This window comes from Alsobacter soli, from assembly GCF_003004785.1.
Taxonomy (GTDB): Bacteria; Pseudomonadota; Alphaproteobacteria; order Rhizobiales; family Beijerinckiaceae; genus Alsobacter; species Alsobacter soli.
In genome coordinates this window covers 55,278-221,637 of sequence record NZ_PVZS01000006.1, presented here as the reverse complement: position 1 = coordinate 221,637, position 166,360 = coordinate 55,278, and the positions used below count along the sequence as shown (strand labels likewise).

General features: G+C 68.6%; 151 protein-coding genes, 4 tRNA genes and 1 pseudogene (1 of these 156 running past the window's edge). 77 read left to right on the top strand and 79 right to left on the bottom strand.

The window, feature by feature from the left end:
- Positions 1–396: 396 nt before the first annotated feature.
- Together sseA and SLNSH_RS07600 are read right to left on the bottom strand one after the other, a co-directional pair.
- Complete coding sequence (gene sseA, locus SLNSH_RS07605) at positions 397–1,245, bottom strand: 3-mercaptopyruvate sulfurtransferase (protein ID WP_106336073.1); 849 nt, start codon at positions 1,243–1,245, stop codon at positions 397–399.
- A 33-nt stretch (positions 1,246–1,278) separates the two neighbouring features.
- Positions 1,279–1,992, bottom strand: coding sequence for an alanyl-tRNA editing protein (locus SLNSH_RS07600; RefSeq protein WP_106336072.1), 714 nt, complete (start codon positions 1,990–1,992; stop codon positions 1,279–1,281).
- Between the two features lie 174 nt (positions 1,993–2,166).
- On the opposite strand from SLNSH_RS07600, the gene SLNSH_RS07595 reads away from it, so the two are divergent.
- Both SLNSH_RS07595 and SLNSH_RS07590 read left to right on the top strand, forming a co-directional pair.
- Entirely contained in the window at positions 2,167–2,832 is a 666-nt protein-coding gene (locus SLNSH_RS07595; protein WP_210202487.1) for a ChrR family anti-sigma-E factor, read from the top strand.
- Positions 2,833–2,862: 30 nt separating this feature from the next.
- The gene (locus tag SLNSH_RS07590) at positions 2,863–3,654 is read left to right on the top strand and encodes an SDR family NAD(P)-dependent oxidoreductase (protein WP_106336070.1); all 792 of its coding nucleotides are present in this window, start codon (positions 2,863–2,865) and stop codon (positions 3,652–3,654) included.
- 20 nt (positions 3,655–3,674) lie between these two features.
- Here the strand turns inward: SLNSH_RS07590 and SLNSH_RS07585 are convergent, their stop codons facing one another.
- The 5 genes from SLNSH_RS07585 to SLNSH_RS07565 form a co-directional block, all read right to left on the bottom strand.
- Positions 3,675–4,922, bottom strand: coding sequence for an SAM-dependent methyltransferase (locus SLNSH_RS07585; RefSeq protein WP_106336069.1), 1,248 nt, complete (start codon positions 4,920–4,922; stop codon positions 3,675–3,677).
- A gap of 18 nt (positions 4,923–4,940) precedes the next feature.
- A complete protein-coding gene (locus tag SLNSH_RS07580) occupies positions 4,941–5,786 on the bottom strand; it encodes a DUF1365 domain-containing protein (protein WP_106336068.1) in 846 nt (281 codons plus the stop codon).
- Positions 5,783–7,078: an NAD(P)/FAD-dependent oxidoreductase gene (locus SLNSH_RS07575; RefSeq protein ID WP_106336067.1), complete on the bottom strand. Its 1,296-nt coding sequence runs from the start codon at positions 7,076–7,078 to the stop codon at positions 5,783–5,785. The genes SLNSH_RS07580 and SLNSH_RS07575 overlap by 4 nt, the downstream gene beginning before the upstream one ends.
- 70 nt (positions 7,079–7,148) lie before the next feature.
- Positions 7,149–8,600 carry a cryptochrome/photolyase family protein gene (locus SLNSH_RS07570; protein WP_106336066.1) on the bottom strand — a complete coding sequence of 484 codons (1,452 nt, stop codon included), beginning with the start codon at positions 8,598–8,600 and terminating at the stop codon, positions 7,149–7,151.
- Between the two features lie 124 nt (positions 8,601–8,724).
- Positions 8,725–8,800 (bottom strand) — tRNA-Asn (locus SLNSH_RS07565).
- A gap of 174 nt (positions 8,801–8,974) precedes the next feature.
- Between SLNSH_RS07565 and SLNSH_RS07560 the strand changes: the two genes are divergently transcribed.
- The 5 genes from SLNSH_RS07560 (at position 8,975) to SLNSH_RS07540 (ending at position 15,134) form a co-directional block, all read left to right on the top strand.
- A tRNA-Cys gene (locus SLNSH_RS07560) sits at positions 8,975–9,048 on the top strand.
- 181 nt (positions 9,049–9,229) lie between these two features.
- The gene (locus SLNSH_RS07555) at positions 9,230–9,895 is read left to right on the top strand and encodes a protein-L-isoaspartate O-methyltransferase family protein (RefSeq protein ID WP_158266711.1); all 666 of its coding nucleotides are present in this window, start codon (positions 9,230–9,232) and stop codon (positions 9,893–9,895) included.
- A 254-nt stretch (positions 9,896–10,149) separates the two neighbouring features.
- Positions 10,150–11,487 carry a TolC family outer membrane protein gene (locus SLNSH_RS07550; protein ID WP_245422122.1) on the top strand — a complete coding sequence of 446 codons (1,338 nt, stop codon included), beginning with the start codon at positions 10,150–10,152 and terminating at the stop codon, positions 11,485–11,487.
- 134 nt (positions 11,488–11,621) lie between these two features.
- A complete protein-coding gene (locus SLNSH_RS07545) occupies positions 11,622–12,182 on the top strand; it encodes a PopZ family protein (RefSeq protein ID WP_245422121.1) in 561 nt (186 codons plus the stop codon).
- Between the two features lie 138 nt (positions 12,183–12,320).
- On the top strand, positions 12,321–15,134 hold the full coding sequence (locus SLNSH_RS07540; protein ID WP_106336063.1) for a valine--tRNA ligase: 2,814 nt from the start codon (positions 12,321–12,323) through the stop codon (positions 15,132–15,134).
- Between the two features lie 71 nt (positions 15,135–15,205).
- Here SLNSH_RS07540 and SLNSH_RS07535 read toward each other — a convergent pair whose 3' ends face one another.
- On the bottom strand, positions 15,206–15,520 hold the full coding sequence (locus SLNSH_RS07535) for a hypothetical protein (RefSeq protein WP_106336062.1): 315 nt from the start codon (positions 15,518–15,520) through the stop codon (positions 15,206–15,208).
- A gap of 162 nt (positions 15,521–15,682) precedes the next feature.
- Here SLNSH_RS07535 and SLNSH_RS07530 point away from each other — a divergent pair, with 162 nt between their 5' ends.
- The 4 genes from SLNSH_RS07530 (at position 15,683) to SLNSH_RS07515 (ending at position 20,061) form a co-directional block, all read left to right on the top strand.
- The gene (locus tag SLNSH_RS07530; protein ID WP_106336061.1) at positions 15,683–17,536 is read left to right on the top strand and encodes a PAS domain-containing protein; all 1,854 of its coding nucleotides are present in this window, start codon (positions 15,683–15,685) and stop codon (positions 17,534–17,536) included.
- Positions 17,536–17,967, top strand: coding sequence for a response regulator (locus SLNSH_RS07525; protein ID WP_106336060.1), 432 nt, complete (start codon positions 17,536–17,538; stop codon positions 17,965–17,967). The genes SLNSH_RS07530 and SLNSH_RS07525 overlap by 1 nt, the downstream gene beginning before the upstream one ends.
- Complete coding sequence (locus SLNSH_RS07520) at positions 17,964–19,010, top strand: sensor histidine kinase (RefSeq protein ID WP_106336059.1); 1,047 nt, start codon at positions 17,964–17,966, stop codon at positions 19,008–19,010. The genes SLNSH_RS07525 and SLNSH_RS07520 overlap by 4 nt, the downstream gene beginning before the upstream one ends.
- A gap of 94 nt (positions 19,011–19,104) precedes the next feature.
- Positions 19,105–20,061 (top strand): PAS domain S-box protein, encoded by a 957-nt coding sequence (locus SLNSH_RS07515; protein WP_106336058.1) that lies wholly within the window; start codon positions 19,105–19,107, stop codon positions 20,059–20,061.
- Here the strand turns inward: SLNSH_RS07515 and SLNSH_RS07510 are convergent.
- Together SLNSH_RS07510 and SLNSH_RS07505 are read right to left on the bottom strand one after the other, a co-directional pair.
- The gene (locus SLNSH_RS07510) at positions 20,058–20,786 is read right to left on the bottom strand and encodes a hypothetical protein (RefSeq protein WP_106336057.1); all 729 of its coding nucleotides are present in this window, start codon (positions 20,784–20,786) and stop codon (positions 20,058–20,060) included. The genes SLNSH_RS07515 and SLNSH_RS07510 overlap by 4 nt on opposite strands.
- 84 nt (positions 20,787–20,870) lie before the next feature.
- Positions 20,871–21,377 carry a Dps family protein gene (locus tag SLNSH_RS07505; protein ID WP_210202488.1) on the bottom strand — a complete coding sequence of 169 codons (507 nt, stop codon included), beginning with the start codon at positions 21,375–21,377 and terminating at the stop codon, positions 20,871–20,873.
- Positions 21,378–21,970: 593 nt separating this feature from the next.
- Here SLNSH_RS07505 and SLNSH_RS07500 point away from each other — a divergent pair.
- Complete coding sequence (locus SLNSH_RS07500; RefSeq protein ID WP_158266710.1) at positions 21,971–22,291, top strand: PilZ domain-containing protein; 321 nt, start codon at positions 21,971–21,973, stop codon at positions 22,289–22,291.
- Positions 22,288–22,707 (top strand): response regulator, encoded by a 420-nt coding sequence (locus SLNSH_RS07495; RefSeq protein ID WP_106336054.1) that lies wholly within the window; start codon positions 22,288–22,290, stop codon positions 22,705–22,707. Before SLNSH_RS07500 ends, SLNSH_RS07495 begins: the two co-directional genes overlap by 4 nt.
- Here the strand turns inward: SLNSH_RS07495 and SLNSH_RS07490 are convergent.
- Positions 22,701–25,118, bottom strand: coding sequence for a penicillin-binding protein 1A (locus SLNSH_RS07490; protein WP_106336053.1), 2,418 nt, complete (start codon positions 25,116–25,118; stop codon positions 22,701–22,703). The two genes, SLNSH_RS07495 and SLNSH_RS07490, sit on opposite strands and share 7 nt — an antisense overlap.
- Here SLNSH_RS07490 and SLNSH_RS24545 point away from each other — a divergent pair.
- From SLNSH_RS24545 to chrA, 3 genes are all read left to right on the top strand, one after another.
- Positions 25,081–25,353, top strand: a complete 273-nt coding sequence (locus tag SLNSH_RS24545; RefSeq protein ID WP_146140215.1) for a hypothetical protein — start codon at positions 25,081–25,083, stop codon at positions 25,351–25,353. The genes SLNSH_RS07490 and SLNSH_RS24545 overlap by 38 nt on opposite strands.
- 13 nt (positions 25,354–25,366) lie before the next feature.
- Positions 25,367–26,227 carry an SDR family NAD(P)-dependent oxidoreductase gene (locus SLNSH_RS07485; RefSeq protein WP_106336052.1) on the top strand — a complete coding sequence of 287 codons (861 nt, stop codon included), beginning with the start codon at positions 25,367–25,369 and terminating at the stop codon, positions 26,225–26,227.
- Positions 26,228–26,339: 112 nt separating this feature from the next.
- On the top strand, positions 26,340–27,566 hold the full coding sequence (gene chrA / locus SLNSH_RS07480; protein ID WP_106336051.1) for a chromate efflux transporter: 1,227 nt from the start codon (positions 26,340–26,342) through the stop codon (positions 27,564–27,566).
- Between the two features lie 14 nt (positions 27,567–27,580).
- Here the strand turns inward: chrA and SLNSH_RS07475 are convergent, their stop codons facing one another.
- From SLNSH_RS07475 to SLNSH_RS25130, 3 genes are all read right to left on the bottom strand, one after another.
- Positions 27,581–28,018, bottom strand: coding sequence for a PAS domain S-box protein (locus tag SLNSH_RS07475; RefSeq protein ID WP_106336050.1), 438 nt, complete (start codon positions 28,016–28,018; stop codon positions 27,581–27,583).
- Positions 28,019–28,087: 69 nt separating this feature from the next.
- On the bottom strand, positions 28,088–28,516 hold the full coding sequence (locus SLNSH_RS07470; RefSeq protein WP_106336049.1) for a group III truncated hemoglobin: 429 nt from the start codon (positions 28,514–28,516) through the stop codon (positions 28,088–28,090).
- Between the two features lie 10 nt (positions 28,517–28,526).
- Positions 28,527–28,685: a hypothetical protein gene (locus tag SLNSH_RS25130; protein ID WP_196240218.1), complete on the bottom strand. Its 159-nt coding sequence runs from the start codon at positions 28,683–28,685 to the stop codon at positions 28,527–28,529.
- 75 nt (positions 28,686–28,760) lie between these two features.
- Here SLNSH_RS25130 and SLNSH_RS07460 point away from each other — a divergent pair, with 75 nt between their 5' ends.
- The gene (locus SLNSH_RS07460; protein ID WP_106336047.1) at positions 28,761–29,198 is read left to right on the top strand and encodes an Rrf2 family transcriptional regulator; all 438 of its coding nucleotides are present in this window, start codon (positions 28,761–28,763) and stop codon (positions 29,196–29,198) included.
- A gap of 78 nt (positions 29,199–29,276) precedes the next feature.
- On the opposite strand, the gene SLNSH_RS07455 is transcribed toward SLNSH_RS07460, so the two are convergent.
- The 6 genes from SLNSH_RS07455 to accB form a co-directional block, all read right to left on the bottom strand.
- Positions 29,277–30,098 (bottom strand): RMD1 family protein, encoded by an 822-nt coding sequence (locus SLNSH_RS07455; protein WP_106336046.1) that lies wholly within the window; start codon positions 30,096–30,098, stop codon positions 29,277–29,279.
- A gap of 82 nt (positions 30,099–30,180) precedes the next feature.
- On the bottom strand, positions 30,181–30,477 hold the full coding sequence (locus SLNSH_RS07450; protein WP_106336045.1) for a hypothetical protein: 297 nt from the start codon (positions 30,475–30,477) through the stop codon (positions 30,181–30,183).
- A gap of 189 nt (positions 30,478–30,666) precedes the next feature.
- Positions 30,667–30,742 (bottom strand) — tRNA-Lys (locus SLNSH_RS07445).
- A gap of 64 nt (positions 30,743–30,806) precedes the next feature.
- Entirely contained in the window at positions 30,807–31,475 is a 669-nt protein-coding gene (gene aat / locus SLNSH_RS07440; RefSeq protein ID WP_106336044.1) for a leucyl/phenylalanyl-tRNA--protein transferase, read from the bottom strand.
- Between the two features lie 38 nt (positions 31,476–31,513).
- Positions 31,514–32,875: an acetyl-CoA carboxylase biotin carboxylase subunit gene (gene accC / locus SLNSH_RS07435; protein WP_106336043.1), complete on the bottom strand. Its 1,362-nt coding sequence runs from the start codon at positions 32,873–32,875 to the stop codon at positions 31,514–31,516.
- Positions 32,875–33,351, bottom strand: a complete 477-nt coding sequence (accB, locus tag SLNSH_RS07430) for an acetyl-CoA carboxylase biotin carboxyl carrier protein (RefSeq protein WP_106336042.1) — start codon at positions 33,349–33,351, stop codon at positions 32,875–32,877. The genes accC and accB overlap by 1 nt, the downstream gene beginning before the upstream one ends.
- A gap of 392 nt (positions 33,352–33,743) precedes the next feature.
- Here accB and SLNSH_RS07425 point away from each other — a divergent pair, with 392 nt between their 5' ends.
- Both SLNSH_RS07425 and SLNSH_RS07420 read left to right on the top strand, forming a co-directional pair.
- The gene (locus SLNSH_RS07425; RefSeq protein WP_106336041.1) at positions 33,744–34,817 is read left to right on the top strand and encodes a glycosyltransferase family 2 protein; all 1,074 of its coding nucleotides are present in this window, start codon (positions 33,744–33,746) and stop codon (positions 34,815–34,817) included.
- Between the two features lie 4 nt (positions 34,818–34,821).
- Complete coding sequence (locus tag SLNSH_RS07420) at positions 34,822–35,889, top strand: glycosyltransferase family 2 protein (RefSeq protein ID WP_106336040.1); 1,068 nt, start codon at positions 34,822–34,824, stop codon at positions 35,887–35,889.
- A gap of 42 nt (positions 35,890–35,931) precedes the next feature.
- On the opposite strand, the pseudogene SLNSH_RS07415 reads toward SLNSH_RS07420, so the two are convergent.
- From SLNSH_RS07415 to SLNSH_RS07400, 4 genes and pseudogenes are all read right to left on the bottom strand, one after another.
- Positions 35,932–36,504 (bottom strand): annotated as a pseudogene (locus SLNSH_RS07415) (ABC transporter ATP-binding protein); the annotation flags it as partial.
- Positions 36,505–36,722: 218 nt separating this feature from the next.
- Positions 36,723–37,538: an ABC transporter permease gene (locus SLNSH_RS07410; protein ID WP_106336039.1), complete on the bottom strand. Its 816-nt coding sequence runs from the start codon at positions 37,536–37,538 to the stop codon at positions 36,723–36,725.
- Positions 37,539–37,648: 110 nt separating this feature from the next.
- Positions 37,649–38,446, bottom strand: coding sequence for a DsbA family protein (locus tag SLNSH_RS07405; protein ID WP_106336038.1), 798 nt, complete (start codon positions 38,444–38,446; stop codon positions 37,649–37,651).
- A gap of 76 nt (positions 38,447–38,522) precedes the next feature.
- The gene (locus SLNSH_RS07400) at positions 38,523–39,968 is read right to left on the bottom strand and encodes a M48 family metalloprotease (RefSeq protein ID WP_106336037.1); all 1,446 of its coding nucleotides are present in this window, start codon (positions 39,966–39,968) and stop codon (positions 38,523–38,525) included.
- 106 nt (positions 39,969–40,074) lie between these two features.
- On the opposite strand from SLNSH_RS07400, the gene SLNSH_RS07395 reads away from it, so the two are divergent.
- Positions 40,075–41,277 carry a pyridoxal phosphate-dependent aminotransferase gene (locus tag SLNSH_RS07395; RefSeq protein WP_106336083.1) on the top strand — a complete coding sequence of 401 codons (1,203 nt, stop codon included), beginning with the start codon at positions 40,075–40,077 and terminating at the stop codon, positions 41,275–41,277.
- A 181-nt stretch (positions 41,278–41,458) separates the two neighbouring features.
- Here SLNSH_RS07395 and SLNSH_RS07390 read toward each other — a convergent pair whose 3' ends face one another.
- Entirely contained in the window at positions 41,459–44,317 is a 2,859-nt protein-coding gene (locus tag SLNSH_RS07390) for an Rne/Rng family ribonuclease (RefSeq protein WP_106336036.1), read from the bottom strand.
- 675 nt (positions 44,318–44,992) lie between these two features.
- Between SLNSH_RS07390 and SLNSH_RS07385 the strand changes: the two genes are divergently transcribed.
- The 3 genes from SLNSH_RS07385 to prfB all read left to right on the top strand — a co-directional run bounded on the left by SLNSH_RS07385 (position 44,993) and on the right by prfB (position 50,181).
- Positions 44,993–46,261: an N-acetylmuramoyl-L-alanine amidase gene (locus SLNSH_RS07385; protein WP_106336035.1), complete on the top strand. Its 1,269-nt coding sequence runs from the start codon at positions 44,993–44,995 to the stop codon at positions 46,259–46,261.
- A gap of 291 nt (positions 46,262–46,552) precedes the next feature.
- A complete protein-coding gene (locus tag SLNSH_RS07380; RefSeq protein WP_106336034.1) occupies positions 46,553–48,955 on the top strand; it encodes a penicillin-binding protein 1A in 2,403 nt (800 codons plus the stop codon).
- A 97-nt stretch (positions 48,956–49,052) separates the two neighbouring features.
- A protein-coding gene (prfB, locus tag SLNSH_RS07375; RefSeq protein WP_106336033.1) for a peptide chain release factor 2 occupies positions 49,053–50,181 on the top strand; the annotation gives its coding sequence in 2 pieces (ribosomal slippage) (positions 49,053–49,121 and positions 49,123–50,181; 1,128 coding nt in all).
- Between the two features lie 131 nt (positions 50,182–50,312).
- Here prfB and SLNSH_RS07370 read toward each other — a convergent pair.
- Together SLNSH_RS07370 and SLNSH_RS07365 are read right to left on the bottom strand one after the other, a co-directional pair.
- A complete protein-coding gene (locus SLNSH_RS07370; RefSeq protein ID WP_106336032.1) occupies positions 50,313–51,665 on the bottom strand; it encodes a peptidoglycan DD-metalloendopeptidase family protein in 1,353 nt (450 codons plus the stop codon).
- Between the two features lie 76 nt (positions 51,666–51,741).
- Positions 51,742–52,212 (bottom strand): peroxiredoxin, encoded by a 471-nt coding sequence (locus SLNSH_RS07365; protein WP_106336031.1) that lies wholly within the window; start codon positions 52,210–52,212, stop codon positions 51,742–51,744.
- A 235-nt stretch (positions 52,213–52,447) separates the two neighbouring features.
- On the opposite strand from SLNSH_RS07365, the gene SLNSH_RS07360 reads away from it, so the two are divergent.
- Positions 52,448–55,744, top strand: a complete 3,297-nt coding sequence (locus SLNSH_RS07360) for an AsmA-like C-terminal region-containing protein (RefSeq protein WP_106336030.1) — start codon at positions 52,448–52,450, stop codon at positions 55,742–55,744.
- A 41-nt stretch (positions 55,745–55,785) separates the two neighbouring features.
- Here SLNSH_RS07360 and tyrS read toward each other — a convergent pair whose 3' ends face one another.
- Together tyrS and SLNSH_RS07350 are read right to left on the bottom strand one after the other, a co-directional pair.
- Positions 55,786–57,048: a tyrosine--tRNA ligase gene (tyrS, locus tag SLNSH_RS07355; protein ID WP_106336029.1), complete on the bottom strand. Its 1,263-nt coding sequence runs from the start codon at positions 57,046–57,048 to the stop codon at positions 55,786–55,788.
- Positions 57,049–57,326: 278 nt separating this feature from the next.
- Complete coding sequence (locus SLNSH_RS07350) at positions 57,327–57,977, bottom strand: alpha/beta hydrolase (RefSeq protein ID WP_106336028.1); 651 nt, start codon at positions 57,975–57,977, stop codon at positions 57,327–57,329.
- A 265-nt stretch (positions 57,978–58,242) separates the two neighbouring features.
- Here SLNSH_RS07350 and SLNSH_RS07345 point away from each other — a divergent pair, with 265 nt between their 5' ends.
- The 8 genes from SLNSH_RS07345 (at position 58,243) to SLNSH_RS07310 (ending at position 65,805) form a co-directional block, all read left to right on the top strand.
- Positions 58,243–59,424 (top strand): cysteine desulfurase family protein, encoded by a 1,182-nt coding sequence (locus SLNSH_RS07345; protein ID WP_106336027.1) that lies wholly within the window; start codon positions 58,243–58,245, stop codon positions 59,422–59,424.
- Between the two features lie 58 nt (positions 59,425–59,482).
- Positions 59,483–60,952 carry a Fe-S cluster assembly protein SufB gene (gene sufB / locus SLNSH_RS07340; RefSeq protein ID WP_106336026.1) on the top strand — a complete coding sequence of 490 codons (1,470 nt, stop codon included), beginning with the start codon at positions 59,483–59,485 and terminating at the stop codon, positions 60,950–60,952.
- Between the two features lie 117 nt (positions 60,953–61,069).
- Complete coding sequence (gene sufC, locus SLNSH_RS07335) at positions 61,070–61,819, top strand: Fe-S cluster assembly ATPase SufC (protein ID WP_106336025.1); 750 nt, start codon at positions 61,070–61,072, stop codon at positions 61,817–61,819.
- 7 nt (positions 61,820–61,826) lie between these two features.
- Positions 61,827–63,140: a Fe-S cluster assembly protein SufD gene (sufD, locus tag SLNSH_RS07330; protein ID WP_106336024.1), complete on the top strand. Its 1,314-nt coding sequence runs from the start codon at positions 61,827–61,829 to the stop codon at positions 63,138–63,140.
- Between the two features lie 150 nt (positions 63,141–63,290).
- Entirely contained in the window at positions 63,291–64,529 is a 1,239-nt protein-coding gene (locus tag SLNSH_RS07325; protein ID WP_106336023.1) for a cysteine desulfurase, read from the top strand.
- 13 nt (positions 64,530–64,542) lie between these two features.
- Entirely contained in the window at positions 64,543–64,923 is a 381-nt protein-coding gene (locus SLNSH_RS07320; protein WP_106336022.1) for an SUF system Fe-S cluster assembly protein, read from the top strand.
- A 142-nt stretch (positions 64,924–65,065) separates the two neighbouring features.
- Positions 65,066–65,446 (top strand): HesB/IscA family protein, encoded by a 381-nt coding sequence (locus SLNSH_RS07315; protein ID WP_106336082.1) that lies wholly within the window; start codon positions 65,066–65,068, stop codon positions 65,444–65,446.
- A gap of 8 nt (positions 65,447–65,454) precedes the next feature.
- Positions 65,455–65,805, top strand: a complete 351-nt coding sequence (locus tag SLNSH_RS07310) for a TfoX/Sxy family protein (RefSeq protein ID WP_210202485.1) — start codon at positions 65,455–65,457, stop codon at positions 65,803–65,805.
- Positions 65,806–65,811: 6 nt separating this feature from the next.
- Here the strand turns inward: SLNSH_RS07310 and SLNSH_RS07305 are convergent, their stop codons facing one another.
- The gene (locus SLNSH_RS07305; protein WP_158266709.1) at positions 65,812–66,870 is read right to left on the bottom strand and encodes a GGDEF domain-containing protein; all 1,059 of its coding nucleotides are present in this window, start codon (positions 66,868–66,870) and stop codon (positions 65,812–65,814) included.
- Between the two features lie 82 nt (positions 66,871–66,952).
- A complete protein-coding gene (locus SLNSH_RS07300) occupies positions 66,953–68,410 on the bottom strand; it encodes a DEAD/DEAH box helicase (protein ID WP_106336020.1) in 1,458 nt (485 codons plus the stop codon).
- Positions 68,411–68,605: 195 nt separating this feature from the next.
- Between SLNSH_RS07300 and SLNSH_RS07295 the strand changes: the two genes are divergently transcribed.
- Positions 68,606–69,310 (top strand): alpha/beta fold hydrolase, encoded by a 705-nt coding sequence (locus SLNSH_RS07295; RefSeq protein ID WP_106336019.1) that lies wholly within the window; start codon positions 68,606–68,608, stop codon positions 69,308–69,310.
- Positions 69,311–69,316: 6 nt separating this feature from the next.
- On the opposite strand, the gene SLNSH_RS07290 is transcribed toward SLNSH_RS07295, so the two are convergent.
- The 3 genes from SLNSH_RS07290 to parE form a co-directional block, all read right to left on the bottom strand.
- Positions 69,317–69,583: a hypothetical protein gene (locus SLNSH_RS07290; protein ID WP_106336018.1), complete on the bottom strand. Its 267-nt coding sequence runs from the start codon at positions 69,581–69,583 to the stop codon at positions 69,317–69,319.
- Between the two features lie 71 nt (positions 69,584–69,654).
- Entirely contained in the window at positions 69,655–70,197 is a 543-nt protein-coding gene (locus SLNSH_RS07285) for a cytochrome b (RefSeq protein ID WP_106336017.1), read from the bottom strand.
- Between the two features lie 180 nt (positions 70,198–70,377).
- Positions 70,378–72,453: a DNA topoisomerase IV subunit B gene (parE, locus tag SLNSH_RS07280; RefSeq protein ID WP_106336016.1), complete on the bottom strand. Its 2,076-nt coding sequence runs from the start codon at positions 72,451–72,453 to the stop codon at positions 70,378–70,380.
- 154 nt (positions 72,454–72,607) lie between these two features.
- On the opposite strand from parE, the gene SLNSH_RS07275 reads away from it, so the two are divergent.
- Entirely contained in the window at positions 72,608–72,805 is a 198-nt protein-coding gene (locus SLNSH_RS07275; protein WP_106336015.1) for a hypothetical protein, read from the top strand.
- A 322-nt stretch (positions 72,806–73,127) separates the two neighbouring features.
- Here SLNSH_RS07275 and glnA read toward each other — a convergent pair whose 3' ends face one another.
- Positions 73,128–74,537, bottom strand: a complete 1,410-nt coding sequence (gene glnA / locus SLNSH_RS07270; RefSeq protein ID WP_106336014.1) for a type I glutamate--ammonia ligase — start codon at positions 74,535–74,537, stop codon at positions 73,128–73,130.
- Positions 74,538–74,622: 85 nt separating this feature from the next.
- Entirely contained in the window at positions 74,623–74,961 is a 339-nt protein-coding gene (locus SLNSH_RS07265) for a P-II family nitrogen regulator (protein ID WP_106336013.1), read from the bottom strand.
- Positions 74,962–75,203: 242 nt separating this feature from the next.
- On the opposite strand from SLNSH_RS07265, the gene SLNSH_RS07260 reads away from it, so the two are divergent.
- Positions 75,204–76,703, top strand: a complete 1,500-nt coding sequence (locus SLNSH_RS07260; RefSeq protein ID WP_106336012.1) for an NAD(P)H-hydrate dehydratase — start codon at positions 75,204–75,206, stop codon at positions 76,701–76,703.
- Positions 76,704–76,710: 7 nt separating this feature from the next.
- Here the strand turns inward: SLNSH_RS07260 and SLNSH_RS07255 are convergent, their stop codons facing one another.
- Entirely contained in the window at positions 76,711–78,684 is a 1,974-nt protein-coding gene (locus SLNSH_RS07255; protein ID WP_106336011.1) for a bifunctional 2',3'-cyclic-nucleotide 2'-phosphodiesterase/3'-nucleotidase, read from the bottom strand.
- Positions 78,685–78,867: 183 nt separating this feature from the next.
- Between SLNSH_RS07255 and dusA the strand changes: the two genes are divergently transcribed.
- Complete coding sequence (gene dusA / locus SLNSH_RS07250; protein ID WP_280954460.1) at positions 78,868–79,869, top strand: tRNA dihydrouridine(20/20a) synthase DusA; 1,002 nt, start codon at positions 78,868–78,870, stop codon at positions 79,867–79,869.
- Here the strand turns inward: dusA and SLNSH_RS07245 are convergent, their stop codons facing one another.
- Positions 79,870–80,070: a DUF1289 domain-containing protein gene (locus SLNSH_RS07245; protein WP_106336009.1), complete on the bottom strand. Its 201-nt coding sequence runs from the start codon at positions 80,068–80,070 to the stop codon at positions 79,870–79,872.
- 27 nt (positions 80,071–80,097) lie between these two features.
- Positions 80,098–80,928, bottom strand: coding sequence for an adenosylcobinamide-GDP ribazoletransferase (gene cobS, locus SLNSH_RS07240; RefSeq protein WP_106336008.1), 831 nt, complete (start codon positions 80,926–80,928; stop codon positions 80,098–80,100).
- 97 nt (positions 80,929–81,025) lie between these two features.
- On the opposite strand from cobS, the gene cobT reads away from it, so the two are divergent.
- Positions 81,026–82,051: a nicotinate-nucleotide--dimethylbenzimidazole phosphoribosyltransferase gene (gene cobT / locus SLNSH_RS07235; RefSeq protein WP_106336007.1), complete on the top strand. Its 1,026-nt coding sequence runs from the start codon at positions 81,026–81,028 to the stop codon at positions 82,049–82,051.
- A 140-nt stretch (positions 82,052–82,191) separates the two neighbouring features.
- Here cobT and SLNSH_RS07230 read toward each other — a convergent pair whose 3' ends face one another.
- Positions 82,192–83,739 carry an ATP-binding protein gene (locus tag SLNSH_RS07230; protein WP_106336006.1) on the bottom strand — a complete coding sequence of 516 codons (1,548 nt, stop codon included), beginning with the start codon at positions 83,737–83,739 and terminating at the stop codon, positions 82,192–82,194.
- Positions 83,740–83,827: 88 nt separating this feature from the next.
- On the opposite strand from SLNSH_RS07230, the gene SLNSH_RS07225 reads away from it, so the two are divergent.
- The 3 genes from SLNSH_RS07225 to SLNSH_RS07215 all read left to right on the top strand — a co-directional run bounded on the left by SLNSH_RS07225 (position 83,828) and on the right by SLNSH_RS07215 (position 85,715).
- A complete protein-coding gene (locus SLNSH_RS07225; protein WP_158266708.1) occupies positions 83,828–84,361 on the top strand; it encodes a thermonuclease family protein in 534 nt (177 codons plus the stop codon).
- 104 nt (positions 84,362–84,465) lie between these two features.
- Positions 84,466–85,074 (top strand): glutathione S-transferase family protein, encoded by a 609-nt coding sequence (locus SLNSH_RS07220; protein WP_106336004.1) that lies wholly within the window; start codon positions 84,466–84,468, stop codon positions 85,072–85,074.
- Between the two features lie 14 nt (positions 85,075–85,088).
- Positions 85,089–85,715 carry a uracil-DNA glycosylase family protein gene (locus SLNSH_RS07215; protein WP_106336003.1) on the top strand — a complete coding sequence of 209 codons (627 nt, stop codon included), beginning with the start codon at positions 85,089–85,091 and terminating at the stop codon, positions 85,713–85,715.
- Positions 85,716–85,749: 34 nt separating this feature from the next.
- Here SLNSH_RS07215 and SLNSH_RS07210 read toward each other — a convergent pair whose 3' ends face one another.
- The 6 genes from SLNSH_RS07210 to mobA all read right to left on the bottom strand — a co-directional run bounded on the left by SLNSH_RS07210 (position 85,750) and on the right by mobA (position 90,828).
- Entirely contained in the window at positions 85,750–86,616 is an 867-nt protein-coding gene (locus SLNSH_RS07210; RefSeq protein WP_106336002.1) for an NAD(P)-dependent oxidoreductase, read from the bottom strand.
- A gap of 94 nt (positions 86,617–86,710) precedes the next feature.
- The gene (locus SLNSH_RS07205; RefSeq protein WP_106336001.1) at positions 86,711–87,547 is read right to left on the bottom strand and encodes an ABC transporter permease; all 837 of its coding nucleotides are present in this window, start codon (positions 87,545–87,547) and stop codon (positions 86,711–86,713) included.
- Positions 87,544–88,272, bottom strand: a complete 729-nt coding sequence (locus SLNSH_RS07200) for an ABC transporter permease (protein ID WP_106336000.1) — start codon at positions 88,270–88,272, stop codon at positions 87,544–87,546. The genes SLNSH_RS07205 and SLNSH_RS07200 overlap by 4 nt, the downstream gene beginning before the upstream one ends.
- A 113-nt stretch (positions 88,273–88,385) precedes the next feature.
- The gene (locus SLNSH_RS07195) at positions 88,386–89,171 is read right to left on the bottom strand and encodes a transporter substrate-binding domain-containing protein (RefSeq protein ID WP_106335999.1); all 786 of its coding nucleotides are present in this window, start codon (positions 89,169–89,171) and stop codon (positions 88,386–88,388) included.
- A 169-nt stretch (positions 89,172–89,340) separates the two neighbouring features.
- Complete coding sequence (locus SLNSH_RS07190; protein ID WP_106335998.1) at positions 89,341–90,120, bottom strand: ABC transporter substrate-binding protein; 780 nt, start codon at positions 90,118–90,120, stop codon at positions 89,341–89,343.
- A 78-nt stretch (positions 90,121–90,198) separates the two neighbouring features.
- Positions 90,199–90,828, bottom strand: coding sequence for a molybdenum cofactor guanylyltransferase MobA (mobA, locus tag SLNSH_RS07185; protein ID WP_106335997.1), 630 nt, complete (start codon positions 90,826–90,828; stop codon positions 90,199–90,201).
- A gap of 100 nt (positions 90,829–90,928) precedes the next feature.
- Between mobA and apbC the strand changes: the two genes are divergently transcribed.
- The gene (apbC, locus tag SLNSH_RS07180; RefSeq protein WP_106335996.1) at positions 90,929–92,053 is read left to right on the top strand and encodes an iron-sulfur cluster carrier protein ApbC; all 1,125 of its coding nucleotides are present in this window, start codon (positions 90,929–90,931) and stop codon (positions 92,051–92,053) included.
- A gap of 28 nt (positions 92,054–92,081) precedes the next feature.
- Here apbC and SLNSH_RS07175 read toward each other — a convergent pair whose 3' ends face one another.
- A complete protein-coding gene (locus SLNSH_RS07175) occupies positions 92,082–92,468 on the bottom strand; it encodes a hypothetical protein (RefSeq protein WP_106335995.1) in 387 nt (128 codons plus the stop codon).
- Positions 92,469–92,768: 300 nt separating this feature from the next.
- On the opposite strand from SLNSH_RS07175, the gene SLNSH_RS07170 reads away from it, so the two are divergent.
- Both SLNSH_RS07170 and SLNSH_RS07165 read left to right on the top strand, forming a co-directional pair.
- Entirely contained in the window at positions 92,769–93,857 is a 1,089-nt protein-coding gene (locus SLNSH_RS07170; protein ID WP_106335994.1) for a TRAP transporter substrate-binding protein, read from the top strand.
- A 159-nt stretch (positions 93,858–94,016) separates the two neighbouring features.
- Positions 94,017–94,604 carry a formyltransferase family protein gene (locus tag SLNSH_RS07165; RefSeq protein WP_106335993.1) on the top strand — a complete coding sequence of 196 codons (588 nt, stop codon included), beginning with the start codon at positions 94,017–94,019 and terminating at the stop codon, positions 94,602–94,604.
- Positions 94,605–94,979: 375 nt separating this feature from the next.
- On the opposite strand, the gene SLNSH_RS07160 is transcribed toward SLNSH_RS07165, so the two are convergent.
- The 3 genes from SLNSH_RS07160 to SLNSH_RS07150 form a co-directional block, all read right to left on the bottom strand.
- On the bottom strand, positions 94,980–96,653 hold the full coding sequence (locus SLNSH_RS07160) for a TRAP transporter large permease (protein WP_106335992.1): 1,674 nt from the start codon (positions 96,651–96,653) through the stop codon (positions 94,980–94,982).
- A 69-nt stretch (positions 96,654–96,722) separates the two neighbouring features.
- A complete protein-coding gene (locus SLNSH_RS07155; protein ID WP_245422118.1) occupies positions 96,723–97,334 on the bottom strand; it encodes a TRAP transporter small permease subunit in 612 nt (203 codons plus the stop codon).
- A gap of 162 nt (positions 97,335–97,496) precedes the next feature.
- Complete coding sequence (locus SLNSH_RS07150; protein WP_106335991.1) at positions 97,497–98,408, bottom strand: DMT family transporter; 912 nt, start codon at positions 98,406–98,408, stop codon at positions 97,497–97,499.
- A gap of 184 nt (positions 98,409–98,592) precedes the next feature.
- Between SLNSH_RS07150 and SLNSH_RS07145 the strand changes: the two genes are divergently transcribed.
- Both SLNSH_RS07145 and SLNSH_RS07140 read left to right on the top strand, forming a co-directional pair.
- Entirely contained in the window at positions 98,593–99,927 is a 1,335-nt protein-coding gene (locus SLNSH_RS07145) for a methyl-accepting chemotaxis protein (RefSeq protein ID WP_158266707.1), read from the top strand.
- Between the two features lie 59 nt (positions 99,928–99,986).
- On the top strand, positions 99,987–100,802 hold the full coding sequence (locus SLNSH_RS07140) for a glucose 1-dehydrogenase (protein ID WP_106335989.1): 816 nt from the start codon (positions 99,987–99,989) through the stop codon (positions 100,800–100,802).
- Between the two features lie 12 nt (positions 100,803–100,814).
- Here SLNSH_RS07140 and moaA read toward each other — a convergent pair whose 3' ends face one another.
- Entirely contained in the window at positions 100,815–101,843 is a 1,029-nt protein-coding gene (gene moaA, locus SLNSH_RS07135) for a GTP 3',8-cyclase MoaA (RefSeq protein ID WP_106335988.1), read from the bottom strand.
- A gap of 134 nt (positions 101,844–101,977) precedes the next feature.
- Here moaA and SLNSH_RS07130 point away from each other — a divergent pair, with 134 nt between their 5' ends.
- On the top strand, positions 101,978–102,349 hold the full coding sequence (locus tag SLNSH_RS07130; protein WP_106335987.1) for a gamma-butyrobetaine hydroxylase family protein: 372 nt from the start codon (positions 101,978–101,980) through the stop codon (positions 102,347–102,349).
- A 72-nt stretch (positions 102,350–102,421) separates the two neighbouring features.
- On the opposite strand, the gene SLNSH_RS07125 is transcribed toward SLNSH_RS07130, so the two are convergent.
- Positions 102,422–103,003, bottom strand: a complete 582-nt coding sequence (locus SLNSH_RS07125) for a L,D-transpeptidase (RefSeq protein ID WP_106335986.1) — start codon at positions 103,001–103,003, stop codon at positions 102,422–102,424.
- Positions 103,004–103,304: 301 nt separating this feature from the next.
- Between SLNSH_RS07125 and SLNSH_RS07120 the strand changes: the two genes are divergently transcribed.
- Positions 103,305–103,379 (top strand) — tRNA-Val (locus SLNSH_RS07120).
- A 104-nt stretch (positions 103,380–103,483) separates the two neighbouring features.
- Here the strand turns inward: SLNSH_RS07120 and SLNSH_RS07115 are convergent.
- Positions 103,484–105,571 carry an ATP-dependent helicase gene (locus tag SLNSH_RS07115; RefSeq protein ID WP_106335985.1) on the bottom strand — a complete coding sequence of 696 codons (2,088 nt, stop codon included), beginning with the start codon at positions 105,569–105,571 and terminating at the stop codon, positions 103,484–103,486.
- Positions 105,572–105,709: 138 nt separating this feature from the next.
- On the opposite strand from SLNSH_RS07115, the gene SLNSH_RS07110 reads away from it, so the two are divergent.
- The 3 genes from SLNSH_RS07110 (at position 105,710) to SLNSH_RS07100 (ending at position 107,151) form a co-directional block, all read left to right on the top strand.
- Positions 105,710–106,108, top strand: a complete 399-nt coding sequence (locus SLNSH_RS07110; protein ID WP_106335984.1) for a DUF930 domain-containing protein — start codon at positions 105,710–105,712, stop codon at positions 106,106–106,108.
- A 95-nt stretch (positions 106,109–106,203) separates the two neighbouring features.
- On the top strand, positions 106,204–106,608 hold the full coding sequence (locus tag SLNSH_RS07105) for a hypothetical protein (RefSeq protein ID WP_106335983.1): 405 nt from the start codon (positions 106,204–106,206) through the stop codon (positions 106,606–106,608).
- A 54-nt stretch (positions 106,609–106,662) separates the two neighbouring features.
- Positions 106,663–107,151, top strand: a complete 489-nt coding sequence (locus tag SLNSH_RS07100; protein ID WP_106335982.1) for a copper chaperone PCu(A)C — start codon at positions 106,663–106,665, stop codon at positions 107,149–107,151.
- A gap of 36 nt (positions 107,152–107,187) precedes the next feature.
- Here the strand turns inward: SLNSH_RS07100 and gph are convergent, their stop codons facing one another.
- Positions 107,188–107,895, bottom strand: coding sequence for a phosphoglycolate phosphatase (gene gph / locus SLNSH_RS07095; protein WP_106335981.1), 708 nt, complete (start codon positions 107,893–107,895; stop codon positions 107,188–107,190).
- A gap of 169 nt (positions 107,896–108,064) precedes the next feature.
- Here gph and SLNSH_RS07090 point away from each other — a divergent pair, with 169 nt between their 5' ends.
- The 5 genes from SLNSH_RS07090 (at position 108,065) to SLNSH_RS07070 (ending at position 112,951) form a co-directional block, all read left to right on the top strand.
- On the top strand, positions 108,065–108,493 hold the full coding sequence (locus SLNSH_RS07090; protein ID WP_245422116.1) for a hypothetical protein: 429 nt from the start codon (positions 108,065–108,067) through the stop codon (positions 108,491–108,493).
- Positions 108,494–108,700: 207 nt separating this feature from the next.
- Positions 108,701–109,402: a ribose-5-phosphate isomerase RpiA gene (rpiA, locus tag SLNSH_RS07085; protein WP_106335980.1), complete on the top strand. Its 702-nt coding sequence runs from the start codon at positions 108,701–108,703 to the stop codon at positions 109,400–109,402.
- Between the two features lie 59 nt (positions 109,403–109,461).
- Positions 109,462–109,974, top strand: coding sequence for a DUF2059 domain-containing protein (locus SLNSH_RS07080; RefSeq protein ID WP_106335979.1), 513 nt, complete (start codon positions 109,462–109,464; stop codon positions 109,972–109,974).
- 62 nt (positions 109,975–110,036) lie between these two features.
- The gene (gorA, locus tag SLNSH_RS07075; RefSeq protein ID WP_106335978.1) at positions 110,037–111,398 is read left to right on the top strand and encodes a glutathione-disulfide reductase; all 1,362 of its coding nucleotides are present in this window, start codon (positions 110,037–110,039) and stop codon (positions 111,396–111,398) included.
- Between the two features lie 131 nt (positions 111,399–111,529).
- Complete coding sequence (locus SLNSH_RS07070; protein ID WP_106335977.1) at positions 111,530–112,951, top strand: pilus assembly protein; 1,422 nt, start codon at positions 111,530–111,532, stop codon at positions 112,949–112,951.
- 894 nt (positions 112,952–113,845) lie between these two features.
- Here SLNSH_RS07070 and SLNSH_RS07065 read toward each other — a convergent pair.
- A complete protein-coding gene (locus SLNSH_RS07065; RefSeq protein WP_106335976.1) occupies positions 113,846–114,646 on the bottom strand; it encodes a L,D-transpeptidase in 801 nt (266 codons plus the stop codon).
- Between the two features lie 248 nt (positions 114,647–114,894).
- On the opposite strand from SLNSH_RS07065, the gene SLNSH_RS07060 reads away from it, so the two are divergent.
- Entirely contained in the window at positions 114,895–116,280 is a 1,386-nt protein-coding gene (locus SLNSH_RS07060) for a class II 3-deoxy-7-phosphoheptulonate synthase (RefSeq protein WP_106335975.1), read from the top strand.
- Positions 116,281–116,348: 68 nt separating this feature from the next.
- Here SLNSH_RS07060 and SLNSH_RS07055 read toward each other — a convergent pair whose 3' ends face one another.
- A complete protein-coding gene (locus tag SLNSH_RS07055) occupies positions 116,349–117,176 on the bottom strand; it encodes an outer membrane protein (protein WP_106335974.1) in 828 nt (275 codons plus the stop codon).
- Between the two features lie 169 nt (positions 117,177–117,345).
- On the opposite strand from SLNSH_RS07055, the gene gltX reads away from it, so the two are divergent.
- Positions 117,346–118,692 (top strand): glutamate--tRNA ligase, encoded by a 1,347-nt coding sequence (gltX, locus tag SLNSH_RS07050; RefSeq protein WP_106335973.1) that lies wholly within the window; start codon positions 117,346–117,348, stop codon positions 118,690–118,692.
- 22 nt (positions 118,693–118,714) lie between these two features.
- Here gltX and SLNSH_RS07045 read toward each other — a convergent pair whose 3' ends face one another.
- The 3 genes from SLNSH_RS07045 to SLNSH_RS07035 form a co-directional block, all read right to left on the bottom strand.
- Positions 118,715–119,917, bottom strand: coding sequence for a DUF2865 domain-containing protein (locus SLNSH_RS07045; protein WP_146140213.1), 1,203 nt, complete (start codon positions 119,915–119,917; stop codon positions 118,715–118,717).
- A gap of 74 nt (positions 119,918–119,991) precedes the next feature.
- Positions 119,992–121,230, bottom strand: a complete 1,239-nt coding sequence (locus SLNSH_RS07040; RefSeq protein WP_106335971.1) for an EAL domain-containing response regulator — start codon at positions 121,228–121,230, stop codon at positions 119,992–119,994.
- On the bottom strand, positions 121,230–124,466 hold the full coding sequence (locus SLNSH_RS07035; RefSeq protein WP_106335970.1) for an ATP-binding protein: 3,237 nt from the start codon (positions 124,464–124,466) through the stop codon (positions 121,230–121,232). Before SLNSH_RS07035 ends, SLNSH_RS07040 begins: the two co-directional genes overlap by 1 nt.
- Positions 124,467–124,648: 182 nt before the next feature.
- On the opposite strand from SLNSH_RS07035, the gene SLNSH_RS07030 reads away from it, so the two are divergent.
- Positions 124,649–125,167, top strand: a complete 519-nt coding sequence (locus tag SLNSH_RS07030; RefSeq protein ID WP_106335969.1) for a CreA family protein — start codon at positions 124,649–124,651, stop codon at positions 125,165–125,167.
- 57 nt (positions 125,168–125,224) lie between these two features.
- On the opposite strand, the gene SLNSH_RS07025 is transcribed toward SLNSH_RS07030, so the two are convergent.
- On the bottom strand, positions 125,225–125,551 hold the full coding sequence (locus SLNSH_RS07025) for a hypothetical protein (protein ID WP_146140212.1): 327 nt from the start codon (positions 125,549–125,551) through the stop codon (positions 125,225–125,227).
- A gap of 426 nt (positions 125,552–125,977) precedes the next feature.
- Between SLNSH_RS07025 and cysS the strand changes: the two genes are divergently transcribed.
- From cysS to cimA, 3 genes are all read left to right on the top strand, one after another.
- Positions 125,978–127,423, top strand: a complete 1,446-nt coding sequence (cysS, locus tag SLNSH_RS07020) for a cysteine--tRNA ligase (RefSeq protein ID WP_106335967.1) — start codon at positions 125,978–125,980, stop codon at positions 127,421–127,423.
- Positions 127,424–127,727: 304 nt separating this feature from the next.
- Complete coding sequence (locus tag SLNSH_RS25565; protein WP_280954459.1) at positions 127,728–127,856, top strand: hypothetical protein; 129 nt, start codon at positions 127,728–127,730, stop codon at positions 127,854–127,856.
- Positions 127,857–127,871: 15 nt separating this feature from the next.
- The gene (gene cimA / locus SLNSH_RS07015; protein ID WP_106335966.1) at positions 127,872–129,467 is read left to right on the top strand and encodes a citramalate synthase; all 1,596 of its coding nucleotides are present in this window, start codon (positions 127,872–127,874) and stop codon (positions 129,465–129,467) included.
- 11 nt (positions 129,468–129,478) lie between these two features.
- On the opposite strand, the gene SLNSH_RS07010 is transcribed toward cimA, so the two are convergent.
- From SLNSH_RS07010 to SLNSH_RS07000, 3 genes are all read right to left on the bottom strand, one after another.
- The gene (locus SLNSH_RS07010) at positions 129,479–129,769 is read right to left on the bottom strand and encodes a GNAT family N-acetyltransferase (RefSeq protein ID WP_106335965.1); all 291 of its coding nucleotides are present in this window, start codon (positions 129,767–129,769) and stop codon (positions 129,479–129,481) included.
- An 8-nt stretch (positions 129,770–129,777) separates the two neighbouring features.
- A complete protein-coding gene (locus tag SLNSH_RS07005) occupies positions 129,778–130,104 on the bottom strand; it encodes a hypothetical protein (RefSeq protein WP_106335964.1) in 327 nt (108 codons plus the stop codon).
- A gap of 745 nt (positions 130,105–130,849) precedes the next feature.
- Positions 130,850–131,308, bottom strand: coding sequence for a cupin domain-containing protein (locus tag SLNSH_RS07000; protein WP_106335963.1), 459 nt, complete (start codon positions 131,306–131,308; stop codon positions 130,850–130,852).
- Between the two features lie 168 nt (positions 131,309–131,476).
- On the opposite strand from SLNSH_RS07000, the gene SLNSH_RS06995 reads away from it, so the two are divergent.
- The 3 genes from SLNSH_RS06995 to SLNSH_RS06985 are packed head-to-tail and all read left to right on the top strand — an operon-like array spanning position 131,477 to position 134,657.
- Positions 131,477–133,540 (top strand): FUSC family protein, encoded by a 2,064-nt coding sequence (locus SLNSH_RS06995; RefSeq protein WP_106335962.1) that lies wholly within the window; start codon positions 131,477–131,479, stop codon positions 133,538–133,540.
- Positions 133,537–133,743 carry a DUF1656 domain-containing protein gene (locus SLNSH_RS06990; RefSeq protein ID WP_106335961.1) on the top strand — a complete coding sequence of 69 codons (207 nt, stop codon included), beginning with the start codon at positions 133,537–133,539 and terminating at the stop codon, positions 133,741–133,743. Before SLNSH_RS06995 ends, SLNSH_RS06990 begins: the two co-directional genes overlap by 4 nt.
- Positions 133,743–134,657 (top strand): efflux RND transporter periplasmic adaptor subunit, encoded by a 915-nt coding sequence (locus SLNSH_RS06985; RefSeq protein WP_106335960.1) that lies wholly within the window; start codon positions 133,743–133,745, stop codon positions 134,655–134,657. Before SLNSH_RS06990 ends, SLNSH_RS06985 begins: the two co-directional genes overlap by 1 nt.
- Before the next feature lie 2 nt (positions 134,658–134,659).
- On the opposite strand, the gene mdoH is transcribed toward SLNSH_RS06985, so the two are convergent.
- The 3 genes from mdoH to SLNSH_RS06970 all read right to left on the bottom strand — a co-directional run bounded on the left by mdoH (position 134,660) and on the right by SLNSH_RS06970 (position 139,156).
- Positions 134,660–136,867 (bottom strand): glucans biosynthesis glucosyltransferase MdoH, encoded by a 2,208-nt coding sequence (mdoH, locus tag SLNSH_RS06980; protein ID WP_106335959.1) that lies wholly within the window; start codon positions 136,865–136,867, stop codon positions 134,660–134,662.
- The gene (locus SLNSH_RS06975; RefSeq protein ID WP_106335958.1) at positions 136,843–138,432 is read right to left on the bottom strand and encodes an OpgD/OpgG family glucan biosynthesis protein; all 1,590 of its coding nucleotides are present in this window, start codon (positions 138,430–138,432) and stop codon (positions 136,843–136,845) included. Before SLNSH_RS06975 ends, mdoH begins: the two co-directional genes overlap by 25 nt.
- 163 nt (positions 138,433–138,595) lie before the next feature.
- The gene (locus SLNSH_RS06970) at positions 138,596–139,156 is read right to left on the bottom strand and encodes a hypothetical protein (RefSeq protein ID WP_146140211.1); all 561 of its coding nucleotides are present in this window, start codon (positions 139,154–139,156) and stop codon (positions 138,596–138,598) included.
- 198 nt (positions 139,157–139,354) lie between these two features.
- Here SLNSH_RS06970 and glmU point away from each other — a divergent pair, with 198 nt between their 5' ends.
- On the top strand, positions 139,355–140,695 hold the full coding sequence (gene glmU, locus SLNSH_RS06965; protein ID WP_280954461.1) for a bifunctional UDP-N-acetylglucosamine diphosphorylase/glucosamine-1-phosphate N-acetyltransferase GlmU: 1,341 nt from the start codon (positions 139,355–139,357) through the stop codon (positions 140,693–140,695).
- Positions 140,696–140,828: 133 nt separating this feature from the next.
- Here the strand turns inward: glmU and trpE are convergent, their stop codons facing one another.
- Complete coding sequence (trpE, locus tag SLNSH_RS06960; protein ID WP_106335955.1) at positions 140,829–142,349, bottom strand: anthranilate synthase component I; 1,521 nt, start codon at positions 142,347–142,349, stop codon at positions 140,829–140,831.
- Positions 142,350–142,356: 7 nt separating this feature from the next.
- Entirely contained in the window at positions 142,357–144,258 is a 1,902-nt protein-coding gene (locus SLNSH_RS06955; RefSeq protein WP_106335954.1) for a SurA N-terminal domain-containing protein, read from the bottom strand.
- A gap of 190 nt (positions 144,259–144,448) precedes the next feature.
- On the opposite strand from SLNSH_RS06955, the gene tpiA reads away from it, so the two are divergent.
- From tpiA to SLNSH_RS06935, 4 genes are all read left to right on the top strand, one after another.
- Positions 144,449–145,216: a triose-phosphate isomerase gene (gene tpiA, locus SLNSH_RS06950; protein ID WP_106335953.1), complete on the top strand. Its 768-nt coding sequence runs from the start codon at positions 144,449–144,451 to the stop codon at positions 145,214–145,216.
- A gap of 321 nt (positions 145,217–145,537) precedes the next feature.
- Complete coding sequence (gene secG / locus SLNSH_RS06945) at positions 145,538–145,966, top strand: preprotein translocase subunit SecG (RefSeq protein WP_106335952.1); 429 nt, start codon at positions 145,538–145,540, stop codon at positions 145,964–145,966.
- Positions 145,967–146,147: 181 nt separating this feature from the next.
- Positions 146,148–147,776: a CTP synthase gene (locus SLNSH_RS06940; protein ID WP_106335951.1), complete on the top strand. Its 1,629-nt coding sequence runs from the start codon at positions 146,148–146,150 to the stop codon at positions 147,774–147,776.
- 74 nt (positions 147,777–147,850) lie between these two features.
- Positions 147,851–148,720 carry a VOC family protein gene (locus SLNSH_RS06935; RefSeq protein ID WP_106335950.1) on the top strand — a complete coding sequence of 290 codons (870 nt, stop codon included), beginning with the start codon at positions 147,851–147,853 and terminating at the stop codon, positions 148,718–148,720.
- Positions 148,721–148,858: 138 nt separating this feature from the next.
- Here SLNSH_RS06935 and SLNSH_RS06930 read toward each other — a convergent pair whose 3' ends face one another.
- The 10 genes from SLNSH_RS06930 to rpsF all read right to left on the bottom strand — a co-directional run bounded on the left by SLNSH_RS06930 (position 148,859) and on the right by rpsF (position 158,818).
- On the bottom strand, positions 148,859–149,599 hold the full coding sequence (locus tag SLNSH_RS06930; protein WP_106335949.1) for an SDR family NAD(P)-dependent oxidoreductase: 741 nt from the start codon (positions 149,597–149,599) through the stop codon (positions 148,859–148,861).
- 8 nt (positions 149,600–149,607) lie between these two features.
- Positions 149,608–151,095, bottom strand: a complete 1,488-nt coding sequence (purF, locus tag SLNSH_RS06925) for an amidophosphoribosyltransferase (protein ID WP_106335948.1) — start codon at positions 151,093–151,095, stop codon at positions 149,608–149,610.
- A 175-nt stretch (positions 151,096–151,270) separates the two neighbouring features.
- Positions 151,271–151,993 carry a CvpA family protein gene (locus SLNSH_RS06920; protein WP_106336079.1) on the bottom strand — a complete coding sequence of 241 codons (723 nt, stop codon included), beginning with the start codon at positions 151,991–151,993 and terminating at the stop codon, positions 151,271–151,273.
- A 75-nt stretch (positions 151,994–152,068) separates the two neighbouring features.
- On the bottom strand, positions 152,069–153,493 hold the full coding sequence (gene radA / locus SLNSH_RS06915) for a DNA repair protein RadA (RefSeq protein ID WP_106335947.1): 1,425 nt from the start codon (positions 153,491–153,493) through the stop codon (positions 152,069–152,071).
- Between the two features lie 5 nt (positions 153,494–153,498).
- Positions 153,499–154,626 carry an alanine racemase gene (gene alr / locus SLNSH_RS06910; RefSeq protein WP_106335946.1) on the bottom strand — a complete coding sequence of 376 codons (1,128 nt, stop codon included), beginning with the start codon at positions 154,624–154,626 and terminating at the stop codon, positions 153,499–153,501.
- A complete protein-coding gene (locus SLNSH_RS06905) occupies positions 154,623–156,116 on the bottom strand; it encodes a replicative DNA helicase (RefSeq protein ID WP_106335945.1) in 1,494 nt (497 codons plus the stop codon). The genes alr and SLNSH_RS06905 overlap by 4 nt, the downstream gene beginning before the upstream one ends.
- Before the next feature lie 254 nt (positions 156,117–156,370).
- Positions 156,371–156,937 (bottom strand): 50S ribosomal protein L9, encoded by a 567-nt coding sequence (gene rplI / locus SLNSH_RS06900; protein WP_106335944.1) that lies wholly within the window; start codon positions 156,935–156,937, stop codon positions 156,371–156,373.
- A gap of 23 nt (positions 156,938–156,960) precedes the next feature.
- Positions 156,961–157,938 carry a DUF2232 domain-containing protein gene (locus tag SLNSH_RS06895; protein ID WP_158266705.1) on the bottom strand — a complete coding sequence of 326 codons (978 nt, stop codon included), beginning with the start codon at positions 157,936–157,938 and terminating at the stop codon, positions 156,961–156,963.
- A gap of 164 nt (positions 157,939–158,102) precedes the next feature.
- On the bottom strand, positions 158,103–158,342 hold the full coding sequence (gene rpsR, locus SLNSH_RS06890; protein WP_106335942.1) for a 30S ribosomal protein S18: 240 nt from the start codon (positions 158,340–158,342) through the stop codon (positions 158,103–158,105).
- The gene (rpsF, locus tag SLNSH_RS06885) at positions 158,342–158,818 is read right to left on the bottom strand and encodes a 30S ribosomal protein S6 (protein WP_106335941.1); all 477 of its coding nucleotides are present in this window, start codon (positions 158,816–158,818) and stop codon (positions 158,342–158,344) included. Before rpsF ends, rpsR begins: the two co-directional genes overlap by 1 nt.
- Positions 158,819–159,054: 236 nt before the next feature.
- Here rpsF and SLNSH_RS06880 point away from each other — a divergent pair, with 236 nt between their 5' ends.
- On the top strand, positions 159,055–159,447 hold the full coding sequence (locus tag SLNSH_RS06880; protein ID WP_106335940.1) for a VOC family protein: 393 nt from the start codon (positions 159,055–159,057) through the stop codon (positions 159,445–159,447).
- On the opposite strand, the gene SLNSH_RS06875 is transcribed toward SLNSH_RS06880, so the two are convergent.
- Positions 159,448–159,996: a sugar O-acetyltransferase gene (locus tag SLNSH_RS06875; RefSeq protein ID WP_106335939.1), complete on the bottom strand. Its 549-nt coding sequence runs from the start codon at positions 159,994–159,996 to the stop codon at positions 159,448–159,450. It lies immediately after the preceding gene.
- A gap of 145 nt (positions 159,997–160,141) precedes the next feature.
- Here SLNSH_RS06875 and fabD point away from each other — a divergent pair, with 145 nt between their 5' ends.
- From fabD to gmk, 7 genes are all read left to right on the top strand, one after another.
- Positions 160,142–161,083: an ACP S-malonyltransferase gene (gene fabD / locus SLNSH_RS06870; RefSeq protein WP_106335938.1), complete on the top strand. Its 942-nt coding sequence runs from the start codon at positions 160,142–160,144 to the stop codon at positions 161,081–161,083.
- Positions 161,084–161,106: 23 nt separating this feature from the next.
- Positions 161,107–161,844: a 3-oxoacyl-[acyl-carrier-protein] reductase gene (gene fabG, locus SLNSH_RS06865; RefSeq protein WP_106335937.1), complete on the top strand. Its 738-nt coding sequence runs from the start codon at positions 161,107–161,109 to the stop codon at positions 161,842–161,844.
- A 270-nt stretch (positions 161,845–162,114) separates the two neighbouring features.
- Entirely contained in the window at positions 162,115–162,354 is a 240-nt protein-coding gene (locus SLNSH_RS06860) for an acyl carrier protein (RefSeq protein ID WP_106336078.1), read from the top strand.
- Between the two features lie 33 nt (positions 162,355–162,387).
- Positions 162,388–163,653 carry a beta-ketoacyl-ACP synthase II gene (fabF, locus tag SLNSH_RS06855; protein ID WP_106335936.1) on the top strand — a complete coding sequence of 422 codons (1,266 nt, stop codon included), beginning with the start codon at positions 162,388–162,390 and terminating at the stop codon, positions 163,651–163,653.
- 158 nt (positions 163,654–163,811) lie between these two features.
- A complete protein-coding gene (gene mltG / locus SLNSH_RS06850) occupies positions 163,812–165,224 on the top strand; it encodes an endolytic transglycosylase MltG (RefSeq protein WP_106335935.1) in 1,413 nt (470 codons plus the stop codon).
- 91 nt (positions 165,225–165,315) lie between these two features.
- Positions 165,316–166,203, top strand: a complete 888-nt coding sequence (locus tag SLNSH_RS06845) for a YicC/YloC family endoribonuclease (protein WP_106335934.1) — start codon at positions 165,316–165,318, stop codon at positions 166,201–166,203.
- Positions 166,193–166,360, top strand: the 5' portion of a protein-coding gene (gene gmk, locus SLNSH_RS06840; RefSeq protein ID WP_425352983.1) for a guanylate kinase. Its footprint extends 498 nt past the window's final position; 168 of the gene's 666 nt are visible here — the first part of the coding sequence; its start codon is at positions 166,193–166,195; its stop codon lies off the right edge, out of view. Before SLNSH_RS06845 ends, gmk begins: the two co-directional genes overlap by 11 nt.

Sequence of the window (166,360 nt, the reverse complement as noted above, 5' to 3'; positions counted from 1 at the left end):
CGCCATCCTCATCAGCAACGGAGAGACACGTGCGCCTTGCCCCTGGATTGCTTCGTCGCTGCGCTCCTCGCAAGGACGGAGAAGCCGACCCATTGTCCACCCCCGTCATTGCGAGGAGCCCGCAGGGCGACGAAGCAATCCAGGGGGACTGGGCGCCATGATGGTCACAACGGAGAGACACGCACGCCTTGCCCCTGGATTGCTTCGTCGCTGCGCTCCTCGCAAGGACGGAGAAGCCGACCCATTGTCCACCCCGTCATTGCGAGGAGCCCGCAGGGCGACGAAGCAATCCAGGGGGTCGGGGCGCAATCCCGGTCACAACGGAGAGACACGCACGCCTTGCCCCTGGATTGCTTCGTCGCTGCGCTCCTCGCAAGGACGGGAGGGGCTGGGGGGTCAGGCCGGGCCGGTGGCGACCGGACAGTCGTCGCGGCCGCCCCACTCGGCCCAGGAGCCGTCGTAGAGCGACTTCGTATTCACGCCCGCCGTGTTGAGGGCCAGGGTCAGGATGGCGGCGGAGACGCCGGAGCCGCAGGTCGTGGCGATGGGCTTGCGCAGGTCCACGCCCGCGCCCTCGAAGACGGCCCGGATCTCCTCCGGGGATTTGAGGCCGCCGCTGGTGACGAGCTCCGTCCAGGGCACGTTCCTGGCGCCCGGCATGTGGCCGGCCTTCAGGCCGGGGCGGGGCTCCGGCGCGTCGCCGCGGAAGCGGTCGGCGGCGCGGGCGTCCACCACCTGGTGGGAGCCGGTCTCCAGCATGCGGGCGATGTCCTCGCGCGAGGCCACCGCGCCATGGTCGAAGCGGGGCGTGAAGGTCGCGGGGCGGCGCCGCGTGGGCTCGTCGGTCCAGGGCCGACCTTCGGCCCGCCACTTCGGGGCTCCGCCGTCGAGCACGGCGACGTCGCGCACGCCGAAGCTGCGCAGCATCCACCACACGCGGGGCGCGGCGAACATGCCGAGCCCGTCATAGACGACCACCCGCATGCCGTCGCCGATGCCGAGCGCGCTCATGTGCTGCGCGAAGGCGTGCGGGTCCGGCAGCATGTGGGGCAGCGGATTGGCGTGGTCGGAGACCTCGTCGATGTCGAGGTGGACGGCGCCCGGGATGTGGCCGGCGGCGTATTCCGCCTTGCCGTCCCGGTTCTGCGCGGGGAGGTACCAAGAAGCGTCCACAACGACGAGGTCGGGGGACGACAGATGGTCCTCCAGCCACTGGGTGGAGACGAGATTCGTGTTCGCGGTCATGCGGCTGCGCTCCGGGCGGACGGGATGGGGCGTTCAGACGAGGGCGATCCGGACGCGCCGGTTCTGCTTGCCCTTCTTCTCGATATTCGTGATCGCCACGGCGCCGATCTCCGACGTGTTGCGCACGTGGGTGCCGCCGCAGGGCTGGAGGTCGAGGCCGACGATCTCGACCAGGCGCACACGGCCCGAGCCCATGGGCGGCTTCACCGACATGGTCTTGACCAGCCCGGGGTTGGCTTCGAGCTCCGCGTCGGTGATCCAGCGCTCCCGCACCTCGGCGTTCTGGCCGATCTTCTCGGCGAGGCGGGCCGTCAGATCGTCCTTGTCGAGGCCGGCGTCCGGGATGTCGAAGTCCAGCCGGCCCTCGCCGTCGCCGATCGAGCCGCCCGTCACCGGATAGGGCAGGACGGTCGTGAGCAGATGCAGGGCCGTGTGCACCCGCATGCGGGGCAAGCGGACTGCCCAATCGAGCCGGGCGGTCACCTTGTCGCCGGGGCTCGGCAGGGCGGCGCCGGCCGCAGGGACGTGGACCACCGTCGACTTGTCCTCTCCATAGACGGCGGTCTCGATCGGAATCTCGACGCCGCCTGCGGTGACCAGCGCGCCCTTGTCGCCGGGCTGGCCCCCGCCGGTGGCGTAGAACACGGTGCGGTCCAGCACGACTCCGCCGCGGTCGTTGACCTCGAGGACGGTGGCTTCGCAGCTCTGCTGGTAGGCGTCGGTTCTGAAAAGCAGCTCGGTCGGCATTGCATGTTCCGCCACAGGTCAGGGCGGGCGAAGCTAGACCAGTTCGGCGGGGGCGGGAAGGGCGCTTGGGCCCGCGAAGAAGTCGCGCCGGCCTGGGATCCGATGCGTGATCCAGTCGCAAGAGGCTGCCGTATGCGCTATATATCGCCGACCGGGAGCCCCCAGAGACAGCCCTTGACGCCTCACGCCGACACCCCCCACCAGACGACGCCGCCTATCGAGGAGTTGCTGGCCGGATATGCGGCCGGCACGCTGCCGCCCAACCTGCACAAGCTCGTGGCCGCGCACCTGCATCTCCGGCCCGAGAGCCGCGCCTTCGTGCGCGCGATCGAGCAGATCGGCGGCCAGGCGCTCGAGGCGATGCCGTGCGCGCCGATGCCGGATCGCGACCGCAAGCTGGAGGCCATTTTCGCCGCGGCGGAACGGCCGATCGAGATTCGCCAGCCGCCCCAGTGCGCGGTGCTGCCGCCTCCGCTTTGCGTGCTCACCGGGCGGCGGCTGGACCAGATCCCCTGGCGCCTGAGGCTTCCCGGGGTGCGCGAGTTCCGGCTGCCCGAGGACGCCGACGGCTCCGAGGCGACGCTCTACTGGATCAAGGCCGGCAAGACGATTCCCTCGCACACCCATGAGGGCAGCGAGGTGACCTTGGTGCTGAGCGGCGGCTTTTCTGACAGCACGGGTCACTACGAACGGGGCGACGTCGCCATCGCGGACGCCGAGGTGGACCACCATCCGAAGGCGGACGAGGGCCCGGACTGCATCTGCTTCGCCGTGACAGACGCGCCGCTGCGCCTGACGGGGCCCATCGCGCGATTTGTGCGTCGGCTCACCGGGCGCTGACACGTCCGCCCAGCCTCCAGGGAACCAGCCATGGCTCAGACCTATCGGGCGCGTCCGCAGGACGGCGTGGCCTGGATCACGGGCGCGAGTTCCGGAATCGGGCGGGCGACCGCCCTGGAGCTCGCCCGGCGTGGGTTCACGGTCGCGGCCAGCGCGCGGCGGGTCGAGGAACTGGAATCCCTCTCCCGCGAGGCGCCTGATGGTCACATCCGTGCCTACCCCTGCGACGTGACGGATCGCGCAGCTGTCTACGCCACGGTCGAGACGCTAGAACGCGACCTGGGACCGCTGGCGCTGGCGTTCCTCAATGCGGGTACGTTCTTTCCCATGAAGGGCGCCGGCTTCGACCCGGACGTCGTGATGAAGACCTTCGACCTGAACGTCGGGGGCGTGGTGAACGGGCTCGGCGCCGTGATCCCGCGCATGACCGGGCGGGGCCGCGGACAGATCGCGATCAACGCCTCCATTGCGGGATATGGCGGGCTGCCGACCTCGACCGCCTATGGCGCCAGCAAGGCGGCGCTCATCAACATGGCGGCGGCGCTGAAGTTCGCCTTGGACGAGGCCGGGGTGACCATGCAACTCGTCAGCCCGGGCTTCGTCGGGACGCCGCTGACGGACCGCAACGACTTCCCGATGCCGTTCATCATGCCGGCGGAGAAGGCGGCGAAGCGGATCTGCGATGGCTTCGAGAGGGGCGGCTTCGAGATCACCTTCCCAAGGCGCCTGTCCTGGGTGCTGAAGCTCGCCAACATCTTGCCATACGGGCTTTATTTCCCGCTGGTCGCCCGCGCCACCGCGAGCAAGACCGGCCGGGCCTGAGGCGGGCCGCGCCCGCCGCCTCACGCGGGCTTGGCGTAGACCAGCTGCCGCACGTCGATGTTGCCGGAGCGGAAGCCGGCTTCGCAATAGGCGAGGTAGTACTCCCACATGCGCCGGAAGCGCTCGTCGAAGCCCATCGGGGTCAGGCTGGGCCAGGCGGCGCGGAAGCGTTCGCGCCAGTGCGCCAGGGTGGCGGCGTAGTCGTGGCCGAACACGCGCTCGTCCTTGAGGGCGAGGCCGACCTTCTCGCCCAGGCTGCGCATCACGCCAGGCGAGGGCAGCATCCCGCCCGGGAAGATGTAGCGCCGGATAAAGTCCACCTCGCGCCGGTAGGTCTCGAAAAAGCGGTCTTGGATGGTGATGACCTGCAGGCCGGCCGCGCCGCCCGCCTTCAAGCGCTCGGCCAGCTGGCGGAAGTAGACTGGCCAAAATTCCTGGCCTACGGCCTCGAACATCTCGATGGATGCGATGCGGTCGTACAGGCCGCGCTCGTCGCGATAATCCTGCAGCTTGATCTCGACCTTCTCGTTCAGGCCCAGGTCGAACATGCGCTTGCGGGCGTAGTCGAACTGCTGTCGCGAGATGGTCAGTCCCGTGACGCGGCAGCCGATCTCGGTGGCGGCGAACTCCGCGAAGCCGCCCCAGCCGCACCCGATCTCCAGCACGTGGCTGTCCGGTGCGATCCGGGTCGTTTCGGCCAGGGCCGCGTATTTGCGGCGTTGCGCCGTCGCGAGGTCCTCGCCGGCTTGGGCGAACAGGGCCGACGAGTAGGTCATCGTGCCGTCGAGCCAGGCCTCGTAGAAGCGGTTGCCGAGGTCGTAATGGGCGTGGATGTTCCGCCGGGACCCCGCCTTCGTGTTGCGGTTCATCCAGTGCCGGAATTGCTGGAGGAGGCGCACCAGAGGCCGGCCCTGGAGCTCGTCCTCGACGAGCCGTCGGTTGGCGCAGAACAGCTCCAGGAAGCGGGTCAGGTCGGGCGTGTCCCACTCGCCGCTCAGGAAGGCCTCGGCGACCCCGATGTCGCCGCCGTCCAGCAGGCGGCCTGCGAAGCCATAGTCGCGCACCAGCATGACGGCGTCTGGACCGGGGACGCTCCCCTCGGCCAGGAGCGAACGGCCGTCAGGCAGGTGGATGGTCAGGGACCCGACCTCGATCCGCGCGGCGACGGCGAGCGCCTGGCGCGCCGCAAAGGGAAGGCCCCGGGCGAGATCGGCCGCCGTCGCGGGCGTCAGACGAAGCGGGGCGGGAGGAAATCGAAGCTCGGGCATGCGGGGGCGTCCTGCTCGTTATCCGTTCGAGGTTGCGGCGGAGGGCGACGTCGCGGATTGTTGGCCATCCGGGAAGCTGACCGGCGGCGGCGGGGCCGGCCGGGGGCGAAGCCGCATGCCCTTCCACCAGAGGCGGAACGCCTCCCAGTGGATGCCGCCCACCACGGAAAGGGTCAGCAGGGGCACGCGGGCCAGCGCCGCCAGGAGCGACCCGGTGGTCAGGCGGCTGTGGCGGCCGTGGAAGGTGGCGGCGAGGAGCGGGCCGGCTTGGTCGCACTCCAGGATGCGGACCGCGACGTCATGGAAACCGGGAGGGCGGATCCTGAACCGATAGGTCATGGCCATGTCGTTGAAGGGCGACACGTAGAACAGCTTGCGCCGTTCCTGGCGCAGGCCCTCTGGCCCGAATTCGCCTGGACGCACCGGGCAGGCGTAAGTGTGGTGCTGGCCGAACGTATTGCGGACCTCGTAGAGCACCGCGCTCAGGGCGCCATCGTCCCCATAGGCGAAGTAGACGGACAGCGGATTGAACCCGAAGCCGAGAATTCGCGGGTAGCAGAGAAGCAAGACTCGGGCTGGCCGGGGCAGGCCGGCTCGCGCGAGCACCTGGTCGACATAGGGCCGCAACGCGGACCCGTCGCGAGGCCCGTGGTCCCGCTCGCGGAATGAGACCAGGTTCCAGCGTCCGACGGAAAACAGCCAGGAAGACCGGCTTGCATCGGCCAGCCGATCCAGGTCTAGAGCCATCGAAAAGACACGGTAGGTGAACCGGTGACTCGTCGGCTTCAGGCGCGCGTGCATGACGCTGCCGATATAAAGAGAGGCTGCGTCCTCTGGCGGGCGAAAACGATCCTCGAACGTCATTCTGCGGCCTGGAGCAGGGGCGGGCGGCGCCACGATACAGAGCCGCCCAGGGCCTCGGCCACGGCCAGGCCCGAGCGGAGCCCATCCTCGTGGAAGCCGTAGCTCGTCCAGGCTCCGCAAAACCAGGTGCGGTTGCGCCCCTGGATCTCGGGCAGGGCCTTCTGGGCGGCCAGGGCTCCGGCGTCGTATTGGGGATGGGCGTAGGAAAACCGCCCGAAGGTGAGGTCCTCACGCGGCGCCCGAGGCGGGTTCAGCGTGACGAAGAGCGGCTTCGCCGGATCGATGCCCTGAAGGATGTTCATCCAGTATGTGACGCACAAATCCGCGTCGGGATCCTCATTCTGCATGACGTTCCATGCGGACCAGGCGCGTCGGCGGCGGGGCATCAATGACGCATCGCGGTGCAGATAGACCGCGTTGTCGCGATAGCCGATCGCGCCCAGCACCGCCGCCTCGACCGGGGACGGGTCCTCCAGCATCGCAAGGGCCTGGTCGGAGTGGGTGGCGATGATCACATGGTCGTAGCGCTCCACGGACCCCGTCGTATCGCGGACGGTCACCCCGGCGGGCGAGCGCGAGACTGCGGTCGCGGCGGCTCCGAGCCTGACGCGGTCGCGATAGGCGCGAGACATCTTCTCCACATAGATCCGGCTTCCGCCCACCACCGTCCGCCACACGGGCCGTTCCCATTGCAGGAGATGATGATTCTCGAAGAACGCGATGAAGCTCTCGGCCGGAAAGGCCAGCATGGAGGCCGGCGACATGGACCAGATCGCCGCGCCCATGGGGATCAGGTAGTCGTCGCGGAACCGCTTCGAGAAGCCCCGCAACGTCACGTAGTGGTCGAGGCTCAGTCCGCCGAGGCGCCCGGCGCGTCGGTCCTCCACGGAGACGCGGTTGAACCGGAGGACCTCGATCAGCATCCGCAGGTAGCCCGGCGAAAGCAGGTTTCGACGCTGGGCGAAGAGGCCGTTCGCCGTATCCGTGGTGCGGCCGCACCACTCGAAACGCCCGCCACGCGCGGACACGGCGAAGCTCATGTCGGAGGCCTGGGTCTCGACCCCGAGTTCGGCGAAGAGGGCGGTCAGGTTCTCGTAATTCGCCTCGTTGTAGACGATGAATCCAGTGTCGACCGCGATCTGGGTCCCATCATAGTTCACGTCGACGGTGGCCGAGTGGCCCCCGAGTCGATGGTCCTGCTCGTAAACGGTGATCTGGTGGGAAGAGCCGGTCGCCAAGGCGTAGGCGGCGGCGTTGCCGGCGATTCCGGCTCCAATGATCGCAATGCGCATAACGTTCCGAGCTTGAGCGGGGCTACCGGTATGGACGGTATACGGAGTTCCGGCGCAATCGGTTTTCCGTCTAAGTCGGGGTGATCTCGCGCAGCGCCTCCAGCGCGCGGGATCTCGCGCCCTCGTGGTCGACGATCGGGGCCGGATAGGTCTCGCCCAGCGTCACGCCTGCCTGGGCGAGAACGTCGGCGCGCGCCGCCCAGGGCTTGTGCACGAAGGCCGCCGGCACTCGCGCGAGCTCGGGCACGAAGCGGCGCACATAGGCGCCCTCGGGATCGAAACGCTCGCCCTGCAGGATCGGGTTGAAGATGCGGAAATAGGGGGCGGCGTCCGCGCCCGAGCCCGCGACCCACTGCCAGCTCGCGGCGTTGCTGGCCGGGTCGGCGTCCACCAGCGTGTCCCAGAACCAGTCCTCGCCGATGCGCCAATCGAGCAGCAGGTGCTTGATGAGGAAGGACGCCGTGATCATGCGGACGCGGTTGTGCATCCAGCCGGTGGCCCAGAGCTGGCGAAGGCCCGCGTCCACGATCGGGTAGCCTGTCAGGCCGCGCGACCAGGCCCTCGCCTGGGCGGAATCGCTGCGCCAGGGGAAGGCGTCGAACTTCGGCTGGAAGTTCCGCCGGGCGAGATCGGGATGATGAAACAGGAGGTGGTAGGAGAATTCCCGCCAGCCAAGCTCGGCCTGGAATTTGGCCAGATCGTCACCGGGGGCTTGGCCCTCGGCCGCCGCATGTTCGGCCGCATGCCAGACCTGGCGGGGGCTGACCTGCCCGAATCGCAGGTAAGGGGAGAGCCGCGACGTGTGGTCCTGGTCGGGCCTGTCGCGGCCGGCGCCATATCCCCGGAGACCCTCGTTGAGGAAGCTCCTCAGGCGCTCGCGGGCGCCCGATTCCGAGGGCGTCCAGGTCGCGCGCAATCCGCCGGCCCAGTCGGGCCGGGTCGGCAGCAGGCGCAGATCGTCGAGCGCCAGGGCGCCGAGCGAGCGCCGATTCACCTCCAGGCCGGGCAGCGCTCGCGGAGCCGGCAGGGGGGAGGGCGGCGCCCCGGTGGCGCGGGCCGCCTTCCAGAACGGCGTGAAGACCTTCATGGGCTGCCCTGCGGCCGTCTTCACCGTCCAGGGCTCGTAGAGCAGAGCGGCGTTGAAACTTTCGGCGCGGACGCCAGCGGACTTCAGGTCGGCCTTCACCTCCGAGTCGACCGCGACGCCCGCGGCGTCGTAGCGGCGGTTCCAGAAGACCGCGGCGGGTTCGAGCGCCGTGCGGAGGCGTTCCAGGACCATGCGGGCCGGCCCCCGGAACAGGAGCAGGTCGGCGCCGGCCGCCTGGAGATCGTCCCGCAGGCTCGCCAGGGCGTGATGCAGCCACCACTTCGAAGCGCCGCCGAGCCGTCGAATCCCGTCGCTCTCCTCGTCCAGCACGTAGAAGGCGACAACCGACGCGCCGCTCGCGTTGGCTGCGGCGAGGGCGGGGTTGTCCGCCAGACGCAGGTCGTCGCGGAACCAGACGCAAACAGGGCGAGGCATCGGGAAGAGCGCTCCGGCCTAAAAGGATCAGGACTTGCGCCTACGAAGCCTGACCCGGGCCGGATCATAACAAAAAAGCCCGGCGTTGCCGGGCTTTGGACGACCGATCATTTCCTTGAAGGAGTGGCTCCCCGAGCAGGACTCGAACCTGCGACCATTCGATTAACAGTCGAATGCTCTACCAACTGAGCTATCGGGGACCGTCGGCAGGCGGGGGATTACATCACCCCCACGGGCGGCGCAACCCCCTGCATGCCCTTCCGGCGAGAAATCTTCATCTGCGCCGAAAATGGCATGGAAAGGCGTTGCCCCGCGCCTGCGAGTTCGGTATTGGACCCGTGCTCACGCCGTTGGTCTCGCCGACGGCGCCGCGAGGCCTCGTGGCGGAGTGGTTACGCAGAGGACTGCAAATCCTTGCACCCCGGTTCGATTCCGGGCGAGGCCTCCACTCTCTCCCTTCTTATAGATACCCTCCGCTCGGTCGGCCGGCGCCGTCCGCGCCAGACCAAGGTCGCGTTGGGTCGCGCGCCTGCGACGCTTGCGTTTTGACGCGCGCTGGACGACAACGCGGCACCAAGATGGCGCGGGCCTGCAAGGGTTCGCGCGCGATTTCCGTTGGAGACGGACTGATGGCCGATTTCGCGTTGCAGCGCCGCATGATGGTGGATTGCCAGCTGCGCACGTACGACGTGACCTCGGCGGCCGTGCTGGCCGCCATGGACGAAACGCCGCGCGAGCTGTTCCTGGATCCCGAGCAGCGCAGCTTCGCCTATGTGGACCGGCCCCTGACCGTGCAGGCCCCCGGCGGCGGGCGGCGCACCATGCTCACGCCGATGGTGTTCGCGCGTCTCGTCCAGGCCGCAAAGATCGACCCCGAGGATCGCGTCCTCGATGTCGCCTGCGGGACCGGCTACTCCAGCGCGGTGCTCGCGCAGCTCGCGGGCTCCGTCGTCGCGCTCGAATCGGACCAGGGCCTCGCTGCGCGCGCGTCGGAGTTGCTGGGCGGCGTCGCGGCGGACAACGTGACAGTGACCGTGGGGGCGCTCAAGGACGGCCATCCGGCAGGCGCTCCCTACGACGTCATCGTCGTCAATGGCGCTTTCGAGGTCGAGCCGACGGCCCTGTTCTCGCAACTGCGCGACGGCGGACGGCTCGTTGGTGTCTTTGGAGCGGGTCGGGCCGCCAAGGCGATGGTCTATCTCAAGTCCGGCGATGTGATCGGCGGAAGAGCCATCTTCGACGCCGCCGCTCCATTGCTCGACGACTTCAAGTCGGCGCAGACCTTCGTCTTCTGAACTGACTGTCACTTTTTTGCGCCAGTCGTTCTAAAATCCGCGCGGCAACTTCTCTCGCAGCTCAGCACAGGTTAGCCTTGTCGCAGGTTGATCGCGGCGCGAGTCGGTTATCGCGCTGTCAGGGCACGTAGTTGCGTTCGGCTCGGGTATGACAGCAGACGAACTGCGGTCGTGCCTCGGGCCCCGATGAGGCGGGTGGCGAATTGTCCAAAGGTACATCGCAATTGGCGCGCAAGATCCTTATGGCTGGCGCGATGTCCGCTTGGCTGCTGCCTGGCGGCCCGGCCCTCGCCGAGACGATGGAGAGCGCGCTGGCCCGCGCCTACAACGCAAATCCGCAGCTCAACGCCCAGCGCGCCAGCGTGCGCGCAACGGACGAAAACGTCACCCAGGCGCTCGCCGGCTATCGCCCGACAATCGCCGCTTCCGCGGATGTCGGCTTCACGGCGCAGGACACGATCGGCCAGGGGCAGTCGAGCAACAACAAGTACTTTCCCCGGGGCGTCGGCGTCCAGGTCAACCAGACGCTCTTCAACGGTGGCCGCACCGGCAACAGCGTCCGGCGCGCCGACGCTGGCGTGCTCGCCGCGCGCGAGCAGTTGCGCTCGACGGAGCAGTCGGTGCTGCTCGACGGCGCGACCGCCTACATGGACGTGCTGCGCGACACGGCCATTCTGAACCTTCGCAACAACAACATCGACGTCCTGGAGGAGCAGCTGCGCCAAACGCGCGACCGCTTCAACGTCGGCGAGGTGACCCGCACCGACGTGGCGCAGGCGGAAGCCCGGCTGGCTGCGGCGCGGTCCGACGCGAGCTCGGCGGCTGGCCTCTTGAAGGCGTCGCTCGCCCGCTACCGCCAGGTCATCGGCGTGGACGCCAGGCAGCTTGCGCCGGCCAAGCCGCTCGAGGCGAACCTGCCCCGGACCCTTGATTCCGCCGTTGCGGTCTCCCAAAGCACGCATCCCGCCATCCTTGCCGCCTTGCATGCGGTCGACGCGGCGGCGCTTCTGGTGAAGGTGACCGAGGGCGAATTGGCCCCGAGCGTCACCGTCCAGGGCACGCTCTCCCATCGGTGGGACTACCAGCAGCCGAACTCCGAGGTGAACACCGCCTCCGTGGTGGGCGCGCTCTCGGTGCCCATCTACGAGGGCGGCTCCGTCTATTCGCGCGTCCGGCAGGCCAAGGAGACGCTGGGCCAGCGGCGCATCGAGGCGGACCAGGCCCGCGACGCGGTACGGCAGGCCGTCGTGGCCTCGTGGTCGAACCTGGAAGCCACGCGGGAGCGGATCACGGCCTCGCAGGCGCAGATCCAGGCGGCCGAGGTGGCGCTCAACGGCGTCCGCGAGGAAGCCAAGGTCGGCCAGCGCACCACGCTGGACGTCCTGAACGCGCAGCAGGAGCTGCTCACCGCGCGCGTGAGCCTCATCACGGCCCAGCGCGACCGCGTGGTGGCGTCCTACAACCTGCAGAGCGCCCTCGGCTGGCTGTCCTCGAGCCGACTCCGCCTGGCGACGCAGGAATACAAGCCGCAGGTGCACTACGAGCAGGTCCGCGACAAGTGGATCGGCCTGCGCAATCCGGATGGCCGCTGATCCCGCTAAACGGTTGGGATAGCTTCCGCCCTCGGCTTGCGTGAAATCGAGCCGCGGCGATACTGATCGCCAGAGATTCGGCGCGGATCCGCCATTCCGGCGCCTGAATGATTCGATGCGGAGCGACGGGCGCCATGAGTGCGAGCCTGAAGGCGAACGAACCTTCGATGGAGGAAATCCTAGCCTCCATCCGTCGCATCATCGCCGACGACCAGAACGAGCCCGCGCCGGCTCCGGCGCAGGTCGCCGCACCGGCTGACGACGCCGAGGATGACGATGTCCTGGATCTGGCCAACGCCCCCCAGACCTGGGAAGAGGCTGCGGCGGAGGATGACGTCGAGTTTCGGGAGGCGAGCGAGCCGCTGCTGGTGATCCCCAGCAAGCCGGCGGCCCCCGCCGCGCCGGAACCGCCGCCTGCTCCCGTCCAGCCGCCTCCGGCCCCGCCGGCCGCGCCTGTTATCGCGCCGCCGCCGAGCGACGAGGCGCTGCTTGCGCCGGCGGCCAGCGCCACCGTCGCCTCCACCTTCAATATGCTCTCGTCCGCCATCCTCACCAGCCAGGCCCGAACCCTGGAGGATCTGGTGAAGGACATGATGCGCCCCATGCTCAAGAGCTGGCTCGACGAGAACCTGCCCGGCCTCGTGGAGCGGCTGGTCAAGGCCGAGATCGAGCGCGTCACGCGCGGGGTCCGCTGAGCAGGGAGTCCAACCGGCGCGGAGCCACTCGCGCGTGAGCGGGTGTGGCCGCTTCCGGTCCATCCGGCGTTGACTCAGCTTCCCTGCTCGGTTTTCTAGCGCCAGCGCGGGCCCGGAGGCCCGGCCGAAGGATTCACGATGGACAAGACGTTCGAACCCGCTTCCGTCGAGAAGCGCATCGCCGAGCTGTGGGAGCGCGAGCAGGCCTTCAAGTCTGGCCGGCCGGAGCGGGCAGGGGCGCAGCCCTACACCATCGTGATCCCGCCGCCGAACGTCACCGGCTCGCTCCACATGGGACACGCGCTGAACAACACGCTGCAGGACATCCTGTGCCGCTTCGAGCGCATGCGCGGCAAGGACGTGCTCTGGCAGCCGGGCACCGACCATGCCGGCATCGCGACCCAGATGGTGGTGGAGCGGCAACTCGCGCAGCGGCAGGAGCCTGGCCGGCGCGAGATGGGCCGCGACGCCTTCGTGCAACGCGTATGGGAGTGGAAGGCCGAGTCGGGCGGCGCCATCGTCAACCAGCTCAAGCGGCTCGGCGCCTCCTGCGACTGGTCGCGCGAGCGCTTCACCATGGACGAGGGCCTGTCGCGGGCCGTGCTCAAGGTGTTCGTGGCCCTGCATAAGCAGGGGCTGATCTACCGCGACAAGCGGCTGGTGAACTGGGACCCGCGGTTCCAGACCGCAATCTCGGACCTGGAGGTCGTCCAGGTCGAGAAGAAGGGCAGCTTCAAATGGGAGCGGCCGGCGGTCGACGCCGAGGACGCCAAGCCTCTGGATCTCGCGGCGCTGGGCAAGCTGCTGGACCGCGAGCCCAGCGGCCACCTCTACTATTTCGACTACCCGCTCGAGGGCGAGACCTACGATGCGGCCAATCCTGCGACGTTCATCCGCATCGCCACGACGCGGCCGGAGACCATGCTGGGCGACACGGCCATCGCGGTTCATCCCGAGAACGAGGCGCTGAAGCACCTCATCGGCCGCAAGGTCGTGCTGCCGCTCGTGGGCCGCGTGATTCCCATCGTGGGCGACGACTACGCCGACCCGGAGAAGGGCACCGGCGCTGTGAAGATCACGCCGGCGCACGATTTCAACGACTTCGAGGTCGGCAGGCGTCACGGGCTGCCGCTCGTGAACGTTCTGAACGGCGAAGCCGGGATGCTGCTGGCGGACAATCCTGCCTTCCTGGCCGGCGCCGCCCCGATCCCGGAGGTCATGGCGCTTCAAGGAGCCGACCGGTTCGAGGCGCGCAAGCGTATCGTCGCCCTCATGGCCGAGCGCGGCCTCCTGTCCAAGATCGAGCCCACCGGCCACACGGTTCCGCATGGCGACCGCTCCAACGTCGTCATCGAGCCGTGGCTGACGGACCAGTGGTACGTCGACGCCAAGACGCTGGCCCAGCCGGCGCTGGAGGCCGTGCGCTCGGGCCGGACGCAATTCGTGCCGGAGAATTGGGCGAAGACTTACTTCCAGTGGCTTGAAAACATTGAGCCCTGGTGCATCTCGCGCCAGCTGTGGTGGGGGCACCAGATCCCGGCCTGGTACGGGCCGGACGGAAAGGTCTTCGTCGAGGAGAGCGAGGTGGCCGCCCAGGCCGCCGCGACGAAGCACTATGGCGAGGCGGTCGATCTGAAGCGCGACGAGGACGTGCTCGACACGTGGTTTTCCTCCGCGCTGTGGCCGTTCTCAACGCTCGGCTGGCCGGACGAGACGCCGGAGCTGAAGCGCCACTATCCCACTGACGTTCTGGTGACCGGCTTCGACATCATCTTCTTCTGGGTCGCCCGAATGATGATGATGGGCCTGCATTTCATGCAGGAGATCCCGTTCCACACCGTCTACATCCACGCCCTCGTCCGCGACGAGAAGGGGGCGAAGATGTCGAAGTCGAAGGGCAACGTCATCGACCCGCTGGAACTCGTCGACAGCTACGGCGCGGACGCCCTGCGCTTCACCCTTGCCGCCATGGCGGCGCAGGGGCGCGACATCAAGCTGTCGCGCCAACGCGTCGAGGGCTACCGCAACTTCGCGACCAAGCTCTGGAACGCCGCCCGCTTCGCCGAGATGAACGAGTGCGCCAGGGTCGCGGGCTTCGACCCGGCCGCGACGCGACTGCCGCTGAACCGCTGGGCCCTGGCGGAACTGCAGAAGGCCGTGGCCGAGGTGACCACGGCGATCGAGGCGTACCGCTTCAACGATGCGGCCAACGCCGCCTATCGCTTCGTCTGGAACGTGTTCTGCGACTGGTACCTGGAACTCGCCAAGCCCGTGTTCACCGGGAGCGACGAGGCCGAGAAGGCCGAGACGCGGGCGAGCGTCGCCTATGTGCTCGACGCAATCGCCAGGCTGCTGCACCCGTTCATGCCGTTCCTCACCGAGGAGCTGTGGGAGATCAAGGGGCAGGAGGGACCCAGGCGCGACACCATCCTGGCGCTGGCGCCCTGGCCGACCGACGCCGGCGTCGCGGATCCGGAAGCCCAGGCCGAGATCGGCTGGGTGGTCGACATCATCAACGAGATCCGCTCGGCCCGGCAGGAAGTGAACGTGCCGGGCGGCGCCCAGATCCCGCTGGTTCTGGTGGGCGCGAGCGCCGAAACGCGAGGCCGCGCCGAGCGTTGGAGCGAGATGATCAAGCGCCTCGCGAGGCTGTCCGACATCAGCTTCACCGTTCTCGCCCCGGGCGAGTCGGTCCAGCTGGTCGTCCGAGGCGAGGTCGCGGCGCTGCCGCTGGCCGGCGTTGTCGACATCGGGGCCGAGAAGCAGCGCCTGGGCAAGGAGATCGCCAAGCTCGAGGCCGACGTCGCCAAGATCGACGCCAAGCTCGGCAACGCCGACTTCGTCGCGCGCGCGCCGGAAGAGGTGGTTGAGGAACAGCGCGAGCGCCGGGACGACGCCGCGGAGCGCATCGCCAAGATGCGCGAGGCCCTGCAGCGGCTGAGCCGGGGCTGACGGCTGACGGGCCCCACGCTGAGAACCCATCCGGGTGGCGGGCCGCTATCCGGATGAGCAGGAGGCCGGGACTAGACCGCCGCCCCCACCGCGTCTGGTTCGCCCGCGAGGCCGCCGGCGATGGCGGGTCGGGACACGCGCCAGGGGCGCAGCCTGGCGTTCGCCATCGTGTCGGGCGCGAGCGGCCGCAAGCCGCCCTCCGGCGTGATCTCTTCGACCAGCAACAGCCCCATCCGGTGCAATTGGGCGGCCACGATGCGGCTCAGCGTCTCGTCGGGCGACAGCGAGACGGAGCCGGCCTCATAGACAGCCTCCATGATCTGGCGAGGATGCGTCCGGCTCGCCGGGAGGCCACGGCGGCGGCGCAGGGCAGCAAGTTCGTCCATCTGAAGAGCTCTTGAAAGCCGCGGAATGATGTTCCGCACGATCAAGGCCGATTCTCGGGTGCGACGCAGTCCGTAGGACTGCGGCTGCGACACTTTGTTGTGGAACTTCGGGCTGCCACCCTGCGTTGAGCCCCGTTTTGCATCTTCGGAGACCAGGGGGCGATGGACGGCACGACCGGCGGGCGACGACAGCCCGCTCCGGAACATGGGCAGGCGCCGCAGCTCGACTTCGGCGCCTTGTTCGAGTGTGCGCCCAATCCTTACGTCATCCTCGATACTGCCTTCCGTATCGTCGCCATGAATCAGGCCTATCTGCGCGTCACCATGCGGCGGCGCGAAGAGATCCTGGGTCGCAACATGTTCGAGGCGTTCCCCGCGGGGCCCGCGGACGCGGACGGCTCCAGCACGCGCATGTTGCGGGACTCGCTCACCCGTGTGCTGCGCACAGGGGCTGTCGACCACCTCGCGCTCATCAAGTACGACATTCCCGGGCCCGACGGACGCTTCGAGGAGCGCTACTGGAGCGCGACCCACACGCCGCTTTTCGACCATCGGGGCGAACTGGCCTTGATCCTGCAGCACACGGTCGACGTGACGGAGCTGCACCGGCTGCGCGAGGCGAGCGCCCGCGCGGGCTGGAATTCGGACAAGGCCGACGGAAAGGTGGAAGGCGAGCTCCTGCAGCGCGCCCACGCCGTGCAGCAGGCCAATGTCTCCCTCGAAGCCGAGACGCGCCATCTGCGCAACCTCTTCGAGCAGGCGCCGGGCTTCATGGCGGTGTTGCGCGGCCCCGAGCACGTCTTCGAGATCGCCAACGCAGCCTATTCCAAGGTGATCGGGCACCGCGACGTGGTCGGAAGGACCCTGCGGGACGCCCTGCCTGAGATCGCCGGGCAGGGCTTCTTCGAGATCCTCGACGCCGTCTACCAGTCGGGCGAGCCCTTCGTGGGCCGCGGGATCAAGGTCTACCTGCAGCCTCAGCCGAATGCGGCGCCGGAACGGCGCTACCTGGACTTCGTGTACCAGCCCATCTTCGACGCCGACGGCGCGGTGACCGGCATCTTCGTCCAGGGCAACGACATCACCGAGCAGAAGCGGGCCGAGGAGGCCGTGAGAGAGAGCGAAGCGCGAGTTCGGCGGCTCAACGACACCCTCGAGCAGCGCGTGGTGGACAGGACGCTCGAGCTGCAGGACGCGCGGGACGCGCTCCAGAGGATCAACGATAACCTCGAGGCGATCGTGACCGCCCGCATCGCGGATCTCAGGGCCGCCAACGACGAAATCCAGCGCTTCGCCTACATCGTCAGCCACGACTTGCGGGCCCCCCTCGTCAACATCATGGGGTTCACCAGCGAGCTGGAGAGCCTGCGCGGCCAATTCTCGAAGTTTCTCTCCGGGCAGGCGGAAGAGGTCGTGCCGGAGGCCGTTCGCGTCGGGGTGGAGGAAGACCTGCCCGAGGCCATCGGCTTCATCCGAAGCTCGACGGACAAGATGGACCGCCTCATCAAGGCCATCTTGCGGTTGTCCAGAGAAGGGCGGCGGGTCCTGGCGCCCGAGCCGCTGGTCATGACGGACCTGCTGGAGGGCGTCCTGGGGACGCTTGCCCACCAGTCCGAGGGCGTTTCCTTCCATGTCGAGCAGCTTCCCGACATCGTCAGCGACCGGCTGGCCATCGAGCAGATCTTCGCGAACCTGGCGGAGAACGCCGTGAAGTACCTGGATCCGGCGCGGCCCGGACGCGTGACCATCGCCGGATCGGAGCAGGGGCCTGTCGTGCGCTACACCGTGGCGGACAACGGCCGCGGAATCGACCCGCGCGATTTCGACCGGATCTTCGACCTGTTCCGCCGCTCCGGCGCGCAGGACCGGCCCGGCGAAGGCATCGGGCTGGCGCATGTCCGGGCGCTCGTGCGGCGACTCGGCGGCGCCATCACGGTGGCTTCCGAGCTGGGGGTTGGAACGACTTTCACTGTGGACCTGCCCAAGGTCCTCGAGCATGGCGCGGACCACAGCTGATGCCGAACGCGAAACCAGTCACCATCATCATGGTCGAGGACGACGAGGGGCACGCGCGCCTCATCGAGAAGAACATCCGTCGCGCCGGCGTTTGCAACGAGATCCGGCATTTCACCAGCGGGACAGCCGCTATCGAGCACCTGTTCGACCCGGCCGTGCGCGATGCCGGCCCGCTCCTGGTCCTGCTGGATCTAAATCTGCCGGACATGAGCGGCACGCACATCCTCGGGCTGCTCAAGGGAGACGAGACGCTGAAGCGCCCGCCCGTGGTGGTCTTGACGACCACCGACGACCAGCGTGAAATCCAGCGCTGCTACGACCTCGGCTGCAACGTCTACATCACGAAGCCGGTCGAATATGAAACCTTCGCCCAGGCGATCCGGCAGCTCGGACTCTTTCTGTCCGTGATGCAAGTCCCCGAAGCCCTCTGACGGATCCCCCGCCTGTGGCCATATCGGTCCTCTACATCGACGACGACGCCGGTCTCGGCCGGCTGGTCACGCGCATCCTGGAGCGCAACGGCTGCGAGGTGACCCACGTCACCAGCGGCGACCAGGGCCTCGCGGCCCTGCGGGAGCGCCGGTTCGACATCGTCGGGCTGGATCATTTCATGCCCGGCCGGGACGGCCTGGACGTGCTGGATGAGATCCGGCGCACGATCCCGAACGCGCCGCCCGTGATCTACGTCACGGGCGCGGACGAGGGGAGGGTGGCCATCGCGGCCCTGAAGGCGGGCGCGGCGGACTACGTCATCAAGGATGTGGGCAACGCCTTCATCGACCTGTTCCGACAGGCCATCGACCAGGCGCTGGTGCAGGTGGCGCTGCGGCGCGAGAAGGAGGCGGCCGAGACCGAGATGCGCGAGGCGCGGGAGCGCGCCGAAATCCTGCTGCGGGAGGTGAACCATCGCGTCGCCAACAGCCTGCAACTCGTCGCGTCGCTGGTGACCATGCAGCAGAAGACGGTCCCCGATGGGCCGGCGCGAGAAGCGCTGGCGGAGGCGCAGGGGCGCATCCACGCCATCGCGCAGGTTCACAGGCGTCTCTATACGTCCGACGACGTGCGTTTCGTGGACATGGCCGGGTACCTGGAGGGCCTGGCCGAGGAACTTGCGGCGGCGATGCGCGTCGCCGCTCGTGAGCACGCGCTGCGGCTGGACGCGGAGCCCTTGCGGGTGCCCACCGACAAAGCCGTCGCCGTCGGGGTCATCGTGAGCGAACTCGTGACGAACGCGTTTAAATACGCCTACCCGGCCGGGCAGTCCGGCGAGATCCGGATCCGGCTCTCCAATGGCGGAAGCGCCGTGTCGCTGGCCGTCGAGGACGACGGGGCCGGGTGGAGCGGCGAGGGGCCCATCCAGGGGAGTGGCCTGGGCATGCGGATCATCCGCGCGATGGCCGCGAGCCTGCCGGCCCGGCTCAGCTACGACGCGCCGCCGATAGGCACGCGCGCGATCCTGACATTTGAACTGTGAGTGGACATTCGGGGATGTGTTGCCCATCGCCAAAGTGCGGCGCTAGCCTGCCGCGGGTCGGCCGTCCCGCGCTCGGGACCGGGAAACGACAGCCATGCTGAACATGCCCGTCACGGAACAGGAGTTCCGGCTGCTTGCCGACCAGGCGCCGGTCATGGTGTGGCGCTCCGGCCTCGACATGGCCTGCGACTGGTTCAACGAGCCCTGGCTGACGTTCACCGGCCGCAGCATGGATGAGGAACTGGGTGACGGTTGGCAGGCGGGCGTCCATCCGGATGACCTGGAGTCCTGCCTCCACACCTACAGGTCCGCCTTCGGGCGCCAGGAGGCCTTCGCCATGGAGTACCGGCTGCGCCGGCACGACGGCGTCTACCGGTACATCCTGGACAACGGCCGCCCCTATTTCCGGGACGGCGCCTTCGCGGGCTATTTCGGATCCTGCGTGGACGTCACGACCCACCGGGAGACGGAGCAGCAGCTGGTGCAGGCTCTCGCCGAGCGCGATGTGTTGCTGCGCGAGCTTTACCACCGGGTGCGGAACAACCTGCAGTCCGTGCTGGCCCTTGTGCGTCTCAGCATGAGGGGCGCGGACGCGAACGGCCAGAAGCTGCTGGGCGTCCTCGATCGGCGCGTGAGCGCTATGGCGCTGGCCCAGAAGAGCCTGCAGGCGCTCGATCCCCTGGGCGCCATTCCGCTGCGCAAGCTGGTCTCGAGCGCCGTGGAGGACGCCAACGCCGTCAATCCAAGCCTCTCCATCCGCGTGGGTCCTGAGGCGTCCGGCGGCGCCATCCAGGCGGAGCAAGGCTCGAGCTTCATGCTGGGAGTGGCCGAGGCCATCGCGATCCTGTCGGATGGCCGACCTGGCGCGCGGCTCGCGATTGAATTCGCTGAAGACGAATCGGTCACCATCTCGGCCGATCCGCCGCGCGAGGACCTTTCGATCGAAAAGCCGGCGTTGCTCCTCATCCGGCAATACGCCCGAAGCGCCGGCTTCGACAGCGAGCCCCGGGAGGATGGCGGCGCCATCACATTCCGGCGCAGGAGCCCTTAGGCAGCGGGCGCGTCGTCTGCGCCGCGCCCGAAGGCGCTGCGCTCCGCCGCCTCGTCACCGCATTTCTCGACGTGGGCGGCCCTGTTGATGACCTGCAGGTTCGGGGCTCCCCAGTAGCCGAGCAGGTCGGGCCAGGGCGCGTCACGGAAGTCGCGCCACACCCGGAACAGCGGTGTCCGATGGTCCACCTCGGCGGTCTTGAGCAGTCGCTTGCCGCTGGCGGCGCAACGGCGCTGCTGCAATTTCGCGAGAGGCGCGACGAAGTCGCTCGGAGCCGTCCAGAGTTTCCAGGCCGTGACGCAGCCGGCGTGCCATTCGGCGCGGCGGTTCAGGACTCCATCCCCCCACAGGTCGCGATGCCAGCCCAAGCGGAAGACGGGGCCGCCGCATACGCGGCAGTGACCGGGCCCAAGGGTGCGGGCGGCCTCGCGAAACGGGGCCGGGGGAGTCCGGAAGGTCAGGGGCAGGCCCGAGGCCTTGTCGGAGCCCAGGCGCCACGTCCAGCCTTGGGGATGTCCCGCACGCGTGGCGAGGGCCCGCGCCAGCCGGTCCGCCCGGATGGGGTGATGCCTCCAATAGGACTCGATGGCGAGCCGCGGAGTGGGCGGAATCAAGGGACGCGCGTGGGCGTGGGCGATGACCTCGGGCGGGAAGAGCGACGGCAAGCTCCGGGCCAGGCGCTCGCGGGCCTTGGCGTTGCGCTCTTCGCGAAAAGTGGAAGCCATTGAGATTCGCCGCCAGACGGGTCCGGCGGCGAGACTGGGCGCCCAAAGCTTTCGGAAGAGTGACCGCGGCCCCGGCGGGCCTGGTCAGTGCCCGGATTCGTCGGCGGTCCGGCTCGCCTCGAACAGGAACCAGGTGCGCCGTTCGGTCTCGTCGATCAGCTCTTCCAGCAGGCTGGCCGTCGCCACATCGTTCTGCTCGTCGCAGACGTCGTGGGCCTGCCGCATGGCGGCCGCCATGGCCTTGTTGTCCGCCAGCAGCTCGCGGAGCATGTCCGCGGCGGAGACGAACTCGGCGTCGTTGTCCTGGACGCGCTGGAGGCGGGCGATGTGCCCGATCGACCTCAGGGTCTTGCCGCCGATCTTGCGGACGCGCTCCGCGAGCGGATCCGTGGAGGCGAAGATCTGCGCGGCGTGCTCATCCAGCAGCAGGTGATAGTCGCGGAAATGCGGCCCGCTCACGTGCCAGTGGAAATTCTTGGTCTTCACGTAAAGCGCGAAGGCGTCCGCCACGAGGCCGTTGATCGCGTCCGAAACGGCCTGAACGGCGTCCGGCCCAAGGTCGGTGGGTGTTTCCAGCATGGCCTGGTCCATTCGCCGCGAGGCTTTCGCGGCGGACGCGGCCGAGCGCGCGGCCGTCCGGGCCTGGCCACGCGCCCCGCTCTTCGGCGCCAGGGAGTCCCCGGCGCCCAGGCCGGATTGGCCGTTCTCGGATCCGGACTTGCGCGACGACTTGGGGGATGCAGATTTGGCCGCGGCCATAAGATTCTCCTCACGGGCAGATCGTGCCGGCGCAAACGGCGCCGTGACTGCGCTCAAACGGCCGCGCTTGGCGATCGTTCCAACGAGGAGTTCCAGAAAGAAAGAGGGCCGCTCACGCGAACGGAGCGGCCCCAAGTCTAGGGAGGAAACGCCCAAGGAGGGCTATGACGCCGAAGCGTCATGGACACTTACCTAAATTGTGCAGTGCGAAAAAGCAAGAGGGACCATCGAAATTTCGCTCGAAGCTCTTCCGCCTGGAAGAGACTGTGGCGAATGTGCAACTCAGCGACGACCTCACGCGAAGGCGGGAGGCGCGCCGTGGCGGCAATCGTTCAAATTTGAATCGCAGCCGAAATTGGATCGCCACCTCTCTCGCATAAGTTGCTCCACATCGTCCTTTCCCGAGGGCGATGGAGCGACCCTGGATGCTTTCGCAGCGACGCAAATCGACCAGACGGCGGGCCTTGCTCGCCGCGAAGCTCGTCACCCCGGCCGGCGTGACGGACTGCCTGGTCAACGACATATCCGACACGGGCGCGAAGCTTCAGTTCCGCTCTCCCCAGCGGGATCTGCCAAGGATCGTCCAACTTCGCCTGGGGGAAGAAGCGCATCCCCGCTTCTGCCTGGTGTGCTGGGTCGCGGGCCTCCACATCGGAGTGGCCTTCGAAAACGCGCGCAATGGACTGCTGGACGCCGAAGCCCTTCAGGGCCGCCTCGCCCGCATGAGAGACGGGGCGCACGCATGACGCCGCTGTTTCCCGACTTGCCCGTCCTCCTTGTCGAGGACAGCGGCTTCGTCCGCGCCCTGATCCGGCGCATGCTTCGTCAGGTCGGCCTGCGGAACGTCACGGAAGCGGGGGACGGGGAGGCGGCGCTCGACGCCCTGCAGACCTTCGCGCCGGAGCTCCTGCTCCTGGATTGGCACCTGCCGAACCTGAACGGCGGTCAATTGCTGGAGATCATCCGGGATCCGTCGATCTCGTCGCGGCCGGACCTGCCCGTGATCGTGTTCTCCGGGGCGCCCACCAAGCCGATGCTGGACAAGGCCGCCAAGATGGGCGTGACCTGCTTCCTCCGGAAGCCGTTCTCGCCCAATGATCTCTGGCGCCGGATGCAGGCGCTTGGCCTGGGCGTCGCGCCCAAGGCCGCCGTCAATCAGTAGAGCCCGCCGGTTCCGGCTCCGACCTGCTGGCCGTCCATGGGCGCGGCGGCCACGGGAGCGCCTTCTCCGAACCCGTATCCGGCGTTGTCGGGCGGCGCCGTTCCGGGCTTGAACGCCTCCAGGATGCTCTTCTCGCCGCCCGAGACGCGGGCGCCGGTGGCCGGATCCACCCGGATCAGCTTGATGCCCGGCGGCACGCGGAAGGGCGTCGCGGGCTTGTCGGCCAGCGCCATCTTCATGAAATCGCGGAAGATCGGCGCGGCGTACTGCGCTGCGTACGCCGAGTTGCCCAGCGAACGGGGCTGGTCGTAGCCGATATAGACGCCGGCGGCGAGGTCGGGCGAGAAGCCGACGAACCAGAGGTCCTTGGCGTCGTTGGTGGTGCCCGTCTTGCCGGCAAGAGGCTTCCCGACTTCCTTCACGACCGTGCCCGTGCCGCGCTGCACCACGCCCTCCAGGATGGATGTGACCTGGTAGGCGGTGAGGGGATCGAGCACCTGCGGGCGGTTGTCGACCAGCTTCGGCTCCTGGCCATTGAAACTCTGGGCGTCGCAGCCGACGCATTTGCGATCGTCGTGGGCGTAGACGGTGCGGCCCCAGCGGTCCTGGATACGGTCCACCAGGGTCGCCTTCACGCGTTTCCCGCCGTTCACGAAGATCGAGTAGGCGGACGTCATGCGCAGCACGGTGGTCTCGCCGGAGCCCAGCGACATGGCGAGCAGCGGCTGCAGGTTGTCGTAGACGCCGAAGCGCTTGGCGTACTCGACGACCAGCGGCATGCCGATGTCCTGCGCCAGGCGCACGGTCATCATGTTCTGCGAGTGCTCGACGCCGAAGCGCAGCGTGCGGGGACCGGCGAAGCCTTCCTCCGCGTTCTCGGGACGCCACGGCTCCTGGCCGGGGCCCTGGTCGATGCTGATGGGCGCGTCCAGGATGATGCTGGACGGCGTGTAGCCATTGTCGAGCGCAGCCGCGTACACGATCGGCTTGAACGAGGAGCCCGGCTGTCGCTGGGCCTGGGTGGCGCGGTTGAACTTCGACTGGTCGAAGGAGAAGCCGCCCACCATGGCGAGCACGCGGCCCGTATAGGGGTCCATCGCGACCAGGCCGCCCGAGATCTCAGGCAGCTGCCGCAGCCGGAACTGGCCCTGCTTGCCCTTGATGGGCTCGACATAGATCACGTCGCCGACCGCGAGCGCCTGCCGGGCGCTCTTGCGCGTCCAGCGCAGGCCGTCGGCCGTGATCAGGCCCGTCTCGCGGGCCTTCGCCACGGCGCCGGAGGGCTCGCGGCCGGGCTGCAGGCCGATGCGGGCCTCGTTGGCGCCGACCTCGGTCACCACGGCGAGCCGCCAAGGCTGCACATCCCCGAGCGCAGGCACGTCGGCAAGCGCCAGGCCCCACTCTTTCGCCGAGATGTCCAGCTTCTGCATGGCGCCGCGCCAGCCGTGGGCCTCGTCGTAGCGCACGAGGCCGTCGGCCAAGGCCTTGCGGGCCATCACCTGCAGCTTGGGATCGAGCGTGGTGCGGACGGAAAGCCCGCCCTCATAGAGCGCCTTCTCGCCGAAGCGGTCGGCGATGTCGCGGCGCACTTCCTCGGCGAAGTAGCCGGCGGCGTAGGTGTTGGGCGACAGCGAGCGCGGGTTGACCTCGAGCGGCGCCTTCTTGGCGGCCGCCCCGTCCTCGCGGGAGACGTAGCCATTCTCGACCATGCGGTCGATGACGTAGTTGCGGCGGTCGACGGCGGCGTCGTGGTTGCGGAAGGGATTGTAGTTGTTCGGTCCCTTGGGCAGGGCCGCCAGGTAGGCGACCTCGGCCAGCGTCAGCTCATGCAGCGACTTGCCGTAATAATTCAGCGCCGCGGCCGCGATCCCGTAGTTGCCCATCCCGAGATAGATCTCGTTCAGGTAGAGCTCCAGGATTTTGTCCTTGGTGTAGGTGTTCTCCATCTTGAGCGCGAGCAGCACCTCCTTGATCTTGCGATCGAAGGTCTGCTCGCTCGACAGCAGGAAGTTCTTGGCCACCTGCTGGGTGATGGTGGAGGCGCCCTGCGGGCGGCGGCCCTGGTCGCGCTTGAAGTAATAGAGCGCGGCGCGGGCGATGCCCTCCGGGTCCACGCCCTGGTGCTGGTAGAAATTCTTGTCCTCCGCCGACACGAAGGCGGCGATGATCAGCTTGGGCACCGACTGGATGGGCACGAACATGCGCCGCTCGCGCGCGTATTCGGCCAACAGGCTGCCGTCCGCGGCGTGGACGCGGGTCATCACGGCGGGCTGGTAGTCGGCGAGCTGCGTATAATCCGGCAGCTCGCGGGAAATCTTCCATAGCAAGCCGCCCACGGCGAGCGCGCCGACGACGAACAGGATCGCCCCGGCCGTGAACAAGAACCCGATCCCGCGAAGGAAGAATCGCATCGAACGCACGCCTGCCTTTTTTGAACGCGCGACGGGATGCGCTGTGATTGTGGTCAAAGCGGGGAAGAACGTCGGCGCCGGTCTGGATACCACCCGGATCGGCGGCCGCAAACGCCCATTCGCCGGGCGTGTGGCGGTTATGCCCCGCCACGGTATCGACATTGCGCGCGCCGAGACTGAGATGGACGCTCGAGAACGAAGCATGGGCGCCGGCGTTGACGGCCGGACCCGCTGACCTGGAGGTGGCCATGGATCATCCCGTTCTGACCGCAGGCGCGGTCGCCGTCGTCACCGGCGGCGCTGGCGGCATCGGTCTTGCCGCGGCGACCCGGTTCGCCCAGCGCGGCATGAAGGTGTGCATCGCCGACCTGGGCGACGACCGGCTGGAGCAGGCCGTGAGCGCGATCCGCGCCCATGCGGGCGCCGGCGCGGAGGTGGTGGCCCGTCCGACCGACGTGAGCAGGCGAGAGGACCTCGAGCGCCTCGAGAAGGAGGTTCGGGATCGGTTCGGCCGGGTCGACGTCCTCATGAACAACGCCGGGATCCAGCCCGGCAGCGCGCTGCTCGACCCCGCCCCCTGGGAGCGCATCCTGGCGGTGAACCTCTGGGGCGTCATCCACGGAACCCAGGCCTTCGCGCCCGGAATGATCCGGCAGGGCGGGGCTGGGCTCATCATCAACACCGGCTCCAAGCAGGGCATCACCACGCCCCCGGGCGATCCGGCGTACAACGTCTCCAAGGCGGGCGTGAAGGCGTTCACGGAGGCGCTGGCCCACGAGTTGCGCAACACTCCCGGGTGCTCCATCACGGCGCACCTGCTGATCCCCGGCTTCGTGTTCACCGGCCTCACCGCGCGCGGGCGGACCGAGAAGCCCGCGGGCGCCTGGACGCCGGAGCAGACCGCCGACTTCATGCTGGAGCGCCTCGCCACGGGCGACTTCTACATCCTGTGCCCGGACAACGACGTGACGCGCCCGCTCGACGAGAGGCGCATCCTGTGGGCGGCGGGCGACATCGTGGAGAACCGGCCGGCCCTGTCGCGCTGGCATCCGGACTACGCGGACGCCTTCGCGGCGTTCGTGAAGGCCGGGACGGGCGGGAAGGGCTGAGGCTGAGGGAGGCCGCGCCCAGGCGCGGATCCTCGCTTCCGCTCCGGCAGTCGGTCGCGTATGCACTTTGGACCGCCGCGCCCTGCGGCCTCTCCATCGCCCAGATCCCCCTATGTCGACAGCTCCTCTCTCCAGCGGCGAAGCCGCGCATTCACCGCGCGGCGGAGCGGGCGAGGTGTTCCGGACCTTCCTGAAGCTCGGACTCACGTCCTTTGGCGGTCCGATCGCGCATCTCGGGTATTTCCGGGATGAGCTGGTGCTCCGCCGCCGCTGGATCGACGAAGCAGGGTACGCCGACCTCGTGGCGCTCTGCCAGTTCCTGCCAGGGCCCGCCTCCAGCCAGGTCGGGTATTCCCTGGGGCTCATGCGCGGCGGTCCTCTGGGGGCGCTGGCGGCCTGGTGCGCGTTCACGCTTCCCTCCGCTGCGCTTCTGGTGGCGTTCGCACTCGGCGCCGGGGCCTTCGGCGGGCCAGTAGGAGCAGGGCTGATCCACGGTCTCAAGCTGGTGGCCGTGGCGGTTGTGGCGCAAGCGGTGTGGGGCATGGCCCGGACGCTCACGCCGGATCGGCCCAGGGCGGCCATCGCGGTCGGCGCCGTGCTGGTGGTCGTTTTCGTGAGCGGAGCCCTTGCGCAGGTCGCCGCCATTGCGGCCGGCGCGCTGGCCGGGCTGGCGCTCTGCCGGTCAACCACGACCAGCCCTCCGGGACGGCTGCACATGCCGGTGTCGCGCCGGGCCGGCCTGGTCTGCCTGGCGCTGTTCGTTGTTCTGCTTCTCGGGCTGCCGGCGGCTTCGGCCGCGGTCGGCGCGCATGGCCTCGCCCTGTTCGAGGCCTTCTACCGGGCCGGCGCGCTCGTGTTCGGCGGCGGCCACGTGGTGCTGCCCCTGCTGGAGGCCTCCGTCGTCCGGCCCGGCTGGATCAGCCCGGACGGCTTCCTGGCCGGCTACGGCGCCGCCCAGGCCGTTCCTGGGCCGCTCTTCACCTTCGCGGCCTACCTGGGCGCGGCCAACACCCTCGCGCCAAACGGCCTTCTCGGCGCGGCCATCGCCCTTGTCGCGATCTTCCTGCCGGGACTGCTGCTGGTCACCGGAGCGCTGCCGTTCTGGGACGCTTTCCGCTCGCGCCCTTTGGCCCAGGCGGCGATGCGGGGCGCCAACGCAGCGGTGGTAGGGATTCTGGGCGCGGCGCTGTACAGCCCGGTCTGGACGAGTGCGGTCGCAGGGCCGCGCGATTTCGCGGCGGCGCTTGCGGGCTTCGTCTTGCTGACGGTCTGGAAGGCGCCGCCCTGGGTCGTGGTGGCGCTGCTCGGGCTGGCCGGCGTCGCCCTGCAACTCGCCTGAAGGCGACGGCGCGCTCAGGCGCCGGCCTTCGCGGCCGCCTCGAGCTCCTTCACCCGCCGGCGCAGGTCACGCGTTTCCCCGAAGCGCTTGCTGACATCCCGCAGCACGGCGGCCATGCCGTCCATGGCGCCGGCCGCGTCGTGGAGCGGCGTGACCGTGAATTCGACGGAGATGCCGGCTCCGTCCTTGCGGATGGCCGGCACGGAGAGCAAGTCGCCGTGGCCGTAGCGGCTCTCGCCGGTCTTCATCACCTCGTGGAACCCGTCCCAATGGCGGGCGCGCAGGCGTTCCGGGATGATGATGTCGAGGCTCTGGCCGAGCGCCTCGGCTTCCGCGAAGCCGAAGATTCGTGTCGCGCCCGGGTTCCATGCGGTGATCAGGCCCTCGCGATCGGTCGCGATGATCGCGTCCGCCGCGCTCTCCAGGAGTGCCTTCGCCAAACGGTCGTGCATGTCGGAATCTCCGTTGCCGTGCTCCCCTTGCCAACGCCGGGCAAGGCCGCCGGCTCCCGTGCGGCGGGATCAGGCCGCCGTGCGCGCGGCCAACGGCTCCACGAGCGTGCCCCGGACCTGCCCCAGGCCGAAGCGGAAACTGTCCGCGATGCGCCGGGCCCGGACCATGAAGAGCTCCGCCTGCTCAGGCGTGCACAGCTCGGCCAGGGTCTGCTCGAACAGCGCCAGCCAGCGGAGGAAGTGCTCGTCCGTGAGCTCCGGGAGGTGCATGTGCGCCTGGAGCGGCTGGCCCTTGTAGGCGCCGGTCATCAGGGTGACGGAGGACCAGAAATCGGCGAGGCGCGCCAGGTGGACCGGCCAGTCGGAGACGGCGTCCTCGAAGATGGGGCCCAGCAGGGCGTCGACGCGGACCCGGGCGTAGAACGTATCCACGATCCGGCGCACCAGGTCCTCGTCGACGCCGCAGGCCGCGCCGGGGGAAAGGGAGATATCGCCCATTCTGGAGGTCCTACGCGAAATAAAGGGCCACGAAGGCGCCCACGAGGTTCCAGAACAGCATGTTGATCAGGGTCCGCATCATGCCACGGTCGTCGGACCGGCTGATGCCGATGAGATTGGAGACGAGGTCACCCGGCAGGAGGAAACCTCGGGTCAGGATCGACGCCATGGGATGCTCTCTGTTGAACATCTCCTTCCTAGCGTGTTAAAGAGGCATTGCCAATACCTATTTCAGAGCGCGCCCGTGAAGCTGACCGCCCACACCGATTTCGGCATCCGTATCCTGATGAGCCTCGCGGCGGCGCCGGAGACGCGGCTGACCATCGACGACCTCGCGCGCCGACACCGGCTCTCCGAGGACCACCTGCGCAAGGTCGCCCAGAGCCTTGTCCGGGCCGGTTTCGCGGAGGGCGTGCGCGGCCGCGGCGGCGGGTTGCGGCTGGCGCGCGAGCCAGCGGACATCCGGCTTGGCAAGGTCGTTCGCGCCTTGGAGGAAGACCTCGCGCTGGTCGCATGCCTGGGCGACCAGCACGCGACCTGCATCTTCACCGGCGCATGCCGGCTCACGGGCGCCCTGGGGCGGGCGCTCGCCGCCTTTCTGGAGGAGCTGGACGGCGTCACCTTGGCGGATCTGGTCGCGCCGCGGCAGCCGATCCGCGCCCGGCTGGGGCTTGCAGGTTGAGTTGCTGACCTGCTGCGGCCTGTTCGCGGCCCTGCGGCGAGGGGCGCCGCGACCGGCGTCAGGCTGCTGAACGGCCGCTCAATGGCCCTGGATGGAGGTGAAGACCTGGTACACCGCCACGGCGAGCTCCACCAGGATCAGCACCGCGATGGTGACTTCGAGCCTCGTCGAGCGATCCGTGTCGAGGATGTCGGTCAGCGCACGCACGGTTTCGACCACGAGGTCGAGCTTGCGTTGCAGCATGCGGCTGCGCTCCTTCAGCTCGTATTCGTCCTCGAGGCGCGCGTAGAGGCGCTCCAGGTCCGGTCGGTCCCAGAGCACGTCCGGCTTTTCCTCCACGGCGATGCGGCCCGCGACCCGGTGCTGCACGAGCAGCGCCTGCCCGACCAGCTTCAGCATCGCTCGCCGCTTCCAGGGCGGCCGGCCAGTCCGCGCCACCGTGGCCGCGAAAGGCTCGATCAACTCCAGGACGCCATTGACCTCGCGCTCGTCTCGGCCAAGCGCGACCGTCTTGGCCAGCGCGTCGGCCAGGCACAGGAAGCGGTCGTTGGACAGATCGATCAGGTTGAAGGGCCCGCCGGGGGGGATCCTGTCCTCGCTGCTGCCCACCTCCATCACGGCCGTCTCGTCCTGGCCGGGCTCCCTGTCTCCGACGATGCGGCCCGCGAGGGAGCGGATCACGTCATCCTCCTCCACCGGCGACAGGCCCACGAAGACGGCCACGCCGAACCGATACAGGGCCACGCGGCCGCGCGGGCCGGCGTGGAACGCCAACGGCGTGGACGAGATCATGTCGTCCCGCTCGAGACCGCTGAGGTCGATTCGATGGCCCAGCAGGAGGGCGCGGGCGGTCAGTCTGGATGTCGTTGGCGCATGCAAGACGTGTTTCCGGTCGGACATGGACGGCGCCCGCTGGCGAGGGCAGCTGCGGGCCGAAACGCTTCAACGGGCCTGAAGGCGGCAGCCTTCGCCCGATCCAGGCTCAACACCAGCGGTTGCTGAAGGCGAGGGCGTCGTCGTGTTCGCGGAAGCGGAAGGTGTCGTGCCCCACGAGGGACCAGCGCCCATCGAAATGGCTTTCCGCAGGAGGGCCGAACTCGGCCACGCACCACGCGATGGCCTCTGCGAGGGCCCGCTGGAAGTCGGCGGCCTTTTGGCGTGCGGTCGATCCGCGGTGATGGGCGTGGACTGCGCCCGGCTCGTGCGCAAGCCCACGGCCCACAAAGGAATGCTGCCGCGTCGCGTCGTCGAAGACGTAGATGAACTCGATCCGCCCCATCTCCAGCACTCCGAAACGGGGTTGGCCGGCGCTGGTCCGGCGATGGCTCCATTGTACCTGAACCGCGGACGGGCGGCATCCGTTGCGTCGCATTCAAGTGGCTAGTGAGCGGCTGCGCTCCTTGAGGAGCGGTCCACGCAGGCCCGAGGGGGCGCAGTCACAGATCCCCGGGCCGGCTCCAAGGAGAGGTGGTGAGCGCGCTGGGACTCGAACCCAGGACCTACTGATTAAAAGTCAGTTGCTCTACCGGCTGAGCTACGCGCTCGGTCGGGGCCTTGCCTAGCCGTCCGGGCCTTCCGGGTCAATAGAGCGCGGCGCCGCGGTTGAGCTCACGCCAGGGCGGACAGGGCCTGCGCGCCCGAGGGAGAGGGAAACTTGGGCCAGGCCTCGAAGTCGGCCTCGGTTGCGGTGGCGTTGTCGAGCAGCTTCCGGTACTCGCGCCGCGGCACTTCGAGGGCCCCGAAGGTGGCGAGATGGGGCGTGACGAACTGGGTGTCCAGGAGGCGGAAGCCGCCGGCGCGCAGTCGCGCGACCAGATGCACCAGGGCGACCTTGGAGGCGTCCCGCTCGCGGTGGAACATGCTCTCGCCGAAAAAGGCGGCGCCGAGGCGCACGCCGTAAAGCCCGCCGACAAGGCGGCCCTCGCGCCAGCATTCGACCGTGTGCGCCCAGCCGAGGTCGAACAGGGCGCCATAGAGTTCGCGGATGCGGCGGTTGATCCAGGTCTGCCGGCGGTCGGGCGCGGGCTCGGCGCAGCCCGCGATCACCGCGTCGAAATCGCTGTCCACCCGGATCTCGAAGCGGTCGCTGCGAACCGTGCGGGCGAGCCGCGAGGGCACGTTGAACTCATCCAGCGGGATGACGCCGCGCTCGCGCGGCTCAACCCAGTAGAGCGCCGGGTCGTCCGCGCTTTCCGCCATTGGGAAGATCCCGCAGGCGTAGGCGCGGAGCAGCAGCTCCGGCGTGATCTCGGTGTCTGCGTCCTGTCGCCTAGCCATACCCGCGGACCGTTCCCGGGCCCTCGCGCTTCGGCGCTTCAGGCGCCGCCGTCGTTCATGCCCCCGGCCGAAAGGTACTTCTCCAGCCAGTGGATATCGTAATCGCCGTTCTGGATGTCCGGGTTCCGCACCAGCGCCCTAAAAAGCGGTAGCGTCGTCTCGATCCCATCCACCACGAACTCGTCCAACGCGCGACGCAGGCGCATCAGGCACTCGTTGCGGGTGCGACCATGCACGATCAGCTTACCCACGAGCGAGTCGTAGTTCGGCGGGATGGAGTAGCCCTGGTACACGGCCGAATCGACGCGGACCCCAAGGCCGCCCGGCGGGTGGAAGTAGGCGATTCGCCCGGGCGAGGGCGTGAAGGTCGCCGGGTGCTCGGCGTTGATGCGGCACTCGATGGCGTGGCCGTTGAGCTGGATCTCGTCCTGCGTGAAGGACAGGCTGGCGCCGGCGGCCAGCCGGATCTGCTCGTTCACCAGGTCGATGCCGGTGATCATCTCCGTCACCGGATGCTCCACCTGGATTCGGGTGTTCATCTCGATGAAGTAGAAGTTGCCGTCCTCGTAGAGGAACTCCACCGTGCCCGCGCCCAGGTAGCCGAGCTCCTGCATGGCCTGGGCGACCGTGTCGCCGATCTTGGAGCGCATCTCGGCGTTGAGGGCCGGGGAGGGGCCTTCCTCCCACACCTTCTGGTGGCGCCGCTGCAGGGAGCAGTCGCGCTCGAAAAGGTGGACCGCGCCGCCGCGCCCGTCGCCGAGCACCTGCAGCTCGATATGGCGGGGCTTCTCGAGATACTTCTCCAGGTAGACCGCATCGTCACCAAAGGCGGCCTTGGCTTCCGTGCGGGCGGTCTGGAGGGCGTGGAGCAGGTCGGCTTCGGAGCGGGCGACCTTCATGCCGCGCCCGCCGCCGCCGGCGGCGGCCTTGACCAGCACCGGGTAGCCGATGTCGGCGGCGACGCGCATCGCCTCCTCGTCGTCGGTGATGCCGCCGTCCGAGCCGGGCACGCACGGGATCCCGAGGCGCCGGGCCGTGCGCTTGGCCTCGATTTTGTCGCCCATGACGCGGATGTGCTCCGCCTTGGGGCCGATGAAGTGGATGTTGTGGCTTTCCAGGATCTCGGCGAAGCGGGCGTTCTCCGAGAGGAAGCCGTAGCCCGGGTGCACGGCGTCGGCGCCGGTGATCTCGCAGGCGGCGAGCAGGGCGGGGATGTTCAGGTAGCTGTCGCGCGCCGGGGGCGGGCCGATGCAGACGCTCTCGTCGGCCAGGCGCACGTGCATGGCGTCGGCGTCGGCGGTCGAGTGCACCGCCACGGTGGCGATGCCGAGCTCCTTGGCGGCGCGCAGCACGCGCAGGGCGATCTCGCCGCGGTTGGCGATGAGGATCTTGTCGAACATTATTCGATGACCAGCAGCGGCTCGCCGTATTCCACCGGCTGGCCATCCTCGACCATGATGGCGGTGACCGTGCCGGCGCGCGGGGCGACGATCTCGTTGAAGGTCTTCATGGCCTCCACGAGCAGGATCTTCTCGCCGGCCTTCACCACGGAGCCGACCTCCACGAACGCCTTCGCGTCGGGCGAGGGGCGGCGGTAAACGGTGCCGACCATGGGGGAGGTGACGGCGCCGGGGTGAGCGGCCGCGCTCTCGGCCTTGCCCGCGCCGGGCGCGGCGGCCGGGACGGCCGCGGGCGGCGGAGCCATGGCGGCCGGCGGAGGCGCGGCGTACTGGACCACCGCTGCCGCCTGCACCTGCCGCGCGACCCGGATGCGCAAGTCGCCCTTCTCGACCTCGATCTCGGTCAGGTCGGTGTCCGCCAGCATGCTGGCGATCTCGCGCACGAGCTTCGGGTCGATGGCTTGGTCCTTGGACATGGGTCGGGTCGTCGCCTTTTTCTGGGCTTGCGGGCGCGGGGGCGGGCGGGGGCCCGGGCGGGCAAGCGGCCGTGCAGCACGCGCCGGCCCGCCCGCGCGGGCGGGCCGACGCGCTCTCATAGCCGCTCGGAGGCGCGAGGGGAAGCGCGCCCGCCCGCCCGTCAACAGGCGAGAACGCCTACGCGCACACGCGCGCGCAGGAGAGCACGGACAGGGCGCGCCCCCGCGCGGGCACGCCGCTACAACCGACCACCTGCCAAAATACAAGTTGTGATTTGTTGTTCGATAAAAAGCACAACCGTATCCGATAATCCAACCTGCCTGGTTGCATAGGAAGGCGCAGCCTCGCCCCTCGGGAGCGACGCGACGCCGCCGGGCGGACTGGAGGCGGAATGAACAACGGCGTCCCAGCCCAGGCGCTCCCGGACGACGCGGCGGCGGAGCCGTCCCGCACGGCGGCAGCGCCGGCGGACGCGCCCCCGGCCATCGGGCCCGACGCGCCGGCGCCAGGAATCCTGACTGAAGCCCTGGAGGCCCGGCGCCCCCCGACGGTCGCCATCCTGATGGGCGTGTACAACGGCGAGCGCTTCCTGCCCGGGCAGCTCGCCTCCCTCGAAGGGCAGACGCATCAGGCCTGGCGCCTCTACGCGTCCGACGACGGCTCGACGGACGGCAGCGGCGCCATCCTGGACGCCTGGGCGGCGGCCTGGGGCGGGGACCGGCTCGTCCGACGCCAGGGCCCGCGCGCGGGCTTCGCCGGCAACTTCCTGTCCATGACGCAGGACCCGGCCATCCAGGCCGACTTCTACGCCTTCTGCGACCAGGACGACGTCTGGGACGCCGACAAGCTGGAGCGGGCAGTGGACTGGCTGCGGACGGTCGACCCGGCCCGGCCTGCGCTCTACGCATCGGCGGTGCGGATCGTGGACGAGGCCGGCGCCGTGGTGGGCCGCATCGACGCCCCGCGCCGCCCGCCGTCCTTCGGCAACGCGCTGGTGCAGAACATCCTGCCCGGCCACACGATGGTGTTCAACGACGCCGCCCGCCGTCTGCTCGCCCGCGCGGCGGCCGCAGGCCCCGTCTCGGCCCACGACTGGCTGGCCTACGCCGTGGTGACCGGCGCCGGCGGCCTCATGCACGTCGATCCCGAACCCCGGGTGAGCTACCGGCAGCACGGGGCGAACGCGATTGGGGTGAGGCGGAGCCTGGGGTTTTTCTATCACCGCCTTAAGCGTTTGGTGGGAGCGGATTATGCCTCTGCTCTGCGCTCTCACTTATGTGCGCTGAGATCGGTCGCGGGGGATATGACCAGTAACTCACTGGTGCAAATCTCGGCTCTTCAGCAATGTAATCCGATCACCTCCGTGATTAACGTAGGCATTCGTCGCCAAACCCTGCAGGGACAAGTTACCTTTCTGATCTGGTGGGCCCTTAAAAAAAACTCCTTTGTTCTGCGTGGGAGATGATTGGATGTGTAATACGAATTTCGATAAATCCGTAGCCGTTGTAATCCCCTATTACAATGGATCGGAAACGATCGAGAGGGCTGTGCGGAGCGTTCTCGATCAAAAAACGCCGGCAGCGGAGTTCGTTGTAATCGATGACGGGTCGCGCCCTGAGGAGGCGCGCTTCGTTGATGGTTTGGCCGCAAGTCACGGCTTCAAAGTCTTGCGCAAGGAGAATGGCGGCCAGGGCTCTGCACGAAATGCGGGAGTTCATGCGACGAAATCGCCATTCATCTGTTTTCTGGATCAAGACGATTACTTTTTACATGACCATATTTGCAAGCTCTCGTCCGCCATACCAACGGACGACCCACGATTTGGCTGGGTATATGGTGATCTATCGGAAGCAGAAAAGGACGGATCTATTGTCCGTACGCGGATTGTGAGCAGTCACGCTCGCCATCCAAAACAGGACATCTTCGACTTGCTGAGAGCTGATATGTTTGTATTGCCCTCTGCGTCGCTGATAAGCCGTAGCGCTTTCGAGGCGGTCGGAGGCTTCGACACCCAGTTTATGGGGTATGAGGATGATGATCTGTTTTTACGGATGTTCCGCAAAGGTTACACAAATTATTTTGTCGATGCGCCTGTAACAGTCTGGTGCATACATTCGGGAAGCACATCATTCGATATTAAGATGTCAAGATCTAGGGTGAGGTATTTCAGGAAGCTCGCGGAAGAGTTCCCGGATGATCCGGTGAAAAACAGGTATTATTTTCGTGATTTGATAGCTCCTCGTTTCTATGTCCAGATAATCGGAGAGGCCGTTTCGGCGCGCGCGGGTCTCACCCAAGTGGACCCTGCGAAGACAGCAGAATACGTTGACATGGCCAACCAGTATGCGTCTGAAGTCACTAAACGCACTGTGAGGAAAGGACTTAGAATAAAGGTATTCATACACAAAGTGTTGCTCAGTTCCTCGATGGGGAAGCCTGTCTACAGAGTGGCTGTGCCGGCGTTTAAGAGAGCTAGAAATTTCATCCGTTTCCTCGCCCATACTGCGTTGCATTTCGGCGCTGCCAGCAAAGCCTAGCATAGGATCGCAGTGAGGGGCTAAAGCGCTGGAAGCGGGCAGTTATCCGACTACCTCCCTCACTCCCCCCTCCGCCACGATCCTCCCTCCCTCCATCCGCACCGCGCGGTTGCAGTAGGTTTCGAGGATCTCGACGCTGTGGCTGGCCAGGACCAGGATGGAGGCCTGGTCCATGAGCCGTTCGATGCGGGCGCGGGCCTTGGCGGCGAAGCCGGCGTCGCCCACGGCGATCAGTTCGTCCAGGAGCAGGATGTCCGGGGAGAGGGCGGTCGAGACGCCGAAGGCCACGCGCAGCGACATGCCGGAGGAATAGGTGCGCATCGGCAGGTCCAGGAACTCGCCGAGCTCGCAGAAGTCGGCGATCTCGTCCATGCGCTCCGCCACCTCGCGGCGGGTGAGCCCGGCGAAGGCGCCGCGCAGGGCGATGTTCTCGCGGCCGGTCAGCTCGTCGTCCATGCCGAGCGTGATGTCGAGCAGCGAGGCCACCTTGCCTTCGATGCGCGCGTCGCCCGAGGAGGGCTCGTAAGCGCCCGAGAGCACCCGCAGCAGCGTCGACTTGCCGGCCCCGTTGTGGCCCACCAGGGCCAGGCGGTCGCCCGGGCGCAGGGCGAGGTTCACGTTGCGCAGCGCCTGCACGCGCAGCACCGCGGGGTCGTGCGTGTCCAGCCCGCCGCCCACCTTACGCATCAGCCCGCGCCGCAGGGACCGGCTCTGGGCGTTGTAGATGGGGAACTCGACGCTGACGTCCTGCAAGGTGATGGAGGCCACGGCCGCTCCTCGATGCCGGCGGGCGGGCGCGCCATCCTGTGCGGCGGCGCCCCTCCCGCCGCCTGCTAAAGCCAATAGGGAATGCGCGCCCGGAAGCGGGCGAAGAGAAGCCACGCGACGCCCGCCAGCGGCAGCAGCATGGCGACGCCCGCCGCCCAGGAGGAGGCCGGCGGCGCGCGCCCCAGGAGGGGCTCCACCACCAGCGACAGGTAGACCGCGAAGGGGTTGAAGGAGAGCGCCGAGGCCACGTTCGACCCCAGCTGCTCCGGCCGCCACATCACCGGCGTGAGGAAGAAGGCCATCTGCACGGCGTTCTGCATGATCTGCGGCAGGTCGCGGAAGCGCGTGGCCAGCACCCCCACCGCATGCACGGCGCAGAAGGCCGCCGCCGCCAGCAGCGCAAGGCCCGGCAGGGCCAGCAGCGCGGTCGCCCCCGGCCAGACGCCGAACAGGGCGAACACCACCGGCAGGATCACCACGTTGTGGGCGAAGGCCACGGCGTTGCGGGCCAACACGCGCAGCACGAACACGGTTCTGGGGATCGCGGCCTGGCGCAGGAAAGGCGCGGCCTGGACGTAGACCTGCGCAGCGTCGTTGGCCAGCCCGGACATGAGGGTCCAGACGATGTAGGAGGCGGCGAGGTAGGGGATGTAGTCGGCCGCCGCGGCGCGGAACAGGCTGGCGTTGACGACGCCAATGCCGCCCACGAACAGGGCCATGCTGAGCGTGATCCAGAACTGGCCGAGCCGCGAGCGCCGGTAGCGCTGGCGGATGTCGAGGAGCCCCAGGTGGGTCCAGATGGGCCATGCGGTCACGCCGCCGGCGAGGTCCTGGCGCGCAAGCCGGACGTCGCGCGGGCTGATCGAAAGAGCGTCGAACATTTGACCGATGTCATATCGACGCCCGCGCGCCACGACAACGGGGAAAGCCTCTCAAATGCAAAGGGCGCGCCGGGGAGGGCGCGCCCTGGCACCCGTGGGGACCCGGTCGGTCAGCAGCTCGCCTTGCCGCACTGGCGCACGGCGGCGATCGCCTGGCGCAGGGGCTCGATGCCCTGTGAGCCGAAGATCACGTCGTCGCCGACGATGAAGGCGGGCGTGCCCTGGAGTTTCAGGATGTCGGCGAGGCGCATGGTCTCCTCGATGGAGGCGCGCACGTCCTGCCCCTGCATGTCCTTCTCGAGCTTCGCCTGGTCCGCGCCGAACTCCTTGGCGACCGCCAACGCACGGTCCTTGCCGACGCGGCCCTTGGATTCGAGGAGCTTCTGGTGGAAGTCGAAGTACCTGTCCGGCTTGATCTGGCTCTTGGCGGCGACGGCCACGAAGGAGGCCTCCACCGAATCGGGGCCGAGAACCGGGAAGTCGCGGATCACGATGCGCAGCTTCGGGTCCGTCTTGGCCAGCTCGCGCATGTCGGCCAGCGACTTCTTGCAGTAGCCGCAGTTGTAATCGAAGAACTCGACCAGGGTGACGTCGCCCTGCGGGTTGCCGACCACGATGTTGCGGGGTGACTGAGTGAGCGTCTGCGCCACCTGGCCGAGCGCGGTCTTGGTGGCGGTCTTCTCCGCCTCCTTCTGGCGCTTGTCGAGCTCCACCAGGGCGTCCTGGATCACCTCTGGGTTCTCCATGAGGTAGCTCTTCACCAGGTCGCGGATGGCGCTTTTCTGCGCGTCCGTGAAGTCGGCCGGTTTGTTCTGCGCAACGGCGGGCAGGGGCGCCGCGGCCGCGCCGGCCAGGGCCAGGGCGAGGCCGGCCTTGCGGAGGAAGGGAAGGGCGGCGGAAAGGGCCATGCGGGAACTCCAGATGGGCGCGCGCCGAAGGGCGCGGCGCGCTGCGGCGTGCGTCGACGCCTGATATGGGGCGACTCTACGGTTTTTTGGGCGGCCGTGCGTTCAAAATATCGTCGGCCTTGAGCCAGCCGGGCGAGTTGCGCGGCAGCTTCTCCTTGGCGCGCGTCGCCTGGGTGGCGGCGGCGTTGTAGTCGCCCGCGGCGGCGTAGGCCTGGGCGGCGGCATAGGCCGCCATGCCCTCGTCGCCCTTGAGGCCGTAGGCGCGGGAGAGGTGCTGCCAGCCCTCCGCCCATTCCGGCTCGCGCTGCACGGCGTTGGACAGCTCGCGAATGGCCTCCCCGGCGGCGGCGGGCGATTCGGTCGCCACCAGCGCCTGGCCGAGCAGGATGCGGATGGGCCCCGCTGAGGGGGCCAGCGACACCGCCTTGCGCAGGATGGGAACCGCCTCCCGGGAGCGGCCGAACTCCAGCAGGATCTGGCCCTTGAGCTCCCAGAAATACGGGTTCGCGCCGTCCTCGCGGATCAGGGCGTCCACCTGGGAGAGCGCGTCGGCGAGGCGCTTGTAGCGGTAGGCGATGATGGCGCGGGCGTAGCGGGCCGGCCGGCTGGTGTCGGAGGCCGGGTAGCGGCGGCCGACTTCCTCCGCCTTCGCCATGAAGCCGAACAGCTTCGCGCGGGCCATGTCGTGGCGCGCCTGCAGGGCCGGCGGGTCCTTGACGTCGAAATAGGGGCTCTTGCGCGCGAGCTGCTCGAGGTTGGCGATGCGCTCGTTGGGCATCGGGTGGCTGACCAGGTAGGGGTCGATGCTCGCGGTCTTGAACATCGCGTCCTGGTTGAAGCGCTCGAAGGTGTCGAGCATGCCCTTGGGCGACTGGTGGATGGCCTGGAGAAAGCGCACGGCCATAAGGTCGGCGGCCTGCTCCTCCGAGCGCTGGTAGGACAGGAGGCTGCGCTTCACCATTTCCTGCGAGCCCAGCGCGATGCCCATTGCGCCGCCGCCGGCGTTGCCGACGCGGTTGCCGGAGGCGGCGGCGCCCGCCACGCCCGCGGCGCCGAGCAGCATGCCGGCCACGGCCAGGATCTGGGCGTTGGCCAGCTGCTCGCGCATGCGCTGGAGGTGGCCGCCGGCGATGTGGCCCGACTCGTGGGCGATGACGCCGATCATCTCGTTCGGCGTCTTGGCGTCCATGAGGGCGCCGACGTTGACGAACATGCGCCGGCCGTCGGCCACGAAGGCGTTGAAGGAGCGGTCGCCCACGAGCACGATCTGCACGCTGCCGCGGCGGATGCCGGCGGCGCCGAACACCGGGGTGGCGTAGTCGCGCAGCAGCTGCTCCACCTCCGCGTCGCGGATGATGGCCTGGCGGCCCTCCTGGGCGGCGGCGGCGACCGGCTGCAGGGCCACCGCGGCGGCGGGGGCCAGCGCGAGGGCGGCGCGCAGCGCGCGGCCGAACGCCCGGGCGGCGCGGGTTGGCGCGGCGGGCGCGGACCTGATAGGGGAGCGGCGAACGAAGCGAAGCATCGGGCTCTCGGACCTGGCGCAAGACTTACGGACCCGGCGCCCTCCGGTCAATTCGGCGGCGCCCCTTCCGCTTGCCGCCCCTGTGCCCGGCAATCAGGGCGACCCCATGGCGGACACGGCGAAGCACACCCTTTCCACCGGCGCGCGGCGGCCCGCGCTCCGCCCGGCCGCCCGCAGCGCGGTCGAGCCGTTCCTGGCCATGGACGTGCTGTCCGCCGCCAACGCCAAGGAGGCGGGTGGCGGCAGCGTGCTGCACATGGAGGTGGGCCAGCCGGGCGCGCCCGCGCCGCGGGCGGTTACGGAGGCCGCCGCCGCCGCGCTCGCGCGCGGGCGCATCGGCTACACGGAGGCGCTGGGCCTGCCGTCGCTGCGCGAGCGCATCGCGCGCCACTACCGGGACGCCTACGGCGTGAGCGTGCCGGCCGAGCGAATCGTGGTGACGACGGGCTCGTCGGGCGGGTTCATCCTGTCGTTCCTGGCGATGTTCGACGCGGGCGACCGGGTCGCGATCAGCGCGCCGGGGTATCCGGCCTACCGCAACACGCTGAAGGCCCTCGGCATCGAGCCGGTGGAGATCGAGACTTCGGCCGCCACCGGCTGGAGCCTCACCGGGGAGGCGATCCGGGCCGCCCATGCGCAGAAGCCGCTGCGGGGCGTGCTGGCGATGAGCCCGGCCAATCCTTCGGGCACCATGATGAGCCAAGCCGGGCTGGCCGACCTTGGGCGCGCATGCGAGGAGCTCGGGCTGTGGTTCGTGTCGGACGAGATCTACCACGGGCTCACCTACGAGCGCCCGGCCGAGACGGCGCTGTCGGTGGATCCTGACGCCGTGGTGATCAACAGCTTCTCCAAATACTACTGCATGACCGGTTGGCGCGTGGGCTGGATGGTCGTGCCGGAGGTGCTGGTGCGGCCGATCGAGCGGCTGGCCCAGAGCCTGTTCATCTCCGTGCCCTACCTCAGCCAGATCGCCGCCGAGGCGGCGTTCTCGGCCACGGATGAGCTGGAGGCCGTGAAGGCCGGCTACGCCCGCAACCGGGCGCTGCTGCTCCAGGATCTGCCGCGCATCGGCCTGCCGGACTTCCTGCCCGTGGACGGGGCCTTCTATGTCTATGTGGACGTCGGGCGATACACCAACGACTCGATGGCGTTCTGCCGTCGCATCCTGGACGAGACGGGCGTCGCCGTGACGCCGGGCCTCGACTTCGACCCCGCGCGGGGCTCGCGCTACATGCGGCTGTCGTTCGCCGGCACGGAAGAGACCTGCCGGGAAGCCGTGAAGCGGCTGGGCGGGTTCCTGAAGGGGTAAGCGGGCCGCGACGGGGGATTCTATCCGTCGCGATTCGCCTGGAGGCGCTGCCGGTCGCCCCTGGACCCCTTCCCGGCGCATCGCGCCGCCGGGGATGACGGGGAGGGGACCAGCTTGCAGCTTCAATGAAAAAGGGCGGCCAAGTGGCCGCCCTTCGGGTTTCTGCCTCTCGTGCTTGCGGTCAGCCGCCGAGCGCCGACTTGGCCTTTGCCCACCAGCCGACCTTGCGGGGGGTGGCGGGCTCGGCGCCGATCACCACGGGCTCCGTGGTGATCGGCTCGGCCGCGGGCTCGGGCTGAGGCTCCGGCTCCTGGGCCGGGGCGGCCGCGACGGGCTCCGGAGCAGGCGCGGGGGCCGCGACCGGAGCGGGAGCGGCGGGAGCCGGTTCCGGCTGGCTCGCCTCCATCGGGGCTTCCGCCGCAGAGGTCTCGGCCGCGGCGGCCGCGGCGGCCTTGGTCCGGCGCGGGGCGCGTGGCTTGCGGGCGGGCTTGGCGGGAGCCTCCTCCACCTCGCGGGCGGTTTCCTGCGCCTCGACGGCGGCCTCGGAGGCCAGCGTCAGCGACTCGTCCTCGGCGCCCGACGCGACCTCGGACTCCTCGGCCCGCTCGCCGCGCAGGCGGCGTCCGCCGCGACGGCCGCGACGGCGGCGGCCATTGGCCTCCTCCTCGGCGGCGGGGACGGTGAGCCCGGCTTCCGCCTCGTTGAGGGCCAGGCCCTCCGTGGTGGCGTCGTCGGCCACGGTCTCCGGCTCGAAGGTGTGCGTCCCCGCGAAGGGCGCGCCCGTCACGTCAGGCTGCGGCGCGTCGACCGGCATGGGGGCCGCGTCGGACCCATAGGCCTCCGGACGACCCTCGCCGCCACGACCGCCGCGGCGGCGGCGGCGACGGCGGCGGCGACGACCGCCTTCGCCGTTCTCGCTTTCGGCGCGCGGCTCGCGCGCCTCCTGGCGGCCGCGGTCCTGGCGAGGAGCGCGAGGCTCGCGAGCCTCGACTTCTTCCTCTTCTTCCTCCTCGTCGGTCTCCTCGACCGCCTGGTCCTCGATCTCGTCCTCCTCCGGCATGGCGACGCTGTCGACATGCACGGGGGCCATCACGATCGGGCGCGGATTGAGGATCTGCTCGCCGCGCTCGATGGCGAAGGCGTGGACGCCCGTGTGGTGGGCGTCATCGGCCAGGATGGTGATGTCGACGCCGAACCGGTCCTCCAGGCCGCGCAGGTGGCTGCGCTTCTGGTTGAGGATGTAGAGGCAGACGTCGGTGCGCGTGCGGACGATGAGGTGGTGCGAGTTGCTCTTGATGAGCATCTCCTCCACCGCGCGCAGCACGTGGAGCGCGATGGATGGCGTGGCGCGCACGATGCCGGCGCCGGCGCAGTGCGGGCACGGCACCGTCGAGCCTTCCAGCACGCCCGTGCGGATTCGCTGGCGCGACATCTCCATGAGGCCGAAGGGCGAGATGCGGCCGACCTGGATGCGGGCGCGGTCGTTCTTCAGCGCTTCCTTGAGGCGGCGCTCGACCGTGCGGTTGTTCCGGTTCTCCTCCATGTCGATGAAGTCGATCACGATGAGGCCGGCCAGGTCGCGCAGGCGCAGCTGCCGGGCGACCTCGTCGGCCGCCTCGCAGTTCGTCTTCAGCGCCGTGTCCTCGATGTTGTGCTCGCGCGTGGCGCGGCCGGAGTTCACGTCGATGGCGACGAGCGCCTCGGTCTGGTTGATGACGATGTAGCCGCCCGACTTCAGCGTCACCTGGTTGGAGAACATGGCGTCGAGCTGGGCCTCCACGCCGAAGCGGGCGAAGAGGGGCTGCACGTCCCGGTAGGGCTTCACGTTCTTGGCATGGCTCGGCATGAGCATGCGCATGAAGTCCTTGGCGTCCTTGTAGGCGGCTTCGCCGGAGACCAGGACCTCGTCGATGTCCTTGTTGTACAGGTCGCGGATGGCGCGCTTCACCAGCGAGCCTTCCTCGTAGACCAGCGCCGGCGCGCTCGACTGCAGCGTCAGCTCGCGCACCGTCTCCCACAGGCGCATCAGGTACTCGAAGTCGCGCTTGATCTCGGTCTTGGTGCGCGAGGCGCCCGCCGTGCGCAGGATGACGCCCATCCCCTCCGGCACGTCCAGCTCCTGGGCGACGGCCTTCAGGCGCTTGCGGTCGACCGCGTCCGTGATCTTGCGGGAGATGCCGCCGCCACGGCCGGTGTTGGGCATCAGCACCGAGTAGCGGCCGGCGAGCGACAGGTAGGTGGTGAGGGCCGCGCCCTTGTTGCCGCGCTCCTCCTTGACGACTTGCACCAGCAGCACCTGGCGGCGCTTGATGACTTCCTGGATCTTGTACTGGCGGCGCGGCGCGCGCGGGCGCTCTGGCACCTCTTCGAGGGCGTCGCCGGCGCCGACCTGCTCGATCACATGGCGCGGCTCGCCGTTCTCGTCGGCGTGCTCCTCGGCGTGCTCGGGTTCCTCGTGCGCCTCGTCCTCGTCATCGCTCTCGGAGCGGACGGGCGGCTCCTCCGTGGCGGCCGAGGGATCGACCGGCTCGGAGTCAGAGGCGGATTCGCTCTCGTGCTCCTGGTGCTGCTCGTGATCGTTCTCGTGCTCGGCCTCGGCGGCTGCGAGGCCTTCGGCGTCAGCCTCGGCGACGGGAGCGTCCTCGCTCACCACGGCGTCGCCCTGCTGGCCGCCGTTGCGGCGGGCCGCCTTGCCCTTGCCACGGCGACGGTTGCGCCGGCCGTTGTCTTCGGATTCGTCGGATTCGCGCTCGTGGCGCGCTTCTTCCTCGATCAGCGCCTGACGGTCGGCGACGGGGATCTGGTAGTAGTCGGGGTGGATTTCGCTGAAGGCCAGGAAGCCGTGGCGATTGCCGCCGTAGTCGACGAAGGCCGCCTGCAGGGACGGCTCCACCCGGATCACCTTGGCGAGATAGATATTCCCGCGGAGCTGCTTCTTGTTGGCGGATTCGAAGTCGAATTCCTCGACCCGGTTACCGCGGACCACCACGACCCGGGTTTCTTCCGGGTGCGAGGCGTCGATGAGCATCTTGTTGGCCATGAGGGTCTCTCATTGGCGCTGCTCCCGTGGACCGACCAGTCTCGACGCAGGCAAGCATAGCCGTCCGCCCGGAACGAGCGGCGGCGGAAAAGGGGCGACGAGAGAACGGACGGAAAGGGGGGCAGCGCTTTGTTTGCGCCGGAGGCCGGCGTGGGTTGAACATGCGCTGAGAAAGGCGGGGCGCTTGCGAAGCCGACGGAGAACCGTCGAGCGTCCTGCGACGCCCGCGGTGTGAAGCTCTCGACGGGTCCGGAGCCAGATGCTCACGCCACGACCTCGATACCTTTTCGGGGGCCGACGATCGGAAGCGGGCCTTGGCGGGGCCCCAGACGTCGGCCGTGGCGCCTCGACCGGAAATCCATGCGAGGCTTCGACGCCACGCCGCTCACCACTGTCGCCGGAAAAACTGACCTGCGGCCGAAAGCCCCAGCATCAAGAGCCGGTTCCGGCAAGAAGCCTCAGGAGCCGAGGCGCTCGTGCCGATGACGGAGAGACGTGACCCTTTCCTCATATGGCGAAAACCCCGAATCTTGCAAGCATTTATGCGACTGTGACGGGCCCGCAACTTCGGCGGAGGAAACTCAACTCCCCCGGAAGAATTGGTTAACCGAACGCAAACTATAGCCTATGAACCCATGGGAAGATGGCGCAGGGCGGCGCCGCAGGGACGCGGGAATGGCTGGATCGAGGCGCGCAGTTTGGATCTGGACCGCGGCGGCTGTCGCGCTGGGCCTGGCCTGCGCGGGCGCCCGGGCGGCCGAGGCCGAGGCGGCGCCCGACAGCCAGCCGGCCGCGGCCCCAGTCGCGGCCAGGCCGCTGCCAGTCGCGATCGACGCCCAGGTCTCTGGCGACGGCTCTTCGACGCGCCTCAGCCTGACCACCTCCGAGCCGGTCGAGCCTTCCGTGAAGGTGCTGGAGAAACCGGACCGGCTCGTGCTGGACCTGCCCGAGGTGAACTTCCAGATTCCCGCCGAAGCCTCGCGCCGGACGAAGGGGCTGGTGAAGTCCTTCCGCTACGGCCTGATCGGGCCCGGGCGCTCGCGCGTGGTGATCGAACTCGCCGCGCCGGCGCTGCCGGGGCAGGTGGCCAACGAGAGCGCGGCCAACGGGGCGGCGAATTCGCTCGTGCTGGACATCAAGCGGGCCGACCGCGAGGCCTTCGCCAAGGCCGCGGCCGCCGACCGCGCCCCCGCGGCTGAGCCCTCCGTGGCGTCGCGCAGGGCGCCGGGGGACAAGCGCCCCGTCGTGGTGCTCGATCCCGGGCACGGGGGCATCGACACCGGCGCGATCGGGCTCAATCACGTCATCGAGAAGGACGTGGTGCTCGCCTTCACACGCGAGCTGAAGGGCAAGCTGGAGAAGAACGGCCGCTATCGCGTCGTGATCACCCGTGACGACGATTCCTTCATCTCGCTCCGGGACCGCGTCCGCGTCGCCCAGGAGAACGGGGCGAGCCTGTTCGTCTCGATCCACGCCGACACGGTGCGGGCGAGCCCGGAGGTAAGGGGGCTCACGGTCTACACGAACTCGGACAAGGCGTCGGACGCGGAGGCGGCCCAGCTGGCTGAATCCGAGAACAAGTCGGACAGCGTGGCGGGCGTGGAGACGGAGGCCTCGGCCGAAGAGGTGGCCGGCATCCTGGGCGACCTGACCCGCCGCGAGACGCGCACCTATTCGCATCTTTTCGCCCGAACCCTGGTGGGAAAGATGACGGCCGCCGCCAAGCTGAACAAGAATCCTCAGCGCTCGGCCGGCTTCTGGGTGCTGAGGGTGCCGGACGTGCCTTCCGTGCTGATCGAGCTCGGCTATCTGTCCAGCAAGAGCGACGTCGAGTTGCTGGTGGCGGATGCATGGCGCGACAAGGCGACGGACTCGATCGCGACGGCGATCAACGCCTTCCTGGCGCCGCGGCTCGCGCAGCAGGGCGCGTCGTCGAAACCTTGACCTCCGGCAAACCGTCGTGTTTTCACCACAGTGAGTCCGCAGCCTTCGGCTGTCGGTCGATTGGGAGTGCGCGGCCGGACCGCGCCATGTAGAGTGCTTGACGACAGGGTCCGCAGGAGGGCGCGGATCCGGGGCGTCGCCCAGGTATTGCGGGCGCGCTCCTTCCGGCGAAGCCGGACGGCCTGGCCGAATGTCGATTGTTGCGTATTCAACGAGGGCTGGCCGCCAGGATCCCGATCCTGCGGTCGAGACGGGGCCAGGCCCCGCGCATGAAGGCGGACAACGCGACTGATGCGGTATGTACTTCGGCTGATCGGGTTCCTGTTCACGGCTGGGGCGATCCTGTTCCTCATCGGCGCGGCCGGCGTGGGCTTCGTCCTCTGGAAGTTCTCCCAGGACCTGCCCGACTACACCCAGCTGGCGAATCACGAGCCGGCGGTAATGACCCGCGTGCATGCGGGTGACGGCAGCCTCCTCGCCGAATATTCGCGCGAGCGGCGCATGTTCATCCCCATCCAGGCGGTGCCGAAGCTCGTGATCGCGGCCTTCCTGTCGGCCGAGGACAAGAACTTCTACAAGCACCCCGGCGTCGACCCGGAGGGCATCGCCCGCGCCGCGGTGTTCTATTTCAAGCGCGAGAAAGGCACCCGCCCGCAGGGCGCCTCCACCATCACCCAGCAGGTGGCCAAGAACTTCCTGCTCACGAACGAGCAGACCTTCGATCGCAAGATCAAGGAGCTGCTCCTCGCGTTGCGGATCGAGAGCACCTACACCAAGGACAAGATCCTCGAACTCTATATGAACGAGATCTACCTTGGTCTCGGCAACTACGGAGTCGCCGCGGCGGCGCTCAACTACTACGGCAAGTCGGTGCACGAGCTGACGCTGGCGGAGGCGGCCTACCTGGCGGCGCTGCCCAAGGCGCCCAGCGACCTGCATCCGTTCCGCAACCGGGACAAGGCGATCGACCGCCGCAACTACGTCATCGACCGCATGGTCGAGAATGGCTACGTCTCGCGCGAGGATGGCGCGGCGGCCAAGAAGGAGCCGCTCAACGTCAACCCGCGTTCGCTCTCGCCGAACTCCTATGCGGCCGGCTATTTCGCCGAGGAGGTCCGGCGCGACCTGGCCGAGCGCTACGGCGAGAAGAAGCTCTACGAGGGCGGCCTTTCGGTCCGCACCACGCTGGATCCCAAGTTGCAGCTCGCCGCCCGCAAGACGCTGGCCGATGGCCTCGTGCGCTATGACGAGGCGCATGGCTGGCGCGGCGCCATCCAGCGGCTGGAGATCACCGGCAAGGACTGGGGCGCGCCGCTGGGCGAAGTCCCGGCGCTGGGCGACGTGCAGCCCTGGCGCCTCGCCGTCGTCATCGACGTGAATGGCGACACCGCGCGGATCGGCCTGCAGCCCAAGCGCGACCCGGGCGGTCAGCTCGAGCGCGAGCGCGAGACCGGAACCCTGACCAACGAAGGCGCCAAGTGGACCCGCAAGCCGGTCCGGCAGCTCGTGGCGGCCGGCGACGTGATCTACGTGGAGCCGCAGGGCGGCGGGCAGTACCGGCTGCGGCAGCTGCCGGAGATCTCCGGCGCGCTCGTGGCCATGGACCCCTATACGGGCCGCGTGCTCGCCATGGTGGGCGGCTTCAGCTTCGACCAGTCCAAGTTCAACCGCGCCACCCAGGCGATGCGGCAGCCGGGCTCGTCCTTCAAACCGTTCGTCTACGCCACGGCGCTGGACAACGGCTACACGCCTTCGTCGGTCATCATGGATTCGCCCATCGAGATCGACATGGGGCCGGGGCAGGAGGTCTGGCGGCCGGAGAACTACGACGGCAAGTCGGGCGGGCCGCACACGTTGCGCTACGGCATCGAGCACTCGAAGAACCTGATGACCGTGCGCCTGGCGCAGGACGTCGGGATGCCGCTGATCTCGGAATACGCCAAGCGCTTCGGGGTCTATGACGACATGCTGCCCGTGCTCGCAATGTCGCTGGGCGCCGGCGAGACCACGGTCATGCGCATGACCACCGCCTATTCGATGTTCGTGAACGGCGGCAAGCGTATCAAGTCGACGCTGATCGACCGCATCCAGGACCGCTGGGGCCAGACGATCTACAAGCACGACGAGCGGCAGTGCCTGAACTGCGACGCGGAGAAGTACAACGGCCAGAGCGAGCCCAAGCTCGTGGACAAGCGCGAGCAGGTGCTGGACCCGCTCACCGCCTACCAGATCGTGTCGATGCTGGAGGGCGTGGTGCAGCGGGGCACCGCGACGGTGGTGAAGGAGGTCGGCAAGCCGCTCGCGGGCAAGACGGGCACCACCAACGACGCCAAGGACGTCTGGTTCGTCGGCTTCTCGCCCGACCTCGCGGTGGGCGTCTACATGGGCTACGACAAGCCCCGCTCGCTGGGCAACTCGGTCACTGCCGGCGTCTACGCGGCCCCGATTTTCCGGGACTTCATGAAGGTCGCCCTGGCGGACAAGCCCGCGACGCCGTTCCGCGTGCCGCCTGGCATCAAGCTCATTCGGGTGGCCGGCTCCACGGGTCTGCGCGCCGGGCCCAATGATACGGGCGCCATCCTCGAGGCCTTCAAGCCGGGTACAGCGCCGCCCGACACCTTCTCGGTGATCGGCGCGGGCGGCGGCGGAGGCGAGAGCCCGACGGTGAACAGCGGCACGGGCGGGTTGTACTGACGGGGTACGCCTTTACACCCCCGGCGCTCGTCGCTACCTATCCCACGATCGCGCGCGGCCGTCCCGCCGCGCTTTCCTCCACACCCATGAGAGTTTCATGCGCGCCGAGATCGAATCTCTGCTCGAATCCGCCAAGCAGTCCGTTGGACTGCTGAGGAGGCATCTTTGACTTCGACGCAGCCACGCGTCGCCTGGCCGAACTGAACGCCAAGGCTGAAGATCCCAATCTCTGGAACGACGCCGACGCCGCCCAGAAGGTCATGCGGGAACGCACCGACCTGGAGGACCGGCTGGGCTCCATCGCGCGCCTCGAGCGCGAGCTGGAAGACGCGGTGACGCTGATCGAACTCGGCGAGATGGAGGACGACCAGTCCGCCATCGGCGAGGGCGAGCAGGCGATCCGCAACGTCCAGGCCGAAGCGGCCCGGCGGCAGGTGGAAACCCTGCTGTCCGGCGAGGCGGACCAGAACGACACCTACCTGGAAGTCCATTCCGGCGCCGGCGGCACCGAGAGCCAGGATTGGACCAACATGCTCATGCGCATGTACACGCGCTGGGCCGAGCGCCGCGGCTACAAGGTCGAGGTGGTGGATATCGCCGACGGCGAAGAGGCCGGCATCAAGGGCGCCACGCTCCTGATCAAGGGCCACAACGCCTACGGGTGGGCCAAGACGGAATCCGGCGTGCACCGCCTGGTGCGCATCTCGCCCTTCGATTCCAACGCCCGCCGGCACACCAGCTTCGCTTCCGTATGGGTCTACCCGGTCATCGACGACCGGATCCAGATCGACGTGAAGGAAAGCGACTGCCGAATCGACACCTTCCGGTCGTCAGGCGCCGGCGGCCAGCACGTGAACACGACCGACTCGGCGGTGCGCATCACGCACATCCCGACGGGCATCGTGGTGGCCTGTCAGCAGGAGCGCTCACAGCACAAGAACCGAGCCAAGGCCTGGGATATGCTGCGCGCCCGCCTGTACGAGCTCGAGCTGCAGAAGCGCGAGGAGAAGGCCAACGCCGAGGCCGCGTCGAAGACCGACATCGGCTGGGGCCACCAGATCCGCTCCTATGTGCTGCAACCCTACCAGCTGGTGAAGGACCTGCGCACCGGGACGCAGTCCACGAGCCCCGGCGACGTGCTGGACGGCGAGATCGACCCCTTTATGGAGGCCGCCCTGGCGCAGCGCGTCTATGGGGGCGGAGAAGAGGTCCAGGACATTGACTGAGCCTGCGCTCAGTGCGGGAAAGGCCGGCGTGAGCCGGCCTTTTTTGTGCTGGCGACTAAAGGTTAAGCCCGGCCTCTGGCCCTGGGCATACTGAATCGTTTCGTCGCCTTGCTCCTCGCAAAGGCGAGGGGTCAGGAAGCCAAACGAGCGGCCATCCGCAGGTAGCGCGTGGGGTCCACCGGCTGCCCGTCGATACGGGTCTCGTAGTGCAGGTGAGGCCCCGTTGAGCGTCCGGTCGAGCCGACGCGGCCGATGACCGTCGTCGGGTCCACCTGCTGGCCTTCCTCCACCAGGATGGCTGAGAGGTGGCCATAGCGGGTCACAATGCCGTTTCCATGGTCCACCTCGACCATGTTGCCGTAGCCGCCGCTCCAGCCGGCCGAGGTCACCGTCCCCTTCGCGGTCGGGCGGACCGCGGCGCCAGTCTCGTCGCGCAGGTCCACCCCGGTGTGAAGGGCCAGGCTTCGCGTGAAGGGATCCGTGCGATAGCCGAAGCCGGAGGTCTGATCCACGTCGCCCCGCAAGGGGCGGCGGATAGGGAGCGCCTTCATGACGCCGCTGAGGCGAGCGCCGTCGGCCAACGCGTCCTGGAGGCGAGCGGCCACGTTTTCGAACGGGCCGGCCTTGCCGTCGAGCTTCACCGGGACATAAGGGCCGCCTTGGGCGGATGGCGACTGGAAGCGACTTGGCTGCAGGCCGAGCTCGGCCAGGATGGAGGCGTAGCGGGACGTCGAGGCGCGCGCCTGTGTCTCCATGCGCGCGAGCGTCTGGATCTGCCCGGCTTCGAGGCGGGCGAGTTTGGCGCCCAGACCGGCCAGCTGGTTCTGCACCGGGCCGCTCTTCAGGAACTCCCGCTCTTCCCAAAGTCCGGCTTTCCGGGTTTGCGAGGGAGGCGCCGTGGGCCGCGCGTCGGCGCTGCTGCCGCGAAGCGGGGCCGGTTCGAAGGCGGGACGGGGTTTCTCCGGGACTGCCTGCTCGACCGGCGCATAGGCGCTGGCGCCGTCAGGCAGCGGGCCGCCTTGGCCCTTGCTCTGGAAGAGGCTTGGGGGAAGAGTCCCGAGGGCGCGGGCTTCAGCCGGCGCCGCCTTGACCTGAGATTCGAACTGGGCGGCCAGGGAGGCCACCATGGCCTGCCTGTTCTCGAGCTGGGCCTGGCGCGCGATCAGTTCCTGGACCTTTCCCTCGAAGGAGTCCTGGTCGAGCAACTGGCGACTGGTCAGCCGGTCGATGGAGGTGCGCAGGGCCGCGATGCGGTCCTCATAGGCGTACTGCATCTGGGTCTGGCGCGTCATCAACGCGCCGAGAACATCCTCGCGGAAAGCCAGATAGGCCGTCGCGGCGACCGACCACGCCAGGAAAACGCCGCAGACGGCGACCGCGGCGATGAGGGCGCCGGGGCGGAGCTCAATCTGGCGCGCCCCTGACCGGGTCTCGATGGACAAGGTCACCAGCCTGCTGGACGACGCATACGGGGGAGGGGCCATGGCGATCCTCGCGGGGCCTCTCATGGACCCCGCGGGAATTGAAAAGGATTAAGGTTAATCAACCGCAAACGGCAAGTCAGAGCGCCTGGACAGCCGCGAGCACCTCTTCTGCGTGCCCTGGAACCTTCACCTTCTCCCAGACCCTGGCGACCTTGCCTGCCGCATCGACCAGAACGGTCGTCCGCTCGATTCCCATGTACTTGCGCCCGTACATGCTCTTCTCGACCCACACGCCATAATCGTCCAGCATCGCTTTCGCCTCGTCCGAGGCGAGCGGAAAGCCAACCTCGTATTTGGCCTTGAACTTGTCGTGGCTGGCCACGCTGTCGGCCGAGACCCCGACGATTTCGGCGCCCGCCGCCGCGAACTGGTCCCGCAGGCCGTTGAACGCGATCGCCTCCTTGGTGCAGCCGGAGGTGTCGTCCTTGGGATAGAAATAAAGGACCACCTTTCTGCCCTTCATGTTGGCCAGGGAGATCGAGCCGCCGCCATCCCGGGGCAGGGCGAACTCCGGCGCCGGCATCCCCACCTGTATCTTTTTTGACATGTCGCCTTCCTTTCGACGAATCGGCATGACTCTTACCCTACGCGGGCAGGGGCGGCTCGGATGATCCCGGGCCGCCTCATTTGCTGTGAACCACGACGAGAGAGCACAGGCGCGACGATCCGGCATGGCTGTCGAGGGAAGCCCCATCGCTCGCCGCTTGGCGCGGTCCGGCCGGCGCGCGCGCTCGTGCGTGCGGGCGCGTCCTCGCAGGAGCCGGCGTTGGCGCGCGTTCGCGGTGGTCCTGGGAAGCCTGGGGGCCCTGGCGCTGCTGGCGGCGCTCGCTGTCGGCGGCGCGGCGTACCGGCTGAAGCAGGGGCCGCTCTCGTTCGACAGCTTTGCGGAGCGGGTTTCATCCGCCCTGGAGCAGCAGTTCGGCAACGGCTACGACGTCGACGTCCAACATGCGCAGCTCGAGTGGGGCGACACGCCCCTCCTGGCGGTCTCGGGGGTCACCATTCGCGACGCCAAGGGCAACCTTGTCGTCGCCGCGCCCCAGGCTGAGATCGGCTTCGATGTGACCTCCCTCGCGTTCGGGCGCCTGGTGCCGCGGCACATCGACTTCGTCGGGCTCGCCGTCGCCCTCACCATCGACCCGGATGGCTCGGTCTCGATCTCTGCGACGGGCTCGGATGCGCCCGAGGCGGCAGGTCCCGTCCAGCCGACGGATACGAGCTTCGGCCCGGCCTCCCTCCTGGACGCCCTCTCCGACCAGATGGGACCGCTCGGCGTGCTGGAGCGTGGGGGCGTACGGGACGGGCGCCTGCGGATCAACGATCGTCGGCGGGGGCTCACGCTCGTCTATGATCGCCTGGCGCTCAGCTACGCCAAGGGCGCGGGCTCGGAAAGCCGGCTGAGTCTCGCCGCCAATGGGCCCTCCGGCCCCTGGTCGGCGGCCATCGCGTTCGCGGGCCGCAAGGGGGGCGAGCGCACCATCGGGCTGGACACCGACAACCTGGCCGTGTCCGACCTCCTTGGCATCGCGGAGCCCGGGACGATCCCGGTCACCACGGACATGCCGATCGACGCCCGGCTTCGTCTGACCCTGGGGCCGGACAACGCGGTCACCAACGCCGACGGCCGCATCACCGGCGGCCAGGCCATGGTGCTGTTCGACGATCCGGACGCGGAGCCCCTCTTCGTCGACCAGATCAAGGGCGACATCGGCTGGGACTCCGGGCGCCATGCCCTGGCGGTCCGGCATTTCGACGTGAGCGCGGGCGATACGCGCTTCGAGATCTCCGGCTCGGTGACGCCGCCCACGGCCGCGGGGGATTTCTGGCAGGTGAACCTGACCAGCCAGCACGGAACGCTGGCGGGCGAGGGGCCCAAGGACAAGCCGGTCCCGATCGACCAGGCCGTGCTGCAGGGGCGCATACCCATCGGGCTCGGCGGCCTCATCGTGGACCGCTTCGCCGTCAGCGGCCCCGGCGTCGGCCTCCAGATGAGCGGGACGGTGGGGCGAGCCGACGGCTTCGAGGGTTTGAAGCTGGACGTGGCCACGACGACCCGCATGTCGGTGCGCTCCGTGCTGGCTTTCTGGCCGAGCTTCATCGTGCCCGACGTCCGCAGCTACATGGTGCAATCGCTGCAGGACGGGGCCGTGCAGGCCTTCCGCTACACGACCAGCATGTCTCCCGCGGTTCTGGCCGACGCCTTGGCGAAGAGGCCCGTGCCGGCGGAGGCAGTAGCGCTCGAAACCACGGTGACGGGCGGCGTGATGCGGCCCGCGCCTGGCTTGCCGCTCCTGAGCGAGGTCGAGGCGGTGGGGAAGGTCACGGGCCGCACCGTCGTGGTGGACGTTCGGCGAGCCTTGGCGGCCGGCGGAGCCGGACAGCCGATCGTGCTCAGCAACGGCCGCTACGAGGTGGCGGACACGTCCCAGCATCCGGCCAACGCCAAGGTCAGCTTCGACGCTTCGGGCACGGCGGAAGCGGCGATGGCCGTGGCCCGTTCCGAAGCGCTGAAGCCCTACGTGCCGCCCATCAGCGACCAGGCGATCGTGAAGGGGCACGTGGATCTGAGCGCGAAGGTGAGCTTCCCCTTGCAGCCGCAACTGGGCCCGAACGATGTCGTGGTCCAACTCCAGGGCGGCGCCACCGGGTTCTCGGCCGAGAACATCTTCGGGAAGGAGCGCCTGGACAACGGCACGCTCGCGCTCACGAACGACCGCTCCGGGCTTCTGCTCAAGGGCGACGGCAAGATCGGCGGCAGCCCGGCCAGTTTCGAGCTGCGGCAGCCAACCGGCGCCCCGCTCGCCGAGGCTCTTGTCAGCGTCACGCTGGACGACGCCGCCCGGGCGCGGAGAGGCATCAAGCTGCCCCAGGTGGTCGGGCCGGTCGAGGCCAAGATCAGCGTGAAGGACATCGGCGGGCCGAAGCCTACCCCCCGCGTGGACCTGGACCTCACGCGCGCCAACATCATCGACCTGCTGCCTGGCTGGGTGAAGACGCCCGGCAAGGCGGCGAAGGCCTCCTTCCGGCTCGACACGGACGCTGAGGGCAGCACGCTCGACGAGTTCACGCTGGACGGAGGCGGGCCAGTCTCAGCCAAGGGACAGCTGCGCATCGGGGCGGATGGATCGATCGCGGCGGCGCGACTGTCGTCCCTGAGGCTGTCGGCCGGCGATGACATGCGGGTGGACCTCGAGCGCCAGGGCGCGTCGTCCCGCGTCACGCTGCGCGGCTCCTCGGTCGACGCGCGGCCGGTGCTGAAGGCGCTGATGTCACCGGGCGCGAGCCCCATGGCGAGCCCGGGCGACTTCGACCTCGACCTTAAGGTGAACGCCATCCAGGGCCTCAACGGCGAGACCATCACGGGCGTGGACGGCCGCATGGGCATCCGGGCCGGCGAGTTCCGGGATTTCCGCCTCTCGGGCCGCTTCGCGGGGGCCCCGGTGTCTGGCCAGCTGGCCCGCGATGAGAGCGGACGACTGGGGATCGTGGTGGAGAGCGCCAACGCGGGCGCCTTCTTCCGCTTCTTCGACATCTACCGCCGCATGCAGGGCGGTGCCATGCTGGTGCAGATCACGGGCGCCGCTCCCGTGATGAGCGGCACCCTGGTAGTGAACCACTTCGTGCTGCAGAACGAGCCGGCCCTGGCCCGGAGCGCCGCCCCGAACCAGCAGAACAACGTCGCCTTCACCAAGCTGAAATCCGGCTTCACTGTGGGCGGCGGGCGCCTGGCGATCCGCGACGCCACCATGTGGGGGCAGTCGGTCGGCGGCACGCTCGAGGGCTACATGGACTTCCGCGTCGACAAGGCGGACTTCTCGGGCACCTTCGTGCCGGCCTACGGGCTGAACAATATCTTCAACCAGGTGCCGATCGTCGGCCCGATTCTGGGCGGCGGTCAGCACGAGGGCCTGTTCGCGGTCAATTTCCGCATCTCGGGCAAGGCGAGCCAGCCCACGGTGGCCATCAACCCGCTGTCAGCGGTGGCGCCCGGGTTCCTGCGCAAGTTCTTCGGGGTGATCGGGCCGAGCGCGGGGACAGGCTCGACGCCGGCGCCGCCCGCGCCGACCCCGGAACGGTAGGGATCGGGTCGCTCCCGCTCCCTGGAAGGAGAGTGTTCGCCTCAGCGGGCCCGCAGCAGCATGTGCTTTTTGCGGCCGAAGGAGAGCTTCACCGCGCCATCGGCGTTGAGGTCGGCCTCAGTGAGGCTCATGCGCTCGTCCGTGACGGCGGCATCGTTGACCTTCAGGCCGCCGCCCTTGACCTGCCGGCGGGCCTCGCCCGTCGAGGGCACGAGGCCGGCGCGCACGAACGCCGTGAGCACGCCGATGCCGGCGGCGAGCTCGGCGCGGTCCACTTCGAAGGAGGGCAGGGTCTCCGCGGCCGCGCCTTCCTCGAAGGTGCGGCGGGCGGTTTCCGCCGCCTGCTCGGCCTTGTCGCGGCCGTGCATGAGCGCGGTCGCTTCCGTGGCCAGCACCTTCTTGGCCTCGTTGATCTCCGCGCCGCCCAGCGCCTGCAGTCGGGCGGCCTCGTCCAGCGGCAGCGTGGTGTAGAGCTTCAGGAAGCGGCCGACGTCGGCGTCCTCCGTGTTGCGCCAGAACTGCCAGTAGTCGTAGGCCGAGAGCTGCTCCTCGTTGAGCCAGACGGCGCCTGAGGCCGTCTTGCCCATCTTGGCGCCGGAGGATGTCGTCAGAAGCGGGCAGGTGAGGGCGTAGAGCTGGGGCGTGCCCATCCGGCGGCCGAGGTCGATGCCGGTGACGATATTGCCCCACTGGTCGGAGCCGCCCATCTGCAGGTTCACGCCGTGGCGGCGGTTGAGCTCGACGAAATCGTAGCCCTGCAGGCACATGTAGTTGAACTCGATGAAGGAGAGCTCCTGCTCGCGCTCCAGGCGCATGCGCACGCTGTCCATCGACAGCATTCGGTTGACCGAGAAGTGCCGGCCCACATCGCGCAGGAAGTCGATGTAGTTCAGCTTGGTCAGCCACTCGGCGTTATCGATCATCACGGCGTCGGTCTTGCCGTCGCCGAACCGGAGGAAGCGCGAGAACACGCGCTTGATGCCGTTCTTGTTGTCCTCGATCTGCTCGGGCGTGAGCAGCTTGCGGGTCTCGTCGCGGCCGGACGGGTCGCCGACTCGCGTGGTGCCCCCGCCCATCAGCGGGATCGGCTTGTTGCCGCTCTGCTGCAGCCAGTGCAGCATCATGATCGAGATGAGGCTGCCGACATGGAGCGACGGCGCCGTGCAGTCGTATCCCACGTAGGCCGTGACTTCGCCCTTCGCCGCCAGCGCGTCGAGGCCGGCGTAATCCGAGCACTGGTGCACGTAGCCGCGCTCCAGGAGCGTGCGCAGGAATTCGGACTGGGGCTTGAAATCGTCGGACATGGGGAAACCTCTCGCGCGCGGAGGTTTAGGGGGAGAGGGGCGGGGACGCAAGGCGGGGAAGTCGCCGCTGGCCCGAGCGGCCGGCTGCTTGCCTCAATCTCGGCGCGTGATCCCCGTCCGGAGCGGCGGAGCCGCGGAGGGGAAGGGGATCCAGGGACAGCGCGCATTTTGCCGCCGGAGGCCGCCCCATTCCCCTGGATCCCCTTCCCGACCCGCTGCGCGGGGGATGCCGGCTGGGGGTGGGCTGTCGAGGATGAGGGCGCGCTTTCGCGCCTCCCTCAGCCCTCCTTCGGGCCGAGCCTCTTGTCGAGGTAGGTCCCGACGACCTGCATCAGTTCCTCGGTCTTGTTCTCGAAGAAGTGGTTGGCGCCTTCCACCGTCTGGTGCTCGATCTGGATGCCCTTCTGGGTCTTCACCTTCTCGATCACGCTCATGACGTCCTTGATGGGCGCCACCCGATCCTGGGAGCCGTGAACGAACAGCCCGGAGGACGGGCAGGGGGCCAGGAAGGAGAAGTCGAAGCGGTTGGCCGGGGCCGCGATGGAGATGAAGCCCTCGATCTCCGGGCGGCGCATAAGCAGCTGCATGCCGATCCAGGCGCCGAAGGAGATGCCGGCGATCCAGCAGGCGCGCGCCTCCGGGTTGATGGCCTGGGCCCAGTCGAGCGCCGCGGCGGCGTCGGAGAGCTCGCCCTGGCCGTGGTCGAAGCTGCCCTGGCTGCGGCCGACCCCGCGGAAGTTGAAGCGCAGCGCCGAGAAGCCACGCTCCACGAAGCCGTAGTAGAGGGCGTACACGATCTGGTTGTTCATCGTGCCGCCGAACTGCGGATGCGGGTGGAGCACGATGGCGATGGGCGCGCCCTTCGTCTTCGACGGGTGATAGCGGCCTTCGATACGGCCGGCGGGACCGTTGAAGATGACCTCGGGCATGGGCTCTCGACCTCAGCTTTGACGTTGAAAAGGCCGCAGCCCGGGCTCATCGCCCGCCTCGCCTCGGCTTGACTCCGAGGCGCTGTCGGCCCACAATTTCTGTTAGAATTATTCTAACAGTGGAACAAAGGTGAACGGACCCGCCCGTCGCCGCCGTTCCACTGTGGGAGCGCCGCTTTTAGCACAAGCGCCGGGGTCGGTTGCAAGCCTTTGCTGCCGCTCAGAGATGGCGTTTGGCGAAGCGGGAAACAAGGTCTGTCCCCCAATGTCGCGCCCGCCGCGCAGCTACCTGGACCATAACGCCACCTCGGACCTGCGTCCCGAGGCGCGCGAGGCCATGCTCGCGGCCCTGGATGCGGGCGGCAACGCCTCGTCCGTGCACGCCGAGGGGCGGGCGGCCCGCGGCCGCATCGAGGCGGCGCGGGAGGAAGTGGCCGCGCTGGCCGGCTGCGCCGCATCGCGGATCGTGTTCACGAGCGGCGGCACCGAAGCCAATGTCCTGGCGCTGACGCCTTTCGTCGAGCGCTGCGGCGAGCGGCAGGTTCTGGACCGGCTGCTGACGACGGCGGTGGAGCATCCCTGCGTGCTCGAAGGCGCGCGCTTCCCGTCGGACCGCATCGAGCGCATTCCGGTGACGGCGGACGGCGTCGTGGACCTGGCCTGGCTGGGGCAGCGCCTCGCTACCGCGACCACGGCCGGCGAGCGGGTCATGGCGTCGGTCCAGGCCGCCAACAACGAGACCGGCGTCGTGCAGCCGGTGCGGGCGGCGGCGGATCTCGTTCACGTCCACGACGGCGTGCTGCATTGCGACGCCGTGCAGGCGCTCGGCAAAACCGGCTTCTCGGTTGCGGCGAGCGGCGCGGACCTGGTCGCCCTGTCGGCGCACAAGATCGGCGGGCCGCAGGGCGTCGGCGCCCTCGTGGTGAGCGGCGGCCTCCATATCGCCGACCGCGTTCTGCGTGGGGGCGGCCAGGAGCGCGGCGCCCGGGCCGGCACGGAGAATGGGCCCGGCGTCGCCGGATTCGGCGCGGCGGCCAAGGCCACCCGGGAGGCTGGCGAAGCGGAGCGCGGACGCATCCGCGCGCTGCGGGACCGGCTGGAAATCGAACTGCTGACGATTGCGCCCGAGGCCGTCATCTTCGGCGGGGCCGTGGAGCGGCTGCCCAACACGACCCTGTTCGCGCTGCCCGGCCTCAGGGCCGAGACGGCGCTGATCGCGTTCGACCTCGAAGGCGTGGCGCTGTCATCGGGGTCCGCCTGCTCGTCAGGCAAGGTGAAGCGTTCGCACGTGCTCGAGGCCATGGGCGTCTCGCCGGACCTTTGCTCCGGCGCAATCAGGGTCAGCCTCGGCTGGTCTACCGAGGAAGCTGACGTGATCCGCTTCCTCGGGGCCTTCGAAAAACTCAGAAAAACACTACATAAGCGGCTGGGTCGCGCAGCAGCCTAGCAGAGACTTCCCACCCCCAACCCCCCGGCCCTTGAAGCCGTCGAGGAAGGAGCCAGAAATGCCTGCCGTGCAGGAGACCGTCGAGCAGGTCCGCTCGATCGATGTGGACCAGTACAAGTACGGTTTCATCACCGACATCGAGGTGGACAAGGCCCCCAAGGGCCTGAACGAGGACATCGTCCGCTTCATCTCGGCCCGGAAGGGCGATCCCGAGTGGATGACCGAGTGGCGCCTGGACGCCTTCCGGCGCTGGCTGACCATGCAGGAGCCCACCTGGGCCCGCGTCGAGTACCCGCCGATCGACTTCCAGGACCTGTACTACTACGCCGCGCCGAAGAAGAAGGCGGGACCGCAGTCGCTCGACGAGGTCGATCCGGCGATCCTCGAGACCTACAAGAAGCTCGGCATCCCGCTGCGGGAGCAGGAGATCCTGGCCGGCGTGCAGACCTCGAAGGTCGCCGTGGACGCGGTGTTCGACAGCGTCTCCGTGGTGACGACCTTCAAGGAGGAGCTGAAGAAGGCCGGCGTGATCTTCTGCTCGATCTCCGAGGCCATCCGCGAGCACCCGGATCTGGTGCGCCAGTACCTCGGCTCGGTGGTGCCGGTCACGGACAACTTCTATGCGACCCTGAACTCGGCCGTGTTCACGGACGGGTCCTTCGTCTACGTGCCGCCGGGCGTTCGCTGCCCGATGGAGCTGTCGACCTATTTCCGCATCAATGAGAAGAACACCGGCCAGTTCGAGCGCACGCTGATCATCGCCGACAAGGGCTCCTATGTGAGCTACCTCGAGGGCTGCACGGCGCCCCAGCGCGACGAGAACCAGCTGCATGCGGCCGTGGTCGAGCTGATCGCGCTCGATGACGCCGAGATCAAGTACTCGACCGTCCAGAACTGGTACCCCGGCGACAGCGAGGGCAAGGGCGGCGTCTACAACTTCGTGACCAAGCGCGGCGACTGCCGCGGCAAGAACGCGAAGATCTCGTGGACGCAGGTGGAGACCGGCTCAGCCATCACCTGGAAGTACCCGTCCTGCATCCTGCGCGGCGACGGCTCGCGCGGCGAGTTCTACTCGATCGCGGTATCGAACGGCTACCAGCAGGTGGACAGCGGCACCAAGATGATCCACCTCGGCAAGAACACGACGAGCCGGATCATCTCCAAGGGCATCTCGGCCGGGTTCTCGCAGAACACGTACCGGGGTCTCGTGTCGGCCCACCGCAAGGCCTCGGGCGCGCGCAACTTCACGAACTGCGATTCGCTGCTGATCGGCGACAAGTGCGGCGCGCACACGGTGCCCTACATCGAGTCTAAGAACGCCAGCGCGATCTTCGAGCACGAGGCGACCACCTCCAAGATCTCCGAAGACCAGCTGTTCTACTGCCAGCAGCGCGGCCTCTCGGAAGAGGAGGCCACGGCGCTGATCGTCAACGGCTTCGTGAAGGATGTGCTCCAGCAGCTCCCCATGGAGTTCGCCGTGGAGGCGCAGAAGCTCATCTCGATCTCGCTGGAAGGCTCGGTCGGCTAACCCCATCCCGCGTCATGGCCGGGCTTGCCCGGCCGTCCACGGCCTCCGCAGCGGCGTCGAAGCCCGGACGCCCGGTCAGGCCGGGCCTGACGGACAACGAAATCCAGGACTGATCCCATGCTCGAAATCCGCAACCTCCATGTCCAGATCGAGGACAAGAAGATCCTCAACGGCCTCAGCCTCACTGTGAACGACGGCGAGGTCGCCGCCATCATGGGGCCGAACGGCTCCGGCAAGTCGACCCTGAGCTACGTCATCGCCGGCAAGGAGGACTACGAGGTCCTCGACGGCGAGATCCTGCTCGACGGGCAGAACCTGCTGGAGATGGAGCCCGATGCGCGCGCCGCCGCAGGCGTGTTCCTGGCCTTCCAGTATCCGCTGGAGATCCCGGGCGTCGCCACCATGACCTTCCTGAAGGCGGCCCTGAACGCCCAGCGCAAGGCGCGCGGGGAGGGCGAGCTCTCCACGCCGGAGTTCATGAAGAAGGTCCGCGCCGGGGCCGAGCGCCTCCACATCCCGCAGGACATGCTCAAGCGCGCCCTGAACGTCGGCTTCTCCGGCGGCGAGAAGAAGCGCATGGAGATTCTGCAGATGGCGCTCCTGGAGCCGCGCTTCTGCATCCTGGACGAAACCGATTCCGGCCTCGACATCGACGCGCTCAAGATCGCCGCGGACGGCGTGAACGCGCTGCGCGACCCGAAGCGCTCCTTCCTGGTGATCACCCACTACCAGCGCCTGCTGAACTACATCGTCCCGGACACCGTGCACGTGATGGCCAATGGCCGGGTCGTGAAGTCGGGCGGCAAGGAGCTGGCGCTCGAGCTCGAGGCCAACGGCTACGCCGACTATCGCTCGCAGGCGGCGTGAGGCGGCCATGGCGCAAGTGACCCCCATGCGGACCGCTGCGGAAACGCAGCTGCTCGACCTGTTCCCCGCCGTGAAGGCGCGCCTGCCCGGCGCAGCCGAGCCGCGGCAGCAGGCCTATGACGCCTTCGCAAAGGCGGGCCTGCCGCATCGCCGCGTCGAGGCCTGGAAGTACACCGACCTGCGCGCCAGCCTGCGTGAGGCCGCTCCGCTCGCGGACGCGCCTTCGGCCGCTGTGCTGGGCGAAGTCCGGACCAAGGCGGCGCCCTTCGCCGGGCTTGGCCCGGCGCTGGCGATCGTGGACGGCATGTTCGAACCGTCCCTGTCGGACCTGCACGGCATGCCCGCCGGCGTCCAGGCCGTGGGCCTCGCCGGCGCTCTTGGAACGGGCCATGCGCTGGCGGCTCAGGTGGGCCAGGCGGCCCAGGCCGATGACGCCGTGCTGGCGCTCAACGCCGCGCTGATGACGGACGGCGTCATCCTGCGGGTGGCGGCCGGGACCCAGCTGGAAAGGCCGCTCGTCGTGCGCTTCGTCCGCACGGGTTCGCAGGCGCGCGCCGCATTCACGCGCGTGCTGCTCGTCGTCGAGGAGGGCGCGAGCCTGACCTTGGCCGAGACCCACGAAGGCCCCGCGGGCGTCGGCCATCAGGACAACACGGTTGTCGAGGTCATTACCGGCGACAAGGCGACGGTGCAGCATGTTCGCCTCAATGCGGACGGAGGCGGCGCGGTCGACCTGTCGACGTTGGGCGTGAAGCTCGGGGCTGACTGCGCCTTCACGAGCTTCGCTCTCGTCACCGCTCCGGCGCTGACCCGACACCAGATCTTCGTGACCTTCGCCGGCGAGAACTCCCGCGTGTCGCTGAACGGCGGTGCGCTGCTCAAGGGTCGCCAGCACGCGGACACCACCCTGGTGGTGAACCACGCCGTGCCGCACTGCGAGAGCCGCGAGCTCTACAAGCACGTGCTCGACGGCGAGGCCACGGGCGTGTTCCAGGGCAAGATCATCGTGGAGCCGCACGCTCAGAAAACGGATGGCCAGATGATGAGCCAGGCCGTGCTGCTGGGCGACAACGCCACCATGAACAACAAGCCTGAGCTCGAGATCTTCGCCGACGACGTGGTGTGTGCTCACGGCGCGACCTGCGGCCAGTTGGACGACGACCTGCTGTTCTACCTGCGCGCCCGCGGCTTGCCGAAGCCGGACGCCGAGGCGCTCATGCTGCAGGCCTTCGTGGGCGAGGCGCTCGAGAAGGTGGAGGACGAGAGCATCCGGGACGTGCTGGAAGGCGTCGTCGAGGCCTGGCTCCGGGCGCGCCTGTAAGGCGCGGGATCCATCGAAAAGCAGTGAGCTGTCATTGCGAGGAGCGGAGCGACGAAGCAATCCAGGATCGCTGGACAGTCCCCCTGGATTGCTTCGCTCCGCTCGCAATGACGGTGATTGATGCCGCCTGGCGGCAGATTGGTGACCACAATGACCGCAGCTCCCGCACGACCCTTCGATCTCGCGGCGATCCGGGCGGATTTCCCGATCCTCTCCAAGGAGGTCTATGGCAAGCCGCTCGTGTATCTCGACAACGCCGCCTCGGCCCAGAAGCCGCGGCAGGTGATCGAGCGCATGGTCCATGCCTACGAGCATGAATACGCGAACGTGCACCGCGGGCTGCACTTCCTCGCCAACGCCGCCACCGAAGCCTTCGAGGATGCGCGCGAGAAGGTCCGCGCCTTCCTGAACGCGGGCTCCACGGACGAGATCATCTTCACCCGCTCGGCCACGGAGGCGATCAACCTCGTCGCCGCGAGCTTCGGCCAGCTTGCGGTCGGGGAGGGGGACGAGATCGTGGTGTCCATCATGGAGCACCACTCCAACATCGTCCCCTGGCATTTCCTGCGCGAGCGCAAGGGCGCGGTGCTGAAGTTCTCGCCGGTGGACGACGACGGCAACTTCCTGCTGGAGGAGTTCGACAAGCTCCTGACAGAGCGCACCCGCATCGTGGCGATCACCCACATGTCCAACATGCTGGGCACCATCACGCCGATCCGGGAGATCATCCGCATCGCCCACGAGCGCGGCATCCCCGTGATGGTGGACGGCAGCCAGGGCGCGGTCCACCTGCCGGTGGACGTGCAGGCGCTGGACGCCGACTTCTATGTCCTGACCGGCCACAAGGTCTACGGCCCGACGGGCATCGGCGTGCTGTACGGCAAGCGCGAGTGGCTGGAGAAGCTGCCGCCCTTCAACGGCGGCGGTGAGATGATCAAGGACGTCACCGAAGACTGGGTGACTTACGGGGATCCGCCGCACCGGTTCGAGGCGGGCACGCCGCCGATCGTCCAAGCCATCGGGCTGGGCGCCGCCGTCGACTACATGACCTCCATCGGCCGCGACGCCATCCTGGCGCAGGAGAACAAGCTCCGGGACTACGCCCTGGAGCGCCTCGGGGCCATGAACTCGCTGCGGATCTTCGGGCGGGCTCGGGACCGCGGCGCCATCGTGTCGTTCGAGCTCAAGGGCGCGCACGCCCATGACGTCGCCACCGTGATCGACCGCTCCGGCGTGGCCGTGCGGGCCGGGACGCACTGCGCCCAGCCGTTGCTGGCGCGTTTCGGCGTCACGTCGACCTGCCGGGCGTCGTTCGCGTTCTATAACACGGTCGAGGAGATCGACCGTCTTGCCGAGGCCCTGCAAAAGGCCGAAGCTCTCTTCGGATGAGAAAGCCCCCGCGATGAGTGAAGCAACCGACGTCGTCGCCCCCAACAAGCCGGCCATCGACGCGCCCACGGCGCTCCCGCCGGAAGAAATCGACCGCCTGACGGACGAGATCGTGGCGGCGCTGAAGACCGTCTACGACCCGGAAATTCCGGCGGACATCTACGAACTCGGCCTCGTCTACAAGGTAGACCTGGACGACGACCGCAACGTCTCCATCGACATGACCCTGACCGCGCCGGGCTGCCCGGTGGCCGGCGAGATGCCGGGCTGGGTGGAGAACGCCGTGGCGTCCGTGCCGGGCGTGCAGTCGGTCAAGGTCAACATGGTTTTCGATCCGCCGTGGGATCAAAGCCGCATGTCCGACGAGGCTCGCGTCGCGCTGGACATGTGGTGAGCGCCCCGGCGCTTGCCCTTTCGCATGAACGCTCCGCGCGCCCGTGGGTTTAAACGGGCGCTCGTGCACGCTACATTAGGGCTTAGCATCTGATCCTGCCCGGGCCTTGAACCCGGCAGCGAGGAGAGGACCCCCGATGGGAATGCTTCCCAAGCTCAAGGTGATGAACCTGACCGACGCCGCCGCGGCTCGGGTGAAGGAGATCATCGAGAATTCCGAGACGCCGATCGTGGGCGTGCGCGTCGGCGTGCGCAATGGCGGCTGCGCCGGCATGTCTTACACCATCGAGTACGCCGACAGCATCCGGCCCGGAGACGAAGTGGTCGAGGACAAGGGCGTCACGGTGCTGGTCGACCCCAAGGCCGTGCTGTTCCTGCTCGGAACCGTCATGGACTTCCGGGTGACCAAGCTGTCGTCGCAGTTCGTTTTCGAGAACCCCAACCAGACCTCGGCGTGCGGTTGCGGCGAGTCGGTCGCGCTGACGCCAGCCAACCCTGAACAACTCGCGTCCGCGGGCGCCTGAGCCTGTCCGTGGATAGGGCGGATCTCGAGGATCTGTTCGCCCCAGCCGCCCGGGTCGAGGTTCGCCGCATGTTCGGCGGCCATGGCGTGTTCGACGGCGGACTCATGGTGGCCCTCTTGCTGAAGGGCGTCATCTACCTGAAGTGCGATCCCGAAACGGCGCCGCTGTTCGAAGCCGAGGGCCTGGAGCCCTTTCGTTATGAGGTCAAAGGCCGGATTCAGGCGATTGGCTACCGGCAACTGCCGGAAGCAGCCCATGACGACCCGGAGGTCCTGGTCCAATGGTACGGTCTGGCGCGCTCGGCGGCGCTGCGCGCCGCTGCCCGCAAGGCGAAGACCTCACGACGCGTGAAGGCCTGATCGGCGTCAGGCCACGTCCGAGAAGTCCTGCTCCACCTCGGTTTCGAGGACAGTTTTGTTGCGCCCGGCGCGCTTGGCCTGCAAGAGGCAGCGGTCGGCGCGCTCGATCAGCATCATTGCGTTGTCGCCGGCGCGGAACGCGGCGGCTCCGATCGAAACGGTGATCCGGCCCAGGGCCTCGCCCGTGGAGCGCTTGACCAACTCGCGGCTCATCACCGTCTGCCGGATACGCTCCGCCACGAGGGAACCGGACTGGAGCGAAGACTGGGGCAGGATGATTGCGAACTCCTCGCCGCCAAAGCGGGCCGCCGTGTCGGTGGGACGAACGGCGCCCTTCATCGACATGGCGACGAGACGGAGCACCTGGTCCCCGGTCAGGTGGCCCCAGGTGTCGTTGAAATCCTTGAAGTGATCGACGTCGATCATGAGTAGCGTCAGCGGCTCGCCGCTCAGCGCCGCGTGATCGATGGCCGCGATCAGCGTGTTGTCCAGGTGCTTGCGGTTGGCGATCGTGGTGAGCGGGTCCGTGAGGTTCTCCGTCCGGATCGACTCGAGCGCCTGGCGCAGGTCCTGCACCTCGCTGCGCGTTTCCTTGAGACGGGTCTCGAGCGCCCGGTTGGCGGCGGCGGTATCGCGGGTGGCGGCCACGAGGCGGGCCACGACGTCGCGAATCAGGTCGCGGTCGACGCTGACCGCGAGGTCATCGGAGATTTCCTTGAGGCTGTCGCCGTAGCGCGTCGTGGACCCGAGCGCCTCATCGATCGTGCTCATGACCGAGTCGATCTCGGCGATCACGCCGAGGCTGGCCTTCTCCGCCTGCGCGGCCATGCGGTTGGGCGACAGGAACTGGTCATAGAGCCGGTCGATCGCGCCGGCGTCCAGGCGTTCGCCCTCCGCCAACTCGGTGGCGAGCGCCTTGCTAAGCATGGGATTGCGGCCGGCGACGTGCGTGTACCACACCTCGTAGGCGCGCGGGATGGGGGAGGGGCCATGCGCCTCGATGTGCCGCATGGCTTCGCCGGCCAGCCTCGTCGCGGCTGTGTCGTCGGCAGTTCTTGCAACCATGAGGCAGGCTCCCATCCTCAACTGGACTGAGAGTTGCACAACCGGATTAAGGGAAGGCTAATCGCGCCTTCCTGGCCGTTCGTCAGGTCCGCTTGACCGAGCGGAGCAGGAAGGACGGAACGTGATCGCCCAGACCAATGACCGGGGGCTCCTCGGGCTCCGGCCGGCGCTGGGGCGCGCGGGCCTGCCGCTCGGGGCGAGGCGCCTCGCCTGCTGCGGGACGCGGGCCACGGTCGCGGCGCTCATGCGATTGCTGCCGGTCGCGAGAGCCCGCCGCGCGGGCCGGTGACGGTGACTCGGTTTCCGAACGCCGGGTTTCGGCCTGCCCGTCATGGGAACGACCCCGACCCCCATCGCGGCCGCCGCGGCGTCCGCCGGCGCGGCGACGGCGCTCGCCATCGCCTTCGCCCTGCGGCGGGAGTTCGCCTTGCCACTCAATCGAGGCGCCGATCATCTGCTCGATCGCGGCCAGGCTCTTCTTGTCGTCAGAAGTCACGACGGTGATCGCCACGCCCTTCTTGCCGGCGCGACCCGTACGGCCGATGCGGTGGACATAGTCCTCGGCGTGATGGGGCACGTCGTAGTTGAAGACGTGGCTGACGTCCGGAATATCGAGGCCGCGGGCAGCCACGTCGCTGGCCACCAGCAGTTGCGTCGAGCCGTTGCGGAAGGAGTCGAGCGCGGCCATGCGGGCGCGCTGGTCGAGGTCCCCGTGAAGCGCAGCGACGTTGAAGCCGTGACGCTGCAATGAGCGGTACACCGTCTGCACGTCCCGCTTGCGGTTGCAGAAGATGATCGCGTTCTTGAACTCGGGCTGCTGCCGGATGAGGTTGCGGAGCGCCTCGCGCTTCTCGTGAGGCTCCGCGCCGGCGCCGACCAGGCGCTGGGTGATGGTGGTCGCGGTGGACGCCTGGCGGGCGACCTCCACCTTGGCCGGATTGTGCAGGAACGTCTCGGTGAGCCGCTGGATCTCGGGCGGCATGGTGGCCGAGAAGAACAGCGTCTGCCGGGTGAAGGGCACCATGCGGCAGATGCGCTCGATGTCGGGGATGAAGCCCATGTCGAGCATGCGGTCGGCCTCGTCGATGACGAGGATCTCGATGCCCGTGAGCAGCAGCTTGCCGCGCTCGAAATGGTCGAGCAGGCGGCCGGGCGTCGCGATCAGCACGTCGACGCCGCGGGTGATCTTGGCGTCCTGGTCGCCGAAGGAAACGCCGCCGATGAGCAGGGCGACGTTCAGGCGCTGGTTGGCGCCGTACTTCGTGAAGGACTCCTCGACCTGAGCGGCGAGCTCCCGCGTCGGCTCCAGGATCAGGGTGCGAGGCATGCGGGCGCGGGCGCGGCCCTGCTCCAGCAGGGTCAGCATCGGCAGCGTGAAGGCCGCCGTCTTGCCCGTGCCGGTCTGGGCGATGCCGAGCACGTCGCGTCGGGCGAGGGCGTGGGGGATCGCCTCCGCCTGGATGGGCGTGGGCTGCGTGTACCCGGAAGCGGTGACCGCTTCGAGAACCTTTTCACTCAGGCCAAGATCAGAGAAGTTCATTCTTCAGGCCGCCTCACGGCGCGGCGATCGACGCTGTTGCGCGTTGAAGGGGTGCGGAGCCGGGAGACGCGCGTCGTCAAGGGCCGGCCGCCCCGCAAAGGATGGGCGATACATAGAGCTATTTCGAATCAAGTCAATTCGCTAAACGGTCCGACCCCGCTGAAATGACGCTGAAAACCAAGGATTGTTCCGAGTATGACCGTTCCCTTGGTCTTTGCGCCTGGCCTGAACTGCACCGCGGAGCTCTTTTCGCGCCAGGCGGAGCGCTTCGAGAGCGAGCGCAAGGTGTTGTTCGCCGACACCGTGTCGGACGCCACGGTGGCCGCCATGGCGGGGCGGCTGCTGGCCTCGGCCCCTCCTCAGTTCGCGCTGGCGGGGTTGTCCATGGGCGGCTATCTCGCGCTCGAAGTCATGAGGCTGGCGCCCCGGCGGGTGGCGGCTCTGGCGCTGCTGAACACGAACGCCCGCCCGGACACGGACGAGGGGACCCAGCGCCGCCTGCGACTGATGGCCATGGCCGAGGCGGGACGTTTCGAGGCGGTGCACAGCGCGATGTGGCCGACGCTGGTGCACCCGGAGCGGCGAGGGGACGCGGATCTTGAGAGCGTGGTGCGGCGCATGGCGATGGCGGTGGGGCCGGAAGCGTTCGCCCGTCAGCAGCGGGCCTGCATAGGCCGCATGGATTCGCGTCCATTTCTCGGCGCGATCTCGGCGCCGACCCTGGTGCTGACGAGCGAGCAGGACCTGTTGATGCCGCTCGAAACGTCCCAGGAGATGAAGGACGCCATTCCGGGAGCCGAACTGGTCATCGTGCCGGAGGCGGGGCATCTCTCGAGCCTGGAGCAACCCGAGTTGGTCAGCGAGGCTTTGGCGGCTTGGCTGGGCCGGTCAGGCGCCTGAGCGCCTTCAGTTCTTCCGCGCGCCGGTGCAGGGATCGAGCACGACGGGCGTCGCAATGCGGCTCACTGAGCCGGTGCTCATCGGATCCAGCACGGATTTGAGGCTCGCGATCGACTGCTTGACCGTTCGGCCCTGCGCGAACTGGGCCGCAGGCGGCGCGACATTGGCTGCGAGATACTGCACGGCGCTGACCGAGCCGACCGTGAGCACAACGCCGAACAAGGTCAGGGCGGCGAAAAGGCGGCCGCCGCCGGCCCCGAGCATCGATCCCATGGGTTTTCCTCCAGCTTGAGCGCCGCTGGAGGATCTCCCAGCATGGTTAAAAATGCGTTGAAAGGTCGCCGTCAGGTCGCCGGCAGCATGCGCCGCAGGACATTGTCTCGGCGGACGAAGTGGTGCCAGAGCGCGGCGACGGCGTGCAGGGCGGCCAGCCCAACCAGCGCGTAGGCGGCGAGCTCATGCGCCTCCTTCATGGGCCGCGCCACGGCGCGGTTGGCCTCGAAGGGCGAAGAGACCTGGAAGAGGTAGAAGTCGATCCCCCGGCCGCGGAAGAAGATCACGGCCACGCCGATGAGCGGGACGACCAGCATGAGCGCCCAGAGGCCGATGTGGCCCAGGCGGGAGGTCGCGTCCACGAAGCGGCCGAGGGTGGGATCGGCGGGCGGCGGCTTGTGGTTCCAACGCCAGCCGAGCCGAGCCAGATAGAACGCGGTGATGAGGATCCCCAGCACCATGTGCAGGTTCACGTAGGTCCGCTCGAAGCTCTTGGGCAGCGTGTCGACCGTGAGCCCCATGATGAACACGACCACGATCAGGCTGGCCATGGTCCAATGAAAGAAGCGCGAAACCGCGTCGTAATGATCGATGGGGCCCGTCCGGGTCTCCATATTCGCCTCCGTCAGGAACGCCGGCCTCCCGCCTGTGTGCGGGAGGTCCTTGGCTAACGCACAAGGCTTGTATGCGCTGCAGCATGACCGCAGCCTTACGGGGGAATGAATTGTCCCAGCCTCGCGTCGCGGATGAGACGCGGGGCGGGGCCGGATGTTCCCCGGCCTCGGCCCTGGGGCCTAGTCGAAGTCCACCAGTTCGGTGGCGAACGCTGCGCGCTCCTGGATGAAGGCGAATCGAGCCTCGGGCTTGTTGCCCATGAGTCGCTCGACCGTATCCGACGTCACGGGCCTGTCCTCGCCGACGACGCGCACCTGCAGGAGCGTGCGCTTGGACGGATCCATGGTGGTTTCCTTCAACTGGCCCGGCATCATCTCGCCCAGGCCTTTGAAGCGGCCGATCTCGACATTCGCCTTGCCCTTGAAGGCGGTGCGCATCAGCTCGGCCTTGTGGGCGTCGTCGCGGGCGTAGACGGTCCTGCCGCCGTGGCTGAGGCGGTAGAGGGGCGGCACCGCGAGGTAGAGGTGGCCGTTGTCGACCAGCTTGGGCGTCTGCCGGTAGAAGAAGGTGATCAGCAGCGAGGCGATATGGGCGCCGTCCACGTCGGCGTCCGTCATGATGATGACCTTCTCGTAGCGAAGGTCGTCCTCCTTGAAGTGGGACCCCGAGCCGCAGCCGAGCGCCTGGACGAGGTCCGAGAGCTGCTGGTTCTGGGCGAGCTTGTCGCGGCCGGCCGAGGCCACGTTCAGGATCTTGCCGCGCAGGGGCAGGACGGCCTGGGTCTTGCGGTCGCGGGCCTGCTTGGCGGAGCCGCCGGCCGAGTCGCCTTCCACGATGAAGAGCTCCGAGCCGGCCGCGCCGGCCGCGGTGCAGTCCGCGAGCTTGCCGGGCAGCCGGAGCTTGCGCACCGGCGTCTTGCGCAGGATCTCCTTCTCGGCCCGGCGACGGATGCGCTCCTCGGCCCGCTCCACGCTCCAGTCGAGCAACTTGGTGGCCTGGCTGGGGGAAGCGGCGAGCCAATGGTCGAAGGCGTCACGCACCGCGTTCTCGACGATGCGGGAGGCCTCCAGCGTCGCCAGCTTGTCCTTGGTCTGGCCCTGGAACTCCGGCTCGCGAATGAACACGGACAGCATGGCCGCGCAGGACGCCATGACGTCGTCCGTGGTCAGCGTCGCGGCGCGCTTGGTCTGGCCGACGCGGTCGGCGTGGTCCTTCAGGGCGCGCAGCAGGGCGATGCGCAGGCCGGACTCGTGGGTGCCGCCCTCGGGCGTCGGGATGGTGTTGCAATAGGAGTTGACGAAGCCGTCCTCGCCCGGGCCAAGCCAGCTCACGGCCCATTCGAGCGATCCGTGGCCGCCGGGCTTCTCCACCTTGCCGGCGAAGATCTGCTCGGTGACGGTCTCCTTGCCCTCGATCTCGCGCGCCAGATAGTCCTTGAGGCCGGCGGGGAAGCGGAAAACCGCCTCCGGCGGGACATTGTCGACGCCTTCCAGCAAGGCCGGGGCGCAGGCCCAGCGGATCTCGACGCCGCCGAACAGGTAGGCCTTGGAGCGGGCCATCTTGAAGATGCGGCGTGGCGAGAACCGGGCCTCGGCGCCAAAAATCTCCGCATCCGGGTGGAAGCTGACCTTCGTGCCGCGGCGGTTGCGGACCTCGCCGATCTTCTCGACAGGACCCAGCGCGTGGCCGCGCGAGAAGCTCTGGCGGAAGAGCTGCTGGTTGCGGGCGACCTCGACGTCGAGGCGGTCCGACAATGCGTTCACCACCGAGATGCCGACGCCGTGGAGGCCGCCAGAAGTCTCGTAGACCTTGGAGTCGAACTTTCCGCCGGCGTGCAGCGTGGTCATGATGACCTCGAGCGCGGACTTGCCGGGGAACTTCGGATGCGGGTCGACCGGAATGCCGCGGCCGTTGTCGGTCACCGTCAGCGTGCCGTCTTCGGCCAGGGACACCTCGATGAAGGTGGCGTGGCCGGCGACGGCCTCGTCCATGGAGTTGTCGATCACCTCGGCGAAGAGGTGATGCAAAGCTTTCTCGTCCGTGCCGCCGATATACATGCCGGGGCGCCGCCGGACGGGCTCCAGGCCCTCAAGCACTTCGATCGAGGCGGCGGTGTAGCCGGCCTCCCCGGGGGTGCCGCCGCCGGGCACGGCCGCCAGGTCCGGCTTGCGGGCGGACTTCGCCTCAGGCTTCGCCTCGCCGTCGGGGAGCTTGCGCGCCGCGCCGCCGCCGAAAAGATCGCCTGTGTTCGCCATGCCGGATCGCAACCTCAAACTGATTCGCCGCGCTCTTAGTATGCCACGCCAACGGGCGCCAGCGGAACGGACCGGAAACGTCCATCCACTGTCATGAGCGCCGCCTTGAGCGCCGTCATACTGGCGTTAACCAGCCCCCGCTAGGCTTCGCCTCATGAGCAAGCCTGCGCGTTTCCGTTCCGTATCCCTCGACCATGTCGCCGCCGTGGCGGGGGGCGCTTTCGCCTTCGATGAGGCCGCGGCCGGCTTCGAGCCGCGTCGCCGGCCCACGCATGAGCGTCGCATCGCCCTCGGCGCGCTCGGCTCCGTGGCCCTTCTGGCGGGCTGGCTTTTCCGGCGCCTGGCCGCCTGAGGCGCGGCAACTCCCCCGTCCTTGCGAGAAGCGCAGCGACGAAGCAATCCAGGGGCAATGCGCGCCCGCTTTTCCGTTGTGGTCGGGATGGGGCCCAATCCCCTGGATTGCTTCGTCGCCCTGCGGGCTCCTCGCAAGGACGTTTGAGGCCTTCAGGCACGCATTGTTGTTCTCCGGCTTGCGCACGGAGGTGAGGCGGAGGGGACGTGCATTGCGGTCGCAAGCCCCTAAAAGAACGGGGCGCCGCAAGGGCGCCCCGTCGTTGGCTCGGGAGAACGGTCGCCCGTTCGCCCGGCCCAAAAGCTCCTGAAAGCCGGCAGGCTCAGTAGGAGTAGTACATCGAGAACTCGACCGGGTGCGGGGTCATCTCGAACTTCATGACGTCCTGCATCTTCAGCTCGATGTAGCTGTCGATGAAGTCGTCGTTGAAGACGCCGCCGGCCTTGAGGAAGCTGCGGTCCTTGTCCAGGTTGGCGAGGGCCTCGCGCAGCGAGCCGCAGACGGTCGGGATCTTCTTCAGCTCGCGCGGGGGCAGGTCGTAGAGATCCTTGTCCATCGCGGCGCCCGGGTCGATCTTGTTCTGGATGCCGTCCAGGCCGGCCATCGTCAGGGCCGCGAAAGCGAGATAGGGGTTCGCCATCGGGTCGGGGAAGCGCACCTCGACGCGCTTCGCCTTGGGCGAAGACGTGTAGGGGATGCGGCAGGATGCCGAGCGGTTGCGGGCCGAGTAGGCCAGCAGAACCGGAGCCTCATAGCCCGGGACCAGGCGCTTGTAGGAGTTGGTCGACGGGTTGGTGAAGGCGTTCAGCGCCTTGGCGTGCTTGATGACGCCGCCGATGAAGTACAGGCACTCCTGCGACAGGTCGGCGTACTTGTTGCCGGCGAACATCGGCTTGCCGCCCTTCCAGATGGAAAGGTGCACGTGCATGCCCGAGCCGTTGTCGCCGAAGATCGGCTTCGGCATGAAAGTGGCCGTCTTGCCGTAGCTCTGGGCCACGTTGTGGATGCAGTACTTGTAGACCTGCATCTGGTCGGCCATCAGCGTCAGCGTGTCGAACTTCATGCCGAGCTCGTGCTGGGCCGAAGCGACTTCGTGGTGGTGCTTCTCGACCTTGACGCCCATGGCCGCCATGGCCGCCAGCATCTCGCCGCGCATGTCCTGGGCGCTGTCCTGCGGGGGAACCGGGAAGTAGCCGCCCTTGGTGGCGATGCGGTGGCCGAGGTTGCCGCCCTCGTACTCCGTGTCGGCGTTGGTCGGCAGCTCGATGGAGTCGAGCTTGAAGCTCGTGTTGTAGGGCTCGGACGAGAAACGCACGTCGTCGAACACGAAGAACTCGGCCTCGGGGCCGACAAACACGGTGTCGCCGATGCCGGTCGACTGCAGATAGGCCTCGGCCTTCTTGGCGATGCCGCGCGGGTCACGCGGATAGGGCTCGCCGGTGGTGGGCTCCAGCACGTCGCAGACGATCGACATGGTCGAGGCCGCGAAGAAGGGGTCCATCTGGGCGGTGGCCGGGTCCGGCATCAGCGTCATGTCGGACTCGTTGATCGCCTTCCAGCCGGCGATCGAGGAGCCGTCGAACATCGTGCCCTCGGCGAAGATGTCCTCGTCCACCATCGAAACGTCGAAGGTGACGTGCTGCCACTTGCCGCGCGGGTCGGTGAACCGGAAGTCGACGTACTTGACGTCGTTGTCCTTGATCGCCTTCAGGACATCCTTGGCGGTCTTCATCAGTCAATTCCTCTTCAGAATGCGAGACGGATCGTCTTGCGAAGCGGGGTCGGCAGGTGAGGGGCGGCGGGGTGTCGAAAGGCGGTCAGATCGCGTCCAGGCCGGTCTCGCCGGTCCGGATGCGGATCGCCCCCTCGACCGGGGAAACAAAAATCTTGCCATCGCCGATGCGGCCGGTCTGGGCGGCCTTGCGGATCGCCTCGACGGCGCTGTCCACCATGTCGTCGGGCAGCACGATCTCGATCTTCACCTTGGGAAGGAAGTCGACCACGTACTCGGCCCCGCGGTAGAGCTCCGTGTGCCCCTTCTGCCGGCCGAAGCCCTTCGCTTCCGTGACCGTGATGCCCTGGAGGCCGACCTCCTGGAGCGCTTCTTTCACGTCGTCGAGCTTGAACGGCTTGATGATCGCTTCGATCTTTTTCATCGGTGACCCGGATCCTCGGTGACAGGGGACGCGGCCCTTCGGGATGCAATGCGGCTCTTAGCAGAAACCATGCCGGACACGCCACCGGGAACTTGGCAGGGCTGGCCTTTCAGGCCCACTCTGCTGATGGTTGGGCAGGCAAGCCGGGCCGTTTTCGGGCGCCTGGCGCCCAGCTTGGCGACACTATGCCTGCCGCGAAGGCAATTGCACATGTTTTGTGCGGCGATCGACGGAGCAGCGCAATGGACGAGGTCCTGACCACGCGCGAGATGGCCGAGGCGGACCGGCTCGCCATGGCGGGCGGCGCGAGCGGGCCCGCGCTGATGGACCGGGCCGGCGCGGCCGTGGCCGACGCCGTGTGCCGCAGGCGTCCGGCCGGAGCGCGGGCGATGGTCGTATGCGGGCCCGGCAACAACGGCGGCGACGGCTTCGTCGCGGCGCGCGTGCTGGCGGCCCGGGGCTACCGTGTCGAACTGTTCCTGCTCGGCTCACGGGACGCCCTGAAGGGCGACGCCGCGCAGGCCGCGGCGCGATGGAGCGGGGCCGCGCGACCGCTCACGGAGGCGCAGCCCGCTGCGGCCGACGTGGTCGTCGACGCGCTGTTCGGGGCCGGGCTGGCGCGCGACCTCGACGGGGAGGCGCTCGCCGCGGTGGAGCGCATCAATGCCTCGGGAACGCCGGTCGTGGCGGTGGACGTGCCGTCCGGCCTGGACGGCGACACGGGCCGCGTCCGCGGCGCGGCGGTGCGCGCCAGCGAAACGGTGACGTTTTTCCGGCTCAAGCCGGGGCACCTCCTGTATCCCGGGCGACGCCTTTGCGGGCCGGTGCGCGTGGCGGACATCGGCATTCCCGAGAGCGTCCTCGAAGCGATCAGGCCGCAGACGCGTCGCAACGGCCCATCCGTGTTCGGAGACGCCTTCCGGGCGCCGGACGAGGAGGGTCACAAATACGGCCGCGGCCACGCCCTGGTTGTGTCAGGCGGCGTAGAGGCGACGGGGGCGCCGCGGCTCGCCGCGCGATGCGCGCTGCGTATCGGAGCTGGACTGGTGACGGTGGCGTCGCCATCGGACGCGCTGGCGGTCCATGCGGCCGCGCTCACGGCCGTGATGGTGCGGCGGGCGGACACGCCGGCGGATCTCGCGGCTTTGCTGGCCGACCGCCGGCGCAACGCCGTGGCGCTGGGGCCGGCGCTCGGCGTCGGGGCCGAGACGCGGGAGCGCGTGGCGACGGCGCTCCGCTCGGGCGCGCATGTCGTGCTGGACGCGGACGCGTTGACGAGCTTCGAGGGCGAGGCCGACGCCTTGGCCGGGCTCGTCGGCGAACGCCCGGAGCGCGGCGTGGTGGTCACGCCGCACACGGGCGAGTTCGCCCGGTTGTGTCGGGGCCGGGCGGACATCGGGGAGGCGGAGTCGAAGCTCGCCGCCGCGCGCGCGGCCGCCGCGGCGCTGGGGGTCGTGGTGGTGCTGAAGGGGCCCGACACCGTGGTCGCCGCGCCGGACGGGCGGGCGGCGATCAACGCCAACGGGACGCCCTGGCTTGGCACGGCCGGGTCCGGCGACAGCCTGACCGGCATGACGGCGGGGCTGCTGGCCCAGTCCGTCCCGGCCTACGAGGCCGCCTGCGCGGCGGTGTGGCTACACGCCGAGGCCGGCGCGCGGATCGGGCCGGGGCTGATCGCTGAGGACCTCTCCGAGGCGTTGCCCGCCGTGCTGCGGGAATATTTCGCCGGCCAGGGCGCCTGAGGGCGCCTCAGGCGCTCAGGTCCAGCCGGAACTTGGCGAAGCCGCCGGGGGCGTCGCCGGCGGGCGCAGCCTTGAGCCCCTTGGGCAGGGCCTTCGCCGCATGCGGCGAAGTCACGAAGGTGACGTTCACGGGCGCGGCGACCGGGGCGAAGCGCCAGTTGTTGTCGGGGACAGGGTCGATCACCTTCTGCTCGACGACGTAGCGGACGATGACGTCCCGGTTGGTGTCCGGAGCTTCGATGACGACCGTCGAGCCGTCGGCGCCCGGGAAATTGCCGCCGCCGCCCGCGCGGTAGTTGTTGGTGGCGACCAGGAACGCCTGCTTCTCGTCGACCGGCAGGCCGTTGAAGCGCAGGTCCACGATCCTGCGGGCGTCCGGCGCGACGAGCTTGCCGTTGCCGTCGTAGCGGGACGGCTGGGTGACGTCGATTGCGTAGGTCACGCCGTCGATGACGTCGAAATTGTAGGTGGGGAAGCCCTCGTCGATGAGCGGCTGCTCGTCCGTGCGCGCGGGATCGATGCGGCGGAAGATCCCGGCCGAACGCTCCAGCCACTCGCGCACCTGGGCGCCGGTGACTTTTACGGCGCGCACGGTGTTGGGGTAGAGATAGATGTCGGCCACGTCCTTGATGGCGATCGGGCCGGCCTTCACGTCCGTGTAGTAGTCGGGCCCGCCGCGACCGCCGCACTTGAAGGGCGCAGCGGCGGAGAGGACCGGCAGGTCATTCAGGCCCGGCATCGTCGCCGCGATGGGCCGGATGTACCAGAGTTGCGCCTGGGACACGACCTGGACGGAGGGGTCGTCCGCCACCAGGGCGAAATACGAGTTGATCGGGTTCCTGGCCTCGCCGACCGGCTCGCGCACATAGGCGAGGGTGGCGTCGTGGTCGGCCTTCACAGTCGCCGCGACGGCGGCCTCCGCCTCCACGCGAGGAACGACCTGGCGGTCCTTGCGCTCGTAGATCGGGCGGGCCTCGACGGCGAAGCCGGCGACCTTCCAGCCATCCGGGCCTTTCTGCAGGTCGAGGTCGACCACGCCGAGGTGGCTGCCCCAGAAGCCGGCCATGACCGCAGGCACGCCGTTGAGCGTGCCCTTGTCGGAGTCCACGCCCGGGATGCCGGCGAAGTCCTTGCCGGGAAAGACCTTGTGCTGGTGGCCGGTGAAGATGACGTCGATGCCCGGCACGCGGGAGAGGTGCAGGGCCGCGTTCTCCTCGCCGCCCTTGCGCTCGCCGCCCTCGATGCCCGAATGGCAGAGCGCGACGATGAGGTCGCACTGCTTGTCCAGCTCGGGAATGTACTTTCGGGCGGCGTCTACGATGTCGGTGGTCTGGACCTTGCCGGCGAGATGGCCCTGGTCCCACTGCATGATCTGCGGCGGCACGAAGCCGATCACGCCGATGCGCAGGCGCTGCTTGTTTCCAGCCTCGTCCACCACGTCCCTGTCGAGCACGAGGGTGGGCTTCACCAGCGGCGAGCCGTCGATCTTGTGGAGGTTGGCGCAGACAACCGGGAAGCCCGCGCCGGCCAGGGAAAAGCCGAGGAAGCTCAGGCCGTAGTTGAACTCGTGGTTGCCCAGCGTGCCGCAGCTGTAGTCCAGCGCGTTCATGGCGGCCATCATAGGATGGACCTCGCCGGCCTTCAGGCCCTTGCGGTAGGCCATGTAGTCGCCCATGGGGCTGCCCTGGATGAGGTCGCCATTGTCGAACAGCACAGCGTTGGGCGCCTCCGCGCGGGCGGTCTTGATCAGGGCGGCCGTCTTGGCGAGGCCGACCGTGTCGTCCGGCTTGTCCCGGTAGTAGTCGTACGGCATCACGTTGACGTGGAGGTCGGTGGTCCCGAGCAGGCGCAGCTTCACCCGGGCCGGCTGGGCCATGGCGGGGCTCCCATCCAGGGCGGCGACCGCCGCGGCCGCTCCCGCGCCCGCCAGCACCGCGCGGCGCGACACGTGCGGGACAGCGTTGGCGGGCTCTCGTGACATTCCGGACTCCGAAGGCGTGTTGCGTAACGCTGAGGGCGCTTCGGCGCAGCCTATGCCGGGAGGTCGTGGCGATGAAGTGACGAGATGGGGGCAGGAACAGCGCGTTCCGAGTTGGCCAGGGCCGATTGGCCTTTCCGGGCGTTTCGGTGTAGGAACGCGCGATCCCAAACCGAGCCGAGACCCGTGACCACGCCACCCGACGCGCGCCGCTGGCGCTTTTCCGTCGCCCCCATGATGGACTGGACTGACCGCCATTGCCGCGCGTTCCACCGCGGCATGAGCCGGCGGGCGCTGCTGTACACGGAGATGGTCACCACCGGCGCCGTGATCCACGGAGATCGTCGGCGCATCCTGGGCTTCGACCCTGTCGAGCAGCCTGTCGCCGTGCAACTCGGCGGCTCCGACCCGCGCGATCTTGCCGAGGCGGCCCGCATCGCGGAGGCGGAGGGATTTTGCGAGGTGAACCTCAACGTCGGCTGTCCGTCCGACCGGGTGCAGGAGGGCCGCTTCGGCGCCTGCCTCATGCGCGAGCCCGAGCTTGTGGGCGCGGCGGTGTCAGCCATGAAGGCCGCCGTGCGCGTGCCCGTCACGGTGAAGTGCCGCATCGGCGTGGACGACCAGGACCCGGAGGAGGCGCTCGACCGCATGGCGGACGCGGTGGCCGCCGCCGGGGTGGACGCCTTGATCGTGCACGCCCGCAAGGCGTGGCTCCAGGGGCTCTCTCCCAAGGAGAACCGGGACATCCCGCCGCTCGACTACGGCCGCGTTTATCGGCTGAAGCAGCGGCTTCCAGCCCTGCCCATTGCGGTCAACGGCGGCATCGCCAGCCTGGACGCCTGCCACGAGCACCTCCGGCACGTGGACGGCGTGATGCTGGGCCGGGCCGCGTACCATGATCCCGAGCTGCTGCTGCGCGTCGATCCGGAGCTTTTCGGCGAGGCCGCGCCGCTGGCGGACGGCTTTGAGGCCGTTCAGGCCTTTGAGCCGCACATCGCACGGCAGCTCGAGGCGGGCGTGCGGCTGTCGTCCATGACGCGGCACATCCTAGGGCTCTTCCAGGGCCGGCCGGGCGCGCGCGCGTTCCGGCGCCACCTCGCCACGGAGGCGGTGAAACCGGGCGCGGGGTTGGAGACGCTGCGGGCCGCCGTCGCTCAGGTAAGGCGGGAACAAGCGGCGGCGGCCTGATCAGAGCGGCCGCGGCTCCTCGGCCAGGCTTCGGCGCAACGCCTTCAGGCGGCGCCCGAGCTGGCGCGTGATGCGCCGGCGTTCAGCCTCCGACAGGGTCGGCCAGCGGCCGATCTCGGCCATGCTGCGGCCGCAGCCTTCGCACAGGCCCGAGGCCGGCTCGATCACGCACAGGTTGACGCAAGGCGAAGGGGCGGACATGGCCGTGCCTCCGATCGCGCGGACTGCTCAACCGCCCGTGTGGGCGAGCAGGGCCAGCAGCGCCGCGATCTCCGCCACAATGCCGGCGGCGCCTGCGACGTCGCCGGTCTGGCCGCCGAGCATCGCCTGGGAAAGCCGGGTGACCGGCCAGGCCGACAAGGTTGCGGCGACCAGGGCGCCGAGGGCCTTGGGCAGGCCGAATCCGGGCGCGAGCAGCAGCACGCACAGGACCGTGGTGACCGCGAAGGCGGTCGCCATGGCGGCGTCGCCCGGACGGCCCACGGAGGCGGACTTGCCGCCGGGTCGGGCCGATGGAAGCGCCCAGAGCGGGATCAGGCCGGCCACCCGGGCCACCGCCGAGGCGGCGACGAGGGCCAGCGCCGCCCGGCCGTAGCCCACGTGCGTCACCAGGCTCGCCAGGGCTGCGAAGCGGAGCAGCAGGGCCAGCACGAGCGCCGTCGCGCCATAGGAACCCAGGCGGCTGTCCGCCATGATCTCCAGCCGCCGCTCGCGGGTCGCGCCGCCACCGAAGCCGTCGGCCGTGTCGGCGAGGCCGTCCTCGTGGAAGCCGCCGGTCACGGCGACCAGGGCGACGAGCGCCAGTCCGGCGCTGGCCATGGACGGCAGACCGAAGGCCCCGGCGATCGTCAGGCTGGCGCCGGCGACCGCGCCCACCGCGGCGCCGGCGAGCGGCAGGACGCGGGGCAGGCGGGTGAAGTCCGGAGCGGCGTGCGGATCCGCCTCCCAAGGCAGCCGCGGGGTCGGCAACCGGGTGTAGAACCGCAGCGCCTGCGCGAGGTCGGTCAGCCAATCGCGCCAGGCGGGCGGGGGAGGGGCGTCGGCAGGGGCGATGGACATGTCTCTGGTCGGCTATCCGCAAAAGTCTTCAGCGGGTATAGCAGGCCTCCCGTCCCGAATCCCAGCCGACAGGCGACGGCCCGCAGGAGCAGAGGCGATGAACGCCACCGGACTTCCCTTCGACGACATCCGCAACCTGGTGGCGTCCATGCCCGGCCCGGACCTCGGCGCGGAGCGGAAAGTCCGGGAGCGCGATGCCCAGCTCACCAAGCCGCCGGGCAGCCTGGGGCGGCTGGAGGAGCTCGCCCTCTGGCTCGCGACGTGGCAGGGCAAGCCGAAGCCGGAAGTGAACCGCCCCACCGTCTGCGTGTTCGCCGGCAACCATGGCGTGGTCGCCCAGGGGGTGTCGCCCTATCCGCAGAGCGTGACGCGGCAGATGCTGGAGAACTTCTCCGCGGGCGGCGCGGCGATCAACCAGATCTGCGCCTCGTTCGACCTCGGCTTCAAGGTCTTCGACCTGGCGCTCGATATCCCCACTGCGGACATCACTCAGGAAGCGGCGCTGGACGAGAAGGCCTGCGTCGCCACCATGGCCTTCGGCATGGAGGCGATCTCGGGCGGCATCGACCTGCTCGGCCTCGGCGAGATGGGGATCGGCAACACCACGGTGGCCGCGGCCATCTACGCCGGCCTCTACGGCGGCGATTCATCCCGCTTCGTTGGCCGCGGCACGGGCGTGGACGACGAGGGCCTGAAGCGCAAGGCTGGCGCGGTGGAGCGGGCGCTGATGACCCACGCGGGTCATCTCTCGGACCCGCTCGAACTGCTGCGGCGCCTCGGCGGTCGCGAGATCGCCGCCATGGCCGGCGCCATCCTGGCGGCGCGGCTCAACCGCATCCCGGTGGTGCTCGACGGCTATGTGGTGACGGCGGCGGCGGCCGTGCTGCACGCCATGGACCCGTCCGCCCTGGACCACTGCGTGGCCGGGCATGTCTCCGCAGAAGGGGCCCACCGCGAGGTGCTGGAGCGCCTGGGCTTGAAGCCGCTGCTCGACCTCGGCATGCGGCTGGGCGAGGGCTCCGGCGCGGCGCTGGCGATGGGCATCGTGAAGGCCGCGGCGGCCTGCCACAACGGCATGGCCACCTTCAGCCAGGCCGGCGTCGACGACCGCGCGGACGGCTGAGAGGCTACTTCCCGCCCCCCGTTCCGTGTTTGCGGGGAGCGAGCGACGACGCAATCCAGGGCAGCGAGGCCCCGTTCCCAACCAGTGCGCCCGGCTCCCTGGGTCGCTTCGCTACGCTTGCGATGAGGGAAACAGGCCCGTCACGCCGCGGCGCGGCGGGAGCTGGCGGCGTGCGTCTCGGCGCGCTCGGGCTCTTGCAGCGGCGCCAGGGTGTCCATGACGCGGGAGGGCGGGAAGGTGATGATCACCTCGGTGCCTTCGCGCAGCTTGGAGTTGAGGATCAACTGGCCGCCATGCATGTCCATGAGGCCCTTCACGATCGGCAGGCCCAGGCCCGTGCCCTGCTCGGCCGTCTTGATGGCGAGCGAGCCGCGGCCGAAGGACTGGAGTACGATGGGGATCTCCTCCTCGGGGATGCCCGGGCCGGTGTCCTTGACGCTGAGATACTGGCCGCCCGATGAGGTCCAGCCCACCTTGATGGTGACGTCGCCGCCCGAGGGCGTGAACTTGATGGCGTTGGACAGGAGATTGAGCGCCACCTGGCGGATCGCGCGCTCGTCGGCCCAGAGCTTGGGCAACCGCGGCTCGATCATCTCCCGGATGCTGATGGAGCGGTTCTTGGCCCGCATCTGCAGCATGTGGCGGCAATCCTCCACCACATGGGCGAGACTGACGGCCTCTTCCTTCAGCTCGTAGCGGCCGGCCTCGATGCGCGAAAGGTCGAGGATCTCGTTGATGATGTCGAGCAGCAGCTTGCCGCTGTTGTAGATGTCGTTGGAGTACTCGCGATAGGCGGGCACCTGGTGTTGGCCGAAGAGTTCGCCCTTCATCACCTCCGAGAAGCCCATGATCGCGTTGAGCGGGGTGCGCAGCTCGTGACTCATGGTGGCCAGGAAGTGGGACTTGGCGATGTTGGCCTCTTCGGCGCGCCGGCGGGCCTCGTCCGAGTTCGCCTTGGCCTGCTCGAGCTCGGCGATCAGGGCGTCCTTCTCGGCCCGGAACTCGAGGGTTGCGACCGTCGAGGAGTAGAGGCGGTTCGAGAGGATGACGAAATAGAGCTGTCCGCCCATGGCGACCGCGGCCATGGTGATCCACTCGATGGAGTTGTTGCGGGCGAGGCTCGCCAGGATCGCCACGGTCAGGGGGCCGATGCCGGCGAAGACGGCGCTCGGCAGGTTGGCGGCCAGCATCGCGATCACGGCCGTGATCAGCAGGCTCAGGAACAGCAGGAACGTCTGTGCCGAGCTCGAGTCGGTGCGATAGAGGCCCACGAGCAGCACCGCCCAGGCGCCGCCCTGGATCAGGTCGGCCACGGTGAAGCGCAGCCGCCAGGCCGGGGCCAGCGCCTCCTCGGGCGCAGCCTTCCGGAAGCGGGTCACCATCAGGAAGCCGACGCTGAGCGCGGTGGTGATGAGGGCGAGCCAGAGGACGATCAGCGGCGGGCTGATCCAGATGCTGCTCGCGGCGCCCACCACGGCGGCCAGCAGCACCATGACGGTGGCGGCGTTTCGCCGCGTCTCGGCGAACTGGCGCAGGAGCTCGTAGTCGAAGGCGCGCTCCAGCCCGGTGGTGGAGGTCAGCTTTTCGCGCGTGGCCTGCAGCTCACGGTTCGCGCGCCGGCGGCGGGCGATCTCGTTCGGGTCCGCGCCTCGGCCGCGCTGGATGATCTCTGGCGTCAGTTGAGACATGGACGGCTACGCAACACCCCGATCACACTCTGCATCCTGGCTTGAAACAGTTAATTTGCGGCTCACAGGGAAGCTGCGATTCGATCCAATGACCTTCACCGACGCGGGACTCCGGCGCTTCTGGGCGCGGGCGCCCTCCCTCTTGGCTCTCGCGATCGCCGCCGCGCTCCTGGCCGGCGGCAAGGAGGCCGTGAAGGCCTGGCGGACGGAGCGCCTTGCGGGCGGCTTCGAGGTGGTGGACGGCGACAGCCTGCGCCTGCGCGGAGACGACATCCGCCTCCTGGGGATCGACGCGCCGGAGCTGCACCAGACCTGCTGGCGCGGAGAGATCGAGGGGGCCTGCGGTCGCCAGGCCAAGGCGGCGCTCGCCGCTCTCGTCGCCAAGGGCAACGTGAGCTGCCGATCCAGCGGCCGCGACCGCTACGACCGGCGCCTCGCCGTGTGCACGGCCGGGGACATGGAGATCAACCGGGCCATGGTGCTGGCCGGAAACGCCGTTGCGTACGGCGCCTACGAGAGCGAGGAGGAGACGGCCCGCAGCGCCAAGCGCGGCGTCTGGGCCACCCGCTTCGAGCGGCCCGCCGACTGGCGGGCCCGCCATCCGCGGCCCTTTTCCCACTGAGGGCAGGGCGCCGACGCAGGCATGGCGCCGGCCGGCGAGGTGGCGTATTGACCGGCTTTCGACCGCCATGGTCGAGTGTGGCCCCGCCGCCGGAACGATCGCCCATGAAGCTCTACGACAGCCCCTTTGCGCCGAACCCGCGCCGCGTGCGCATCTTCCTGGCCGAAAAAGGCCTGCAGATCCCGACCGAGACCGTCGAGCTCGGCAAGATGCAGCACAGGACGGACGAGTTCCGCGCGCTCAACCCGCGGGAGCAGACGCCGGTGCTGGTGCTGGACGACGGCTCGGCGCTGAGCGAGTCCGTGGCCATTTGCCGATTCATCGAGGAACTTCACCCGGAGCCGTCCCTGTTCGGGGCCTCGCCGCGGGAGCGGGCTTTCACCGAGATGTGGAACCGGCGGATGGAGCTGGGGCTGCTGATGACCGTGCAGGCGGTGTTCCGGCACCTGCATCCGGCCATGGCGCAACTGGAGGACCAGTGCGCCGCCTGGGGTGAGGCGAACAAGCCCCGCCTGCTCAAGGAATTGGCCGGCCTGGACGCGGAGCTCACGAACCGGCCCTATGTCGCGGGCGACCAGTTCACCATCGCCGACATCACGGCGCTCTGCGCGGTGGACTTCATGCGCCCGACCCGGATCCCCCTCCCGGAGGAGCTCGTTCACCTCAAGCGCTGGAAGGACGAGGTCTCGGCCCGGCCCTCCGCGTCGGCCTGAGGCCGGCGCGCGACGTGGACAGCGAGCTGGACCAGCTTCTGAGCGCCATACGGGCTTGCCGCATCTGCCTGGAAGCTCCGCACCGGGGGCCGTTGCCGCATGAGCCGCGGCCCGTGGTGCAGGCATCCGGCACGGCGCGGCTGCTGATCGTGGGGCAGGCGCCCGGGACCAAGGTCCACGCCTCCGGCCGGCCGTTCACGGATGCGTCGGGTGACCGCCTGCGGGAATGGCTGGGGTTGGGCCCGGACGTGTTCTACGATCCCGCTCGGGTCGCCATTGTGCCCATGGGCTTCTGCTTCCCGGGGCAGGACGCGAAGGGCAGTGATCTGCCGCCTCGGCGGGAATGCGCGGAAAGGTGGCGGGCGCCGCTGCTGGCCGCCCTGCCAGAGCCGCGGCTCACAGTCGCTCTCGGGCTCTACGCGCTGAAGTGGCACCTGGCCCAGCTTGGTCGAGCCGACCTGCTCGGCCGCACGCTGGACGCCACGGTGGCTGACTGGCGGCGCATCCAAGGGGAAACGGGGATCATGCCCCTGCCGCATCCGTCCTGGCGAAACACGGGCTGGCTGAAGCGCAACCCGTGGTTCACCGAAGACCTCCTGCCCGTGCTGCGGAGCGAAGTCGCCCGGGCGCTGGAGCCCTGATCTGAAACGGGGGTGGTCTGGCCCCGGGGAAGGTTTACTTCTCCAGCCGGGCCACCAGGCTGGAGGTGTCCCAGCGTCCGCCGCCCATCTTCTGGACTTCGGAATAGAACTGGTCCACCAGCGCGGTGACGGGCAGGTGCGCGCCGTTGCGGCGGGCCTCGGACAGGCAGATCGACAGGTCCTTGCGCATCCAGTCGACGGCGAAGCCGAAATCGAACTTGCCGGCGTTCATGGTCTTGTAGCGGTTCTCCATCTGCCAGGACTGGGCGGCGCCCTTGGAGATCGTCTCGATGACGCCCTCCACGTCGAGCCCGGCCTTCTTGGCGAAGTGAACGCCCTCAGACAGGCCCTGGACCAGGCCGGCGATGCAGATCTGGTTCACCATCTTGGTGAGCTGGCCGGCGCCGGCGCCGCCCAGGCGCTTGCAGGCGCGGGCATAAGCCATGATCACCGGCTCGACGGCGGCGTAGTCCTGCTCATCGCCGCCGCACATGACGGTGAGCACCCCGTTCTCCGCGCCGGCCTGGCCGCCGGAAACGGGGGCGTCGATGAAGGCGAGGCCGAGTTCCTTGGCCTTGGCGTAGAGCTCGCGGGCGACCTCGGCGGAAGCGGTGGTGTGGTCGACGAAGGTCGCGCCCTTGTCCATGCCGGCGAAGGCGCCGTCCTCGCCCAGCACCACGGAGCGGAGGTCGTCGTCATTGCCGACGCAGGCGAATACGATGTCCTGCCCGGCCGCGGCCTCGCGGGGCGTGCGCGCGGCCTTGCCGCCGTTCTCGCTCGCCCATTTCTCCGCCTTGGCGAAGGTGCGGTTGTAGACGGTGACCTCATGGCCCTTGGACTTCAGGTGACGGGCCATGGGGTACCCCATGACGCCGAGGCCGAGGAACGCGACTTTCGCCATCGACGGTGCTCCTTTGGGAGGGCTTGGGCCCTCGCGATTGAATTCCTCCCTGGCCGCCTTTGCGGCCGGCCCCGAACAAGCCGGGGGCGGCATATCAGGCGTGATGGAGGTGCCTCGTCAAGCGCCGTTCGGCGAGCTCCCAGACCCGGCGGATGATTTCGACGATCACCAGGTACAGGGCGGCGGCGAAGACATAGACCATCAGGTCGAACGAACGCGCGAAAGCGAAGCGGGTGGAGCCCATCAGGTCCAGGATGGTGACCAGCGAGGCTACGGCCGAGGACTTGACCATGATGACGAGCTCGTTGCCGAGCGGACGCAGGGCCACCATGGCGGCCTGGGGCAGGATCACCTTCCAGAAGGTTGCGAAGGGCCGCAGGCCCAGGGCGCGGGCCGCTTCCCACTGCCCTCGCGAGACGGATTGGATGGCGCCCCGGAAGATCTCGGCCTGGTAGGCGGCGGTGTTCAGCGTGAAGGTGAAGGCCGCGCAGAAGAAGGCCTCGCGGAAATAGGGCCAGACGCCGATGGTCGTCAGGAAGGGCCGGATCTGCCCCGCGCCGTAGTAGACGAGGAAGAGCTGCGCCAGCAGCGGCGTGCCGCGGAAAAAGGTGGTGTAGGCCGTTGCGATCCCGCCCAGCACAGGGCCGCCCCAGAGCCGCGCGACCGCGACGACGAGGGCGAGCAGCACGCCCAGCGTGACGGAGATCGCGACCAGCTGGAGCGTGACCCAGAGCCCGCCCATCATGCGGCATCCGTAGTTCCGGAGCGCATCGACCCCGGTGACGTCGCCGATTCCCACGGCCAGCCGGCAGGCCCCGTCGCCGATGAGGCCGCCGGCCCAGGCCAGGGCGCCGCTCGCATAGAGCGCCGCGATCGCGAGGACGACGGCGAGGGCCGCCAGCGCCACCGGATGCTGGAGCCGATGTCTCATCGCTGGCCTCCCACGCCGGATACGAAGCCGCGGTTGGCGCGCTCCTCGAGCGCCGCGACGCCCCAGGCGGACAGGATGGAGAAGACCAGATAGATCAGGCAGGCCGCGCCGAAGAACAGGAACGGCTCCTTGGTGACCACGTTGGCGCGGCCGGTCCAGAACATCAGGTCTGGCAGCGCGATCACCGACACGAGGGAGGTTTCCTTCAGCAGCACCATCCAGTTGTTGCCGAGGCCCGGCAGGGCGATGCGCAGCAGCTGCGGGGCGATCACGAGGCGGAAGGCCAGGGCGCGGCTGAGGCCAAGCGCATAGGCGCCCTCGCGCTGGCCCTTGGGAATGGCGTTCAGCGCCCCGACCCAAACTTCGCTGGAGAAGGCGGCCAGCACGACGCCGAGCGCGACCATGCCGGCCACGAAGGCCGGCATCTCGATCGAGCCGGGCAGGCCGATCCCTTTCCAGGCCTTCTGCAGGCCGATCTGGAAGCCGAAATAAACGATGTAGAGGGTGAGCAGCTCGGGCACGCCGCGGAACACGGTGGTGTAGACGGTGCCGACAGCCCGGATAGCGGCGTTGCTGGAGCGCTTGGCGAGGGCGACCAGCAGCCCGAGCGCCACGCCGAAGGGGAGGGTGGCGAGCGCCAGCAGGATGGTGATGGCGGCCCCGTGGGCCAGTTCGTCTCCCCAGCCTTTGTCGCCCCAGGCGAGGAGGTTCAGGTAGTAATCCATGGAGCCGCGCTGATCCGGGCGTGAGGCGACGCAGGCGGCGCTCCGCCGGCGTCATGTGACGAGAGCGGCCCGGGGGCCGCTCTCAAGGACGAACGTCGCTGAGGCTTACGGCCTCAGTCGACCATGATGCTGACCTTGAAGTACTTGTCGGCGATCTTCTTGTGGGTGCCGTCCTTGAGCGACTCCTCGATCGCCTTGGAGAACATGTCGCGCAGCGCCGTGTCCTCCTTGCGGACCGCCATGGCCACGCCCGGGCCGTGGATGGCCGGGTCGCGCTTCACGTCGCCGATGAACTTGCAGCAGTCCTTGCCCTGGCCCTCGATGAAGTCGGTGAGGGCGAGCTTGTCGGCCAGCACGTAGTCGAGACGGCCGTTCTTCAGGTCGAGGTTGGCTTCTTCCTGGGTCGGATAAAGCTTGATGCTGGAGCCCGAGTAGACCTTCTCCAGGAAGTTGGCGTGCACGGTCGAGCTCTGGGCGCCGATGCTCTTGCCCTTCAGGGCCGCCGGGGTGAGGTCGGTGTTGGTCTCCGACTTCGGACCGATGAAGCTGATCGGGGTGCGCGTGTAGACGGCCGTGAAGTCGACCTTCTTCTTGCGCTCGTCCGTGGCGTTCATGCCGGCCGCGATCATGTCGTACTTGCCCGCGAGCAGGGCCGGGATGATGCCGTCCCAGTCCTGCGCGACCCAGGTGCACTTGATCTTCATCTTGTCGCAAAGGGCGTTGACGTAGTCGATCTCAAAGCCCTCGAGCTCGCCCTTGGCGTTCAGGTTGTTAAAGGGCGGGTAGGCGCCTTCCGTCCCGATGCGGACTTCCTTCCATTCCTTCTGCTGCGCCTGGGCCACGCCCGCGGCGGCCAAGAGGGCCGCGACTGCGACAGCAGCGACACGAATGGTCTTCATACTCTATCCCTCCATGGTCCCGCTTGCCGCGGGGCTCGTCCGGCCCGTCCGGACCAAGCAATCCTTGATCTTTTTCGGACGGGGCTGGCGCGCATTGGACACCGCCGCCTCGCCCGACGCAACTGGCTCAGGCGGCGAAACCGCTGAATTTGCGGGCGAACCCTGCTCCCTATTTCACGTCGAAGGGGAAGTAGCGGGCACGGATGCGGTCATAGGTTCCGTCGGCCTGGATGGCGTCGATCGCGGCGTCGAACTGGCGCTTCAGGTCCTCATCCTTCTTGCGCAGGCCGATGCCGTAGCCCTCGCCGAAATAGGTCACGTCGTTTGGGGCGTCGGCGAGGAACTTGCAGCAGGTCGACTCCCGGCCGCGCTTCAGCCACTCCGTGAGGGCGATCTTGTCGCCGAGCACCGCGTCGATCCGCCCCAGCGCGAGGTCGAGGCTGGCTTCGTCCTGGTTGGCGTAGAGGCTGACCTCCGATCCGGGACCGTAGAGATCCTCAAGGTAGGTGGCGTAGACCGTGCCGGTCATCGCCCCCAGCTTGCGGCCCTTCATGGCCTCCGGCGTCACGGCGGTCAGGTCGGTGTCCTTGCGGACCATGAAGACGGCTGGGGTGCGATAATAGCGCTTGGTGAGCGCGATCTTCTGCCGGCGCTCCTCGGTGATCTCCAGGGAGGCCACGATGGCGTCGAACTGCCCCTTCTTCAGATCGGGGATCAGGTCGTCCCAGTCGTCCGTCACGAAGGTGCACGTCGCCTTCATGTGCTCGCACATGGCCTTTGCGAGCTCGATCTCGAAGCCCTGGAGCTGGTTGTTCTCGACGAAGTTGAAGGGCGGGTACCCGCCCTCCGTCGCAATTCGAATCGAGCTCCAATCGCCGGCCCGAACCGGGAAAGCCACGAGGCAGGCCAGCAGGGCCGCCGGGAGCGCGAGGAAGAGGCGCTGTTTCACGTGCTGCCGATTTGTGGTTATGGGGCGCTTGGGCCGGACGGCCGGATATTCATTATGCCAGGACGTCGGTGCGAGCAATCACGGGGAGGCCTGAAGCATCCGCTCGGCCTCACGGAGTTCCTCCGGCGTGTTCAGGTTGGCGAAGGGGTCGGGGCCGTCGCCGGCGGTCGTGAAGGGGACGACCCGGTGCGGCAGGACAGCGAGCAGCCGGTGGACAGCCCGCCGGCCCTCGCCCAGCGCACTCTCGATCGCGTCCAGCGCCCCGATGCGCCACAAGCCGACGAGCGGCTCGAGGCCATTCGGGCCGGAGGCAACGACCGCTTCCACCCCGGGCTCCAGGCCCGCCCGCAGGCGCGCGACCGCGTCAAGGGGCAGGAAGGGAGCGTCGGAAGGGGCGGTGGCCACGAGTTCGTAGCCGCGGCTGCGCGCGAGGTGGAGCGCCGCCGCCAGTCCGGCGAGCGGCCCCGGATGATCGGCATGGCGGTCCGGCGCGACCTCGAGGGCGAAGGACGCGAAGCGGGAAGGGTCGCCATTGGCGTTCAGGGCCACGCAGTCGACCTGGGGCCGGAAGCGCTCCAGCACATGGGCGAGCAGGGGCTTGCCGGCCAGCGAAATCAGGGCCTTCTCGCGGCCCATGCGGCTGGACAGGCCGCCGGCGATCACGACGCCGAGAATCGGTGGCCGCCCGCTTGCATCCTCTGCGTCCATTGCGGTTCCTACGCTCGTTGACCCGGCGCCAGCGATCTTTACATAGACGAAGCGCCGGCTCTCCGCATCCGTGGCCGGCGGCCCAGTTTGGAGAAGGCCCGTGGTCACCGAGAAGGACATCCTCACCGCGCTCGCGCAGGTTTCGGGGCTCGACGGGCGCACGCCCGTGACCCAGTCGGGCGCCCTGTCGGGCCTCTCCATCCAGGGCTCCAAGGTCTACATTTCGCTCGCCGTCGACCCCGCAAAGGCGGGGCAGGCGGAGCCCATGCGCAAGGCGGTCGAGGCGGCCGTGAAGGCGCTCGCGGGCGTCGAGGCCGTGCTGGCCACGCTCACGGCCGAGCGCGCGCCGGGCGCCGCGCCCGCAGGCCGCCCCGGGCCCGCCGCTCCCGGGCCGCGCGCGTCCGCCGCGACCGCGCGGGCGGGCGTGCCGGGCGTGAAGCGCATCATCGCCGTGGCCTCGGGCAAGGGCGGGGTCGGCAAGTCGACGACGGCCGCCAACCTAGCGCTGGCCCTCGCCGCCCAGGGGCTCAAGGTGGGCGTGCTGGACGCCGACATCTACGGCCCCTCCATGCCCAAGCTGTTCAACCTGCACGACAGGCCGGAGATCCTCGAAGGCAAGGTCATGAAGCCGCTCGAGGCCTATGGGCTCAAGATCATGTCCATTGGCTTCCTGATTGAGGACGAAACCCCGGTGATCTGGCGCGGGCCGATGGTGATGTCCGCCCTGCAGCAGATGCTGCGCGAGGTGGCCTGGGGCGACCTCGACGTGCTCGTGGTCGACATGCCGCCCGGCACGGGCGACGCCCAGCTCACCATGGCGCAGGCCGTGCCGCTGGCCGGCGCGGTGATCGTGTCGACGCCGCAGGACCTGGCGCTGATCGACGCGCGGCGCGGGATCGCCATGTTCAAGCGCACCGACGTGCCGGTGCTGGGCGTGGTGGAGAACATGTCCACCTTCATCTGCCCCCACTGCGGCGGCCGCTCCGACATCTTCGGCCATGGCGGCGCGCGCCACGAGGCGGAAAGGCTGGGCGTGCCCTTCCTCGGGGAGGTGCCGCTGCACATGGAGATCCGCGAGCGGTCGGACGCGGGCCTGCCGGTGGTCGCCACGGCGCCGGACGGCCCGCACGCCGCCGCCTACAAGGCCATCGCCGCCCAGGTCTGGGCCGCGCTGGAAGGCGGGCGCGCCGGGGCCCGGCCGGCGCCGCGCATCGTGATCGAGTGAGGCGATCCGCCGTCGCGCCTCGACGCGCCTACGGCCAGGCAGGGGCGGCGTGCAGGGCCGCTCCGGCCAGGAACACGACAAGCAGGGCCTTGGACATCCAGTGACCCAGCCCGAACATGACGGGCTGCAGCGCCGCCCGCAGCAGCCAGAAGCCCGCGGCGGCGAAGAGCAGTCCCCGGCCGAGCTGGTCCGAGGCGACGGCGGCGGGCCCGAAGGCCAGGGCCGCGCCGACCCCCGCGAATACCAGGACGAGCATCAGGTTGAGCGTCTTGACCACGCCCCGGTTGACCGGGTCGAGCTTCGCCAGCCGGCTGCGCCAGCGCAGCGCAAGGGGGAGCGCCAGGTGGCAGGCCGCGAAGGCGAGGTCGTAGCCGCCGGCGATCGCGATCAGCTTGTGGGTTGAAGCCTCGATCATACCGATCGCCTCGAAATGCGCATGAAACTTACCATGTCACGCCGCAGCCCTTCCGCAAACGGCCGAAACGCCCGTTCTTTCGGCCGAATTTGCGCACTCGGTTCTTGCCAAGCCCAAGCGCGCAGCGCATAGCTGGCTCACGTTGTTGGTGGGTCGACCAGGCGCGCCGGGCATCGTTGCCCAGCGCTTCAGGATGGTCCACAGTCAGCGCCCTGAGCGCCGGGTTCGAGGCCCGGAGCCGACCAAAAAGCCTATGAACATTCGGCCCATACCCCTGGGCTATTCGGAGGGAACCTCGCAATGAAGCGTCGCCAGTTTATCCAGACCGCGGCCATCGGGGCCGCGGCCAGCGCCGTCGCGGCGCCCGCAATCGCGCAGTCTTCGCCGGAGGTGAAGTGGCGGTTGACCTCCAGCTTCCCGAAGTCCCTCGACACGATCTACGGCGGCGCCGAATACATGGCGAAGCAGGTGTCGGAGATGACCGACGGCAAGTTCCAGATCCAGGTCTTCGCCGCCGGCGAGATCGTGCCCGCCCTGCAGGCGCTCGACGCGACGCAGAACGGCACGGTCGAGGCCTGCCACACCGTGTCCTACTACTACGTGGGCAAGGATCCGACCTTCGCGATCGCCGCTTCGGTGCCCTTCGGCCTCAACGCCCGCCAGCAGAACTCCTGGCTGTTCCAGGGCGGCGGCAACGAGCTCTTCAACGAGTTTTACAAGAAGTACAGCGTCATCGGCGTTCCGTGCGGCAACACCGGAACCCAGATGGGCGGCTGGTTCCGCAAGGAGATCAAGACCTCCGCGGACCTGAACGGCCTCAAGATGCGCATCGGCGGCATCGCCGGCCAGGTGCTGCAGAAGCTCGGCACGGTGCCGCAGCAGATCGGCGGCGGCGACATCTATCCGGCGCTGGAGAAGGGCACCATTGACGCGGCCGAGTGGGTCGGCCCCTATGACGACGAGAAGCTCGGCTTCAACAAGGTCGCGCCCTACTACTACTATCCCGGCTGGTGGGAGGGTGGCCCGACGGTGCACGCCTTCTTCAACCAGGAGAAGTTCAACGCGCTGCCGAAGCACTATCAGTCGATCCTGACCAACGCGTGCGTGAACGCGAACACCTGGATGCAGGCTCGCTACGACATGCAGAACCCGGGCGCGCTGAAGCGCCTCGTCGGCGCGGGCGTTCAGCTGCGTCCGTTCCCGCAGGAGGTCATGGAGGCCTGCCTCAAGGCGTCCAACGAGCTCTACGCCGAGATCAGCGCCAAGAACGAGGACTTCAAGAAGGCGATCAACGCCATGGTGGCGTATCGCAACGAGGAGTACCTGTGGTTCCAGGTCGCCGAGTTCACCTTCGACAACTTCATGATCCGCGCTCGCGCCCGCGGCTGATGCCGCAGCGCTGACCAGACGCGAGGGCCCCGGGGTTGACCCGGGGCTCTTTTCGTTTCGGCGGTCCCGGCAATCCCGCGCTGCAGCAAAGGGGGTTCTACTGGGCCCGAAGCGCGCTATGACGTGCGGAGCCAATCCTCGAGCCCGGATCGCCCGCCCATGAAAGTCGCCCTGATCGGTTCCCGCTGGTTCGCCGCCCGCGTCCTCGACATCCTGCTGGAGCGGGGGGACGAGGTGTTCGTGCTGGGGACCAACGGCGAGGACCAGCTCGGGAAGCTCGCGGCGGAGAAGGGCGTCCCGCACAAGCTGCTCGACAACCCGCGGCGGGTCGAGGGCGACATGCTTCCGGACGGCTCCTATGACGCGATGATCGCGGCCCACTGCCATGCGTTCATAGGGCGCGACGCACGCGCCAAGGCGAGGAACGCCTTCGGCTATCACCCCTCGCTGCTGCCGCGGCACCGGGGCATCGCCGCCGTGGAATGGACCATCAAGGCCAAGGACCCGATCGGCGGCGGCTCCATCTATCATCTCGCCGACGGCTGGGACGACGGCCTCGTGGGCGAGCAGGAGTGGTGCTTCGTCTACCCGGACGATGACGCGGGGTCGCTGTGGAAGCGCGAGCTGGCGCCCATGGGCCTGCGCCTGATCCGCCGCGCGCTGGACACGATCGACGCGACCGGGACGCTGCCCGGCCGCAAGCAGGATCCCAAGGCGGTGACGCTGGCGCCGTCGAGCGGGCTCTAGCCGCTCATGCGTCGGAGCGCCTGGAGGCCGCGTCATCCCCGGCCGGAGCCGCAAGGCGGCGGAGCGGAAGGGGATCCAGGGGCCATCTGCTCGTAGGCGCCGAGATCGGCGCGCGCCGCCCTGGATCCCCTTCCCGGCCTGCTTCGCAGGCCGCCGGGGATGACGGCTGCGGAGGACACGCGGCTCACAAATGCAAAAGGCCGGGGGATTCCCCGGCCTTCTCATTTAAGCCCTGCCTCACGACGCGTGCGGGTCAGCTTCATGTCTCCGTCTTTGCGAGGAGCGAAGCGACGAGGCAATCCAGGAGGATCGGCGCTAAATCCCAGGATTGCTTCGCTGCGCTCGCAATGACGGCTGTTGCTTCCCGCATCGCCGCTACTGGATCTTCGGCGGGGCGTTGAAGTCGATCGCCGGGGCGTTGTCGTCGAAGCTTGGGGTGAGGTTCTGCAACTGCTCCAGGGCTTTCTTCTCGTCCACCACGGGGCCGCTGCTCTTGTAGTGCATCACCATGGCCGGGAAGAAGATGACGAGCGCCACCATGATCAGCTGGATCACCACGAAGGGCACGGCGCCCCAGTAGATCTGGCCGGTGGTGACCGGGGCCATCATCTTGCCGGTGACGCGGTCCTTGTAGGCCTCCCGCGGCGCGACCGAGCGCAGGTAGAACAGCGCGAAACCGAAGGGCGGGTGCATGAACGACGTTTGCATGTTCACGCCCAGCATCACGCCGTACCAGATCAGGTCGATGCCGAGCTTGTCGGCCACCGGGCCGATCAGCGGCACGACGATGAAGGCGAGCTCGAAGAAGTCGAGGAAGAACGCCAGCAGGAAGATCAGGATGTTGGTGAAGAGGAGGAAGCCGACCTGACCGCCGGGGAGGGAGGTGAGCAGGTGCTCCACCCAGACGTGGCCGCTCACGCCGAAGAAGGTGAGCGAGAACACGCGGGCGCCAACCAGGATGAACACCACGAAGGCGGACAGCTTGGCGGTGGACTCGGTGGCCTGGCGCACGAGATCCCATGTGAGGCGGCGCTTGGCGATGGCGAGCAGCATGGCGCCGGCTGCGCCCATGGCCCCGCCCTCGGTCGGCGTCGCGAGGCCGATGAAGATCGTGCCCAGCACCAGGAAGATGAGTCCCAGAGGCGGCACCATCACGAACACGGTCTGCTCGGCCATGCGCGACAGCAGGCCCAGGCGGAACAGCTTGTTCAGGACCGCGATGACGAAGGAGACCGCGACGCCCACGGTCATCGTGAGCACCACGAAGTCGGCGCCAGCCCCCACCTTGGTGAAGGTCTTGATCACGCCGTAGCCGATCAGGCCCGAGACGACGGTGAGGACCAAGACCGAGAGGCGGCGGACCTTTCCGTCCTCGTCCTGCAGGGTCTGCGCCTCCGGCGGCAGCGCGGGGGCTGCGCTCGGCTTCACTATGCTGACGAGGAAGACGTAGCCGGCGTAGAGCGCCGACAGGACGATGCCCGGGATGAAGGCGCCCTCGTACATGTCGCCGACCGAACGGCCGAGCTGGTCGGCCATCACGATCAGCACCAACGAAGGCGGGATGATCTGGGCCAGCGTGCCTGAAGCGGCGATGACGCCCGTGGCGAGGCGGCGGTCGTAGCCATAGCGTAGCATGATGGGCAGGGAGATCAGGCCCATCGAGATCACCGAGGCCGCGACGACGCCGGTGGTGGCCGCCAGCAGGGCGCCCACGAAGATGACCGCATAGGCGAGGCCGCCGCGCACCGGGCCGAAGAGCTGTCCGATGGTGTCGAGCAGATCCTCGGCCATGCCTGATCGTTCGAGGATCAGGCCCATATAGGTGAAGAATGGGATGGCCAGCAGCGTGTCGTTGTTCATCACCCCGTACACGCGCTCGGGGAGAGCCTGGAGGAAGTCGGGGCGGAACTGGCCGAGTTCGATGCCGAGCAGGGCGAAGAAGAGCCCGTTCGCGGCGAGCGCGAAGGCGACCGGATAGCCGAGCAGCAGAAGCACCACGAGGGCGCCGAACATGATCGGCGCCATGTTCTCGATGAGGAATGCGGTCATGCGGACGATCCCAGAGGGCGAGGCGCGGGCGTCCGCCGGCCGGTTCGGCCAGGCGGCGCCATCGGCGGATTAGTGGGTCTTTGTCTCGGGCGCGGGCTCAAGCCCCGCGGCGGCCAGCAGGCGGGCCGCCTCGGCTTCGGCCGACGCATGGTGCCCGCCGCCGGACGCCGTGTCCGCGAGGTCGCCCCGCATGATGGCGATGCGCTTGATGAGTTCGGAGAGCCCCTGGAAGAACAGCAGGAAGAACGCGATCGGCACCAGGAACTTGGCTGGCCACTGGGGCAGGCCGCCGGCGTTCTGCGACTGCTCGTTGATGCCGTAGCTCCGGAGGGCGAAGGGCACGGAGGTGATCAGCATCACGATGGTGAGCGGCAGCAGGAAGAAGACGTGGCCGAAAACGTCGATCCAATCGCGGCCGCGCTTGGGGAGCATGCTGTTCACGATGTCGATGCGGATGTGCTCGTTGCTGAGCAGCGTCCAAGGCGAGCACAGCAGGAACACGACGCCGAACAGCACCCATTGCAGCTCGAGCCAGGCGTTGGACGACACGTCGAACAACTTGCGGATGATGGCGTTGACCGTCGACACGATGACGGCGGCGAGGATGAGCCAGCTCATCCATTGGCCGATGCGCGTGTTGATCGAGTCGACAAGACGGCTGAAGCCGAGCAGACCGGACACCTGGACCCCCTCTGGAGACCGCCGATTGGCGCATTTTTCTTGTGTGCTCAAGCGGGGAGACGCAACTTCCCGGTCCTCCGCTTGGGGTCCGCTATAACATCATGGCTGGAGGGCCGCTAGCGCATGGCGGCGTCAGTCCGCCTGTTTTTCGCCGGTTTCGGGCTACCCTGCGGCAGCCCCGTCGGAGTGGTTGGGGCTTGTTCTTTCGCGGGCCCGAACCCGCTCCCGGTGGATCGCGTAAACCCCGCTTCCGACGACCAGCCCGGCCCCGAAAACGGTGAAGCCATCCGGCAATTCGTGGAAGAACAGGGCGCCGGACAACGTCGCCCACACGATGCTGCTGTAGCGGAACGGGGACACCACGGCGACGTCGACATCCCGGAAGGCCGTGATGATGCAGTAGTTGCCGATCGCCACGAGCACGCCTGCGCTGGCCAGGATGACGAGTTGGGACGGCCCGAGGCTGACCCAGGTTTCGAAGGGACGCATCGCGGCGCCGCTCAGGCAGACCGCGGCCGCGGCGGCGACCAGGATGCCAACCGTCTGCACGTCCCGCGCGATGTAGCGGGTGACGAGATCGCGCGCCGCGACGCACGCCGCGGAGAGCAGGGCGACCACGCTGTACAGATCGAAGCCGGCGCCCCCGGGTCGGACGACCAGCAGCACGCCCACAAATCCAACCATGACCGAAGCCCAGCGGCGCCAACCCATGGTTTCGAGGCCCAGGGCCGAACAGGCCACGGCGATGAGGATGGGCGCGGACTGGCCGATCGCGACGATGTCGGCGAGCGGCATATGGCCGAGCGCGATCACGTAGCTCGCCGCCACGGCGGCCTCGAAAGCCGCGCGCGCGGCGGCCCGGCCGGAAAGGGCCCCACGAAGGCTCGGGCCCTGGCGCAGGACGAACAGGAGGCCCAAACAGCACAAGGTCGCCACGACGCCACGAACGAACAACGCCTGCCCGGCTGGCGCGAACGCGCGCGCAGCCTTCATCAGCGAGTCGTTGGTGGTGAAGACCGCCATGGCGGCGAGCAGTGCGAACACGCCGCGGCGGTTCTGGGCGAAGCTGTGCATGGTCCGGGAGCGCGAGTCGGGGGCTTCGACCTTAGCGCAGTGCGTAGCGGTGGGGCGCCCACTTCCGCCCCTCAGGCTGCCGACCTGCTTTATGAGATTTCGCAATTTGGAATAGAGAAATCGATTAGTTGCACGTTAATGTATGCTGAATAAGGTGGCGTGCCTTGAAGGGTTACGGCCGTCCATGTCATTCCTGAATGATCTCCGATCCCGTCAGAAAGCGTTCGCCATCGACGAGGCCACGGGCGCGATCATCCGGGAAATGCAACCGATCGTCAGGCGCGACGGGGCCGCGGTCTTGAAGGCCTATTACGCGACCTGGCGCGACCTGCCGGGTTTCGACGGGTTCGCTGAAAAGAACGCGCAGGACTACGTCAGCTTTCAATCCCGCTACTACGCCGAAATGTTCAACGGCGCCATGGACGCGGCCTATGTGGAGCGTCTGCGGGAGACGATCGGGCGGGAGATGCGCGACGGGTATGGCCCGCGCATCCGGCTGGCGAGCGCCACGGCGCTGAGCGCGCACCTGTTCGACGAGATCGGCCGCCTTCACCCGTTCTCGGGCCGCAAGGTGGCGCGCAAATGCGCCGCGCTGATGCGCTACGTGGCCGTGGATTCGCTCAACGCGATGGCGATCGAGCAGGCCGAACTGCAGCGTGGCCTTGAGGAACGCCGGGCTCGCGTCGACCAGGCGCTTGCGGCGTTTACGGCCACGTCGGCCAGCGTCTCCACGGCCATGATCGCCACCGCGGAGGCCGTGGACACGACGGCGGCGGAGACCCTGGCGGCCTCCGAGCACGCCCGCAAGGAGGTCGACCGCGCCGACCAGGCGTCTGTCGAGAGCGCGAACCGGGTCAATGCGACGGCGAATGCGACCGAGACGCTGTCGCGCTCCATCGGGGCGATCGGCGGGCAGGCGCAGAGGAGCCTGGCGATCTCCCGGCAAGCGTCGACGGACGTGGCCGAGATGGCGCGCACGATGAACGAGCTCGCGCAGGCCGTCGAGCGCGTGGGTTCCGTCGTGGGGCTCATCTCCGAGATCGCCGCCCAAACGAACCTGCTGGCCCTCAACGCCACGATCGAGGCCGCGCGGGCCGGGGAAGCGGGGAGGGGGTTCGCGGTGGTCGCCTCCGAGGTGAAGTCGCTCGCGGCGCAGACCAGCCGGGCGACGGACGACATCGCCGGACAGATCCATGCGATCCAGGCCGCGACCCAGGCCTCGGTGAGCCAGATCGCCACCATCGTGGACTCGATCGACCAGGTCTCCGGGATCGCATCCGTGATCGCCGACGCGGTCGGCGAGCAGAGCTCCGCCACCAACGCCATCGCGAGCGGCGCCCAGGACGCGGCGCGGATGGCCGGCACCGTGGGCCAGGCCGCTCAGAGCGTGCGCGTCGCCATGGACATCCTGGAGGAGTCCGGGGAAGCCATGCGGCAGCGGTCCCAGCTGCTCGCCCAGCAGTCGAACGCGTTCGGCTCGGAACTCGACCTGCTGATTTCCCGTTTGCGGTCGGCTTGACGCCGCGTGCGGCCGAACCTCTTCTGAGGTCTGACGCCGGCCCTTCAGGAGATCGTGTCTTGTCCCCGTTTCCCCAGAGACTGGCGGGCCGCTTCGCGCTCGTGACCGGCGCCTCGCGCGGCATCGGCAGGGCGGTGGCGCTGCGCTTCGCCCAGGAAGGCGCCGCCGTCGCGGTCAATCACCGCAATGACCCGGAGGACGCCGAGGAGGTGCTTGGCGCCCTTCGGGCGGCGTCGCGGGAGGCCGGGCGCGACGCCCGGCACCGGATCGTGCAGGCGGACGTGGCCGACGAGCGCGACGTCGAGCGCATGATTTCGGAGTTGGTGGAAGCCTGGGGCCGGCTGGACATCCTCGTCAACAACGCGGGCGTCCAGGGCGAGACGCCGGGCGACAGCATGAGCGGCGAGGACCTCGCCCGCATCATCGCCGTGAACCTGCAGGGGCCGGCCGTCGCGTGCCGGGTCGCCATCCGGCATTTCCTGTCCCGCCCGGGCGGCGGCGTGATCCTCAACACCAGCAGCGTGCACGAGACCATCCCGAAGCCCGGCTACGCGGCCTACGCCATGTCCAAGGCCGGCCTCGGGCACCTCACCCGCACCCTGGCGCTCGAGTTCGCCGACAAGGGCGTGCGCGTGAACGCCATCGGCCCCGGCGCGACCGTAACCGCCATGAACGACGCCTGGCGGCATGATCCGTCCAAGCGCGAGGCGGTGGAATCGCACATCCCCATGCGGTTCGCGGCGGAGCCGGAGGACATGGCGCCGGCCTACGCCTTTCTGGCGTCCGACGAGGCGCGCTATATCACCGGCCAGACCCTCTACATCGACGGGGGTCTGACGCTTTATCCCGACTTCAAGGAGAACTGGTCCTCCTGAGGCGACCGGCGGCTAGCCGCCGGTGACGCTCATGTGGCGGCCCACGGCCGGGCGGCTCGTGTCGCGGTCGATGATGAAGTCGTGGCCCTTGGGCTTGCGGGCGATCGCGGCCGCGATGGCGGCGTCCAGGGGCTCGTCACTTTCGGAGGCGCGCAGCGGCGCGCGCAGGTCGGCGGCGTCCTCCTGGCCCAGGCACATGTAGAGCGTGCCCGTGCAGGTGACGCGCACGCGGTTGCAGCTCTCGCAGAAGTTGTGCGTCAGCGGCGTGATGAAGCCGATGCGGCCGCCTGTTTCCTTGGCCCGCACGTAGCGGGCCGGGCCCCCGGTCCGGTAGGGAATGTCCTCCAGGGCGTAGGTCTGCGCCAGGCGCGCCTTCAGGTCGCGCAGCGGCCAGTACTGGTCGAAGCGGGCGGGCTCGATGTCGCCCAGCGGCATGACCTCGATGAAGGTCATGTCCATGCCGCCGGCGTGGGCCCAATCGACCATGCGCTCGACTTCGTCCTCGTTCACGCCCTTGAGCGCCACGGCGTTGATCTTGACCTGCATGCCCGCCGCCCGGGCGGCGTCGACGCCCTTCAGCACGGTCGCGAGGTCGCCCCGCCGGGTGATGGCCTTGAACTTGTCGGCGTCGAGCGTGTCGATGGAGACGTTCACCCGGCGCACGCCGCAGTCCGCCAGCTCCGCCGCGTATTTCGCCAGCTGGGAGCCGTTGGTGGTGAGCGTCAGCTCCTCCAGGGCGCCCGACGCGAGGTGTCGCGACAGGTTGCGGAAAAGCGTCATGATATCCCGGCGCACCAGGGGCTCGCCGCCGGTGATGCGCAGCTTGCGGACGCCGCGGCGCACGAAGGCGGAGCAGAGGCGGTCCAGCTCCTCCAGCGTCAGCAGGTCCTTGCGCGGCAGGAAGGTCATGTCCTCCGCCATGCAGTAGACGCACCGGAAGTCGCAGCGATCGGTCACCGACACCCGCAGGTAGGTGATGGACCGGCCGAACGGATCGACCAGCGGGCGGGACTGCGAAGAGAGCTGAATCGGGTCGTTCATGGGGCCAAAATCATGAGGAGCCGCGTGGCGAGGCTGCATTCTGACGGATATATGTGCGCTGGCAAGGCGGCGCCAAACATCGCGGCCCGCGCGACTTGCGACCGATGCGCGCCCCGAGACCCGAAGGCAAGCCCATGTCGACCGTTTGGCCCACCGAAATCACCCTGGCGAAGGACAAGCGCGCGTTGCGCGTCGCCTTCGACGACGGATCCTCCTTCGAACTCCCGGCCGAGTACCTGCGCGTCGAAAGCCCAAGCGCCGAGGTGCAGGGGCATTCGCCGGCAGAGCGCAAGACCGTGCCCGGCAAGCGGGAGGTGCAGATCATCGGGGTCGAGCCGGTGGGCAACTACGCCGTGCGCCTCCAGTTCGACGACATGCACCAGACCGGCATCTATAGCTGGCCCTACCTGCGCAGCCTCGGCGAGGAGCGCGAGGCGCGCTGGGCCGCCTACCTGGCCGAGCTGGAGGCGAAGGGCCTCAGCCGGGATCCCGTGCGCCGCCGCTGAGCGGCGGGCGAGCCATGCGCACGAAAAAGGCCGGGCAAGCCCGGCCTTCTTGGGGATCGCGCTGGGCGTCGCTCAGTGCAGGACGACGACCTTGGCGCCGACCTTCACGCGGTCGTAGAGGTCGATCACGTCGTCGTTCACCATGCGGATGCAGCCCGAGGATACGGCCTGCCCGATCGTCTCCGGCTCGTTTGAGCCATGGATGCGATACAGCGAGTTGCCGAGATACATGGCGCGGGCGCCGAGCGGGTTCTCCGGGCCGCCGGGCATGTAGCGCGGCAGGTCGGGACGGCGCTTGATCATCTCCGCCGGCGGGCGCCAATCCGGCCACTCGCGCTTCATGGTGACGGTCTTGGTGCCCGACCACTCGAAGCCGGGGCGGCCGACGCCGATTCCGTAGCGGATCGCCTTGCCGTCGCCGAGCACGTAGTACATGCGGCGCTCGGTCGTGGACACGATGATCGTGCCCGGCGAATAGCGGCCGTCATAGTTGACGATCTCGCGCGGCACGGCCGTCGCCTGGGGCTTCATCCCTTCGGGATAGGCCTCGACGAGGGGCTGCCGCGTGAGCGGATCGATCTGGTAAGCCTGGGCGGCGCCGGACAGGAGCATGCCTGTCGCGACGCCCGCGAGCACAAGAGCCAAACGGCGCATGGGTGTTGCCTCGAATCTGGACATCAATCGACAAAGTGCGGCGGCGCCGCGAGCCTTGAGCGTTACGCCAACCTTTTTAAGAAATTCAACAACCTGGGATAGAGTTTCACTGAGCGGGGTCACTATGCACGGAATCGTGATTGACCCGCCACAGTGCGGCCTTCGGCAGGCGCCATCGCGGCGTGCGCGAAGCGGCTCCAACCTCTTCCGAGAAGACCGTCCCGTGGCGCTTGACTCAACCGCCGCGGCTGCCTAGAAGCCTCCCCACGTTCGCAGCGCCGCTTCGCGCCGCTCACCGAACGGGCGCGTAGCTCAGCGGGAGAGCACTCCCTTCACACGGGAGGGGTCACAGGTTCAATCCCTGTCGCGCCCACCATTCTCAGTTCCTGAAAGCCCTTGCTCTTCTGTGCACCGGCACTGAACATGTCGGAGCACGGCGCTGCCCCGCCGGCAAGCCTGCGCCACGCACGCGTGTAGGCTTTACCTCCACATTCCCCTCATCTGCCCGCCGAGGTTGACCCGCGGGAGCGTGCGGGAGGCGGTTGCGGCTGGGGAGGCGTCCGCGGCGGGCCAGGCGATGCGCTCGAAGTGGCCCAGCAGGTCGCCCGGGATGAAGCGCGTGCGCGAGGCGTAGACGTGGCGGTCGCCGCGCGAGGCCTGGCCGTGGGTGAAGAATCGCTGGGGCGTGATCACGTGGAGGTCGTCTCGGGCCCGGGTCATGGCGACGTAGAGGAGGCGGCGCTCCTCCTCGACCTCGGCGGATGAGCCCGTCCCGAGGTCCGATGGGATGCAGCCGTCCACGGCGTTGAGCAGGAAGACGGACTTCCATTCCTGCCCCTTGGCCGAATGGATCGTCGAGAGGATCAGGTAGTCCTCGTCCTTCAACGGCGGGCCGGCCTGGTCGCTCGTGGCGTCGGGCGGATCCAGGGTGAGGTCCGTGAGGAATCGTTCGCGCGACGGATAGCCGCCGGCGATCTGCTCCAGTTGGACGAGGTCGGCCTGGCGCGCGGCGGCGTCCTCGTGGACCCGCTCCAGGTGCGGCTCGTACCAGGTGCGGGCGCGCTCCATTTCGGCCGGCCAGCCGGCGCGGCCGGTCCGCAGATCCGCCACCACGCCGAGGAAGCCCGGCCAGTCCGCGCCCGAGCGGGGCGGGGGAGGGGCGCCCTGTAGGGCCGCCAAGGGGTCGGCGGCCTGCTCGACAGCGTCGAGGACGCGTTGCGCGGAGGTCGGGCCCACTCCCGGCAGCAGCTGCATCAGGCGGAAGCCCGCGACGCGGTCGCGCGGGTTCTCGACGAACCGCAGCAGGGCCAGCAGGTCCTTCACATGCGCCGCGTCCAGGAACTTGAGCCCGCCGAATTTCACGAAGGGGATGTTGCGGCGGGTGAGCTCGAGCTCCAGCGGGCCGCTGTGGTGCGAGGTGCGGAACAGGACGGCCTGCTGCTTCAGGGCCGCGCCTTCCTCGCGCTTCTCGAGCACCTGCTCGACGACGTAGCGCGCCTGGTCGGCCTCGTCGCGCACGGCGACGAGCCGGGGCCGGACGCCCGAGGCGCGCTCGGTCCACAGGTTCTTGGTGAAGCGCTCCTTGGCGAGGCCGATCACGCCGTTGGCGGCGGCCAGGATCGGCTGGGTCGAGCGATAGTTGCGCTCCAGGGTGATGACCTGGGCGGCGGGGCTGAACTGGCTCGGGAAGTCCAGGATGTTGCGCACGGTGGCGGCGCGGAAGGAATAGATCGACTGGGCGTCGTCGCCGACGACCGTGAGGCCGCGCCCTTCCGGCTTCAGGGCGCGCAGGATGGTGGACTGCAGCCTGTTGGTGTCCTGGTACTCGTCCACCAGCACATGGTCGAAGCGCTCGCCCATGTCGGCCGCGATCTCCGGATGCGCGACGGCGCCGGCCCAGTAGAGCAGCAGGTCGTCGTAATCGAGCACGTTCTGGCGCTGCTTGGCCTCCACATAGGCGCCGAAGAGGCGCTTCAGCTCATCGACCCACGAACTGCACCACGGGTAGGCGTGGCCGATGGCCTCCTCGACCGAGCATTCCGCGTTCACGCAGCGCGAGTAGATGGCGAGGCAGGCGCCCTTGGTGGGGAAGCGCGTCTCCGTCTTCGAGAAGCCGAGTTCGTGCCGGACCAGGTTCATCAGGTCGGCCGAGTCCTCCCGGTCGTGGATCGTGAAGGCCGGGTCGAGGCCGAGCTGCTCGGCGTATTCGCGCAGGAGCCGGGCCCCGATGCCGTGGAAGGTGCCGGCCCAGCTCAGGGCGTCCGCCAGGGCCCCTGCGCCCTCGCCCAGCACGCGGCGGGCGATCCGCTCCACGCGGCGCGACAGCTCGGAGGCCGCGCGGCGGGAGAACGTCATCAGCAGGATGCGGCGCGGGTCGGCGCCCTCGACGATGAGGTGGGCGACCCGATGCGCGAGGGTGTTGGTCTTGCCGGAGCCGGCGCCGGCGATGACGAGCAGCGGCGCCCCGGGCGCTCCGCCTTCGGCGCCGTGCTCGACAGCGGCGCGCTGCTCGGGGTTCAGCGCCTCGAGGTAGCCGGGTGGCGCGGTTGTCGAATCAAGAAGAGCCATTTGGGCGAGTGGAGCACGTTTCCCGGTTTGTTCCTACCCGCCGTCCGGCTTCATCCAAAGCCTGCCTGGCCGCGCACGAAAAAGCCCGAATCGGCCCGGACAAGCCGGCGCGCCTTTGACCACCGCCGAAAGACCGCCATGAAGAACGCCGTCCTCGTGCTCGCCGTTGGCTGCGCCTTGCTTTCCGCCGGCGGGGGCGCATCCGCCCGGGCGCGCAATGTGCGCAGCCAGCTCCTCAAGATGGCGCCCGAGACCCGCCTGGAGCAGGAATGCAACGAGCGGGCGACGGACGTGCTGCGCCAGCAGCACAGGCTGAACGGCGCTGACGAGGTCGTGGCCTACGCCTTCGGCCAGGTCTCGGTCGAGGGAAGTCGCGTGAAGGCGCCCGGCGCTGCGGTCCGGGACCACGGGGCGTGGTATCGCCTGTCCTACCAGTGCAAGGCGGCGCCGGACGGCCTCGCCGTCGAGGCGTTCACGTACGAGCTGGGCGAGGCCATTCCGCGCTCGGAATGGGACGCACATTTCCTGACGCCCTGAGGCCGAAACCCCGGCCTGTTTGTTCCAGCGCATTGGCCGGTCGCCAGAGGGCGTGCTAGCGAAGGCACGCTGCGCAGTGCAGCCGGGGACCAGCGGTGAACGCCATCGGCAGAAGGCTCGCAATCAGCGGACAGGGGCGCCGGCTCCTGGGCACGCTGCTGCTGGCCTACGCCCTGGCGCTGCAATCCATGCTGGTCGCCTGGGCCGGCGGCCAGGTCGATCCCGCCGCCCAGCATCCGGTGTTTTGCCTCGGGCTGGACGATGGGGCAGGAGGCGCGCCTGCGCCGCTCGGCGGCGGGCATGACCACTGCTTCACGGGCCCCTGCCACATGGGGTGGAGCCCGCTCGCGCTCCCCGCCGCCGCTGGCGGGGGGCTCGTCGCGCCGTTGCTCGCCGCAGCCGAGGCGACGGGCTTGCCCGCCGTCGACGTCACGATCGCGTTTCCTCCTGCGGCGCCAGGCGCCCCGCGGGCGCCGCCGGTTTCGGTCCGTTTCGCCTGACCAGCCAACGACTTCGAAATCATCCGGCCTCTTGCGCCCTGGAGCACGCATTCCATGATCACTCTTCGCAGCCTCGCCGCGGCCGCCGTCGCCGGCGGCCTCCTCATCGCGCCCGCTTTCGCCCATGGCTACAAGGCTGGATCCCTGGTGATCGGCCATCCCTGGGCCCGGGCCACGCCCGCAGGAGCGCCCGTCGCCGGCGGCTTCCTCACCGTCGAGAACACCGGGACGGAGCCGGACAAGCTCGTGTCCGTGTCCAGCGAGATCGCCGGGCGGAGCGAGGTCCACGAGATGTCCACCAAGGACGGCATGATGACCATGCGTCCCGTGGCGGGCGGCGTGGAGATCCCGGCGGGCCAGAAGGTCGAGCTCAAGCCCGGCGGCTACCACATCATGTTCATGCAGCTGAAAGGCGGCCTGAAGGAGGGCGAGAGCGTCAAGGGCGTGCTCACCTTCGAGAAGGCGGGCGCCGTGCCGGTCGAGTTCAAGGTGCAGTCCGTCGGGGCCAAGACCGGGGGCGCGATGCCCCACATGACGCACTGACCCAGGGTTGGCCTGGCCTCCGCGGGCCGGCGGAGGTCAGGCGACCGCGGCGGCCAGGTCGGGGTCGAGGGCCCGGACCACGTCGTAGAGTTCGTCGAAGCGGTCGATGATCACGTCGGGCGCCAGCGCCGTGACCGGCGTATCCGTGTACCCGAAGGTTACGGCCACCACCGGCAGGCCCGCCGCCCTGGCGGTGTCGATGTCGGTGCGCGAGTCGCCCACCATGATGGCGCGGGCAGGGTCGCCGCCGGCCTTCTCGATCGTGCCGGTCAGGTGTCGCGGGTCCGGCTTGGCGTAGGCGAAGGTGTCGCGGCCGCAGATCGCGGCGAAGCGGTCGGCGACGCCCAGCGCCTCCAGCAGCGCCACCGAATGGGTCTCGACCTTGTTGGTGCAGACGGCGAGGCGGTGGCCGGCGGCCTCCAGCAGGTCCAGGGCCTCCACCACGCCGGGGAAGAGGCGGGTCTTCACGGCCAGGTGCTGGGCGTAGTGATCCAAGAAATCGACGAAAAGCTGGTCCAGCTTGTCCTGGCTCAGGCTCCGGCCCCCCAGCGCGAAGCCCCGCTGGATCATGGCCCGGGCGCCGGCGCCGACGACATCGCGCGCGCGCTCGACCGGCACGGGCGCGACATTCTCGCGCGCCATCAGGACGTTCATGGTCTCGATCAGGTCCGCGGCCGTGTCGGCCAGGGTGCCGTCGAGGTCGAAGACCACGGTCGCGCGGTCGTTGAGAGGTTGCCTCGCCATGGCGTTTGTGTGGCGGATCGGGGGGCGGGCGTCAACTTGGCCGGATAAGTGCCGGTCACCATTCGTTAACCACGCCGAACCACAGTCGCGGCCAAGGCTCGGATCGGGCGCGGCGGATCGAATCGGTCCCGGCGGCGCGGCGCGACGGCCTCTTGGAGATTGGGCGACGATGAAGCGGAACACCTCATTCCTGGCGCTCCTGGCGCTCGCGGCCGGCGCCGCGCCGGCCTTCGCCGGCCAGTTCGAGTTCCTGGCGGCGCCGCAGACCGACCTCAACCGCATCTACCGCATCGACCGGGTCACCGGCGAGGTCGGCGCCTGCCAGTACGGCCAGAAGGAAGGCACGTTCGGGGTGACGTTGTGCTTCCCCGCCGGCGACGGCGCGGGCAAGCAGGAGCCGTCCGAGTACGGGCTCGTCGCGTCCAGGCACGAGCGCGAGGGCGGCGTGTTCCGCGTGGACACGCGCACGGGCGCGATGAGCGTGTGCTACGTGTACGACGAGCGCGTGGTGTGCACGCCCCCGGAGAAGGGCGCGGTCGCGGACGCAGGCGCGGGCGCGCGCGCGAGCGACACCACGGGCGCCGTGCGCAAGCCCTGACGCGCGGGCGGCCGCGACCGCGGCCTTCATGTCGCTGCTTTTCTGGCGCACAGGCGCCGTGCTAGGGGAACTGCCGCCGCCATTCGGCGGCTCTTCCCTGGGCGCGGCATACCGCCGTCGCCCAAACGCGGAACACGGCATGGTCGCGCACGACGCGGCGGCTCCCGGGACGGGCGCCGCCTTCTCCTTCCGGGCGGAGGTTCGCCCGTGAGCCTGGACGCCCTCAAGCGTGAAGCCGCGGCCCGCGCGGTAGCCCTGGTCCAGCCCGGCATGCGGCTGGGACTCGGCACCGGCTCGACCGCCAAGCACTTCGTCGACCTGCTGGCCGAACGCGTGCGCGACGGGTTGTCCGTGGTGGGCGTGCCCACCTCCGAGGCCACGCGCGCGCAGGCCGAGTCGCTGGGCGTCCCGCTCACGACGCTCGAGGAGACGCCCGAACTCGACCTGACGGTCGACGGCGCGGATGAAGTGGACGAGCGGCTCCGGCTCATCAAGGGCGGCGGCGGCGCTCATCTGCGCGAGAAGATCGTGGCAACCGCCTCGCGCCGGATGATCGTCATCGCCGACGAGACCAAGCGCGTCGCCACGCTGGGGCGCTTCCCGCTGCCGCTGGAGGTCGTCACCTTCGGCCTGGGCGCGACGCGCCTGGCGATCGAGAACGCGGTCGCGGCCTCGGGCTGCTCCGGCGCCCTCACCATGCGCAAGCGCCCCGATGGCGCGTCCTACCTGACGGACAGCGGCAACCTGATCCTGGACGCCGCCCTGGGCCGCATCCCGGATCCCGAGGACCTCGCCTGCCGCCTCAACGCCATTCCGGGACTCGTCGAACACGGCCTTTTCATCGATCTCGCTGACGCCGCCATCCTGGCGACCGCCTCGGGGATCCAGGTCATCGGCGACCTCGGCTGATCCCATCGCTGAAGCACATCCCGTCGCCCCGCCGCGGCGCCCAGACAGGAGACGCACCCTTGTCCATCATCACCGCTTACCGTACCCGCGCCACCTTGGCCGCCGCCGCCCTGGCGCTGACGCTCTCCGCAGCGCCGGTGCTCGCCCAGCAGCCCGCCGCGTCCCACCTCGCCGCGGCGCGCGATGTCGTGCTCGCCTCGGGCATGTCTCGCTCCTTCGACGCGATGGTGCCGCAGTTCACCGAGCAGATGAAATCGAGCCTGCTGACCACGCGTCCGGAGATCGCCAAGGACCTCAACGAGGTCCTTGCCAAGCTCAAGCCCGAGTTCGAGGCGCAGCGCGAGGACATCGTCAACGCGGCCGCCAAGGTCTTCGCCGCGCGGATGAGCGAGGTCGAACTCAAGGACGTCGCAGCCTTCTACAAGTCCGCTTCGGGCCAGAAGTACGTGGCGGCGCAGCCGCAGGTCATGGACGAGCTGTTCAGCCAGATGCAGGCGTGGAGCCAGCGCCTGTCGGAGTTCATGATCACCCGGGTCCGGGCCGAGATGAAGCAGCGCGGGGTCCAGCTCTGACCAGAGGCGGACGGGGCCAGGGCGCCCGGTCCGCTGGCGCCGGATAGCAGGTGGAGGACGGGATGTCGGGCTACGACGTGGATCTCTTCGTCATCGGCGCGGGATCCGGAGGCGTCCGGGCCGCCCGCATCGCGGCCGGCCACGGCGCCAAGGTCATGGTGGCCGAGGAGCATCGGATCGGCGGCACCTGCGTGATCCGCGGCTGCGTGCCCAAGAAGCTCTATGTCTACGCCAGCCGGTTCGCCGCCGAGTTCGAGGAGGCCGCCGGCTTCGGCTGGACCGCGCCTGAGCCCTCGTTCGACTTCGCGGCCCTGAAAGCGGCCAAGGACAAGGAGATCCTCCGGCTCGAGAACGCCTACCGGGCCAATCTCGAGCGCTCCGGGGCGCAGGCGGTCGCGAGCCGGGCCGTGATCGAGGACGCGCACACGGTGCGGCTCCTGGCCGATGGTCGGCGGATCACGGCGGAGCGGATCCTGATCGCGGTCGGCGCCCACCCATTCGTGCCCGACGCCATGAAGGGCTGCGGCCTCGTCGAGACCTCGAACGACATCTTCGAGTGGGAAAGCCTCCCCAAGTCGGTGGTGATCGCGGGCGGGGGCTATATCGCGGTCGAGTTCGCCTGCCTGCTCGGACGCCTGGGCAGCGAGGTCACCCTGGTGCTCCGCGCCGACAAGGTGCTGCGCGGGTTCGACGAGGATCTCCGGGATGCGCTCATGGCGCAGCTGCCGTTCTGCGGCGTCAAGGTGATCACCCGGACGGAGATCGCCAGCATCGACGGGCGGTTAGGGAACATCGCGGTCAACCTCACCAACGACACGTCAGTGGCCTGCGAGCGCGTCGTCTACGCCACCGGCCGCATTCCGAACACCGCCGGACTTGGCCTGCTGGAAGCGGGCGTGGACCTCGACGCCGGTGGCGCCGTGCGGGTGGACCGCCTCTCGCAAACCTCGGTTCCGTCCATCTACGCCGTGGGGGACGTGACCAACCGGGTGAACCTGACGCCGGTGGCCATCCGCGAGGGACACGCCTTCGCGGACACGGTCTATGCGGGGCGGCCCACGGAGGTCGACCACGGCCTTGTGCCTTCGGCCGTGTTCACCACGCCCGAGATCGGCACGGTGGGGTTGACGGAAGCCCAGGCGCGAGCCCGTTGCCCGGTCACCATCTTCAAGACCTCGTTCCGGCCCATGAAGGCGACCCTCTCGGGCGCGCAGGAGCGGACCCTCATGAAGATCGTCGTGGAGAAGGAAACCGACCGCGTGCTCGGCGTCCACATCATGGGGGAGGGAGCCGGCGAGATGATCCAGTGCCTGGGGATCGCCGTGCGCATGGGCGCCACCAAGCGCGATTTCGACATGACCATGGCCGTTCATCCCACGGCGGCCGAGGAACTCGTGACGATGCGGACGCCGGTTTCCGATTAGACGTCATAGAGGCGCGTACAACCAAAGATCTCAAAACACACGTTTTGCGCGAAATTCTCCGATCAAATTAACTGAAAAGCGAGCGGAGCTCTGTAGTTTCAACGCCAGATTGTGGCGTCAGGAGCTACAGCGTGCGCACGCCCCACCATTTCCGCCGCGATGCCGACGGCGCTGTCGCGGTTGTTTTTGCGGTCCTGTTTGTTCCGCTCGTCATCGCGATCGGCGCGGCGGTGGACTACTCCCGGGCCAGTTCCTCGCGCGCAGCGTTGCAGTCGATCACCGACTCGACCGCACTGGCCGTGGCGAACCCCAAATACACGGCCGATCAGGTGCAGCACACCGCCGAGCAGATCATCAACTCGGAAGTGCAGGACCGATACGCCTTCCTCGGTAATCTCAACATTAAGGCCACCCTGTCCGCCGACGGCAAGTCTGTCACCGTGCAGACGAGCACGACCGTGAAGAACGAATTTATGTCGCGGTTCGGGAACGACGTGACCGGCATTTCGGCCGTGGCCCAGGCGTTTCGGGCTGTGACGGGAAGCGTCGAACTGGCGCTGGTGCTGGACACCACGGGGTCGATGAACGAGCCCGGCAAGAACAAGCTGACGACCCTGAAGTCGGCCGCCAACTCCATGATCGACACGCTGACCAAGGACACCAAGGCGGACGTGAAGATCGGCGTGGTGCCCTTCGCGCAATACGTCAACGTGGGGATGTCAAACCGCAACCAGCCCTGGATCAGCGGGGCCACCGACTACAGCAAGAACAGCTGCACGCCTGGCTCCTGCAAAACCGTCACTCCGGTGGTTCGATACTACAACTGCGTGAAGAACTCGCATATCGCCTACAACGACGGTATCCCGTACACATGGTACTCGAATGACTGTCAGGTCGAGTATGGCACGCCGTATGAGCAGTGCACACAAACCACTTGCGCCGACTACTGGTACAAGTGGAACGGCTGCGTCAAATCCCGGCCCCATCCTCTGAACCTCTCGGACGACAAGCCGTCGACGCCGTACGCGGCGATCATGACGCAGACGAACGGCACGCCGGGGGCATGCGCCAGCCCGATCCAGCCGCTCACGACCAACTACGGGCTCCTCAAGTCAAGCATCAGCGCGTTGACCGCGCAGGGCGAAACCTATCTTCCAGCAGGTCTCGTCTGGGGACTGAACGTTCTGTCGCCGGACCAACCTTTCAGCGAGGGGGCCGCCTACGATCCCAACGGGAAGATGCCGCGGAAGGTCATGGTGTTCATGACTGACGGCGTGAACACCAAGTCCTTGAACGCCAGCTCCCTCATGCACGACGGCACGAACCGCTCCCAGGCCGACGACTATACGAAGAAGTTGTGCGCCAACATCAAGGCCAAGGGCATCGAGATCTACAGCATCGCCCTGATGGTGGACGACGCCGACGCCAAGACCATGCTGCAGAACTGCGCCTCCGGGGGCGATCACTACTTCGACGCGACGAATTCCTCCATGCTCACCAGCGTGTTCTCGCAGATCGCGACGTCGTTGCAGACGACCTATCTGGGGCGGTGATCCGGAGCTTTTCACCCGCACGGAACTGCCCCAGGCCATGAGCCATGACGAAAGCCCCGCCGAGCCATTCGCAGACGGGGCTTTCTCTTTTATGAGTGCGACATCGCTGCCCCGGGCGAGCGAAAAACGCCGAACCTCATGGCGAATACGGCGTGACCGACGTTACTGTGGGCGCGCCGTTCAGTGGCTGGTAGATATTGACCAGGACCTTGGTTGCCGCAGCTCCAGGGACAATCGGAGTAGAGCTGCAGAGGAACTGGTAGTTCCTGCCTGCGACCACCTGCTCCCGGACCGAGAGGGGATCCAGGCGAACGCCTAACAGGTTCCTGGTGGCCTGATCGAAAACCTGACGCGCCGAGCTGTCGACGGGCTTGAAATCAGTCCACCCGCCTGGCAGCGGGCTCTTGCCGGGATCCAGAGGCGTTGTGGATGGCTTGCCGCCATGCGAGCAGTGCGGGGAGAAGGCTCTGCTCCAGTCGGAGGGGCGGCAGTGCCTGGAGGTCTCGCTCCGGTAACCGAGGCCGTGGGCGTGGTTGGCAAGCGGCTGGGCTTCAGGCCTCACCAACCGCGGCCGCATTCCGCCGGTGGCTGACGGGTGCGCCGAAGCCCCGTCGCTCGACATTCGGCGGCCGAGATGGTTGTGAGCGCTCTTGAGGGCCTGACCCCAGGCGTTCAAACCGCCGCCGCAGTCTGCACCCGGCGTCGAAACTCCACCAGGGCTGATACAGTGAAACATACGCGTCGCCCTTTTCATAGGTTAACGCGGTGATAATCCGCTGATCCTGTGTTCCAGATAATCCGTGGGGATTGCTGACCGATCTAGGTAGTGGCGGCCTAAGCCTGGGCCGCCACGAGGCTCGTCCGGCGACTCGGGGCGCAACGTGCGTGATCCCTCTAGAGCCAGGCGTCAGCCTGCTCAGGCCCGCGCCGGCGCGGGCGCGCCTTGGCGGTGGGCATGGCCGACCCGGTGACGATCACCTTGGTGCCCGTCGGGACGCGGTCGTAGAGGTCGATCACATCCTGGTTGATCATGCGGATGCAGCCGGACGAGACGCTCTTCCCGATGGTCCACGGCTCGACGGTGCCGTGAATGCGATAAAGCGTGTCCTTGTTGCCCTGCCACAGGTAGAGCGCACGCGCGCCGAGCGGGTTGCCGGGGCCGCCCGGCATGCCGATCCCGCTTCGAAGTTCCGACATCTTGGCGGCCAGCTCCGGCTGGCGATCCAGCATCTCCTTGGGGGGATACCAGTCCGGCCAGGCCTGCTTGTTGCGGATATCCGCGACGCCCGACCAGCCGAAGCCGCTGCGGCCGACGCCGACTCCGTAGCGGATCGCCGTGCCGTCGCCGTTGACGAGGTAGAGGTAGTGGCTGTGCGGATCGACGATGATCGTGCCGGGCGCCTCGCCGCCGTCATACGAAATGGTCCGCCGGTGGAACGCGGCTGGCACCGTATTCGGCCGGAGGCCGGGCACCGGATAGGGCTCTCCGCTGATCGGGCCATAGAGGGAGTCGGCGGGGGCCTCGCCCGACGGCGGGCGCGCGCGGCGCCGCGGCGCGGGATAGAGGCCGTAGAGCTGCTCCACGTCGTCCTGCGGCCGGCTCGGATACCAATAGGTCTGGGCAGCGGCTTCTCGCCCTCCCATCAGTACGGCGGCGGCTCCCAACAAGACGGTTCTGCGATCCATCCCGGGCATGACGGCCCCCTTCTACGCTCGTGTCACCAGTTTTGCGCCGCGACAACGCGCACGCCACGTAATCCGTTGCGAAATTCTTGCCGCGCGGATTCGGCTGAATCTTGGCGGCAAGGCCACGGTTGTCCCAAAGTGGATCGTTCGACAGATCAGCGGGTGGCGCAAGCTGCGCCTGTTCTGTATAAGGCCGGCTTCCCGAGAACGAACACCCTCCGCGGCCCGGCAGGGCGTGGATGATGGAGGAGAGGGTGATGAGCGAGCGTTGGACGCCTTCGAGCTGGAGAGACAAGCCGATCCAGCAGGTCCCGGCCTATCCGAACATGGATGAGCTGAAGGCCGTGGAGGCGCAGCTCGCCGGCTTTCCGCCGCTGGTTTTTGCAGGTGAGGCGCGCAAGCTCAAGCGGGCGTTGGGCAAGGTCGCGGCGGGCGAGGCTTTCCTGCTGCAGGGCGGCGACTGCGCCGAGTCCTTCGGCGAGCATTCGGCCGACAACATCCGCGACTTCTTCCGCCTTTTCCTTCAGATGGCCGTGGTGCTGACCTTCGCGGGCTCGTCGCCCGTGGTGAAGGTGGGCCGCATCGCCGGCCAGTTCGCCAAGCCGCGCTCCGCCCCGAACGAGAAGGTCGGCGACGTCGAGCTGCCGAGCTACCGCGGCGACATCATCAACGGGATCGACTTCACGAGCGAGGCCCGCGTCCCGGATCCGCGCCGCCAGCTGGAGGCCTACCGCCAATCGGCCGCGACCCTGAACCTGCTGCGCGCCTTTGCGACGGGCGGCTACGCCAACCTGGAGAACGCGCATCGCTGGATGCTGGGCTTCGTGAAGGACAGCCCCCAGTCGGGCCGTTATCAGGAGCTCTCGGAGCGCATCACCGAGACCATCGACTTCATGCGGGCGATCGGGCTTGACCCGGAGGCCCATCCGGAGATGCGCTCGACCGACTTCTACACCTCGCACGAGGCGCTGCTGCTCGGCTTCGAGCAGGCCATGACCCGCGTCGATTCGACGACGGGAGACTGGTACGCGACCTCCGGCCACATGATCTGGATCGGCGACCGCACGCGCCAGCCCGACCATGCCCATGTCGAGTACTGCCGCGGGGTGAAGAACCCGATCGGCCTCAAGTGTGGCCCCTCGCTGAAGCCGGAGGAGCTGATCCGTCTCATCGACCTGCTGAACCCGCAGGACGAGGCCGGGCGGCTGACGCTGATCTGCCGCTTCGGCGCGGAGAAGGCGGCGGAGTTCCTGCCGCCGCTGGTGCGGGCGGTGAAGCGGGAAGGGCGCACGGTGGTGTGGTCCTGCGACCCGATGCACGGCAACACCGTGAAGGCCGCGACCGGCTACAAGACCCGGCCGTTCGACCTGATCCTGGCCGAGGTGCGCGACTTCTTCGCCGTGCACCACGCCGAGGGCACGCATGCGGGCGGCATCCATCTCGAGATGACCGGCAAGAACGTAACGGAGTGCACCGGCGGCGCCCGGGCCATTTCGGACACCGACCTGCACGACCGCTATCACACCTATTGCGACCCGCGCCTCAACGCCGAGCAGGCGCTTGAGCTGGCCTTCCTGGTGGCCGAGCAGCTCAAGCGCGAGCGCCTCGCGCGCGGCCGGCCGATGGTGGAAGCGGCGGAGTGATCTCCGCGCAGGGCTGAAACGGAAACGGCGCCTCGCGGCGCCGTTTTTTGTTTTGGGGCGGGTGGGCGTCAGTATTTGACGCCGGCGCCGAGGGAAACGGTGTTCAACTGAACGCGTTGGCCTTTGAAGTCGGCGAAGCCGACATACTGGTACTGGGCCCGCAGGAAGACGTTGTCGACTGGCGCATAGTCGACGCCGGCCGAAAGCGCGAGGCCGGGGGCGTAGCCGGATTTCTTGATCGCGGCGGATATCGGGATAGGGGCTCCGATCGTCCAGGGATCCGTCGCCTGGTTGCGGGTGTCCTGTCGAATGACCCCGTTTAGATATCCAACCGATTCGAGGCGGCCAACGGCGAGACCGATGCCGGCGAACGGGAGGAACCGGCCCATCGCGTAGCCGCCGCGGATCTTGAGAATCCCGTAGTCAGTCGCCCCGGCGCCGCCGGTGGCCGTCGCGGCGACGGCCCAACGATCCAAGGCGCTCAGGCCGATGAGATAGTTGTAGTCGTAATAGGAGGACCCGACGAGCTTGCTTTTCGGGCGGACGTACTCCGCTTCTACGCCGAAGACTGCGTCGTCGAAGGACCAGTTCTGGCCGACAAAGCCGCCGAGGCTCATGGTCTGGCGCGAGCTTGAGCCGAGGTGGACGAGGCTGGTCGCTTGGGGAGCGATCTCGTAGTCCTTGTAGGCGATGATGGAGAGTTCGCGACCGAGGTTCGAGGCGCTGAAGTCGCCGGAGTCGTATCCGACGTGGATGCCGCCGTAGAGGCCTTCCCAGTTGAACTCGGGGGCCGGCCCGGGGATGTGGCTCACGGGCGGAAGCGGCAGGTAATCGGCCGCACGGGCGAGGGTGGGAACGGCGGCGGCGACGAGCGCGGCCAGGGCGACGATACGCATGGGGAGAACCCTTGCCAGTGAGGGGCGGCTTCCGCCCGAATTCGACTAGACGAATGTTAAAGCGGTAACCTTACCTCCCGGTTAAGCGCCGGGTTTCGTTAGCCCGAAACGACCTCGCGAGGCCCTTTCCGCCGTTGCGCGCCGCGGGCTGGTCCGCCATAAGCGGCCCATGACCCAGCCCGTCGTCCGCTTCGCCCCGTCCCCGACCGGCCGCTTACATATCGGCAATGCGCGTCCGGCTCTGCTGAACGCGCTTTTCGCCCTGAATCATGGGGGCCGCTTCATCCTGCGATTCGACGACACGGACCGGGAGCGCTCCAAGGCCGAATACGCCGACGCCATCGCGACTGACCTGGCGTGGCTGGGCATCCGCCCGGACCTGGTGGTCAGGCAGTCCGACCGGACGGCCCTGTACGATGCGGCCGCCGATCGGCTGCGCGCCGCGGGGCGGCTCTACGCCTGCTACGAGACGGAGGACGAGCTGGACCGGCGCCGCAAGCGCCAGGCCGCGCGCGGGCTGCCGCCGATCTACGATCGCGCCGCCCTGAAGCTCACGGACGAGGAGAAGCGCGCCTTCGAGGCGCAGGGGCGCAAGCCGCACTGGCGATTCCTGCTCGAGCACCGAACGGTGGAGTGGGACGACCTCGTGCGCGGGCCCTGTCACGTGGACGGCGCCTCCTTGTCCGATCCGGTGCTGATCCGGGCGGACGGCACCTACCTGTATACGCTTCCCTCCGTGGTGGACGACGTCGACCTGGGCGTCACGCACGTGATCCGGGGGGAGGACCACGTCACCAACACGGCGGTCCAGATCCAGATCATCGAGGCCCTCGCCGGCCCTGGGAGCGCGCCGGCCTTCGGACACCACAACCTGCTGACGACGGCGAGCGGGGAGGGGCTGTCCAAGCGCCTTGGCCACCTGTCGCTGGGATCGCTCCGGGACCAGGGGATCGAGCCCCTGGCCGTCGATGCGCTGGCGGTGCTCGTGGGGTCGGCCGAAGCCGTGCGGCCGGTGCGCAGCCTCGAGGAGTTGGCGCAGCTGGTGGACCTCGGGCGGCTCTCGCGCGCGCCGGCGCGCTTCGATGAAGCCGAGTTGCACGCCCTGAACGCCAAGGTGCTCCATCACCTGGAGTTCGCCGACGTCGCCGATCGCCTGCGCGAGCTGGGCGCGCCGGCCGACGATCGATTCTGGCTCGCCGTGCGCGGCAATTGCAGCGTCTTCAACGATGTCGTGACCTGGGCGACGGTGGCGCGCGGACCGGTCACCCCCGTCATCGAGGACCTGGGCTTCTGCGAGGCGGCGGCGGCCCTGCTGCCCCCCGAGCCCTGGGGCGACGAAACCTGGGGCGCATGGACCCGCGCGGTTGCGGAGGCCACCGGCCGCAAGGGCAAGGCGCTGTTCATGCCCTTGCGTCTCGCCCTCACGGGGCTCGACCATGGGCCCGAGCTCAAGGCCATGCTGCCGCTGATCGGGCGCGAGCGCGCCCTTGGCCGGCTGGGCGGGGCGGTCGCCTAGGCGGGACCGGCTCCGCGCCTCCCTACTGGGATTGCAGGCTGCGGGGAACGCCGGCGGGCGGCACGACCACCGGGGGCGCCATTGGCGGCAGGGGCTCCGAACGGATGCCTGCCCCTCCGGCCGGCGCGGACGGACGCCGCTGCGACGGCGCGGACGGGGTCGCGGCGCCCGGGTTCAGTGTGGAGGGATCCACGGCCATGCCGCCGCTGGCGTCCGCCGTGGGCGCCGCGGCGCGAGGCGCGGACTGTTTGCCCTTGGTCGCCGGCTTCTGGCCTGGCGCCGGGGCGGCCTGCGGGCGCGCCATTTCCTGCGACTGCTGTTCGGTGACCGTCACGTCCCCGGCCCGGCCGCCGATCAGCTTCTCCGCTTCCGCCAGGGCCTGTTGCCAGCTCTGGCCGTCCTTGCGGCATGTGCAGGAGGAATCGAAGGTCTTGCGGTAGCGGAAGGCGTTGGGCAGCGAAGTGTAGGGCGTGCCCGCCAGGGACACCGCCTCATTCGCCTCGCGGCCGGCCGGCTGCACGAAGAGCTCCACCTCGGCGTTGGGGCAGGAGGCCTGGCACAGGCTGGCGTCGAGCTCGAACCGGACCCGGCTGGCGTACTGGCTGATCGGGAAATAGAAGCCGTCGCACTTGCGCACGCACAGCGTCTTGCCGGCCGCGGCCACGCCGGGCGGGCCCTCGGGCGCGGCCGGCGCCGGCTGGCCGTCTTCCTGCATGGGCGGGACTTCCTCGCCCGGGCTGCCGAACAGCTGCTCGAAGAGGCCGGGCTGGCGGTTTGCGGCCTGGCCCGGGGCGACGCCGCGGCAATTCGCGTCATAGGCGGCGGCCAGCGAGGCGCGCTGAGCCTCCCCGCCGCCACCGGCGCGCTGCAACTGCGCATCGAGTTGCGCGAGCCCGGCCTCCAGGCTGTTGATCTTGGCTTCCAGGGACGGGCACTCGGGCGGTGGGCCCTCGCCGAAGAACAGGAAGCGCTGGCGCTGGCACCCGATTGAGCGCGCATAGGCGACCGTCCGGTTCACCTCGGCGCGCTGGCGCTGCATCTGCTCGGCGATCTGCTGCCTCTGGCCACCAGGGGGGCCGGCGCGGTCGAGAGCCGCCATGTCGGCTCGGAGCCTGTCGCAATAGGCCTGCTGGGACGCAGGCTGCTGGGCTGCAGCAGGCGCCACGGCTGCTGCGAGCGCCAGCATTGCGCCCGCGGCCTGAGCCAGTCGGAAGGTCGATATCATCGGTCCCAGTCCCCGCGGGTCTCCGCGACCCTGCGGAATCGCATCACGATGGTTGGACCACGGACATAAGAAGGTCAATGACGCCGAAAATGTGGATCGGGCAGGACCTTATGCGGAAGAGCGGTTGCCGTGGGCGCGCGCTCGAGCCGGTCCAGGAGCATCGGCAGGGGCTTGGGGCGTGCAAACAGGTAGCCCTGGCCCACGTCGCAGCGCGCCTGGCGGAGGCGCTCCGCCACCGTCTCCGTCTCGATGCCCTCCGCGACCGTCTTCATGCCGAATTCCCGCGCCAGGGAAAGCGTGGCTCGCACGATCTTCCACGCATATTCGTCCTGGTCGGCGGCCTGGATAAAGGTCCGGTCGATCTTCAGTTCGCTGAACGGCATCCGCAGCAGGGAACTCAGGGAAGCGTAGCCCGTGCCAAAGTCGTCCAGGGAGAGTTCGACGCCCTTGATGCGCAGGCGGGTCAGCACGTCCCCGACCCGTGGATCGTCGCCCAGGGCGACGGATTCGGTGACTTCCACCGTCAACAGGCTGGGGGAAAGCCCCGCTTCCGCGAGCGTTTCCTCGACACGGTCGGGAAAATCGAGGTCGAGCAGAGCGCCGGCCGTGACATTGACGGCCACGCTGACATTGGGGTGCGCGGTCGCCCACACGCCCGCGTCGCGGACGGCCTGCCGCAAGATGGCGTCGGTCAACTCCGACGAGAGCCCCTCCTGTTCGGCGAAGGGGACGAAGGCGCCCGGCGACAGCAGGCCATGGATGGGGCTCGTCCACCGGGCTAGAGCCTCGACCCCGGTGATCCGTCCTGAAGCGAGGTCGACCTTGGGCTGGTAGTGCGGCTTGATCTCACCCGATGCGAGCGCCTCCGCCAGGGCTTCGCGCGTCAGGGTAGCGGAAGCCCTGTTTGCGGCGAGCGAGAGCGGCGCCGGCAGGTCTCCCTGGAGGAGAACCCGAAGTTGCGCGACGTCGACCGGCTTGCGAACACTGCCGAAGGCGGGCAGGCCCACCGATTGCCCGAACCGGAGCGCGCCGTCGCGGATGCGATCGTCCAGCCCGGAGATGACCAGCAATGCAGGCTTCTGCCCCGTCTCCGCGACGAGGCGGATCGCCTCCACGCCGTCCTGGTCGCCCAGGGAGAGGTCCACGGCGACAATGTCGTAGGCCCGCTGGCGCATCGCGCCGACGGCCTCGGAGATGGTCGCGACCGTGTCGGCCTCGTAGCCGGCCATCCGGGCCACGGATCCGATCAGGAGCCGCTGCATGGCGTCGTCGTCGATGATGAGCGCACGCCGGCGTGCTTCGGGCGAGGACATCAGGCGGCTCCACGGAGGCTTTCGGGAAGAGCGGTTCGGGCCCGGCCGAAGGCGTCCCGCAACGCGGCGACGGCGGCCGCGAGCGCCTGAGGCGACATGACCGAGGCGCTGGCCTCGAGAGCCTCGGCGCTAGCCGACACCCCGAACAACCCCAGCGCCGCCGCTGCGCTGCGGATCGAATGGGCATCCCGGGCGAGCGACGTCAAGTTGCTCCGGTTCCGCGCCATCTCGTCGATCCTGCTGCCCGTATCCCGGAGAAAGACGCCCACGATCTCGCGGGCGGCGGATTCTCCGAGTTCGCCCACGAAGCGGTCGAGCGTCGCGGCGTCGAACTCGTTCAGGGCCGACGATTCTGCCGGGATCGGAAGGGATATGCGACGGGACATGCGCTCGATGAGGGCGGCCACCTTTTGGCCCGTGATCGGTTTCGTGGCGACGTCATCCATGCCGGCCGCGCGCGCCGCAGAGGCGTTCTCCGGCAGGGCGTTGGCGGTCAAGCCGATGATCGGCGTCGTGCATTCCGGCCCGGGCAATGCGCGGATGGCCCGGGTAGCCTCGAGGCCGTCCATTTCGGGCATCATCACGTCCATGAACACGAGGTCGTAGCGCGCGGCCTGCACGGCCTCTACGGCAAGAGCGCCCTTCTCGGCCGTCGTGGCGCGATGTCCGAGCTTGCGGACCATGGCTTCGAGGACCATCCGGTTGGTGCTGTTGTCCTCGGCGATCAAGATCGACAGGCCCGCGGCGTCGGCAGCCGCCTGCTGCGGCATGTCTACTGGGAGAGCGGGCTCGACGGTGTGGCCCTGGACCGCCGAGACCAGGGCATCGGGTTCGGCCGGCCGGTGCAGGACGACGTCCGCCGTCGGCGTCGCGCCGCATGGCGAAGTCTCCCTCGGCCGGGATTGCGTGACCAGCACCATTCGGGGGCGCAGGTGGCGGACGGCCTGGGCGATCTGCTCAAGGGCGCCCGGAAGCGCCGCGTCGTCAACGATCACGGTGTCCACAGGGGTCTTGGCCAGGATCGCATGAGCGGACGCGGCGTCCGACGCCGCTTCGATCGTGGCGCCGGCTCGTGCCAGGGCTTGCCCATAGCAGGCCCGGGCTCCCGCATCCGCCGCGAGCACCAGGGCCTTCCGACCCAGCAAGGGCGAGGCATCCGCGGCGGGCTCACAGGCCACGACCCTGGCCGTGAATCGGAACCGACTCCCATGGCCTGGCGCGCTCCGCACCTCCAGCGAGCCATTGAGCCTGTCGACGAGCTTGCGGCAGATCGCGAGCCCGAGGCCTGTGCCGGTTGAGCGCGGCGCAGCGTCTCCGAGTTGGCTGAACTCCCGGAACAGGAGCGGGATATCTTCGGCGGCGATGCCGATGCCCGTATCCTCCACGGTGATGGCCAGCCGATCCCGATCCGCCTCCGTTCCTTCCAGCCCGATGCGGATCAGGACCGATCCCCGCTCCGTGAACTTGACCGCATTTCCGGCGAGGTTGAGCAGAATCTGCCTGAGCACGGCCGGATCGCTGGTGACCCACTGCGGCGCGTGGTCTTCGACCATCACGCCGAGGAAGAGGCCCTTTTTGTCGGCTGCCGGCGCGAGCATCGCCAGAACACCATGCGCGAGCTTGCGGATGTCGAACCGCTCCTCCCGCAGTTCGAGGCGGTCGGCTTCGAGCTTCGACAGGTCCAGAACGTCGTTGATGATCTGGAGCAGGTGCTCGGCGGATTCCTGCATGGTTGAGGCGTAGCGCCGCTGTTCGGCGTCCAGCGGCGTCGCCGCCAGGAGGCTCGCCATTCCGATGACGCCGTTCAGAGGCGTGCGCATCTCGTGGCTCATCATGGCCAGGAACATGGCGCGGGCCCGGGACGCCGCCTCGGCGCGATCGCGCGCCTCGGCCAGTTCGGCCTCGCTCTTGGCCCGGGCCGTCACGTCCGTGTAGGTGCGCACAACCCCGCCGTCCGCCAGTTGGGTGCTTCGAATTTCGAGAACGAGACCATTGGGACGCGTCCGCTGATACAGATCCGGTCCGTCCGATATCCCGCCCTTCTTGACCCACGCCAAAAGATCCGTGTCGCCATCGAACTCCCCAGAGCGGCTCTGCCATTCGAGGAGATCGTCGAATTTCGGACGCCCATGGACGAGATGTTCGGGCAGGCCGAGCAATTCTCCGGCCTGCCGGTTCATGACGGCCACCTGCCGGTTGGTGTCCACCATCATGATCCCCTGGCTCATGTGCTCCAGCGTGATCTCCAGCTCGGTGGACTTGCGGCGGGCGACCTCGTCGCTTGAGCGCTGTGCGTCGCGTGCGCCCTGCAGTCGGCGCCGGTTGCGCGCGCCCGTCGCCATGCCGGCCGCCACCAGCGCAGTCAGCGCGAGAGCGACCGGAAGGAGCACATGGGCGCGTGTGTGCGCATAGATGTCGGCGGCCAGGATCGAGACGCTCACCACGAGGGGGAAGCCCTTCACCCGGCGATAGGCCGTGAGCCGGTCCTGGTGGTCCAAAGCGCTGGCCGCCACATAGGTCCCTGCGGACGCGCTCTCCAGGCTTTTGAACAACGGGCTGACCGCCAGCGACTTCCCGAGGAATTCGCCGGAGCCGCCCTTGTGGGCGCGAATGATTCCATCCGTTCCGACGAGGGTGACGGTGCCGGCGCTGCCGAGGTCGATCGCCTCATAGAATCGGGAGAAATGGTAGGGGTCCAAGGAAGCGACGAGGACGCCGGCGAAGCTTCCGTCCCGGTTGCTCACCCGGCGGGTCAACTGGATCGACCACTTGCCGGATGCGCGCCCGAGAACGGGCTTGCTGATGAACAATTCGTCTGCAGCGCGCTGCAGATGCACTTGGAAGTGCTCGCGGTCGCGCAGGTCGACCGGGCTTGCAGGCGGCCCCAGGTTGTTGGCCACCATGTATCCGTCGGGCCCGATCAACGTGACCTGGAAGATGAGGCTGTTCAGAAAATGCGGGTTGCTGGTGAACGAGACGAGGTCGAACTTCGCCGGATCCCGTTCGTAGGCGGCGCGCAGGAGCAGAAGCGTCTTGTCCACCTCCTCGATCGAGCGAATGACGTGCTCTTCGAAGCTGCGCGACAAGTTCGAAACGTTCTGCTCGGAGGCCTCGAGGGCCTGGCGCCGCTCCTCGCGCAGGTGGAAGAGGGTTGCGCCCCAGATCAGGGCGATGATGGTCAGGCCGAGCACGGCGGTGCTGTTGAAGACGGACCTGACCTTGGACGAAACCCACACCTGCCGGACCCCAGCTTTGCAACCTGCTTCCCATCGAAATACAACTTACGGGTTCAAAACTGATTAAATCGTCTCGAAGTAGTTGCGAGGAGAGATTACGGCGCGTTCACCACTTTGACGGCCCGGTCTCCTACCGTTCCGGGGCGACGATCCCATATGACGCTCACGGAGGTGCTCGCCACATGATCACACGCGTCGTTCGAGGTGCAGTCGCGGCATTCGCGGCCCTGCTGGCCGTGAGCGCTGCCCACGCGCAGGAGCCCGAAGTCGTCTTCAAGAAGTCCACAGTATGGAAGATGCTGACGCCAGACGACAAGCTTGCGACCTACGCCATCGACGATCCGGGCGTGGCGGGCGTGGCCTGCTTCTACACCGTGCCGGAGCGTGGGGGCGTCAAGGGCATGCTCGGCGTGGCCGAGGAGCGCTCCGAGGTGTCGCTCGCCTGCCGGCAGGTGGGGCCGATCTCGTTCAAGGAGAAGTTCGAGCAGGGCAGCGTGGTGTTCCGCCAGTCCCGTTCGCTGATCTTCAAGAAGATGCAGATCGTGCGCGGCTGCGACGCCAAGCGGAACACGCTGGTCTACCTGGTCTACACGGATCGTCTGATCGAGGGATCGCCGCAGAACTCCACGTCGGCGGTGCCCATCATGCCGTGGGGCTCGGGTGCCGACGCTCCGAAATGCGCCGACTGGGTCGAGAAGTAGACGCCAAGAAAAAGGGGGCCTTCTCGGCCCCCTCGCTGTATCGGACGGCTGTTCCGCTTATTCGGCGCAGGTGACCGAATAGGTCCTGGCCGCGGGGACGACCTTGGCGCCGCCGATGGAAGCCGTCACCTCGGTCGGGTCCACGGGGCCATACTGGGCCGCCTTGCCAAGGCCATGGGCCTCGCACCAGGCGTCCGCGACGATGCTGCCGCATCCGCCGCCGGAGGCGAGGCAGTCGGCCACGCCGTAGCCGTCGTTCGCCGGGATCAGGAACGACCGCTCGCCCTGGGCGGCCGCGGGAATGGTGCTGGAAAGACCTGCGAAACCGCCGGCCACGACAGTGGCGGCAAGCAGGGCAGCCGGAAGAGTGCGACGAAGGGACATCATCAGTCTCGAGGGGTGCTGGGGGGCGGACGCGGTTACGAGAGTGTCTATTTCGGGGTATCAATCACGTTAACGGGCCCGCGGTTCCTGGCGGTGTGAGAAAGCACATCACCAAGGTCAAGAAACCGGAAACACGGGCCGAGGTAGCTGATTACAGGACGCACAATCAAGAACGCCGGCGCGGGTTTCACCTTTTCGCCGCAAACCCGCGGTGGACCTGTGGCCCGGGGCGCACACCGTCCATTTACCAATGCGGCAAGTCGCTTGACGGAAGGGCGGTTTGCGCATCATGGTGCCGCCATCATGGCTCCGACGACCGTTATCTCGATCGTGATCATTTGCAGCTAGCGTCATCGCTGGCTGGAGCCGTCTTAGTGTGACAACTCGGAGCGGGATCCCCAGCCAGACTGGCGAGGGTGGAACCGCATGTCGCTCAATCTCTACAACACGCTGACCCGCCGCAAGGAGGCGTTCGCCCCGATCGATCCGGCGAACGTGCGGATGTATGTCTGCGGGCCCACCGTCTACGACTACGCCCACATCGGCAACGCCCGCCCGGTGATCGTGTTCGACGTGCTGTACCGGTTGCTGCGGCACGTCTACGGGGCGGAGCGCGTCACCTACGTCCGCAACATCACGGACGTGGACGACAAGATCAACGACCGCGCCGCGCGAGACTACCCGGACCTGCCTCTCAACGAGGCGATCCGCAAGGTCACCGAATCGACGGCCGCGCAGTTCCATGCCGACATCGCGGCCCTGGGCGTGCTGCCGCCCACCCACGAGCCACGGGCGACCGAGCACATCGAGGGCATGAAGGCGATCATCGAGCGGCTGGTGGCCGGCGGCTTCGCCTATGTCGCCGAGGGCCACGTGCTGTTCTCGCCCGCCGCCATGGACGCCGCCGACGGCGTCCTGCCGCGCTACGGCGCGCTCGCCAACCGCACCCTGGACGAGATGATCGCCGGCGCCCGCGTGGACGTGGCCCCCTACAAGCGCGACGCGACCGATTTCGTGCTCTGGAAGCCCTCCAAGCCGGGCGAGCCCGGCTGGCCGTCGCCCTGCGGCATCGCGGGGCTGGGTCGGCCCGGATGGCACATCGAGTGCTCGGCCATGAGCCGCGCCTTCCTGGGCGAGACCTTCGACATCCACGGCGGCGGCATCGACCTCGTGTTCCCGCACCACGAGAACGAGATCGCCCAGTCCACCTGCGCCTTCGGCCACAGCGTCATGGCGAATGTCTGGATGCACAACGGCTTCCTGCAGGTGGAAGGCGAGAAGATGTCCAAATCGCTCGGGAATTTCGTGACGATCCACGAGTTGCTGGCGACGGAGAAGTTCGGCGGGCGCACCTGGCCTGGCGAGGTGCTGCGCCTCGCGATGCTGAAGACCCACTACCGGCAGCCGATCGACTGGACGGTGAAGGCGCTGGAAGAGGCGGAGCGTACGCTTTCGCGATTCTCGGCATGGTTCTACCGCGAGCCGCACACCGACGCCGTACACTTGCCGTTCCTGGAAGCCCTCCTGGACGATCTCAATACCCCGAAAGCATTCGCCGAGCTTCATTTGCTGGCCAACGAAGCTAATGCGGAACTCATGGTCAATCCCGTGCACGCATTTGAAAAGTTCGACCTGCTTCACAATTCTCTTGATTTGCTGGGGGTTCGCTGGAACAGGGCAGACAAGATCTCGGGTGAGTTCCGCGCCGAAATTGACGCCCTTATCGCCGCCCGCCTCGAAGCCCGCCGCCAAAAAAACTGGGCCGAGTCCGACCGCATCCGCGACGAGCTCGCCGCCATGGGCATCCAGCTCAAGGACGGCAAGGATCCGGCCACCGGCGAGGCCGTGACCACCTGGGAGGTGAAGCGGTGAGCCCCGCTGCGCCTCACGTCCTCGCCGTCATCCCCGGGCTTGTCCCGGGGATCGACGCGCTGGGCCAGGGCGTGGATGGCCGGGTCGAGCCCGGCCATGACGAGGGTTCGGCATTCGCCCGCTCCGCAGCCCTGCCGGGCTTCGCTGACGAGGGGACGCTCACCCCCGTCATTGCGAGCGCAGCGAAGCAATCCAGAGGGACTGGGCAGGTTCTTGTTCAGACGTCCGCGTTCCTTGCCCCTGGATTGCTTCGTCGCTGCGCTCCTCGCAAGGACGGGGGAGCGCCTGTCGGGAGGGCGCAGCCATGACTGAACCTTCCCGTCGCCCGTCCTCCGGCTTCGGCCTTCGCCGCCTGTGGTGGCTCGTGGTGCTGAAGCTCCTGATCGTCGCCTTCGCGCTCTATGTCGCGCTGCGCGCCTACAACCTGATCTGACCCAGGATCGCCGCCATGTCCCGCGAGAGACTCACCTTGTTCGACACCACCCTGCGCGACGGCGCGCAGACGACGGGGGTGGACTTCTCGATCGAGGACAAGCTGCAGATCGCGGCCATGCTCGACAGGCTGGGCGTGGACTATGTCGAGGGCGGCTATCCTGGCGCGAACCCGCTGGACACCAGCTTCTTCGAGCAGAAAAGGACCCGGAACGCCCGCTTCACGGCCTTCGGGATGACCAAGCGGGCCGGCCGCTCGGCTACGAACGACCCTGGCGTCGCCGCGCTGCTGGAGGCGGACTGCGACACGGTCTGCTTCGTGGCGAAGAGCTGGGACTACCACGTCCACGTCGCGCTCGGCTGCACCCTGGAGGAGAACCTCGAGGGCATCCGCGACAGCATCGCCGCGGCGCGCTCCGCGGGGCGCGAGGCCATGCTCGACTGCGAGCACTTCTTCGACGGCTACAAGGCGAACCCGACCTACGCGCTCGCCTGCGCCCGGACGGCCTACGAGGCGGGCGCGCGCTGGATCGTGCTGTGCGACACCAACGGCGGCACGCTGCCGGACGAGGTCGAGCGGATCGTCGCCGAGGTCGCCGCGCACATCCCCGGCGAGCATCTGGGCATCCACGCGCACGACGATACCGGCAACGCGGTCGCGAACTCGCTCGCCGCGGTGCGCGCCGGGGCGCGACAGATCCAGGGCACCCTGAACGGGCTGGGCGAGCGCTGCGGCAACGCCAACCTGGCGACGCTGATCCCGACGCTGAAGCTGAAGCCCGGCTACGCCGAGCGGTTCGTCATCGGGGTGACGGACGAGGGCCTCGCCACGCTGACCCAGGTGTCGCGGGCCTTGGACGAGTTGCTGAACCGGGCGCCCAACCGGCACGCGCCCTATGTGGGCCCTTCGGCCTTCGCCACGAAGGCGGGCATCCATGCCTCGGCCGTGCTGAAGGACCCGCGCACCTACGAGCATGTGCCGCCGGAGACGGTGGGCAACCACCGCGTCGTGCTGGTCTCCACCCAGGCGGGCAAGTCGAACGTGCTGGCCGAGCTGGAGCGGCTCGGGATCGATGTGCATCGCGACGATCCCCGCATCGCGCGCCTCTTGGAGGAGGTGAAGGAACGGGAAGCGATGGGCTACGCCTACGAGGGCGCGGACGCCTCGTTCTTCCTGCTGGCCAAGCGGGTGCTGGGCGAGGTCCCGGAGTTCTTCACGATCGAGCGGTTCAAGGTGAACGTGGAGCGCCGCTACAATGCGGTGGGCGACCTCGTGACCTTCTCGGAGGCGACCGTGAAGGTGAAGGTCGCGGGGGAGACCCTGATCTCGGCGGCGGAAGGCAACGGCCCCGTGAACGCGCTCGACCTCGCGCTGCGCAAGGACCTCGGCAAGTACCAGCGCTTCATCGAGGACATGGAGTTGCTGGACTACAAGGTCCGTATCTTCCAGGGCGGCTCGGACGCCGTGACCCGCGTGCTGATCGAGAGCGGGGACGGCCAGGGCGAGCGGTGGACCACGGTCGGCGTGTCGGCCAACATCATCGACGCCTCGTTCCAGGCGCTCACGGACAGCATCAGCTATCGGCTCCTGAAATGCGGGGCGGAAGGCTAGGGGGCGGAAGGCTAGGACGGCTTTTCGCCGAGCAGGTCGCCGTATTCCGGGTTCTGCGCCATGAACTCCCGCACGAATGGGCAAGCCGGAATCACGCCTTTGCCCGTGCTGCGGACCTCGTCAAGAACCCGGGCCACGAGTTCGCCCCCGATTCCGCGTCCGCGCAGGCTTCGGAGGACTTCCGTGTGGTAGATCGCGAGTCGGTCGCCCCGCTCCTCGTAAAGAGCGTGGGCGACCGGGGTCGACTCGTCCCACAGGTCAAAGCGTCTCAGGGCATGATCGTGGGTGAGCCGGTACGTCATGATGCGCGTCAGTCGCAGACCCGCACGCGACGGATCATCGGACGGCCCCACGCGTCGTAGACGCGCTGACGCTCGATGTAGCAGCCGCCATAGCCGTAGCCATAGGCCGGGTAGGCGCCGTAGCCATAGCCATAGGCCGGACGGGTCGCGAGCGCGCCAAGCGCCAGGCCGCCGACGAGGCCAGCCGCGGCGGCGCCGCCGGCGTTCCAGCCGTGGTGACGGTAGCCGCCATAGTATCCGCCGTGACGCCACTGAGCCTGCGCCGGAGCCGCCATGGCGCCGACCGAAGCGATAGCCGCGAGCCCAAGAAGCGCCTTTCGAGTGTTCGAGATCATTTCTTGTCTCCTCTCGTACGCTGTTCGGGACATAAACTCCTGGCAGCGGCTCGTGTTCCGCTTCATTGGCGAACTGTGATGTTGTGCCTTGTCGGGCAGGGTCAAGACTTGCTCCGCAGGCAAGTGATGATGTAGCCGTTCTTTCCTGCCTCAATGTCTTGTGAAGGCGAGCCTCCGTGCATGGTCCGGACGAACTCGGCCAGGACGGGGTGATGGTTCGTCATTGCGAGCGCAGCGAAGCAATCCAGCCGGGGAGGGCGCCAACCCCCGGGGCCGGCGCGCCAGGCGCCCCTGGATTGCTTCGTCGCTGCGCTCCTCGCAATGACGAGAAGCGCCAAGGCTGTCTCGGCGAGGAGGGCAGCGATGACGTGCACCAGGGCTGGCGAAGCCCTGGGGAGCCCGTATCCGCACTGAGCCAGGGCGTCAGCCCTAGGCGGCGGACCGGATCGTCATGGGATCGCCGAAGCTCGGCGGGGCCGCTGCGTCATCGACGCAGCGCGCGAGGCGCAAGGCGGCTTCCTGGGGTGGAATTCCGTCTACGAACCAATCGCGAAGAACGAGACGGTCCGCGTGGACGAGATGACGCTGGCCGTCATGACAGTGCCGGGCTACGGCCTCCAACCATTGCGAGAAGCAATTCTGCATCGGAAGGCGCTCCGCTTTCTGCGAAGCCCCAAAGGACGCCACCGGACTCGGACCAAAGGATGGCGCCGCAGCGCAGCATTGATGCTGCGGCGCCACCTGGTCAGCTCCGCAGCCTGTCGAGTTCAGGCATGAGGACCACGCTTTCCTGCTCGTTTGGGTCCGTCCGGGCGATGATCGCCACGCAGGGCTCGGTTTGGCTCGTGTTGTAGGGCAAATGGGGCACGTCGGCGGGAATGTAGCAATATTCGCCTGCGCCCACCTCCATGTGGTGCTCGAGCTCGGGGCCGTACCACATGGCCGAGTGGCCGCTGAGAACGTAGATCGCCGTCTCGTGGGATTCGTGCTTGTGGGCCTTGGCGCGTCCGCCGGGCGGAATGGTCAGCATCTGCATGTGCAGGTGCTTGGACCCCACGCTCTCGGCCGAGATGCCGGGTTTGTACGCCAGCGCCTGCTTCCCGGTGAATTCGGCCCCCGGCTGGACCTTGCGGCAGGTCGGCGCGGCGGACGCGTGCTGCGCTTCGGCGGGAATGCGCGCGGCGTTTTGGGGAATGGCAGCCATGGATCTCTCCCGATGGTTGCAATGACGGATTGCAAGCATTCAAGCGCGCTTCGTCGAGCCGCCGCAAGCCAATCCGGCCGCATGGCGCCCAAGCTCCCGCCGCGGGCAGCCTTTCGGGCCCTTTCGCGTTACGCCACCGCGCAAGCTCCGGCGCCCGGATGATCCCGCATGCCCCGTGTCGACTGGCCCGACGCCATCTTCGCCCTGAAGACCTTCGGGGCGGCCATGCTGGCGCTGTGGATCGCCTTCTCGGCCGACCTGCCGCAGCCGTCCTGGGCGATGCTGACGGTGCTCGTGGTGTCGCAGCCGATCGCCGGCATGGTGGCGGCGAAGGCGATCTACCGCGTGGTCGGCACGTTCGTGGGCGCCTGCATGGCGGTGCTGATGGTGGCCACGCTTGCGGATGCGCCGCCGTTTTTCCTGCTCGCTCTCGCCCTGTGGGTGGGCCTGTGCACCGGCGTCTCGGTGCTGCTGCGGGACGCGCCCGAATCCTATGGCGCCATGCTGTCCGGCTACACGGCCGCCATCATCGGGGTGCCGGCCGCGCTGGCGCCGCTGACGGTGTTCGACACGGCCGTGGCGCGCTGCCTCGAGATCATGCTGGGCATTCTGTGCGGGACGCTGGTGAGTCAGCTCATCCTGCCACGGACGGCGGGCAGGCAGTTGCTGGACGCGATCGACCGCACGGTGGACGCCCTGCGGCGGTTTGCGGCGGACACCCTGGTCGCCGAGGACGACAGCGCCAAGGGGCTCGCGGACAGACGATCCTTGGTCGCCGACGCCGTGAACCTCGACAACCTTCGCGTCTTCGCCACGTTCGACACGCCGGCCGTGCGCAGGGCCTCCAGCGGCGCCAGCGCGCTGCAGAGACAGGTCCTGACCATGATCTCCATGCTGGTCTCGATCCACGACCGCCTGGCCATCCTGCGGACATTGGATTTGCCCGCCGCCCAGCCCATGCGGGCCGTGCTGGCGCGCGGCTCTCTTCTGCTCGATCCGGAAACCGGCCCTCCGCCCGGCCTCGCCAGACGCGAAGCGGTCGAAAAGGTCCGGCGCGAGGCGGCTGCGCTGCGGCCGGATCTCGCGGCCATGAGGCAGGACCCCCGGCTCATCCTGGTCCGCAACATCCTGGAGCGGTTCGACGACGTGCTGGTGCTGCAGCGGCGCATCAGGCGCCTTCGCGACGCGGTTCACGCAGGGCGGCGGGTCGGGCCTGGCGGGCGGGCGGTCTCCGTCCGTTATCGCGAGCCGATCCTGGCGCTGGTCGCCGGGGCGATCTCGGCGACGGCCGTGCTCGTCGCTTCCGCGCTCTGGATCGGGACGGCCTGGGCCAACGGCGGCTCGGCCGTGGTCTTCGCGGCGGTGATCTGCAGCATCATGGCGGCCCTGGACGATCCGGCGGCGGCGGCCGGTGGTTTCCTGCGGATGACGACCCTCTCGGCCATCCTGGCCGGGCTCGCGCTCTTCGCCGTGCTTCCCCTGGTCAACGACTTCGCCGGACTCACGGCGGTGCTGGCCCTGTTCTATATCCCGTTCGGCATGATCATGGCGCTGCCGCGCATCGGGACCAGCGTGATGCCGCTGGGGCTCAACTTCACCGCCTTGCTGGCCATCTCCAACACGACGCCACCAAGCGAGTTCGACGTGTTCGCGAACGGCGCGCTGGGGCTCATTGGGGGCATCTGTGTCGGCATCCTGATGTTCAGGCTTCTGCGGCCTCTGGGCGTCGCCTGGGCCATCGAGCGCATCCATGGGGCGATCCTGCGCGACCTTGCCCGGCTGTCGCGAAGCGGCGCCCCGGGGCGCGACGCGTTCGAGGCCACCATGTTCGACCGCGTCAACGCCCTGTTCGCCCGGCTGGACACGGCGGACCCACAGCAGAGGGCCACCCTGCAGGGCGCGCTCGCCGCCCTGCGCATCGGCCTCAACATCCTGGCGCTTCGCCGCGCGGCCGCTGATCTGCCCGAGCCTTTGCACGGCCGCGTCCAGGAGACCCTGGGCGTTCTCGCGCGGCACTTCTCGCTCCTGGCCAGGGGCAAGCGGGGTGAACTGCCGTCCGGACCGGCCTCGGGCGCGATGGCTGCGCTTCGCGAGCAGGGCGAAGGAGAAGCGTCGGAAATGGCGCTGCTGACCATCGCGGCGATCCGGGCGACGCTCGACCGGCATGCCGAATTCTTCCGCGCCCAGCGCACGCCGCTCGCTCTGGAGATCCCCGAAGAGGCTCTTGCATGATCCGCGAACTGGACCTCTTGGGCGTCTTTCTGTCGCCGATGGCGGCGCTGCTCGCAGCCGCCGCCATCGCGTGGCTTGTCCTGCGCCGCCTGCTTGAACTGACCGGCGTGGAGCGCCGGGTCTGGCATCCCGCGCTGTTCAACTTCGCCGCTTTCGTTCTCCTGCTGTCCAGCCTCGTGCTCTTGGTGTTCGGTCCCCGCTGATGCTCGCCGCGCTGTCCCGTGTGTTCTTCACCCTTCTTGTCGTCGTTGCGGCCGCCGTCGCGGCCTTTTTCGCCTGGCGGGCCTATGTGGAGCAGCCATGGACGCGAGACGGGCGGGTGCGGGCCAACGTGCTCGCGCTCGCGCCCGATGTTTCGGGCCCGGTCGTGGACGTCCGCGCCAAGGACAACCAGCGCGTCAGGAAAGGCGACGTCCTGTTCGTCATCGATCCTGCGCGCTACCGCTTCGCGCTGGCGCAGGCTGAGGCGACCGCGCAGGGGCGCGAGAGCGACCGGGACCAGAAGAAACGCGAATTCGACCGCCGCTCGCGCCTGACGACGGGCGCCATCACCGAGGAAGCCCGGGAGCAGGCCGCGGCGGCGCTCGCCGCCGCCGAGGCGGCCTATGGGGCCGCCCTGGCGGAGCTTGACGTCGCCCGGCTCAATCTGGACCGCACGGAGGTGCGCTCGCCGGTTAACGGCTTCGTGACCAACCTGCAGATTCATCCCGGCGACTACGCCTCTGCCGGCAAGGCGCTGGCGGCGCTCGTTGACGAAGACTCGTTCTACGTGGCCGGGTACTTCGAGGAGACAAAGATCGCCCGCATCCACGACGGCGATCCCGCGACCATCCGCCTGATGGGGTTCGAGCCAGAGATCCGCGGGCGGGTGGAAAGCGTCTCACGGGCCATCGCGGACCGGGAAATCACTCATGGTTCCGACCTCGTCCTGAACGTGAACCCCACCTTCAACTGGGTGCGCCTCGCCCAGCGCATTCCCGTCCGCATCGCCATAGAGAACGTGCCGAAGGAGATCGCGCTCAGCGCCGGCATGACCGCGACGGTCGTGGTGGGCGGGCAGGGCCAGAAGACCTGGCCCGACTGGTGGCCACGCTTCGCGCGCTGGCCCGCGACCTAGCCTCAGGCGGCGGCGGCCTCGCGGCGCTCGGGCAGACTGGCCAGCTGGCCGAGCAGGGCGCGGTCGTGCAGCACCACCATGGCTTCCTTGGGGTGCAGCCACTCCGTGGCGTCTTCGATGGACTCGGCGTCCATCAGCTTCGCCTCGGCGACCGCCCGGTCGCGGTCGATCTCGCCGCGCTTGCGACGATGGGCGGCGGGCAGCATGGCTTCGTGGCGGGACCGGAACTGCGGGTCGGCGTGGATGGCCCGGACCGCGTTGTCCTCGTCGAAGCCGTCCGCGTCCAGCTCGCGCATCAGCGCGTTGGCGCGGGTCGCGATCGGGGGCGGGGACGTCTCCTCGGGAGTGAGGAGCAGCCCGGCCCGCTTCAGGGCCAGGCCCCAGGACAGCATGCCGGAGGCGGCCGAGATCGGAATGGCCAGGACCAGGCCGAGGATGGTGGGCGACATCCAGCCGAACAGCGACGGGGCGATCATAAAGGCGGACAGGCCGGTGAAGATGCCGAGCAGCATCTGCACCCGGTGACGCCGCACGATGTCGCGGAACGGGATTGAGCCGTCGTCGCGGCGCTGGGGGTTCCAGCCGGTGTCGCGGCCGGCGATGATCTGGAACACGGCGCCGGACTGGATGACCATCAGGATCGGCGCGAGCAGCGCCGACATGATCACCTCGACCAGGGCCGAGACGACCAGGCGGAAGCCGCCGCCGCTGGCGCGCCGCAGGGATCCGCGGATCAGGGCCAGGATGAGGCCGAACAGCTTGGGCGCGAGCAGGATGGCCATGGTGATGCCGAAGAGCTGCAACGCGCGCTCGGCGTCGAACCGCGGCCAGGCCGGGAAGAGCGAGAACTCCTTGGTGAAGTACTCCGGCCGCACGTAGCGCGTCTGCAGCACCAGCACGATGCCGACCACCAGTTGGGCGAGCCAGAGGGGCGACGCGAGGTACGAGAAGATGCCCGTCGCGAAGTGCTGGCGCGTGGGGAGGGTCAGGCCGGCGGCCCCGATCACCCGCGCATGCTGCAGGTTGCCCTGGCACCAGCGCCGGTCGCGCGTGGCGAGGTCGATCAGGGAAGGCGGGCTCTCCTCGTAGCTGCCCTCGAGGTCGGGCAGCATGTAGACGGTCCAGCCGGCGCGGCGGATGAGGGCGGCCTCGACGAAGTCGTGGCTGAGGATGTGGCCGCCGAAGGGCGGCTTCCCGGACAGGTGCGGCAATCCGCAGTGGGCCGCGAAGGCCCTGGTGCGGATGATGGCGTTGTGGCCCCAGTAGTTGCCCTCGCGCCCCGACCAGACCGCCAGGCCCGTCGCGATCACCGGCCCATAGATCTTCGCCGCGAACTGCTGCAGGCGCGCGAACAGGGTGTTGCGGTTGATGATGAGCGGCAGCGACTGGATGATGCCCGCGTCGGGATCAGCCTCCATCGCGGCGGCAAGGCGCGTGATGCAGGCGCCCGTCATCAGGCTGTCGGCGTCCAGGACCAGCATGTGCTCGTAGGCGCCGCCCCAGCGGGTGACGAAGTCCTCGATGTTGCCGGCCTTGCGGCCGACGTTCTTCTGCCGGTGCCGGTAGTAGAAGCGCGCCTTGGGACCGAGGCGCTCGCGAAGCGCCCAGAAAGCGCGCTCCTCCGCGATCCAGGCGTTCGGCTGCGTACTGTCGGACAGGATGAAGAAATCGAAGTGGTCCACGAGGCCCGTCGCCTCGATCTCCTCGTACATCGCCTGCAGCGAGGCGAAAACGCGCGAGGTCGCCTCGTTGTAGACCGGCATCACGACGACGGTCTTCGACTGCAACTGTTTCGGGATCGGCGGCGTGCACCTGCGCCAGAGCAGCGCCAGGAAGCCCACGATCGCGCTGGTGAAGGCCAGCGCGATCCAAGAAAAGTTGACCGTGAACAGCGCCACCAGGGCCCACTGCAGCGCCGTGACGCCCGAGACCGACACGACCCGGTACATCTCGAACGCACCCCAGCCCGTGAGCCCGAGCGCGCCTGCGAACACGAACAGGCGGGCGAGCCACGGCTTGGAGCGGCTGATCAGCGGCTTGCGGGTGTCCTTGCGCGGCCATGCGCGCAGCGACTGCACCGGCATCGCCAGGGGCGACTCCGGCGGCAGCGCCGGCTGGTCGGCGACGATCCGCGCCTGATCGGCGGCCGAGAGAATCTCGACCGCGCCGTGCTGGGAATGGGCGTTCACGGTGTCCAACGATACAGCCATGTTTCGCTCAGCGGTTTTCCGCCGGCCTCGAGAACGAGGCGCAACTCGCAGGCGCTCTCGTTCCCGGGCTCCAGTTCGAAACCCACTCGGTAGAGCTTGCGTTCCGGATAGGGCCAGAGCCTCAGGTTCGCCACCGTCCCTGGAGCCGTCGACAGCATCGCCTTGAGCTCCAGAACGGTCTGCGTCTGTTTCAGCATCTCACCCGTGAAATCCACCATGAATCGGCGGGACGTGTTTGTGCGGCCTCGGCCCACCCGGGTAGCCGCCACTGTGGCGAGGCCGACGCGCTCCGGCGGCAGCCAGCACCAGAATTGCCGGTAGGCGAGGGAGACCTCCGCCCCGGGTTGGAGCGGCTGTTTGGGCCGCCAGTATGTCAGAACGTTGTCGTTGATCTCCGATTCGGTCGGAATCTCGATCAATTGGACCAATCCCGGCGACCAATCCCCGATCGGCTCGATCCAGAGGCTCGGCCGGCGCTCGAACATCTGGTCGTCGTCCAGGAAGGCGGATGAGTCCCGATCGCGCTGGATCAACCCGAAGCCCTTGGGCGAGGGGTCCACGAACGCCGAGATCTGGAGCGTCTCGGGGTTCGACAGGGGGCGCCAGATCCACTCGTCATTGCCGTTGTGAATCTGCAGCCCGCCGCTCTCGTAGACCGCCGGGCGGACGTCGTCGACGTTGCGCCGGTCATTGGGGCCGAACAGGTAAGTCGAGGTCATGCCCGCCACGCCCCAGTTCTCGACCGCGGAACGCGGGAACAGGGTCAGTTCGGCGTCGATGATGGTGACGTCGCCCGGGCGCAGGGTGAACCGGTACGCCCCTGTGACGCTCTCCGAATCGAGCAGCGCGTAGATGACCAGATTGTCTGTGCGCGCGGCGGGCTGCTCGATCCAGAACGCCCGGAAAAGCGGGAACTCCTCGCCCTTGGGATCGCCCGCCTTGAGCGTCAGCCCGCGGGCCATCACCCCGAGGTTCTGGCCACGGGCCGACGAACGGAAGAAGGTCGCGCCCTGGAAGATCGCGATCTCGCGGGTGCGGTCATTCTGGGCGTCGCCGAAAACGCGGAAACCCGAAAAGCCGAGGTCAGGCAGGGTCGCAGGGACGTTCAGCCGGCCGTAGTCGAAACGGCTGCGGTCGTACACGACCCGGCGGACCAGGCCGTCCTCGATCGTGAAGAGGGAGACAGCGTTCTGGAAGGCGAAGCCGCGGTGCAGGGGCTCCACCGTGAAGCCCCGGCCCTCGTTGCTCCACAGGAAGGCGTTGGGCTGGGCGCGGATGCCGATGTACTGCTCGTAGGTGAGATTGTTGAACGGATCCGGCAGGTCGTTCGGAGGCGCCTGGTAGGGCCGCTTCGCGAGCAGCTTTGCCAGGTCCGTCAACGTCGTGGCGTTGAACCGCTGGCCTTCTCCCAGCGCGTTCTGCATGGCCTGGGTCGCGAAATTCTGCGCAAGCGCCGGTCCGGCGAAGGCGGCTGCGCCGGCGGCGAGACCCATGGACAGCACTGTTCGCCGATCCACCGGAAGTCCGGTCCCGCCGGAGAAGATCGCAGGTTTGACGCTCGACATGCGTGGGAAGACCTATTCCAGACCCGCGGCGCGATGAAAGATACCACGGGCTGCGCGCGTGGAGTCTTCCCGGGCAGGGCTTCTAACATACTCTCAGAGCTTTAGGAGGCGTTTGCGACCGCATTGGGTCCATGTGGGCCTTGTGCGGGGCGCATGGCCGCGACTAAAGGCGGACGCCGTCGGACCGCGCCAGGCTGCAGGTCGTTCCCGCGGCCCTCCATTTCCCGCAGAAGTCGGCGGCCTGGGCGGCGTTCTGGAAAGGCCCCAGCGTCAGGCGGTGACGCGAGGGCGCGTCCGGCGCCTGCAGGACGCTCGCCGCTAGGGCGCCGACGCTGTCCTTGTGACGCAGCTGCAGGATCTTCCACCAGCCCCACAGGGTGTCCGGGCTGCTCGCTTCCCCAAGCAGGACTGCAAAGCTTTGGGGTTGGACAAGGGCCGGCTCTGGCTTGGCGCTCTGCGGCGGCAACGATCCCGTGGTCAGGACGTCTTTTTCGAGGGAGGCGCCCAGCTTCGCCAAGGTCGGGCGCAGGGACGAGCGCAGGGGCAGAACGGAAGGGCCGGTCAGGGCGAGCGCGACGGCGAAGACCGCCCACCAGCCGGCCATGCGGGCGCGCCGCTCCCGATCCGCAGTTGCGGTCGCGCGGTCCGGCGACCGTGGCTCGCGAGCGCGGCCAAGCCGGGGCGTGTCGGAGAAGGTGGGTTCAATCCGGGCGTCGATCGCCATGGTTCGTCATCTGGTCGCGCGGGCTTGTGGCGAGGGCTCGCGCTGGTTAATCCCTGTTCACCATAGGGCGGCAATGTAAACGAAATGCTGCCGGAGAGACTTACGCCCATGAACGAGATCGTCCCGCCTGCCGTCGCCAAGCCCACCGACACCGGTCCGGACATCGGCGGAGAGTTGGCCGACGAGTTGCTGGCCCCCATCGCGACCCGCCGTGGGCTAGCGATCATTCTGGCGGCCGGCGAGGGCACGCGGATGAAATCCGCCACCCCCAAGGTTCTGCACGCCGTCGCGGGCCTCAGCATGCTGGGCCATGTGGTCAAGGCGGCCGAGGATGCGGGCGTGGATGCGATCGCGGTTGTTGTGGGGCCGGGCCGCGAGGATGTCGCGCGGGAGGCCCTGCGGCTGGCGCCGGGGGCGAGGGTGTATGTGCAGGAGCAGCGCCTCGGCACGGCGCACGCCGTGCTGGCTGCGCGGGAGGCGATCGCCGACGGATTCGACGATGTGGTCGTGCTCTTCGCGGACACGCCGCTCGTGCGGCCGTCAACCATCCAGCGGATGCGCAACGCCGTCGGGGAGGGCGCATCTGTGGCGGCTCTCGGCTTCGAGGCCCGGGACCCGACTGGATATGGCCGCATGGTGGTGGACGAGGGATCCCTCGTGGCGATCCGCGAGCACAAGGACGCCAGCGAGGACGAGCGGCGGATCACGCTGTGCAACGCCGGCCTGATGGCCTTCGATGGTCGGCATGCGCTGGAGTTGCTGGACGCCATCGGCTCCGACAACGCGCAAGGCGAATTCTACCTCACCGATGCCGTTTCGGAGGCGCGCGGGCGCGGCTACGCCACGCTGGCCCTGGTCGCTGACGAGGACGAGGTCCGGGGCGTGAACGACCGGGTGCAGCTCGCCGTGGCCGAGTCGATCATGCAGGGCCGCCTGCGCGAGGCCGCGATGCGCGCCGGGGTGACCATGGTGGCGCCCGAAACGGTGTTCCTGAGCCACGACACCCGGATCGGCGAGGACGTGGTGATCGAGCCCAATGTGTTCTTCGGTTTGGGAGTCACCGTCGGAGCAGGGGCGGTGATCCACGCCAACTGCCATTTCGAGAAGGCGGCGATCGGGGAGGGCGCGGAGGTTGGGCCCTTCGCGCGGCTGCGCCCGGGCGCCGATCTCGGCGCCAAGACGAAGGTCGGCAACTTCTGCGAGGTCAAGAACGCCAAGGTCGAGACCGGCGCCAAGATTAACCACCTGAGCTATGTGGGTGACGCGGTGGTGGGCGCGAAGGCCAATGTCGGGGCCGGCACGATCACCTGCAACTACGACGGCTTCCACAAGGCGAAGACGATCATCGGCGAGGGCGCCTTCATCGGCTCCAACTCGGCCCTGGTCGCCCCCGTGACGATCGGGTCAGGCGCCTATGTGGGCTCCGGCTCGGTCGTCACGGACGATGTGCCGGACGACGCGCTGGCGCTCGGCCGCGGTCGGCAGGTGGTGAAGGAGGGCTGGGGCAAGGCCTTCCGCGAAGCCAACAAGAAAGGCTGAGGCGGCGGCGCCGTCATCCCCGGCCGGAGCGGCGAAGCCGCGGAGGGGAAGGGGATCGGGGGGGCGCCTGAGAGCGCGCTTCCTTCCTGAATCTCCTTCCCGGCGATGCGCCGGGGATGACGGACCGTAGGTCCTACTGACCCCGCCTTGAAGCGCTGGCGAAGCGGACCGCTTCCTCTGCGGCTCGGAACAGGGCCTTGGCCTTGTTGACGCACTCCTGCTGCTCGGAATCGGGGTTGCTGTCGTACACGATCCCGGCGCCGGCCTGGACGAACATCTTGCCATCCTTCACCACGGCCGTGCGCAGGACGATGCAGGTGTCCATCTCGCCGTTGGCGCCGAAATAGCCGATACAGCCGGCGTAGATGCCGCGTTTGTCCTTCTCCAATTCGTCGATGATCTGCATCGCGCGCACCTTCGGGGCGCCCGAGACCGTGCCGGCCGGGAAGCCGGCGACCAGGGCGTCGAGAGCGTCGTGCTCCTTCGAGAGCACGCCCTCCACGTTGGACACGATGTGCATCACTTGGCTGTAGCGCTCCAGGAAGAAGCTGTCGGTCACCGTCACGGTGCCGATCTCGGCCACGCGGCCCACGTCGTTGCGGCCAAGGTCGAGCAGCATCAGATGCTCGGCCCGCTCCTTCTCGTCGGCCAGCAGTTCCTCGCCCAGGGCCTTGTCCTGGGCGGGCGTCGCCCCGCGCGGGCGCGTGCCCGCGATCGGCCGGATGGTGACCTTGCCCTCGCGGGCGCGGACCAGGATCTCGGGCGACGAGCACACGATCTGGAAGGCGTTGAAGTCCAGGTAGCAGAGGAAGGGCGCCGGGTTCACGCGGCGCAACGCGCGATACAGAGACAGCGCGGGAAGCGGGAAGGGCGCCTCGAAGCGCTGGGACAGCACCACCTGGAAGATGTCGCCGGCCCGGATGTACTCCTTCGCGCGGTCGACCATGGCCTTGTATTCGTCCGGCGTGGTGTTCGACGTTCCCGCCTGGGCGAGAAGGTGAGAGTCCGCCAAGGGCGCCGAGGTGGGCAGCGGGCCCTCCAGGGCGGCCACTACCTCGTCGATCCGGTCGCGGGCCAGCTCGTAGGCCGCCTTGGCGGTCTGGCCGGGACGAGGGCGAACCGGGCTCAGGACCGAGATCTCGTCGCGAACGGCGTCGAAGACCACCATGACGGTCGGCCGCACCAGCACGGCGTCGGGCACGCCCAGCGCGTCCGGGTTCGGCTCGCCCAGGCGCTCCATGTGGCGGACCATGTCGTAGCCGAGATAGCCGAACACGCCCGCCGCCATCGGCGGGAGCTCTGCCGTGAAGGGAATCGCGCTCTCGTCCAGCAGCCCACGCAGCGCATCCAGCGGCGGCTCCGTGCACAGCTCGAATGCCTTCGGTTCGTCCAGGGCGACGCGGTTGATCTCCGAAACCTGGCCCGAGCAGCGCCAGACGAGATCAGGCGAAAGGCCGATCATCGAGTAGCGCCCGCGCACGGCGCCGCCCTCGACGGACTCCAGCAGGAAACGGGGTCCGGGATGCCGGTCGCTGAGCTTCAGGAAGGCAGAGACCGGCGTCTCAAGGTCGCCCACGAGGTTGGCGCGCAGGATCTGCGCCCGTCCCTCGTCGTAAACGCGGGTGAAGTCGTCGAAGCTGGGCAGGAGCGACATGGCGTCCTCAGAACTGTCCGCCGCCCAGCGCCTGACGCATGGCGGCCTCGTTCACGCCCGAGCCGATCTGCTTCTGAACCTGCTGCACGTAGATGTTCAGCATGTCGTCTCCGAGCGCGAGGCGAATCTGCTCGTCGAGCTGCGCCACCGACTGCTGTGTCGGGATCAACGGCGGGACTTCGGCGGAGTCCACGCGGACGACGAGCCGCTGCTGGGCGCTCGAGCCCAGGGCGCTCGCGGACTTGCCCACATGCGTGGAGAAGACCTGCGCCACGGCCGCGGCGGACAGGGGGCCGGCGGCGCCCTGGCGCTTGATGTCCTTGGCGGACTGGACCTGCTCGCCCAGCTCGCCGGCGACGCTTTCCAGGGTGGCGCCGTCGTTGATCTTCTTGACCGCCTCGGACGCCTTGGCGGCCACCCGGTTGGCGATCTCGTCGGCCTTCCAGGCCGCCTCGACCTCGGGCTTCACCTCGTCGAGCTTGCGCTCGCGCGACGCCTCGATGCCGTTGATCTCGAACCAGACATAGCCGCCGTCGCGGGTCGACACGGCCTCGTTGTCGACGCCGACGTCGGAGGCGAAGACGGCCTTCAGCACGGCGTCCCTGTCGGCCAGCTCCACCGGCTTCCCGTCCTTGCCGCGTCCGGCGCGGTCGACCTCGACCTGCCGGGCCTGGAGCTTCACGTCCTTGGCGATGTCGGCCAGCGGCTTCGCGGAGGCGCGCTGGTCCTCGATCTTGTCATGAACGTCCTGGATATCGTCACGCGACTTGCTGCGGGCGATCTCGCTTTTGATCTCGCCGGCAACCTCCGTGAAGGGCTTCACCTGCTCGGGCTGCACTTCGCCGACATGGACGATGACGGCGCCGAAACGGCCTTCGACGGGTTCGCTCGTCCCATTGGCGGCCAGGGAGAACGCTGCCTCCGCCACCTTCGGGTCGATGATGGCCTCGCGGGTGACCAGGCCGAGGTCCAGGTCCTGGGCGGGAATCTTCCGCTCCTCGGCGATCGCCTGGAAGCTCGTCCCGGCCTTGATCCGGTCCGAGGCGGCCTTCGCCTCCTCCATGCTGGGGAACACCATCTGCTGCACGGCGCGCTTCTCGGGCTGGCCGAAGCGCGCCTTGTTGCGGTCGTAGAAGGCCTGGGCCTCGGCGTCCGACACCTGGTCGGGCTTCGCCACGTCGGCAGGGCTCAGGGTCATCACGGTGACCTTGCGATATTCCGGAGCGCGGAACGCGGCCTTCTGCTGGTCATAGAAGGACTGCAGGGCCGCCTGGTCCGGGGCCGGGATGTCGCCCACCTTGTCGGCGCCGATCGTCACATAGCTGATGGCCCGCGTCTCGCTCTGGTAGCGGTGCACCGCCTCCCGCAGCACGCCCGGCACGGTGACGCCGCCGCCGACAGTGTCGGCGAGCTGCTGGCGCAGGTAGACGTTGCGCTGGGCGCGCACGAAGCCCTGCTCGTTGAAGCCCTGGTTGCGGATGGCTTCGTTGAACAGGTTGCGGTCGAACTGGCCGTTGGCGCCCTTGAAGTTGGGGTCGGCGAAGATCGACTTGGCGATGGTCGCGTCGGAAATGGCGAGGCCGTAGGCCTTCACGCGATCGTCGAGCGCGGCCTCGGTCATCATCTTGGACAGGACCTGGCGGTCCAGGCCCGCGGCGCGGGCCTCGTCGTTGCTGATGGCCCGGCGGAAGCGGCGCGAGAGCTGCTGCAGCTCGTTCTGGTAGGCGTCGCGGTAGGAGAGCGCCGAGATCTCCGTCGAGCCCACATAGGCCACGTTGGTGTGGCCCATGTTGCGGATCATGTCGCCGATGCCCCAGATGCCGAAGCTGAGGATCAGGAAGCCGAACAGCACGGCCACGACGATGCGTCCGAGCCAGCTTTGTCCGGCCTTGCGCATTCCTGCCATCATGGGGCGACGACTCCTTCAGCATCCATCATCGGGCGCCGCGCACGCGGCGAACGCGGCTTCATAGTCCAGACGGGGCCCGGACGCGAGCCTTTTGGACCCCGGGCCGGCGCGGCCGGTCTCCTTTCGCAGCGCTTTCTGCGCCGCGCCGCTTCTGGTATCCGGCGCATGGGTTTCGATCAGGGAGAACACAATGACCGCGTCCGCGCGCCCGCGCCCCCTCGTGGCCGGCAACTGGAAGATGAACGGCCTCAAGAGCGCGCTCAAGGAGATCGCCGCCATGGGCGCGGAGTTCGACCCGGCGCTCAAGCGCAAGATCGACCTGCTGATTTGCCCGCCGTTCCCCCTTGTGTACCCGGCCGCGGCGGCCGCCATTGGCACGCGCATCGCCGTTGGGGGGCAGGATTGCCACGCCAAGGAGAGCGGCGCGCACACGGGCGACGTCTCGGCCGAGATGCTGTCGGACGCCGGCGCAAGCTATGTGATCGTGGGCCATTCGGAGCGGCGGACAGACCACAAGGAGAGCGACGCCGTCGTGAACGCCAAGGCCCAGGCGGCCTGGCGGGCGGGGCTCACCGCCATCGTGTGCGTAGGCGAGACCAAGGACGAGCGGGAGGTCGGGCGCACGCTGGCCGTGGTCAAGAAGCAGCTGCGCGGCTCCATTCCCGACGGCGCCACGGCGGCGAACCTTGTGGTGGCCTACGAGCCCGTCTGGGCCATTGGCGCCGGCCTGACGCCCACGGCGAAGGATGTCGAGGAGGTCCACGCCATGATCCGCGCCGAGCTGCGCAAGATCGTCGGCAAGGACGAGGCGCCGCTGGTGCGCATCCTCTACGGCGGCTCGGTGAAGCCCTCCAACGCTGCGGAACTGATGGCCGTGCCGGACGTGGACGGCGCCCTGGTGGGCGGCGCCAGCCTGAAGGCGGCGGACTTCATGGGAATCGCCGCGGCGTATCGGTGAGGCGACCGGCGTCGCTTCGAAAGTCTGCCCCTCATCCGGCGCTGCGCGCCACCTTCTCCCCGTTCCAGGGCGAAGGGCTTGCGAGGCGGCGGATGCGCGACAGACCCCCTTCTCCCCGTCACGAGGAGAGGGCTGGTGAGGGGGCACGCGCGGCAAACATGTCTGCGCTGGCCCATTGTCCTCGGCTGTAGCTCTCCCCATCTTGGCGCCTGTGTCGCGGGCGTGCTAAACGCCCGGCGACAGTTCGGCCGGGACCGCCTTCTCGCGATGGCGATGCCCCCGGCCTTTTGGCTTGAACACGGCTTCGGCCCGGAAGGACCCATGCAGCAGGTTCTGATCGTCCTCCACCTGATCGTGGTGCTCGCGCTCGTGGGCGTCATCCTCCTCCAGCGCTCCGAGGGCGGCGCGCTGGGCGGCCTTTCGGGCGGCGGCGGCGTTTCCGGCTTCCTGACCGGCCGCGGCCAGGCGAACGCGCTGACCCGCGCCACCGCGATCCTGGCGGCGATCTTCTTCGCCACCAGCATGATCCTGGCGATTCTCGCCGGCGCGAACCGCGCGCCGAAGTCGATCCTCGACACGAACGCGCCCGCCGGCGCCCCGGCCGCTCCGGCGCAGGCTCCCTCGGGCGGCGTGCTCGACCAGCTCAACCGACTGCAGAACCAGCAGACGCCCGCGGCTCCGGCCGCGCCTGCGCCCGCGGCGCCGGCTCCGGCGGCCCCCGCCGCGCCGGCCCCCGCGCCCCAGCAGTAACGAGACGGAACGAGGGCCGGGCGACCGGCCCTCTCTCTTTGACGATCCCCGAGGGCTCAGCCCTCCCGAACCGAGCGCCGGTTTCCCGTAAGGGGCGCCGGGTTGAACCTTGTGGAGAGGCCCAAACGGGCCGCAGCCGCCCCTCTGCGAATCGGCGGCGACGGAGTAGATGGAAAACCCCATGGCTCGCTATGTTTTCATCACCGGCGGCGTGGTTTCTTCCTTGGGGAAGGGCCTGGCCTCCGCAGCCCTGGGCGCTCTCCTGCAGGCCCGCGGCTATTCCGTCCGGCTTCGCAAGCTCGATCCCTACCTTAACGTCGACCCGGGCACGATGAGCCCGTACCAGCACGGCGAGGTCTTCGTCACCGACGACGGAGCCGAGACGGACCTCGACCTCGGGCACTACGAGCGCTTCACGGGCACGCCGGCCTCCAAGGCCGACAACATCACGACCGGCCGCATCTACCAGGAGATCATCGCCAAGGAGCGCCGGGGTGACTACCTGGGCGGCACCGTCCAGGTGATCCCGCACGTCACCAACGCCATCAAGGAGTTCGTGCTCACCGGCAACGAGGGCGTGGACTTCGTTCTTGTCGAGATCGGCGGCACGGTCGGCGACATCGAGGGCCTGCCGTTCTTCGAGGCCATCCGCCAGCTCGGCAACGACCTGCCGCGCGGTCACGCGGTGTACGTGCACCTCACGCTGCTGCCCTATATCCCGACCGCCGGCGAGCTGAAGACCAAGCCGACGCAGCACTCGGTGAAGGAGCTGCGCTCCATCGGCATCCAGCCCGACATCCTGCTCTGCCGCACGGACCGCGAGATCCCGCGGGAGGAGCGCCGCAAGCTCGGACTGTTCTGCAACGTGCGCGAGAGCGCCGTGATCGAGGCGCGCGACGTCTCGTCCATCTACGCCGTGCCGGCGGCGTACCATGAGGCCGGGCTCGACCAGGAGGTGCTGGCCGCCTTCGGGATCGAGCCGGCCCCCAAGCCGAACCTGTCGCGCTGGCAGGAGGTGACGGACCGGGTCGACAACCCGGAGGGCGAGGTCACCATCGCGGTCGTCGGCAAGTACACGGGCATGAAGGACGCCTACAAGTCCCTCATCGAGGCCCTGAACCATGGCGGCATCGCCAACCGCGTGAAGGTTAAGCTCGACTGGATCGAGTCGGAGGTCTTCGAGAACGACGACCCGGCGCCCTTCCTGGAGCACGTCGACGGCATCCTGGTGCCCGGCGGGTTCGGCCAGCGCGGCGCAGAGGGCAAGATCCGCGCGGCGGGGTTCGCTCGTGAGCGCAAGGTGCCGTATCTGGGCATTTGCTTCGGCATGCAGATGGCGGTGATCGAGGCGGCCCGGTCCCTGGCGGGCGTCAAGGACGCCAACTCCACCGAGTTCGGCCCCTGCAAGGAGCCGGTTGTCGGCCTGATGACCGAGTGGATGCGCGGCAACGAGCTCGAGCAGCGCTCGGCTGAAGGCGACCTGGGCGGCACCATGCGCCTCGGCGCCTACAAGGCCCGCCTCGCGGAAGGCAGCCGCATCGCCGGGATCTACGGCGACACGGAGATCTCGGAGCGACACCGCCACCGCTACGAGGTGAACATGGGCTACCGGGAGCGGCTTGAGGCGAACGGCATGCGCTTCGCGGGCGTATCGCCAGACGGGCTGCTGCCGGAAACGGTGGAGTTCCCCGACCACCCCTGGTTCATTGGCGTGCAGTACCACCCCGAGCTGAAGTCGCGGCCCTTCGAGCCGCACCCGCTCTTCGCGAGCTTCATCGCCGCCGCCGTGGAGAAGAGCCGCCTGGTGTGAGCCCAGCCGATCCGGCTGCTCATCGCGGCCGATCGGAGTAAGCTCGGCCAGTCATCATGAACCGGTGCTCCCCCATGCCTCGCGGCCTCGACCATCTCGTCCTTCCTGTACGCGACCTCGACGCGGCGGGGCGCCTGTATGAGGCGCTCGGCTTCACGGTGGGCGCCCGCAATCGGCATCCCTGGGGCACGGAGAACCGCATCGTGCAGTTCCCGGGTGTGTTCCTTGAGCTGATTACGGTCGGGGAGGCGACGGCTATCGAGCCGCACGGGCGCGGGCGGTTCTCCTTCGGCGCCTTCGTGCGCGACAGCCTGCAGCGCGGCGAGGGCGTCGCCATGCTGGTGCTGGAATCGAAAGGCGCCGAGGCGGATCGGGCGGCCTTTGCGATTTCGGGAATTGGCGGCTACGAGCCGTTCTTTTTCGAGCGGCAGGCGAAGAAGCCTGACGGATCGCCGGTGCGGGTCGCTTTCAGCCTCGCCTTCGCGCGGGACGAGCTGGCGCCGGAGGCGGGGTTCTTCGTCTGCCAGCAGCACGAGCCGCAGAACTTCTGGAACCCGGCCTTCCAGCAGCACGCCAACGGCGCGATCGGCGTGGAGGCCGTGACCATGATCGCCGAGAACCCCGCCGCGCATGCGGAGTTCTTCTACGCCTTCACCGGCCAGCACGACATGGGTTCCACCTCGGCCGGGATCACGGTGCGCCTGCCGCGCGGGCGCATCGAGGTGATGACGGGGGCGGCTTTCGCCTTCCACACCGGCGTGCATCTTGACGAGGAGCCCGCGCGGCTCGTCGGCTACACGGTGGCGGTGAAGAGCCTCGACGACCTCGCCATCCGCATCCGCGCCGCGCGCTTGCCGCACTGCATGATCGGCAAGTCGATTGTCCTGCCGCCCGAGGCGGCGTTCGGCGCCGTGATCAGCTTCGTGGAGCGGGCGGCGGGCTAGCGGTCGCACAGCCTGCCGTCATCCCCGGCCGGAGCGGCGTAAGCCGAGGGGAAAGGGGATCCAGGGGCAGCCTGGAACCCGGTCTCGTGGATCCACTTCCCCGCCAGCTTCGCAGGCCGCTGGGGATGACAGCCGCGTTTATCCCGGGAACTGGAAGCTCTTCACCGAGCGCGTGGGAAAATCGAAGAGCTTGCCCGTCTCGGCCCAGGCAGGGGACGCCATCTCGACCAGGTGGGGCGCGAGGTCGTCGGGCGTCTGCAGCGACATCGGGTCCTCGCCCGGCATGGCGGTCTCGCGCATGCGGGTGCGCAGGGGCCCGGGGTTCACCATCATGACCTTGATCGGCGTGGTCGCGGTCTCGGCGGCGTAGGTGCAGCCAAGCGCGTCCACGGCGGCCTTGGAGACGGAGTAGGGGCCCCAATAGGCCGTGCGCTTCCACGAGGCGCCCGACGAGATCAGGATGGCGCGGCCGGCGTCCGAGGCGCGCAGCAGCGGGTCGAGCGAGCGGACGAGGCGCCAGTTGGCCGTGACGTTCACGGCGAGCACGTTGTCCCAGTCCTTGGGCTCCACGTGGCCGAGCGGCGTCAGCGGGCCGAGCACGCCGGCGTTGCCGAGGAAAATGTCGAGCTTGCCCCAGCGCTCGTGGATGGCGGCGCCCAGGCGGTCAAGGGCCGGGAAGTCCTTGATGTCCACCGGCACGAGCGTTGCCGCGCCGCCGAGCTCCCGGATCTCGTCGTCCAGCTCCTCCAGCGCCCCTTGCGTGCGCGCAACGGCGACGACGTGGGCGCCGGCCTTGGCGAAGGCGAGGGCGGCCGCGCGGCCGATGCCGCGCGACGCGCCCGTCACGAGCGCGATGCGGTTTTCAAGGGGCTTGGACATTCAGGGGATCATCCGACTTCGGCGAGGATGGGGACCTGCTTCGGGCCTTCCCCGACCAGGTCGGTGACCGGGGTCGGGTAGTCGCCGGTGAAGCAGTGGTCCGTGAACTGCGGGCAGGCGTCGTTGCGGCTGGTCTCGCCCATGGCGCGATAGATGCCGTTTACCGACAGGAAGGCCAGGGAGTCGCAGCCGATGTACTGGCGCATCTCCTCCAGCGTGTGGGTGGCGGCGAGCAGCTTCTCGCGCTCGGGCGTGTCGATGCCGTAGTAGTCCGGGTGCGTGATGGGCGGGCTGGAGATGCGGAAATGCACCTCCTTCGCGCCGGCGTCGCGCATCATCTGGACGATTTTCACCGAGGTCGTGCCGCGCACGATCGAGTCGTCGATGAGCACGATGCGCTTGCCGTCCACCACGGAGCGGTTGGCGGAGTGCTTCATGCGCACGCCGAGTTCGCGCACCGACTGGGTGGGCTGGATGAAGGTGCGGCCCACATAGTGGTTGCGGATAATGCCGAGCTCGTAGGGGATGCCCGACGCCTGGGCGTAGCCGAGCGCAGCGGGCACGCCGGAATCCGGCACCGGGATGACGACGTCCGCCTCGACGGGGGACTCGGAGGCCAGTTCCGCGCCCATGCGCTTGCGCACATCGTAGACGGGCTTGCCGTGGACGACGGAGTCGGGCCGCGAGAAGTAGATGTACTCGAAGATGCAGGGCCGGGCCGGAACCGCCTTGAATGGCTTGAACGACTCGATGCCGTCCTCCGAGGCGACGATCACCTCGCCGTTCTCCACGTCGCGGACGAACTTCGCGCCGATGATGTCGAGCGCACAGGTCTCGGAGGCGAAGATCGGCCGGCCGTCCAGGTCGCCCAGCACGAGCGGGCGGATGCCGAGCGGGTCGCGGGCGCCGATCAGCTTCTTGTTGGTCATCGCCACGAGGGCGTAGGCGCCCTCGAGCTGATAAAGCGCATCGACGAAGCGCTCCATGAAGCGCGCCTTGCGGCTGCGGGCGACGAGGTGGAGGATCACCTCGGTGTCCGAGGTGGACTGGCAGATCGCGCCGTCGCGCACGAGCTGGCGGCGCAGCGTCAGCCCGTTGGTAAGATTGCCGTTATGGGCGACGGCGAAGCCGCCGCTGGCGAGCTCCGCGAAGAGCGGCTGCACGTTGCGCAGGATCGTCGCGCCCGTGGTGGCGTATCGGACGTGGCCGATGGCGCAGGCGCCCTGCAGGCGCTCGATGGTGGCGAGGTCCGAGAAGGTGTCGCCGACGAGGCCCAGGGCGCGCTCGGAATGGAAGCGCTTGCCGTCGAAGGAGACGATGCCGGCGGCCTCTTGGCCGCGATGCTGGAGGGCGTGCAGGCCCAGCGCCGTGATGGCTGCGGCGTCCGGGTGCCCGTAGATGCCGAAGACGCCGCACTCCTCGTGCAGACGGTCGGCCTCGGGGTCGAACAGGGCGGCGCCGGAGGCGTCGAATTCGGCGTGGTCACGACGGGTCATCGCGGTCCTCATCCAAGCATGATCCGCGCAGGGCGGGGGCGCTGCGCGGCGGCTCGTCATTCGTCTCGTCACCTTGTGGGCAAGGCCGGACAGCCGGTCTCGTCCCGCTCGCTCCCGTCGCGAGCTCTTGTCCTTCGCGCTCCCGTCGGCGGATAGCCGAGAAGGGAGCCCGTGGTCAGCGCGTCGGAGCCGGGTTGGCCGCGGTCTCGATCAGCTGCTGAAGGCCCTGTTGCTGCGCCTTCTTATAGGAGGGCGCTTGGTTCGTCTCCGTCCTTTTCTGCGCGGGGGGCGTTGCGCCCGGGGCAGAGGGAGCGGGCGCCGGCGTGGCCGGCTGGTTCGGCGCGCCGGGCGCGGCCGGAGGCTCGCTCGGATCGCCGAGGTTCTTGTTCTTGTTGCGGAGCTTCTGCAGGTAACCCTCCGGGTCCTCCGGCAGCAGGCCCACAATGTAGTCGCCCGTGTCCTTCAGGACCGGCCGCACCTTGGCGTTGCGGACCCAGTCCGGCTGCTGCTTGTCGCCCACGAGCTTGTCGAAGAAGACGAAGGCGATCACGGCGATCAGCAGGCCTCGGGCGGCCCCGAAGAGGAAGCCAAGCGAGCGGTCCAGCGCGCCGATCTTGGAGTCGAGGATCAGGTCGGAGATCTTCACCGTCACGAAGGAAACCAGCACCAGCGTGATCAGGAAGACAGCCGCGATCGCCGCCGCCAGGGCCAGCTGCGCGTTGCTGATGTATTCCTTCGCATAGGGCAGCACCATGGGGTGCAATGCGTAGGCGGCCGCGGCGGCCGCGATCCACGAGCCGATGGCGAGCACCTCCCGGGTGAACCCGCGGACCGCCGCCAGCAGGGCGGAGATGAAGATCACGCCCAGGACGACGAGGTCGAGCGGAGTCACTGGCAATTGGTTCATGCAGCAGGCAGCTCAGCAGGAGGGTTAAGAAAGGCGCCCGTCTTATAGACGGGCAAGGGTTTGACGTCACGCATCTTCCGGCTGCGGCGCCAGGCGCCGTCCCGAGGTCCTGGCGCGAGCGGCGATCCCCGCCACGAGATCGGCGACATCGCCCGCCGATTCAACCCTGATGGGAGGCTTCCCGGCGCTTTCCAGCCCGGCGCGCGGCATCATGGCGGATGAAAACCCGAGCTTCGCGGCCTCTTTGAGGCGGGAGGCGGCCTGGCTCACGGGGCGCAGCGCGCCGGTGAGGCCGATCTCGCCCATGTAGACGCGGTCCGGCGCGAGGGGGGCCTGGGCCAGGGAGGAGACCAGTGCGGCGGCGGCGGCGAGGTCGGCCGCGGGCTCGCTGATTCGCAGGCCGCCGGCGACGTTCAGATAAACGTCGTGCTGGCCCAGCTTGAGGCCCGCGTGGGCCTCGAGCACCGCTATCACCATGGAGAGGCGGCTCTGGTCCCATCCCACCACGGCCCGGCGGGGCGTGCCGAGCGAGGTCGGCGCAACAAGCGCCTGGAATTCCACGAGCAACGGGCGGGTGCCCTCCATGCCGGCGAAGACGGCCGTGCCTGGCGACGCCGTGTCGCGGCCGGCCAGGAACAGGGCGGAGGGGTTACCCACCTCCGACAGGCCGAGGCCGGTCATCTCGAAGACGCCGATCTCGTCGGTGGGGCCGAAACGGTTCTTCACCGCGCGCAGGATGCGGAAATGGTGGGCCCCGTCCCCTTCGAAGGACGCAACAGCGTCCACCATGTGCTCCACCACGCGCGGGCCGGCGATCTGGCCGTCCTTGGTGACGTGCCCGACCAGGATCAGCGCCGCCCCGCTCGTCTTGGCGTAGCGGATCAGGAGCTGGGCCGATCCGCGCACCTGGGTCACCGTGCCCGGCGCAGCCTCGACCGCCTCCGTCCACATGGTCTGGATCGAGTCGATCACCACCAGCTTGGGCGGTGCGCCCTGGGACAGGGTGGTGATGATGTCCTCGACGCTCGTTTCCGAGGCGAGCTCCACCGGCGCCTTGCTCAGGCCGAGCCGTTCGGCGCGCAGGCGCACCTGGCCTACCGCTTCTTCGCCCGAGATGTAGACGACCCGGTGGCCCTTGTTGCTCAACGCCGCGCACGCCTGCATCAGCAAAGTCGACTTGCCGATGCCGGGGTCGCCGCCCAGCAGGATCACCGAGCCCTTCACGAAGCCGCCGCCGGTCACGCGATCCAGCTCGGCGATGCCGGAGGCGATGCGGGGCGCCTCGGGCTCGCTGCCGGTCAGGCCCTCCAGCGCGAAGACGCGGCCCTTGCCGCGCAGGCCCTTGGGCGCGGTCGCGCCGCCGGGCAGCGGGGCGGCCACCGCTTCCTCGGCGAGGGTGTTCCAGCCGCCGCAGGCGTCGCAGCGGCCCTGCCAGCGTCCGTAGACGGCGCCGCAGGACTGGCAGGCGTAGGACATGGAGCGCTTCGCCATCCGCGTCAGTCCACGTAGCGGCGCGCGTAGCGGCGGCCAAGCGAGGTCAGGACCTCGTAGCCGCTCATGCCGGCGCTGGAGGCGACGTGGTCCACGCTGATCGCCGGGTCCATGAGGCTCACCGGGTCGCCGCGGCCGAGGTCGCGCGGCGCCTCAGTGACGTCGACCGCGATCAGGTCCATGGAGACGCGGCCCGCGAAGGGGCAGCGCACGCCTCCCACCATGGCGTCGGCGCCGTGGCGACCGTCGCTGGCCGAGGCTGCGCGGGGGAAACCGTCGGCGTAGCCCACCGAGATCACGGCGATGCGCCTGCTGCCCCGGGCGGTCCACGTGGCGTTGTAGCCCACCGTGTCGCCGTCCTCGACCCAGCGCAGCTGCAGGATGCGGCCTTCCAGGCCGATCACCGGGAGCATGGGATTGGCGGCGCCCGGCTGCGGATTGCCGCCGTAGAGCGCGTAGCCCGGGCGAAGCAGATCGTGGTGGGCCGAAGCGCCCAGGAAGACGCCGGAGGAGTTGGCGAGGCTGCCCTGGAACGACGGAAACGCGCGCCGGACCGCCGCGAAGGCGTCCAGCTGGCGAGCATTGATCGGGTTCTCCGGCTCTTCAGCCGAAACGAAGTGGCTCATGAGCAGGTTCACCGGGCAGCCCCGCAGCCCGGCTTCGCCCGTGGCGATCGCCTCGGGGACTGAGAGGCCCAGCCGGTTCATCCCGGTGTCGACGTGGACGGCCGCTTCAATGCGCACCCCTTCGGCAGCCGTGAAGGCCGCCCATTCTGCGATCTCCTGGGCGGAGCCCAGGACCGGGCGCAGGCGATCACGAACATAGGCCTGGCCGGTCCTGGGCAGCAGGCCATTGAGCACGTAGATGTCAGCATCGTGGGCCGCCGCGCGGGCGCGGGCGCCTTCGGAGAGGTGCGCCACGAAAAAGGTGCGGCAACCGGCCCTGGCCAGGGCCGGCACGGTCCGGTCGATGCCCGTCCCATAGGCGTCGGCCTTGACCACGGCCGCGCAGGCGGCGCCCGGGGCCTTGGCGGCGAGGCTCTTCCAGTTGGCCACCAGGGCGCCCAGGTCGATGGTGAGGACGCCGCCGGCCTCCTCGGGAGGCGGGCCGGATGCGGCCGGGTCTCTGGTCATTCCATGCGCTCGGGCAGGTTGTCGTCGCTGGCGAGGTTGGAGAAGCGGGTGATCTCGGCGTCGAAGTGAACCGGAACCGTTCCCGTGGGGCCGTGACGCTGCTTGCCGATGATCACCTCGGCGCGGCCGTGGATCTGCTCCATCTCGGCCTGCCACTTGAAGTGCTCCTCGGTGCCCATCTTGGGCTCCTTGTTCTTCAGATAATACTCTTCGCGGTACACGAACAGCACGACGTCGGCGTCCTGCTCGATCGAGCCCGATTCACGGAGGTCGGACAGCTGCGGGCGCTTGTCGTCGCGGTTTTCGACCTGACGGGAAAGTTGGGACAGGGCGATGATGGGAACCACCAGCTCCTTGGCCAGGGCCTTCAGGCCGGTGGTGATTTCGGTCAGCTCCTGGACGCGGTTCTCGCCTTTCTTGGCGGAGGCGGACAGAAGCTGCAGGTAGTCGACCACGAGCAGGTCGAGGCCCTTCTGTCGCTTCAGTCGGCGCGCGCGAGCCGTGAGCTGGGCGATGGAGATGCCGCCGGTGTCGTCGATGTAGAAGGGGCAGCGCTCCATCTCGCGTGCCGCGTTCGCAACCCGGGCGAAATCGCCTTCCGAGATCTCGCCGCGGCGGATTTTGTAGGAGGCCACGCCGGACTCCTCGGCGATCAGACGGGTGGCGAGCTGGTCGGACGACATTTCCAGGGAGAAGAAGCCGACGATGCCGCCTTCGAGGCGCTTCATGGCGCCGTCCGGCTGGCGTTCGCCCCGGTACGCCTTGGCGACGTTGAAGGCGATGTTGGTGGCGAGCGAGGTCTTGCCCATGCCGGGGCGGCCGGCGAGGATGATCAGGTCCGACGGCTGCAGGCCGCCCATCATGCGGTCGAGATCGCTGATGCCCGTCGAGATGCCCGACAGCTTGCGGTCGCGCTTGAATGCCTCGGCCGCCATGTCGATGGCGCTGCGCAGGGCGTGGGAGAAGTTCTGGAAGCCGCCTTCCGTGCGCCCCGATTCGGCGAGCTCGTAAAGCCGGCGCTCGGCCTCCTCGATCTGCTTGCGCGGCGGTTCGTCCACGGCGGCGTCGTAGGCGAGGTTCACCATGTCCTCGCCGATGACGATGAGGTTCCGCCGCATCGCCAGGTCGTAGATGGTGCGGCCGTAGTCGTCGGCGTTGATGATCGTTGTCGCCTCGGCGGCCAAGCGCGCGAGGTACTGGCTGACCGTGAGGCCGCCGAGATCGGCGTCCCCGAGGAAGGTCTTCAGCGTGATAGGAGTCGCGACCTTGCCGGACCGGATCAGGGAGGCTGTCAGCTCGAAGATGCGCCGATGCACCTCTTCAGAGAAGTGAATGGGCTCGAGGAAGTCCGAGACGCGGAAATAGGCCTCGTTATTGACCAGGATCGCGCCCAACAGGGCCTGCTCGGCCTCGATGTTGTGCGGCGGCGTCCGATATTGAGGGGTCGGTTCGGGGAGGGGCCGAACCGCGAGTTGCGTCGCTGAAGCCATGTGATTCGCAATTCCGAGAGGGCAGAGCTTACCACCGCCCGCCGGAGCTTGGTGTGGCATGGCCGCCCCGCGAGGGGGAGTCAGTGGCGGCGCTTAGTCCTGCGATTCACAGGGCGGTGGGAATTTGTCCTTCCTGGCAGGGGTAGCCCTTGGGTGTTGCGCCCGCGCCGCAGTGAGTCGTTCGGGCCACAAAAAACCCGGCCGTCGCCGGCCGGGTTTTCCGAAAGCGCAGACGCGCGCGATCGCGATGAGGATCAGAGCTCCTCGCCGCCGGCCTCCGCCAGGGCGGCGCCGACCTCCAGACCGAGGTCCTCGAGGTTGGTCTCCTCGCGGCCCTGCAGGACGCTCTCGCCGCGAGCCTGGCGCTCGGCTTCCTCGGGGCTGCGGGCGACGTTGATGGTCACCACCGCCTCGACCTCCGGATGCAGCTCGACCGTGACCTTGTGGAGGCCGATGGCCTTGATCGGGGTGTGGAGCGCGATCTGCTGCTTGGCGACGCTGAAGCCGCCAGCGGTCAGCACCTCGGCGAGGTCGCGGGCCGCGACGGAGCCGTAGAGCTGGCCCATCTCGCCAGCCGAGCGGATGATGGTGAAGCTCTGGCCGTCGAGCTTCTCGCCAACCTTCTGGGCCTCGCTGCGAGCTTCGAGGTTGCGAGCCTCGAGCTGGGCGCGCTGCGTCTCGAAACGCTCCTTGTTGGCGCCGGTGGCGCGCAGGGCCTTGCCGCGCGGCAGCAGGTAATTGCGGGCGTAGCCGTCCTTCACGCGGACGACCTCGCCCATCTGGCCGAGCTTGGCGACGCGCTCGAGGAGGATGATTTCCATGGTGAGGCTCCTTCAGTGTTCGTTCAGATCGATGCCGGCGGGGCCGGCGGAGGAGGCGGGTTCTTGGCGAGCCGCTTGGCCCGCAAGCCGAGGAGGGCGTCGGCGACGCCCAGAAGCGCGTAGATGAGCGCCGGCCAGCCGGGGATCATGACCAGCGCGAAATAGACCCCGCTGAGCACCCCGACGCGGCCAGCGAGGCCGACGGTGAGCACATGGATCACCGCGAGGCCTTGGAGGCAGTAGGCCATCAGCAGGGACGCCGCGAGGGACCGGGCGCCGAGTCCGGCGAAGCCGTGCAGCGCCACGCCGAGCACGCACGCCGCGCCGAACACGAGCAGCGCCACGTTGGGGAGGGTCGCTGCCGCGGGGAGATAGGGCCAGGGCCGGGGCAGGCGCCCCGAGGCGCGCGTCACACGGGCCGCGATCCACACCAGCAGGGCGGAACTCGCCACGCCCACCGCCGCGCTCACGGGCGGCGCGATGGCCGCCATCAGGCGGGCCATGTCGGCGTTGGATTGGGCCCCCTCGCCGGGCAGGCTGTCGACCTCCGTGCCCAGCCGGCGCAGAACATCCAGGATCTGCTCGAAGGCGCGCACGAAGGACTCGTAGTCGCCGCGACCGATGGAGATCGAGACCGCGGTCGTCAGCGCAGCGGAGAGGAGCGCCATCCACATCAGCAGGCGCCCGATGGGGTACCACTCGACGACGCCGTTCTCGTCTCGGGCCAGCAGCGTGAGGTAGGCGAACCACCAGGCCGGAAGCGCCACGCTGAGCGCGTACGCGGCGCCCGTCTTGACGGAGAACAGGAGGGCCACGAAGACGGCGCCGCACACCGCGGCGATCAGGCCGGCGCGATGACGCCAGCCCATGGCGGCGAGGATGACCGGGAGCGGGGCGACGAAGTACAGGAGAATGGCGAGCGGGTTCCCGGTGGTGATCACCGCGAAGAGAAGGGCGGAGGCCAAGCCTGCGCCGGCGCCGATGCCGAAAATCGCGTTCATCCTGTCGAGCTGTCCCGCGTCCTGTGACGGGTTAGGGGAGGGCCTCTCCCCAACCATCCCGACGGCGGTTCATCCGGCGCCGGGCGACTTCTTCAAGGAAGACGCCGGCCCAGGGGCCGGCGCCGACATTCAGGCCGCGGCGAGGACGCCGCGGCGGAGCGTCATCACGCGATCACGTAGGGCAGCAGGCCCAGGAAGCGGGCGCGCTTGATCGCCTGGGCGAGCTCGCGCTGCTTCTTGGCCGACACGGCCGTGATGCGGGACGGGACGATCTTGCCGCGCTCGGAGATGTAGCGCGACAGCAGACGCGTGTCCTTGTAGTCGATCTTCGGCGCGTTCGGGCCGGAGAACGGGCAGGTCTTGCGACGGCGGAAGAAGGGACGACGGGCGCCACCAGCAGACATCAGACGGTCTCCTCAGCAGGGGCATCTTCACGACGGGGAGGACGCGGAGCGCCGCCCGGACGGCCGCCGAAGCCGCCGCGGTCGCCGCCACGGCCGCCGAAGCCGCCACGGCCGCCGAAGCCACGGTCGCCGCGATCGTCACGATCGTCGCGGTCGCGCTTCTGCATCATCGCGGAGGGGCCTTCCTCGAGCTCCTCGACGCGGATGGTCATGAAGCGAAGGATGTCCTCGTTGATGCTCATCTGGCGCTCCATCTCGGCGATGGCCGCCGCCGGAGCGTTGATGTTCAGGAGCGAGAAGTGGGCCTTGCGGTTCTTCTTGATCCGGTAGGCGAGGGACTTAACGCCCCAGTACTCCACCTTCTCGACCGACCCGCCGAGGCCTTCCAGGACGGACTTGAACTGTTCCGTCATGGCCTCGACCTGCTGCGCCGTCACGTCCTGACGCGCCAGGTACACATGCTCGTAAAGAGGCATAAGCTCTTGGCCTTTCCATTCATCGATTGCTTCCGGCGCGAAGCCCTTCGGGCCACGAAAGGCCCGAGTGGGAATACCGAAGGCGGAGACACGGGAAGTCGGGGCGAGCCCCTGGCCTGCGCGAGCGCATGCCCTTCCGTTCAGCCCCCGGCCGGAAGCTGCGAAGGCGGCTGTGTACAGGCGGAACGCCGGCGTGGCAAGAGGCGTTGGCGCGCCAATGTCGCGAGAGCGGATCCATGCTCGACCATGCCTCCATCACGGTTTCGGACATCCCTCGCGCCGAGCGCTTCTATGACGCTGTCATGGCCGCTCTCGGCTATCCCAAGGTGGGGGCCCGTGGCGACTGGCTCGGCTATGGCCTGCGCTGCGACTCGGAGCACCCCGGGCGCTCTTATTTCACCGTTTGGCTGGGCGTCGCGCCCGATCCCGCCCATGGCCGCCATCTGTGCTTCAAGGCGCCCAGCAGGAGCGCGGTGGACGCCTTCTGGCGCGCGGGATTGTCAGCAGGCGGATCGGGCGACGGCGGGCCTGGGCTGCGCCCCCACTATCACCCGCACTACTACGCTGCCTTTCTCGCAGACCCGGACGGCAACCGCCTCGAGGCCGTCTGCCACCGCGCTCTCGAGTGATTAGCGGAGGAGACGCGCCGGGTTGCCAACAGCCCGGGCCCCCGGCGGAACGTCCCGCGTGACGACCGCGCCGGCTCCGACCAGGGCGCTGTCTCCGATCGTCACGCCCGGCAGGATGATGGCCCCGCCCCCAATCCAGACATCCGCGCCGATGCGCACGGGGCGTCCGAACTCCAAGCCGGTGGCGCGCTCTGCCGGGTCGCGCGGATGGTCCGCGGCCAGGATCTGCACGCCGGGCCCGATCTGGGCGCCGCCGCCGATGAGAACCTCGACCACGTCGAGGATCACGCAATTGAAGTTCAGGAAAACGCCCGAGCCCAGGCGGATGTTGAAGCCGTAGTCGCAATGAAAAGGGGGCCGAACGACCGCGCCTTCTCCTACTGCGCCCAGGCGCTCCCGCAGGAGCGCGGCGCGGGCGTCGCGTGAAGCGCCCAGCGATGCGTTGTAGCGCGCCAGCCATTCCTGGCATCGGGCCGCGTCGTGCTGAAGCTCGGCGTCGCTGGCGTCGTAGAGCTGGCCTGCCAGCATCTTCTGCTTCTCGGTCGTCATTGGGTTCCTCGCGGTGGATTTCCACACCATGACGGACCCCAACCGGCCCACCAAGCGGGCCGTGCGCCAGGCTCAGCTTGACACCGCCACGCCGCCCGTGCCTTTCGGGCGCCCAGATTGCAAGGCGTCCGGAGGAGACGAACCCATGACCGCCGCTTTCACTTTTCCGGGGCAGGGCAGCCAGGCTGTCGGCATGGGCAAGGCTCTCGCCGATGCGTTCCCGCAGGCGCGCGCCGTGTTCGACGAAGTCGACGCCGCCCTGGGGCAGAAGCTCTCGACGGTGATGTGGGAAGGGCCGGAGGCCGAACTCACCCTCACGGCCAACGCCCAGCCGGCGCTCATGGCCGTCAGCATGGCGGTGATGCGGGTGCTGGAGGCCGAAGCCGGCCTCGACCTGGCGCGGGACGCCGCCTATGTGGCCGGCCATTCGCTCGGCGAGTACTCGGCGCTCTGCGCCGCCGGCGCCTTCACGATCAGCGACACGGCGCGCCTGCTGCGCATCCGCGGCGACGCCATGCAGAAGGCCGTGCCGGCCGGGCAGGGCGCCATGGCGGCGCTGCTGGGCCTCGACTTCGAGGCGGCCGCCGCAGCTGCGGCCGAGGCCGCCCAGGGCGAGGTCTGCCAGGCCGCGAACGACAACGGCGGCGGGCAGGTGGTGGTGTCCGGCGCCAAGGCCGCCGTGGAGCGCGCCTGCGAGATCGCCAAGTCCAAGGGCGCGCGTCGCGCCGTGCTGTTGCCCGTGTCCGCCCCCTTCCATTGCGCGCTGATGCAACCGGCCGCCGACGCCATGCAGGAGGCCCTGGCCAAGGTCGACATCCGCCCGCCGGTCGTGCCGGTGGTCGCCAACGTCCATGCCGAGGCGATCCAGCAGCCCGAGGCCATCCGGGCCTCCCTCGTGGCGCAGGTCACCGGCACCGTGCGCTGGCGCGAGTGCGTCGCGTACATGGCCGCGCACGGCGTAACGACCTTCTATGAGATCGGCTCCGGCAAGGTGCTGAGCGGCCTCGTGAAGCGCATCGCCGACAGCGCCCAGGGCGTTCCGGTCGGCACGCCCGACGACGTCGCCGCCTTCAAGGCCGCCCGCTGAACCTTTTTCCCAGGAGAACGACCATGTTCGACCTCACCGGCAAGACCGCGCTCGTGACGGGCGCCTCCGGCGGCATCGGCGGCGCCGTCGCGCGGGCGCTGCACGGCCAAGGCGCCACAGTGGCGATTTCCGGCACCCGCAGGGAAGCTCTGGAAGGACTCGCCGGCGACCTTGGCGAGCGCGTGCACGTCATCACGGCGAACCTGTCGGACAAGGACTCCGTGGAGGCGCTCGTGCCGGACGCCGAGAAGGCCATGGGCCAACTCGATATCCTGGTGAACAACGCCGGCGTCACCCGCGACAACCTCTTCATGCGCATGAAGGACGAGGAATGGGACCAGGTTATCCGGGTCAACCTGGAGGCCTCGTTCCGCCTGATGCGGGCCGCCGTGAAAGGCATGATGCGCAAGCGCTGGGGACGCATCGTCTCCATCACCTCCGTGGTGGGCACGACGGGCAATCCGGGGCAGGGGAACTACGCCGCGTCCAAGGCTGGGCTCGTCGGGATGTCCAAGTCCCTGGCCGCCGAGGTCGCGAGCCGCAACATCACGGTCAACTGCGTCGCGCCGGGCTTCATCGAGACCGCCATGACGGACGTGCTGAACGAGAAGCAAAAGGAATCGATCCTCGGGACCGTGCCGATGGGCCGCCTGGGGACGGGCGCGGAAATCGCTTCGGCGGTGGTCTACCTGGCTAGCCAGGAGGCCTCTTACGTGACCGGGCAGACGCTGCACGTGAACGGCGGAATGGCAATGATCTGAGGATCTTCGGCTTCATTCCTCACCTTTTGTGGGAGGGCTTTGGCCCTCTCGCCAAGAAAAATAAAGTATGTTACTCAGCCCTCACGTCCATTGGGGGCTTGACGGCGCCGCACGCTGCGGCGTTTGAGGGACCATCCGGGGCAACTGTCCGGCAGGCCAGTGAATCCCGGCGAGACCCCCCGACAACTCCGGGCCGTGAACGCGGTACGGCTTTCCTTTTCCGGTCGAGACGGCGAAGGCCGCGCGACCAGCATGAACGAGGTTGAAAACATGAGCGACATCGCCGCCCGCGTGAAGAAGATCGTCATCGAGCACCTGGGCGTCGAGCCGGAGAAGGTGGTCGAGAGCGCCAACTTCATCGATGACCTCGGCGCCGACTCCCTCGACACGGTCGAGCTGGTGATGGCCTTCGAGGAGGAGTTCTCCGTGGAGATCCCGGACGACGCCGCCGAGACCATCCGGACGGTCGGCGACGCCGTATCCTTCCTCGAGAAGAAGGCCGCGGCCTGATCGCCGCCGCCTGAACACATCGGACTGGTCAGCATGCGGCGCGTCGTCGTCACGGGGCTGGGGATGGTGACGCCGCTTGGCTGCGGCGTCGACATCACCTGGAAGCGGCTTCTCGAGGGGCGGAGCGGCGCGAGCCGCATCGAACGCTTCGAGGTCAGCGACCTCGCTGCGAAGATCGCGTGCCAGGTTCCGCGGGGCGACGGCTCGGACGGGACCTTTGACGCAGACCAGTGGATGGATCCCCGCGATCAGCGGCGCGTCGACGACTTCATCGTCTTCGGCGTGGCCGCGGCGCGGCAGGCTCTTGAGGACGCGGGCTGGAAGCCCACGACCTACGAGGAGCAGACGACGACGGGCGTGCTCATCGGCTCGGGCATCGGGGGCATCGGCGGTATCTACGACGCCTCGATCACCCTGGCCGAGAAGGGCCCCCGCCGCATCTCCCCGTTCTTCATCCCCGGACGCCTGATCAACCTGGTGTCGGGCTACGTCTCGATCGAGCACGGGCTCAAGGGCCCGAATCACGCGGTTGTCACCGCCTGCTCGACGGGCGCGCACGCCATCGGCGATGCGGCTCGCCTGATCGCGCTCGGCGACGCCGACGTGATGGTCGCTGGCGGCGCCGAGTCGCCGATCAACCGCCTCTCCATGGCCGGCTTCATCGCCTGCCGGGCCCTGTCCACGGGCTACAACGAGGAGCCGACGCGCGCTTCGCGCCCGTATGACAAGGATCGCGACGGCTTCGTGATGGGCGAGGGGGCCGGGGTGGTGGTGCTCGAGGACCTCGAGCACGCCAAGGCGCGGGGCGCCAAGATCTACGCCGAGGTGATCGGCTATGGCCTCTCGGGCGACGCCTATCACATTACGTCGCCTTCCGAGGACGGGGACGGCGCCTATCGCTGCATGTCCGCGGCGCTGAAGCGCGCCGGCGTCTTGCCGTCGGACATCGACTACATCAACGCCCACGGGACCTCGACGCCGCTCGGCGATGAGATCGAGCTGCGCGCAGTGGAGCGCCTCGTCGGCAACGCCGCCAGCGAGCTGGTCATGTCATCGACCAAGTCTGCCATCGGCCACCTGCTGGGCGCCGCCGGAGCGGTCGAGTCGATCTTCTCCGTCCTGGCGATACGCGATCAGGTCGCGCCGCCGACGCTGAATCTCGACAACCCTTCGGTCGAGACGCCGATCGATCTGGTGGCCCACAAGGCGAGGGCGCGGAAGGTGGACGTGGCGTTGTCGAACTCGTTCGGTTTCGGCGGCACCAACGCCTCGGTGGTGTTCCGGCGTTACGACGCGTGACGCGTCGGGCGTCCAGCGCGTTCCACATCAATCGATATCCGTCAAGCTTGCGCCAGGCCCGCCCTTTCGCCACATTCGGCGCTAAGGTCCGAGCCTCCGTGCGGCATTGGCCGCCCGTTGCGTGAGCCGCCGCGTCCACCCATCCAGAAAACGGATCCATGGCCGAACCGACCGAGCCTTTCACGCCCAACGAGCCGAATGGCGACTTCAAGCGTCCCGGCCGATTCGTGCCCAAGAGCCCGACCGAGGCGATCCAGCCGGTCGCTCCGCCGCCTCCGCCGCCGGTGATCGAGCGCCGCCGCAGGCCGGTGGTGAACATGCTCAGCGGGCTGCTGTCGTTGATCATGGTGCTGGCGATCCTGGCGGGAGCCGGCCTGTTCCTGGGCAAGACCCAGTTCTATGCTCCTGGCCCGCTCGCCTCCGACAAGATCGTGGTCGTGAAGGGCAGCTCAGGCGATGTCGCCGACCAATTGGCCAAGGAAGGGGTCATCGACCATCCGACGCTGTTTCTGGCCGGCCTGCATCTGCTCCGGAAGGCCTCGCAGCTGAAGGCTGGCGAGTACATGTTCCGGCAGCACGCCAGCCTAGGCGACGTGATGGACACCCTCGTCGAGGGCAAGTCCGTGCTGCACTCGGTCACGATTCCCGAGGGCCTGACCTCGCAGCAGATCGTCGACCGCCTCGGTGAAAACGACGTGCTCTTGGGCGAGCCCGGACCGACCCCGAAGGAAGGCAGCCTGCTGCCCGACACCTACAAGTTCGCCCGCGGCATGACGCGGCAGCAGCTCATCGAGCGCATGCAGCAGGAGCAGGCGCGCGTGCTCCGCGAGGTGTGGAGCCGGCGCAGCGGCGATTTGGCCCTCAAGTCGCCAGCGGACCTCGTGACCCTGGCTTCCATCGTGGAGAAGGAAACGGGGCGCGCCGATGAGCGGACGCGGGTGGCGGCGGTGTTCCTGAACCGCCTCGCGCGCAACATGCGGCTGCAGTCCGATCCGACCATCGTGTACGGCCTCGTGCAGGGTAAGGGCACGCTGGGCCGCAGCATTTCCCGCGCCGACATCGAGCAACCGACGCCCTACAATACCTATGTGATCCAGGGCCTGCCGCCAGGCCCCATCGCCAACCCAGGCCGGGCGGCCATGGAGGCCGTGGCCAATCCGTCCCGCACGAGGGAGCTCTACTTCGTGGCTGACGGCACGGGCGGCCACGTGTTCGCCGAGACGCTCGACCAGCACAACAAGAACGTCGCCCGCTGGCGGCAGCTCGAGGCGGACCGTCGCGACGTTGACGTGGCGCCGCCCGCGGCCAAGGAGGCGCCGGCTGCCCCTGGCGGGGAGCCGGCCGCGCCGTCCGGCGCGCCCGCGAAGCCCGGAGCCAAGCCGAACGGCAGGCAGGGCGCCGCGGCGGCATCGCCCGCCACCGCTTCGTCCGCGCCGTCGGGGGCCACGGCTCTGGCCCCCATGGGTCCGCGAGGCAATCTGGACGCCGTCGCGGGTACGCCGAAGGATCCGCTGAACAACAAGACCTTCGACCTGAACTCGCCGCAGAAGGTGCCGCAGCTGAAGCCGTAGGCTCGCAGCAGTCCTTGGGGCGTCGCCGCTTGCCGCTGGGCCCGCGGCGGCCTAAAGAGCGCGCACCACAAATCTCCGCACGGAACACGTGATGGCGCTTGCAAGCATGACCGGGTTCGCCCGCGAGGTCGGGCAGTCCGGCCCTTGGCAGTTCGTCTGGGAGTTGAAGACGGTCAACGCCAAGGGGCTCGATATCCGGCTGAAGACGCCGCCGGGACTCGAGGCGATCGGCGAGGAGGCCAGAGGCCGGATCGGGAAAGCCATCCAGCGCGGCACCTGTTTCGCATCCCTGGCGGCCTCCCGCGAGTCGGTCGCCCCGGTCGCGAGGGTGAACACGGCGCTTCTGGATTCCCTTGTCGAGGCGCTGGCGCCGTACGACGGACGACTGGGCCTGCGCGCCCCATCGGTCGGGGCGCTCCTGGGTGTTCGCGGCGTCGTCGATGTCGTGGAGCCCGAGGACGAGCCGGATGTGGCCGCGTCCTGCGCCGCAGACATGCTGGCCGCGCTCGATCGCGCGCTCGTCGCGCTGGTCGCGACGCGCCGGCAGGAAGGGCGCGCGCTGGCGGACTTGCTTGGCAAGCGCATCGACGCGATCGCCACGCTGGCCGACGCCGCCGACGCTTGCCCGGCCCGCAAGCCCGAAGCAATCAAGGCCCGGCTGGCCGAGCAAGTCGCGGCCCTGGTGGACGCCTCAAAGGCGCTCGACCCCAACCGGCTTCACCAGGAGGCTGTGCTGCTCGCCGCCAAGGCCGACATCCGCGAGGAGATCGACCGCTTGCGGGCCCATGTGGGCGCCGCACGCGAACTCATCGCCAAGGGCGGCCCGGTCGGGCGGCGGCTCGACTTCCTGGCCCAGGAATTCTCCCGCGAGGCGAACACCTTGTGCGCCAAGGCCAACGACGTGGCGTTGACGGTGATCGGGCTCGACCTGAAGACCGAGGTGGAGCAGTTTCGCGAGCAGGTGCAGAATGTCGAATGAGACCATGACCGCGCAGCTCGCCAACGACACGGTGGCCCGCCGCGGGCTGCTGCTGGTGCTGTCCTCGCCGTCCGGCGCGGGCAAGACCACGCTGACCCGCCTGCTGCGCGAGCAGGAGCCGAGCCTCACGCTTTCGGTGTCCGTGACGACACGGCCC

Bases quoted from the DNA above. Each gene is read 5' to 3' on its own strand.
- sseA (WP_106336073.1), bottom strand. From the start codon at position 1,245: ATGACCGCGAACACGAATCTCGTCTCCACCCAGTGGCTGGAGGACCAT.
- SLNSH_RS07600 (WP_106336072.1), bottom strand. From the start codon at position 1,992: ATGCCGACCGAGCTGCTTTTCAGAACCGACGCCTACCAGCAGAGCTGC.
- SLNSH_RS07590 (WP_106336070.1), top strand. From the start codon at position 2,863: ATGGCTCAGACCTATCGGGCGCGTCCGCAGGACGGCGTGGCCTGGATC.
- SLNSH_RS07585 (WP_106336069.1), bottom strand. From the start codon at position 4,922: ATGCCCGAGCTTCGATTTCCTCCCGCCCCGCTTCGTCTGACGCCCGCG.
- SLNSH_RS07580 (WP_106336068.1), bottom strand. From the start codon at position 5,786: ATGACGTTCGAGGATCGTTTTCGCCCGCCAGAGGACGCAGCCTCTCTT.
- SLNSH_RS07575 (WP_106336067.1), bottom strand. From the start codon at position 7,078: ATGCGCATTGCGATCATTGGAGCCGGAATCGCCGGCAACGCCGCCGCC.
- SLNSH_RS07570 (WP_106336066.1), bottom strand. From the start codon at position 8,600: ATGCCTCGCCCTGTTTGCGTCTGGTTCCGCGACGACCTGCGTCTGGCG.
- SLNSH_RS07555 (WP_158266711.1), top strand. From the start codon at position 9,230: ATGGCCGATTTCGCGTTGCAGCGCCGCATGATGGTGGATTGCCAGCTG.
- SLNSH_RS07550 (WP_245422122.1), top strand. From the start codon at position 10,150: ATGTCCGCTTGGCTGCTGCCTGGCGGCCCGGCCCTCGCCGAGACGATG.
- SLNSH_RS07545 (WP_245422121.1), top strand. From the start codon at position 11,622: ATGAGTGCGAGCCTGAAGGCGAACGAACCTTCGATGGAGGAAATCCTA.
- SLNSH_RS07540 (WP_106336063.1), top strand. From the start codon at position 12,321: ATGGACAAGACGTTCGAACCCGCTTCCGTCGAGAAGCGCATCGCCGAG.
- SLNSH_RS07535 (WP_106336062.1), bottom strand. From the start codon at position 15,520: ATGGACGAACTTGCTGCCCTGCGCCGCCGCCGTGGCCTCCCGGCGAGC.
- SLNSH_RS07530 (WP_106336061.1), top strand. From the start codon at position 15,683: ATGGACGGCACGACCGGCGGGCGACGACAGCCCGCTCCGGAACATGGG.
- SLNSH_RS07525 (WP_106336060.1), top strand. From the start codon at position 17,536: ATGCCGAACGCGAAACCAGTCACCATCATCATGGTCGAGGACGACGAG.
- SLNSH_RS07515 (WP_106336058.1), top strand. From the start codon at position 19,105: ATGCTGAACATGCCCGTCACGGAACAGGAGTTCCGGCTGCTTGCCGAC.
- SLNSH_RS07510 (WP_106336057.1), bottom strand. From the start codon at position 20,786: ATGGCTTCCACTTTTCGCGAAGAGCGCAACGCCAAGGCCCGCGAGCGC.
- SLNSH_RS07505 (WP_210202488.1), bottom strand. From the start codon at position 21,377: ATGGACCAGGCCATGCTGGAAACACCCACCGACCTTGGGCCGGACGCC.
- SLNSH_RS07500 (WP_158266710.1), top strand. From the start codon at position 21,971: ATGCTTTCGCAGCGACGCAAATCGACCAGACGGCGGGCCTTGCTCGCC.
- SLNSH_RS07495 (WP_106336054.1), top strand. From the start codon at position 22,288: ATGACGCCGCTGTTTCCCGACTTGCCCGTCCTCCTTGTCGAGGACAGC.
- SLNSH_RS07490 (WP_106336053.1), bottom strand. From the start codon at position 25,118: ATGCGATTCTTCCTTCGCGGGATCGGGTTCTTGTTCACGGCCGGGGCG.
- SLNSH_RS07485 (WP_106336052.1), top strand. From the start codon at position 25,367: ATGGATCATCCCGTTCTGACCGCAGGCGCGGTCGCCGTCGTCACCGGC.
- chrA (WP_106336051.1), top strand. From the start codon at position 26,340: ATGTCGACAGCTCCTCTCTCCAGCGGCGAAGCCGCGCATTCACCGCGC.
- SLNSH_RS07475 (WP_106336050.1), bottom strand. From the start codon at position 28,018: ATGCACGACCGTTTGGCGAAGGCACTCCTGGAGAGCGCGGCGGACGCG.
- SLNSH_RS07470 (WP_106336049.1), bottom strand. From the start codon at position 28,516: ATGGGCGATATCTCCCTTTCCCCCGGCGCGGCCTGCGGCGTCGACGAG.
- SLNSH_RS25130 (WP_196240218.1), bottom strand. From the start codon at position 28,685: ATGGCGTCGATCCTGACCCGAGGTTTCCTCCTGCCGGGTGACCTCGTC.
- SLNSH_RS07455 (WP_106336046.1), bottom strand. From the start codon at position 30,098: ATGTCCGACCGGAAACACGTCTTGCATGCGCCAACGACATCCAGACTG.
- SLNSH_RS07450 (WP_106336045.1), bottom strand. From the start codon at position 30,477: ATGGGGCGGATCGAGTTCATCTACGTCTTCGACGACGCGACGCGGCAG.
- aat (WP_106336044.1), bottom strand. From the start codon at position 31,475: ATGGCTAGGCGACAGGACGCAGACACCGAGATCACGCCGGAGCTGCTG.
- accC (WP_106336043.1), bottom strand. From the start codon at position 32,875: ATGTTCGACAAGATCCTCATCGCCAACCGCGGCGAGATCGCCCTGCGC.
- accB (WP_106336042.1), bottom strand. From the start codon at position 33,351: ATGTCCAAGGACCAAGCCATCGACCCGAAGCTCGTGCGCGAGATCGCC.
- SLNSH_RS07425 (WP_106336041.1), top strand. From the start codon at position 33,744: ATGAACAACGGCGTCCCAGCCCAGGCGCTCCCGGACGACGCGGCGGCG.
- SLNSH_RS07420 (WP_106336040.1), top strand. From the start codon at position 34,822: ATGTGTAATACGAATTTCGATAAATCCGTAGCCGTTGTAATCCCCTAT.
- SLNSH_RS07410 (WP_106336039.1), bottom strand. From the start codon at position 37,538: ATGTTCGACGCTCTTTCGATCAGCCCGCGCGACGTCCGGCTTGCGCGC.
- SLNSH_RS07405 (WP_106336038.1), bottom strand. From the start codon at position 38,446: ATGGCCCTTTCCGCCGCCCTTCCCTTCCTCCGCAAGGCCGGCCTCGCC.
- SLNSH_RS07400 (WP_106336037.1), bottom strand. From the start codon at position 39,968: ATGCTTCGCTTCGTTCGCCGCTCCCCTATCAGGTCCGCGCCCGCCGCG.
- SLNSH_RS07395 (WP_106336083.1), top strand. From the start codon at position 40,075: ATGGCGGACACGGCGAAGCACACCCTTTCCACCGGCGCGCGGCGGCCC.
- SLNSH_RS07390 (WP_106336036.1), bottom strand. From the start codon at position 44,317: ATGGCCAACAAGATGCTCATCGACGCCTCGCACCCGGAAGAAACCCGG.
- SLNSH_RS07385 (WP_106336035.1), top strand. From the start codon at position 44,993: ATGGCTGGATCGAGGCGCGCAGTTTGGATCTGGACCGCGGCGGCTGTC.
- SLNSH_RS07380 (WP_106336034.1), top strand. From the start codon at position 46,553: ATGCGGTATGTACTTCGGCTGATCGGGTTCCTGTTCACGGCTGGGGCG.
- SLNSH_RS07370 (WP_106336032.1), bottom strand. From the start codon at position 51,665: ATGGCCCCTCCCCCGTATGCGTCGTCCAGCAGGCTGGTGACCTTGTCC.
- SLNSH_RS07365 (WP_106336031.1), bottom strand. From the start codon at position 52,212: ATGTCAAAAAAGATACAGGTGGGGATGCCGGCGCCGGAGTTCGCCCTG.
- tyrS (WP_106336029.1), bottom strand. From the start codon at position 57,048: ATGTCCGACGATTTCAAGCCCCAGTCCGAATTCCTGCGCACGCTCCTG.
- SLNSH_RS07350 (WP_106336028.1), bottom strand. From the start codon at position 57,977: ATGCCCGAGGTCATCTTCAACGGTCCCGCCGGCCGTATCGAAGGCCGC.
- SLNSH_RS07345 (WP_106336027.1), top strand. From the start codon at position 58,243: ATGTCGCGCCCGCCGCGCAGCTACCTGGACCATAACGCCACCTCGGAC.
- sufB (WP_106336026.1), top strand. From the start codon at position 59,483: ATGCCTGCCGTGCAGGAGACCGTCGAGCAGGTCCGCTCGATCGATGTG.
- sufC (WP_106336025.1), top strand. From the start codon at position 61,070: ATGCTCGAAATCCGCAACCTCCATGTCCAGATCGAGGACAAGAAGATC.
- sufD (WP_106336024.1), top strand. From the start codon at position 61,827: ATGGCGCAAGTGACCCCCATGCGGACCGCTGCGGAAACGCAGCTGCTC.
- SLNSH_RS07325 (WP_106336023.1), top strand. From the start codon at position 63,291: ATGACCGCAGCTCCCGCACGACCCTTCGATCTCGCGGCGATCCGGGCG.
- SLNSH_RS07320 (WP_106336022.1), top strand. From the start codon at position 64,543: ATGAGTGAAGCAACCGACGTCGTCGCCCCCAACAAGCCGGCCATCGAC.
- SLNSH_RS07315 (WP_106336082.1), top strand. From the start codon at position 65,066: ATGCTTCCCAAGCTCAAGGTGATGAACCTGACCGACGCCGCCGCGGCT.
- SLNSH_RS07305 (WP_158266709.1), bottom strand. From the start codon at position 66,870: ATGGTTGCAAGAACTGCCGACGACACAGCCGCGACGAGGCTGGCCGGC.
- SLNSH_RS07300 (WP_106336020.1), bottom strand. From the start codon at position 68,410: ATGAACTTCTCTGATCTTGGCCTGAGTGAAAAGGTTCTCGAAGCGGTC.
- SLNSH_RS07295 (WP_106336019.1), top strand. From the start codon at position 68,606: ATGACCGTTCCCTTGGTCTTTGCGCCTGGCCTGAACTGCACCGCGGAG.
- SLNSH_RS07290 (WP_106336018.1), bottom strand. From the start codon at position 69,583: ATGGGATCGATGCTCGGGGCCGGCGGCGGCCGCCTTTTCGCCGCCCTG.
- SLNSH_RS07285 (WP_106336017.1), bottom strand. From the start codon at position 70,197: ATGGAGACCCGGACGGGCCCCATCGATCATTACGACGCGGTTTCGCGC.
- parE (WP_106336016.1), bottom strand. From the start codon at position 72,453: ATGGCGAACACAGGCGATCTTTTCGGCGGCGGCGCGGCGCGCAAGCTC.
- SLNSH_RS07275 (WP_106336015.1), top strand. From the start codon at position 72,608: ATGAGCAAGCCTGCGCGTTTCCGTTCCGTATCCCTCGACCATGTCGCC.
- glnA (WP_106336014.1), bottom strand. From the start codon at position 74,537: ATGAAGACCGCCAAGGATGTCCTGAAGGCGATCAAGGACAACGACGTC.
- SLNSH_RS07265 (WP_106336013.1), bottom strand. From the start codon at position 74,961: ATGAAAAAGATCGAAGCGATCATCAAGCCGTTCAAGCTCGACGACGTG.
- SLNSH_RS07260 (WP_106336012.1), top strand. From the start codon at position 75,204: ATGGACGAGGTCCTGACCACGCGCGAGATGGCCGAGGCGGACCGGCTC.
- SLNSH_RS07255 (WP_106336011.1), bottom strand. From the start codon at position 78,684: ATGTCACGAGAGCCCGCCAACGCTGTCCCGCACGTGTCGCGCCGCGCG.
- SLNSH_RS07245 (WP_106336009.1), bottom strand. From the start codon at position 80,070: ATGTCCGCCCCTTCGCCTTGCGTCAACCTGTGCGTGATCGAGCCGGCC.
- cobS (WP_106336008.1), bottom strand. From the start codon at position 80,928: ATGTCCATCGCCCCTGCCGACGCCCCTCCCCCGCCCGCCTGGCGCGAT.
- cobT (WP_106336007.1), top strand. From the start codon at position 81,026: ATGAACGCCACCGGACTTCCCTTCGACGACATCCGCAACCTGGTGGCG.
- SLNSH_RS07230 (WP_106336006.1), bottom strand. From the start codon at position 83,739: ATGTCTCAACTGACGCCAGAGATCATCCAGCGCGGCCGAGGCGCGGAC.
- SLNSH_RS07225 (WP_158266708.1), top strand. From the start codon at position 83,828: ATGACCTTCACCGACGCGGGACTCCGGCGCTTCTGGGCGCGGGCGCCC.
- SLNSH_RS07220 (WP_106336004.1), top strand. From the start codon at position 84,466: ATGAAGCTCTACGACAGCCCCTTTGCGCCGAACCCGCGCCGCGTGCGC.
- SLNSH_RS07210 (WP_106336002.1), bottom strand. From the start codon at position 86,616: ATGGCGAAAGTCGCGTTCCTCGGCCTCGGCGTCATGGGGTACCCCATG.
- SLNSH_RS07205 (WP_106336001.1), bottom strand. From the start codon at position 87,547: ATGAGACATCGGCTCCAGCATCCGGTGGCGCTGGCGGCCCTCGCCGTC.
- SLNSH_RS07200 (WP_106336000.1), bottom strand. From the start codon at position 88,272: ATGGATTACTACCTGAACCTCCTCGCCTGGGGCGACAAAGGCTGGGGA.
- SLNSH_RS07195 (WP_106335999.1), bottom strand. From the start codon at position 89,171: ATGAAGACCATTCGTGTCGCTGCTGTCGCAGTCGCGGCCCTCTTGGCC.
- mobA (WP_106335997.1), bottom strand. From the start codon at position 90,828: ATGGACGCAGAGGATGCAAGCGGGCGGCCACCGATTCTCGGCGTCGTG.
- SLNSH_RS07175 (WP_106335995.1), bottom strand. From the start codon at position 92,468: ATGATCGAGGCTTCAACCCACAAGCTGATCGCGATCGCCGGCGGCTAC.
- SLNSH_RS07170 (WP_106335994.1), top strand. From the start codon at position 92,769: ATGAAGCGTCGCCAGTTTATCCAGACCGCGGCCATCGGGGCCGCGGCC.
- SLNSH_RS07165 (WP_106335993.1), top strand. From the start codon at position 94,017: ATGAAAGTCGCCCTGATCGGTTCCCGCTGGTTCGCCGCCCGCGTCCTC.
- SLNSH_RS07160 (WP_106335992.1), bottom strand. From the start codon at position 96,653: ATGACCGCATTCCTCATCGAGAACATGGCGCCGATCATGTTCGGCGCC.
- SLNSH_RS07150 (WP_106335991.1), bottom strand. From the start codon at position 98,408: ATGCACAGCTTCGCCCAGAACCGCCGCGGCGTGTTCGCACTGCTCGCC.
- SLNSH_RS07145 (WP_158266707.1), top strand. From the start codon at position 98,593: ATGTCATTCCTGAATGATCTCCGATCCCGTCAGAAAGCGTTCGCCATC.
- moaA (WP_106335988.1), bottom strand. From the start codon at position 101,843: ATGAACGACCCGATTCAGCTCTCTTCGCAGTCCCGCCCGCTGGTCGAT.
- SLNSH_RS07130 (WP_106335987.1), top strand. From the start codon at position 101,978: ATGTCGACCGTTTGGCCCACCGAAATCACCCTGGCGAAGGACAAGCGC.
- SLNSH_RS07125 (WP_106335986.1), bottom strand. From the start codon at position 103,003: ATGCGCCGTTTGGCTCTTGTGCTCGCGGGCGTCGCGACAGGCATGCTC.
- SLNSH_RS07115 (WP_106335985.1), bottom strand. From the start codon at position 105,571: ATGGCTCTTCTTGATTCGACAACCGCGCCACCCGGCTACCTCGAGGCG.
- SLNSH_RS07110 (WP_106335984.1), top strand. From the start codon at position 105,710: ATGAAGAACGCCGTCCTCGTGCTCGCCGTTGGCTGCGCCTTGCTTTCC.
- SLNSH_RS07100 (WP_106335982.1), top strand. From the start codon at position 106,663: ATGATCACTCTTCGCAGCCTCGCCGCGGCCGCCGTCGCCGGCGGCCTC.
- gph (WP_106335981.1), bottom strand. From the start codon at position 107,895: ATGGCGAGGCAACCTCTCAACGACCGCGCGACCGTGGTCTTCGACCTC.
- SLNSH_RS07090 (WP_245422116.1), top strand. From the start codon at position 108,065: ATGAAGCGGAACACCTCATTCCTGGCGCTCCTGGCGCTCGCGGCCGGC.
- gorA (WP_106335978.1), top strand. From the start codon at position 110,037: ATGTCGGGCTACGACGTGGATCTCTTCGTCATCGGCGCGGGATCCGGA.
- SLNSH_RS07065 (WP_106335976.1), bottom strand. From the start codon at position 114,646: ATGCCCGGGATGGATCGCAGAACCGTCTTGTTGGGAGCCGCCGCCGTA.
- SLNSH_RS07060 (WP_106335975.1), top strand. From the start codon at position 114,895: ATGAGCGAGCGTTGGACGCCTTCGAGCTGGAGAGACAAGCCGATCCAG.
- SLNSH_RS07055 (WP_106335974.1), bottom strand. From the start codon at position 117,176: ATGCGTATCGTCGCCCTGGCCGCGCTCGTCGCCGCCGCCGTTCCCACC.
- gltX (WP_106335973.1), top strand. From the start codon at position 117,346: ATGACCCAGCCCGTCGTCCGCTTCGCCCCGTCCCCGACCGGCCGCTTA.
- SLNSH_RS07045 (WP_146140213.1), bottom strand. From the start codon at position 119,917: ATGATATCGACCTTCCGACTGGCTCAGGCCGCGGGCGCAATGCTGGCG.
- SLNSH_RS07040 (WP_106335971.1), bottom strand. From the start codon at position 121,230: ATGTCCTCGCCCGAAGCACGCCGGCGTGCGCTCATCATCGACGACGAC.
- SLNSH_RS07030 (WP_106335969.1), top strand. From the start codon at position 124,649: ATGATCACACGCGTCGTTCGAGGTGCAGTCGCGGCATTCGCGGCCCTG.
- SLNSH_RS07025 (WP_146140212.1), bottom strand. From the start codon at position 125,551: ATGTCCCTTCGTCGCACTCTTCCGGCTGCCCTGCTTGCCGCCACTGTC.
- cysS (WP_106335967.1), top strand. From the start codon at position 125,978: ATGTCGCTCAATCTCTACAACACGCTGACCCGCCGCAAGGAGGCGTTC.
- SLNSH_RS25565 (WP_280954459.1), top strand. From the start codon at position 127,728: ATGACTGAACCTTCCCGTCGCCCGTCCTCCGGCTTCGGCCTTCGCCGC.
- cimA (WP_106335966.1), top strand. From the start codon at position 127,872: ATGTCCCGCGAGAGACTCACCTTGTTCGACACCACCCTGCGCGACGGC.
- SLNSH_RS07010 (WP_106335965.1), bottom strand. From the start codon at position 129,769: ATGACGTACCGGCTCACCCACGATCATGCCCTGAGACGCTTTGACCTG.
- SLNSH_RS07005 (WP_106335964.1), bottom strand. From the start codon at position 130,104: ATGATCTCGAACACTCGAAAGGCGCTTCTTGGGCTCGCGGCTATCGCT.
- SLNSH_RS07000 (WP_106335963.1), bottom strand. From the start codon at position 131,308: ATGGCTGCCATTCCCCAAAACGCCGCGCGCATTCCCGCCGAAGCGCAG.
- SLNSH_RS06995 (WP_106335962.1), top strand. From the start codon at position 131,477: ATGCCCCGTGTCGACTGGCCCGACGCCATCTTCGCCCTGAAGACCTTC.
- SLNSH_RS06990 (WP_106335961.1), top strand. From the start codon at position 133,537: ATGATCCGCGAACTGGACCTCTTGGGCGTCTTTCTGTCGCCGATGGCG.
- SLNSH_RS06985 (WP_106335960.1), top strand. From the start codon at position 133,743: ATGCTCGCCGCGCTGTCCCGTGTGTTCTTCACCCTTCTTGTCGTCGTT.
- mdoH (WP_106335959.1), bottom strand. From the start codon at position 136,867: ATGGCTGTATCGTTGGACACCGTGAACGCCCATTCCCAGCACGGCGCG.
- SLNSH_RS06975 (WP_106335958.1), bottom strand. From the start codon at position 138,432: ATGTCGAGCGTCAAACCTGCGATCTTCTCCGGCGGGACCGGACTTCCG.
- SLNSH_RS06970 (WP_146140211.1), bottom strand. From the start codon at position 139,156: ATGGCGATCGACGCCCGGATTGAACCCACCTTCTCCGACACGCCCCGG.
- trpE (WP_106335955.1), bottom strand. From the start codon at position 142,349: ATGTCGCTCCTGCCCAGCTTCGACGACTTCACCCGCGTTTACGACGAG.
- SLNSH_RS06955 (WP_106335954.1), bottom strand. From the start codon at position 144,258: ATGATGGCAGGAATGCGCAAGGCCGGACAAAGCTGGCTCGGACGCATC.
- tpiA (WP_106335953.1), top strand. From the start codon at position 144,449: ATGACCGCGTCCGCGCGCCCGCGCCCCCTCGTGGCCGGCAACTGGAAG.
- secG (WP_106335952.1), top strand. From the start codon at position 145,538: ATGCAGCAGGTTCTGATCGTCCTCCACCTGATCGTGGTGCTCGCGCTC.
- SLNSH_RS06940 (WP_106335951.1), top strand. From the start codon at position 146,148: ATGGCTCGCTATGTTTTCATCACCGGCGGCGTGGTTTCTTCCTTGGGG.
- SLNSH_RS06935 (WP_106335950.1), top strand. From the start codon at position 147,851: ATGCCTCGCGGCCTCGACCATCTCGTCCTTCCTGTACGCGACCTCGAC.
- SLNSH_RS06930 (WP_106335949.1), bottom strand. From the start codon at position 149,599: ATGTCCAAGCCCCTTGAAAACCGCATCGCGCTCGTGACGGGCGCGTCG.
- purF (WP_106335948.1), bottom strand. From the start codon at position 151,095: ATGACCCGTCGTGACCACGCCGAATTCGACGCCTCCGGCGCCGCCCTG.
- radA (WP_106335947.1), bottom strand. From the start codon at position 153,493: ATGGCGAAGCGCTCCATGTCCTACGCCTGCCAGTCCTGCGGCGCCGTC.
- alr (WP_106335946.1), bottom strand. From the start codon at position 154,626: ATGACCAGAGACCCGGCCGCATCCGGCCCGCCTCCCGAGGAGGCCGGC.
- SLNSH_RS06905 (WP_106335945.1), bottom strand. From the start codon at position 156,116: ATGGCTTCAGCGACGCAACTCGCGGTTCGGCCCCTCCCCGAACCGACC.
- rplI (WP_106335944.1), bottom strand. From the start codon at position 156,937: ATGGAAATCATCCTCCTCGAGCGCGTCGCCAAGCTCGGCCAGATGGGC.
- SLNSH_RS06895 (WP_158266705.1), bottom strand. From the start codon at position 157,938: ATGAACGCGATTTTCGGCATCGGCGCCGGCGCAGGCTTGGCCTCCGCC.
- rpsR (WP_106335942.1), bottom strand. From the start codon at position 158,342: ATGTCTGCTGGTGGCGCCCGTCGTCCCTTCTTCCGCCGTCGCAAGACC.
- rpsF (WP_106335941.1), bottom strand. From the start codon at position 158,818: ATGCCTCTTTACGAGCATGTGTACCTGGCGCGTCAGGACGTGACGGCG.
- SLNSH_RS06880 (WP_106335940.1), top strand. From the start codon at position 159,055: ATGCTCGACCATGCCTCCATCACGGTTTCGGACATCCCTCGCGCCGAG.
- SLNSH_RS06875 (WP_106335939.1), bottom strand. From the start codon at position 159,996: ATGACGACCGAGAAGCAGAAGATGCTGGCAGGCCAGCTCTACGACGCC.
- fabD (WP_106335938.1), top strand. From the start codon at position 160,142: ATGACCGCCGCTTTCACTTTTCCGGGGCAGGGCAGCCAGGCTGTCGGC.
- fabG (WP_106335937.1), top strand. From the start codon at position 161,107: ATGTTCGACCTCACCGGCAAGACCGCGCTCGTGACGGGCGCCTCCGGC.
- SLNSH_RS06860 (WP_106336078.1), top strand. From the start codon at position 162,115: ATGAGCGACATCGCCGCCCGCGTGAAGAAGATCGTCATCGAGCACCTG.
- fabF (WP_106335936.1), top strand. From the start codon at position 162,388: ATGCGGCGCGTCGTCGTCACGGGGCTGGGGATGGTGACGCCGCTTGGC.
- mltG (WP_106335935.1), top strand. From the start codon at position 163,812: ATGGCCGAACCGACCGAGCCTTTCACGCCCAACGAGCCGAATGGCGAC.
- SLNSH_RS06845 (WP_106335934.1), top strand. From the start codon at position 165,316: ATGGCGCTTGCAAGCATGACCGGGTTCGCCCGCGAGGTCGGGCAGTCC.